Here is a 223,330-nt window from a genome sequence, read left to right as displayed (position 1 = left end):
GTCCTGGAGCACCAGGATCACCGTGGCCACGATCAGCGCGTCGCTGACCAGGGGAGCGGCGGCGGTCAGCACCCCGGCGCGCCACCCGGAGCGGAGGCTCTCGGTGACCACGAGCGCCAGCAGCGGCCCGGGGCTCACCCCGGCGGCGAGCCCGAGCGCGAGCCCCACCGCCAGCGCGTCCATGGAGCGCACCCTAGGGTCGAGCGGTGCCGCTCCTCGGACCGGGTGCCCCGCTGCCGCACCGACCCCGGCGTGTCCTCGTCGCCGGGGTGTCCGGCTCGGGCAAGACCACGCTCGCCGCGACGGTGGGCCGCGCGCTCGGGATCCCGCACGTCGAGATCGACGCGCTGTTCCACGGGCCCGGCTGGGTGCCCCGGCCGTCGTTCGTCGAGGAGGTGCACGCGTTCGCGGCGCGGCCGGAGTGGGTCACCGAGTGGCAGTACGACGCCGTCCGGCCGCACCTGCTCGCCCGGGCCGACACCCTCGTGTGGCTGGACCTGTCGAGGCCGCGGGTGATGCGTCAGGTGGTGCGCCGCACCGTCGTCCGGAGGCTCCGCCGCCAGCGGCTCTGGAACGGCAACGTCGAGCCGCCCCTGCGGACCGTCCTCACCGACCCCGAGCACATCGTGCGCTGGGCGTGGACGCACCACGCCCTCGTGGAACCGCGCGTCCTCGCGGCGCTGCGGGAGCGCCCCGACCTGGTCGTGGTGCGGCTGCGTGACCGGCGCGAGGTCCGGGACTGGGTGGAGGGCCCCCTCCGGCTCAGTCCTTGAGCTCGCAGATCACCGCGCCGTTGGTGACGGTGGCGCCCACCTCGGCCTGGAGCCCGCTGACCGTCCCGGCCTTGTGGGCCTTGAGCGGCTGCTCCATCTTCATCGCTTCGATGACCACGATCGTGTCGCCCTCGGAGACCGACTGGCCCTCCTCGACGGCGATCTTGACCACGGTGCCCTGCATCGGGGAGGTGACGGAGTCGCCGGAGGCGGCCGAGCCGGCCTTCTTGCCCGCCGAGCGCTTCGGCTTCTTGGCGCCCGCGCCCGGGGCGGCGCCGACGGCGAATGTCCCCGGGAGGACCACCTCGAGCCGCTTGCCGCCGACCTCGACGGTGACGGTCTGCCGCTCCTCCGGCTCCGGGGCCTCGCCGGCCTCGCCGTCGTAGGGCGGGATCTGGTTGTCGAAGTCGGTCTCGATCCAGGTCGTGTAGACGGCGAACTCGCCCTCGCCCGACGGGTTGCTCGCGCCGACGTACGCCGGGTCCTGGAGCACCGCGCGGTGGAACGGGATCACCGTCGGCATGCCGCCGACCTGGAACTCGGCCAGCGCACGACGCGACCGCTCGATCGCCTGGGTGCGGTCGCGGCCGGTGACGATCAGCTTGGCGACGAGCGAGTCGAAGGCGCCCGGGACGGTCTCGCCCTTCTCGTAGCCGCCGTCGACGCGCACGCCCGGACCCTGCGGCGGGGACCACTCGGTCAAAGTCCCGGGGGCCGGCATGAAGTTGCGGCCCGCGTCCTCGGCGTTGATGCGGAACTCGATCGAGTGGCCGCGGACCTCGGGGTCGTCGAAACCGAGCTCCTCCCCGGCGGCGATCCGGAACATCTCCCGGACCAGGTCGATCCCGGTGACCTCCTCGGAGACGCAGTGCTCGACCTGGAGCCGGGTGTTCACCTCGAGGAACGAGATCGTGCCGTCCTTGGCGACCAGGAACTCGCAGGTGCCCGCACCGACGTAGCCGGCCTCGCGGAGGATCGCCTTGGAGGACTCGTAGAGCCGCTCGACCTGCTCGTCGCTCAGGAACGGCGCGGGCGCCTCCTCGACGAGCTTCTGGTGGCGGCGCTGCAGCGAGCAGTCGCGGGTGGAGACCACGACCACGTTGCCGTGCTGGTCGGCGAGGCACTGGGTCTCGACGTGGCGCGGCTGGTCGAGGAACTTCTCGACGAGGCACTCGCCGCGGCCGAACGCGCCGACGGCCTCGCGGACCGCGGACTCGTAGGCGTCGGGGATCTCCTCCATGGTCCGGGCCACCTTGAGGCCGCGGCCGCCACCGCCGTACACCGCCTTGATCGCGACCGGCAGCCCATGGGCCTCGGCGAACGCGACCACCTCGTCGGCGTCCTTGACCGGGTCCTTGGTGCCCGGGGCGAGCGGGGCGTTCGCCTTCTGGGCGATGTGCTTGGCCTTCGCCTTGTCGCCGAGGGCGTCGATCGCCTCCGGGGAGGGGCCGATCCACACCAGGCCGGCGTCGAGGACGGCCTTGGCGAATTCGGCGTTCTCGGCGAGGAACCCGTAGCCGGGGTGCACCGAGTCGGCGCCGCTGCGCTGCGCGACGTCGATGATCTTCTCGATCGAGAGGTAGGAGTCGCCGGGCGTCGCGCCGTCGAGGCTGTACGCCTCGTCCGCGAGCCGGACGAACAGCGCGTCGCGGTCGGGCTCGGCGTAGACCGCGACGCTCCCGATGCCGGCGTCCTTGCAGGCCCGGATGACCCGCACCGCGATCTCGCCGCGGTTGGCGACCAGGACCTTCTGCAATGGCTTGGACTCAGGCAAAGCCGGCTCCTCACTCGTCGGACCGTGTCGGAGTCTATGACCAGAGATGGCCCCGCGGACCCAGGGCGGCGTGCGACGGACATCACCCTGCTGAGCGGTTGCGGCGGCTCGGGCACACTGCACCCATGGCCGACCTCTCCTCTTCGCCCTTCGAGCTGAGCCCCGAGCACGAGGCGCTGCGCCGCACCGTGCGCGACTTCGCCGAGAAGGAGGTGGCGCCGCACGTGGCCGCCTGGGACCGGGAGCACCACTTCCCGGTCGACCTGGTCCGGAAGGTCGGGGAGCTCGGGCTGTTCGGCCTCACCGCGCCCGAGGAGTACGGCGGCGCCGGCGGCGACTTCACCAGCCTCTGCGTGGCCATCGAGGAGCTCGGCCGGGTCGACCAGTCGATCGGCATCACGCTGGAGGCGGGCGTCGGGCTGGGGATCAACCCGATCCTCACCTTCGGCACGCCCGAGCAGCGGGAGCAGTGGCTGCCCGAGCTCGTCGCCGGGCGGGCGCTCGCCGGCTTCGGCCTCACCGAGCCCGGGGCCGGCTCCGACGCGGGCGCGACGCGCACCCGGGCGGAGCTCGTCGACGACGAGTGGGTCGTCAACGGCGCCAAGCAGTTCATCACCAACTCCGGCTCCGAGCTCACCTCGCTGGTGACCGTCACCGCCCGCACCGGCACCCGCGAGGACGGCTCCGCCGAGATCAGCGCGATCGTGGTGCCCGCCGGCACGCCCGGGTTCGTCGCGGAGCCGGCGTACGACAAGCTCGGGTGGCACATCTCCGACACGCACCCGCTGACCTTCACCGACGTCCGCGTCCCCGCCGACCACCTGCTCGGCGAGCGGGGGCGCGGCTACGCGCAGTTCCTCGCCACGCTGGACGACGGCCGCGTCGCGATCGCGGCGCTCGCCGTCGGCTGCATCCAGGCGTGCCTCGACCTCAGCGTGGAGTACGCCGGCCAGCGGACCACGTTCGGCGGCCCGATCGGCCGGAAGCAGGGGGTGGCCTTCCAGCTCGCCGACCTCGAGGTGATGCTGCAGGCGTCGCGGGCGCTGACCTACCGGGCCGCGGCCATGAAGGACGCAGGCCGCGACACCGGGCGCCACCGCGCCGAGTTCAAGCGGGCCGCGTCGGTCGCCAAGCTCTACGCCACCGAGTCCGCGGTGTCCGCGACCCGGATCGCCACCCAGGTGTTCGGGGGCTACGGGTTCATGGAGGAGTACCCGGTCGCGCGGTTCTACCGGGACGCCAAGATCCTCGAGATCGGGGAGGGCACCTCCGAGGTCCAGCGGATGCTGATCGCGCGAGGGCTCGGGCTCCCCGTCGAGTGACCTGCGCGACAGCGCAAAGTTTCGCGCTTTCGGCCGCTCAAGTTCCCCGGGTGTGCTGTCGATGCTGAAGGCATCACTGGGAGCGACCTGAACACGGGGGACAACATGAACGCGACGGAGACCTGGGACGAGAACTGGGCTCGCAAGGCGCAGTGCAAGGAAGTCGGGCTGGACACCATGTTCGTCCGCGGCGCCGAGCAGAACCGCGCCAAGAACGTCTGCGCCGGCTGCCCCGTGAAGATGGAGTGCCTCGCCGAGGCCCTCGACTCCAAGCTGGAGTGGGGCGTCTGGGGCGGGATGACCGAGCGCGAGCGTCGCGCGGTGCTGAAGAAGCGCCCCAACGTCACCTCGTGGCGCCGGCTCTTCGAGGCCGCCCGCGCCGAGCAGCTGGCCTCCCACGACGACGCCCAGGCCGCCGCCCGCCGGATGGCCGCCCGGCGCGCGGTCGTCGAGACCACCAGCGCCGTCGCGGTCGCCGTCCGCCGCCCCGCCTGAGCCGGCTCAGCCGCGCGCGCGCCACAGGGTGTGCCACGCGACGCCGAGCTCGCCGAGCATCGTCCGCAGCAGCGGCAGGCTGATCCCCACCACCGTGTGCGGGTCGCCCTCGATCCCCTCGACGTAGGCGCCACCCAGCCCGTCGATCGTGAACGCCCCCGCCACCGCCAAGGGCTCGCCGGTGGCGACGTAGGCGGCGATCTCGTCGTCGGCGACGTCGGCGAAGTGGACCACGGTCCGCGCCGCCCGGCTCACCGTCCGCCCTGTCGCGGTGACCACCACGCAGTGGCCGGTGTGCAGGGTCCCGGTGCGGCCGCGCATCGCTCGCCACCGTGCGGTCGCGGCCTCGGCGGTGCCCGGCTTGCCGTGCACCTCGCCGTCGAGCTCGAGCACGGAGTCGCAGCCGACCACCAGCGCCTCGCCCTCGACGCGGAGCGCGACGGCCTCGGCCTTCAGCCGGGCCAGGGCGACCGACAGCTCTTCCGGGTCTGTCACGGCGAGCTGGTCCTCGTCGACGCCGGAGACCACGACCTCCGGGTCGAGCCCGGCCGCGCGCAGCGTCGCGAGCCGGGCCGGTGACTGGGAGGCGAGGACGAGCCGCACGGTCAGCGGGGCAGCCCGCTGGCGCGCCAGCCGCCGGGACCGTGCGGGAACGTGGCTCGCACCCTCCGGTGGGGAGCGGACCACTCGGACACGACGGGTCGCTCGGTGTCCGCGGCGGCCTGTGCGGCGGCGGCCATCCCGGAGACGACCGCCACCAGGGCAGCGACCTCTTCTGCGGTGGCGTCGCCCTTCACGACGACGAGGGGCGCGGTCACAGCGGGATGTTCCCGTGCTTCTTCGGCGGCAGGGTCGCGCGCTTGGAGCGGAGCAGCCGCAGCGCCCGGACGACCTCGGAGCGGGTCTCGTGCGGGTGGATGACGGCGTCGACGTAGCCGCGCTCCGCCGCCAGGTAGGGGTTGGCGAGGGTGTCCTCGTACTCGGTGATCAGCTCGGCGCGTCGGGCCTCGGGGTCCTCGGCCTCGGCGAGCTCGTTGCGGTAGAGGATGTTGACCGCGCCCTGCGCCCCCATCACCGCGATCTGCGCGCTCGGCCAGGCGACGTTGATGTCCGCGCCGAGGTGCTTGGAGCCCATCACCACATACGCGCCGCCGTAGGCCTTGCGGGTGATCACCGTGACCAGCGGGACCGTCGCCTCGGCGTAGGCGTAGATCAGCTTCGCGCCGCGGCGGATGATGCCGTTGTACTCCTGGTCCGTGCCCGGGAGGAACCCCGGGACGTCGACGAAGGTCAGCACCGGGAGGTTGAACGCGTCGCAGGTGCGGACGAACCGCGCCGCCTTCTCGGAGGCGTCGATGTCGAGGGTGCCGGCGAACTGCATCGGCTGGTTCGCGACCACCCCGACCGGCCGCCCCTCGACGCGGCCGAAGCCGACGACGATGTTCGGCGCGAACAGCGGCTGCACCTCCAGGAAGTCCTCGTCATCGAGCACCGTGGTGATGACCGTGTGCATGTCGTAGGGCTGGTTCGGCGAGTCCGGGATGAGGGTGTCGAGCGCCTGGTCGAGCTCGTTGACCTCGAGGCCCGCCACCTCGGCGTACGACGGGGGCTCCTCGAGGTTGTTCTGCGGCAGGAAGCCGATGAGCGCCTTGACGTACTCGAGCGCGTCGTCCTCGTCGGAGGCCATGTAGTGCGCGTTGCCGGACTTGGTGTTGTGGGTCCGCGCGCCGCCGAGCTCCTCCATCGTCACGTCCTCGCCGGTGACGGTCTTGATGACGTCGGGGCCGGTGATGAACATGTTCGAGGTGCCGTCGACCATGATCGTGAAGTCGGTGACGGCGGGGGAGTAGACGTGGCCACCGGCGCAGGAGCCCATGATCATGCTGATCTGCGGGATGACGCCGGAGGCGTGCACGTTGCGGCGGAAGATCTCGCCGTAGAGCCCGAGGGAGACCACGCCCTCCTGGATCCGCGCGCCCGCTCCCTCGTTGATGCCGATGATCGGGCAGCCGGTCTTGATCGCGAGGTCCATGACCTTGACGATCTTCTCGCCGTACACCTCGCCCAGCGAGCCGCCGAACACGGTGAAGTCCTGGGAGAACACGCAGACCTGGCGACCGTCGATCGTGCCGTAGCCGGTGACCACGCCGTCGCCGTACGGCCGCCGGTTCTCGAGCCCGAAGGCGTGGGAGCGGTGCCGGGCCAGCTCGTCGAGCTCGACGAAGGAGCCCTCGTCGAAGAGCTTCTCGATGCGCTCGCGGGCGGTCATCTTGCCCTTCGCGTGCTGCTTCTCGACCGCGCGTGCGGAACCGGCGTGCACCGCCTCGTCGAGGCGCCGGTCGAGGTCCTGCAGCTTGCCTGCGGTGGTGTGCAGCTCGGGGTGGACCTCGAGCTCGGCTGCTTCGCTCACCTGTGGTCGTCCTCCTGCGGTGACGTCGACGGACGTCGGTCAGGCTAGTGCGTGTGAACCCCCAGCGTCCCCCACGACCACCCCTCGACCTCGTCACACTCCAGGGGCTTGCGCCCTGGCGGGTGGAGGTCGTCGAGGAGTCGCCGTCGACCAACGCGGAGCTCGTCGCGCGGGCCCGGGAGGGCGCTCCCGAGGGGCTGGTGCTGGTGACCGAGCACCAGACCGCAGGGCGTGGCCGGCTCGACCGGGTGTGGGTGACGCCGCCGCGTGCCGCGCTCACCTTCTCGGTGCTGCTGCGCCCCGCCGTGGCGGACCGCTGGTGGCCGTGGCTGCCGTTGCTGACCGGCGTCGCCGTCGTCGAGGGGGTACGCGCGGCCGGCGGCCCGGCCTGCGGGCTGAAGTGGCCCAACGACGTGCAGGTGGACGGCCGCAAGGTCGCCGGACTGCTCGCCGAGCGGGTCGAGACCCCGACCGGCCCCGCCGCCGTGCTGGGGATCGGGCTCAACGTCTCGCAGGAGCGCGAGGAGCTCCCGGTCCCGACCGCGACCTCGCTGGCGCTCGAGGGCGCGCCCGTCGACCGCACGCGGCTGCTGTGCGCGGTGCTGGACGCGCTCGTGGGCCAGGTCGAGGCGTGGGTGGCCGCGGGCGGAGACCCCTCGCACCAGCTCGCCGCGGCCTACGCCGAGCGGTGCGTGACGGTCGGTCAGCAGGTGCGCGTGCACCTGCCCTCGGAGGAGCTGCTGGAGGGGCGCGCGACCGGTGTCGACACCGGCGGCTCGCTGCTCGTGGAGGTCGACGGGCGCACGGTGGCGGTCAGTGCGGGCGACGTCGTCCACGTCCGTCCGGCCGGTTGAACGTGCGATGATGCCGGGCGTGGGTTTTCCCGAGAAGCTGCTCAACGAGGGTGAGCGCGTCGTCGTGTCGACGAGGACCCACGTCAAGGTCCTGATCGGCGCCCTCTTCGTCCTGCTGGTGACCGTCTTCCTCGCCGCCTTCGTCGCCGCGCTGGTGCGCCGCGAGGTGGACAACGAGGGGGTCGAGACCGCCGTCGGCGTCGTGGTCGGCGTGGTCACCGCCGTGGTGCTGGTGCAGTGGGTGCTCCGGCCCTTCGTGCGGTGGTACACCACGACGTACACCTTCACAAACCGGCGGTTCATCCAGCGCGAGGGGTTCATCGCCAAGAAGGGGCGCACCATCCCGCTCAACCGGATCAGCGGCGTCGACTTCGAGATCGGCGTGATCGACCGGCTGTTCGGCTGCGGCACGCTGGTGGTCTCCGACGCCAGCGAGGAGGGGCGGGTCCCGCTCAAGGACATCCCGAACGTCGAGCAGGTCCAGCGCAGCGTCGCGGCCGAGCTTCACCGCCTGTCCGGCGGCGGCCGCGACGACGACGGCACGTGAGGGACGCTACGTTGCCCACCTACACCGCTCTCGAGCTCGCGGACGTCGTCGGCGTGAGCGAGGGGAACGTCCGCCGCTTCTTCCGCGCCCTGGGGTTCCCCGACTCCGGCGACGAGGTCCGCTACACCCACGACGACCGCGTCGTGCTGGAGTCGATCGTGAAGGCCGTGCGGGGCAGCGACCTCGACCTGGCGACCGCAGTCCGGCTGGTGCGGGCCGTGGGCCAGAACGTCGCGCGGATGTCGGACTGGCAGGTGGCCGCGCTGGCCTCCCGTGCCGAGGAGGTCGGCACCGACCAGACCGCCGGCTTCCCGGTGAGCCGGCGCGAAGGGGCACAGCGGATCGCCGACGAGGTCTGCGAGGCGCTGCAGCAGGTGCTGGTGCACTCCTGGCAGCGTCACCTGGACGCGGCGCTCACCCGGCTCGACGTCGGCACCGACGTCGACGACGAGGAGCAGTCGACGTCGGTCACCGTAGGGTTCGCCGACCTGGTGAACTTCTCCGCGCTCTCCAACGAGCTCGACTCCGACCGGCTCGGCGAGCTGGTCGAGATCTTCGAGGCCCGCTGCGGTGACGCGGTGGCCGCGCACGAGGGGCGGATGATCAAGACGATCGGCGACTCGGTGCTGTTCGTCGCCGACGAGGCCCAGCGGGCGATGGACATCGCGGCCGGGCTGATCGAGGTGATCGGGGACGACCCGAAGCTGCCCGACGTGCGCATCGGGCTGGCGACCGGGCTCGTCGTCACCCGGCTCGGCGACATCTTCGGCCCGCCGGTCAACCTGGCCGCCCGGCTGACCGCGCTGGCCCGGCGCAACCGGGTGCTCGTCGACGACGCGACGGTGGCCGCGCTGCCGCCGCGGGAGTACGAGCACCGGCGGCTCACCGCCCGCCCGCTGCGGGGGTTCGGGCTGGTCGAGCCGGTCGCCGTCTGGCGTCGCTGACGGGGGACGGGGCATAGCCCGTTTGGGCTATATCGTCACCGTTCGCATGCGACTTGTCCGATATGCCGGGAAACTACTGGTCATGTTCACCGTCCAAGGCGTCGCTCTCGACCCCGAGGCCCGTCGTGTCTGGCGGGACGGGGTGGAGATCCGGCTGTCCCGCAAGGAGTTCGACCTCCTCCACGCCCTCATCCGACGCCCTGGCGAGATCGTGAGCCGCGAGACGCTCATGCTCGAGGTGTGGGAGACGACGTTCTGGACCTCGGCCAAGACCATCGACGTCCACCTCGGCTGGTTGCGCCGCAAGCTCGGTGACGACACCCGCCGGCCGACGCTGATCACCACCGTCCGCGGACGCGGGCTGCGCTTCGAGCCGCATCCCCCGGCCGGCGTGATGGCCGAGCGCGCCTCCTGACTACGCTCGGGGCGTGACCCCGCCCCGCACCCCCGTCCTCGCCGTCATCGGCGGCGGCCAGCTGGCGAGGATGACGGCCCAGGCGGCCATCGGCCTCGGCGTCCCGCTCCGCCTCCTCGCCGAGGGCGAGGACGTCTCCGCCGCCCAGGTGGTCCCGGACACGACCGTCGGCGACTACCGCGACCTCGAGGTGCTGCGCCGGGTCGTCGACGGCTGCTCGGTCGTCACGTTCGACCACGAGCACGTCCCGACCGGCCACCTCGAGACGCTGAGCGCCGAGGGGCACGCCTGTCGCCCCGGCCCGGCCGCGCTGGTGCACGCCCAGGACAAGGCGGTCATGCGGGCCAGGCTCGACGACCTCGGCATCCCCTCCCCGCGCCACGCGCTGGTGACCACCCTGGAGGAGGTCGACGCGTTCGCCGGCTCGGTCGGCGGCTTCCCGGTCGTCCTCAAGACCACCCGCGGGGGCTACGACGGCAAGGGGGTCTGGGTGGTCTCCTCGGCCTCCGAGTCGCAGGTGGCGTTCGAGACCGCGGCGGCGTCCGGTGCCCGGGTGCTCGCCGAGGAGAAGGTCGACTTCCGCCGCGAGCTGTCGGCCCTCGTCGCCCGGTCACCCAGCGGCCAGGTCGCGGCGTACCCGGTCGTCGAGTCGGTGCAGCGCGACGGCGTCTGCTGGGAGGTCACCGCCCCCGCCCCAGGGCTGCCCGAGGAGCGCGCCCTCGAGGCGCAGCGGATCGCGATGACCGTGGCCGCCGAGCTCGAGGTGACCGGCATCCTCGCCGTCGAGCTCTTCGAGACCACCGACGGTCGCGTCCTCGTCAACGAGCTCGCGATGCGGCCGCACAACACCGGCCACTGGAGCATGGACGGCGCCGTGACCGGCCAGTTCGAGAACCACCTCCGTGCGGTGCTCGACCTGCCGCTCGGGTCGCCGGCGGCGCGGGAGCGGTGGACGGTGATGGTGAACATCCTCGGCGGCTCCCACGGGCGGCTGTCGGACGAGCTGTACGCCGGCTACCCCCACGTCTTCGCGCGCGACCCGCGGCTCAAGGTCCACCTGTACGGGAAGGCCGTGAAGCCCGGTCGCAAGGTCGGCCACGTCACGGCGTACGGCGACGACCTCCACGAGGTCCGCGAACGAGCCCGGCACGCGGCCGCGTGGTTCCGGGGCGACCTCGGTGAGGAGAGCGAATGAGCGGTCCGCTGGAGGTGCCGGCAGTGGTCGGCGTGGTCATGGGGTCCGACTCCGACTGGCCCACGATGCGTGCGGCCGTCGAGGCCTGCGAGGAGTTCGGCGTCCCCGTCGAGGCCGACGTCGTCTCGGCGCACCGGATGCCCGAGGAGATGCTCGAGTACGGCCGCTCGGCGGCGTCGCGCGGGCTCAAGGTCGTCATCGCGGGCGCCGGAGGGGCCGCACACCTGCCCGGGATGCTCGCCGCGGTCACGCCGCTGCCGGTCATCGGCGTCCCGGTGCCGCTCAAGCACCTCGACGGGCTCGACTCCTTGCTGTCGATCGTGCAGATGCCGGCGGGCGTGCCCGTCGCCACCGTCGCCGTCGGCAACGCGCGCAACGCGGGCCTCCTCGCCGTGCGGATCCTCGCCGCCACCGACGAGGCGCTGCGCTCGCGGATGGAGGAGTTCCAGCAGGAGCTCCGCGCCGCGGCGCAGGAGAAGGGGCGCGTGGTCCGCGAGGGCCCCCGCAACGTCGGGTTCTGAGGTGGGGTTCTCGCTGGGACCGCTGCACCACGTGCAGCTCGCGATCCCGCGCGGCGGCGAGCCGTCGTGCCGGGAGTTCTGGTGCGGCCTGCTCGGGATGGAGGAGCTGGAGAAGCCGCCGGTCCTCGCCGCGCGCGGTGGCTGCTGGTTCCGGGGGGGTGGGCTCGAGGTGCACCTCGGCGTGGAGGAGCCGTTCGCGCCTGCCCGGAAGGCGCACCCGGGGATCCTCGTGAGCGGGCTGCGCGACCTCGCGGACCGGCTGGTCGCCGGCGGTGTCGACGTCGCCTGGGACGATGAGTTCCCCGGGCACGACCGGTTCTACGCGCACGACCCGTTCGGCAACCGGTTGGAGTTCCTCGAGCCCCGCTGACGGCTGGCTCCGGCTGGTCTAGCGACAACTCCACAGCCAGCTCTCGCCGCGGTCGACGACTAGCAGGTGCCGCGGCCGATGCAGGAAGCCGTCCCGGGCAGACGGGCTCCACAACCTCGGTCCTTTGGGCCGCCTGGCGGTGGACGCCGCACGAGCAGCCGTCACCACCGGTGGGTGTCAGCCAGGCATGACGTTGTGGTTGCTCGAGAAGACGTTCTCCGGGTCGTACTCCTCCTTGAGGCCGGCGAGCCGCTCGTACTTCGCGTCGCCGAACCCGGCACGCACGTCGGTCTCCGTGGTGCCCGGCTCGAAGTTGAGGTAGTAGCCACCGGTCGCAGCCGGGGCGAACGCCTCGGTGAACCGGTCGACCCAGCGGCGCTCCCGGTCGGTGTCGGCCGGGTCCGCCCAGCAGGCGATCGGGTGCGCCATGTAGGCGGCGCTGCGGTTGCCGGCAGCGGTGGCGTCCTCCGGCACCGCGGCGATGGCACCGCCGTGGCGGAACACGACGCCCTGGGTGAGCGGCGACCCGATCTCGCGGCCGATGGCCACGTAGTCGTCGATCACCGCATCGGGCAGCGCGCGCAGGTGACGGCCGCGGTGGTAGTTGAGGAACCCCTTCGGGTTGAACCCCTCGAGCAGCGCCTGGACAGCCGTGTACGGCATCGGCTGCACCAGGTCCATGCCGCGCTCGGCGATCCGCCGCAGCGGAGCGACGGCGGCCTCGGCCTCGGCCGGGTCGCCCAGCCAGACCACGACGATGCCGACCATCGGCTGGCCGACGACCTCGGGCGGCACGAAGTCGGCAGGGGGAGCGAGCACGGTGGCCAGGGCTGTGACGAGGTCGTCCGGGCCGCTCTCGACGTGGTCGCGGTAGGCACGCACGACGTCGGCGGCCTCGTCGTCGTTCGGGACGATCAGCATCCCGGCCATCAGCAGCGGCGGGAGCGCGTGGAGCTTCAGCTCGTAGCTGGTGACCACCCCGAAGTTCGCCCCCGCACCGCGGAGCCCCCACATCAGCTCGGGGTTGGTGTCCTCGGTGACGTGCAGGAGATGGCCGCTCGCGGTGACGATGTCGGCCGCGACGAGGTTGTCGCAGGTGAGCCCGTGCTTGGTGGAGAGCCAGCCGTAGCCCCCGCCGAGGCAGAAGCCGCCGACCCCGGTGGTGGTGACGCGGCCACCGGGGGTGGCCAGCCCGAAAATCTCGGTCTCCCGGTCGTACTCGCCCCACAGCGCGCCGGCGTTGGCGATCGCCGTGCCACGCTCGGGGTCGACGTGGACCCCCTTGAGGCTGGAGAGGTCGATCAGCAGCCCGCCCTCGACGGCGCTGGTGCCGGCCACGCTGTGGCCGCCGCACTTCACGGCGAGCGGGAGCCGCTGCTGGCGGGCGAAGGCGACGGCGTCGCGGATGTCGGCGGCACCTCGTGGGCGGACGACGAGCTGGGGCCGGCGGTCGATCATCGCGTTGTAGACCGACCGCGCCTCGTCGTAGTCCGGGTCCCCGGGCCGGATCGCCGCGCCGGTGAAGCCCTCCGGCAGACCGACGTCGCTGGGACTGGTGGTGGTGGTGTTCATGGCGCCTCCTCGAGGCAGTGGGAAGGAACCCCCTTCCCGCCATGCCAGACCTGCTCGCGGCCACCCGCAATGACGAGTGCGAGCCATGGTCTGGTCAACCCAGCGCGGGCCACTCCATCGCCGGGCAGGTGTCCATCACCATGCGCACGCCTGCTTCGGTCGTGCGCCGGAACGCCTCGTGGTCGACGACGCCGAGCTGGAACCAGACGCCCTTGGCGCCGATCTCCACCGCATGGTCGGCGAAGACCCCCGCCTGCTCGGAGCGGCGGAAGACGTCGACGACGTCCACCGGGAACGGGACGTCGGCGAGCGTGGCGTACCCCTGCTCACCGAGCACCACGGGAGCGTCGGGGTGGATCGGGACGATGCGCTTGCCGCGTCGCTGGAGCAGCCGGGCGATGGAGTACGCCGTCCGCGACGGGTTGCCCGAGAGCCCCACGACCGCCCAGGTCTCGCACTCCTCGAGCATGAACCGGATCGCCGCGGGATCCAGCCAGGGAAGCTGCTGTGTGGTGGTCACCTCTTCGACGGTAGCGCCGGGCCGGTGAGGGTGACCGCTCAGTAACATGGAGGTCATGGCCGACGACTTCCCCCTCTACGCACTGTCCGAGGAGCACCAGGCGATCCGGGAGGCGGTGCGGGCCGTCTGCGAGGCGAAGGTCGCGCCGTTCGCGGCGGAGGTGGACGAGGAGTCGCGGTACCCGCGGGAGGCGGCGGAGGCGTTGGTGGCGGCGGACTTCCACGCCGCGCACGTGCCGGAGGAGTACGGCGGTGCGGGGGCCGATGCGCTGGCGACGTGCTTGATCATCGAGGAGGTCGCGCGGGCCGATGTGTCGGCGTCGTTGATCCCGGCGGTCAACAAGCTGGGTTCGTTGCCGGTGCAGCTGGCGGGGTCGGAGGAGCTGAAGAAGAGGTACCTCGGTGCGTTGGCGCGTGGTGAGGGTGGGTTCTCCTACTGCCTGTCGGAGCCGGGGGCGGGTTCGGATGCGGCGGCGATGTCGACCCGTGCGGTGCGGGACGGGGACGGATGGGTGCTCAACGGTGTGAAGCGGTGGATCACCAACGCCGGGGAGTCGGAGTTCTACACGGTGATGGCGGTGACCGACCCGACCGATGATCCGCGGAAGCGGTCGCGGGGGATCAGCGCGTTCGTGGTGGAGAAGGGCGACCAGGGCGTCAGCTTCGGCGCCAAGGAGAAGAAGCTGGGGATCAAGGGGTCCCCGACCCGGGAGGTCTACCTCGACAACGTCCGGATCCCCGCGGACCGGATGATCGGCGCGGAGGGCACCGGCTTCGAGACCGCGATGCGGACCCTGGACCACACCCGGGTGACGATCGCGGCGCAGGCGGTCGGGGTGGCGCAGGGGGCGCTGGACTATGCGCTGTCCTACGCCCAGGAGAGGACCCAGTTCGGGAAGAAGATCGCCGACTTCCAGGGGTTGCAGTTCATGCTCGCCGACATGGGGATGAAGGTCGAGGCGGCGCGGCAGATGACCTACGCCGCGGCCGGACGTTCGGAGCGGGGCGACAAGGACCTGACGTTCTTCGGGGCGGCGGCGAAGTGTTTTGCCTCGGATGTGGCGATGGAGGTCACGGTCGACGCGGTGCAGGTGCTCGGTGGGTACGGCTACACCCGGGACTACCCGGTGGAGCGGATGATGCGCGACGCGAAGATCACCCAGATCTACGAGGGCACCAACCAGGTCCAGCGGATCGTGATGGCGCGCCAGCTCCTGGCAGGAGTGCAGTCCCAGCTCTGAGCCTGACGCGGCGGTTCGTCGTCGGCCGGATCCGCGGGGTGGCATGACCGCGCCCGGGGGAGAAGCGTTTCTCCCCCGAGAACCGGGTAAGTGCTTCTCGGTGACGGAGTCACGGTGTGCGAAGAGAGGTGGACTGATGCGGCGCGTCTCGGGGATCGGGCTGTTGGTGGCGGCGGGGCTGCTCACTGCGTGTGCGCAGGGAACAGGTGACGACGACACGAGCGCGGACGCGTCGTACGACTCGGAGGCGGAGCTGAGCGGCACCCTCGAGGTGATGGGGTTCGGAACGGAGGACGACGTCGCGCAGAACCGTCTCGCGGAGGCCGAGAAGGCGCTCGGCGACGTCGAGGTCGACCTTGTCGAGGGCGACCTCGACATCCAGCAGTTCCTCGCCTCGGTCGCGGACGGCTCGCCGCCGGACCTCGTCTACGCCGAGCGCAACCAGATCGGCACCTTCGCCTCGCGCGGCGCGGTGGTGCCGCTCGCGGACTGCCTCGAGGGGGAGGGGATCGACACCGGGATCTTCAACGAGGCCGCGCTCGGCCAGGTGACCTTCGACGACGAGGTCTACGGCGTCCCCGAGTTCAACGTGGTCCAGATCGTCCAGGCCAACCAGCAGCTGCTCGACCAGGCGGGTGTCTCCGTGGAGGACGTCAACGGCGCCGACTGGGACGCGGTGACGGCCGCAAACAAGAAGCTCATGAAGACCGACGGCGGCAAGCTGACCGTCATCGGCTTCGACAGCAAGATGCCGGAGTTCCTGCCGCTGTGGGCCAAGGCCAACGGCGCCGACCTGATCTCCGAGGACGGCCGCACCGCGCAGCTCGACGACCCCGCCGTGGTCGAGGCGCTCGAGTTCGCCGTCGGGATCTACGACGACCAGGGCGGCTTCAGCAAGGTCAAGGCGTTCCGCGACTCGGCCGACTTCTTCGGCGAGGGCAACCAGTTCGCCAGCGGCACGCTGGGGGCGATGCCGATGGAGCAGTGGTACGTCAACGTCCTCAACGACGTCTCTCCGGACGCCCCGATGGCCTTCGACACCGTCCGCACCCGTGAGGGCGACCCGATCGCCTGGGCGTCGGGCTCGGCATGGGCGATCCCGCGGGGGAGCGACAACCCCGAGGCCGCCTGCCGGATGGCCCGGGCGATGACGCAGACCGACACCTGGGTCGCCGCGGCGGAGAAGCGCATCGAGCTCCGCGAGAAGGAGGGCGGGCTCTTCACCGGGCTGCTCACCGGCAACGTCGAGGCCGACGAGGTGATCGAGGGCATGGTCGAGCCCAGCGGCGACGCGAAGTGGGACCAGGCCGTCGAGAAGACCTACGAGGCCAACGGCGCCACGTTCGCGATGCCGGCGAACCCGGCGGGCGAGGAGTTCGAGGCCGCCTGGCAGGACGCGGTCAACCGGGTCCTCAACGGGCAGCAGGAGCCGCAGGAGGCGATGGCGCAGGCGCAGGAGGAGGCACAGTCCGCGCTCGACGAGGCGTGGTCGGAGTGGGACGACAAGTGAGGTCCCGGGAGACACGAGCCGCGCTCCTCTTCATCAGCCCCTGGATCGTCGGCTTCCTGGTCTTCACCGCCTATCCGGTCATCTACACCGGCTACCTGTCGTTCACCGACTACGACGTCATCAACGACCCGGCTTTTGTCGGCTTCGACAATTTCAAGGAGCTGCTCGAGGACGACAAGGTCGCGCTGGCGCTGCGGAACACCTTCATCTTCGCGGCGATGTCGGTGCCCGCCCAGCTCCTGGTGTCGCTCGCGCTCGCGTTGCTGCTGAACTGGGCGGGGCGCGCGTCCGGCTTCTTCCGCACCGCGTTCTTCCTGCCGAAGATGACCCCGCCGGTCGCCATCGGCGTGCTCTTCCTGCTGATCTTCAACGGGCAGAGCGGGTTGATCAACGGGATGCTCGGTACGATCGGCATCGACGGCCCGGCGTGGACCACCGACCCGTCCTGGGTCAAGCCCGGCCTGGTGATGATGAGCCTCTGGACCGTCGGCGGCTCGGTGATCATCCTTCTCGCGGCGCTCCGCAACGTCCCCCAGGAGCTGTACGACGCCGCGCGCGTCGACGGGGCCGGGTTCTGGCGCCAGACCTGGAGCATCACGATCCCGATGATCAGCGGGGCGATGTTCTTCGTGTTCATCGTCGACACCATCGCGGCGTTCCAGTCGTTCTCGGAGGCCTACACGGCGTTCTTCGGCAGCGGCAACACGACGTACAGCAACGACGCCGCGCTGTTCTACGCGATCTACCTGTTCCAGCAGGCTTTCCAGTTCCTGCACATGGGTTACGCCTCGGCGATGGCGTGGGTGCTCTTCGTGATCATCATGATCGTCACGTTCATCCAGATCCGGGTCACCCAGCGGTTCGTCTACTACGAGGCCGAGACGCGATGAGCACCCCAACACGCCACTCGCTCCGCTCGCGCCGCGCCGGGGACCCCGCATGACCGCGCTCGACACCCCCGCACCCCGGCTCGACCCGGCCACTGCGGTCGCCGTCGAGACCGTGGAGGTCGCCAAGGAGCCCGCGCCGAAGGAGGTGGGCAACCGGCTCGGTCGGTGGCTGCTCTACGCGGCGCTGTCGCTGATCACGCTGGCGTTCGTCTACCCGTTCGTCTGGCTGCTGAGCGCGTCGTTCAAGCCCCGCGGCGAGGTCTTCGACAACCGGCTGATCCCGAAGACCTTCACGCTCGACAACTACGTGTCGGTCTGGCAGGAAGCGCCGATGGCGGCGTGGCTGTTCAACACCGTCCTCGTCACGCTGCTCGCCACCGCGGCCGTCACGGTCTCGAGCGCGATGGTGGCCTGGGGGTTCAGCTACTTCCGGTTCCGCGGCCGGAACCTGCTCTTCGGGGTCGTGCTGGCCACGATGATGCTGCCGGGTGCGGTGACGATGATCCCGACGTACCTCATCTGGGACGCGCTCGGCCAGGTCGGCACCCTGACCCCGCTGTGGGCGGGGAACCTGTTCGGCAGCGCGTTCTACATCTTCCTGCTGCGCCAGTTCTTCCTCGGCCTGCCGCGCGACGTCTTCGAGGCCGCGCGGATCGACGGAGCGAACAACTGGCAGATCTTCACGCGGGTGGCGATGCCGCTCACCAAGCCGGCGCTGATCGTGACCGCGCTCTTCGAGTTCCAGGCGGCATGGACCGACCTGATGCGGCCGCTGATCTACCTCCGCGACTCCGAGGACTTCACGGTGCCGCGCGGGCTGAAGTCGCTGGTCGACCAGTTCGGCTTCGGCGGGCAGTGGCACTGGGAGATCATCGTGACCGCCAGCGTGATCACGACCGTGCCGATGATCGTGCTGTTCTTCCTCGGCCAGCGCCACTTCGTCCAGGGGATCGCCACCACCGGCAGCAAGGGGTAGGAATGCCGGGAGGGCGGTCGGCGTTCCACCCCCGGAGGTTGAGATGAACGACCAGAAGCACCCCGTCGAGGTCTACCACCAGGCCTGGGCCCTGCTCGAGGGCTCGGCGCCGCGCAAGGCGATCGAGCTGCTCGACCCGGCGATCGACGCCGAACCGCAGTCGGAGAGCCTGCGCACCCTGCGCGCCTGGGCCTACTTCCAGAGCGCCCAGCTCCGCAACGCCGAGCACGAGCTCGACGGGCTCGTCGAGCGTAACCCCACCGACGTGTGGGCCCGCTTCACGCTCGGCCGGGTGCTCGAGCGCCAGTCGCGGTACGCCGAGGCGCTGCCGCACCTGCGGCTCGCCGCGGTCATGTCGGGGGACCCCGAGCACGAGACCGGGGTCCTGCGCTGCGAGCGGAAGCTCGCGGGGCTCTGAGCGGAGCCGGACCACGCCGGTCCTAGGGTGACCGGCGTGACCGACGCGCACCCCGCCCTGACCGCCCTCGAGGAGCTGCGCCGGCGGCGCGAGCTGACCGAGGACGCCGCCCGCCCCGACAAGGTCGCCAAGCGGCACGCCCGGGGCGGGCGGCGCGGGAGAACATCGCCGACCTCGTCGACGAGGGGTCGTTCGTCGAGTACGGGCGGTTCGTCACCGCGGCCCAGGAGCAGCGGCGCGGGCGCGAGGCGGTCATCACCGAGACGCCGGCGGACGGCCTGGTCGGCGGCCTGGCGAGGGTCAACGGTGCACTGTTCGGCGACCGCTCCCGGTGCGCTGTGCTCTCCTACGACTACCTCGTGATGGCCGGCACCCAGGGGATGCGCGGCCACCGCAAGTCCGACCGGCTGATCGGGCTGGTCGAGCGGCTCCGGCTGCCGGCGGTCTTCTTCACCGAGGGCGGCGGCGGGCGGCCGGGCGACACCGACATCCCGCTGGTCTCCGCGCTCGACGTGCCCTCGTTCGCGCTCTGGGCGCGGCTGGCCGGCGTGGTCCCGCGGATCGCGGTCGTCTCGGGCCGCTGCTTCGCCGGCAACGCCGTGCTCGCCGGCTCCTCCGACCTGGTGGTGGCCACCCGGAACAGCAACCTCGGGATGGCGGGCCCCGCGATGATCGCCGGGGGAGGGCTCGGCGACCACGCACCGGAGGAGATCGGTCCGGTCAGCGTGCAGACCCGCAACGGGGTCGTGGACGTCGAGGTCGCCGACGAGGCGGAGGCGGTCGCGGTCACCCGCACCCTGCTCGGCTACTTCCAGGGCGCCCTGCCGCCCGGCGAGGCCCCCGACCAGGCCGCGCTTCGCACCGTGGTGCCCGAGCGGGAGCGGCAGGCTTTCGACGTGCGCGTCGTGGTGGACACGCTCGCCGACGTGGGCACGGTCACCCACCTGCGGGCGGCGTTCGCCCCCGAGATGGTGACCGCGCTGGGCCGCATCGAGGGGCGGTCGGTCGGGTTCGTCGCCAACCAGTCGATGCGGATGGCCGGGGCGATCACCGCGGAGGCCGCCGACAAGGCCGCCGACTTCCTGGAGCTCTGCAGCACCCACGGGATCCCCGTGGTCTCCCTCGTGGACACCCCCGGGATGATGGTGGGCCCCGAGGCGGAGACCACGGGGCTGGTCCGGCGGGCCTCCCGCCTGGTGGTGGCGGGCGCACGGCTCCGGGTGCCGCTGGTCGGCGTCGTGCTGCGCCGCGGCTACGGGCTCGGCGCCCAGGCGATGCTGGGGGGCAGCACCCACGAGCCGCTGCTGACCGTGGCGTGGCCGGTCGCCCACCTCGGGGCGATGGGGCTCGAGGGTGCGGTGCGGCTCGCGATGCGCAGCGAGCTCGACGCGATCGCGGACGCCGCGCAGCGGGAGCGGCGGGTCCGCGAGCTCACCGCGGCGCTCCGTGAGGAGGCGTCGGCGCTGAACGCCGCCCGCCACTTCGAGATCGACGACGTGATCGACCCCGCGGACACGCGGAGCACGATCGCCGCGGCGCTCGGGTTCTGACCGGTCGGGTCAGGCCGGCTCGGCCAGCTCGCTCGCCATCGTGGCGACCGCGGCAGCGGCGGTGCTCTGCGCGGCGCGCATGGCGTGCCGCACGGAGAAGACGCACGACCCGCAGTCGCTGCCGGCCCCGGTCGACCGGCAGACGCCGGCGAGCGTCCGGGCGCCCTCGTCGACCGCAGCGTGGACCGCCTTGTCGGTGACGACGTGGCAGTGGCACAGGATCATCGGGGCGCGACCTTCTCGGAGAGCGGGGAGGACTCGCCCCATCCTGAAGGTGAGGCTTACCTAAGTCAACCCCCAGTCGAAGGGCAGCTCCGACGCCTTCCCGGTGAAGTCGGGGTCGCGCTTGTCCAGGAACGCCTGGACCCCCTCGCGCCCGTCCGCGCGCGAGGTGTGGAACATCGCCAGCGACTCGACCCGGTGCGCCTCGAGGGGGTGCGGCTGGGCGGCGTTGCGGTACATCATCCGGCGGGCCAGCGCGGTCGCGACCGGTGAGCGGCCGCGGGTGAACCGCAGGGCCAGCGCGCGGGCCGCGGGCAGCAGGTCGTCCGGCTCGTGGACCGAGCGGACCAGCCCGACCTCGTGGGCGGCGTCGGCGTCGAGGACGTCGGCGGTGTAGACGAGCTCCAGAGCCCGGTCGATCCCCACGATCCGCGGCAGGAACCAGGTCGAGCACGCCTCCGGCACGATGCCGAGCCGGCCGAAGACGAACCCCACCCGGGCCTTCGCCGAGGCCAGCCGCACGTCCATGGCGAGCGTCATCGTGGCCCCGATCCCGACGGCCGCCCCGTTGATCGCCGCGACGACCGGCTTCGTGCAGTCGTAGATCGCCAACGTCACCTGGCCGCCGGTGTCGCGGACCCCGGAGACGATCTCGGGGTCGTCGAGCCGGTCGTGGAGGTCGCCCAGCGTCGGCTCGAGGCTCTCGTCGAGCCCGAAGACGTTGCCGCCGACGGAGAGGTCCATCCCCGCGCAGAACGCGCGCCCCCGGCCGGTGACCACCACCGCGCGTACGTCGTCGTCGGCGCTGGCCCGGCCGAATGCGGCGACGAGCTCCTCGGCCATCGTGACCGTGAACGCGTTGAGCTGGTCGGGCCGGTCGAGCGTGAGGGTGAGGATCCCGTCCCCGTCGACGCTCCAGTCGAGGGTCTCGTACCCGGTCACATGGTCGGTCACTGGCGCATCCCCGTCGGCAGGCAGAGGTCCTTGCCGACCTCGGCGGTGCGGTCCTCGGCGATCAGCGAGAAGAGCTGGTCGGCGCGCTCCTGGTCCCAGTTCACGGCCAGGTCGGCGATCGGCACGGTGCAGGTCAGCCCGCTCTTCCCGTCGACGCGCGTCATCGCGTAGGCGAACCGGCCGGCCGAGATCGGCCCGGTGCCCTCGCTGACGGTGACCGTCTCCGCGCCCGCGTTGACCACCCGCCAGTAGCGCAGCGGGTTGACCACGGTCTGCCACGAGACGATCTCGGAGCCGATGGACGAGACCACCTCGCGCTGGTGGCGGGCCCGGTCGATGTCGCCGAGCTGCTGGCTCTTGCGCGAGCGGGCGTAGCCGAGCGCGGTCTTGCCGTCCACCTCCTGGCACCCCTTCGAGATCTTCAGCTCGGCCATCGGGTCGTCGATCGCGGACTCGGGGCAGATCTCGATGCCCCCGACGGCGTCGACGAGCTGGACCAGCCCCGTGAACCCCATCTCGACGTAGTGGTCGATCCGGATCCCCGTGGCCCCCTCGACCGTCTGCACCATCAGCTTGGGGCCGCCGAAGGCGAAGGCCGCGTTGATCTTGGTGGTGCCGTGGCCGGGGACCTCGACGATCGAGTCGCGGGGGATCGAGAGCAGCAGGTTGGGCCCGTCGCCGGTGTGCAGCAGCATGATCGTGTCGGTGCGCTCGCCGGCGAGCCCGGCCCGGCCGTCGGAGCCGACCACGAGGTACGTCGTCCCGGGCTGGTCGGCGGGCCGCTCGCCCCCGGGCTCGGCGTCGACCTGGCTCACCGAGTTCCACGCGTAGACCGGGACGCCGACCAGGAAGAGCAGCCAGGCCAGCGGCACGAGCAGCAGCCACCTTGCCCGGAACCGGCGTTTCCGGCGGGTCTTCGGTGGGGCGCCGGGGGTCGGCGCGATGCGCTGGGGCTCCTCCCGGCCCTCCTGGCGCCGTGCGTCGTCCCGCCGTCGGCGCGGTGGCTCGTCGCGGTCGAAGGTCGGGAGCACCCGGGTCGCGTCGGACTCCGGCGGCTCCTGCCCGCGCCCGCCCTTCCGGCCGCCTTGGTAGAGCCAGTCGAAGTCGTCACCGCCGCGGGGGTCCTTCCGGCCGTCTGCCATGACGACGACGCTACCGGCACCCACATCGAGCCACGGCACCACGGCGTGCCGTGACGGATGGGACCGATGGGACTGGCGATACTGGGCGGATGCGGCCCGCCACGTCCCCCGAGCTCCACCGGGTGAGGTTCCGTCGTGCCCTCACGCTGCTGGTGATGACGCTGCTGCTGCCGGGCTCGGCCCAGCTGGTGGCAGGCAACAAGAAGGTGGGGCGGATCGCCCTGCGCATCTGGCTCGGGTGCGTGGCGACCGGCGTGCTGACGCTCGCGCTGGGCTACCTGTGGCGAGGGTTCGCCTTCTGGCTCGCCTTCGACGGGTTCGCCTCCGGGCTGCTCCGCACCGTCCTCACGCTGCTCGCCGTCGGGTGGGCGCTGCTGCTGATCGACGCCTGGCGGCTCGGCCAGCCCTTGGGGCTCGCCCAGCGCCAGCGGCTGATGCTGGTGGGGCTCAACGGCGTCACGGTCTTCGGCGTCGCGGGCTCCCTGCTCTTCGCCTCCCACGTGCTGGCGGTCAAGGGTGACTTCATCAGCACGGTCTTCGGTGACGGCCCGGCCAGCGCCGCCGAGCACGGCCGCTACAACATCCTGCTCATCGGCGGCGACAAGGGCGCCGGCCGCTGGGGGCTGCGGACCGACAGCATGACGGTGGCGAGCATCGACGAGGAGACCGGCCGCACGGTCCTCTTCGGGCTGCCCCGCAACATGACGAACTTCCCGTTCCCCGAGGGGACGCCGCTCGCCGAGGACTACCCGGACGGCTACGACTGCGACACCTGCACGCTCAACTCGCTGGCCACCTACGCAGCGGACCACCAGGACGAGTTCGCCGACTCCGACACCCCGGGGGTCGACGCGACGATCATGGGCGTCGAGGGGATCACCGGGCTCAAGATCAACTACTACGCGCTGGTGGACATGAAGGGGTTCGAGGGGCTCGTGGACGCGATGGGCGGGCTGACCCTCAACGTCCGCGACCGCATCCCCATCGAGTTCCCGGCGGAGGACTGGATCGAGCCCGGCGTGCAGGAGCTCGACGGCTACGAGACCCTCTGGTTCGCCCGGGCCCGGGAGACCGCCGACGACTACTCGCGGATGGCCCGTCAGAAGTGCGTGATGAGCGCGATGCTCCAGCAGATCAGTCCGCAGGAGGTGCTGCTGAAGTTCGAGCAGTTCGCCGACGCCGGCCGGAAGCTCTTCGAGACCAACCTGCCTGCCTCCGAGCTCGACACCTTCGCCGAGCTGGCCCTCAAGGCGCGGTCCCAGAAGATCGCGACCGTCTCCTTCGTGCCGCCCGCGATCAACACCTCCGACCCGGACATCGACAAGATCCGCTCGATGATCGACAAGGCGCTCGAGCAATCGGAGGGCGGCGGCACGGTCAAGAAGGCGGGCAAGGGGTTCTCCAAGCGCGGCGGCACGACCACCGGCGGCTCGCTCGGCAGCATGTCCGAGGGGTACGTCGCCAACCAGACCGAGGACCTCGGCAAGGCCTGCTGACCGTCCCGCGAACCGCGCGGCTAGGGTCGCCCCCGTGGGTCACCGGGTCGTCGCCGTCGTCGTGACCTGGAACCGTGCCCCGCTGCTCGAGCGGATCCTGCGGGCGATCGACACGCAGTCGACCCGTCCGGGGGCGCTCGTGGTGGTCGACAACGCCTCCACCGACGAGACACCGGCCGTGCTAGAGCGGCTCGCCGTGGAGCTGACCACGCCGATGCGGGTGGTCCGCCACGAGCGGAACACCGGGGGCGCCGGCGGGTTCCACTCCGGGCTCGCCGCCGCGCTGGAGATGGGTGGAGCGCTGTTCTGGCTCATGGACGACGACGGGCTGCCGCCCCACGACTGCCTCGCCGCGCTGCTGCCGCACGTCGACCGCTACGACTTCCTGGGGCCGGCCGTGGTCGCCGAGGGGGACTCCGACCGGCTCTGCTTCCCGATCCGCCCGCCCGGCACCGCGGTCGTGCTCCGGGACACCGCGGCGCTCGAGGCCCGGGCGACCGACGGGCTGCTCGAGGACATCGTGATCCCCTTCAACGGGGTGCTGCTCTCCCACGACCTCGTCGAGCGCATCGGGCTGCCCCGCGAGGAGTTCTTCATCTGGGGCGACGACGTGGAGTACCTCTGGCGGGCCCGCGAGGCCGGGGCACGGGTCGCCACCGTGGTCGGGAGCCGGTTCGAGCACCCCGCCACCGACGACCTGGGCACCCCGATGGCGTTCGGCCGGACGACGTACAACCACTCGCCGTCGGACCTGAAGCACTACTGCATGGTCCGCAACAACGTGACCAACCTCCGCGACTACGGCGGCGTCCTCCGCGTGCTGCCGTTCCTGGTCAAGACGGTCTGGTTCTACTCGCTCACCCGGCCGAGCCTGCACCGGTTGCGGCTCAGCGCCGAGGCGTTCGGGGCCGCCGTACGGCGCGACTTCACCGGCCACGAGAGGTTCCTGCGGTGAGCGAGACCGTCGCCGTCGTCGTGGTCACCTACAACCGCGCCGAGCTGCTCCGCCGGTGCCTGGAGGGGCTCGCGGCGCTGGACCGCCGCCCCGACGCGGTCTACGTCGTCGACAACGCGAGCACCGACCACACCGTCGAGGTGCTGGCGGCGCTCGCGGACGACCCCGCGCTGCCGTTGCGGGTGCTGCGCAGCGAGACCAACGACGGCGGAGCGGGCGGCTTCTCCCGCGGCGTCGGTAGGGCGTACGACGACGGCCACGACCGGATCTGGCTCATGGACGACGACGTGGTCCCCGCCCCGCAGACGCTCGGGGTGCTCCTCGAGCACGGGGGCCCCGCGCTGATGGCGGTGCGTGAGGACCAGCAGGGGCGGCTCTGCGAGCTGGCGGCCACCCGGTTCGACCTCCGCAACCCGCTCAGCATCCGACCCAAGCGGGAGACCGTCGCCGAGCGCTACGGCACCCGGGAGGCGATGCCCGCCGAGGTGCCGGTGGAGAACGTCGCGTTCGAGGGGTTCATGGTGCACCGCTCCGTCGTGGCCGCGGTGGGGCTGCCGGACCCCGGGTTCTTCATCTTCTACGACGACGTGGACTTCGCGGTCCGGGCCCGGCGCGCCGGCTTCCCGGTGGTCGCGGTCCGCGACGCGGTGCTGGTCCGCCAGCTCGACTTCGACCAGCAGCACGACATGCGGTCCTGGAAGGGCTACTACATGTACCGCAACCTCTTCGTGGTGCACCTGCGCCACGGGGAGAACCCGCTGGTCCGGCTGAAGCCCTACCTCATCGCGCTCGCGGTGCTCGTGCTCGCCGTGGCCCGTGGCCGGCGTGACGAGGCGCGCAACGTGGTGAGGGCCATACGCGACGCGCGACCGCTGGCACGCACCGCGCCGCCTCGGGTCACCGGCCCGGCGGACCCCTCTCGTTAGACTCCCCGGGGTGCCGGGACCTCCCTGCGCCAGTCGACTTCCCCCGAGGAGCACAGCACCGTGAGTTTCGATCTCGTCGTCGTCGGGTCCGGCTTCTTCGGGCTGACGATCGCCGAACGGTGCGCCGAGGAGCTCGGGCTTCGCGTCCTCGTGCTCGAGCGGCGCCACCACCTCGGCGGCAACGCCTACAGCGAGGCCGAGCCGGAGACCGGCATCGAGGTGCACGTCTACGGCGCCCACCTGTTCCACACCTCGAACGAGAAGGTGTGGGAGTACGTCAACCGGTTCACCTCGTTCACGTCGTACCAGCACCGGGTCTTCGCGCGGGTGAAGGACCAGGTCTACTCGTTCCCGATGAACCTCGGGCTGATCAGCCAGTTCTTCGGCCGCTACTTCACCCCCGACGAGGCGCGGGCGCTGATCGCGGAGCAGGCGAGCGAGTTCGAGACCTCCGAGGCGACGAACCTCGAGGAGAAGGCGATCTCGCTCATCGGGCGCCCGCTCTACGAGGCGTTCGTCAAGGGCTACACCGCGAAGCAGTGGCAGACCGACCCCAGGGAGCTGAGCCCGGACATCATCACGAGGCTCCCGGTCCGCTACAACTTCGACAACCGCTACTTCAACGACAAGTACGAAGGGCTCCCGGTCGACGGCTACACCGCATGGCTGACCCGGATGGCCGACCACCCGAACATCGAGGTGCGGCTCGAGACCGACTTCCTCAAGGTCCGTGACGAGTACCTCGGCAAGGTGCCCGTCGTCTACACCGGCCCGGTGGACGAGTACTTCGGCCACTCGGAGGGGCGGCTGTCGTGGCGCACCGTCGACCTCGAGGCCGAGGTCGTCGACGTCGACGACTTCCAGGGCACCTCGGTGATGAACTACAACGACGAGGACGTCCCCTTCACCCGGATCCACGAGTTCAAGCACTTCCACCCCGAGCGGACCCACCTGCCCGGCAAGACCGTGATCGTGCACGAGTACTCCCGGTTCGCCGAAGAGGGCGACGAGCCCTACTACCCGATCAACACGCCCGCCGACCGCGAGAAGCTGCTGCGTTACCGCGAGCTGGCGAAGAAGGAGCCGATGGTGCTCTTCGGCGGCCGGCTGGGCACCTACAAGTACCTCGACATGCACATGGCCATCGGGTCGGCCCTGTCCATGTACGAGAACCGGCTCAAGCCGCACTTCGCGTCGGGCGAGCCTTTGACGAGCGGAGGCATCGACTCATGACCGCCAGCACCACCGAGACGCTGCCGGACGAGGTGACCACCACGCGGCTGCTGCAGCGCCAGATCATGCCGCTCGGTCGCGACCTCGACATCCTCAGCCTGTACGTCGACACCGCGCCGGCCGCCCTCGACGCGGACCGCACCGGCGGGGGGCTCGACCGCAGCGCGCAGCTCGCGCTCGAGATCTCGATGCAGACGCCGACTCCCGAGGGCCACGCGGTCCACCCCGACCAGGTGGAGAGCCGCCACCGGTTCCGGATCCCGACGGGGGAGCGGGTATCGTTCGGCACCTACTTCAACGCGTTCCCGGCGAGCTACTGGCGCCGCTGGACCGTCGTCCCCGAGGTCACCTTGACGCTGGAGGTCGAGGGCGAGGGCGCGACCGTCATCGTCTACCGGTCCACCGCCAACGGCCGCTCCCAGCGCGTCGACGCGGCCACCACCGACGGCCCGGTCGGCACCTTCAGCTTCGACCTGACGCTGAAGCCCTTCGTCGACGGCGGCTGGTACTGGTACGACGTCGTGGCCGGCGACGAGGACGTGGTCGTCGCGAGCGCGGAGTGGACGGCCGAGGTGCCGGTCGACCGGGCCGCCCACGGCACCACCACGGTCGGCATCACCACGATGAACCGCCCGGACTTCTGCGCCAAGCTGCTGCGCCAGCTCGGCGAGGACGACGACCTCGAGCGCTACCTCGACGAGGTGCTCGTCGTCGAGCAGGGCACCAAGAAGGTCGTCGACTCCCCGGTGTTCGCCGAGGCCGCCGAGCTCCTCGGCGACCGGCTCCGGGTCATCGACCAGGCGAACCTCGGTGGCTCCGGAGGGTACGCCCGCGGCCAGCTCGAGACGCTGCGCCGCGGCACCGCGACGTACTTCATGTGCATGGACGACGACGTCGTCTGCGAGCCCGAGGGGATCATCCGGGCGGTCACCTTCGCCGACCTCGCCCGCCGCCCGACGATCGTCGGCGGCCACATGTTCAGCCTCTACGCCAAGTCGCGGCTGCACAGCTTCGGCGAGGTCGTCCAGCCGTGGCGGTTCTGGTGGCAGTCGGCGCCCGGCGTCTTCAACGACTGGGACTTCGACGTCCGCAACCTGCGCTCCGCGCGCTGGATGCACCGCCGGGTCGACGTGGACTACAACGGCTGGTTCATGTGCCTGATCCCGGTGCAGCTGCTCGAGGAGATCGGGCTGAGCCTGCCGGTCTTCATCAAGTGGGACGACTCGGAGTACGGCCTGCGGGCCAAGGCGGCGGGGTACCCGACGGTGACCTTCCCGGGCGCCGCGGTCTGGCACGTGCCGTGGACCGACAAGAACGACGCGCTCGACTGGCAGTCCTACTTCCACCAGCGCAACCGGTTCATCGCCGCGCTGCTCCACTCGCCCTACGACCGGGGCGGGCGCATGGTCCGCGAGAGCCTGAACCACCAGATCAAGCACCTGGTCTCGATGCAGTACTCCACCGTGGTGCTGCGCCACCGAGCGCTCGAGGCGGTGCTCGAGGGGCCGCACAAGCTCCACGAGACGCTCGGCACCACGCTCCCGGAGATCCGGGCGGTGACCAAGCAGTTCTCCGACGCCCAGCTCCAGGCGGACCCGGACGCGTTCCCGCCCGTACGCCGGAAGAAGCCGCCGCGGAAGGGGCGCGACGACGCCGTGCTGCCGGGCCGCTTCGGGATGATGCTGACCGCCGGACTGGCGCCGCTGCGCCAGCTGCGGCCCGTGCGCGACCTCGCCAAGAAGTACCCGGAGTCCGAGGTGCAGGCGATGGACGCCAAGTGGTTCCGGCTCGCCCGCTACGACGCGGCCGTCGTGTCGATGCCCGACGGGACCTCGGCGGCGCTCTACCAGCGCGACCCGGAGCTCTACCGCGACCTGCTCAAGCGGACGGTCGAGATCCATCAGCGGCTGCTGCGCGAGTGGCCGCGGCTGGCCGCGCAGTACCGCGCGGCGCTCGCCGAGATCACCGCCCCCGACACCTGGGAGCAGACCTTCAAGGCGACCGGTGGTGACGCCGGGTGATCCGAGTCCCGGTTCCCCACACCGTCGACCCGGCCACCGTCCCCGACGCACCGTTGGCGCCTCCGGGCGCCAACGGCGGCCTGCTCGACGTCTTCCGCCGCCGCTACCTGCTGCGGCTGCTGGTCCGCAAGGAGATCCAGGGCCGCTACAGCGGGTCGTTCCTCGGGCTGTTCTGGTCCTACGTGCAGCCGGCCGTCCGGTTCGCGATGTACTTCTTCGTCATCGGCGGCATCCTCGGGCTCCACGACGAGGTCGAGGTCTTCGGCGTGCACATGTTCGCCGGCATCGTCTTCGTGCACTTCTTCACCGAGTCGTTCAACGCCGGCACCCGCTCGATCATCAAGAACAAGGCGCTCGTCCGGAAGATGGCGATGCCGCGGGAGATGTTCCCGGTCGCCTCGATGCTGGTCTCGGCGTTCCACGTGGTGCCGGGGCTGGTGATCCTCACGGTCGCCTGCGTCGCGGTGGGCTGGACCCCCGACCTCGTCGGGGTGATGGCCGGGCTGCTCGGCTTCGTGATCTGCGCGGTGCTGGGCACGGCCCTGGCGCTGCTCTTCAGCGCGGCCAACGTGTTCTTCCGCGACTTCGGCAACGTGGTGAACACGTTGACGATCTTCGTGACCTTCTCGGTCCCGATGATCTACCCCTACAGCATGGTCGAGCAGCGGTTCCGCGACTTCGCCGACTACTACCTGCTCAACCCCCTGGCCGAGGTGGTCCTGCTCGTGCAGCGCTGCTTCTGGGTGGGCACCACGGACGATCCCACCGAGACGATCGAGCACCACATCCCCGACCACCTGTTCCTGATCGGGTTCGGTCACCTCGCGGCAGCCCTGGTCGTCCTGGTCGTCGCCCAGCTGGTCTTCACCCGGCTGGAGAACAAGTTCGCGGAGCGGTTGTGAGCGGCCTATGAGCAGCACCGAGTCGATCGTCGTCCGCGGCGTCAGCAAGCGGTTCACGATGCGCTACCACCGCACCCTCAAGCAGATGACGGTGGCGCTGGTGAAGGGGCAGGACCTCAGCGACACCTTCCTGGCGCTCGACGACGTCTCCTTCACCGTCGAGCAGGGCGAGTCGATCGGGCTCATGGGGCTCAACGGCTCCGGGAAGTCCACCCTGCTCAAGCTGATCAACGGCGTGATGCGCCCCGACGAGGGCGAGGTGCTGACCCGGGGGCGCATCGCGGGGCTGATCGCCACCGGCGCCGGGTTCCACCCGCAGCTCACCGGCCGGGAGAACATCTACCTCAACGCCGCGATCCTCGGGATGAGCGAGGCGGAGACCAACCGCAAGTTCGACGACATCATCGAGTTCGCCGACATCGGCAAGTTCCTCGACACCCCGGTCGGCGCCTACTCGTCCGGGATGTTCTCCCGGCTCGGGTTCGCGGTCGCGGTGCACACCGACAGCGACATCTTCCTCGTCGACGAGGTGCTGGCGGTGGGGGACAAGCCCTTCAAGCGCAAGTGCCTGGCCCGCATGGAGGAGATCCGCAAGGACGGGCGGACGCTGTTCTACGTCAGCCACGCCGCCGGCTCGGTGAAGCGGATGTGCGACCGGGTCCTGGTCCTCGAGAACGGCCGGCTCGGCTTCGACGGCCCGGTCAAGGAGGGCATCCGCTACCTCAAGTACGACGACGACGGTGACGATGTCTCCTCCGAGAACGAGCAGGACGACGACGAGAACGACTCGGAGCTCGGCGCCGAGATCTGACGGGCGCTCCGCCGCGGAAACTACACCGGTGTAATTCTGGTAGCTCCGACAAAATACAGTCGTGTAGTTCGTGCGAACTCATTGCGGGCATGCGTGACGGGTGTGAAAGTTGTGGCGTCTGTGAATGACTGACGCGCTGGGAGCACCCTCTTGCCCAAGTCCAAAAACCTGTTCGTGACCCTGTGCCAGCAGGTCTCCGCGGTTGCCGTCGTGGGCGTCGTGGCCGTCTCGGCGGCGGGCGTCGTGGTGCTGGACATCCAGCCGCCGGTCGGTGTGCGGACCCAGCCGTCGACCCAGCCCGTGACCCAGCACTCCACTGGTTCCCAGGCTGCTCCCGAGGACCGGTCGGTCGTCCCGACCCGCCCCGTCGAGCCGACCGTGCGCGAGGTGGCCCTCACCCACGAGCGTTCCGCGGAACCGACCCGGCAGAGCCGGGTGCAGGAGAAGTCTTCCACCCAGGACGACTCCCCGCAGGAGATCGTGGTCTTCAGCAAGGCCGAGAAGGTCACCGGCTACGCCACCGTCGGCGTCACCTGGGACGGTCGCCAGAAGCTGTCGGAGGAGGACGTCGCGTTCTCCATCCGCACGCAGACCGACGGCGGGTGGTCGGCGTGGCAGGAGATGCACTACGACGCCGAGCACGGCGCCGACGCGGACGAGGTCGAGGACGGCCGCGAGGTCCGCTCCGGGACCGAGCCGGTCGTGGTCGGCGACGTCGACCGCGTCCAGGTCCGGGCGACCAGCCGAGGCGGCGTCACGCCGCGCGGCATGTCGGTCGACCTGGTCGACCCGGGCGAGGACAGCCAGAGCGCCGAGGAGCCCCCGGAGATCGACGCCACGGCGACGACCGCCGGTCACGAGAGCAGCGGTGAGGGCGACATCGAGCTCAGCGCGAAGAAGCTCTCGGCGCCGCGGCCGAAGATCTTCTCCCGCTCGCAGTGGGGCGCCGACGAGCGGCTCCGCGACAAGGGCTCGCTGCGGTACGGCGAGATCCACGCCGGCTTCGTGCACCACACCGTCAACGCCAACGACTACAGCCGCGACGACGTGCCGGCGATCCTGCGCGGCATCTACGCGTACCACACCAAGAGCCGCGGCTGGAGCGACGTCGGCTACAACTTCCTCGTCGACCGTTTCGGCCGGATCTGGGAGGGGCGCGCCGGCGGCGTCGGCAAGCCCGTCGTGGGCGCCCACACCCTGGGCTACAACGACGATTCTTTCGCGATGTCGGCGATCGGCAACTTCGAGACCGCCCGCCCCACGAAGGCGATGATCGAGGCGTACGCCGCGCTGATGGCCTGGAAGCTCGGCAAGCACGGGGTCGACGCCTCCGCCACCCGGGTCTTCGTCACCAGCCGCTACTTCCAGGCGATCAACGGCCACCGCGACGCCGGGTCGACCGCCTGCCCGGGCCGGTACCTCTACGCCGAGCTGCCGCAGATCCGCAAGCTGGCCGCCAAGATCCAGAAGACCGGCACGCCGCCCAAGCCGGCGCCCGAGCCGGAAGAGCCCCCGAAGCCGACCACCGGCACCCCGCTCTCCGGCGACCTCGCGGCCACCGGCTGGCCGGACCTCGTGGTCCGCGACGCCGCCACCAAGAACGTCGTGATCGTCCCTACCGGTGGCCAGCTCGGCTTCGCCGGCAGCGGCACCGTCGCGGTCTCCGACTGGAACCGGACCGACCTCGTGGCGGTCCCCGGTGACATCGACGGCGACGGCGCGATCGAGGTGATCGCCCGCTCCGGCGCGACGAAGAAGGCGCGGGACTTCCGGGTCACCAAGGGCGGCGCGCTGCGCCCCGCCGGCCACGTCTACACCCGGTTCAACAAGCTCGACCAGCTGACCGGCGTCGGCGACATGAACGGCGACGGCCACGTCGACCTCGTCGGGCGGCGCACCGCGAACAAGCGGCTCGTCCTGATCCCCGGCCGCGGCGGCGGCAGCTTCGGAGCGATCAAGGTGCTGTCGACCGACTGGCGCCGCTACGACCTCACCGTCGGCGTGGGCGACCTCACCGGCGACGGCCGGCCGGACCTCGTGGCCCGCTCGGGCGCCACGCTGTGGCTCGTCCCCGGCACCGCCAAGGGGATCGGCAAGCCGGTCGCGCTCCCGGGCAGCTTCTCCGGCTACGACCTGGTCGCCGGGCGCGGCGACGCCACCGGCGACGGCCGTCCCGACCTGATCGTCCGTGCTGCCGGCAACGGCCTGGTCTACGTGTTCCCCGGCGACGGTGCCGGCGGGCTCAAGGCCCGGCTCGGCGGCTGGAACGGCTTCGTGTCGGCCCGCTGGATCGGGCTCGCCGGCCAGCTGACCGGCTCCAAGCACCCGGACATGGTCGCCCTGGCCGGTGGCCGGCTCTCGGTCTTCGCCCACAACGGCCGCACCAACCTCCGCGGCGTCGTGGACACCGGTGCCGCGCTCCCGGGGACCGACCTCGTGCTCAACGCCGGCGACTGGAACGGCGACGGCCGTGGCGACGTGGTCACCCGCGACGCCTCGTCCGGCGAGCTCCACCTGCGCGCGGGTCAGGCGAACGGCAAGCTCGCGGCCCCGGTGCTCATCGGCGGTTCGGCGTGGAAGAGCGTCAAGCACGTCACCGCGGTCGGCGACGTCACGGGTGACGGCAAGCCCGACCTGGCCGGGAAGCAGGCCGGCACCTACCGGATCTTCCACGGCAACGGCACCGGACGGTTCCGGACCACCACCGACCTGTCGGTCGACTTCAAGCCGACCGGGCTGGTGAACCTCGGGCTCTGGGACGGCGACAAGTTCCCCGACCTCGGCTTCCGCCGGAAGAACGGCACCCTGTGGTTCGTTCCCCGGGACGGCGGCAAGGCGGTCCAGGTGGCGAAGAACCTGAAGCGCTACGACTGGCTGCGCGGCCTCGGCGACCTGGACGGCGACGGCCGGAGCGACCTCGTCGTGCGGGCCCGCTCCGGTGGGGACCTCTTCCTGCTCCGCGGCCAGGCGAACGGGTTCGGCCCGCGACGGATCATCGGGACCGGGTTCGACCGCTACGACCTCGGCTGATCGCGGAGCACCCGGGTCGCCTGCTCAGCGGCGGCCCGGCGATCCCAGCCGTCGGGGTCCGCGTGTCGGACCCACACCGTGCCGCCGCCGGCGAGGAGGGGGCCGAGCAGGGTCTCCAACCCCGCGGCGGTGGACGGGTTGGTGTCGGTGAGGAGCCGGGGCTCGTCGCCCTCGCCGGGCACGGCGGCCAGCAGGTCGCGTTGCGTCCGGGCTCCCGAGTCGTCGCGCCAGGCCACGTCGTCCGGCTCGGGCGGCTCGTCGGGGAAGAACGCGTCGGGCTGGCCCCACACCACGCGGCCGTAGTCCACGACGCCGGCGGGGAGCGGGTGGCGGAACGCCGTACCCATGGGGAGGAGGGAGAGCGCGACGACCGGCGCCTCGCCCGAAGCGTGGGCGGCGACGGTGTCCGGGCCGCAGACCACCAGATCGACCCCGTCCACCGTCCCGTCGTCGGTCACCGCGGCACCGACGCTCCACGCCGCGCCGAGCCAGACCGGTCCCAGCCAGTGGGTCGGCAGGTCGATGAGCACGGTCGAGCCGCGCTCGACGAACAGCTCGTCCTGCAGCAGCCCGGCGGTCTTCGCGACCCAGTTGGCGTACGTCGTCACCGACAGCTCGACCCGCTCGCCGGTCGCGTCGTCGTAGAAGGTGACCAGCGGCCGTCCGGGCGTGCGGGCGAGCGCCGCGGCGAGGGCGTCGGGGAAGGTCTCGTGTGCCACCGGGCCACCCTAGGTGCCGGGTGCGAGGATGGCGCGGTGGAGGCAGTCATCGTCGCCGGGGGATTCGGCACCCGCATGCTCCCGCTCACGGAGCGTCGTCCCAAGCACCTGCTCGAGGTCGGGGGAGTGCCCTTCCTCGAGCACCAGATCACCAAGCTGGCCGCCGCCGGCGTCGAGCACGTCGTGCTCGCCACCTCCTACCACGCGGAGCTCTTCGAGCCGGTGCTCGGCCGCGGGGAGAGGTTCGGTGTGCGGCTGACCTACGTCACCGAGGGCGAGCCGCTCGGCACCGCAGGGGCGATCCGCAACGTCGCCGGCGCGCTCGGCGACGACCCCGAGGGGGCAGTGGTCGTCCTCAACGGCGACGTGCTCTCCGGCCACGACCTCGCCGCACAGCTCGCCGACTTCGAGCGGCCGCGCGACGGCCGGGTGGTCGACGTCTCGCTGCACCTCGTGGAGGTCCCGGACGCACGCGCCTTCGGGTGCGTCCCCACCGACCCCGAAGGACGGGTGCTCGCCTTCGTCGAGAAGTCGGACGAGCCGGTGACCAACCAGGTCAACGCCGGCTGCTACGTCTTCCGCCGCCGGGTCGTCGACCGCATCCCGGCCGGCCGGGTGGTCTCGGTCGAGCGCGAGACGTTCCCCGAGCTGGTCGCCTCCGGCGCCCTCGTCGTGGGCCACGTCGAGTCGGCGTACTGGCGCGACGTGGGCAACCCGCAGGCGCTCGTCGAGGCGTCCCGCGACGTCGTCACCGGCGTGGCCCCGACGCCGGCGGTCACGCCGCCCGCCGACGGCGTGCTGGTCGCGCCGGACGCGGAGGTGCAGGGCGCGGTCGGGCTCGGCTCGTCCGTGCTGGCCGGTGCGTTCGTCGGGGAGGGCGCGGCGGTCCGCGGCTCGGTGCTGATGCCCGGCGCCCGGGTCGGTGCCGGCGCGGTCGTGGAGGACTCGGTGCTCGGCCCCGGCGCCGTCGTCGGCGACCGCGCGGTCCTGCGCGAGGTGGCGCTCGGGGACGAGGCGGTGGTCCCCGAGGAGGGCAAGCCGGAGGGCGGGACCCGCGTCGAGTGCGGCGTGGAGTGGCTCCCGGGCTGACCCGCCGGCCCCGTCAGAACCCCAGCCCCGGCAGGAGGTCGAACGCCTCCTTGCCGGCGTACAGGAAGACCGCGAAGCGCAGCGTGCGCGAGACCATCGTGCCGACGACGAACACCACGAGGTTCATCCTCAGCTGCCCGGCGAGCACCGCCACCACGGCGAAGGGCGGGAACCCCGAGAACCCCGAGACGACCAGGAGCCCCGCGCCCAGCAGCGGGCGCTCCTGCGTGCGGCGCTGCCAGAGCTCGAGCTTCGCCTGCGCCTTCGGGTTCTCCATCTTCTTGCGCACCCACCCCCAGCGCAGCGCGTTGGCGCCGAGGTAGTACCAGACGATCTTGCCGAGGAGCTGGCCCAGCCCGCCGACCGCGGCGAGGTACCACAGCCGGTCGTCGTCGGCGAGCGCCGACAGCCCGATGAGGTAGACCTCCAGGTTGATGACCGGGATCAGCGCCGAGGCCACCGAGACCCCCAGGAGGGCCAGGGCCTCACCCATGGATCACGGGGCGTTCGGCTCCGGGGCGTCGCTCCGCGGGTACTCCGCGACGAAGTCCTCCACGACCTCGCCGCTGACCTGCTCGCAGTACTGCCAGACGCCCTGCTGGTCGCCGGACGGGTCGCCGTCGCCGCCGACGGACCAGTGGGTGAGGGCCAGGTGGGTGCCCTCGGGGAACGCCTCGCCGTCGTCGCCGGTCCACGGGGCGGCCATGAACTTGCCCTCGGCGTCCTCGTTCTTCGCCGCGGCCTCGGCCACGTCCTCGACCTGCTCGAGCGCCTCGTAGTCCTCGGCGATCGTCTCGTCGTACCAGAGGATCGTGTGGCCGTGCTCGAGGCTGTGCACCAGCCGCTCGACCGGCGGCCGGTCGTCGGTGGTCCAGAACGGCCGGATCTGGTTGGTCAGCAGGAACTGCCCCCAGTGCGGTCCGGCCGCCGGCGGCGCCGCGTCGTAGAGGATCTTCTCGCCCTCGTCACGGTGGTCCGAGGCACCCTCGACGGCGTCCTCCACCTTGACGTCCTGGCACCCGGCCTCGCCCGCGGCGACCCCGAGGGAGGCGAGGTTCGAGCTGCCGCCGTCCTCGCCGGCCTTCCAGATCTGCCAGCCGGCGAACCCGAGGATCACCGCTCCCACCAGGACGGCGGACCCGACGATCAGGAACCCCTGCCGTCGCTCCTTGCGCTGCTGCTCCCGGCGCATCTGCTCGACGACGGCTCGGCGGTCGTCCTTCTTGGGCTTGGCCACGGGGCGGAGTCTACGAAAGGAGGTGGGCGAACCGGAGGACGCGGTCCTCCCCGGACGTGGCGGTGCCGTCCGCGGGACGCCACCGGTGGGCCCGTGCGACGACGTGCGACCGCTCCTCGAGCCGCCCCAGCGCCCGAGGGTCGGCCCCGGGGAGGGTGACGACGACCCCCTCGCCCTCACGTCGTACGACGGGGCCGTGACCGAGCGCCGCGGCGAGCGCGGCGACCAGCTCCTCGGGGGTGGCCGGCGCACCGAACCCCCTCGCCGCCGAGGGGTCGGCGTCCAGCGCGCGGAGGACCGCCTCGCGAGCCCCGTAGCCGAAGAGGTCGGCCTCCTCCTCGCGGACCAGGGCCGAGGCACCCGCGCCGTGGTCGTCGGCCGGCAGCACGAGGTGCGCCAGGCCGCGCACGACCGCGGCGGGCGAGCCGGAGGTCTTCCCGGTGGCCAGGTCGGCGGCGCCGGCCAGCTCGTCGGCGAGGGCGGGGGCGGTGACCACGAGCGGGTTGCCGTAGGGGTCGGTGCGGCCGGCGTGGTCGTCGAGGACCACGAGCCCCGCGGCGCCGACGGCGATGTCGGTCTGGCCGTGGCGCCAGGCCCGGCCGCTGGTGTCGCTGACCACCACCGCGACCCAGACCCCGCCGAGCTCGGCGAGCCGGTCGCGCAGGGCCCGGGCGGACCCGTCGGGGTCGCGGGGGAGGAGCACCACGGTGCCGGGGGCGGTGTTGGAGGCGTCGATGCCGGCGGCGGCCATGACGAGGCCGTGGTGGGTGCGCACGATGGTGGTCGGACCGCGCCGGGCCACCACCCGGTCGGTCTCGGAGGCGAGCAGCTCCTCGCGCTCGCCCCGGACGGTCTGTCCCTCGGCCTTGGCGACCACCTTGCTCGTCACCACGAGCACGTCGCCGTCGCGCAGCTCGGCATGGTCGAGGAGGATCCGGGCCAGGTCGGCGTCCGGGCCCACCTCGCCGACGCCGGTGACGGGCAGGACCTCGAAGCCGCTCACCGGGCCGCCAGCCCGAGCGCCGCCTCCGCCATCGCGGCAGTGGCCCGCACGTCGGTCATCAGCAGCGGGACCGCCTCACACCGGATGCCGGCGCCCCGCAGCCGGTCGACCGCGTCCGCGTCGGTGCTGTCGACCAGCCAGCCGTCGAGGACCCCGCCGGCGGTCCGCGCGCCGTAGTGCTCGGCGACGCCGGCCGCCGACACCTCCACGTCGAGCGCGGTGAGGAGCTGCTCGGCCATCCCGCGCAGGTGGTGGCCGCCGATGATCGGGGAGAGCCCCACCACGGGCGCGCCGGTCTCGCGCAGCGCGTCCCTCACGCCGGGCACCCCGAGGACGGTGCCGACCGAGACGACCGGGTTGGACGGGGGCACCAGGACGACGTCGGCGTCGAGCAGCGCGTCCACCACACCCGGGCCGGGCGTCGCCTTGTCGAGCCCGACCACCACCACCGCACGGGCGGGGACCTCGGCCCGCAGCCGCACCCAGTACTCCTGGAAGTGGACCGCACGCTGCCCCGAGGGCTGGTCGGGGTCGTCGACGACGATGTGGGTCTCGACCCGGTCGTCGGTCATCGGCAGCAGCCGCACGCCGGGCTGCCACCGCCGGCAGAGCGCCTCGGTGACCGCGGAGAGCGGGTAGCCCGCCTCGAGCATCTCGGTGCGGACCAGGTGGGTGGCCACGTCACGGTCTCCCAGCCCGAACCAGGTGGGCTCCACGCCGTACGCCTCGAGCTCCTGCTTGACGCTCCAGGTCTCCTCGCGCCGCCCCCAGCCGCGGTCGGTGTCGAGGCCGCCGCCGAGGGTGTACATCACCGTGTCGAGGTCCGGACAGACCTTCAACCCGTGCAGCCAGAGGTCGTCGGCGGTGTTCGCCACCACCGTCACCTCGACCGGCTCGGGGCGCTCGCGGACCAGGGCCAGCAGCCCCTGGACGAACTTCGCGCCGCCGTAGCCGCCGGAGAGCACCGTGATCCTGCGCACGCCGTCGGCGGCGGGGCCGTGGGGAGCCGGGATGGTCATAGCAGCCTCTCCAAGGGGACTCGGGCGGGGGATCGGGCGGGGATCGGGCGTGGATATAGCAGACCAGGGCTTGACTTCCCGGCTGCGACAGGCATGTAATTCCAGCAGTGTCATTCGTCTCGGACCGCACACAACTCGGGAAAGGTGCGAGAAGGACGAAGGGCGCAAGTCATCGCAGTACTCCCCGGTGTCAAGGTTTGCAGCGTCGGCCCTCTCGCTTCCCCGAGCTCCTTGCGACGGACCGTCAGCCCGCACCGCGGGTTCCACCGAGGATGCACCACCGCAGTTGATGGGGATCCGTCAGGGTCTCACGGGTCGAAAGGGCGAGGACCATGCGTGAACTGTTCGTGCTGGACGGAGAAGTCGAAGAGCTCGGGTGGCAGGAGCGTGCGCTCTGTGCGCAGACCGACCCCGAGGCGTTCTTCCCCGAGAAGGGTGGTTCCACCCGGGAGGCGAAGCGGGTCTGCCTGACGTGCGAGGTGCGCGACGAGTGCCTCGAGTACGCCTTGCAGAACGACGAGCGCTTCGGGATCTGGGGCGGCATGTCCGAGCGCGAGCGGCGCAAGCTGAAGAAGCGGGCCGTCTAGCCGGTCACTCGGGCTCGTAGCGGGGGTCGATCTCCTCCGGGGTGCGCCCCAGCAGCTCGGCCACCTGCTCGACGAGCACCGTGTAGACGAGCGCGCCGAGCTCGGCCGGTCCGTCGGCGCGCAGCTCGATCGGCCGCCGGTAGAGCACCAACCGCCGCGCGGCCCCTCGCGACCCCTCGACGAGCGAGGCGAGCGGGACCGTGGAGGCCGCCCAGTCGTCGGGCAGCACCGGCGTCTCCTCCACCGCGAACTCGACCGCCCCGAGCTCCTCGGACCACCGCTCCTCGAGGGCGGTGACCGCCTCCAGCACGAACCCGTCGAACCGCTCCCGCGGCGTCCGGCTGCGTGGCACCCCGCGCGGCGTCAGCGGCCCGGGGAGCACTGCTCCGCCGCGTGCGCCACGTCCTCGCCGGTCGCGGCGCCGGCCGGAGCGGGGCGGACTGTCGACCATGTGGCGAGCCTAGCCGCGACGCCCCCTGTCGAGCGGTACGGTCACCCCGTGAGTCCCGTCCGCCGCTGCTCCCGCACCGCCTGCCGGCGGCCCGCGGTCGCCACGTTGACCTACGTGTACGGCGACCAGACCGCCGTCCTCGGTCCGCTCGCGACCTACGCCGAGCCCCATGCCTACGACCTGTGCGACGAGCACTCGGAGCGGCTCTCGGCCCCCCGCGGCTGGGAGGTCCTCCGGCTCGCGCCGGACCCCGACTCGCTCGGACCGAGCAGCGACGACCTGCTCGCGCTCGCCGACGCCGTCCGGGAAGCGGCCCGGCAGGAGCCGGTGCAGCCCCGCGAGACCGGGCGTCGCGGCCACCTGAGGGTGCTTCGCGGCACGGAGTAGATTTCCGCCCATGCCGGCGACCACGGGGTCCGACAACCTCGACACGATCTTCAAGGCCTACGACGTCCGTGGGACCGTGCCCGACCAGCTCGACGACGAGCTCGCCCGTGCCGTCGGCAACGCGTTCGTCCAGGTGCTCGGCGCGGAGCGCGTGGTCGTCGGCCACGACATGCGCCCCTCCAGCCCGTCGATGGCGGCCGCCTTCGCCGAGGGCGCCGCGCAGGCGGGGGCCGACGTCACCATGATCGGGCTCGCCTCCACCGACCAGCTCTACTTCGCCTCCGGCCACCTCGGCGTCCCCGGCGCGATGTTCACCGCGAGCCACAACCCGGCTCAGTACAACGGCATCAAGCTCTGCCGCGCCCATGCCGCCCCGGTCGGCACCGACACCGGGCTGCAGGACGTCAAGGCGCTGGTCGCGAAGGGCGAGCTGCGGACCGCCGAGCGCCCCGGGACGGTCTCGTCCCAGGACGTGCTGGAGGACTACGCGGCCTACCTCCGCGACCTGGCGCCGGTCCGCGGCCGGCGCCTGAAGGTGGTCGTCGACGCCGGCAACGGGATGGCCGGGCACACCGCCCCCGCCGTGCTCGGCCCGCTCGACCTCGACGTGGTCGCGCTCTACTACGAGCTCGACGGCACCTTCCCGAACCACGAGGCCAACCCCATCGAGCCCGAGAACCTCCGCGACCTGCAGGCGGCGGTCCGCGAGCACGGCGCCGACGTGGGGCTCGCCTTCGACGGCGACGCCGACCGCTGCTTCCTGGTCGACGAGCGCGGCGAGCTGGTGAGCCCCAGCGTGCTGACCGCGCTCATCGCCTCCCGCGAGCTCGCGAAGGAGCCCGGGGCGACGGTGATCCACAACCTGATCACCAGCCGGGCGGTGCCCGAGATCGTCGTCGAGCGCGGGGGCCGGCCGGTCCGGACCCGGGTCGGACACTCCTACATCAAGGCGACGATGGCGGAGACCGACGCGGTGTTCGGCGGCGAGCACTCCGGCCACTTCTACTTCCGCGACTTCTGGCGCGCCGACTCCGGGATGCTCGCCGCGCTGCACACCCTGGCGGCGCTCGCCGAGCAGGAGCGGCCGCTCAGCGGGTTGCTGGAGGAGTACTCCCGCTTCTCGGCGAGCGGCGAGATCAACTCCACCGTCGCCGACCAGGCCGCGGTGCTGCGCCGGCTCGAGGAGCAGTTCGGCGGCCAGCCAGGAGTGACCGTGGACCACCTCGACGGGCTGAGCGTGGTCCACGACGACTGGTGGTTCAACGTCCGCGCGTCGAACACCGAGCCGCTGCTGCGGCTCAACGCGGAGGCGGCCGACGACCGGAGCATGGGCGCCCTGCGGGACAGGGTGCTGGAGATCATCAGGAGCGACGCATGACCATCGACGAGCGGCTCCTCGAGCTGCTGCGCTGCCCGGCCTGCAAGGGCACCTTCGCCGACCCGGGGGAGGGTACGACCGGCGAGCTGGTGTGCACCGCCTGCGAGCGGCGCTACCCGGTGCGCAACGGGGTGCCGGTGCTGCTCGTCGACGAGGCGGTCGGCGGTCCCAGCGGCAACCGGGGCTGACCTGATGGCCGACTGGTTCGACGAGTCGCTCCTGGACGACCAGGACGCGCTGCTCCGTGGTGACCTGGCCCTCCGCCCGCTCGCCGAGGCGGGCGCGCGGGTGCGTCGCGAGGCGGCCGAGGTCGCCGACGCCATCGACGTGGCCGTCCGGACCGCGCAGGACGACCGGCCGCGCGCCGTGGTCGCCGCCGGCCCCGACTCCCGGCTGCTGCGGGCGGTCCTCGAGCCGTCGTGCCCGGTGCCGTTCGTCGCCTGGCCGCACGCCGGGCTCCCCGGCTGGGCCGGCAGCCTCGACCTCGTCGTGGTGCTGTCGCCGGAGGGCTCCGACCGGGGCAGCGCGAGCGCGGTCGCCGAGGCGGTCCGCCGGGGGTGCCAGGTCGTCGCGGCCTGTCCGGCCGGCTCGCTGGTCGCCGAGCACGCCGTGGGGCGGCACGCGACCGTCCTGCCGACCAGCTCCCGCGACCAGCTCGCGGTCGCGGTGGTCGTGCTGCAGTACCTCTCCCGGGTCGACCTCGGTCCCGCCACCGACGCCGACGAGGTCGCCAAGGCGCTCGACGACGTCGCGGTCTCCTGCTCGCCGCACCGCGACCTCGCGGTGAACCCCGCGAAGATGCTCGCGATCGCGCTCGCCGACGCCACCCCGCTCTTCTGGGGCGGCTCGGTGCTGGCGGCGCGTGCGGCGCGTCGCATCGCCGAGTCCGTACGCCGGGCCAGCGGCCGCACCTCCTTGGCCGGCGACGCCGAGCACCTCCTCCCGGTGATCGCTTCCGCGACGCTGCGTGACGTCTTCGACGACCCCTTCGCCGACGCCGACGGCGAGCCGACCGAGCTCCGCCCCGCGCTGGTGGTCCTCGACGACGGCAGCGACGACCCCACGGTCCGCGAGCAGCGTGGCCGGCTCCGCGCCACCGCCGACGAGCGGCAGGTGAGGGTCGAGACGATCTCGTGCACCGCGCCGTCGGAGATCGCCTGCTACGCCGCGCTGCTCAACCACGGTCGCTACGCGGCGACGTACCTCGGGCTCGGCCTGCAGCGGGCGGTGGTCGCATGAGCGCCGGGCTGTTCGGGCTCCTCGACGACGTCGCCGCCCTCGCGAAGCTGGCGGCCGCCTCCGTCGACGACATCGGCGCGGCCGCGGGGCGCGCGAGCCTCAAGTCCGCCGGCGTCGTGGTCGACGACACCGCGGTCACCCCGCAGTACGTCCACGGCGTGACCGCCGAGCGCGAGCTGCCGATCATCAAGAGGATCGCCCTCGGCTCGCTGCGCAACAAGCTGTTCCTCATCCTCCCCGCGATCCTGCTCCTCAGCCAGTTCGCCGACTGGCTGATCACCCCGTTGCTGATGCTGGGCGCGACGTACCTCTGCTTCGAGGGCGCCGAGAAGCTGTGGGAGGCGCTGCACCGGCACAAGGGCGAGGAGAACCCGCACGCCCCGGCGACCGAGGCCGAGCCGCCGTCGGAGGACACCGTGGTGTCCGGTGCGGTCCGCACCGACTTCATCCTGTCGGCCGAGATCATGGTGATCGCGCTCAACGAGGTCAGCAGCGAGCCGTTCGTCTCGCGGGCCCTGATCCTCGTCGCGGTCGCGATCGGAATCACGATCCTCGTGTACGGCGCGGTCGGGCTGATCGTGAAGATGGACGACGTCGGGCTGCACCTCGCCGAGCGCTCCTCCGCCGCAGCGCAGAAGGTGGGCCGCGGGCTGGTCAAGGGGATGCCGATCCTGCTCAAGGTGCTCTCCGTGGTCGGCGTCGCCGCGATGCTCTGGGTCGGCGGCCACATCCTGCTCGTCGGCACCGACGACCTCGGCTGGCACGCCCCCTACGAGCTCGTGCACCACCTCGAGGAGGAGGTGCACCACGCAGTCTCCGGCGTCGGCGGCGTGCTGGGGTGGCTGACCAACACCGCCGCGTCCGCGGTCGTGGGGGTCCTCGTCGGCGCGGTGGTGGTCACCGTGCTCCACCTCGTGCCGCGACGTGGGGGTCACGGCGCGCACGGGTAGATTGGCCCCCGTCACGCGCGGGAGACCCCGGAGGAGCGCAGACGCGCCCGCTGACACATCCAGCTCACGTGAGGAAACGCATGGACTACAAGGTCGCCGACCTGTCGCTGGCCGACTTCGGCCGCACCGAGATCACCCTGGCCGAGAACGAGATGCCCGGCCTGATGGCGATGCGGGAGCGCTACGGCACCAGCAAGCCGCTCGCGGGCGCCCGGATCGCGGGCTCGCTGCACATGACGGTGCAGACCGCGGTGCTGATCGAGACCCTGGTGGCGCTCGGCGCCGAGGTGCGCTGGGCCTCCTGCAACATCTTCTCGACCCAGGACCACGCCGCGGCCGCGGTCGTCGTCGGCCCCGAGGGCACCGTCGACGCGCCGGCCGGCGTGCCGGTGTTCGCGTGGAAGGGCGAGACGCTCGAGGAGTACTGGTGGTGCGCCGAGCAGATCCTGCTCTGGCCGGACGGCAAGTTCGCCAACATGATCCTCGACGACGGTGGTGACGCCACGCTCCTCGTCCACCTCGGGGTGAAGAGCGAGAAGGAGGGCAAGGCGCCCGACCCGGCCACCGCGGAGAGCACCGAGCAGCGCGTCATCTTCGAGCTGCTCAACCGGTCGCTCGAGGAGGACGGCAACCGCTGGACCGCGGTCGCCAACGAGATCAAGGGCGTCACCGAGGAGACCACCACCGGTGTCCACCGGCTCTACGAGATGATGCGCGCCGGCACGCTGCTGTGCCCGGCGATCAACGTCAACGACTCGGTCACCAAGAGCAAGTTCGACAACAAGTACGGCTGCCGCCACTCGCTGATCGACGGCATCAACCGCGCCACCGACGTGCTCATCGGCGGCAAGGTCGCGGTCGTCTGCGGCTACGGCGACGTCGGCAAGGGGTGCGCGGAGTCGCTGCGCGGCCAGGGCGCCCGGGTCATCGTCACCGAGATCGACCCGATCTGCGCGCTGCAGGCGGCGATGGACGGCTACCAGGTCTCCACCCTCGAGGAGGTCCTGCCGATCGCGGACATCATCATCACCGCGACCGGCAACAAGGACGTCGTCACCGTCGACCAGATGAGCCGGATGAAGCACCAGGCGATCGTCGGCAACATCGGCCACTTCGACAACGAGATCGACATGGCCGGCCTCGAGTCGTACCCCGGCGTCGTGCGCAAGAACGTCAAGCCGCAGGTCGACCTGTGGACGTTCCCGAGCGGCAACTCGATCATCGTGCTCTCCGAGGGCCGGCTGATGAACCTCGGCAACGCGACCGGCCACCCGTCGTTCGTGATGTCGAACTCGTTCACCAACCAGGTGCTCGCGCAGATCGAGCTGTACACCCGCACCGAGGACTACCCGGTGGGCGTCTACACGCTGCCCAAGCACCTCGACGAGGAGGTCGCCCGGCTCCACCTCGCCGCGCTCGGCGTGAGGCTCACCGAGCTCTCCGAGGACCAGGCGGCGTACCTCGGCGTCGACCGCAACGGGCCGTACAAGCCGGAGCACTACCGCTACTGAGCGTCCCGACCTCCCCGTCGGGCTGTGGCTGCTGGACCATACTGGGCGCATGGTGGCCCATGGTGAGCAGGTGAGCCCGGCGGGGCGGGGGCGCGTCCTCGTCGTCGACGACGACGCCGCCCTGGCGGAGATGCTGACCATCGTGCTGCGGACCGAGGGGTTCGAGTCACGGGTCTGCGCCTCCGGCGACCTGGCGCTCCAGGCCTTCCACGAGTTCCGCCCCGACGTGGTGCTGCTCGACCTGATGCTGCCGGGCAAGGACGGCATCGACGTCTGCAAGGAGATCCGCGCCGAGTCCGGCGTGCCGATCGTGATGCTGACCGCGCGCAGCGACACCGTCGACGTCGTGCTCGGCCTCGAGTCGGGCGCCGACGACTACGTCGTGAAGCCGTTCAAGCCCAAGGAGCTCGTCGCCCGGATCCGGGCGCGGGTGCGCACCTACGAGCAGGTCGCCCCCGAGCTGCTGCACATCGGCGACCTCGACATCGACGTCGCCGGCCACCAGGTCACCCGCGGCGGCACGCCGATCGCGCTGACCCCCCTCGAGTTCGACCTGTTGGTCTGCCTGGCCCGCAAGCCGTGGCAGGTCTTCACCCGCGAGGTGCTGCTGGAGCAGGTCTGGGGCTACCGGCACGCCGCCGACACCCGGCTGGTCAACGTGCACGTGCAGCGGCTGCGGTCGAAGATCGAGCACGACCCGGAGAACCCCCAGATCGTGGTGACCGTCCGCGGCGTGGGCTACAAGGCCGGCTAGGCGGCACGCCGTGGCGGTCGACCCCTTCCGCGCCGCCACCGGGCTGTGGCGGCGCTCGCTCCAGGCCCGCGTGGTCATCGGCACGGTGGTGCTCTCCGCACTCGTGGTGACCCTCGTCGGCTGGACGCTGACCCGCCAGATCACCGACGGGCTGGTGGAGAGCCGGGTCGACGCGGCGGTCGCGGAGGCCGGCCGCAGCAGCGCCGACGTGCAGAGCAGCCTGAGCGCGGCGACCACGGACTTCGACGCCGGCGAGCAGCTGCCCTCGCTGGTGGCGAACGTGGTGTCCCGCGGCGCGGTCCGGGGGTACGACGTGGTGCTGGTCGGCCCGATCGACGGCGCGGGCGACACCTCGGGCGGGGAGTTCCTCACCCCCGGGCTCGACGTCCGGAGCGTCCCCGCAGGGCTGCAGGCGGTCGTCGAGGAGGAGCCGACCGGGCCGGCCGACGGCGCGGCCGCGGGCAGCTGGTGGACCTTCACCCGGATCCGCTACGACGAGGACACCGGCCGGGAGTCGGTGCCCGGCGTGGTCGTCGGGTCGCGGGTGGTGCTCCCCGCCGACGGCGGCACCTACGCGCTCTACCACCTGTTCCCGATGGACGACGAGGAGCGGACCCTCGGCCTGGTGCAGCGCGCCGTGCTGACCTCCGGGGTGCTGCTGCTCGTGCTGGTCGCGGCCCTGTCGTGGCTGGCGACCCGGCAGATCGTCAGCCCGGTGCGCCTGGCCCGGCGGGTGGCGGAGCGGCTGGCGTCCGGGCGGCTCGAGGAGCGGATGCAGGTGCGCGGCGAGGACGACATCGCGCGGCTCGCGGTCTCCTTCAACAAGATGGCCACCAACCTGCAGCGCCAGATCCGCCGGCTCGAGGACATGTCCGCCGCCCAGCGCCGCTTCGTCTCCGACGTCTCCCACGAGCTGCGCACCCCGCTGACCACCGTGCGGATGGCCGGGGACGTCCTGCACGACGCGCGGGAGCGGTTCGATCCCGTGACCGCACGCGCGGCGGAGCTGCTGCAGAACGAGCTCGACCGGTTCGAGCTGTTGCTCACCGACCTGCTGGAGATCAGCCGCTTCGACGCCGGCGCGGCGGTGCTCCACCTCGAGGACGTCGACCTCGAGGAGCTCGCCCAGCGGGTGGTGCGCTCGGTGGAGCCGCTCGCCGGCGCCCGGCGCACCCAGGTGGTGGTGCGGCGGCTCAGCGAGCCCGACGCGCCGCCGGCCGTCGTCGAGGCGGACGCCCGCCGGATCGAGCGGATCGTGCGCAACCTGGTGGTCAACGCGATCGACTACGCCGACTCCTCCGACGTGCTGGTGCTGATCGCCGCCAACCAGGAGGGCAGCGCCCTCGCGGTCCGCGACTACGGCGTCGGGCTCCGCCCGGGCGAGGAGGTCCGGGTCTTCAACCGGTTCTGGCGCGCCGACCCCTCCCGGGTCCGCACGTCCGGCGGCACCGGCCTCGGCCTCTCGATCGCGCTCGAGGACGCCCGGCTGCACGGCGGGTGGCTCCAGGCGTGGGGGACCCCCGGCGGCGGGTCGCAGTTCCGGCTCACGCTGCCGCGGCGGGCCGGCGACCGGATCACCCGCAGCGCCCTGCCGCTGGTGCCGCGGGACGCACGCACCGGACGGGCGGCGGTCCGGTGAGCCGGCCCGGTGCGTCGCGCGCCGCACTCGCGGCGCTGGTGGCCGTCGGGATGCTGGTGGCCGGCTGCTCGGGTGTTCCCGACCGGGGACCGGTGCGCGCCGGGGGAGCCGAGCAGGCGGGGTCGTCGTCGGCGCCGTACGACTTCAACCCGCCCGGGCCCGCGCCCGCCGCGACCCGCGAGGAGGTCGTCGCGGGATTCCTCCGGGCGCTCCAGGCCAACCCGGTCAGCACCCGCGTCGCGCGTGAGTACCTCACCGAGGAGACCGCCGACCAGTGGCAGCCCGACCGGCGGACGATCGTCTACGACGGCCAGCGGACCACCGCGCCCGCCTCGCCGACCAGCGGGCGGGTCGCGGTCCGGCTGGAGAACTCCTTCACGCTCGACGGCACCGGCCGGTGGACCGGCTCGCGGCAGGGCACGCGCACCCTGCAGCTGCGGCTGGTGCAGGAGGACGAGGAGTGGCGCATCGCCGGGCTCCCCGACGCGCTGGTGATCCCGCAGGCGCACTTCGAGGCGCGCTACCGGCGCTACTCGCTCTACTTCTTCGACGTCAGCGGCTCGGTGCTGGTGCCGTCGCCGGTCTACCTCCCGTGGGGGCCGCAGACCCCGACGGAGCTGGTCAACGGGCTGCTCGACGGGCCGTCGTCGGGGCGACGGGCGGTCGAGCGCAGCTACCTGCCGCGCGACGCGACGCTCTCGGTGAGCGTGCCGGTCGGCACGGACGGCACGGCCACGGTGCCGCTCGACGGCTCGGTCGCCGAGCTCGACGAGGGGCAGCTGGAGCGCGCGACCGCCCAGCTCGCCTGGACCCTGCGCCAGGTCGAGGAGGTCCGCAGCGTCGAGGTCACCGCCGACGACGCCGCGGTCGAGCTGCCCGGCAGCGGCAACCCGGTCGACGTCGGCGAGTGGACGGAGTTCTCGCCCACGGTCGCCTCGGCCTCCACCGACCTCTTCGGGCTGCGCCGGAGGGTGGTGCTCCAGCTCGCCGGCGACACCGTGGTGCGGGCGGCGCAGGTGCCGCCCGGAACCGAGCCGCGGTCGGTCGGCGTGGACATGACCGGCCGGCGGTTCGCGCTGGTCGGCGACGACGGCGTGGTGCGCGTCGTCCCGCGGGCGACCGAGGAGGAGCCCGTCACGACGGTGTACGACGGCACCGACGTGCTCCGACCGATGTGGGACCGCACCGAGCGGCTCTGGCTGGTCGACCGCACCGCCACCGGGGCGCGGGTCGTCGTGGTCGGCGAGAACGGGGTCCGGAGGCTCCCGGCGCCCGGGCTCGCCGGGCTGGACGTCGCGCAGGCGGCGCTGTCGAGGGACGGGACCCGGCTGGTCGCCCTCGTCCGCAGACCGGGGCTGCGCGGGCTCGAGCTCGTGGTGTCCGGGGTGGTCCGCATGGAGGGGCGACCGGTGCGGCTCACGCAGGCGGTGGCCCTGCCGGCGGCACGCCCGCTCGTCGGAGCCACCGGGCTCGCCTGGCGCGACCCGACCACGGTGGCGGTGCTGACCCGCCCCTCGGACACCAGCAGCGAGGTGGTCCTGGTCTCCGTCGACGGCTCGACCGGCCGGATCCCGGGGGAGGAGTCGGTCGACGTGCTCTTCGACGAGGGGCTGACGCTGGCGGGCTCGCCGGGCGGCCCGCTCGCCCTCGTCGTCGGTGCCCCGCGGGGCGTGCTGCACACCCTCGACGACGACGGCCGCTGGGACCTCGGCACCGGGCCCGTGCCGCTGCGCGCCCCCACCTTCGTCGGCTGAGCCCTCTCCACAGCAGGTCGCGCGAGGGGGCACGCGTGGCGAGGGGTGACCCACGATCGCCGGATGACGTGGTGGGACGGCTCGCTCGACCTGTTCCTCGGCTCGCGCTGCACCGGGTGCGGCGGTGCGGGGCGGGCGCTCTGCCGGCGGTGCCGCGCGCTGCTCCCCACCACCGCTGCTCCGGCCTGGCCCACGCCGTCCCCGCCCGGGCTCGCGCTGCCGGTCGCGACGGGCGAGTACGCGGGCCTCCTGCAGGCGCTGGTGCTCGCCCACAAGGAGCACGGCCGGTTCGCGCTCGCCGCGCCGCTCGGGCGGCTGCTGGCGACCTCGGTGCTCGCCCTCCCGCGCCGCGGCCCGCTCGTGCTGGTCCCGGTCCCGTCGCTGCCGTCGGTCGTCCGGTCCCGCGGCCACGACCCGCTGCTGCGGACGACCCGGGCCGCCGCTGCCGTGCTCCGCGGCCACGGCGTACGGGCGACCGTCGCACCGCTCCTGCGGGTGACCGGCCGTCCCGACGACCAGGCCGGGCTCGACGCGGCGGCCCGGGCGGCCAACCTGGCGGGGCGGTTCCGGCTCCGGCGGGAGGGGCCGGCGAGCCCCGTGGTGCTCTGCGACGACGTGATCACGACCGGCGCGACCGTCCGCGAGGCGCAGCGGGCGCTCGAGGCCGGCGGCGTGCCGGTGACCGGGATCGCCCTCGTCGCGGCCACCCGGCGCCGGGCGGTGCCGCCCTAGTCAGCCCTGCCCGACCCCGGCGTCACGGGCCCGGGCGACGGCCTCCGCCCGGGTACGGGCCCGCAGCTTCGCGAGGACGTCGCTGACCCGGTTGCGGACGGTCTTCTCCGACAGGAAGAGCCGGCGCGCGATCGAGGCGTTGTCGAGTCCCTGCGCCATCAGCTCCAGCACCTCGCGCTCGCGGGCGGTGAGCTCGGGGAAGGGCTGGGCCGTCGCGGGACCCACCGCCCCGCCGGCGAAGAATCCCACCACCTGCTCGGCCACCCGCGCGCCGAACACCGCCTCGCCGCGGCTGACCGCCTCCAGCGTCCGCCGGACGTCGTCGGCGTCGGACTCCTTGAGCAGGTAGCCCCGCGCCCCGGCGCGGAGCGCGGCGAAGACCGAGTCGGAGTCCTCGCTCATGGTGAGCACGACGACCCGCGTCTCCGGGTGCCGCTCGGTGATCCGGGCGGTCGCCGCCAGCCCGCCCATCCCCGGCATCCGCAGGTCCATCAGGACGACGTCGGGGCGGCTCAGGGCCACCTGCTCGAGGGCGGCCTCGCCGCTGTCGGCCTCGCCGACCACCTCGACCCCGGGGAGGTCGGCCAGCACCGCGAGCATGCCGGCGCGGAACAGCGCGTGGTCGTCGGCGACCAGGACACGGGTCATGCGGGGGAGACCTCCTTGGGGGCGGGCGGGACGTCCGGCTGGGCGGTGGTGAGGGAATCCAGTGGCACGGTCAGCGTGACCTCGGTGCCGCCACCCTCGACCGGGCGGTGCTCGACCCGGCCGCCCACCTCGGCGGCGCGCTGGCGCATGCTCGTCAGCCCGACGCCCGGGCGCGGGCGGGCCGGCATCCCGCGCCCGTTGTCGGCGACCCGGAGGACGAGCTCGTCGGCGGTGCGCTCGACCTCGAGCCGCACCCGCGACGCCGCGCTGTGCCGAACCACGTTGGCCAGCGACTCCGACGCCACCGCGTGGACCGCGACCTCGAGGGCGGCGGGGATGCCGGAGAGGTCGTCGAGGTCGGTGCGCCCCTCGATGCCGGCCAGCCCGGCGACCTGTTGCCGGAGGGCCTCTGCCAGCCCGATCTGGTCGAGCACCGGCGGACGGAGCCCGTGGGAGACCGCCCGGACCTCGGCCACCGTTCCCCGCACCCGGTCGCGGATCCCGCGCGCCTGGACCGATGCCTCGGGCTGGCCCGCCCGCTCCAGCCGGCCGGCGAGCGCGTCGAGCTGGAGGGCGATCCCGGCCAGCCCCGGCCCGACGCCGTCGTGCAGGTCGTTGCGGAGCCGGCGCCGCTCCTCCTCGCGTGCGAGCACGATCCGCGAGCGGGACTGCTCGACGTCGGTGACGAGGACCGCGGCGTAGGCGAGCATCGCGGCGTAGGCGGCGGCGTCCTCGAGCAGCCGCCGCTCCTCGCGGCCGAACCCCTCGCCCGGGCGGCGCGGCGCCACCTCCAGCACCCCCATGTCCCGCCCCATCGCGGTCGCGTCGAGCTGCTCGACCCGGTCGGGCGGCGACCCGTGCTCCACGGTGACCGGCCCGCGGAGCGCGGCGTACGGCAGGCGGAGCTCGGTGCGCAGCGCCGCGACCAGCTCGCCGAGCGCCTCGCGCGGCCCGGTGGCCGACGCGACCGCGCGTGCGACACGGGGCGCGAGGGTCCGCACCCCCTGCCGGTGGGGGAACCACCACCGGTCGACCAGCGCCTGGAGCCCCGAGCGGACCGCGAGCGCGAGGACGGCGAGGAGCCCGACCACGACCAGTCCGCTGCGGGTGCCGGCGAGCGCGGGGTCGAGCCGGAGGGTGAGCGCGGCCCAGCCGCCGCCGACCAGCGCCAGGAGGAGCGTCCACACGATCGAGCGGCTGAGCACGAGCTCGACGTCGAAGAGCCGGTGGCGGAGCACGGCCACCGCGATGCCGACGGGCGGCCCGAGCAGCCCGAGCGCGAAGAGCTGGTCGCCGCCGGTGCGCAGCGTGATCGTGGCGACGACCCCGAGGACCAGCACCACGCCGCCGAGCAGCAGCCACTGCAGCTGCGCACGGTCGCGGCCGACCGCGCGGCGGGTGCGGCGCAGCAGGCTCCACACCGCGACCGGCACGCCGATCCCGATGCACCAGTAGGCGCCCACGATCACCACGTAGTTGAGGAGCTCCAGCTGTTCGACCCCGAGCGGGTTCTGCACCTGGCGGCTCACATCGCTCGGCCCGGGCACCAACGCGCGCCCGACCGCGACCATCCCGGCGCCGACGACCAGCGACCAGGCGAAGGGGCGCCACCGCCGGCTCGGCAGCCGGCCGTCCGGGAAGAGCAGCGCGACCAACGGGATCACCAGCTCGTAGACCGCGAACCCGAACATCGAGACCCAGTCGGCGAACGCCGCGCCGGGAAGCGGGGCGACCAGCAGGTTCCAGAGGCTGTACTGCCCCAGAGCGGCGTAGACGGCGGAGAACCCGGCCGCGACCAGCAGCCACCCGCACCGGTTGCGCGGCCGGCCGAGCACCACGACCGCGCCGGCCACCGGCCAGACCGCGCCGAGCGCGAAGTCGGCCCAGGGGAACGACCCGGCCTCCTCGCCCGCGACCGAGCGGAGGTGGCGGTGCACCACGAGCGAGACGACGAAGAGCGCGACCGCGACGGCCGCCGCGGCGGTGGCCACCAGCCGCAGCTGCCGGTCACCGAGGCGGGGCACCGTGGCGGTGGCGCGGCTGGTCACGCGGTCATCGTGGCACGCAGCGGGGGCCCCGTCGCGGTCCCGGAGCGGGAATCCCCGGCAACCGGTCCCGGTGTCCCTGGTGCCCGGGACACCGCCCGCCGGAACGTCTGCCCCGTCGACGACGGATCGACCTTCCGGACCTCAACGAGGAGCAGCAACCATGACCACCACCATCCCCACCCCCACCGCCACGCAGGCCGACACCACCCGCCGCGGCCGAGGTCGCTGGCCCCTGGTCGGCGTCGCCGCCGGCGTCGGCGCGATCGTCGCCACGCTGGTCCTCGACATCCACCCCACCGACTGGTCCCTCGACGACCCCTACACCGGTGAGGTCGTCGACCAGCTCAGCTCGGGCAAGGCGCACGCCAGCGTCGTCGTGGGGTACGTCGTCGTGGGGCTGCTCCTGGTGCTGGCCGCGGCCTGGCGGCGCCACGTCGAGCCGCGGGCGGAGCAGAGCACGGCGGCGCGCGTCGTACCCCTCGGGCTGACGGCCGCGGCCGGCGCCCTCTCCCTCGGGTACGGGTGGCGTGGCGCGCTCGGGCTCTACTCCTCGGGCGGCCAGGAGGAGGGCGGCTTCGACCGGGCCGGCCTCTACGTCTACTACGTGCTCAACGACTTCGGCGCCTACATCGGCTACCTGGGGCTCACCGTCGCCGCCCTCGCGGTGGCCTGGATGGCGCTCAAGGAGCGGCTCGTCTCGCGGTGGATCGGCGCGTTCAGCCTCGTGACGACGCTGCCCGTGTTCCTGACGGTCGGGCTGTTCGGCCTCCCGGGGTTCCCCGGCGTGGTCAGCGGCCTGTGGCTGGTCGTGACCTGCGCCGGGCTCGCCTTCGGCCGCAGCGCGGTCAACCGCTGACACCCCCTCCGGAACGGCCCGCCGGCACCCCGGCGGGCCGTTCCTTTCGTGCGTTTCGCACCCTTCACTTCCTAACCGGGGCCGGGCCGACTAGCGTCTGTGCATGGAGTCCGTCCGGGTCCGTGGTTGCGCCGGAGGACGAGGCGCGGGCCCCTGGTCCGCTGTCGCGTCCCCCCGGTTAGCCGATGCCAGTCGCAGGCGAAACGGTCCACGTAAGACGCGTCCCGCGCTCCTGTGGGGCTGCGGGCCGTCGATCACGGTGCGGCTTAGAAGTAAGTCCTGCCGTCCCGGCACCGCCAGATGCGGTGTCACGGGCGAGAAGGTGGGTAGTGGCGGAGAAGCTGCGAGAGCCTCAGCAGGCGGTTGTGGGGTCGAAGACCAGGTCGGCCGGGCGGGCTCCGCCACCATGTCCGCACGTCGGAACGAGCCACGGAGGTACGGATGGACGTCGTCGTCAAGAGCCGCAACTGCGAGGTCACGGACCGGTTCCGGGAGCACGCGCAGGAGAAGCTGCTGCGGCTCGAGAAGCACGACCACCGGATCATCCGCGTCGAGGTGGAGGTCGAGCTCGAGAAGAACCCCAAGCTCGCCGACCACGCCGTCTCCGTCCAGCTGACCGCGATCTCCAGGGGCCCGGTGATCCGCGCCGAGGCCCGCGCGTCCGACAAGCTCACCGCGCTCGACCAGGCGCTCGACCGGATGGCCGCCCAGATGCGGCGCGCCGCCGACCGCAAGCGGATCCACCGTGGCCGCCACACCCCGGTCTCGGTCGCCCAGGCGCTCGCGGGGCTCGACGTGGCCACCGACGAGGAGCCGGAGGAGCCGGAGGCCGTCGAGCGCCAGGTCGGCCCGATCACCGTGATGGGCGAGGGGCCGCTCGTGGTCCGCGAGAAGACCCACAGCGCGGCCCCGATGACGCTCGACCAGGCGCTCTACGAGATGGAGCTGGTCGGGCACGACTTCTTCCTGTTCGTCGACAAGGACAGCCAGCGCCCGTCGGTCGTCTACCGGCGCAAGGGCTACGACTACGGGGTGATCTCGCTCGACGTGGCGTGACTCGGTCCGGTGGGCCCGAGTCGGGCGGACCAGGGTCCCCGATTCTGGACGCGTGACCGCGACGTCGTGCGAAGCCCTGAACGGACTAGCCCGAACGTGCCATGATTCCGGGGTGTCCAACCCGCAGATCCCGCCCCGTGCGGCGCAGTCCGGAATCAGGGTCCTGGTCGTGGACGACCAGGAGCTGTTCCGTCGCGGCCTGACCATGTTGCTCAACGTCGAGACCGACATCGAGGTGGTGGGGGAGGCGGCCGACGGCGCGTCGGCCGTGCGGTTGGCCACCGACATGGCGCCCGACGTCGTGCTGATGGACGTCCGGATGCCGCGGCAGACCGGGATCGAGGCGTGCACCGCGATCAAGGACGCCGCCCCCAACGCCCGGATCATCATGCTCACCGTCAGCGACGAGGAGGCCGACCTCTACGAGGCGGTGAAGAACGGCGCGTCCGGCTACCTCCTCAAGGACTCCTCGATCGAGGAGGTCGCGCAGGCGGTGCGGGTCGTCGCCGACGGCCAGTCGCTGATCAGCCCCTCGATGGCGATCAAGCTGCTCGACGAGTTCAAGCAGATGTCGCGGACCGACCGCTCGAGCGTCCCGACCCCGCGGCTCACCGACCGTGAGCTCGAGGTGCTCCGGCTGGTCGCGCAGGGGCTCAACAACCGCGAGATCGCCAAGCAGCTGTTCATCAGCGAGAACACCGTGAAGAACCACGTGCGCAACATCTTGGAGAAGCTGCAGCTGCACTCCCGGATGGAGGCGGTCATGTACGCCGTGCGGGAGAAGCTGCTCGACATCCCGTGAGCTCGCTCTCCGGGGCTCAGGCCCGTCGCATCGCGCTGGCGGCCCAGGGGTTCCGCGACCCGCGCCACGCGGTGCCGACGATGCGCACCCTGGTCCGTGCCCTGCGCCGCACCTCGGTGCTCCAGATCGACTCCGTCAACGTCCTCCAGCGGGCGCACTACATGCCGGTGTGGTCACGCACCGGCAGCTACGACGTCGACCTGCTGCGCCGGGCCGCGGAGGAGCGCCCGCGGCGGATGGTGGAGTACTGGGCGCACGTCGCCGCGTTCATGCCGGTCGACCTGTGGCCGGTGATGCGCCACCGGATGCGCCGCTACCGCGACGAGGGCCACGAGTGGGTCGGGCTCCCGACGAACCGCCGGCTCGCGGACTCGCTGCTGGCGGAGATCGCCGAGCGCGGCGCCTCCACGGCCCGGTCGCTCGACGACGGGCTGCCGCGGACGCGCACCGACTGGGGGTGGAACTGGTCGGCGACGAAGCAGACCTTGGAGTACCTCTTCCTCGCCGGCGAGGTCGCGGTCGCCGGCCGGACCCAGCAGTTCGAGCGGCTCTACGACCTGCCCGAGCGCGTGGTCCCGCGCGAGCACCTCGAGGCGCCCGAGCCGACCGTCGAGGAGGCCGCCCGGGAGCTGGTCCGCCGGGCCGCACGGTCGCACGGCGTCGCCACGGCCGCGTCGCTGCGTGACTACTTCCGGATGTCGCCCCAGCTCACGACCCCGGCGATCGACAGCCTCGTCGAGGACGGCGAGCTGGTGCCGGTGACGGTCGAGGGGTGGGGGCGTCCGGCGTACCTCCACCGAGACGCGGCGCTGCCGCGCCGGGTCGAGGCGTGCACGCTGCTCAGCCCGTTCGACCCGGTCGTGTGGGAGCGGGCGCGGACCGAGGCGATGTTCGGGTTCCGCTACCGCATCGAGATCTACGTCCCGGCCCCGAAGCGGGTGCACGGCTACTACGTGCTGCCGTTCCTCCTCGGCGACCGGCTCGTCGGCCGGGTCGACCTCAAGGCCGACCGCGCCTCGGCCACGCTGCTGGTCAAGGCGGCGTACGCGGAGGAGCACGCGCCGCCCGAGACCGCGGAGCGGCTCGCGGGGGTCCTCGACGAGCTGGCCTCCTGGCTCGGGCTCGACCGGGTGGTCGTCGAGCCCCGGGGCGACCTGGCTCACGCGCTCGCGAAAGGGTAGGGCGAGAGCACCCGGAGGTAGGGCTCACCGTCGCCGGTCCACCTCATCGCCGTGATCTCCTCGAGGGTCCGCCGGCCGGTGATCGCCCGGAACAGCGGCTGCGGATCGCCGTGCAGGGTCGCGCCGGGAGCCCCCTCACCGCCGAGGAGCCACTCCCGCCCGCCGGCGACGAGCCGCAGCGGCGCCAGGCCGTGCCCGGCCACCCGCGCTCCCAGCCAGGCGCGGTAGAGGGCGAAGCCGGCCCGGGTCACCGGCGCGTCCTCGGGTGGTGCGCCGAGGGCATCGCGGAGGTCGTCGAGGTGCACCGCCAGGTCGGCGACCGGCGCGCCGACCAGCCACTCCGGCACGTCGCACGCCTCAGGGTCGCCCCGGCGCAGCGCGCAGACCAGGGCGTCCCCGTGGCGCTGGAGCTCGGCGAGCAGCGCGTCGGTGGTCAGGGCCCGACGCGTGGCGACGTGGCCTGCGGTCCACTCCTCGCGCCGGGCCGCGGCGGCCGGGTCGTCCGGGGCGTCCAGCGCCTCGGCGAAGTACGCGCCGCGGCGGGCGTCCGCGGCCCCGCCGACGAGGTGGGCCACCAGGTCGTGGACGGTCCACTCCGGGCACGCCGGGACGCGGCTGCCCATCACCGCCGGGTCCGCGGAGTCGAGCAGGTCGAGCACACGGCGGACGCCGTCCTCGTAGGCCGCGGCGGCCCGCCACCGCGCGCTCCGGGCGGGGGTGAGCACGTCGCGGACGCGGGTGCGCCGGGTGAAGGTGTCGAGGAACTGCTGGGTCGCGACGGGGTCGGCCGCGAGCCCGGCGTACGTCGGGGCGAGGCGGCGACCGGGAAGCCGGGCCGACCGGAAGGAGAACTCGAAGGGTTCGAGCGACCGGCGGTCGCGCCACTCCTGGTAGCCGTCGAGGGAGCCGTGCGCGACCAGCGACGCGGCGACGTGCTCGGCCTGCGCGAGCGCGTCGCCGATGCCCTGCCCGGTGGTCGGGTGCTTGACGTGGCCGGCGTCTCCCACGAGCGCCCAGCCGGGGCCGGCGGCTCGGCGGAAGAAGCCGCGCATCATGGTCTCGGGCGCGCGGACGACTGGGGAGACCAGCTCGGCGGTGGCGAGCAGCCGGGGGTTGAGGACCGCGGGGAACCCCTGGAGCGCGGTGCGGTAGCGCTCCTCGACCTCGGCGGCGGTGCCCCGCACCAGCTCGGGCGGACCGGCGACCGTGAGCAGGTGCAGCCCGTCCTCGCAGGGTGCAGCCATCAGCCCGGCCCGTTCGTGCATGTCGAAGCGGGCGCAGTCGGACGGCGGCAGCCCGCGCCAGTAGCCGACGAGCATCGCCAGCTCGCCGCGACGCTCCTCGGTCCGGGGGAGCCCGATGAGCCGGGCGACGGTCGACCGGTACCCGTCGGCGCCGACGACCCAGCGCGCGGTCAGCTGCCGACCGTCGGCGAGGACGACGCCCCGAGCCGGCTCCTCGGGGGTGCCGGCGCCGAGCAGCCCGGTCACGCTGCGCCCCGCGAGCAGGGTGGCGCCGGCCTCGACGGCGAGCTCGACCAGCACCGCGTCGAGGGTCACCCGTCGCACGCACAGGCACCGGTCGTGGCCGCCCACGGGGGTGAAGCTGCCGGCGACCTCGTGGCCGAGCACGCGCCAGGAGTAGGTCGCGGGGACGAGGACGTGGCGCTCGGCCAGCCGGTCGAGCGCGCCGAGCTCGTCGAGGAGCGTCAGGCCGTCGGGGAAGACCACGTGGGTCGAGGTGGTGTCGCTCGGGAAGGTCGCGCGGTCCACGAGCGCCACCCGCCAGCCGGCACGGGCCAGCCGGGTCGCGAGGGTCGCTCCGCCGACGCGGGCGCCGACCACGACGGCGTCGAAGAGGGGGGAGGGGTTCGCGTCCATCGCTCAACCGTGGACGTCGCCCGTTGAGGTCCCGTTGAGCCCGGCCCGCAGCCGCAGCGCCTCCGCGCGGCGCCACGGCAGCCGGTACGCGGTGAACGTGGCCACTGCCTCCGTCGCCGCCCGTTCCGCTGCCGAGGAGTCACCCGAGCGGAGCGCGGCGGCGGCGCGGGCGAGCTGCACCTCGCCGGCCAGCCCGCGCCAGTCCGCCTGCCGCACCAGCTCCTCGCAGCGGGCCAGGTGGTCGGCGGCGCCGTCCGCCGAGAGGCACGCCAGCCGGGCGCGCAGCCAGAGCTCGCTCGGGAGCTGCGGGGCGGCCACCGCCACCTCGAGGGCGTCGCCGAGCACCTGCACCGCGCGGCGGTCGTCACCGAGGGCGTGCAGTGCCTCGCCGAGCCAGCGGGCGTTGAGCACGGCGTCGTGGCGGTCGCCGGTGGCGAGGTCGCGCTCGAGGGCCGCCTGCCAGTCGGCGGCGGCCTCCTCCCGCTCGCCCTGGAGGAACCGGACCAGCCGCCGTCCGACGGCGTCGGCGGGCAGCGCCTCCGCGGCCCGGGCAGCGGCGTCGAGCTCCCCGGTCTCGGCGAGGGCGAGGACGAGCTGGTCGACGAGGGCGTGGTGCGGGTGCTCGAGGGCCTCGAGACGTGGCTGGCCGAGGGCGCGGCGGCACCAGGAGCGTCCTTGCGACGGGTCGCCGAGGTAGACCGTGCAGACCAGGGCGGCCGCGTTGGCCACGGGCCAGCCGGGTGCGGGGTCGCCGAGGTCGCGGACGGCGGCCCAGGTCTCCTCGAGGCGGGCCAGCGCCTCCTCCGGGTGCCCGAGGTCGAGGGCGTGCCACCCCCGGCCCCACCCTGCGGCCGCCGCGAGGTCGGTGCGGCCGGAGCCGCGCGCGAGGGCGGCGCACCGCTCGGCGGAGGCGCCGAGGACACCGGTGTCGAGGGCGAGCATCGCGGCCCCCATGCGGCCGCGGTGCAGGTGCGGGGCGTCGTCGGGGTGGGCGAGGAGCCGCTCGGCCGCATCGAAGTGCTCCAGCGACCGGGTCACGTCCATCCCCTGGTGCGGCACGGACAGCGCGCCACCGAGCCAGCTCTGCACCCGGCCGGCGGCTTCGGTGTCGCCGAGGGAGAGGTACGTCGCCAACGCCTGCTCCAGCAGCTCGACCGTCCGGCCGTACCCTCGGCCCGACCGCATCCGCAGCCGCGCCACCTCGACCTCGGCGTCCGCCTGCTCGCGGGCCGGCCTCGTCCGCGCGAGCAGCGGCAGCCTCGCCTCCGCGAGCCGGACCGCCTCCTCGTAGCCGAAGCCCGCCGCCGCCAGCCGCGCCGCCCGGCCCAGCAGCTCCGCCGCCTCGTCGGGGTCGGCCGCCGGCCCCGCGGCCGTGACGTGACCTGCCGCCGCGATGACGTCCGCGTCCGTGGGTGCGCCCTCGAGCAGCGCCCCGGCGACCCGCAGGTGCAGCCGCCGGCGGCGCGGTGCGGGGACCTCGTCGTGCACCGCCTCGCGCACCAGCTCGTGGGGGAAGGCGTAGCCGCCGGCCCACGACGAGCCGCTCTCCACGACGAAGCCGGCGGCGAGCGCCGCCTCGAGCGCCTCCACCACCTCCTCCTCGGAGCGGTCGAGCAGCGCGCCGAGCCGGTCGAGCTCGACCTCGCGCCCGAGCACCGCGGCGACCGACAGTGACTCCCGGGTGGACTCCGGCAGCCCGCGGAGCCGGTGGCGCAGCACGTCCCGGACGCCGGCCGGGAGCCGGGGGCCGAGGTGGCCGGCGACGACGTCGGCGGGGTCGAGGTCGCGGAGCAGCTCGGAGGCGAAGAACGGGTTGCCGCCGGTCTGCTCCTGCAGCCCGGCGACGAGCCGCTCCGGCACCCGCGTGACGCCGGGGTGCACGGCGCGGACGAGCGCAGCGAGGTCGGTCGGGCCGAGAGGAGTGGGGGAGAGCCGCTGCGCGGTCGCCGCCCGAGGGTGCACGAGCACGTCGGCCAACGGGCCGTGCCGGCTCCCCGGGGGGTCGCGGTAGCAGAGGACGAGCAGCGCCCTGGCCGGCAACCTCGTCACCGCCGTCCGGAGCAGCGACGAGTCGCCGCCGTCGATCCGCTCGGCGTCCTCCACGACGACGAGCACCGGACGCTCGGCCGCCAGCGCGGCCAGCAACCACGGGAGCGCGGTGGGGCCCTGGCCCGCCTCGGGGGGAGCGGACGCCAACAGCTCCTGCGCACGCCGGCTGCTCGCCACGGCGGAGCCCGAGGCGGTGTACGGCGCGCCCTCCTCGCACCGCCCTACCAGCACGGTGGCGCCGTCACGCGACGCGGCGTGGGCAACCTCGGCGACCAGCCTGGACTTGCCCGCTCCCGGAGGGCCGCTGACGAGGAGCAGCTCCCGGCCGCCGGCGCACGCGTCCCGCCAGACCTGCAGGGCTCGGCCGAGCTCGGCCTCGCGACCGACGAGCGGCGTGCGTCGGAGCGCGTCGAGGACGGCGTCCCCGGGATCCTGGACCGGCGCGGCCGCCGGTGCGACGGCACGGGGGGCGCCGAGCGACGGGTCCTGCCGCAGCACGGCGCGCTCCAGCTCCTGCAGCTCCGGCCCGGGGTCGAGACCGAGCTCGTCGGCCAGCCGGCGGCGGGTGGTGGCGCAGACCTCGAGCGCCTCCGCCTGGCGCCCGGACCGGTACAGCGCCAGGACCAGCAGAGCCGAGAACCGCTCCCGGAACGGGTGCTCGGCCACCAGCCCCCGGAGCCTGCCGGTCACCTCCTGGTGCCGGCCGAGGGCGAGGGCCGCCGTCGCCGCGGTCTCCTCGGCGACCGCCCGGAGCTCCTCGAGCCGGGCGACGGCCGCGGTGGCGAACTCCGGAGGGCCCAGGTCGGCGAGCGGCTCCCCGCGCCAGAGGTCGAGGGCCCGACCGAGGAGGGTGGCCGCGCGCTCGGGGTCGCCCAGGGCGAGGGCCTCCTGGCCCGAGTGCACCAGCCGCTCGAACAGCTCGGCGTCGAGCGCCTCCTGGTCGAGCGCGAGCGCGTAGCCGCCGGCCGAGGTGGTCAGCGTCCCGTCCGCTCCTGCCGCCGCGAGCACCCGCCGCACGGTCGCGACGTGGGTACGGAGCGTGGTTGCCGCCCCGTCGCCGGCGTCCTCGCCCCACAGGGCGGTGACCAGCCGGGCCGCGGCGACCGGCCGTCCCGGGTGGAGCAGCAGCATCGCGAGGAGCTCGCGGGGGCGCGGCCCGCCGAGCGGCACCGGCACTCCGGCGGCGTCGACCACCGTCAACGCGCCGAGGATCCGGAAGCGGGGCCCCGCTTCGAGCGCGCCCACGCTCGGCAACCTAGCCCCGCGACCGCTCGGCGGGGTAGCGGCGCGGCGGGTGGCCCGGTCAGCTCCGTCGCGCGGTGAGCAGGAGGTAGTCCCACTCGAGGAGCCCGCCCCACGACATGTGGTCGCGTGCGAGGTCGGCGAGGAGCCGGTCGAGCGCGGTGACGCGGGACGGCTGGTCGGCGACGGTGCGGTACGCCGCGGCCGTGGGCTCGTGCTCGTGCCGGAGGTGTTCCCGCAGCTCGCGGGGGGTGGCGAACCGGTCGACCAGCAGCGCGGGCCGCGCGCGGACGACCCGGTCCACCCGGTCGCCGAGCAGCGCCAGCACGTGGTCGGCGTCGCCCCACAGCGCCGGCGACGCCCCGTCGGCGAGCCCGGCCGGGAGGAACGGCTGGACGCTGGTCAGCACCTGGCCCATGAACCCCTGCGGGGTCCAGCCCAGCAGGGCGAGCCGCCCGCCGCTCCGGGTCACCCGGACCATCTCGTCGACCGTACGCCGGTGGTCGGGGGCGAGGACGGCGCCCGGCCCCGCCACCGCGACGTCGAACGACCGGTCCGCGAAGGGGGCCGTCTCCTGGCGGTCCACCCGCCAGGACGCGACGCGTGCGCCGCGCACCGTGGCGGCGGCACCTGCGCTGCTCGTTCCGGCCGCGACGTCGAGGACCGTCTCGCCGGCGCCGACCCTCGCGGACCTGACCAGGACCTCGCCCAGCGGGGCGAGCAGGTCAGGTGAGGCGACGGGGGTGGGCCGGACGGCGGTCAGGGTGCTCATGGCTCGTTCCTTCCGTGGGGACGGCACGAGTCAAGAGCGGTCGCGTTGAGCCTCCGTTGAGCCTCCGTCAAGGCGGCGTGGACGGCCGGGACCAAGCCGTCCCAAGCCCTGTGGGGCTCGGGCTGCCTGGGTAGAGTGGCGGCCGTGCCAGCCATCATCGACAAGATCCTCCGCCTGGGCGAGGGAAAGATCCTCCGACAGCTGGAGGGGATCGCGAAGGCCGTCAACGCCATCGAGGACGACTTCGTCGCGATGAGCGACGAAGAGCTCCGCGGGATGACCGACGAGTTCAAGCAGCGGCTCGCCGACGGCGAGAGCCTCGACGACCTGATGCCCGAGGCGTTCGCGACGGTGCGGGAGGCGGCCCGCCGGGTCCTCGGCCAGCGCCACTTCGACGTGCAGCTGATGGGCGGCGCGGCGCTCCACCTCGGCAACATCGCGGAGATGAAGACCGGTGAGGGCAAGACCCTCGTCGCCACCCTCCCGTCGTACCTCAACGCGCTGACCGGCCGTGGGGTCCACGTGGTCACCGTCAACGACTACCTGGCCCGCTACCACGCCGAGTGGATGGGGCGCGTCCACCACTTCCTCGGGATGACCACCGGCGTCATCACCTCGAACATGCCGAAGGCCGAGCGCAAGGCGGCCTACGACTGCGACATCACCTACGGCACGAACAACGAGTTCGGCTTCGACTACCTGCGCGACAACATGGCCAACAGCCTGGACGAGTGCGTCCAGCGCGGCCACTACTTCTCGATCGTCGACGAGGTCGACTCGATCCTCATCGACGAGGCCCGCACGCCGCTGATCATCTCCGGCCCCACGCAGGAGGAGGTGAAGTGGTACCCGGAGTTCGCCAAGATCGCCGCCCGGATGGTCAAGGACGAGGACTACGAGGTCGACGAGAAGAAGCGCACGATCTCCGTCCTCGAGGGCGGGATCACCAAGGTCGAGGACTACCTCGGCATCGACAACCTCTACGACTCGGTCAACACGCCGCTGATCTCGTTCATGAACAACGCGATCAAGGCGAAGGAGCTGTTCCGCAAGGACAAGGAGTACGTCGTCCTCAACGGTGAGGTGCTCATCGTCGACGAGCACACCGGCCGCATGCTCCACGGCCGCCGCTACAACGAGGGGCTCCACCAGGCCATCGAGGCCAAGGAGGGCGTGCAGATCCGCGAGGAGTACCAGACCCTCGCCACGATCACGCTGCAGAACTACTTCCGCCTCTACGAGAAGCTCTCCGGCATGACCGGCACGGCGATGACCGAGGCCAGCGAGTTCGACAAGATCTACAAGCTCGGCGTCGTCCCGATCCCGACCAACCGGCCGATGGCCCGCGTCGACCAGCCCGACCTCGTCTACCGGACCGAGGAGGCGAAGTTCAACGCGGTCGCCGAGGACATCGCCGAGCGGCACGCCAAGGGGCAGCCGGTGCTCGTCGGCACCACCTCGGTCGAGAAGTCCGAGCGGCTTTCGAACCTCCTGCGCCAGAAGGGCGTCCCGCACTCGGTGCTGAACGCCAAGCAGCACGAGAACGAGGCGAAGATCGTCGCCCTCGCCGGCCACAAGGGCGCGGTCACGGTCGCCACGAACATGGCCGGTCGAGGCACCGACATCATGCTCGGCGGCTCGGTCGACTTCCTCGCCGACCTCGAGCTCCGCAACGCCGGCCTCGACCCGGTCGAGAACCCCGACGAGTACGACGCCGCCTGGCCCGACACCGTCGAGCGGATCAAGAAGCAGGTCGCCGCGGAGCACGACGAGGTCAAGGAGCTCGGCGGCCTCTACGTGCTCGGCACCGAGCGTCACGAGTCGCGGCGCATCGACAACCAGCTGCGCGGTCGCTCCGGCCGTCAGGGCGACCCGGGCGAGTCCCGGTTCTACCTGTCGCTCGAGGACGACCTGATGCGGCTGTTCAAGTCCGACTGGGTCGACTGGGTGCTCACCACCCTCAAGGTCCCCGACGACGTCCCGATCGAGAACAAGCGGGTCACGAACTCGATCGCGTCCGCGCAGGGCCAGGTCGAGTCGCAGAACTTCGAGTCCCGCAAGAACGTCCTCAAGTACGACGACGTGATGAGCCGGCAGCGCGAGGTGATCTACAAGGAGCGCCGCGCGGTCCTCGAGGGCGCCGACCTGCACGAGCAGGTGCGCTCGATGATCGACCAGGTCGTCGACTCCTACGTCAGCGGCGCGACCACCGGGTTCCCGGAGGAGTGGGACCTCGAGAAGCTGTGGACCGCCCTGCGGACCCTCTACCCGGTCTCGCTGCGCCTCGCCGACATCGAGGAGGAGGCGGGTGGCCGCGACGGGCTCGAGCGCGAGACGCTGATGGAGGCCGTCCGCGCCGACGCCCACCGCGCCTACGACGAGCGCGAGGCCCGCTTCGGCGACGAGGTCATGCGCGAGCTCGAGCGGCGGGTGCTGCTCTCGGTCCTCGACCGGAAGTGGCGCGAGCACCTCTACGAGATGGACTACCTGCGCGAGGGCATCGGGCTCCGGGCGTACTCCCAGCGCGACCCGCTCGTGGAGTACCAGCGCGAGGGCTTCGACATGTTCAACGCGATGATGGACGGCATCCGCGAGGAGTCGGTCGCGTTCCTGTTCAACCTCGACGTCCAGGTCGAGGAGGAGCCGGAGGAGGGCGAGGTCGAGGAGCTCCCGGAGGGCGTCGACGAGGAGGAGGTCGCCCAGCTCGCGCCGCTCTTCCGGAGCAAGGGGCTCGAGCCCCCGAAGCCGCCGGCCGACCTCACCTACACCGCCCCGTCCGAGACCGGCGAGACCGAGGTCCATCGCGAGGCGGCCGCTGCGGACGACCCGTTCGCGAACGTCGGCCGCAACGAGCTCTGCCCGTGCGGCTCGGGCAAGAAGTTCAAGCGGTGCCACGGCGCCCCCGGCGCGACCGGTCAGACCGCCCGCGTCGGCTGACCCTGCTGTGTGTTGAGCCGCCCCTCGTGGCGTGTGTCGTGTGTTGAGCCGCCCTTCGTGGCGCGGATGAGGGGCGTTCAGCCGATTGGTGTCACGTGGTGACACTGATCGGCTGACTGCTCCTTCTCGTGGGCCGCTGTGCCGTGGGTGAGCTCGTCGTACGGCGCGAGCCTCAACGTTCTTGCGAGACCACAAGGGGCGGCTCAACATCACGCTGGCGCGCCAGGAGGGGCGGTTCAACGATGACTCCTACGCGTTGAACCGCCACTCGTGGCGGAGGTCAGCCGAACTGGAGCACGGTGCAGAGCCACCGGTCGCCGTGGCGCTCCATGCGGAGGGCGACGGCGCGGGACCGGGCGCCGTGACGGACGTGCACGCTGACCTCCGCGGCGGTGGCCGAGGGGCGGCAGACGTGGACGCTGCGTACCTGGGGGCGCAGCCGGTCGGCCGGGCTGCGTAGGGCAGCGGAGCTTCCGCCGGTGGCCTCGCGGACCAGCCGGACCCTTCGCTCGAGGTCGCGGTACACCGCAGGGGCGGTCCACCGGACCAGCTGGCTCACCGGGCGCCGCCCCGCGAGGCACTCGACGACGGCCTGGGCGAGCCGGGCGGCCCATGCCCGGACCTCGGCGTCGCTGACCTGCTCGACGCGGGGCATCCCGGCGGTCCGCAGCTCGGGGGTCTCGGGGGGTGCGGGGGCCGGTGCCTCGAGCTCGAGCGCCAGCGTGCCCTGCACGGGGAACGGTGCCGGCTGTGCCGGTGCGAGCCGGGTGACCGTGGCCCGGGGGAGCGCGCTCACCGGTCCGCCCCCGTCAGCTCGGCGGGGATGCGGAGCACGGTGCCGGGACGGATCAGGTCCGGGTCCGGGCCGACCACGGCGCGGTTGGCGGCGTGCAGCAGCCGCGACCCCTCGGCGACGTCGGCGGTCGTGACCCGTGCATCGGCCTCGACGAGCAGCCGCTCGGCCAACCCCCAGAGCGTGTCGCCGGGACGGACCCGACGAACCGCGGACGGTGACGAGGGGGCCGACGGTGACGAGGGCGACGGCGACGACGACTGTCGCCGGGGATCCGGGCCGTCGTCCGTGACCCGGTCGGGGAGCAGCAGCCCGTCGAGCAGCCAGGCCGGGGGCCCGGCGGACTCGGCCCGGAGCTCCAGCGCCGGCTGCTGCGGCTCCACGGCGTACGCCGGACCGGCCAGCGTGCCCGCCGAGACGCACGCCGCCCCGAGCACCCCACGCAGCAGCACCGGCCGGAGGAGCCCGCCCGCCTGCACCGGCCCGCCGCGCACCTCGTCGAGGGCGACGACCACGAGGCAGAGCACGAGCCACGCCGACGCGAGCGCCGCCACCGCCGCACCGAGGACGACCAGCACCCCCGACAACCGGACGTCGAGCGCCGCGGACTCGGCACCCATCCGATCGAGCGCGGTCCGCACGGTCGGCCCGACCTCCCGGAACGCGGCGGCGGCACCGGCACCCACCAGCACCAAACCCGTGACACTGCGACGAAGTGGCGTGCTTTGGACCATCTCAACCCCTGACCCCGTTGTTTGACGACGTTTGCCGTTTCTACGTGTCGTTCGACGTCACGGTCAAGCGCAGGTCGGTGGCTGTTGACACGCTCCGGTGGCTGGGTGAGGGTTTCGGGGTGGGGTGGGAACGCGCGCTGCTCGAGCTCTTCGACGACCTGGAGCAGCAGGCGGAGGGGCTCGCCCTCGCCCAGCGGGACGCCGACGTCGCCGAGCTGGCCCGGGCGGAGTACTCCGAGGTCGACCTCGCCTCCAGGCTGCACGCCTCGGTCGGCCACGAGGTCGAGCTGACCGTTCTCGGCGCCGGGCCGGTCCGCGGCCGGCTCGGGCGGGTCGGCGCGGGGTGGTGCCTCGTCGTGAACGAGGGGCCCGGTCCGGACGCGGTGGTCTCCCTCTCTGCGCTGCTCGGTGCCCGCGGGCTGTCGCACGGCGCCCGCCCGGAGCCTCTCCGCGGCGTGGCGGCGCGGCTCGGCCTCGGCTCCGTGGTGCGCCGGCTGGCCGAGGAGGGCGGTCGCGTGACCGTCGTCCGCACCGACGGCGAGCGGCGGGGAGGGGTGCTGGCCCGCGTCGGCGCCGACTTCCTGGAGCTCGCCGAGGAGGGCCGGCTGGAGCTGGTGCCCTTCGCCGCGGTGGCCGTGCTGCGGGGGTGAGGGCTACTCGGAGACGCCCTCGGCGGCGGGCATCTTGCCCTGCTCGCGCAGCTGCTGCTGGGTCTCCTCGTACATCCGCTCGATGAACGCCTCGAGCTCTGAGGTCTCCACCCGCCACTGTCCGCGACCGCCCAGCTTGAGGGCCCGCAGCTCGCCCCGACGCACCAGCGCGGTGACCTGCGCGAGCGAGGTGTTCAGGATCTCCGCGACGTCGGGCAGCGTGAGGAACCGGGGAGTGGCGCTCATGGCGCCACTATGGCACTCCTGACGGCCGGAAGGAATCTTTACCTTCGTTTGGGGCGTTTCGAGCCCCTTTCGGTTTGGTGGACGGAGGGTGCGCACCTGATCATCGTGCGGTGAGCGCCCTGAGGACCCCCGCAGCCACCACGCCGACGTCGCCGCCGGCCACCCGGGGCCCGCGCCCGTCGTGGCGCGACCCGCGGCTGGCCGCCGGCCTCCTGCTGGTCTTCGGCTCGGTGCTCGTCGGCGCGAAGGTGCTCGCCGGCGCCGACGACACCGTCGCGGTGCTCACCGCCGCCCGCCCGCTCGCGAGCGGCCAGGAGCTGCGCGCCGACGACCTCGGGACGGTCCGGCTGCGCTTCGAGGACGAGGCGGAGGCGGACCGCTACCTCACCGGCGACGTCGACGCCGCGGTCGGCGCGGTGCTGGTCCGCCCGGTCGGCCAGGGCGAGCTCGTCCCACGCGCCGCGCTCGGAGGTACGACGGACGGGCTGGTCGAGCTCCCCCTGAGCGTGGACCCCGGCCGGGTCCCGAGCAGCGTGCGTGCCGGGTCGGTCGTCGACGTGTGGGCGACCGGCTCCGAGGAGACGGCCACCGATGAGCAAGCCGCCGAGAGGGTGCTGTCCGCGGTTCCGGTGCTGAGCGTCTCCCGCGGAGCCGGGACCCGCCAGGTCGTCGTGGGCGTGGCGGGCGACGACGAGGACCTGGTGGCCGGCGTGGTCGGCCGGCTCGGGGGCGAGGCCTCGGTGCTGGTCGTCGCGCGCTCCGGCGAGGACGGCTGAGCGTGGTGGCGACGGAGCGGGTCGGGGTGCTCCTGGCCGCCGGCCCGGCGGGCTGGGAGCCGGCGGCGGTCCGGGCGCTCTCTGCGGCGTCCCGGCGGGTGGTGCTCGTGCGGCGCTGCCTCGACGTGACCGACCTGCTCGCCGCGGCTGCTGCCGGCACGGCGCAGGTGGCGGTGGTCTCGGACCGGCTCACCGGGCTCGACGCCGACAGCGTGGCGCGCCTGGCGGGCTGCGGGGTGCGCACGGTCGCGGTCGTCGCGCCGCCGGCCGCCGACGCCCGGGGCGAGGAGCTCGTCGCGGCCCGTGCCCGGCTGCTGCGGATCGGGGTCGCCCGCGTGGTGGACGAGGGGAGCGTGGACTCGCTGCCCGACCACGTGGCGGCGGCCGTCCACCAGGAGCTCGGCGCCGGGCCGGCCCGGACGGTGGTCCCGCAGGTGGACGAGGTGCCCACGCGGAGTGGCGGGAGCGGCGGCGCCGACGGGCGCCTCGTCGCGGTCTGGGGCCCCCACGGTGCGCCGGGACGCACGACGGTCGCCGTCGGGCTGGCGGCCGAGGCAGCGGCCCGGGGCACCCGCACCCTGCTCCTCGACGCCGACCCCTACGGCGGGGCGGTCGCCCAGCACCTCGCCGTGCTCGACGAGGTGAGCGGGCTGCTGGCCGCCGTACGGCTGGCGAACGGCGGGGAGCTCGACGTCGCCACCCTCGCCGCGACGGCGCGGACCGTCGGCCCCGGGCTGCGGATCCTCAGCGGGCTGCCGCGGCCTCAGCGGTGGCGCGAGGTCCGGCCGCAGCCGTTCGAGGAGCTCCTCGGCGTGGCCACGGAGCTCGACCCGCTGGTGGTCGTCGACGCCGGCCCCGGGCTTCCCGACGACGTGGTCGACGCGTTCCCCGGCAGCCACCACCGCGACGACGTCAGCGTCGCGGCGCTGACCGCGGCCGAGGACGTCGTCGTCGTGGGCTCCGCCGACCCCTTGGGGCTGACCACCCTCGCCCGGGCCCTTCCGGAGCTGCTCGAGCTGCGCGGCGCCGAGGGGGTGCACGTGGTGGTGAACCGGATGCGTCCGTCGCTCGGCTGGTCGGAGGAGCAGGTGCGCACGCTGGTCCGCGGGGTGGCCGCGACGGCGCCGGTGACCTTCCTCCCGGAGGACCGGGTCGGTGCCGATCGCGCGCTCGTCTCGGGCCGCCCGCTGCCGGAGTCCGGTGACGGGCCGCTGCGCCGTGCGGTGGCTGCGCTCGCCGACGAGCTGCTCCCGGCAGCCTCGGTCGGAGCCGGGCGGTGGTGGCGCCGCCGGCGTCAGACGGTCAGCAGCAGGTAGAGCCCGCCGAGGGTGAACCCGACCATCACCACGAGCAGCGGGAGCTGGCCGGTGAGCTGGTGGCGCACCGGGAGCAGCTTCATCGCCCGGTCGTGCGCGGCGACGACGCCGAGGACGTGGCCGGCGACGATCGCCACCACCTTCGTGGTCGCGAGGAACCCGGGGTGAAGGGTGAGCCAGTAGTTCACCTGCAGGTCGGCGGTGCCGAGGTAGTCGGAGCCGTCGACCATCGGGTCGCTGAGGTAGACGAGCGTCTGCTGGCCCACCTCGACGAAGTAGTTCAGGTAGTGGGCCACCATGTAGCCGACCACGATCGGCACCAGCGAGTGCGCGAACAGCGCGGGCAGCCGGCCCCTTTCCTCGCCGGTCTCCGGAGGTGCCGCGACGGTGGCCGCGACGAACAGCGCTCCCACCATCGCGCAGAACACCACCAGCGCGACGGTGTTGAGCGGCACGTCGGGCAGGTCGGTCTCGGTGGTGAACCGCACCCACGCCAGCGAGTCCTGGAAGCTGTCGAAGGCGGTGCTGCCGAGCAGGACCGACACGGCCGCCACCAGCCCGGGCGCCGGCTCGATGGCGTCGAGGTTGCGCATCGGGCTGCGCCACACGAGGGTGCCGTCAGCGAGCCGCCCCCACGGAGAGAGGTGGCCGACGAGCGTCGAGTACGCCTCGAACGGGTCCGCCGCGGCGATCCACCGGTCCCCGAAGAGCGCGGCGCCGACGAGCACGATGACGAAGTACGCCGCGAACCACAGCCGGATCGTCCACAGGTAGTTCGACTCCGGGGCGACCAGCTCGAGCCACACGAACGCGAGCAGCCCCAGCGCCGCCGGCCACAGCCCGACCCAGCCCGGCAGCTCCACCATCCCCGTCGACGGGCGGCCGCCGGTCGCGCGGGAGAGCAGCCAGTGCACGCTGCGCACCGGGTTGACCGCCTTGTAGAACGGGCCGAACAGCAACGACGCCGGGACGACGCCCACCCACAGCAGCACGTAGACGACGCCGAACGTCGGGTTCGTCAGCCGGTCGGGGCCGGCCAGCGCCGCCCAGACCACGTATCCGGTGAACAGCAACCCGATCACCCGCGCGACCGCGGTGAGGGCACCGCTGTCGACCAGCCGGGCGAGCGGCCGGGGCACCGGGTGGCCCTGCGTGGCGGCGTCGAAGCGGGGGGTGCGCCAGGCGAGGACGAGGACCAGGAACGACACCGCGAGCGCGGCCGAACCGCCCGCGAGCGCGAACGGCATGGAGATCGGGAGGTCCGCGCTGCCGCCGATACCGTGCGCGAAGACCACGTCGAACCCCTTCTCGGACCGGGCAGCAGGAGACGTCTGTCAGAATCGCATGCGCACCACGACGACCGGGGAGAGGGGGCACGGGCACGATGGACCGGCTCCGCCCCGGCGACCTCGAGCTGCTGGCCGTCGACTCGGCCACCACGCCGATGCACCTCGCGACGCTGGAGGTCTTCGAGCCGCCCGAGGACGGGTTCGACCACCGTCGTCTCGTGTCGCTGGTGGCCGACCGGCTCGCCTTCGTGCCGCGCTACCGCCAGCGGCTGATGTCGGTGCCCGGGGGGTTCGTCCCGCCCGTCTGGGTCGACGACGACGACTTCGACCTGACCTACCACGTGCGGCAGTCCGCGCTCCCGCGGCCGGGGTCGATGGCCCAGCTCCAGGAGCTCGTGGGCCGCATCATCACCCGCCCGCTCGACCGCGCCCGGCCGCTGTGGGAGATGTACCTCATCGAAGGGCTCGACGACGGCCGCTTCGCGATCCTCGTCAAGTCCCACCAGACGCTCGTCGACGGCATCTCCACGATCGACCTCGGCCAGGTCATCCTCGACAACGACACCGTCGTGCGCGAGCGCGTCCCCGACGACTGGACCCCACGCCCCGAGCCGTCGGCCGCGGTGCTCGTCGCCGACGCGATCCGCGAGAAGGTCACCCATCCGCCGTCGGTGCTGCCGCTGGTCAAGCAGGGTGCGGAGGCCGTGGCCCGGCTGCTTCCGGTCGGAGGGTCCCGGCGGACCTCGCCGGAGTCCCCCTTGCAGGCCACGCTCTCGCAGCAACGCCGCTTCGTGACCGTCCGCACCGAGCTCGACGACTACCGCAAGGTGCGCCGGTTCCACGGCGGCACGGTCAACGACGTCGTGCTCGCCACGATCACCGGCGCGCTGCGGGCCTGGCTGATGACGCGGGCGGAGCCGGTGCACAGCAGCCGACAGCTCCGGGCGATGGTGCCGATGAGCATCCTCGACAAGGACCTCGAGCCGACGTCGCTGGGCAGCCAGGTGGTCGGCCACCTGCTGAACCTCCCGATCGGCGAGCCCAGCCCCGTCGTACGGCTCCACCAGGTGTCCTACGCGCTCAAGGCGCACAAGGAGACCGGCAAGGCGGTCTCGGCGCTCCGGCTGATCGGCGTCGGCGGCTTCGCGCCGACCACCTTCCACGCGCTCGGCGCACGCGTCGCGGCGAACGCCCCGCAACGGGGGTTCAACCTGGTCGTCACCAACGTGCCCGGACCGCAGTTCCCGTTGTACGCCGCGGGGGCGCGGATGCTCGAGAGCTACCCCGTCCAGCCGCTCCTCCCCGGCCAGGCCCTGGCGATCGGCGTGACGTCGTACGACGGCGGGGTGCACTACGGCATCACCGGTGACCGTGACGCGCTGCCCGACGTCGACGTGATCGCCCAGTGCATCGCCGAGGCGGTCGACGAGCTGGTCGACACCGTGTCCGAGACCCGACGCGCCCCCCGCGGCCGATGAGGGTCTACGTGCCGTGCAGCCCGAGGCTGCTGCGGGAGGCGGTCCTGCAGGGCGGGCTGGGCCCCGCACCGCTCGCCGGCCACGCGGTGACGCCGCGGCTGGCGGCCGAGCTGGGCTCCGAGGACGAGGAGGAGCTGGAGTTCGCGGCGATGACCGTGGCGTCGCTCGACGCCGTCCGGCTGCTCGCCCCTGACGAGCCCGCGGTCCGGGTCGTCGTGGCGGTCGACGTCGCCGACGGGCTCGTCCGGCCGCGGGAGGGCTCCGACGTCAGCGCGGTGACGCTCGAGCAGCCGGTGCCGCTGCGGCGGTTCGCCGCGGTGCACGTCGACTCCGACGCGGCGGCCGACGACGTGGCGGCTGCGCGGGCGGTCGCGCCGGACGACCCGGGGGAGGAGGAGGCGCTGGCGCGCTGCCTCGACCACGACCTGGAGTGGTACGCCGCCTCCGAGCTCGACGGCCTCGTGGAGCGCTGGGCTCCGACCTCCTGACCGGAGGTTGGGGTGGCCATCCGGACGTGCCACGATCGGGGCATGGATGCCGTGACCGCCCCGCCCCCACCGGTCAACGAGCCGACGCTCACCTACGCCCCCGGCTCGCCCGAGCGCGCCGCCCTCGAGGCTGAGCTGGCCCGCCAGGAGGCGACGACGGTGGAGCTCACCGCGACGATCGGGGGTCGCAAGGTCCCCGGCGGTGGCCGCGCGCTCCGGGTCGTGCAGCCCCACGACCACCAGCACGTGCTCGGCGTCGGCCACCACGCCTCGCGCGCGGACGCCGAGGCGGCGATCGCGGCGGCGGAGGAAGCCGCCCCGGGGTGGGCCGCGATGGACTTCGACGACCGGGCTGCGGTGCTGCTCAAGGCGGCCGACCTGCTCGCCGGCTCGTGGCGCCAGCGGCTCAACGCGGCCACGATGCTCGGCCAGTCGAAGACGGCGTTCCAGGCCGAGATCGACAGCGCCTGCGAGCTCATCGACTTCTGGCGCTACAACGTGCACTTCGCCTCGCGGATCCTCGCGGAGCAGCCGATGGCCCACGCCCGCGGCGTCTGGAACCGCAGCGACCACCGGCCGCTCGAGGGGTTCGTCTACGCGATCACCCCGTTCAACTTCACCGCGATCGCCGGCAACCTCCCGACGGCACCCGCGCTGATGGGCAACACCGTGCTGTGGAAGCCGTCGCCCACCCAGCAGCTCGCCGCCCACCTGACCATGGAGCTGCTCGAGGAGGCCGGGCTCCCGCCGGGCGTGATCAACCTGCTCCCCGGCGACGGCATCGACGTCTCCGAGGTCGCGCTGCGCCACCCGCACCTGGCCGGCATCCACTTCACCGGTTCCACGGCGACCTTCCAGCACCTGTGGCGCACGGTGGGGGAGAACATCACCGGCTACCGCGCCTACCCCCGCATCGTCGGGGAGACCGGCGGCAAGGACTTCGTCGTCGCCCACCCGTCGGCGGACCCCGACGTGCTGCGGGTCGCGCTGATCCGCGGCGCCTTCGAGTTCCAGGGCCAGAAGTGCTCCGCGGCCTCCCGCGCGTACGTCGCCCGCTCGGTGTGGGAGCGGATGCGCGACGACCTCCTCGGGGAGACCGAGGCGCTGCCCATGGGCGACGTCACCGACCTGTCGAACTTCATGGGCGCGGTGATCGACGAGCGTGCCTTCGCCAAGCACCGCAAGGTGGTCGAGCGGGCGCACTCCGACGAGCGGCTCGACGTGCTCGTCGGCGGCGAGCTCGACGACTCGGTGGGCTGGTTCGTCCGGCCGACGATCGTGCAGGGCGAGCCCGACGACGAGATGTTCACGACCGAGTACTTCGGGCCGATCCTCGCGGTGCACGTCTACGACGACGGTGACTTCGAGACGGTCGTCGACCAGATGGAGAGCGCGGCGCCGTACGCCCTCACCGGCGCCGTCGTCGCGCAGGACCGCCGCGCGATCGCCTGGGCCACCGAGCGGCTCCGGTTCGCGGCCGGCAACTTCTACGTCAACGACAAGCCGACCGGTGCCGTGGTCGGCCAGCAGCCGTTCGGCGGCGGCCGCGCGTCGGGCACCAACGACAAGGCGGGCGCGATGTCGAACCTGCTGCGCTGGACCTCGCCGCGCAGCATCAAGGAGACCTTCGACCCGCCGAAGGACCACCGCTACCCGCACATGGACCCAGGGGAGCAGGCGTGACCCCCCTCCACCTCGGGGAGCTGCACGCCTACGAGCAGGCCCTGGTGATGGTGATCGCGCTGGGCCCGTTCGCCGTCCTCGGGATCGCGGTGTACGTCGTGCGCAAGCGCGACCTGGCGGCCGAGCAGGCCGAGCAATCCGAGCAGGACAAGGAGACGTCCGCGGACTGACTCAGTCCTGCCCCAGCCAGCTCGCGCCGACCCGCCCCTCGCGCCGCAGCGCCCGGCGGAGCACCTCCTCGACCATTCCTTCGAGACGGCCGCCGACCAGCGGGACCCCGACCTTCACCTCGCCGCGGAACACCTCGTCGGTGCCGCCGTCGTGGTTCGGCACCAGCCGGACCGTGCCGCGCAGGTGGCCGGGCTTGCCGGGGATCTCCATCACCAGGTCCGCGGTCTCCGGACCGGTCCACCGCTCGCGCTGGACGATCCGCACGGTGTCGCCGACGACCTTGGTCGCGATCGACGGCGCGCCCTTCATCGACTGGGTGCGGGTGATCTCCACCTCGGTGACCGCGCCGTCGCGGTCGATGCGCACGGTGTGCTCCAGCGCGTCCTGGTAGGTGCACACGTGCTCGCGGAACTCCTGGCTGGTGAGCATCTCGAGGACCTCGGCCGGCGAGGCCGGGTAGCTGTTGACGTGCTCGAAGACCTTCACCGGCAGCTCACCTCGTCGGGGGCGGCCTGGTTGGTGGGGCAGTGGCTGGAGAGCATCGGGACATCATGGCAGCGCACCGTACGGAGGGGGGTGCTTGGAAGGGCGCGGCGGCAGTTCTAGGGTCAGCCTCAGCAGCACAATGAGGTGCTGCGGATGAAAACTCAGGAGCGAGCGGTGTCCCCTCTCGGTCACGACGAGACCGACCACGAGCACGATGACGTCGTCGCCAGGGCAGCAGCCCTCGCGACCTCACGGCGGGGGAGCTCCGGTCCACCCGGACCCACCGCCGAGCAGTTCGTCCGGCAGTACTACCGCCACGTCTCGACGGAGGACTTCGCCGACCGCAACGACGTGGACGTCTACGGCGCGGCGATGAGCCACTACCGGCTCGCCGCCGAGCGACCGCAGGGCACCGCGACCGTGCGCGCGTTCACGCCGACGGTCGCCGAGCACGGCTGGTCCGCCGACGGCCACACCGTCGTCGAGGTGGTCACCGACGACATGTCCTTCCTCGTCGACTCGGTGACGATGGAGCTCAACGAGCAGGGGCGTGGCGTCCACCTGGTGGTGCACCCGCAGCTCCTGGTCCGCCGCGACGTCACCGGGGCGCTGCAGGAGGTCATCGACGACGAGGGGTACGCCGCCCTCACCGAGGCCGACGTCTGCCGCGAGTCCTGGATGCACGTCGAGATCGACCGCGAGGCCGAGCCCGAGCAGCTCGAGGAGATCGAGAAGTCGCTGCGCCGGGTGCTCAGCGACGTGCGCGAGTCCGTCGAGGACTGGGCGAAGATGCAGCACCAGGTCGAGGTCGTCATCGAGGACCTGCAGGAGAACCCGCCCGTCTCCCTCGACCCCGAGGAGGTCGAGCAGGGCGCCGCGCTGCTGCGCTGGCTCGCCGAGGACCACTTCACCTTCCTCGGCTACCGGGAGTACCGCCTCGAGGAGGCCGAGGGCGACACCGTCCTCCGCGCGGTGGCCGGCACCGGGCTGGGCATCCTCCGCACCGACCAGGACCTGTCGTCGTCGTTCGGCAAGCTGCCGCCGCTGGTGCGCGAGAAGGCGCGCGAGAAGAAGCTGCTGGTGCTGGCGAAGGCGAACTCCAAGGCCACCGTCCACCGCCCGGTCTACCTCGACTACGTCGGGGTCAAGAGCTTCGACGAGAACGGTGAGGTCGTCGGCGAGCGGCGCTTCCTCGGGCTCTACTCCTCGACGGCCTACACCGAGTCGCTGACCCGGATCCCGGTGGTGCGCGAGAAGGCGCGCGGCGTGCTGGCACGGCTCGGCGCCGACGAGCAGAGCCACACGGGCAAGGCTCTGATGGACATCCTCGAGAACTACCCGCGCGACGAGCTGTTCCAGACCGGGCTCGACGAGCTGGTGCGCATCGCCAAGGCGGTGCTGCACACCCGCGACCGCCGCCGGCTGCGGCTCTTCGTCCGCCCGGACGCCTACCACCGCTACCTGTCCTGCCTGGTCTACCTCCCGCGCGACCGCTACAACACCGCGGTCCGTGAGCGGATCGCCGAGCTGCTCAAGGAAGAGCTTCGCGGCAGCACCGTGGACTACACCGCGCGCGTCGGCGAGTCGCTGCTGGCGCGGGTGCACTTCGTGGTGCGCCCCGAGCGCGGACGGACGATCGACGTCGACGTCGACGTCCCCGGGCTCGAGCGCCGCATCGCGGAGGCGGCCCGCTCCTGGCAGGACGACTTCGCCTCCGCGGTCCGCGAGGAGTACGGCGAGGCCACCGGCGCCCGCCTCGCCCGCAGGTACGGCGGCTCGTTCCCCGAGGCCTACAAGGAGGACTACCCGCCGCGCACCGGGGCCGTGGACCTCGGCCGGCTCGAGGGGCTCTGCGAGGGCGCGGACGACGGCGCACCGGTCGAGCGGATCGCGCTGTCGTTCTACCAGCCGGTCGACAGCGAGCCCACCGAGGCGCGGCTGAAGGTCTACCGCGTCGGTCCGCCGCTGTCGCTGAGCCACGTGCTGCCGATCCTGTCGACGATGGGGGTCGAGGTCGTCGACGAGCGGCCCTACCAGCTCGACGGGCTGGGCAGGCCGACGTACATCTACGACTTCGGGCTCCGCCACAGCCGGCCGATCCCCGACGACGTCCGCGAGCTGTTCCAGGACGCGGTCGCCGCGGTCTGGGAGGGGCGCAACGAGGCCGACGGCTTCAACGGGCTGGTGCTCGCTGCCGGGCTCACCTGGCGGCAGGCGACGGTGCTCCGCGCCTACGCGAAGTACATGCGCCAGGGCGGGACGCCGTTCGCGCAGGACTACATCGAGGACGCGCTCAAGTCGAACCTCGACATCACGCGGCTGCTGGTGCAGCTCTTCGAGACCCGGTTCGACCCCGCCGGTCCCGACGAGGCCGGCCGCGACGCGCGCGCGGAAGCCCTGACGCAGAAGGCGTTGCGTGCCCTCGACGAGGTGGTCAGCCTCGACCAGGACCGGATCCTGCGCTCCTACCTCACGGTGATCGGCGCGACGCTGCGCACCAACTACTTCCAGAAGGGCGCCGACGGGGCGCCGAAGCCCTACATCTCGTTCAAGTTCCGCCCCGACGAGATCCCGGAGCTGCCGCAGCCGCGGCCGCGCTTCGAGATCTTCGTGTACTCGCCGCGCGTGGAGGGCGTTCACCTCCGGTTCGGCGCCGTGGCCCGAGGCGGGCTGCGGTGGAGCGACCGGCGCGACGACTTCCGCACCGAGGTGCTCGGGCTGGTCAAGGCGCAGATGGTGAAGAACACCGTGATCGTGCCGGTGGGCGCGAAGGGCGGGTTCTTCTGCAAGCAGCTGCCCGACCCGTCCGACCGCGAGGCCTGGATGGAGGAGGGGAAGGCCTGCTACCGCACCTTCATCCGCGGGCTCCTCGACATCACCGACAACCTCGTCGACGGCGAGAACGTCCCGCCGCCGGACGTCGTGCGCCGCGACGGCGACGACTCCTACCTGGTGGTCGCCGCCGACAAGGGCACCGCGACCTTCTCCGACATCGCCAACGCGGTGGCCGCGGAGTACGGCTTCTGGCTCGGTGACGCCTTCGCGTCCGGCGGCTCGGCCGGCTACGACCACAAGGCGATGGGGATCACCGCCCGCGGCGCGTGGGAGTCGGTCAAGCGCCACTTCCGCGAGCGCGGGATCGACTGCCAGAGCGAGGACTTCACCTGCGTCGGCATCGGCGACATGTCCGGTGACGTCTTCGGCAACGGGATGCTGCTCTCGGAGCACATCCGGCTGGTCGCGGCCTTCGACCACCGCGACATCTTCCTCGACCCCGACCCGGACGCTGCCACGTCGTACGCCGAGCGCCGTCGGCTCTTCGAGCTGCCGCGGTCGAGCTGGCAGGACTACGACAAGGAGAAGATCTCCACCGGCGGTGGTGTCTGGTCCCGCCGGGCGAAGTCGGTGCCGATCGGCGACGAGGTGCGCCGGGCGCTCGACCTGCCCGACGGCACCACGAAGCTGACGCCCAACGAGCTGATCCGGGCGATCCTGCAAGCCCCGGTCGACCTGTTGTGGAACGGCGGCATCGGTACCTACGTGAAGTCGGAGGTCGAGACCCACGCCGACGTGGGCGACAAGGCCAACGACGCGATCCGGGTCAACGGCTCGCAGCTGCGCTGCGCGGCGGTCGGCGAGGGCGGCAACCTCGGGCTCACCCAGCTCGGCCGCATCGAGTACGCACGGCGTGGCTGCGGTGGCGAGGGCGGCCGGATCAACACCGACTTCATCGACAACTCCGCCGGCGTCGACACCTCCGACCACGAGGTGAACATCAAGATCCTGCTCGACCGGGTGGTGCGGGCCGGCGACCTGACCGGCAAGCAGCGCAACCAGCTGCTCGCCTCGATGACCGACGAGGTCGCCGGGCTGGTCCTGAAGGACAACTACGAGCAGAACATCGCGCTCGCCACCGCCGCGTGGCTGGCCGAGCCGCTGCTCCACGTCCACGAGGACTGGATGTGCCGGCTCGAACGGCAGGGGTACCTCGACCGCCGGCTGGAGTTCCTGCCGTCGAGCGAGGAGGTCTCCGAGCGGCTCGAGCGTGGCGAGGGGCTGACGGTCCCGGAGCTGTCGACGTTGCTGGCCTACACGAAGATCGTGCTCGCCGAGGACCTGCTCGAGTCCGGGCTACCGGACGACCCGTTCCTGGTCGAGGACCTGCACGACTACTTCCCGGAGCCGCTGCGCCAGCGGTACGCCGACCAGGTCGACCAGCACCCGCTGCGCCGCGAGATCGTGGTGACCCAGGCGGTGAACGCGCTGGTGAACGGCGCGGGCGTCACCTTCTACCACCGGCTCTCGGAGGAGACCGGGGCCTCGGCCGAGGAGCTGGTCCGGGCGAACTTCGTGGCCCGGGAGATCTTCGGCTCCCGCGCGTTCGTCGACGAGGTCTACGCGCTCGACAACCAGCTCGACGCGGCCGTCCAGATCCGGATGCGCATCGTGATGCGGACCCTGGTCGAGCGGGCGACCCGCTGGCTGGTCAACAACCGCCGGCCACCGGTCGACAGCCGCGCCACCGTGGAGTTCTACCGCGGCAGCGTGGAGCGGCTCATGAAGGCGCTCCCGGAGCTGCTCTCGGGCCGCGAGCTGGCGGCCTACGAGCGGCGGCGCGACGAGCAGGTCGCCCGGGGGGTCCCGGAGGAGCTCGCCGAGCGGGTGGCGGTGCTGCCCCCGGCGTACGCCCTGCTCACGGTGGTGGACACCGCCGAGCGGGACGGCTTCGACCCGCTGGAGGTGGCCCGTGTGCACTTCGCGCTCGGCGACACCCTGGGGCTGTCGATGCTCGTCGACCGGATCCTGGTGCTGCCGCGCGACGACCGGTGGCAGACGATGGCGCGGGCGGCGCTCCGCGACGACCTGCACGCGGTGCACAGCGCGCTGACCGCGCAGGTCCTCGCCGACACGCCGGACGACGCGCCGGTGGAGGAGCGGATCGCGACCTGGATGGAGCGCGACGAGATGGTGGTCCGGCGGGCTGCCGAGACGTTGCGTGACATCTGCGGCGAGGAGAAGGCCGACCTGGCCCGGCTCTCCGTGGGGCTCCGGGTGGTCCGCACCCTGCTCTCCGGGTTGGCGGGCGCCTGACACCGTCTAGAGTGCGGCCGGTGACATCGATGCTGCCCGCCGGGACGCCTGTCGACCTGGAGAACTGCGAGCGGGAGCCGATCCACATCCCCGGCAGCGTGCAACCCCACGGGGTGCTGCTGACGGTGGCCGACCCGTCGGGCCCGGTGCTCCAGGTCAGCGACAACTGCGCGATGGTGTTCGGCACCGGCCCGGACGAGCTCCTCGGCTCCACGCTCGACCAGCTCTTCGGGCAGGCGGACCTCGAGACGCTGACGTCGGTGATGCTCGCCGGCCGGGTGGCCACCACCGGCACCCCGCTCCGGGTGCGGTCGCTGGCCCGCGACGACGAGCTGGACGCGGTGGTGCACCGCAGCGGCAGCCGCTGGATCGTCGAGCTCGAGCCGCAGCTGACCGAGAGCCCGCTCGTCGCGACGCTCCACGAGGTCCGGACGCTGACCGCCGAGCTCGGGGCGACCCGGTCGATCGAGGAGCTCCTCGAGGCCGGGGTGCAGCACGTCCGGGCGCTGACGGGCTTCGACCGGGTGATGGTCTACCGCTTCGACCGCGACTGGAACGGCGAGGTGGTCGCCGAGGCGAAGCGCGACGACCTCGAGGCGTTCCGCGGGCTGCACTACCCGGCCGGCGACATCCCGCCGCAGGCACGGGCGCTCTACGCGGTGAACTGGCTGCGGTTCATCCGCGACGTCGACGCGGTCAACTCGCCGCTGGTGCCGATGGTCGACCCGGAGCTCGGCGAGCCGCTCGACCTCTCGCTCTCCGTGCTGCGCAGCGTCTCGCCGATCCACTGCCAGTACCTCCGCAACATGGGGGTCCGGGCGTCGATGTCGGTCTCGCTGATCATCGACGGCGAGCTGGCCGGGCTGATCGCCTGCCACCAGTACGCCGGCCCCTACGTCCCGAGCCCCCTGGTGCGGGCGACCTGCGAGTTCCTCGCGCAGACGCTCTCGATGATGCTCGCCGAGCGGGAGCGCGACGAGCGGATGGCCCGGTCGGCGCAGATCCAGCGGGCGCTCGCCACGGTGACCACCGGCACCCGGGACACCAGCGAGCAGCTCAGCGCCGCCCTGGAGCGCCACGCAGAGGCGCTGCTCGCGATGGTCGGGGCCGGCGGCATGTCCTGGGTCCTCGACGGCGCCACGCACGCCTACGGCGACGTGCCGGACGAGCCGGTGCTCGAGCGGCTCCGGGCCTGGGGCCGCAGCCGGTCGACCGACGACGGGCTGGTGGCGACCGACCACCTCGGTGAGGAGGAGCCGACGCTCGCGGCGTACTCCGACACCGCGGCCGGGTTGCTGATGATCCAGGTCGCCGACGGCCAGGACGTGATGTTCCTGCGCCCCGAGGTCGTGCACACCGTCGACTGGGGTGGCAACCCGCACCTCAAGGAGCTCCGCACCGACGCCGACGGCGTCGCCCGGCTCAGCCCGCGCGGCTCGTTCGCGCTGTGGCGCGAGACCGTCCAGCAGCGCTCGGCGCCCTGGGAAAAGGGCGAGCTGGAGGCGGCCGCGACGCTGCGCACCCACCTCGTGCACCTGCTCTACGAGCGGAACCGGGCGATGGCGACCGTCGCGGAGGCGCTGCAGCGCAGCCTGTTGCCCGAGCGGCTCCCCGCGGTCCCCGGCTGGGAGCTCGCGGCCGACTACCGCCCGGCGTCCGCCGGCGTCGGCGGCGACTGGTACGACGCGCTCCTGCTGCCCGACGGCGACGTGCTCCTGGTCCTCGGCGACATCGCCGGCCACGGGCTCGCTGCGGCCGGTGCGATGGCCCAGATGCGCAACGCGCTGCGTGCCTACGCCGTCGAGGACTCCGACCCGGCGGTCGTGCTCACCCGGCTCGACCGGCTGGTCGCTCTGCTCACGCCGGACGAGATGGTGACGGCGGCCGTCGCCCGGCTCGACCCGGCCAGCGGGAGCGTCACCGTCGCCTCGGCGGGCCACCCGGCCCCGGTCGTCACCCGGGCCGGTGCCGGCTACGAGCTGCTCCCGGTCGACCCCGGGCCGCCGCTGGGCACCGGGCTGCTGCTGCAGGACCCGCAGCGCACCTCGGTGATGGCGCAGCTCGCGCCCGGCGACGCGCTGCTGATGGCCTCCGACGGGATGTTCGAGCGGCGCGACCAGGCGCTCGACGCCAGCCTCCAGGCGTTCGCGGGCCACGTCGGTGTGGTGGTCCGCACGGAAGCGGATCCGGCCTCCGCGCTGCACGCCCTCCTCGACCACGCCCGCCCCTCGGGCAGCGACGACGACGCGACGCTGCTGCTGGTGGTGCGGGCCGACCAGCCGCGATGATGGCCGCCGGCGACGTCGCGATCCGCACCGTCGAGCTGCGGAAGAGCTACGGGCGCACGGTCGCGGTCGACGGTGTGTCGCTGGAGGTCCGGACGGGGGAGTTCTACGGGATCCTCGGCCCCAATGGCGCCGGCAAGACCACGACGCTGGAGATCGTCGAGGGGCTGCGCCGCCCCGACGGCGGCACGGTCGAGCTGCTCGGCTCCGCCCCGTGGGGCCGCGAGCCGGCGCTGATGCGGCGGATCGGCGTCCAGTTCCAGGCCGCGGCGTTCTTCGACCGGCTCACCGCCCGCGAGCAGCTGCGCACGTTCGCCGCCCTCTACGGCCTGGGCCACGGCCCCGCCGACCGCTGGCTGGAGCGCGTCGGGCTCGACGGCAAGGCGCGCACCCTCACCCAGGACCTGTCCGGCGGACAGGCGCAGCGGCTGGCGATCGCCTGCGCGCTGGTCCACGAGCCGGAGCTGGTCTTCCTCGACGAGCCCACCGCGGCGCTCGACCCGCAGGCCCGGCGCAACCTGTGGGACCTGCTCCGCTCGCTCAACGACGAGGGCCGCACGGTGGTGCTCACGACGCACCACATGGACGAGGCCGAGTCGCTCTGCGACCGGGTGGCGATCATGGACCACGGCCGGGTCCTCGTCGACGACCGGCCGGCGAACCTCGTGCGCGACCTCGACGCGCCCGTGCGGGTGCACCTGGCGCCGGGCCGCGTCGACGTCGTCGCCGCCCGGGCGCTGCCGGGGGTCGAGACCGCCGCGGACGACCCGGAGTCCGGCCTCACTCTGACCACGCGCACGCCCTCCGCGGTGCTCACCCGGCTCGCCGAGCTGGACGCGCTGGAGGGGCTGCAGGTGCGGGGCGCGAACCTCGAGGACGTCTTCCTCCAGCTGACCGGCCGGGAGTACCGCGCATGAGCACCTGGGGCTCGTCGTTCCGCGGCGTGGGCGTCGCGCTGGTCAAGGGGTTCTGGCGCGACCGCTCCGCGGTGTTCTTCTCGGTCGTCTTCCCGCTGATGTTCCTCGTGCTCTTCGGCACCCTGTTCGACTCCACGACGAGCTCGAGGATGACCCTGCTGCAGGTCGGCGACGTCGCGGTGCTCGACGACCTCGACGAGGGTGCCCGGGGCGCCTTCGAGCAGTCCTTCAACGTCACCCGTGAGGACGACCGCGCCGCCGCGCTGGACGAGGTGCGCGAGGGCGACGCCGACGTGGCCGTGGAGATGGACGGCTCCACGATGGTCGCCCACTACACCGAGACCGACCAGGTCCGCGCCGCGATGGTGCAGGGCACGCTGTCGGCGTTCGTGAACAGCGCCAACCTCGCCGCGACCGGCGAGCCGCCCCGGTTCTCCTTCCGGGCCGAGTCGGTCGAGGACGACTCGCTCGAGGTGATCCAGTACTTCACGCCCGGGCTGCTCGGGTGGGCCGTCGCGATGAGCGCCGCGATCGGCGCCGCCGCGACCCTGCAGGGGTGGCGGCAGACCCGGCTGCTGCACCGGATCCAGCTCGCCCCGGCTCCGGCCTCCGCGGTCGTCTCCGCGCGGGTGGTCGTGACCGTCCTGACGGCGCTGGTGCAGCTCACGATCTTCCTGGCCGTCGCGATGCTCGGCTTCGGGCTGCGCCTCGAGGGGAGCTGGTACCTCGCGGTGCCCCTGCTGGTCGCCGGCACGCTGTCGTTCATGGCCATCGGGCTCCTCGCGGGCGCGGTCTCCAAGACCGCCGAGGGGGCGGTCAACACCGCGAACTTCGTCGTGCTCCCGATGGCGTTCCTCAGCGGATCGTTCTTCGTCCTCGACGGCGCGCCGCAGTGGCTCCAGACGGTCTCGTGGGTGATGCCGCTGCGCCACCTCAACGAGGGGATGCTCGACGTCCTCGCCCGCCGCGGGCAGGGGCTTACTGCGATGCTGCCGCAGGCCGGATACGTCCTCGGGTTCGGCGCCGTCGTCGGCGCGCTGGCGGTCGTGCTGTTCCGCCGCGCGAACGGCTGAGCCGCTACGGTTCCCCGCGTGAGCGATCCCGAGCAGCTGCTGTCCGCCGTCGCCGAGGCCCAGGCCCGCGCCGTCGCCGCCGGAGAGGTGACCGCGGTCGACCTCGTCGAGGCGTCCCTCGCCCGGCTCGAGCGCCACGAGCCGCTGCTCAACGCGTTCACGCAGGTGCTCGCCGACGAGGCGCGCGTCGAGGCCGCGGCCCGGGACGCCTGGCAGTCGCGCGGCAAGGAGCTGGGGCCGCTGCACGGTGTCCCGATCGCCATCAAAGACGAGTACGACGTCGCCGGCACCGTCACCTCGTACGGCGGGGACGCGAACCGGACCCCCGCCCTCCGCGACTCCGAGGTGACGCGGCGGCTGCGCGAGGCCGGCGCGGTGATCGTGGGCAAGACCACGATGCCGGAGTTCGGGGCGTGGCCGTTCACCGAGTCGGCGCGGTTCGGCACCACCCGGAACCCGTGGGCCCCGGGCCACACCCCGGGCGGCTCGTCGGGCGGCACGGCGGCCGCGGTCGCGGCAGGGATCGTCCCCGTGGGGCTCGGCGGCGACGGCGGCGGGTCGATCCGGATCCCGTCCGCCTGCTGCGGGTTGTTCGGGCTCAAGCCGACCCGGGGCCGGGTCTCGGCGTACCCCTCGACGAACCTGTGGGGCGCGCTCGGCACCACCGGGCCGCTGACCCGCTCGGTGGTCGACTCCGCGCTGGTCTACGACGTGCTCCGCGGCAACGTCGACGGCGACCCGTTCCCGCTGGCCGACCCGCCGGTGCCGTTCCTGGAGTCGGCGCGGTTGACGACCGCGGAGTCGCAGCGCAAGCTCCGCGTCGGGTGGGCGGTGCGCTCGACCGTCCCCGGGATCAAGCCGGCGCCGGAGCACGTGCGCGCGGTCGAGGAGACCGCCGCGCTGCTCGAGGGGCTCGGCCACGAGGTGCGCGAGATCGACCCGCGCTACCCCGACGCGACCACGGCCTTCGTCCCGCAGTTCTTCCACGGCATCCGCAGCTCGGCGGCCTCCGTCGAGGTCCCGGCCGACCTCGAGCGGACCACGAAGCAGACGGTCGCCCTGGGTGCCTGGGTGCGCCCCCGGGTGGTCGCGGCGGCGATGCGGCGCGGCGAGAAGCTGGCGGCCCTGGTCGACGAGCGGGTCTTCACCGGCTGCGACGTGCTGCTGACGCCTACCATCGCACACCGGCCGCCGCGGGTCGGCCGGCTCGAGGGCGCCAACGTGGTCACCGCGTCGTGGCGCGCGCAGCCGATGATCGCCTACACCGGGCTCTGGAACACCACCGGCCACCCGGCCGCCTCGGTCCCCGCAGGCACCGGTGACGACGGGCTGCCGCTGGCGGTGCAGCTCGTGGCGGGGCGCGGCGACGAGGCGACGCTCTTCGCGCTGTCGGCGCAGGTCGAGTCGGTCCGCCCGTGGGCCGACGCGTGGCCGCCGCTGGGGTGAGCGGCTAGGCCGACTTCTTGGCGGCCGTCTTCTTGGTGCTGCTCTTCTTCGCCGCGGTCTTCTTCGTCGACTTCTTGTCGTCGCTCTTCTTGCTCGACGACTTCTTCGACGCGCTCTTCTTGGCGGTGGACTTCTTGGTGGACCTCTTCGGAGCCTCGTCCTCTTCCTCGTCCTCGTCCTCGCCGCGGGCGCTCTTCGCGGCGGCCACCGACTTCTGCAGCGCGGCGAGCAGGTCGACGACCTCGCCGGCCGAGGGCGCCTCCTCCTTGGTCCGCTTGACCTCGCCGCCCTCGAGCTTGGCCTGGACGAGCGCCTGGACCGCGTCGGCGTAGTCGTCCTCGAGCTCGTCGGGGTCGTAGTCGCCGGCGAGGGTGTCGAGGAGCAGCCGGGCCATCTCGAGCTCCTGCGGCTTCGGCTTCTCGACGTCCTTGAGCGAGCCGAAGTCGGGGGTGCGGATCTCGTCGGGCCACATCATCGTCTGCATGACGAGCACGTCGTCCTTGACCCGCAGCATCGCCGGGGCGGTGCGGTTGCGGATCGCGACGGTGACCACCGCCACCCGGTCGCTCTCCCGGAGCGCGTCGCGGAGCAGCGCGTAGGGCTTCAGCCCGCTCTTCTCCGGCTCGAGGTAGTAGGACTTCTCGAGCAGCATCGGGTCGATCTGCTCGCGGGGGACGAACTTCTCCACCGAGATCTCGCGGCTGCTGTTCGAGGGCAGCTCGGCGAGGTCGTCGTCGTCGAGGACCACCATCTCGCCGTCGTCGGTCTCGTAGCCCTTCGCGATCTCGGCGTAGGGGACCTCCTCGCCGTCGATCGAGCAGACCCGCTGGTACTTGATCCGCCCGCCGTCCTTCGCGTGCACCTGGCGGAAGGAGATGTCGTGGCTCTCGGTCGCGGAGTACAGCTTCACGGGCACGCTGACCAGCCCGAACGACACCGCACCTTTCCAGATCGCGCGCACCGGTCCTCCTCGTTCTCGGCAGCCGGTACCTACCCCACCGGGCGGCACCTGAGACCCACGGTAGCGATCGGGGAGGATGGTGCGCATGCGTCCGATGCTCGCCACGCGCGGCACCTCGATCCCGACGGGGCCCGAGTGGCTCCACGAGGTCAAGTGGGACGGCATGCGCGTGCTCGCCGTCCTGGAGGGCGGGCGGCTGCGGCTGCTGTCGCGCAACGAGAACGACGTCACCGTCTCGTTTCCCGAGCTCGCCGGGCTCACCGAGTGCTGCGGCGGGCGTGACTTCGTGCTCGACGGCGAGATCGTCGCCTTCCTCGACGGCCGTCCGGTCTTCGGCGCGCTCGCCGACCGGATGCACGTCCGCAACAAGCGCCGTGCGGAGCAGGTGGCGGCGCGCAACCCGGTGACGCTGCTCGTCTTCGACCTGCTCTCCCTCGACGGGCTCGACATCACGACGCTGCCGCTGGAGCAGCGGCGGGAGGCGCTGGAGTCCCTAGGGCTGCAGAACCGCCACCTGCAGGTGCCGCCGGTGTACGACGACGGCCGGGTGCTCGCCGAGGCGACCAAGGCACAGGGGCTCGAGGGCGTGGTGAGCAAGAAGCGCGGATCGGTCTACCGGCCCGGCCAGCGCACCGAGGAGTGGCTGAAGTTCCCGCACCGGCCGTCGGGCTCCTACGTGGTCGGCGGCTGGCGGTGGGAGACCGGTTCGGCGACGCGGGTCGGGGCGCTGCTGGTGGGGGAGCCGACCCCCGAGGGGCTCGTCTACCGCGGCCGGGTCGGCAGCGGGGTGATGGGCAAGGCGTCGAGCCGGCTCAAGGAGCTCCTGGAGCCGTCGCACCGGGGCTCGTCGCCGTTCGCCACCGAGGTGCCCCGCGAGGACGCCCTCGGGACGGTGTGGGTCGAGCCGGAGGTGGTCGTCGAGATCGCGTCGCTCGGCTACACCCCGCAAGGACGGCTGCGGCAACCGTCGTACCTCGGGACGCGGAGCGACCTGGCGCCCGACGACCTGATCGACCTGGGAGGCGGCGAGGATGGCTGAGGCGTCTGCGGAGGTGCGTGTCGAGGTCGACGGGCGCAAGCTCACGGTGAGCAACCTCGACAAGGTGCTCTACCCGGAGACCGGCACCACGAAGGGGGAGGTGCTGCACTACTACGCCCAGGTGGCGCCGGTGCTGCTGCCGCACCTCGCGGACCGCGCGGTGACCCGGATCCGCTGGCCGCACGGCACCCACGACAAGTCGTTCTTCGAGAAGAACGCCCCGCAGGGCGCGCCGTCGTGGCTGCGCACCGCGCGGGTGCCGACGACGGGGTCGCGCGGCGAGTCCCGGTACGGCGACCACCTGCTGTTCCCGGTCGTCGAGTCGCTCGCCGACCTGACCTACCTGGCGAACCTCGCCTCGATCGAGCTCCACGTGCACCAGTGGAAGGTCGACGACGAGGGGCAGCCGCTCAACCCGGACCGGATGGTCATCGACCTCGACCCCGGCCACCCCGCGGGGCTGCAGGAGTGCGCGCAGGTGGCGCTGCTGGTCCGTGACCGGCTCTCCGCACTGGGGCTGTCGGCGGCACCCGTGCTCAGCGGCAGCAAGGGGCTGCACCTCTACGCGCCGATGCCGGGCACCCTCACCGCCGACCAGGTCCGCGACGCCGCGAAGCAGATCGCCGAGGCGCTGGAGAAGGAGGAGAAGCTCGTCATCTCCCAGATGACCAAGGCGAAGCGGTCCGGCAAGGTCTTCCTCGACTGGTCGCAGAACACCGGCTCCAAGACGACGATCTGCCCCTACTCCCTGCGCGGCAAGGAGCGGCCGTACGTCGCCGCGCCGCTCACCTGGGAGGAGGTCGAGGAGGGCGCCGAGGAGCCCGGCGAGCTGCAGCAGCTGACGTACGACGAGGTGCTGGAGCGGGTCGACGAGCTGGGGGACGTCTTCGCCGAGCTGATGGGCGGCGGCTGACCTCCGCAGGTGTCATGCGGACACCCGGCTGAGGTCCAAAGACCATACGGGGCTGGGGTCCTGACGAGGATCGTCAGTAGTGCAAGAACGTGCCCCGGCGGAGGACACAGGGCCCTCCACGACGCCGGGAAGCACACCACCTCGGAGGACCGTCATGGCCACCACCACCAACCAGCAGAGGGAAACGCACCGGGCCTTCTCCGACATCGTCCGGAACGAGTTCACCATCGACGAGGCCAGCACCCGCCGTCACCCGATGGCGGTCGCGGTCGCCGCAGGGCTGACCCGGCTCGCCCTCGGGTGGGTCTTCCTCTGGGCCTTCCTCGACAAGACCTTCGGGCTCGGCCACGAGACGCCGGGCGAAGCCGCGTGGGTCAACGGCGGAAGCCCCACGGAGGGGTTCCTGGCGAACGCGCCGAGCGGCCCGTTCGCGGACCTCTACAACGACCTCGCCGGCCAGGGTTGGGCCGACTGGTTGTTCATGATCGGGCTCGCCGGCATCGGCATCGCCCTGATCCTCGGCGTCGCGATGAACATCGCGGCCTTCTCCGGCGCACTGATGCTGGTCCTGATGTGGACCGCCGTCCTGCCTCCGGAGAACAACCCGTTCATGGATGACCACCTCATCTACGGTGCGGTCCTGGTGCTCCTGGCCCTGTTGGGCGCGGGTCGCTACCTCGGGCTCGGCGCCTACTGGGAGCGCCTGCCTCTCGTGAGGAAGGCCCGCATCCTCCGGTGAGGCATCCGGACGGGGACAAGACCGGAGCCGGCTCGTCAGAGCCGGCTCCGGCCGCGTTTTCCGCCCGTCGGCGGCTGCGGCATGTGACGTCGCCCACGACACGCGCGTCTGTGTTTGCAGCGCCCCTACGGATGGGTAGTGTTTCGTTTCGCGCCTCGCCTCGAGCCAACCCCCGACGCTCGAGGCGGGGCGCCTTCCAATTCCCCGGACCGCCCCTGTCGGGCACCCGCAGCCGCCCCTAGGACGTGCGGCTTCGGGTGCCCGGGGACCGGCCGGGAGGGGTGGGTGGGGTGGTGGTAGCCGGTCCCACGGAAACGCAGGTGCCTCCGTTGACATCAACCGTGGTCTGTTGAGGCTTCACCCGGCAACAGGTGGGCCCCTCGTGGCCTAGACCGGGGCGCTTCTCCCCAGCGCTCCCTCGCCGAGGTGCAATCGAAGGTAAAACCGCTCACACTTGCCGGCGGCCACCGGTGCTTCTCGTCGGTGGTCGTGAACGGGGGGCACGGGGGACATGAGCTTGACGCACAGCACGCCGGACGGTGACGTCCTGGACGTGCTCGACGCGGCGCTGCGCGCACAGGTGCGCCGCGACGGCATCGACCCGCAGCAGGACCGTGAGCTGCTGCGGTCGATTGCCGAGCAGGTGGTGCGCGACCACGACCGGCGCAGCCTGACCGGTGCGGTGCTCCCGCTGACCGATGTGACGTCGGTCGTCGACTCGCTGGTCGCGAACCTCTCCGGCTTCGGTGCGCTGCAGCCGTACCTCGACGACCCGACGGTCGAGGAGGTGTGGATCAACGACCCGTCCCGGGTCTTCGTCGCCCGTGACGGTCGCCACGAGCTGACGCCGGTGATCCTCACCCGGCACGAGGTCGCCGAGCTCGTCGAGCGGATGCTGAAGTCCAGCGGCCGCCGGATCGACCTGAGCCAGCCCTTCGTCGACGCCATGCTCCCGGGCGGGCACCGGCTCCACGTCGTGCTGGAAGGGATCTCGCGCGGGTTCAGTGCGGTGAACATCCGCAAGTTCGTGGTCAAGGCGACCGGGCTCGAGGACCTGGTCGCCCTGGGCAGCCTGACGCCGACGGCAGCGCGCTTCCTCAAGGCCTCCGTGGTGGCCGGGCTCAACATCCTCGTCGCCGGCGGGACCCAGGCCGGCAAGACGACCGCCCTGAATGCGCTCGCTGCGTCGATCCCCGGCGGCCAGCGGGTCGTGAGTGCCGAGGAGGTCTTCGAGCTGGACTTCCCGCACCCCGACTGGGTGCCGCTCCAGACCCGCCAGCAGGGGCTCGAGGGCACCGGTGAGGTGCGGCTGCGCGACCTCGTCAAGGAGAGCCTGCGGATGCGCCCGTCGCGGCTCATCGTCGGAGAGGTACGCGCGGAGGAGGCTCTCGACCTCCTCCTGGCCCTCAACGCCGGGCTGCCGGCGATGGCGACCCTCCACGCGAACAGCGCCCGCGAGGCGCTGGTGAAGCTCTGCACCCTGCCGCTGCTGGCCGGCGAGAACATCTCCGCCCGCTTCGTCGTCCCCACGGTCGCCTCGTCGGTGGACCTCGTGGTGCAGCTGGGGATCGACCACCAGGGCGTCCGCCGCGTGCAGGAGGTCGTCGCCGTCCCGGGGCGGACCGAGGGCGACACCATCGAGACCGAGCCGGTGTTCGTGCGCCAGGACGGTGCGCTCGTCCGCGGCGGTGGCCTCCCGCCGCGCCGCGAGCGGTTCGACCGCGTCGGGATCGACGTCGCCCGGCTGCTGAACGAGTCGGAGTGACGCGGTGGGGGTGATCGTCGGGCTCGGCGTCGGACTCGGGCTGCTGCTGGTGTGGAACGCCGTCACCACGCCGCCGAAGGAGCGCGCGCCGCGGCCATCCCGGCTGCGGCTGCTGCTCGACGGCGCGGGGTTGCCGTCGACGACGGTCGCCCAGCTGGTCGCGGTCTGCGCGGCCTGCGGCGTGCTCGCCTTCGTGGCGGTGCTCCTGGTGTCCCGCGCGGCTCCCGTCGCCCTGGTCTTCGGAGCTCTGGCGGGCTACGGACCCTTGTCACTGGTGTCGGGGCGCGCCCGGCGCCGCCACGGCGAGCTCGCCGAGGTGTGGCCCGACGCGGTGGACAACCTCGCCAGCGCCGTGCGTGCGGGGATGTCGCTCCCCGAGGCGGTCGGCGGGCTCGCCGAGCGCGGTCCCGAGCCGCTGCGGGAGCCCTTCCGGACCTTCGCGGTCGAGTACCAGCGGTCCGGCCGGTTCGACCAGTGCCTCGACCGGCTCAAGGAGCGGCTCGCCGACCCGGTGGGTGACCGCGTGGTCGAGGGGCTGAGGGTGGCGCGCGAGGTCGGCGGTGGCGACCTGGGACGCCTGCTGCGCAACCTCTCCGGCCACCTGCGCGACGACGCCCGCACCCGGTCCGAGCTGGAGGCCCGCCAGAGCTGGGCGGTCAACGGAGCGCGACTCGCGGTCGCCGCGCCCTGGCTGGTGCTGCTCCTGATGTCCTTCCAGCGCGAGGTGATCGCGAGGTACTCCTCCGGTGCCGGGATGGTCGTCCTGGCGATCGGTGCCGTGCTGTGTGCCGTGGCGTACCGGCTGATGCTCCGCATCGGCCGCCTTCCCGTCGAACGGCGGGTGATGGCGTGACGACCGGTGGCTGGGGAGCGCTGCTCGGCGCGCTCGCCGGCGCCGGGGCGTGGTTGGTGGCGATGCGGGTCGTGGCGGTCCGGCGCGGGCACTTCGAGGCCCGGGTGCTCCGGCACCTGACCGACGTGCCCGACGTCGCACCGGTCCGCCCGACGGTCGGGGTGCAGAGCGCTGCGGTGCTGCTCGACCGGGTGCTCGGCGGCACCGCGTCGGTACGACGCCGCCTCGAGCGGGCCGGATCGCCGATGACCGTCGCGGAGTTTCGCGCGGAGCAGGTCACCTGGGCGGTGGTCGCGTTCTGCGTGGCCTCGGCGGGTGCGGTCCTGGTGGCGCTGAACAGCACGGGCCGGCTGCTCCCCCTCCTGGTGCTCGTCGTGGTGGCCGCGGTCCTCGGCGCGCTGCTCCGGGAGAACCGGCTGACCGCGCAGGTACGTGCCCACGAACGGCAGGTGCTCGCCGGGCTCCCGGCTGTCGCGGAGCTGCTGGCCCTCTCCGTCGCCGCGGGTGAGGGGCCGGTCGGTGCTCTGGAGCGGGTCGTCGCCCGCAGTGCCGGCGCACTGTCGCGCGAGCTGGAAGAGGTGCTCGCCGCGGTCCGCACGGGCACCCCGGTGGCCACGGCGTTCGACGGGTATGCCCGCCGCACAGGCGTGCCGGCCGTGGCCAGGTTCGCGAGCGGCATCGCCGTCGCGATCGAGCGCGGAACCCCGCTCGCCGACGTCCTGCACGCGCAGGCGGGTGACGTGCGCGAGGCGCACCGACGCGCCCTCATCGAGACAGGGGCCCGACGTGAGGTCGCGATGATGGTGCCGGTCGTCTTTTTTGTCTTGCCTACAACAGTGATGTTCGCGTTCTGGCCAGGGGTGGTCGGACTGAGGTTGGTGACTCCGTGACGGAGGACAGAGGGGAAACGATGAACGCAGTGCTGCTGGCTCTCCTGAGCCGATTCGGGGAGCGGGTCCGCGACGAGCGCGGCGACGTCCCGGGGTGGGTGATGATCACCGTCATGACCGCGGGGCTCGTGGCCGCGCTCTGGGCGGTTGCCGGGCCGGAGCTCGAGCGGATGCTGCGCGAGGCTCTCAGCTCCGTCGCCTGACGTGCGTGGGCGCAGCGAGCACGGCGTCGCGGTGGTCGACTTCGTGCTCGTCCTGGTGGTGCTGGTCCCGCTGCTGCTGGGGCTGCTCCAGGTCGGCCTCGTTCTGCACGTCCGCAACACGCTGACCGCAGCGGCGTCCGAGGGCGCCCGCTACGCCGCGACGGTGGACCGCGGGCCGGCCGAGGGTGCGGCCCGGACCCGGCAGCAGGTCCGGGAGGCGCTCGCCGGCCGGTTCGCGCGGCAGGTCTCGGCACGCGAGGTCACCGTCGACGGCGTCCCGGGCGTGCGGGTCGACGTCCGCGCGGAGGTGCCGCCGCTGGGGCTGTGGGGTCCGGCGGTGCGGCTCGAGCTCTCCGGCCACGCGGTGGAGGAGGTCCTGCCGTGAGTGGCTCCGAGAGGGACGAGCGCGGGTCGGCGCTGGTCGAGGTGACCTGGCTGTCGCTGCTGCTGCTCGTGCCGCTGCTCTACGTGCTTCTCGGCGTCTTCGAGGTGCAGCGGGCGTCGTACGGCGTGAGCGGAGCGGCCCGGGCAGCGGCGCGTGCCTACTCGCTGGCGCCGGACGAGGGTTCCGCACCGGCTCGTGCCCGTGCCGCGGCCGCAGTGGCGCTCCGGGACCAGGACGTCGACGTCGCGGACGTCGCGATGACGGTCCGATGCGAACCGCAGCCCGGCAACTGCCTGGCACCCGGCAGCGCGATCACCGTGCTGCTCCGCCACCAGGTGCGGCTGCCGCTGGCCCCGGACGCGCTCGGTGCCCAGGCGCCGTCGTTCCGGGTCGAGGCCGACCACACCGTGGTGTACGGCGAGTTCCGGGAGGACCGGTGACCGGGCGCGACGAGCGCGGGCAGACCTCGCTGCTCGTCGTCGGCTTCTTCGTGGTGGCGCTGCTGCTGGTGGTCGTGGTGGTCGACGCGTCCGCGGCGTACCTGCAGCGGCAGCGGCTCGACGCGCTGGCCGACGGCGCGGCGCTGGCGGCCACCCAGGCCGTCGAGGGGGAGCAGGTCTACACCGACGGGCTGGGGGAGCGGGCCCGGCTCGACCCCGCCGACGCCCGCCGCCACGTGGCGGCGTACCTGCGAGCGGCGAGCGGCGAGCGGCTCGGGTTCCGGGTGCGCACGACCGTCGACTCCGTGGAGGTGGAGGTGTCGACGGCACTTGACCTTCCGCTGGTGCCTCCCGGGTGGGACGGCCGCGCCACGGTGACCGGCCGTGCCGCGTCGTACGTCGACGTCGTCGACTGAGGGCGCGGAACTGTACGCCCGTTCGGGGCACCCCGGCATGGCCCGTCCGGGCGTTGTGGCATGACCCGGGCGATCCCTACCGTCGAGGGAGGAGCTCACCTCGGGAGCAGCCATGAGCAGTGTCGGCACCGTCGAACCCCGCGTGGATGGCGCCCCAGCCTGTCGTCGCACCCACCTGACGAGAGGACCGAGACGATGAAGCGGCTCGTCATCGCCTGCGACGGCACCTGGAACAAGGCCGACCAGCAGAAGGACGGCAAACCCTGCCCGACCAACGTCTGCAAGGTGGCGCAGCGGATCGCCGAGGTCGCGCCCGACGGCGTGCGGCAGGAGGTCTACTACGCCGCCGGTGTCGGCACCGAGTGGGGCGAACGGCTCCGCGGCGGCGCCTTCGGCTTCGGCCTCTCCCGCGAGGTGCAGAAGGCCTACCGCTTCCTCGTCGACCACTTCGAGGAGGGCGACGAGATCTTCTTCTTCGGCTTCAGCCGGGGCGCGTTCACCGTCCGCAGCACCGCCGGGCTGGTCCGCAACGCCGGGATCCTCCGCCGCGAGCACCGCGACCTCGTCGGCGAGGCCTACGAGCTCTACCGGGACCGCGAGCGGCACCCGGACAGCGAGGAGGCCCGCCGGTTCCGCGCGGAGCACTCGATCGAGACCCGGATCCGGTTCATCGGCGTGTGGGACACCGTGGGTGCCCTCGGCGTGCCGCTCGACGGGCTGCGGTTCCTCAACCTGATCAACCGGCGCTGGGAGTTCCACGACCTCGACCTGAGCAGCCGGGTCGACTCCGCCTTCCACGCCGTCGCGATCGACGAGCAGCGCGGCCCGTTCAAGGCGGCTCTGTGGAACCAGAGCCCCGAGGGCCGAGCGAAGGGCCAGGAGCTCGAGCAGGTCTGGTTCGCAGGGGTGCACTCCGACGTCGGCGGCGGCTACCCGCGCTCCGGCCTCGCCGACCTGGCGCTGGAGTGGATGGTCGACCGGGCCCGCCGCTGCGGGCTCGGTTTCGACCTCGCACCCGCGCTCGACCTCGACGAGGCGCTCGCCGACACCCTCCACGACTCCCGGACCTGGTTCTACAAGCTGCTCAAGCCCGCGCCGCGGGTCATCGGGCGGGTGCCCACCGGGCGGGAGTCGGTCGCCTCGACGGCGGTGCAGCGCCACGAGCGGGGGGTCGACGGCTACGCGCCGGCGACGCTCCTCGACAACCTGGCGGGGCGTCCGGTCGTGACCGACATCCGGGGCAGCGGCAGCCCGTCGAGGGTGCAGCCAGCCTGACGGTAACGTTGCCCGACGTGGCAGGCCCCGACTTCGAAACCCGCATCAAGGCGCTCCAGGCGACCATGCACACCATCGAGCAGGTGCTGGAGCCCGACCGCATGCGGGCCGAGATCGCCGACCTCGGCGAGCAGGTCGCCGCGCCGGACCTCTGGGACGACCAGGCCAACGCGCAGCGCGTCACCGGCCGGCTCTCGACCCTCCAGGGCGAGCTCGACCGCTACGCCAACCTCAAGCAGCGGCTCGACGACGTCGAGATGCTCATCGAGATGGCCCGGGAGGAGGGCGACGACGAGTCGCTCGCGGACTCCGAGAAGGAGCTCGACCGGATCGCCAAGGCCGTCGAGGCGCTCGAGGTCCGCACCCTCCTCAGCGGTGAGTACGACGCCCGCGAGGCACTCGTGACCATCCGCTCGGGAGCCGGGGGAGTGGATGCCGCCGACTTCGCCGAGATGCTGATGCGGATGTACACCCGCTGGGCCGAGCGGAACAAGTACCCCGTCGAGGTCTTCGACACCTCCTTCGCCGAGGAGGCCGGCATCAAGTCGGCCACGTTCGCCGTTCACGCGCCGTACGCCTACGGGACCCTGTCGGTCGAGGCCGGCACCCACCGGCTGGTCCGGATCAGCCCCTTCGACAACCAGGGCCGTCGGCAGACCTCGTTCGCCGCGGTCGAGGTCGTCCCGGTGCTCGAGCAGACCGACGAGATCGACGTGCCGGAGGAGGAGGTCCGGGTCGACGTCTACCGCTCCAGCGGCCCCGGCGGCCAGTCGGTCAACACCACCGACTCGGCGGTCCGGCTGACCCACCTCCCGACCGGCCTGGTGGTCTCCTGCCAGAACGAGAAGTCCCAGCTGCAGAACAAGGCCTCGGCGATGGTGATCCTCAAGGCCAAGCTGCTGGCGCTGAAGAAGGCCGAGGAGGCCGCGCACCTCAAGGAGCTCAAGGGCGACGTCGCCGCGAGCTGGGGCGACCAGATGCGTTCCTACGTGCTGAACCCCTACCAGATGGTCAAGGACCTGCGGACCAACTACGAGTCCGGCAACCCGCAGGCGGTGCTCGACGGCGAGATCGACGACTTCATCGAGGCCGGGATCCGCTGGCGGCGGGGCGCCGACAAGGCCGACCAGAACTGACACGACCTCGGCCAAAACCGACAAATTGGCACGATCCGCGCGTAACCTGGGCGAGAACGACCCTGGGGGGAACCGGGGTCTCCCGGTTGTCGAGGAGCTTGGTCGTGCGGCGGTTGCTCACCCTGGCGGCAGTGCTGCCCACCCTGCTGGCCCCTGCCGTGGCCACCGTCTCCGCCACCGCCGACCCGGGCCCGCGCACGCCGGCCGCCGGGCCGGCCACCAGCGTCCTCTCCGGCGTCGTCACCAGCTTCGTGACCGAGGGGCGCGCGGGCGTCCGCACCGCGCTCGTCGACGGTGACGCCGTCGTGCCGGTCAAGGGCGGCGGGCTCGAGCCCGGCACCCGGGTGACCGTGCGGGTCGCCGACGTCCCCGGCCGGGCCCACCGCGTGGTCGAGGTGCTCGACGTCCGGCGCGCCGCCTCCGGCTCCCGCACCGCCCGCGCCTCGACCGTGCGCCACAAGGTGTACGTCGCCTTCGCCGCCCCGGTCGGCACCTCCGTCCGCGACTCGATGCCGTCCGCCAAGGCGGTCACCACGATGGTCAACGGCAAGGTGAGCAGCTACTGGTCGTCCCAGACCGGCGGCCGGATCACCTTCCGGGTCGCCGCGACCACGAAGCGGTACGCCTCGAAGTACCGCTGCGGCAACGCCTGGGCGCTCTGGGAGGAAGCCGCCCGCAAGTTCAGGGGCGCGGCCACCGGGGCCAACAAGCACGTGCTCGTCGTCGTCCCGCGGACCGCCGAGCGGCGGGGTTGCGCCGTCGGCATGGGTTCGGTCGGCTCCTCGGTGAGCGCCGGCGGCGTCTCGTACGTCGCGCTGCACTCCTCGGCCATCTACGCCCACGAGCTCGGCCACAACATGGGGCTGGGCCACGCCAACAGCCTGCTCTGCGGCTCGCGCCAGGACACCACGGTGTCGGCGGGCGGGTCGCTCGGCAACAGCGGCTGCCGGGTCTACGACTACGACGACTACCTCGAGGTGATGAGCTCCAGCGGCGGCACCCGGGGAACCGGGGCGCTCAACGGCCCTCACGTCGAGGACATGGGGCTGCTCCCGAGCGCCATCCGGACCGTGCCGGCCGGGACCACGGTGAAGCTCCGGCTCGCCCCGCTCTCCGGCGCGGCCCGGTCCCTGCGGGTCGCCAAGGTGGTCGAGCCGTCCGGCGTCGCCTACTTCGTGCAGTACCGCGCGTCCCGCGGCATCGACGCCCGCAAGGCGCCGTACCGCCTCGGGGTGGAGCTGCACCGCGAGGACCCGACGAGCTACCGCTCCACCGGCAGCCTCTTCCTCGACGCGACGCCGAGCGGCCGCTACGACCTCGAGCGGGCCCTGCTCCCCGGCCGCACCTTCACCTCCGCCTCCGGCCGGGTGACGGTCCAGGTGCTCTCGCAGGACTCGACCGGCGCGACGGTGCTGATCCGCAACGGCGTGTGACCGGCGTCCCCCTCGCGGACCCTGGGGCTGACAGGACCGTCACCTAGACTCGGCCGTTGGCCGGCGCTCGACGTACGTCACCCCCTGAACCCGATCCCGGCCTGGACAGCCTGTGATCACCTTCAAGAACGTGTCGATGACCTACCCGGGTCAGCAGCGCGCCGCCCTCGACGACGTCACCGTGGACGTCGAGGACGGCGAGTTCGTCTTCCTCGTCGGCGCCTCCGGCTCCGGCAAGTCGACCTTCCTCAAGCTCGTGCTCCGGGAGGCGCGGGCCACCTCCGGCACCGTGCAGGTCGCCGGCAAGGACCTCGGCAAGATGCACGGCTGGCAGGTGCCGCAGCTGCGCCGCCAAATCGGCACCGTCTTCCAGGACTTCCGCCTGCTGCCGAACAAGACCGTCTCCGAGAACGTCGCGTTCGCGCTGCAGGTCATCGGCAAGCCGCGCAGCCACGTCAAGGAGCGGGTCCCCGAGGTGCTCGAGCTCGTCGGGCTCGAGGGCAAGGGCGACCGGATGCCCGACGAGCTGTCCGGCGGCGAGCAGCAGCGGGTCGCGATGGCCCGCGCGTTCGTCAACCAGCCGACGCTGCTCATCGCCGACGAGCCGACCGGCAACCTCGACCCCACCACGTCCGTCGGCATCATGAAGCTGCTCGACCGGATCAACCGGACCGGGACCACCGTCGTGATGGCCACCCACGACTCGAGCATCGTCGACCAGATGCGCAAGCGCGTCATCGAGCTGTCCGGGGGCCGCGTCGTCCGGGACCAGGCGCGCGGCGTCTACGGATACCAGCACTGACCCGGGGCGCCCCCTCACCGGCCTGCCCACCCCCCAGCAGCGAGGACCTCCACCACCCATGCAGCTGACCTACGTCGTCTCCGAGCTCACCACCGGGCTCCGGCGCAACCTCTCGATGACGGTCGCGGTCGTCGTCACGATGTTCGTCTCCCTGACCCTCGTCGGGCTCGGGATCCTGCTCAACGCGCAGGCCGACAAGGCCGAGGAGTTCTGGGGCGACCGGCTCCAGATCACCGTCTTCATGTGCACCGACAACTCCCCGGGAGCCGGCTGCATCGACGGGCAGGCGACCGACGCGCAGAAGCAGCAGGTCGAGAAGGTGCTCTCCGAGCACCCGGAGGTCGAGAAGTTCCACTTCGAGACCAGCCAGGAGGCCTACGACAAGTGGCGCGAGGTCTACTCCGCCGACGACGAGAGCCAGCAGCAGGTGGTCGAGGCGATCAAGCCCAGCGACCTCGCCGAGTCGTACTGGATCACGCTGAAGGACCCGCGCGAGTTCCAGGGGGTCAAGGGGGCGGTCGGCGAGCTGCCCGGCGTCGGCTCGGTGCGTGACCTCCGCCAGGTGCTGGAGCCGATCTACTTCTGGATCAACGCCTTCAAGTGGGGCGCGATCGTGATCGCCGGCTTCCTGCTCTTCGCCGCCATCCTCCAGGTCGGCAACACGATCCGGCTCGCCGCCTTCGCCCGCCGCAAGGAGATCGGGATCATGCGGCTGGTCGGCGCCTCCAGCCTCTACATCCAGCTGCCGTTCCTGCTCGAGGCGCTCTTCGCTGCGCTGCTCGGCGTGCTGCTCGCCGCGGGTGCGATCGGCGTCTTCCTGTACGTCGTCGTCTACCGGCTGCTGAGACCGAACTCGAACCTCGTGGCCTGGGTCGACTGGACCGACGGAGCCTGGGCGATGGGGATCGTCGCGGTGGTCGGGCTGGCGCTGACGTTGATCCCGACCCTCCTACTTACCCGGAAATACCTCAAGGTATGACTCCTCTCGGTTACCGTCGAAGGGCTCGTCCGATCTGTCCCCTCGACTAGCTCGAAGGTTTCTTCCCCGTGGATCGTCCTTCCCCCCGCGCGCCTCGGCGCGCCCTCCTCCGGCGCGCGCTCGTCGCCGCGGCCGCCGGTGGGCTGCTGCTCGGCGTCCTGCCGGCCGCCGCGGACGACCTCGAGGACAAGAAGGACAAGGTCGAGAAGAAGATCGACGAGGCCGACCAGCACGTCCACGAGTCGAGCAAGGCGGTCGAGGAGACGACGCAGAAGCTGCTCGCCGCCCAGCAGGACCTGTTCGCCGCCCGCGACCACCTGGCCAAGACCCGCGGCGAGCTCGCCGCCGCGGTGGCCCTCGACAAGCAGATGCAGGCGCGGCTCGACGCGGCCGTGGAGCGGCTGCGCATCGCCCGCAAGGAGCTCGCCGCCGGCCAGCGTGACGTGGGCGCGCAGGAGGACCGGATCCGGGCGATGGTGGTCTCCACCTACGAGTCCGGCGACCCTGCCCTCATGGGGCTCTCGATGGTCTTCAACACCCAGGACCCGACCCAGCTCGCCGGCCAGCTCAACTCCAACACCGACGTGGTGAACATGGAGGCCGCGCTCCTCGACCAGCTCGAGGCGGCGAAGGTGCTGCTCGCGGTCAAGGAGGACGAGACCGAGGACGCCAAGCAGGAGGTCGCGGAGAAGCGGCAGCAGGCGGCCGAGAACCTCGAGAAGAAGAAGGCGCTCGAGGCGCAGGCCGAGGAGGCCGAGACGGCCGTCGCGGAGCTCGTGTCGCTGCGCCAGCAGGCCCGCCGCAACGCCGTCGAGGCGAAGAACGCCGACCTCGCCGAGCTCGCCAAGCTCGAGGCCGAGCGCGACCGCATCGAGCGGCTGATCGCGGAGAAGGCGTCGAAGACCTCGTTCACCGGCTACGTCGACGGCAACGGCTACCTCAGCATGCCGGTCGACGGGTCGATCACCTCGCCGTACGGCTACCGCACCCACCCGATCTGGGGCTACCGCTCGCTCCACGACGGCATCGACTTCGGCGCCGCCTGCGGCACCCCGATCCGCGCTGCCGCGCCCGGCAAGGTGATCTCGCGGTACTACCAGTCCGCCTGGGGCAACCGGATCATCATCGACCACGGCGTGAAGCACGGCGTCGGGCTCTCCACGATCTCCAACCACCTCAGCTCCTACGCCGTCGGCGTCGGCGACCGCGTCGACCGCGGCGACGTCATCGGCTACGTCGGCACCACCGGCTGGTCGACCGGCTGCCACCTGCACTGGACCGTCAACCAGAACGGCACCCCGGTCGACCCGATGAACTGGCTCTGACCGGCCTGACACAATCGGCGCATGGCCAAGGAGACCGGGCGCAAGGTGGTCGCGCAGAACAAGAAGGCCCGTCACGACTACCACATCGACGACACCTACGAGGCGGGCATCGTCCTGCAGGGCACCGAGGTGAAGTCGCTGCGCGCCGGTCGCGCCTCGCTGGTCGACGGCTTCGCCGAGGTGGAGAACGGTGAGGTCTTCCTCCACGCGGTGCACATCCCGACGTACACCCAGGGGACGTGGACCAACCACGAGCCTCGCCGCCGCCGCAAGCTCCTGCTGAACCGCCGCGAGATCGACAAGATCGAGAGCAAGGTGCGTGAGAAGGGGTTCACGCTGATCCCGCTCGCGCTCTACTTCAAGGACGGTCGGGCGAAGGTCGAGATCGGCGTCGCTCGAGGCAAGAAGTTCTACGACAAGCGGCAGGCGATCGCCGAGCGCACGGCCCGTCGCGAGGCCGAGGTGGCGGTCGGGCGGCGCGCCAAGGGCATGGGGTGAGGGACGCCGACGTTCCTGCGTTCTGGCAGGAGCTGGGGACCCCCGGGCTGTTCGACGTCCACGTCCACTTCCTGCCGCCGCGGATGGAGCGGAAGGTCTGGGCGCAGTTCGACAACGCCGGACCGCTGATCGGGCGGGAGTGGCCGATCCTCTACAAGTGGCCCGAGGAGCAGCGGCTCGAGCACCTGCGCTCCCTCGGCGTACGCCGCTTCTCCGCGCTGTCCTACGCGCACATCCCCGGGATGGCGGAGCCGCTCAACGACTGGGCTGCGGAGTTCGCCGACCGGGTGCCGGAGTGCCTCCGGTCGGCGACGTTCTTCCCCGAGCCCGGCGTCGAGGAGTACGTCGAGCGCCGGATCTCGTCCGGGGTCGAGGTGTTCAAGGTGCACGTCCAGGTCGGCGGGTTCGACCTGCGGGCCGCTGAGCTCGACCCGGTGTGGGGACTGCTCGCCGAGGCGGGCACGCCGGTCGTGGTGCACGCCGGGTCGGGGCCGGTGCCGACCGAGCACACCGGTCCCGCGCCGATGCGTGCGGTGCTCGAGCGCCACCCGTCGCTGACCGCCGTCGTCGCGCACATGGGGGCGCCGGAGTACGCCGAGTTCCTCGCGCTCGCCGAGGAGTTCCCGCGGGTGCACCTCGACACCACGATGGCGTTCACCTCGTTCTTCGAGGCCGAGGCGCCGTACCCGCGCGAGCTGCTGCCGCGGCTGCGCGACCTGGGGGAGCGGGTGCTGCTGGGCAGCGACTTCCCGAACATCCCCTACGCCTACGCGCACCAGCTCGAGGGGCTCGCCGGACTCGACCTCGGGGACGACTGGCTGCGCGCGGTGTGCTGGGAGAGCGGCGCGCGGCTGTTCGGTTGATTCCGCGCCGGGTCTTGTCCAGACCGCGGGAACAGGCACAGACTGCTGGGCGGCGGACGCACCGACTCGGGAACGGACAACGGCCATGGCACGTCGCACCTCCTGCACGGCAGCACTCCTCACCTCCCTCGCCACCGCGGTGGCCCTCGCGGCACCGCTGGCGCCGGGGGCAGCCGCTCCGCCCAGCCGGGCCGAGCGCGCCCCGTGCGACCCGTTCCGGTCGCCGATCATCGACCCCGACGTGCCCACCTCCCAGGAGGTCATCGGACTCGAGCTCGGCGACCGCGACGTGACCACGCGGGAGTCCGACACCTACCTGCGCGCCGTGGCGGACGCGAGCCCGCGCGTCGTCGACGGGGTCCTCGGCCGTTCCTGGGAAGGGCGCCCGCTCCGCTACGCAGTGGTGGGCAAGGCGAAGTGGGTGCGTCCCTCGGCGCTCCGTACGATCGGTCGCGACCTCAACAAGCTCCGCGACGCCGACACCTCGCCGGCGGCGGCCCGGCGCATCGTGAAGCGGACACCGGCCGTCCTCTGGGTCGCCGGCAACGTGCACGGCGGCGAGGAGAGCGGCACCGACGCGACGCTGCGGGTCCTCTACGAGCTGGCCGCGCGGCGCGACTGCACGACGAGGACGGTCCTCGACCGCGCCATCGTCGTCGTCCTCCCGACGCAGAACCCGGACGGCCGCGAGGCCGACACCCGCCGCAACGCCTACGGCTTCGACCTCAACCGGGACTGGTTCGCGCGCACCCAGCGTGAGACCGACAGCAAGGTCGAGAAGCTGCGCGAGCTGCCGCCGCAGCTCTTCATCGACTCCCACGAGATGGGCCGCGAGACCTACTTCTTCCCGCCGAACGCCGACCCCGTCTACCACGACATCGGCGAGACCCCGCTGCACTGGATCTACGAGGTCTACGGCCCCGCGATGCAGGACGTCTTCGACCGGTTCTCGATCCCGTACTTCAACGGCGACGTCTACGACCTCTTCTACATGGGGTACGGCGACACCGTGCCCGCCACCGGCTTCAACGCCGCCGGGATGACCTACGAGAAGGCGAACGGCGACCCGGCCGAGCGGCGCGTGCAGGAGCAGTACACCGCGATCTGGACGACGCTGATGGCCGCCGGGGAACGGCACTCGATGCTCCGGGAGTGGCGAGCCGAGCACGTCAAGGCTGCTCAGCAGGGTCGGCGCGGCCAGCTCGAGCCCAACCAGCTCTACTGGGAGGGCGAGGACATCGACAACCCGGTGCCGCGCCGCAAGGTCCGGCACTACTTCCTGACCCCGCCCGGTGCGGGCAAGCAGGACGAGCAGGCGCGGCTCGTGGAGCGGCTGCGATCGATGGACGTCGACGTCTACCGGCTCGCCAAGCCGCTCCGGGTGCCCGGCTACCGGCCGTACGGACGCGCCGCGCGCACGCAGACGCTGCCGAAGGGCACCTACTGGATCCCGATGGCGCAGGGCCAGAAGCACTGGGTGCAGGCGATGCTGAACGAGGACACCTACGTCCCGTTCCCGTACTTCTACGACGTGACCGCGTTCAGCGGCCCGCTGCTGAACAACGTGCCGGGCGGCTACACCGGCGCCACGCTGGAGCCACGCGCCCGCCTGGTGCGCTCGCAGCCGCCGGTCGACCGGCAGCAGCAGCGGCGTGCGGCGGCGCCGCGGCTCGGGGTGTGGCAGGTGTCCGAGGAGGACACCAGCGCGATCGAGTCGGCCGGCTGGCTGCGCTGGTGGCTCGACCGCCGCCAGCAGCTGCTCTACAGCGACCTCACCGCCGCCGACATCGGTTCCGGGGCACTGGACGGACTCGACGTCCTGGTGGTGCCGAACGGCGATGCCGAGGAGGCCTACGAGGCGCTCGGCGACGCCGGCCGGCAGGCGTTGACCGACTGGGTCGACGCCGGGGGGACGCTCGTGACGCTGCGCGGGGCGTCGCTGCTCGCGAGCCGGCTCGGGCTCACGACGGCGACCGCCGCCGAGCCGACGTCGGACGTCCCCGGCTCGCTCATCCGGGTGGAGCTCGACGCCCGCAGCCCATTGAGCCGCGGGGTCGGCCGCACGGCGTACGCGATGTACGAGTACGACCTGGTCTGGAACGCGCCCGCCGACGCGGTGCCGGTCCGCTACCCGATGGCCGGCGATCCGGACTGGTTCGTCTCCGGCTTCGCCCAGGGCGAGGAGGAGCTGCACGGCACCGCGGCCGTCGTGGACCAGCAGTACGGCGACGGGCGCGTGGTGCTCTTCGGCTCCGACCCGAACTTCCGTGCGTTCACCGACGGCACCGCCGCGATCCTCGAGAACGCGCTGCTCGGACCGGAGCCGTCCTCGACGGCCGTGGTCGCGCAGCGCCGTGCCGAGCGGCTCGCGGAGCGCAGCGAGGCCGTCCAGCAGGCCGACGACCGGATGGTCCTCACGGTGCGCCCGGAGGCGGCCGACGAGGTGCGGGCGCTGCTGGCCGAGCACGACGCCGACGTGGACGTCGTCCGCGACGGGCGGAGGAGCGTCGGGTTCCGGGTCGACCTCCGCGGGATGACCGCCGACGACCACCCGTGGGCCGTGACGGTTGCCCAGGACGTCGCCGAGCTGGGGGAGGACGTGGTGGCGCTCAGACTGCCGTGACCCCCCGGCGCCGTGGGTACCGGGTTCTGTCGGAGCCCTCCGATATCATCGAACACATGTTCGACTGGACCGGGATCGACGAGCTCGACGCCGATGCGACGGCGGACGCGCTCGCGCGGTCCCGGGTCAGGGTCCTCGAAGCGCAGGCCGAGCAGCTCCTCCTGGCTGCCCAATGGGCCGACCTGCGGGCGCCCGAGTTCGTCGACGAGTGCCTCGCGACGCTCCCGGGGGAGGAGCGGGTGGTGCCGTCCGGCGCCGACGGGTGCCCGCAGATCGACGAGTTCGCCGGGGCGGAGCTCGCCGCGCTGCTGGGGCGCACCACGCAGTCGGGCGAGCAGCTCCTCGCCGACGCGGTCAACCTCCGCCACCGGCACCCGCAGCTGTGGGCCGACATCAGGTGCGGCCGCGTCCCGGTCTGGCTCGCCGCCAAGGTGGCCCGGCGCTGCGCCGCCGTCGGGCTGACGCTCGAGCAGGCCCGCTGGGTCGACACCCAGACCACGCAGTACCTCCCCACGCTGCCGGTCAACCGCTTCCTCAAGCTCGTCAACGCGAAGATCGCCGAGGCCGACCCCGAGGCCGCCGCTGCCCGAGCCGAGGCCGAGCGGCTCAAGACGTTCGTCCAGAGCGGGGTGACCGACGAGCACGGGATGCGCACGCTGGTCGCGCGGGCGGACGCGGGTGAGGTGATGTACGTCGTCGCGGTGATCGACCGGATCGCCGTCGTCCTGGCCGAGCAGGGGGACACCGACCCCGTCGACGTACGACGGGCGAAGGGGTTGCGGATCCTCGCGAACCCCGAGCGGGCCCTTGCCCTGCTGCTCGGCGCCTCGTTGGAGCACGCGGACGACGAGCCGGAGCCGCAGCCGGACGACCTCGCCGGGGTGCACGACGTCGAGGGGCGGCGTCCCTGGGACTACCGGCTGCGGGTGGACGACCTCACCGAGCAGCCGCTGGACGAGGCGATCGACGGGCTGGACGAGGAGCTCGGTGGGCAGCTGCGCGAGCTGACCGCCGGTGCCGTGGGCGGTGACGCGGCGGCGGACGCCGGCCGGCCTGGCGGTCTCTCCGAGGAGGACCGGGCGTTGCTCCGCTCGGTCCTCGACGCGCTGGGATCGTCCGACGCTTCCCGCTTCGACCCGGTGCTCACCCTCCACGTCCACCTCTCCGAGGCGGCGCTGCACCGGGCGGCGGGGCTCACCGACGCGGGTCCGCGCATCGCCCGCGTCGAGGAGATCGGCCCGGTGGTGCTGGAGTCGTTGCGCCGCTGGCTGGGCGACGCCACTGCCCACCGGATCGTCGTGAAGCCGGTGCTCGACCACGTCACCGTGGTGCCGGTCGACCGCTACGAGATCCCGCGGCCGATGCGGGAGCTCGTCGAGGTCCGCGACCCGTTCGAGGTCTTCCCCTACGGCACGCTGCCCTCGCGACGCTGCGACAAGGACCACCCGCAGCCGTACGACCGCGGGCCGCGCGACGGTCGACCGCCGCCGGGCCAGACGTCGATGGAGAACCTCGGGCCCCTGAGCCGCAAGCACCACCGCCTCAAGACGCATGGCGGGTGGCGGCTGCACCACCCCGAGCCCGGGGTCTACTGGTGGCGGCTTCCTCACGGCCACTGGATCCGGGTCGACGACAGCGGGACGCACCAGCACGGCCGCGACCCCGTCATGGACCTCCGGCTGGGGATCGCGGTGATCCCGCCCAGCCTCGTCGGCTGAGCGCGCCGTGGGTCACGGGAACAAAGTCGCTGGTCGCTGCCGTTGAGGTCTGTAGACTGGCGACGCTGCCCGCGGGCGACCGTCGAGCAGCGTTTGACAACTCAAGAGGGGCTGATCGGTTTCGACTTGGGACGTCTTGTTCCAGGGGAAGCGGGTCGAGGATCCAGGCTTATCTCGTTAACGACGCCTGGGAACCAATAACTGCCGACGCTAAGCGCAGTTCGTTCACCCTCGCTGCCTGACAGCGAGCGTGACGGGTCAGACTGAGGACGCCTCCGACTCAGATTCTGGCCTCAGCTAGGAGGCTTGCTGTGTCACCCTCGCCGGAGGGGTGGCACGGGACTTTCATCCGGCTGAGCCTGTCGACGACGTGTCCGTACGAGCGTCGGGGCTGAGAAAACGTCTTACGGACTGCACCCGGAGAAGACCTGGAACTACGCCGAAGGACGCGGGTTCGATTCCCGCCAGCTCCACTGACTTGACAGGATCGGCGCCCGTTTGAGCAACGCTCAAACGGGCGCTTGTTCATGCGCGGCTGGTTTGGGCGCGCTTCGGGACGCACGTGAGCTGTCGACGCTGGGCTTCCACCGAGCATCGACACATGTCAATATAGAGGGGTGTCGAACTCTCTGCGAGCAGCTCCTTCCGTGCGGCGGTCCGAACCGGATCGAGGAAGTCTCGCCAACGGAGACGGCCTGATCCGCTGCACGCCGTTGGCGCAGGAGCCGATGTCCCCTGCGGCGGCTGCCCGGACCGCGCCGATGCTGAAGGCGCTCGCTGACCCGACTCGGCTGAGGTTGCTCTCGTTGGTGCTGTCCCATGAGGGTGCTGAGGCATGTGTCTGTGACCTGCTGCCCCACTTCGACCTCTCCCAGCCGACGATCAGCCACCACCTCAAGGTGCTGCACGAAGCCGGGCTGGTGGACCGGGAGAAGCGCGGCACCTGGGTGTTCTACAAGGCGCGCGCGGCCGCGGTGGCCGCGTTGGCGAGCTTGTTCGCCTCGCCCGAGCTTCCCGCATGAGCGACATGGTGAGCACGAACCACGCTCCGCACGCGCAGCAAGGGGATGTCCTCCACCGGCTCTCCACCCTGGACCGGTTCTTGCCAGTGTGGATCGGCGTGGCCATGGTCGCCGGACTCCTGCTGGGTCGGCTCGTTCCAGGACTGGACGACGCTCTGGCGGCGGTCGAGCTCGGTTCAGTGTCGCTGCCGATCGCGGTCGGGCTGCTGGTGATGATGTACCCGGTGCTGGCGAAGGTCCGCTACGACGAGCTCGGACACGTCACGAGTGACACGCGCTTGCTCGGCGCCTCCGTTGTCTTGAACTGGGTCCTCGGCCCAGCGTTGATGTTCGCCCTGGCCTGGCTGATGCTGCCGGACCTGCCGGAGTACCGCACCGGGCTGATCATCGTCGGCCTGGCCCGCTGCATCGCGATGGTGCTGATCTGGAACGACCTCGCCTGCGGCGACCCGGAGGCCGCCGCCATCCTGGTCGCGGTCAACGCGGTGTTCCAGATCCTCGCCTTCGCCGCCCTCGGCTACTTCTACCTCCAGGTGCTCCCCGGCTGGCTGGGGCTGGAGCAGGCCGCGCTCGAGGTGTCGATGTGGGAGATCGCGACCTCGGTGCTGGTGTTCCTCGGCATCCCGCTGCTCGCCGGGTTCCTGACCCGCACTCTGGTCGAGCGCGCCAGGGGGCGGGCCTGGTACGAGGCGCGGTTCCTGCCGAAGATCGGTCCCACCGCCCTCTACGGCCTTCTGTTCACGATCGTCATCCTGTTCGCTCTCCAGGGGGACACCATCATCAACCAGCCCCTTGACGTCGCCCGGATCGCGGTGCCCCTGCTGGCGTACTTCATGCTGATGTGGGGCGGCTCGATGCTGCTCACCAAGGCGCTCGGGTTCGACTACCAGCGCGCGACCGCGGTCTCCTTCACCGCCGCCGGCAACAACTTCGAGCTTGCGATCGCGGTGGCCATCGCTGTGTTCGGGGTGACCTCGGGTCAGGCGCTCGCTGGCGTCGTCGGTCCGCTGATCGAGGTCCCTGCGCTGGTGGCGCTGGTCTACGTCAGCCTCTGGGCCCGCAAGTACTACCGCGACCGACCAACCCCGACCACCTCAGCGGGAGGCGCGCTATGACCACCGCAGACCAAGACACCCCCCAGGTGGTGTTCGCGTGTGTCCGCAACGGCGGCCGGTCGGTGATCAGCCGCGTCCTCACCGAGCACTACGCCGGCGGGCGCGTCGTCGCGCTCTCGGCGGGCACTCAACCTGGTGAGCAGATCCATCCCGAGGTCGGCGCTGTCCTGGAGAAGCTCGGCCTCGACACCTCCCGGGAGCACCCCAAGCTGCTCACGCGTGAGGCGATCGCGGCCAGCACGATGGCGATCACGTTGGGCTGCGGCGAGGAGTGCCCCTACGTCCCGGGCGTGAGGTACGTCGACTGGCCCGTCGCCGACCCAGGTGGCCAGGACGAGGCGACGGTGCGGGAGATCGTCGCCGACCTCGACCGTCGCGTGCGATCCCTGTTGACGGAGCTCGTCCCCGGTCTCGAGCTGCCTCCGTCGGTCATCGACGAGCCGCCGGCGGAGTAGCACCCGCCATCAACGCGGCCGCGACCGCGGCCAAGCCGGCGAGCACGAGGAACGCGTCGGTGTAGGAGCCGAGCAGGTGGGCAAGTGCCCCGCCGGCGAACGGCGCGACGGCGGAGGCCACCAGGGCCGGGGCGGTGAGGATGCCGTTCAAGGTCCCGTACGCCGCGAGAGGTCACCGAGGTGGCGCCGGCGAACCGCGCGTACCCGAGCCGACCGACCGCCGGATGCGCGGTTCGCGGCACCTTCAGCCACGGGTGGTTGAGCCCCCACAAGCGCAACGGGATAGTGATGACCACCAGCCCGGCCAGCAGGACCACGTAGGCGAGGCGCCAGCCCACCCAACCGTCCAGCGCAGCGGCCAGCGGCGCGAACACGGCGCTGGCCAGCCCTGCGACGAGGGTCAGCGTGGTCAGCGCGCGGACCCGGCGCTCGCCTCCCCAGTGCGTCACTGCACCTCGTCCACCGTGCCGCGCGCCCCGGCCACCTGCTCTCCGGTTCAGCTGCGCGACCGGCCGAGCTCCACCAGCTGCGGCGCGGCTGCAGCGGCCGTTCCGCAGCAGCCTCCGCCCGAGCTGCCGAGCGCGGCGGCGACCTCAGCCTCCGCAGACGCGACCTGGCACGACTCGGCGTCGTCGAACCCGCCGGAGCCACCGCACACACCGGTCTCGGGCAGCACCAGCTCGACCCTGCCGGCGGCCTCGTGGTCGCCGGCGATCGCAGCGACGATGCTGCGGGTCTGCTCGAACCCGGTCAGGGTGAGGAACGACGGTGCGCGGCCGTAGGACTTCATCCCGGCGACGAAGAACCGGGCCTCGGGCTGCTCGAGCTCTGCGGCGCCGTGCGGGTAGACGGTGCCGCAGGAGTGCACGTTGGGGTCGATCAGCGGGGCGAGCTGCCGCGGCGCGGACAGCACCGGGTCGAGGTCGAGCCGCACCTCGCTCAGGAAGCTGAGGTCGGGGCGGAAGCCGGTGACGACGACGACCTCGTCCGCCGCCTCCACGACCTGCCCGTCGGCCGACTCCAGGCGCAGCCGGCCGCCTTCGTCGGCGGCCACGGCCACCGTGCGGAACCCGGTCCGGGTGGTCACGAAACCGGACTCGGCCACCCGCCGGGCGTGCTTGCCCAACGCACCACGGGCAGCGAGCTGGTCGTCGTCGCCACCGCCGAACGCCTCACCCACCGCCGGGCGGCGCACCAGCCAGGACACCCTCGTCGAGGGGTCCTCGACGGACAGGCGGGCCAGCCCGACCAACGTGTTCTGCGCGGAGGCACCAGTGCCGGCGACCGCTACGTGCTTGCCGGCGTACCGCTGCGCGGTGGCCGGGTCGGTGAAGTCGGGGATCGCGTAGGCGATGCGGTCGGCGTGCTCGGCCTCACCTACGGCGGGGTAGCCGTCGGTGCCGAGCGGGTTGGGGGTGCCCCAGGTGCCGGAGGCGTCGATGACCGCTGAGGCAAGCAGCCGCTGGTGCCCCTGAGGTCCGGCGACGTGGACGACGAACGGCTCCTCGTCGCGGCCGGCGTCGACCATGACGTCCCGACCTGCCTTCGCGACCCCGACGACCTCGGCGCCGTAGCGAACCTCGACCTCGGTCGATGCGGCGAGTGCTGCCGCGAGCGGCTGCAGGTACTGGGCCACCCAGTCGGCGCCGGTCGGGTACGACGTCGGGTCCGGCCCGACCCAGCCAGCTTCCGTGAGCAGCTTCTCGGCCACCGGGTCGACCAGCTCGGCCCAGGGGGAGAACAGCCGTACGTGCCCCCACTCCGAGACTGCCGCCCCGGCGGCGCCGCCCCGCTCGAGGACGACAGCGTCCAGGCCGCCGGCTCTGCACGTGCGCGGCGGCGGCCAGCCGGTGGGGCCGGCGCCGATGATCGCCACGGGGTGCTGCATCATGTCCGCCTTGGAGCCGACTTCATCGACGCTCGTCGATGGATCGGACTCTATCGATCGCGATCGATGAAAGCAAGGTACTGTTCGCCCCATGACGACGACACCCGTCAGCGCGCCCGCCCCGACCCTGAGCAATGCTGATGCGGCCAGCTACGCAGAGTGGTTCGCGGTGCTCGCCGACCCGACCCGGGTCCGGCTGCTGCACGCCCTCTCCACCTCACCGACGGGCGCGATGCGCGTGCGCGACCTGTCGGAAGCGCTCAGGATCAGCCAGTCCACCTGCAGCCACCACGTCGAGCTGCTGCGCAAGGTCGGCTTCGTCGTGGTCGACAAGGTCGGCACCTCGAGCATGGTCTCGGTGAACGCCGCCTGCTGCACCGGCCTGCCGCACGCCGCCGACGTCGTGATGGGCACCTTGTCCGCACCGCCGTGCTGCCCCGAAGACCTCCCCGCCGACGTCACCACCCGACCGGTCACCGAGGACGACATGCCGACCGCGCTGTCGATCTACGCCGAAGGCCTGGCGACCCGCAACGCCACCTTCGAGACCAAGGTGCCGACCGCCAAGCAGCTGCGGGCCAGGTGGTTGCCGGGGATGGCGTGGGTCGCCGAGCTCGACGGCGAGGTGGTCGGCTGGACCGCGGTGATGCCGGTCTCGGGCCGCCAGTGCTACGCCGGGGTCGGCGAGACCTCGGTCTACGTCACCGAGCCCGCTCGCGGCCGTGGAGTCGGCAAGGCCCTGCTGTTCACCCAGGTCACCGAGGCCGACAAGGCCGGGATGTGGACCCTGCAGACCTCGATCTTCCCCGAGAACCGCGCCAGCCTCGCGCTGCACCACTCTGCCGGTTACCGCACCCTCGCCGTGCGGACCCGCATCGCCCAGCTCGACGGTGTCTGGCGCGACACCGTCCTGCTCGAGCGCCGCAGCGAAGTCAACTGAACCGCGCACTCACCGTCGTCGTCCGGGTCACCGGCTGAGTCGGGGAGTACCGTGACACGCATGGCAGGGCAGGTCTGCTCCGGAGCCCCGACGAAGCCGTGTCGGGTGCCGGCCTACGACTGCTGCGACGCAGAGGACCCGGCGAACTGACGCCGCCGGCGCCGCCACCGTGCGGCGCCCGCGCTCAGTCCTGCCCATCGCGTCCTCCAACGGAGCCTTGCCATGCCCCAACCGATCCCGAACCGCGAGTCCGTTCCCCAGCAAGGGCTCGCCGACCGCAGCAGAATCCGACGGGTCTCAGTCATTGCGCTGACGGCCGCGGCCGCCTGCTGGGGCGTCGGTACCGTCGTCACCAAGCAGGTCGTCGATGCCGTCGCACCGCTCACCCTGTTGCCGCTGCAGCTGGCCGCCAGCTGTGTCTTCCTCGTCGCCGCTGCCGGTGTGCGCCGTGAGCGCCCGGCCTGGGACCCGCCGATGCGTCGGCTGGCGGCGCTGGGGCTGCTGAACCCCGGCGCCGCCTACGCGCTCGGTCTCATCGGCCTGACGACCATCACCGCGAGCATGTCCGTGCTGCTGTGGGCCTTGGAACCGGTCCTCATCCTCCTGCTCGCCGCACTGCTTCTTCGCGAACACGTCTCCGCCAGGCTCGGTGCCTCGGTCGCGGTCGCGATGGTCGGGGTGCTGCTGGTGGTGTACCAGCCCGGCGCCGCCGGAGCCCCGGTGGGCATCGTCCTCACACTGGTCGCCGTCGCCTGCTGCGCGCTGTACACCGTGATCACCCGCAAGCTGGTGCTCGACGACTCCTCGCTGATGATCGTCCTCGCGCAGCAGGCGACCGCGCTCGCGTTCGCCGTCGTCATCGCGACGGTCGTCGGGGCGGCCGGCGGCACCGGCTGGAGCTTCGCGGGGATGGACGCCGCCGCCTGGCTGGCCGCCGCCGCCTCCGGTGTTCTCTACTACGGGCTCGCCTTCTGGCTCTTCGTCACCGGACTACGTCACGTCCCGGCTTCGTACGCCGGGGCGTTCCTTCCGCTGATCCCGGTCGCTGGGCTGAGTGCGGGCTACCTCGTCGGAGAGAGGCTCGAGCCGCGCCAGTGGCTCGGAGCGGCCGTGATCGTCGTCGCTACCGCCGTGCTGGCGCTGAGCCAACGCCACGAGAGGCGGTGCCGGAGGGCTGATCGCCCTAGGCTCGCAGTGTGCCTCTCACGCCCGCGCACCCGGCGGTCGTCCTGCCGGTCCAGCGGCTCGGCCTGCCGCTGAGCGCCCTCGTGGCCGGAGCGGTCGCGCCGGACACGCCGGTGTACCTGCCCGTCGGGGTCGGCTACGCGACGACCCACAGCGGTGCGGGGCTGCTCGTGGACACGGTCATCGGGCTGGTCCTGCTGGGGCTCTGGTTCGCCCTGCTCCGCGACGCCGTCGTCGACCTGGTCCCGTTCGTCCGCGACCGGGCGCCCGCCCACGGCCGGCTCCGCCTGCGCGGCTGGCTCCTCGCGCCGCTCGCGGTGGCGCTCGGCGCCGCGACCCACGTGCTCTGGGACTCCGCCACCCACGACTGGGGGTTCCTCGTCGAGCAGCACGCGTTCCTGCGGGACGACTACGGGCCGCTCCCGCTCCACCGGTGGCTCCAGCACACCTCGACGGTCGTCGGCGGCGCCGTCGTGGCGGTGTACTGCATCGTGCGGTCGAGGCGGCAGCCGGTCCTGCCGCGCCCCGCGGTCGTGCGGAGGCCCGGGGTGTGGCTCGGTGCCGTCCTCGCAGTCGCGCTGCTCGTGGGCGTCGTCTCCCAGGACCCCGAGCTCGCAGCCGGTGCGGGGCTCGGCGCCCTCGTGGTGGTCTCGGCCGGCTGGCACATTGCCTTGACACGGCATCAAGCCAATATGACTCTGGGGTGAGTGATCCCAGGCCCTGCGACGGCGCCGGCCCGACGTCCGTACCGGATGGTCGCCCGCGCCGAGAAGCGCGAGCAGACGCGGCGGCGCATCGTCGCGGCGATGAAGGAGGCGGTGGCGACGACCGCGTACACCTCGATCCGTGTCGCCGACGTCGCGGCCGCCGCCGGCGTCTCGTCCCAGACGGTGCACCAGCACTTCGAGTCGAAGGAGCGGCTGTTCATGGCCGCGGTCGAGGAGCTCGGCGGCGAGATCCTCGAGGCGCGGCGGCGCGCGGCGGTGAGCGACGTCCCCGCCGTGGTGCGCGCCCTCGTCGAGGAGTACGAGCGGTACGGCGACGTCAACTGGTCGATGCTGGTGCTCGAGCCGGAGAGCGACGCCGTGGCCGCCGCTCTGCGGGTCGGACGCGCCGGCCACCGGCGCTGGTTGGAGGAGCGGTTCGGGCCGTGGCTGCCCGACGACGCGCGTGACCGACGCCGGGTCGTCGACGGGCTCTACGCCGCCACCGACGTCGGCACCTGGAAGCTGCTCCGCCGCGACCTCGCGCTGTCCAAGGCGCGCACGCGGACCGCCATGGAGTCGCTGGTCCGCGGGGTGCTCGACCACGCAGGAGGGTGACATGCACGTGCTGATGGCGTTGTGGGACGGCGGCGGGACCGTGCCGGTGGAGCTCGGCATCGGGCGGCGGCTGGTCGAAGCCGGCCACCGGGTCACAGCGCTCGCAGAGCCGAGCATCGAGGCGGGGGTAACGGCGGCCGGGGCCCGGTTCGAGCCGTGGCGCACCGCGCCGCAGTTCGCCCAGGCGGAGATCGCGGACTGGGAGTGCCGGACGCCGGTGAGCCTCTTCGGCCGGCTGCTCGGCCGGCTCGTCACGGGGCCGTCGGCCCGCTACGCCGCAGACGTGCGCGCGGTCGCGGCCGGGGAGAGCTTCGACGCCGCGGTCGTCGACTTCGTCCTCATGGGCGCCCTCGCAGCCACCGAGAGCCTCCGGATCCCGACCGCCGCCACGATGCCCAACGTCTACGTGCGCCCCACGCCGGGGGAGCCGCCGTTCGGCCTCGGCCTGGTTCCCGGGACCGGGCCGCTGACGCGGCTCCGCGACCAGCTCCTGCCCCGCGTCATGCACCGGGCCTGGGACCTCGGCCGCAAGCAGCTCAACGCGACGAGGCGCGACCTCGGGCTGCCACCGCTGGTCCACGTCTGGGACCAGCTCGACCGCGCCGAGCGGGTGCTCGTCCTCACCGCCGAGGCCTTCGACTTCCCGCCCGCCCGCCGGCCCGACAACGTCGCCTACGTGGGGCCGGTGCTCGACGACCCCGAGTGGGCCGGTGCCGTCGAGCCGCCGGAGGGCGAGGAGCCCCTCGTGCTCGTCGCGACCTCCACCGGCCGCACCCGCGGCTCCGACCGTTTGGTGCGCAACGTGGTCGAGGCGCTGGCCGGACTGCCCGTGCGGGCCGTGGTCACCACCGGGCCGGCGGTCGAACCCGTCCCCGCGCCCCGCCCCGGCATCCACGTCGTGCCGGCGGCGCCGCACGCACAGCTCCTCCCGCACGCCGACGTCGTCGTCACCCACGGCGGCCACGGCACGGTCGTCAAGGCGCTCGCCGCCGGTCGGCCGTGCCTCGTCATGCCCCTGGGGCGCGACCAGCCGGACAACGCCGCCCGGGTGGTCCGCCACCACGCAGGGCTGTCGCTCCGCAGCTCGGCGGAGCCCGACAGGATCGCCGCCGCGCTGACCCGGCTGCTGGAGGACCGCAGCTTCGCGACGTCCGCCGCCGAGCTCGGTCGGCGGATCCGCGCGGAGGTCGACGACCGGCGCATCGTCGGCGCCGTCGAGTCGCTCAGTGCACCCCGCTCATCAAGGACCTGATCGGCCGGGACAGCGCGAGCACCAGGCCGCCGACCGCGACCGCCACCAGCCCGACGACGAGGAAGAACCCGGTCTCGGCGTCGGGGTCGTAGTACGACGCCAGCGTCCCGGACATCGCGGTGCCCAGCGCCACGGAGAGGAAGAAGAGCGCCACCATCTGGGTCCGGTACTTCGCGGGCGCGAGCTTCGTCGACAGCGACAGCCCCACCGGCGACAGCAGCAGCTCGGCGACGGTGAAGACCAGGAGGATGCCCGCCAACCCGGCGACCGGGACCGAGCTGCGTCCCTCCGGCATGAGCAGGAACAGCAGGAAGGCCGTCCCCATCAGCAGCGTCCCGAGCCCGAACTTCACCGGGGTCGACGGCTGCCGGGGACCCAGACGGGTCCACAGGGCCGCGAAGGCGCCGGCGAGGGTGATGATGAAGACAGGAAGTACGCCGCGGCCGCGAGCCCGCTGCACCACGCGACGATCGTGGACAACCGGTCCGTGGTGACGACCCCGACGACGCACAGGAGCACGACGGCCGCCAAGGCCCCGGCGCCCGCCATCGCGTAGCGGCTCCGCAGCCGCTGGGGAAGCGGGTTCGCGACCTCACCCGTGCTCGCAGGCAGCCGGCCCCGCCCCAGCGTGTACTGGACGAGCCCTGCCGCCATGCCGATCGCTGCGAGGCCGAAGCCGAAGTGGAACCCCCACTCCTCCTGGAGCACCCCGGTCAGCAGCGGCCCGACGAGGGCGCCGATGTTGATGCCCATGTAGAAGAGCGAGAACCCGGCGTCGCGCCGCTCGTCGCCCGCCGCGTACAGCGCGCCGACCAGCGCGGTCGCATTGGCCTTCACGCCGCCGCTGCCGAGGGCCACGAGCACCAGGCCGATCCCCACGCCGACCAGCTCGGGCACGACCGCGAGGGCGACGTGCCCGGCCATCACCAGCGCGGCGGAGTAGAACAGGGTGCGCTCTGTAGTACAGGTAGATCAGCAGGATCCCCTGCATGCCGTAGAAGCTGAACCGCTCCCACAGCTCGACGCCGAAGAGGTTCGCGAGGACCCGAGGTTGGCCGAAGAACCCGGTGTCCTCCGGCACCTCGGTTGCCGGTGTGGTCGCGGTGCTGTGCTGGGAGCTCGCCCGTGCACCGTGCCCGTGCCGGGTCGGGCGGACACGTCCGATCGCGGGTCAGGACGTAGCGCAACTCACACCGCCGACGGCGCCGTCGGCGGAAGGGAGCCAGGTGAACGAGTGTTCAGACAGGTGAGCCAACTGAACGGAGCCGTCGCCATGGAACTCGTGATCCTCGCCGCCGCCGCTGTCGCCCTCGGCATCCACGCCTACCGCAACCCGGTGCGCGCCAACGGGCCCGTCGACGCCTACACCGCCTGGCTGCTCCGGCAGCAGAAGCCCGCGCTGCACCGCTGACCCCCTGACGTCCCGCGGCGCGGGAGCAGGACGACCGGGTGGTGCGCATCGGTGAGATCGACCTGGTCCCATGACCGACGGGACGTTCCGCGAGCCCCGGTGCCCGGCTCCACCTGGTCGATCGGCGACGTCGACCCGGTGCTCGCCGGCGAGCTCAGGCGCTGGGCAACGGCCTGATCCGTCCGCTCGCCTCCTCGGGCGGCTCCACGCACGCGGCGCGTGCCCGGGCGGCGACGTCGTCGGGGAACGGCGCCGCCCGGCTGCCGACCACGTGCACCCCGAGGACCTCCTCGGTCGCGCGCAGCCGCCCGTCGACCCACATCTCGTGCCAGATCCACAGCAGCTTGCCGGTCGCCCCGATGACCGAGGAGCGCACCTCGAGCTCGCTGCCCGCGGACACCTCGGCGAGGTACCGCACGTGCGCCTCGACCGTGTAGAGCGACGCGTCGTGCGCCGCCCGGTAGTCGGGCCCGAGCCCGACGGCCTCCATCACCGCGTCGGTGGCGTGGCCGAACACCAGCACGTAGTAGGGCTCGGAGAGGTGGCCGTTGTAGTCGATCCACGCGTGCTGGACGGGCTCCCGCCAGAGGACCGGTGCCGCAGTCACGCGCGCCCCAACGCCCGCAGGACCGCGATCACGCCGCGGTCGCGCTCGGCGACCAGGTCGTCGATGCTCCGGCCGTCCGCCTCGCGCTCGCAGCCCTCGACGACCGCGTCGCGCAGCTCCGGGGTGAGCTCCGCCGCGACCAGCCGGGTCCACGGCGACAGCAGCGAGGGCCCGAAGTGGTCGAGCATGTGCGCCATCCCGCCCTGCCCGCCGGCGAGGTGGAAGGTCATCATCGGCCCGTGGATCGGCCACCGCAGCCCCGGACCGTCCGTGATCGAGAGGTCGATCTGCTCGACGGTCGCCTCGCCGGCGGCGACCATGTGCAGCGCCTCGCGCCACAGCGCCTCCTGGAGCCGGTTCGCGATGAACCCGGGCACCTCGCGCTCCATGGTGATCACGGACTTCCCCGCGTGCCGGAAGAACTCGGACGTCCACGCCACGGTCTCCGCCGACGTCGCGGTCCCGCCGACCACCTCGACCAGCGGGATGAGGTACGGCGGGTTGAACGGGTGTCCGACGACCGTGCGCTCGGGGTGCGCGCACTTGGTCTGCATCTCGCTCATCCCGTAGCCGGAGGTCGACGACGAGATGACCACGTCGACCGGGGTCACCGCGTCGATGTCGGCGAGCAGCGTCCGCTTCAGCTCGAGGTCCTCCGGGGCGCTCTCCTGCACGAAGTGCGTGTCCGCGCAGGCGGTCGCGAGGTCGCGCTCCACCGTCAGGTTGTCGGCGCTGGCGCCATCGGAGAGCCCCAGCTCGGTCAGCGCCGGCCAGGCCCTGTCGACGAGGTGGCGGAGCCGGGCCTCGGCCGTGTCGGCCGGGTCCCACGCCACCACCCGGTAGCCGCGCGCCAGGAAGTACGCCACCCAGCCGCCGCCGATGACGCCGGCGCCCACGCAGGTGATGGTCCGGACATCCTGCGGCGCCGGCCGGCCCCCGGCCCCGTCCACGGCGTCCACGGCGTCCACGGCGTCCACGGCGTCCACCGGGCTCAACGCGGCTTCAGCGCGAGGATCTCGCGGCCCTCGTCGGGGGTGGCGACCTTGGCGCCCATGCTCTCCACGATCGTCCTCGCCCGCTCGACGAGCTGCGCGTTGGTCGCCTTGACCCCGCGGCTCAGGTAGAGGTTGTCCTCCAGCCCGACCCGGACGTGGCCACCGAGGAGCACGGACTGCGCCACCCAGGGCATCTGCATCGGGCCGAGCGCGAACGACGCCCAGACGGCGTCCGTGGGCAGCTGGGCCACCATCGAGTGCAGCGTCAGCGGGTCCGCCGGGGCGCCGTACGGGATCCCCATGCAGAGCTGGAACATAGCGGGCTGGTCGATCAGCCCCTCCTCGACCAGCTTGTTGGCGAACCACAGGTGGCCGGTGTCGAAGATCTCCATCTCCACCCGTACGCCGAGCTCCTGGATCTTCTTCGCGCCCTCGCGGAGCATGTCCGGGGTGCTCACGTAGACCAGGCTGCCCTCCCCGAAGTTGAGGCTCCCGCAGTCGAGCGTGCAGATGTCCGGAAGGAGCTCCTCGACGTGCGGGAGCCGGTCGACGCCGCTGACCAGGTCGGTGCCCTCCACGAACGTCGTGGGGTCGTGCGGATCGAGCATCAGGTCGCCGCCCATGCCGGCGGTCGTGTTGATGATGACGTCGACGTCCGAGGCGCGGATCCGCTCGACCACCTCGCGGTAGAGCGCGACGTCACGGGAGCCCTTGCCCGTCTCGGGATCGCGCACGTGGATGTGGACGATGGTGGCGCCGGCTCGCGCCGCCGCGATGCCGGACTCGGCGATCTGCTCCGGCGTCACCGGGACGTGCTCCGAGCGCCCCACGGTGTCGCCGGCACCGGTCAGCGCGCAGGTGATCATGACGTTGCGGTTCACTGGGCGTCCTCCTCGTTGGTCGTGTGGTCCCTCATGCCGTCCCCCAATTCGTCCACCGTCCCGTGCTCGTGCTCATCGCCCCTTCCACACCGGCTTCCTCTTCTCGGCGAAGGCCTTGAACCCCTCCAGGCCGTCCTCGGAGGTGTAGAGCTTCTCGACCGTCGGGAGCGAGCTGGAGGTGACGAGGTCCATAGCCTCCTGGAACCGCAGCGACTCCGCCACCCTTGCGGTCTCCTTGATCGCCGCGAAGACCAGCGGCGGCCCGGAGGCGAGGAGCCGGGCGGTCTCCCAGGCCCGGGCGCGGACCGCCTCGTCGTCGGGGAGCACGGCGTTGACCACCCCCCAGCGTGCGGCCTCCTCGGCGGCCATCCACCGTCCGGTCAGCAGCAGCTCCATCGCGACGTGGTACGGCATCCGCTTCGGCAGCTTGATCGTGGCGGCGTCGGCAAGGGTGCCCGCGTTGATCTCCGGCAACCCGAACTGGGTCGACTCCGAGGCGTAGATCAGGTCGCACGCGAGCGCGAGCTCGAAGCCGCCGCCCATCGCGAGGCCGTGGACGGCGGCGATGACCGGCTTGTTCAGGTCGGGCAGCTCCTGGAGCCCGCCGAACCCGCCGACGCCGTAGTCGCCGGTCACGTCGTCCCCGGCCGCCGCGGCCTTGAGGTCCCAGCCGGCGCTGAAGAACTTGTCCCCGGCGGTGCGGAGGATCGCGACCCGGAGCTCGGGGTCGTCGCGGAAGCCGGCGAACACCTCGCCCATCTCCCGGCTGGTGGCGAGGTCGATGGCGTTGGCCTTGGGACGGTCGAGGGTCACCTCGAGGACGCGGTCCTCGACGCGGGTGTGCAGCACGTCGCTCATCCGCTCAGCCTCCCAGGGGCCGCAGCAGCGAGCGGCTGATGATGTGGCGCTGGATCTCGGAGGTCCCGTCCCAGATCCGCTCGATCCGGGCGTCCCGCCAGATCCGTTCGAGCGGCAGCTCGTCCATGAGTCCCATCCCTCCGTGGACCTGGATCGCCTCGTCGGCGACCATCGCGAGCATCTCGCTCGCCCGCAGCTTCGCCATCGCGAAGTCGGCGTCGGTGGCGGTGCCCTGGTCGTGCTTCCAGGCGGCGTGCAGCGTCACCAGCTCGGCGGCCCGGAGCTCGCTCGCCATGTCGGCCAGCTTGAACCCGACGCCCTGGAACTTGCCGATCGGCCGGCCGAACTGCTCACGGGTCGCGGCGTGGCGCACCGACAGGTCGAGCGCCCGCTCGGCCCGGCCGAGGCACGAGGCGGCGACCTGGAGCCGCGTCGACCCGAGCCAGGTGCCGGCCAGCGCGAACCCCTCGTCCACCTCGCCCAGCAGCGCCTCGTCGCCGACGCGCACGTCGTCGAAGTGGAGGATCGAGTTGGTGTAGCCGCGGTGCGAGACGTTGCGGTACCCCTCCTGCACGGTCAGCCCGGGGGTGTCGAGGTCGACCAGGAACGTCGACATCGCTGGCCGCCCGGCACCGTCGGTGCCGGTCACCGCCACGAGGATCACGAAGTCGGCCTCGGCCGCGTGGCTGATGAAGTGCTTGGTGCCGTTGATCCGCCAGCCGTCGCCGTCACGGGCGGCCCGGGTCCGCATGCCGCGCATGTCGGACCCCGCGCCGGGTTCGGTCATCGCGAGGCAGTCGACCTTCTCGCCACGCACGCACGGGTAGAGGTACCGCTCCCGCTGCGCCTCGGTGCAGGCGAGCAGGATGTTCGAGGGCCGGGCGACCGCGGTGTAGTGCAGGGCGTAGCTCGCCTTCCCGAGCTCCTTCTCGTAGAGCACCCACGTCACCGTGTCGAGGCCGGCGCCCCCGACCTCCTCGGGCATGTTCGCGGCGTACAGCCCAGCCGCCAGCGCCTTCGCGCGGATCTCCTCGACGAGCTCGGGACGCACCACCCCGGTGCGCTCGACCTCCTCCTCGTGGGGGTACAGCTCGCGCTCGACGAACGCCCGCGTCACCTCGACGATGCTGCGCTGCTCGTCGGTCAGGCCGAAGTCCATGGGTTCCTCTCTGCCGTTGGGTCGCGTGCTCAGCCGTGCGCCAGCGCCGCCGCGGCGGCCGCGCGGCCGGTGCGGACGGCGCCCTCCATGTAGCCGGCGACCCACTGGTCGGAGCCGCAGACGTAGAAGGGCGGTTCGTGGGTGCCGTGGAGCGGGCCGACGGCGACCACGTCGCCCGGCTGCCACCCGGTGACGTAGCCCTGGGTCCACGGGTCGGTGCCCCACAGCCGGGTCCAGGTCTGCAGCGGCGCCTCGCCCTGCGGTCCGTAGAGCGCCGCCACCTGGGCGAGCGCCTCGCGGGTCCGGGTGCGCGGGTCGGTCGCCGCGAAGGCCGCGTAGCGCTCCGGCGGCACGAGCGCGGACAGCACGCCGTGCTGCTGCGGCCACGTGGAGCCCAGCACCCCCTCGCACTCGGACAGCCCGTTCTGACCACGTGCCCGCCAGAACGGCTCGTCGTAGGCGGCCACGAACTTCGCCGCCCACGCGTGCCGCTGCCGGCGCAGAGAGGCGAGCCGCTCGTCGCTGACGCCGTCGACCTCGAGGTCCCGCGCGGGCCCCGCCGGTACCGCGAGCACGACCGCGCCGCCCCGCACCTCCTCGCCGTCGTGTGTGGTGACCACGCAGCCGTGGCGCCGGACGGTGACGCCGCGGACCGGTGAGGACAGCCGGACGTCGCGCAGGCCGGCCGCCACCGTCAGGGCGACGGTCGCGGAGCCCTCGGCGACCCGGAGGTTCTCCCACCGCGCGACGTCGTAGCTGCCGGTCGTGCCGCCGGCCGCGATCTTGCGGGCGTAGGCGAACAGGCTGGTCCGTTCGATCGAGCCGTCGGCGAGGCTGAGGTGGGCGAGCTCCTTGAGCCGGAGCACGGCGGGTGTCGCGCCCGCCTCGCGAAGCCAGTCGCCGACGCTGAGCCGGTCGAGCTGCTCGAGGTCGGGGGAGGACCACGGGTCGGCGGGGTCGATCGAGGCGAGCACCTTGCCGAGGGCGGCCTCCACCTCGTCGTACGAGGCTCGGTCGGCGGGGGTGAACCAGGACGGCCAGTCGCCGACGTCCACCGCCCCGGGGACCTGGCGGGTGATCTCGCCGGGCTCGGCGACGTAGGACGGGACCAGCGTCAGCCCGAGCTCCTCGACGAGCCCGAGGTAGCTGGTGTGCGCGTCGCCGACCACCTCGCCGCCGAGCTGCACCCGGCGGCCGTCGTCGATCTCCACCTGCTCGACGCGGCCGCCTACCCGGGGGCGGGCCTCGAGGACGGTGACCGTGGCGCCGCCGGCCTCGAGGTCGCGGGCGGCGGCGAGCCCGGCCAGCCCGGCGCCGACGACGACCACGTCCGGGCGGCTCACGTCAGGACGACCGTGTGCTCGGGGAGCCAGCCGACCTCGACCCGGTCGCCGGGGTCCCACCGGTCCTCGGCGCGCATCCGGGGCAGGTTCTGCTCCAGCACGGTGAGCGCCAGGCCGGGGGCGATCGCGACCCTGTAGCGAGTGGTGGCGCCGTGGTAGGTCGTCGCCTCGATGGTGCCGGGCAGCCGGAACATCTCGTCCGTGTGGTCGCCGAGCCAGATCTTCTCCGGGCGTACGGCGACGCTAACCGTGTCCCCCTCCGCCGACCCGTGGTGCGCCGGCGCCGGGATGGCGACCGAGGGTGCGACGACGACGCTGCCGTGGGACCAGACGCCGCTCATGAGGTTGCTGGTGCCGATGAAGCCGGCCGCGAAGACCGACGTGGGCCGCTCGTAGACGTCCTCCGGGGTGCCGCACTGCTCGAGCACGCCGTTGTTCATGATCGCGACGCGGTCGCTCATGCTCAGCGCCTCGTCCTGGTCGTGGGTGACGAACAGGAAGGTGATGCCGACCTCCCGCTGGAGCGCCTTGAGCTCGGCCTGCATCGCGTGGCGCAGCTGGAGGTCGAGCGCGGCCAGCGGCTCGTCGAGCAGCAGCACCTTCGGCTCGTTGATCAGCGCGCGGGCCAGCGCGACGCGCTGCCGCTGCCCGCCGGACAGCCGGCTCGGCTTCTCCCGGCCCTTGTCGGCGAGCTCGACCAGCTCGAGCATCTCCGAGACCCGGCGGTCGAGCGTCCGCCGGTCGAGCCCCTTGCGGCGCAGCCCGAAGCCGACGTTGCCGCGGACGTCGAGGTGCTCGAACAGCGCGTAGCTCTGGAAGACCGTGTTGACGTCGCGCTTGTGCGGAGGCGTGCTGGTGACGTCCTCGCCGCCGACGAGGACCGAGCCGTCGGTCGGGTCGCTGAAGCCGGCGATCATCCGCAGCGTCGTGGTCTTGCCGCACCCCGACGGACCGAGCAGCGAGAAGAACTCCCCGCCCGCGACGTCGAGGTCGAGGTGGTCGACGACGGTCGTGCCGCCGAAGACCTTCGTCAGCCCGCGCAGCGAGACCGACGGCGTCCCGGCTCTGCTGAGGGGCTTGCTGGCGGTCGTGGTCGCGGTCATCGCCGCTCACCTCCGGTGATCAGCTCCAGGCTGGACGTGCCCCTCCCGAAGAGGCGGAGGAGCACCAGGGCGGCCACGATCAGCAGCGCCGAGACGAGGAGCATCAGCGTGCCGATCGCGTTGATCGCGGGCGAGACCCCGAAGCGGATCGAGGAGTAGACGCGCACCGGGAGCGGTTGCGGGTCCACGCCCGTGGTGAAGAAGGCGAGCACGAAGTCGTCGAAGACCAGGGCGAACACCAGCAGCCCGGCGCCGAGCAGGGCGGGCACGAGCGCGGGCAGCGTGACCAGCCGGAGGGCCTGCCACGGCGTGCAGCCGAGGTCGCGCGCCGCCTCCTCGACCTCGGTCGAGAGCCCGGCCAGGCGGCCCCGGACGATGACGGTGACGTAGGCGATGGAGAACGTGATCTCCGCAAGCACCACCGTGGTCAGCGACAGCTTGAGCCCGATGCCGGTGAAGAGCAGCAGCGCCGCCACGCCGGTCACGATCTCCGGGGTGACCAGCGGCAGCAGCGTCACCGCCCCGATCACCCGGCCTCGGCGGGAGCGCACCCGTTCCAGCCCCAGGGCGAGCATCGTGCCGAGCACCAGGGAACCGAGGGTGGCGAGGGTGGCGATCTGGAGGCTGGCCACCAGGGACTCGAGCAGCGCCTGGTCGTGCGCGAGGTCGTGGTACCAGCGGAGGCTGAAGCCGGAGAACGCCGACAGCGACTTCTTGTCGTTGAAGCTGAAAAGAGTGACGGCGAGGATCGGCAGGTAGAGCCAGGCGAACAGCAGCACCGTGACGGCCACGGCGGTCCGCGGCCTCCGCTCCAGGCTCCGGCGTGGCATCAGGTCTCCCGTGCCTGGGTCGAGGTGGCCCGGAGGTAGGCGACCATGAGCGCTGTGAGGGCGGCCATCATCCCGACGGTCATCGCGGAGCCCAGCGGCCAGTTCTGCCCCTCGTTGAACTGCTGCTGGACAAGGTTGCCCATCATGTAGGTGCCGGCGCCGCCGAGCAGCTGCGCGCTCACGAAGTCGCCGAGCGCGGGGAGGAAGACCAGCAGCGCGCCGCCGTACAGCCCGTAGCGGGTGGCGGGGAGCGTCACGCTGAAGAAGGTGCGGACCGGCCCGTGGTAGAGATCCTTGCCGGCCTCGACCAGCGACACGTCGAGCCGCTCGAGGGAGGCGTAGATCGGCAGGATCATGAAGACCACGAAGCCGTAGACGAGCCCGCCGATCACCGCCCACGGCGTGTTGAGGAACGCGATCCCGTCGCCGAGCCCGGAGCCCCGCAGCCCGCTGTTGACGAGCCCGTCGTCGGAGAGCAGCGCCTTCCAGGCGTACATCCGGATCAGGTAGCTGGCGAAGAACGGCACGACGACCGCCGCGATGAGCGCGTTCTTGTACCGGCCGCCGTGCAGGGCGATGGCGTAGGCGGTCGGGTAGGCGATCAGCGCCGAGAGGACGACGGTGGCCAGCGCGTAGAGCACCGAGCGCACGAACAGCTCGAGGTAGACGTCGTTCCAGAGCGCCCGGTAGTTGTCGAGGCTGGTCGAGAACACCGGGAAGCCGTCGTTGGTGGTGCGGCCGAACGGGAGCAGCACGACGATCACCATGCTGATGACGAAGAACGCCACCATCCAGGCGGTCGGCACCGCCAGCAGCGCGCCCCACAGCCAGGTCCGCTGCGCGGACCGGCGCGGGGCCGGGGCCGGCCCGAGCGCGACCATCAGCTTGCCTTGACCTCGGTCCACACCGCCGCGCGGCGCTGGACCTCGTCGGACCCGAGGAGCCGGAAGACGTTCTCGTTCTCGAGGTCGGAGACCTCGACGTTGCACGCGGGCACGGCGTCAGCGAGCTCGGCGAAGGCGGGCAGCGCGTCCCGGACCGGGAACGGGTAGTAGAGGTAGTTCATGTTCTTGATGGCGTTCTCGGGGCGCAGCAGGTAGTCGATGAAGACCATGGCGGTGCCAGGGTGCTCGGCGTCCGTCGGGATCGCGTAGGCGTCGGAGTTGATCGGGACGCCCTCGCGGGGAGCCTCGAAGTCGAAGGCGTCCGGGTCCTCGGCGAGCCCCTGCCGGAGGTAGAGGAAGTCGCCGCTCCACATGTGGTGCACCCATGCGTCGCCGGCGACCATGTTGTTGATGTCGTCGGAGGAGTACGCGCGGAGGTACTGCTTCTGGCTGATCAGCAGCTTCTTGATCTCCTCGAGCTCCGACGGCTTGGAGGTGTTGACGTCGTAGCCGAGGAGGAGCGCCGCCATCGCCAGCGCCTCGTCCTGGTCGTCGAGGGTGAAGACCCGGCCCCGGGCCTCCTCGTTCCAGAGGTCCTCCCAGCTCCCGGTCATCGAGGAGACCTTGTCGGTGCGCCACCCGATGCCGGTCTTGTAGACCGTGAACGGGACCGACACCTGCGAACCCTCGTCGTACCAGGGGTCGTTGAAGTAGGAGCCGGAGTAGAAGACCTGGTCGGCGTTCTGGAGCTCGTCGGGTTCGATCGCGCGCAGCTTGCCCTCCTTGCGGAGCCGCTGCACCCACTTGGCGATCGGGAAGACGATGTCGTAGCGGTTCCCCGCGGCGAGCTTCGCGTACATCCCCTCCATCGAGTCGTAGTTGGACTCGATCACCCGCACGCCGTACTCCTTCTGGAACCCCTTGAGCACGCTCGGCGCGAGGTAGTCGGCCCAGTTGAAGTAGACGAGGTCGCCGTCGATCTCGGCCTTCGCCGAGGGCGGCGGGGGAGTGTCGGTCGGGGCGTCGTCGCGGATGTAGGCGCACCCGGGCAGGGACAGGGAGGCTCCCACGGCCAGGCCACCGGTCAGGAGCCCTCGCCTCGTGCAGCGAGGGTGGTCATGACCGGGGGCCGGGGTCATGCGGCGTCGCCGCCGTCGAGCTGGGTCGGTGGAGGCAGGGGGCCGTTGTGGCCGACCAGGATGCCGACCGCGGTGACCATCGCGGTGCGCGCCTCCTCGATGCCGAAGTTGGGGTCGCCGGCCAGGACCCGGCCGCCGAGCCCGTCGGTGAGGGACACCGCGGTCTCCGCGACGAACCGCGGGTCGAGGGCAGTGGCGAAGACCCCTCTCGCGATCCCCTCGGCGACGATGTCGGCGACGGTGGCGTAAAGGTCCTCGTAGAGGTCGGCGCCCACCTTGGCGAGCCGCGGGTCGCGCACGCAGAGGAGCGTGAGCTCCTGCCAGAGCAGCCACTCGTCGGCGCGCTGCTGGTCGCTGGGAAGGCACCGGTCGAGGAACGAGGAGAGCCGTTCAGGTGGGCCGTCGCCGGCGCTCGCCAGGGCGCGCTCGTTCAGCTGGGCGGAGAGCTCGTGGGAGTACTTGAGCACCTCGCCGAAGAGGAGCTCCTTGGTGTCGAAGTGGTAGTGGAGCAGACCGGCGGAGACGCCGGCGGTGCGGGCGATGGACGCCATCCGGACCTGTGCCAGCCCGTCGTGGACGATGCGGTCGGCCGCCGCGGCAAGGATCCGCGTCCGGGCCTCGGCGGCCGCCTGCTCGCGCTGGTTGGGCCTTGCCGCCCCGGTCGAGGCGCGTGATCCTGGGGCAGCCATGGCCTCCACCGTGATGATTTGACTGTTCAGTCAGTCAGTGATGCTAGGATTCCCGGGGTGAGGCGTCAAGGCTCGCTCGAGGCCCTGTTCTCGCCCCGGACCGTCGCGATCGTCGGCGCCAGCGACGACCCCACGAAGTGGGGCCACATCCTCGCCCGGCGCGCCCTCTCCACGCCCGACGGCCGCGCCGTGCTGCTCGTCAACCGTCGCGGCGGCGAGGTCCTCGGTCGCCGCGCGCACCGGACCGCGACCGAGGCTGCGACCGCGACCGGCGCGCCGGTCGACCTGGCCGTGGTCTGCGTGCCGGCCGACGGCTTCGTGGCGGCGGTGACCGACGCGGTCGTAGCCGGCGCCCGGGCGGTCGTGGGGATCACCGCGGGGCTGTCCGAGGCCGGCGCCGACGGGGCGCGGCTCGAGGGCGAGGCGCTGGCGGTCGTCCGCGGTGCCGGTGGCGTGCTCGTCGGACCGAACTGCCTGGGGGTGGTCGACACCACCACCGGGCTCCAGCTGGCCCACGCCGTGCTGCCGCCCGGGGACGTCGCGGTCCTCAGCCAGAGCGGCAACCTCGTCCTCGACCTCGCCACGCTGATGGCGGACCGTGGGCTCGGGGTCTCCCGGTTCGTCTCGTTGGGCAACCAGGCGGACCTCGACGTCGTCGACCTGCTGCACGCGTGCGTCGCGCACGACGGGACGAGAGCCGTCGCCGTCTACACCGAGGACGTCGTCGACGGCCGCGGCTTCCTCGACGCCGCCCGGGAGCTGCGGGCGGCGGGCAAGCCCCTGCTGCTGCTCGCTCCCGGCCGCAGCGAGGCGGCGGTGCGCAGCGCGGCCTCGCACACCGGCTCGCTGACCAGCGCGTCCGCGGTGGTCGACGCGGCCTGCGCTGCGGTAGGGGCCCGCCGGGTGGACCACCCCACCGCGCTCGCCGACCTGCTGGTCGCCCTGCGGGAGCCCCGCCGGTGCGCGGGCCCGCGGGTCGCGGTGCTCACCGACGGCGGTGGCCACGGCGCGGTGGCTGCCGACGCGCTCGCGCAGGCGGGGCTCAGCACCCCGGCGCTCGCCGGGCCCGTCACCGAGCAGCTCGAGGCGGCGCTGTGGCGCCAGGCGACGGTCACCAATCCGGTCGACCTCGCGGGTGCGGGGGAGCAGGACGTGGCGGCCTACGCGCGCGGTGTCGAGGCGCTGCTCGGCTCCGACCAGGTCGACGCGGTGCTGATGACGGGGTTCTTCGGCGGCTACGCGACCGAGGTCGAGGGGCTCCACGGGGCCGAGCTCGCCACCGCGCAGCGGATCGTCGACGCCGTGTCGTCGCAGGGCAAACCGGTGGTGGTGCAGACGATCTACCCGGACGGCCCCGCGGGTCAGGTGCTGCGGGCCGGCGGCGTCCCGGTGCATCGTGACGTCGACCGCGCCTGTGCGGTGCTGGCGGGGCTCGTCGAGCCGGTCACCGAGGGGCTGGCGGAGGTGCTCCCCGCCCCCGCGGCGCCGGTCACCGACACGTCGTACGAGGCGGCGCGTGAGCTGTTCGCTGGCGCCGGCATCGCCTTCCCGCGCGCCGTGAAGGTGACCGGGACGGCCGGGCTCGAGGAGGCGCTGGACAGCGCGGGGCTCGGGTTCCCGCTCGTCCTCAAGGCGACCGGCCGGCTCCACAAGTCCGAGGGCGGCGGGGTCGTCCTCGGCCTCGCGGAGCGGGCGGCGGTGCGGACGGCGTACGAGGACCTGGTGGGCCGGCTCGCGCCGCCCGCGGTGTCCCTCGAGGCGATGGCGGACACCGCCGACGGCGTGGAGCTCGTCGTCGGGGCGGTGCGCGACCCGAAGTTCGGACCGGTCGTGATGGTGGGGCTCGGCGGTGTCCTGACCGAGGTGCTCGGGGACACCGCGTGCGCGGTCGGCCCGGTCTCGCCGGCTGCCGCCCGGCGGCTGCTGCTCTCGCTGCGGGGCGCGCCGGTGCTCCTCGGCGTGCGGGGCCGGCCACCGGTCGACCTCGACGCGGTGGCGGGCGTCGTGGCCCGGGTCTCCCGGCTGGCGGCCGAGCACCCGGAGCTCGCGGAGCTGGAGCTGAACCCGGTGCTCGCCGGCCCGTCGGGGGCCGTCGCGCTCGACGCGCGGATCGTGCTGGGGTGACGGCGGGTCAGACGCCCTCGACGTCGCGCAGGTAACGCTGGTCGAACGTGTGGACCCACCCGTCCTTGGCCGGGAAGACGCCGTGGTCGAACGCCCGCGACCGGATGCCGCGCTGCACCCGCTCGCACGCCTCGTTGTCCTGCCGGGTCACCAGCTCGTTGAAGTCGATCACCGGCTGCGGGTCGAACGCGGGGTCGTCGAACGCCTCGGGGCTGAAGAGGTACTCCGTCACCAGCCGGCAGCTGCGCGGGCCGGTCGGGAAGACCGCGGTCGCGATCGCGGAGGAGCCGTCGACGTCGAGGAACATCGTGGGGTAGATCGCCGCGCCGTAGTACGACACCGGGCCGGTGTGCCCCTTGAGGCCAGGGAGCAGCGGCAGCCGGAGGCGGGGGTCCAGCACGATGCTGGTGCGCCCGTCGGCGAGCGTGACGCCGCCGTCCTGCCGGCCGTCCTCGAACACGTTGCCCTTGCGGTAGGCGGGGATCACCGACACCAGCTCGGGGTGCACCGTCGGACAGTGCAGGCACTCGTTGTAGTTCTCGAGGACGATCTTCCAGTTCGCCGCCACCTCGTTGACGGTGACGGCGGCGATCCGCAGCTGGGACAGGCCGACCCGTGCCAGCGACAGCGGGTCGTCCTGCTGCTCGGCCAGCGACTCGAGCAGCGGCTGCGGCTCCTCACGGGAGAGGTTGACGAAGACGAACCCCTCCCACACGTCGACGTGGACCGGCCACAGCGACGTCGACGGACGGTCGATCTCGTCCTTCTCGATCAACGGGGTGGTCACCAGCGTCCCGTCGAGGGCGTAGCCCCAGGCGTGGTAGGGGCAGCGCAGGTGCGAGCGGACCTTGCCCTGCTCGTCGTCGCAGAGCCGGGAGCCGCGGTGCCGGCAGACGTTGTAGAAGCCGCGGAGCGCGCCGTCCTTTCCGCGCACGAGCAGGATGCTCTCGTCGGCGATCTCGACCCGGAGCCACGCCCCGGGCTCGGCGACCCGCTCCGCCCGGGCGGCGTAGACCCAGCTGCGGTAGAAGACCCGCTCCTTGTCCACCTCGTAGGTCTCGTCGGAGTGGTAGGCCGCCCCGGGGAGCGTCTTCCGGATCTCGGGCATTCGCTAACTGTACAGTCAGTCAGTGTAACGTGTCACGGGTCGGTCCGATCAGGCCGTCACCCCTCGAGCGCGTTCCGTCGCCGGGTCTGCCAGGCCTTCTTCGCCGCGCGGCTCCGCCGGCGGCGGGCCCGCTCCGCCTCGAGCCGCAGCTTCTCCAGCGCCCGCTCCTGGCGGCGCGCGGCGTTCTCCGCACGCCGCCGCTCCGCGTCGACGACCGCCTGCGAGCGCACCGGCCACACGTAGGGCAGGTCGTCGGGCACGTCCGGGAACAGCGGGCGGTAGCGCTCCGGGTCCTTGCGCACCAGCGCCGACCGGTGGCTCAGGTGGACCGTCTCGTCACCGAGCCACGGCGGCAGCGCGCGGGCCTCGGCGAGCTCCTCCTGGCTGCGGACCGTGAGGATCCCGGCGGTGCGGAGGTCCGCCCCGATGGTCGCGGCGCAGGTGTCGCCGAACCCCAGCTCGGTCCACACCTCGCAGCAGGTGAAGCCGTAGCGCCCGAGCGCCTCCTCGAACCCCTTCCACATCAGTACGGCGGGGTGGTTGGCCCACCCGTAGCCAGGCACGGTCAGCGCCCGCACCACCTGGATCGTCTCCACCCGCTGCTTGCCGAGCCGCTTGGCGTCGAGCACCCGGGCGGACCGTTCGAAGTCGGCGTAGGGCAGGAACGTCTGCACGGTCGCAACGTGCCCGCCGCCCGGCTGCTCAACCGGGCTGCTCGACCCGGCTGCTCGACGGTCGTCACCAGGGCGTCGTGCGGGCGACCTGCAGGGTCCGCTCCAGCTGGAACGGCGACGCCTGGCGGTAGAGCCACGGCCGGCCGAACCACAGGTAGGCGTCGGCGTGACGGCGGGCTGCGGTGCGCTGCGCGGGGGCGAGCCCCCAGCGCTTGGCGGCCACCCGGGCCGTGGGTGGGACGCCGAGGGTGTTGCACTTCCGCTCCGCCTTGGCCCGGCAGGGCTCGGCGTTGTCGAAGTCGCCGCGCGGGTGCTTCGACCAGTACTCCAGCCAGGTGAACGGTCGGCCGTTGTCGGCGGTGTCGACGACGAACCGGCGTCCCGGGACGCCGGCCGCGGCGAGGGCGGCCACCAGCTGCCGCCCGTACAGCAGCTCGGAGCCGAGGGAGGAGTAGTGGGTGGCGCCGAGCGCGAAGCCGCGGACGTGCAGGATCCCGGACTCGAGCAGCAGGTCGCGGGCGACCGGGACGGTGAGCCAGTCCGCCGAGCTCGCGTCGAGGTAGACGTGGGTGTTCGGGAGCGAGCCGAACTTCTTCGCGGCGTACGCCGTCAGCTTCATCCGCACCGAAGGCCGCCACCCCTGGAGGGCGACGCCGAGGTCGGGCTCGAGCACCATCGCGACCCGCGCCGTGCCGATGCCGGCGGCCGCCTGGTCGACCCAGCGCCGGTAGGCGGCCTGGTCGGCGGCGGTCAGCGGCTCGTCCTTCGCGCCCTCCCCCTGCGGCCACAACCGGAACACCGCGAGCTGGACCAGCACGTCCGGCGTGCCAGCCTCGGCCTGCGTGGTGGTGACGTAGTCCTTGATCTTCGCCCGGACCTGGGTGGCCGGGATCCACGACCCGAACCAGCGCACCCGCGGCCGCAGCGCCGCCTTGGCCAGCAGCTGCTTCCGGGCGCCCTTCGCCCGCTGCCACGCCGGGTAGACGCCGTCGGCGCCGCCGGTGTAGACGCCCCAGGGGCGCGCGGCGAGCGGGTTCGCCGGCGTCTCGACCGCGCGGCCGACGAGCGCAGCGGCCGCCGCCCGGCCGGTGCCGGCGGGGACCTCGACCACCGCGGCCAGCACGGCGAGCACGAGGGTGACGAGCAGGGCGACGAGCAGGGGGGCGCGGCGCGCGGGGGAGCGGTGCATGCGGGACGGTCCTGGGCAAGGGGCGGGGACCCTCTCAGTGTCTGGTCTGTCCGTTTCGTTCGTAGGCGAAATCGCCAACCTCCGGGCGGAATAGCCACCGGAGCCCTACCGTTGTGACCATCAGCCGGTCCGAATCATGCCCCCGGGCCTCACCATCTGCCGCTACGAGCGGCCACTCGCCGAGAGGCGGCTGACGGGCCGGTGAGCAGGAGCGCACGGCCGCCGGCGGGGTAAGCCCCCGTCCGGCGGCCGTTTGCGTGCCCGGACGCGCTGGTCTCGACCGGATGCCCCTGGCCTCTCGACATTTTGGAAAGAGCGTTCCAGAATGAGCCATGGCCCGACCCCGCGCGTTCGACGAGGAGATCGTCCTCACCGCCGCGATGCACGCCTTCCGCACCCACGGGTATGCCCGGGCGTCGGTGAGCGTGCTCGAGGAGGCGACGGGGCTCCGCGCGAGCAGCCTCTACAACGCGTACGGCGACAAGGCCGGCCTGTTCCGCCGGGCCCTCGACCACTACCTGGCCTCGTTCGTCGGCCCGCGGCTCAAGGTGCACGCCGGCCCGGAGTCGACGCTGGAGGACCTCGAGGGGCTGTTCCTCACCCTGCTCGTCCCGCCGTACGACGACGGCCAAGGGTGCCTGGTGACCAACTCTGCCGCGGAGTTCGGCAGCGCGCCCTCGATCGCCACCGACGGCGTGCGCGCCGGCGTGACCGCATTGCGCCGGCACGCCGAGGAGGTCCTGGCCCGCGAGCTCGGCCCGTCGGCCGCGCCGACGGCGGCCGCCCGGCTGGTCCTGCTCTACCAGGGGTTCCTGGTGCTGGGCCGCGCCGGGCTCCTCGACGACGGCCACGTCGCCGCGATCCGTGCCGAGTTCGTCGAGCTGCGCGAGCGCCGGTCCCCGAACCGTCCCTCCACCGTGGAGGACGAGAACCGAAGGAGCCCACGATGATCCAGGCGGTGAACCCCAGCACCGTGCCCGCGTCGCCGTTCTACAGCCAGGGGACGGAGGTCCGCGGCGCCGAGCGGATGCTGTTCGTCTCCGGCCAGGTCGGGGTCGACGCCGAGGGGGCGGTCAAGGAGGGGGTCGAGGAGCAATCCCGGCAGGCCGTGGCGAACCTCGGGGCGGTCCTCGCTGAGGCTGGCATGGGGGTCGAGGACCTCGTGAAGGTCACGATCTACCTCACCGACCCGGCCGACGTCGGGCCCTTCATGGCCGCCACCGGCGGGACGCTGCCCAGCCCGCCGCCCGCCACCACGCTGCTCCTGGTCCACCAGCTCGCGAGCCCCGAGCTCCGCGTCGAGATCGAGGGCGTCGCCGCCCGCTGACCGCCCGCCGGGGCTGGTGGACCGGCCGGTGGCGGTGGACGATGGGGCGATGAGCGACGAGAAGCTGACAGGGGCGCAGATCGCCGAGGAGGCGCCGGCCGGGTGGGCGTTCCTGCTCGGCGGGCTCCAGACCCGGCTCCACACCGGCAGCTTCGCCACCGGGCTGGCGGTCGCCAGCGCGATCGGCGCGATCGCCGAGGAGCTCGACCACCATCCCGACCTCGACCTCCGCTACACCCACCTCGACGTGCGCATGACCAGCCACGACGTCGGCGGCGTCACCGCGCGGGACATCCGGCTCGCCCGTGCGGTCACCGGCATCGCCGGTGACGCGGGGGTCGAGCTGGAGTGCGCCACGGTCTCCCGGCTCGAGCTCGCGCTGGACACCCCAGACCACACCGCGGTGCTGCCGTTCTGGAAGGCCGTCCTGGCCTTCAAGGAGTCGGCCGGCGACGAGGTCACCGACCCCTTCGACGTGCTCCCCGCCGTCTGGTTCCAGGGCTCGGGGAGCGAGGAGCCGCGACAGCGGTGGCACCCCGACGTCTGGGTGGACCCGGCCCAGGTGCAGCCGCGGATCGACGCCGCGCTCGCCGCCGGCGGCACGCTGGTCACCGACGAGTTCGCCCCGGACTTCTGGGTGCTCGCCGATCCGGACGGCAACCGGATGTGCCTGTGCACCTGGCAGGGGCGCGGCTGAGCGCTGCTCGGCTCGTCGGCCGGCGCGTCAGGGCAGCCGGTCCAGGAGCCACGACGGCCCCTGGACGCCCGCGCCGCTCGCGGCCACGCGCTCGCGCAGCCCCCGGTCGGCGGTGACGACGACGGGCCGGTCGCCTTCGGCGGACAGGGTCCGCACGACGTCGACGATGGCGTCGTCGCCCGAGCCGGCGGCGTGGACCGTGGTCACCCGTCCTTCGCTGCCCTCGCCGGGGCCGCGGCGCGCCGCGCCCTCGACGACGAGCACGACGTCGGCGTCGAGCGCTGCCGCGACCAGCCGGGCGTGCAGCCGGGACGCGGCGCCCGCCCGGTCGCGCCACCAGCCGTCGGGACGGCTCCCCACGACGTTCGCCGCGTCGACGACCAGGACCTCCACCGGGCCAGGCTACGAGGTGCTACGTCGCACGGAACGGGTCTGCCGGCCGGAGGCTGTCCGCCTGCCGCGCCGGTGACGGCGACGCACCTCCTCGGGGGTGCGGGAGAGCTGTTCGACGGCGATGGCGAGCGGTAGGGAGCTCACGTGGGGGTCCTTCCCGGTGCCCGCCGCAGCGCGACACGGGCCGGTCCTCGTCCCCGGACGGGGAGCGGCTCAAGATCTGCGCGGCCGACGACTGCGCGTGGGCCTACTACGACCACTCCCGGAACCGTTCGAGGAACCGTTCGAGAAACTGGTGCGAGCTCGGCTGCGGCAACAAGGCGAAGACGCGCGCCTACCGGGAGCGGCTCCGCGCCGGACGGCGCTGACCGGGGTCAGCCCGACGCGGCTGGGGACCGGTCGAGCGACTCGCTCCCGAAGGGGTGCAGCCGCAGCTCCCGGACCGCGATCACCAGGGCCACGACGGCGAAGACCGCCGAGGTCGTGAAGGTGACCGCGGTGGCGGTCTCGGCCCCGGACCGCTCGAGCGTGACCCGGTAGGCGGCAGCGAGGAGCGCCGCCCCGACCGCGGTGCCGATCCGCTGCCCGGTCTGCACCGCGCCGCCGGCCGCCCCGCCCATGCGCGGAGGCACCTCGGCGAGGGTCAACGTGAAGTTGGGCGAGATCGTGGCGCCGCTCCCGATGCCGGCGACCAGCAGCGGCAGGGCGGCCCAGAGCGCCACCCGGTCGGGCGAGACGAGCGGCAGGACCACCGCGAGCGAGACGAACCCGACGACCACGAGGCTCAGGCCGGTCACGGTCACCCGCCGGCCGTGCCGCGCCACGAGCCGCCCGGCGACCACCGACGTGGCGGCCGACCCGATGGCGAACGGCATCACCGAGAGCCCTGACTGGAGCGCGGAGTAGCCGAGCTCGCCCTGGAAGAAGAGCGCCAGCACCAGCCAGATGCCGGCGAAGCCGCAGAAGTAGACCGAGCCGAGGGCGATGCCGCTCGCGAAGCCGGGCACCTCGGTGAAGAGCCGGACGTCGAGCAGCGGCGCGCCGTCCTGGGCCAGCAGCCGGCGCTCGCGCCGGAGGAAGAGCCAGGTGGCGACCGGGGTCAGGAGCAGCAGCAGCCACCAGCGCGGGTCGGGGGAGGCCTGCGTCTCGACGACGGGGAGGAGCAGCGAGAGGGTCACGGCTCCCAGCAGGAGGGCGCCGGGCACGTCGACCTGGCGGGCGACGTTGCGCGCCCCCGTCGGCCGCTGTCGAGGGAGCAGCCGGGTCGCCATCACCATGCCCACCACCCCGATCGGCACGTTGACGAGGAACACCCAGCGCCACCCGTCGTCGGGGCCGAACGCCTCGATCAGCAGCCCGCCGATCAGGGGGCCGGACGCGGCCGAGACGCCGACCGTCGTACCGAAGTAGCCGAAGGCGCGACCGCGGTCCGCCCCGGTGAAGAGCTGCTGGATCAGCCCGGTGTTCTGCGGGGTCAGCAGCCCGGCGCAGGCGCCCTGCAGCAGCCGGGCGACCACGATCGACGGACCGTCCCAGGCCGCGCCGGCCAGCGCACTGGTGAGGGTGAAGCCGGCCAGCCCGATGAGGAACATCCGACGGCGTCCGACGACGTCCCCGAGCCTGCCGCCCGCGACCAGAGTGAGCCCGAAGGTCAGCGCGTAGCCCGAGACCACCCACTGCACCGTCTCCGGGGACGCGCCCAGCCCCTTCTCGATCGACGGCACCGCGACGTTGACGATCGTGACGTCGAGCAGGCTCATGAAGCCGACCAGGAGGGTGACGGTCAGCGCCCGCCACGGGTGCTCGACGGCAGGGGAGGAGGAGGCGGGGGCGGTGTCGACCACCACGCCGGTCTACCCGCCGAGCCCGGAGGCCACACCCCTGTCCCGGGCGGCCGGCCACTCCTCGCGGAGCATCGCGTAGTTGAGCCCGTCGAGCCATCGGCCGTCCCGGTGCAGCGCGTCCTTGACGGTGTAGCCCTCGCGACGCATCCCGACCCGCTCCATCAGCCGCCACGACGCGGTGTTGTCGGCGAAGCAGATCGCCACGACCCGGCGAAGTCCGAGCTCCTCGAAACAGAGCCCGATCGCCGCGCGTACCGCCTCGGTGGCGAAGCCCTTGCCGCCGTGGGCGGGGTCCAGGGTCCAGCCCAGCTCTGCCTGCACGCCCCGCGCCAGGTCGGTGACCTCCGACTGCGACCACGCGTCCTCGATGCGGACCATGAGGTCGCCGACGACCTCGCCCCCGTGCTCGACGACGAGCAGGGAGTCGAGCCGTGCCGGCTCCTCGAACCGGGACCGGTACTCGCCCAACGTCCGCGGGAAGCCGGTCACCCAGTGGCCGACCTCTTCGAGCCGTCGGAACCGCCACGTGGGCTCGAGGTCCTCCTTGGTGCCTCTCCTGATCGCCAGCCGCTCGGTGCGGAGCGGCCAGGCGACGTCGTCGAGTGTCCTCGGCATCCGCACATCATGACGCCGGTCAGACGCCGATCCGCCCCCAGGGGCCCCAGATGGCGAAGGTCATCCCGGCAGCGGCCTGGATGTTGACGAACAGCGTCCGGCCGTCGGTGCTGAACGTCGAGCCCGCGAACTCGTCGGCGAAGCGGTCCTCGTCGGTGGTGCCGCTCGTCAACCGGTTGAGCGCGATGTCCCAGAGGCGCCCCTTGGGGGACAGTCCCCTGAGGTAGTTGTCGCCGCTGCTGTCCTCGCAGACCACCAGCGTCCCCCGCCGCGAGGTGGTCACGTTGTCGGGGAAGTCCAGCACGCTCTGGTCGGGGGACTGGAAGACGCAGGTGAGCGTCTGCCGCCGGGTGTCGTAGCCCCACACCTGGCCGAAGCCGTTGCCGTACCCCTCCGGGTTCGCGGTCCCGGGCTCCGGCGCGCCGCCGCCCTCGGTGGAGGTGAAGTAGACGACGCCGCGGTCGTAGACCTGCCCCTCGAGCCGGGAGAACGACGCCGCCCCCTTGGCCCGCCCCTGGTCGCCCACGAAGACGAGCGCCTCGTCGTTGGTGGTGGGTGCCGGCTGACCGGGGACGTGGTCGAAGAGGAAGTCGGGCTCGTCGATGCGCACCCACCGCACGTCGTACGTCGCCCCGCGCCGCTGGTGGCCCTCGAGGTGGAGGTTCGGGCGGCCCTTGACCGCGAGCATCTCGAGCACGCCCTCGTCGTCGAGGTAGCCGCACTTCATCGGGTTGCGCCTCGGGGTGTAGCGGTAGAACCCGGAAGCGAAGCCGAAGTTGTCCTCGGTGAGGTAGAGCGAGCCGCGCTTCGGGTCGAAGGACACCGCCTCGTGGGCGAACCGGCCGGCGCCACGGACCGGGCGTGCCTTCGACCGGCCGCCGGCGGGCACCTCGAAGACGTAACCGTGCGGCTTCTGCAGCCCGGTGTTCGGGGTGCCGGTGAAGTCCGGCCCCACGTCGGGGCCGTTGACGGTCTCCTCGCAGGTGACCCAGCTGCCCCACGGCATGATCCCGCCGGAGCAGTTCATGATCGTGCCGCTGAGACTGGTGAACGAGGAGAGCACGCGGCCGTCGCCGGTCACCCGGACCGTGGTCGTCCCGCCGCCCGCGGTCCCCTCGTCGTACGAACGCGCCGGGCCGAACGGCTCCGTCGCGTCCGCCACGGGGATCTCGTGGTTGCGGACGAGCACCGTGGTGCCCTTGCGGCCGGGGAACGCCCCCATGCCGTCGTGGCGACCGGGGAGCACGGTGCCGTCGTCGAGGACGACCGGCTCCTCGGTGTCGTGGAAGGACCGGTAGGAGAACCCCGGCGGCAGGTGGAGCCGCACCTTGCCGTCGCGCCGGTCCCGGGTCGGCACGAGCTCGGGCGCCCAGGTCCCTCCGGGTCGGGCGGCGGCGGCCGGCATCGCGGCGAACCCGGCGAACGGGCCTCCGACAAGAGCGCCGGCCCCGCTGGTCCTGAGCATCGTGCGTCGGTCGAGCCTCACGGCGTCCTCCTGGTGCATCGGGGACCTCGAAGGTAAGACGTCGGCGCGCCGTGCGCCACATACTTGGTATGTAGCTACTCCGTATGCATACTCAGTACATGTCCATCCGCCACGGGCTCCTCGCCCTCCTCGAGCGCGAGCCGATGTACGGCTACCAGCTGCGCACCGAGTTCGACACCGCCACCGGCTCGACCTGGCCCCTCAACGTCGGGCAGGTCTACACGACGCTCGCGCGGTTGGAGCGCGACGGCCTCGTCGCCGCCGGCGAGCAGGACGACGACGGCAAGGTGCGCTACGCGATCACCGACGCCGGCCGCGCCGAGCTGCGGGAGTGGTTCGGGACGCCCGTCGAGGCCACCGACCGGCCCCGCGACGAGCTGGCGATCAAGCTCGCGCTGGCCGTCACGGTGCCGGGGGTGGACGTCGCATCGGTCGTCCAGCGGCAGCGGGCCTCGACGATGACCTCGATGCAAGACCTCACCAGGCTCAAGCGGAGCGGCGACCCGTCGCTGTCCTGGTCGCTGGTCCTCGACGCGATGCGGTTCCAGCTCGAGGCCGAGCTCCGCTGGCTCGACCACTGCGAGACCGTCCTCACCCGAACAGGAGCCCCCCGATGAGCACCGAGACCACCCCGGCCCTCGAGATGGTCGACGTCAGCCGGATCCACGGCCGCGGCGACGCCGCGGTGCACGCCCTGCGCGGGCTCCACCTCACCGTCCTGCCCGGCGAGCTCGTGGCCGTGATGGGCCCCTCCGGCTCGGGGAAGTCGACCCTGCTCAACCTCGCCGGCGGGCTCGACCAGGCCACGGCAGGCAAGGTGCGGGTGGCCGGCGAGGAGCTCGGGTCGCTGTCCAAGGGGGCGCTCGCCGCGCTCCGGCGCCGCAAGGTGGGCTACGTCTTCCAGGACTACAACCTGATCCCCAGCCTCACCGCGGTCGAGAACATCGCACTGCCCTTGGAGCTCGACCGGGTGCGCACCCGTGAGGCGCTGGCCCAGGCACGGGCAGCCCTGGCGGAGGTCGGGCTCGAGGGGCTCGACGACCGGTTCCCCGACGATCTCTCCGGCGGGCAGCAGCAGCGCGTCGCGATCGCCCGTGCCGTCGTGGGGGACCGGGGGCTGATCCTCGCCGACGAGCCCACCGGGGCCCTCGACTCGCAGACCGGCGAGCAGGTGCTCGCGCTGCTGCGCGCCCGGTGCGACCTCGGGGCCTCGGCCCTGCTGGTGACCCATGAAGCGCGCCACGCCGGCTGGGCCGACCGGGTCGTCTTCCTCCGCGACGGCGCCGTGGTCGACGAGGCCGGCTCCGCCGTCACCCCCGCCGCGTTCCTGGCGGGCCGGCCGTGAGCCGCTGGCTGCCGGCGCTCCGGATGGCGCGGCGCGACCTGCGCCGCCACAAGGTGCGTGCGGTGCTCACCTGCCTCCTCGTCGCGCTCCCCGTGCTGGTCGCGACGGTGAGCGCGCTCGCGTCGTACAACTCCCGGTGGGACCTCGAGCAGCAGGCCCGCTCGGAGATGGGGCTGGCCGACGCCACCCTCGAGGTGACCCCCTTTTCGGCCATCCGCCCCAAGGGCGCCGTCGACCAGTGGATCCGCCCCGCGGCGTACGAGGAACGTGACGGCGAGCGCGTGCCGGTGCGGCGCGACGTGCGCGACGTCGACGTCCGTGCGGTGCTGCCGGTGGGGTCCGTCGTGGTCCCGCAGCCCGAGTGGCGGCCGGTCGCGCTCGCCACCGGCGGCACCGGCCAGGCGGTGGTGGTCCCCGACTCGCCGATGGTGGAGGGAGAGCTCGAGCTGCAGGCCGGACGGCTGCCCGTCGAGCCGGAGGAGGTTGCGGTCACCCGGCCGGTGGGTGAGGAGCTCGGGCTCGTCCGCGACGGACGCCCGGTCGACGACGCGCGGCTCGAGCTCGGCGACGGCTCGACCGTCTCCGTCGTCGGCGTGGTCGACCTCGGCGAGCGCTACACCGCCCAGGCGACGACGCTCGTGGTCGCCGAGGGGAGCGTGCTGCTCGAGGGCGGCCCCCCGACGGTGAGCCACCTGGTCGACCTGCCGGAGGAGGTGACCCGTGCCGAGCTCCGGCAGCTGGTGCGGGACGCCGCGGCCGCCGGCATCGCCCTCCGTCCCCGCGACGCCGTCGTCCACCCGGAGCGGTGGGGGCTGTGGTCCTCCGGTCAGGACGTCGACGTCGAGCCGCTCGTCACCGGGGCGCTCGTGGTCCTCGTCGGCACCCTCGAGGTGGTCCTCCTGGTCGGTGCCGCCTTCGCCGTCGCCGCCCGTCGCCAGGTGCGCGACCTCGGGTTGCTGTCCGCGAACGGAGGCGCCGCGTCCGACGTACGGCGGGTGCTGCTGGCGCAGGGGCTCGTGCTCGGCGTCGGCTCGTCGGTGGTCGGGGTGCTCGGCGGCGTGGCCGCGTTCCGGGCGCTCGCCCCCTGGTGGGAGCCGGTCTTCGGCGTGGCCCTGTGGCGCCACGAGATCGACTGGCTGGCGCTCCCGGTGATCCTGGTCCTCGGGTCGCTGACGTCGGTGGTCGCGGCCCTGCTGCCGGCGCTGAACATCTCGCGGCTGACGCCGGTCGCCGCGCTGTCCGGGCGGTTCCCGGTGCGGGCCGGCGAGGCCCGGGCGCACCGCGGGGCGTTCGCCCTCGCCGGTGCCGGGCTGGTCACCCTTGCCGTCGGCGGCTGGGCGACCGCGCGCACCTTCGGCCCCGGTGGGCGGGAGATCAGCGCGGCGCCGTTCGTGGCGGCGGTGGGGCTGGTGCTGCTCGTCGCCGGCACGGCCTGGGCGACGCCGTACCTCGTGCGCCGGGCCGCGGCGCTCGGCCGTGCCCTGCCGCTGAGCGGGCGCTACGCCTTCCGCGACGCGGCCCGCCACCGGTTCCGCTCCGCGGCGGCGGTGGTGGCGCTGACGGTCACGGTGGCCGGCGCGGTCCTGGCGGGCTTCGCGTTCGCCGCCACGGCGCGGTCGGCGGACGGCTACCTGCCGCCGCGTGCGCTCGAGCTCGCCTTCGACTGGGGCGCCGAGCGGATGGGCGACCCCACGGAACGCCTCGAGCGCACCGTGCACGAGGTGGTCGGGCCGGCGGAGGTGCTCACGTCGCGTGCGCTGGTCGGCCACCGCGGACGGTCGGTCGGGCTCGCCGGACCCGGTCTGGGGGTGCACACGGCCGACGAGGCGACGATCCGGAGCCTCGCCGGTGGCGGTGCCGACGAGGACGCGCTCGTGGCGGCCTTCCGCGACGGTTCCGTGGTCCGGTTCGGGGGCCGCGCCGAGTCCCGGGCCACGCTCGTCGTCCGGACGCCCGAGGGGCGTCGGCGGGTCGAGCTGCCGTCGGAGACCGGCCCGGTCGCGCCGGAGGCGCGCGGGCTGCTCGACGCCGTCGGTCGGGTCTTCGTCTCCGGTGAGGTGGTCGCCGGGCTGGGGGCGAAGGTCGGGTACGTCACGACCGTCGCCCGGACGGAGCGGCCCGTCACCCAGGACGACCTCGACCGGTTGGCGGTGCACGGCATCGAGGCCTGGTCCGACGACCCGGCACGGGCGCAGGCCGCGCAGCTCCAGTACGCCGGGTTGGGCGTGGCCGCCCTGCTCTGCCTGCTGGTCGTCGGGGTGGCGGTGGGGCTGGCCGCGGCGGAGAGCCGGGACGAGGTGGCGACCCTCTCGGCCGTCGGCGCCGGCCCTTGGCGCCGCCGCGGGTTCGGGGCGGTGCACGGGCTCTTCCTCGGTGGGGTGGGGGTGGCGCTCGGCGTCGTGGTCGGGCTGCCGGCCGGGGTTGCCTTCAGCCAGCTCGACGGGGTGCCGGGGATCGATGTGCCGTGGCTCGCCTCGGCCGGCACCGTCGCCGCGGTGCTCGTCTCGGCCCCGCTCGTCGGCTGGTTGGTGACCCCCACACGGCTGAGGCTGACCCGTCGCACGGCCTGACCGGGACCTTCGGCGGGAAGTCACGCCACTTGTGCACGAACGGGACCAACGGTATATGTCGTGAGGAAGTCGTGCAGACCTAGACTCGACCCATCGACATCGGGGGATGCCGAGACCACGGGGGGACCACGGGGGGTCGTGGTCGGGGAAACCAGAGGGGTGGGGGATGAACGCGTACAGCGTCCTCGGGGTGACCCGGACGGCGTCGCGGGCGGAGATCCGGGCTGCCTACCGTGCTCGCGCACGGGAGCTGCACCCGGACCTCCACCGCGAGCCGGACGGCACCGTCCCGGCGCAGGCCCAGGCGGCCTGGCTGGAGCTCACCGAGGCGCTGCACGCGGCCCTGGCCGCGGCGGCGGCCGTCCCTGCGTTGCCGGGCGGACTCGTCCCGAGGCAACGGGGGGCGGCCGTCCCGCCGCGTCCTGCGCCGGCCCGGCAGCGGGTCGAGGCACCGCCCGCACGGCCGGTCCCGCGCGACCCGATGCTGCTGCTGCTCACCATCCCGCGCGAGTGCCGTGAGGAGTGGAGCGCCGAAGAGCTCGAGGTCTGGGCCCTCACCCTCGTGCCCGCCGCGCGCCGACACCTCGGCCGCGCCCGTGAGCTCGTCGTCCGGCTCCGGCTCACGCAGGAGCGCCACCGGGCGGCGGCCACCGCCCACCTGCTGCTCACCCTGACGCTGACCCTGAACCCGAGCCGCCGGCTCCGGGTGCTCGAGCAGCGGCTGCCGTCGGCGTACGCCGCCCTCGAGCGGCAGCTGCCGGCCGCCGCCGTCGACCGGCTCCCGCCGCGTGCGGGGGCGCCGCGCCCCGCGGGGCTCTCGCTACCCTGGCGCCGGTGAGCCGCGACCCGTCCTGCCTCTTCTGCGCCATCGTCGCCGGCGAGCAGCCGTCGGCCACCGTCCTCGACGAGGAGCTCCTGGTCGCGTTCCTCGACGTCCGCCCGGTCTTCAAGGGCCACGTGCTCCTGGTCCCGCGGCTCCACGTCGAGACCCTCGCCGACCTCCCTGCCGCGCTCCGGGACCCCTTCCTCGAGGCCGCCCAGCGGCTGAGCCGTGCCGTCAAGGACGCCCTCGGGGCCCAGGGATCGTTCGTGGCGATGAACAACACCGTGAGCCAGAGCGTCCCGCACCTGCACCTGCACGTCGTGCCGCGCACCAAGGGCGACGGGCTGCGCGGCTTCTTCTGGCCGCGCACGAAGTACGCCGACGCCGAGGAGATGGCCGACTACGCGACCCGGCTGGGCTCCTCGCTGATCGCCAACGGCTGAGCCCCCACCGGCCGGCGCCGCATCTGGTTTCCGGTGCCCTTCGCCGCGATCCAGACGCCCGCGACCCCGAGGACCACGCCACCGATGGCGTCGAGCGCGTAGTGCCACCCGAGGTAGACGGTGGCGACCACGGTGAGCGCGAGGAAGACCCAGAGGAAGACCCGCACGCCGCGGTGGAGCCGCAGCAGCTCGGCCATCACGCACATCGTCACGCTGATGCCGACGTGGAGGGAGGCGAAGGCGGCGATCGTCTGCACCGCGTCGGTCGTGAACGGGTTGACCAGGACCTGGTGGCGGTCGTCCATCATCCCCTCGGCGAGCACCGTGACCGGCGTGCGGTCGAGGTCGGCGAACCACTCGGGGCGGGAGTAGATCGGGCCGAGGCTCGGCACCGCGAAGTACGTCGCGACCCCGAGCACCCAGTCGACGGCGATCGCGGTGACGTACCAGGAACCCGCCCGGGCGTCGCGCGACCAGACGAGCGCGACGACCAGGGACGCCGGGACCATCACGATCCAGGCGATGTAGATGAACGAGAGGAAGTGCGCGGCCGCTCCGGTGCCGAGCCAGTCGTGGAGCAGCGGCGCAGGGTCGTGGCCGAAGAACATCACCCGGTCGACGTCCTCGAGCACGCCGTCCCAGAGGTGACGGTTGACGAAGGGGACGAACGACTTCAGGTTGCGGAAGGAGGCGTAGATGACGTACCACGCCGCGAGCCCGATGAGGGCGAACTTGACGTGGGTGATCGTCCACCGCTCGCGCACCACCTCGCGGGCGGCGCCGAACGCGCGCAACGGGTTGCGGGCGCGCCACAGGGCGCGCGGCACCACGTCGGTGAGGAACGCCGCGACGAGCACCACCGGCACCCAGATGTACGCCGGCCCGACCGCGCTGTCGGGGTCGCGCACCGGGAGGTCGTAGACCCACGCCATGACGAACGTGGTGACGGCGATGGCGACGGCGAGCCACACCGCGAGCCGCCATCCGTTTCTGTGCACCCGTCAACTTTAGCCGGATCGCCGGCGGAACTCCGGTCCGGAAGACCCGGGTGCCGCGAGCCAAAAGGCCGTGCCAGACTCCTACCGCTCCGCGGCTGCGGGGGCCAAACGGACCAAAGGCGCGAAAGCTGCCGAGAGACGGAAGGTGCTGGATGAGCCGCTACGACGGACGAGTCGTGATCGTCACAGGAGCAGCGCGCGGGATCGGCGCCGCGACCGCCAAGCGGTTCGCCTCCGAGGGCGCCGACGTCGCCGTGCTCGACCTCGACGAGGGTGCCGCCACCGAGACCGCCACCGGGCTCGGCGCCGGCCGGGCGATCGGCCTCGGGTGCGACGTCTCCGACGCCGCCGCCGTCGAGCGCGCGGTGACCCGCGTGGTCGAGGAGCTCGGCAAGGTCGACGTGCTGGTCAACAACGCCGGGATCACCCGCGACAACCTGCTGTTCAAGATGACCGAGGAGGACTGGGACCTCGTCATGGGGGTGCACCTCAAGGGCGCCTTCCTGATGAGCCGTGAGGTGCAGAAGCACATGGTGCAGGCGCGCTACGGCAAGATCCTCAACCTCTCGTCGGTCTCCGCCCTCGGCAACCGCGGCCAGGCGAACTACGCCGCCGCGAAGATGGGGATCCAGGGGTTCACCCGCACCCTCGCCATCGAGCTCGGGCCGATGGGGATCAACGTCAACGCGATCGCCCCCGGGTTCATCGTGACCGAGATGACCGACGCGACGGCCCGCCGGCTCAAGGTCGAGCCGGAGCAGCTGCGCCAGATGAACGCCGACGCCAACCCGGTCCGTCGCGTGGGCCACCCGGAGGACATCGCGGCCGCCGCGGCGTTCCTCTGCAGCGACGAAGCCTCCTACGTCACCGGTCAGACGTTGTACGTCGACGGCGGGGCCAAGATCTGAGCTCCTGCTGACAAGACGGCTCGGCCTCGGTAGCGTCGGACGCCGAGCTCGCACCACCAGATCGACACCGAAGATCGACACCGAAGATCGACACCGCACCACCAGCTCGTACAACTCCACAACGGTCGCCGGGTCCGCCGAGTCCTACCCGCCCGTCGGCCGCCACCGAACTCACCGGGGTAGGAGTGGGGGACCCACGTTTCCCGCGCCCGCACGGGCGCTCGGGGTGAAGCCGACCGGCCGCGAACCTGCGACCGCGAGGCGGAGCACCTTCTGGCTCCAACCCGACAGCTCACCTCACAGGCGTGAGAAGGGACAGCTCATGCCTGCCGTGCTCCACCGGGTCCTCGCGCGTTCTGCCGCCGGGACCGTCCTCCTCGCCCTCGTCCTCGTCGGGCTCGCCACCGCTCCGGCCCACGCCGCCCCGCAGCCCGCCGGCTCGGGCGTGGTCGCCGGCCAGTCGGTGCAACAGGTGGCCGTCCAGGCCGCCGGCGACGAGAAGGCGGACAACAAGAAGAACAAGAAGAAGGCCCGCAAGAAGGCCAAGCGACAGGCGCGGTTGAAGAAGGTCAACAGGATGCTGCGGATCGTCCGCGCGCAGCGGGGCGACCCCTACCAGTACGGCGCCGCCGGGCCGAACCGGTTCGACTGCTCCGGGCTGGTCTACTTCAGCACCCACAAGGCCGGCTTCCGCAACGTGCCCCGCACCTCGTCGCAGCAGGGCCGCTTCATGCGGAGGATCCCGCGCAAGGCGATGCGCCCCGGCGACTTCGTCTTCTTCACCGGCGGCTCGGGCGTCTACCACGTCGGTGTCTTCAACGGCCGCAGCAAGGGCGGGATGACCGTCATCCACGCGCCCGGCTCGGGGCAGCGGGTGACGACCGCGCGGATCTGGACCAGCTCCTGGTACGCCGGCACCCTGCGCTGACCCTGCGCTGATCTTGCGCTGACCACAGGGTCCCCGCCGCCGGGGTGACGTTCGCGACGTCGGCGCGTTGTCCCCGGCCGGTGGTGCCGCGTTGTCATGCTGGTCGCCATGACTGACCGCCGCTTCCCCCTCCTCGGCGTCCTCGCACTCACCCTCTCCGCCGCGCTGGCCGGCTGCGGCGGCGACGACGAGGCGGGTGGCGGTGACGAGGGCGGCGACGAGCCGGCCGTCGAGGCGCCGGCGCTCTCCCCGCTGACCGGGCTTCCGGTGAAGGGCGAGCCGCGCCACCCCGTGCTGGCGGTGAAGATCGACAACTCCTCGAGCAGCGCCCCGCAGGTCGGGGCCGGCGACGCCGGGATGGTCGTCGAGGAGCTCGTCGAGGGAGGGATGACCCGGCTCGCGGTCTTCTACTACAACGACGTGCCCAAGGACGTCGGCCCGGTCCGCTCGATGCGGGCCACCGACATCGGCATCGTCAGCCCGCTGGGAGCCGCCCTGGTGGCCAGCGGGGGAGCGCCGCAGACCCGGGAGCGCGTGAAGGACGCCGACATCAAGACCTTCACCGAGGGGGCGGCGGGGTACTACCGCGAGAGCAGCCGCTCCGCGCCGTACAACCTGTTCATGAAGCTCGACCAGCTCGCGAAGAAGGTGAAGGCGACCGAGACGCCGACGCCCTACCTGCCGTTCGAGGAGGGCGCCGAGCTGCCGAAGGGCAAGCCGGCGAGCGGGCTCACCGCGACCTTCTCGGGTGGGAGCTCGACCACCTTCGAGCGGCGCGGCGGGGGCTACGTCAACACCGACACCTTCGCCGGCGAGGGCGACACCTTCGACCCGGCCACCGTGCTGGTGCTGAGGGTGCCCGTCGGCGACGCCGGTTACCTCGACCCCGCCGGCAACCCGGTGCCGGAGACGAAGTTCACCGGCCGCGGCAAGGCGTTCATCTTCCACGGCGGCCAGGTCGTCCAGGGCGACTGGATCAAGGGCGGGCTGGGCGCGCCGGTCGAGCTCGAGGTCGGCGGCGGGGAGATCAGCCTGCCGCCGGGCAAGGTCTGGATCGAGCTGGTGCCGAAGGACGGCGGCGACGTCAGCTGGACGAAGTAGCCGGCAGCGTCGGCCCCTCGCCGCTCTCGACGAGGGCACGGATCCCGGCGAGCACCAGGACGATCGCGCCCTCGGCGTCGTCGCTGGCCTGCTCGGGGTCCTCCGCGGTCGAGACGGCCGCTCCGGTCGCCGACATCGCGCCGAAGAAGAGCCGGGTGAACGCCTCGAGCGTGGTCGACGGCAGCTTGTAGCCGCCGAGGAGCGAGGCGACGATCTCGTGGACCAGCGAGAAGGTGCTGCGCTCCTCGTGCTCCCGGTAGCGCTCGTAGCCGAGCACCGCGGGACCCTCCTGGATCACGATCCGGCGGTAGGGATCCGTGCGGGTCACCGCGAGGAACTCCCGCAGCCCGGTGAGGGCCTTCTCCCACGGGTCGTCGATGCTCCGGATCGCCCGCCGGATCCGGTCGGCGGCCGCCTCCTGCACGGAGACGAAGGCTGCCTCGAACAGCTCCTGCTTGCCGCGGAAGTGGTGGTAGAGCGCTCCCTTGGTGACCCGGGCGCCGGCCACGATCTCGTCCAGGCTGGTGCCGGCGTACCCCTGCACGGCGAACCGGTCGAGGGCCACCTCCACGAGCGCGCGCTTCGTGGTCGCGGAGTACTCCTGCCGCCTGGTCGCCTTGGTCGCCTTGGTCGCCTTGCGCAGCAGCTCGTGCGCGGACGGCACCTTCGCGGTCATGGCCGGAGCATAGGCGCCGGTCGTGGTGCGGATCACCCCGTCGGTCGGTTTCCTACCGAGGGTGCTGCTCCATACTGAGAGTACGTACTCACGGTATGTGCTCGATCGACGACGGAAGCGAGACGACATGAGGCAGCACCACACCCGCTTCGCCCAGCGGCTGCGCTCCGCGCTCCCGCACGGGCGTCGCTCCACCACCCCCCGCGACGCCGGCGCGGCCCGGCCGGAAGGCGCCACCGACCCGGGTGCCCGGTTCGCCTCCCGGCTCCGTGCGGCCCTCCCGGACCGGAGGGCATGACACGATTCGCGGGTGAGAGTGTTCGTTGCCCGCGTCCGCACCGGGACGACCGGCCGTGGATGAGCCGGTCGAGCGGTTCACCATCACGCCGGAGGAGCCGGCGGCCGGCCGCCTCCTGGTCGCCACCCCGGCGCTCGCCGACCCCAACTTCTCCCACACCGTGGTCCTCCTCCTCGACCACGACGACGACGGCACCCTCGGTGTCGTGGTGAACCGACCGACGTCGGTCGCCGTGGCCTCGGTGCTGCCGGACTGGGCGGTGGCGGTGGAGCCCCCTGAGGTGCTCTTCGAGGGCGGCCCCGTCAACACCGACGCGGCGCTGGCGGTCGCCGCGGTCCCGTCAGGCGACGGCCCGGAGCCGCTCGGGTTCCGCCGGCTCTTCGGCGCCACCGGGATCATCGACCTCGACACGCCGCCGGAGGTCCTCGCGCCCGCGGTCGCGAGGCTGCGGATCTTCGCCGGGTACGCCGGGTGGGGGAGCGGGCAGCTCGAGGCCGAGATCGCCGAGGGGTCCTGGTACGTCGTGGACTCCGCCGTCCACGACGTGTTCGGGCACGACCCGGCCCGGCTCTGGAGCGCCGTGCTCCGCCGGCAGCCCGGCGAGCTCGCGTGGGTCTCCACCAGACCGGTCGACCCGACCCTCAACTAGCTCCACAGGAGCTCCGGAAGCGGCGGCGGCTGCCCGGGGCGGCACCGGTCGCGGCGTAGACTCCCGCACCGTGACCACTGGATTCAGCCCCGGCGCCCAGACCATCGAGGACCGTCGCACCCAGCCGACGGACGAGGGTGACCACGAGCGGTTCTCGCACTACGTGGACAAGGACAAGCTCACCGAGGCGATGGTCATGGGCACCCCGGTCGTGGCGCTCTGCGGCAAGGTCTGGGTCCCCAGCCGGGCCCCCGAGAAGTTCCCGGTGTGCCCGGAGTGCAAGGAGGTCTGGGAGAGCATGAAGGACGACCAGGAGGGCTGACCCCGCGTCCCGCGCTCTCCTCGCACCGCCCCGCCCGCCCTCCGAGCACCCCAGGACGACGTGACCCTGCCCTTCTCCTCCGACTCCGCGCCCACCCCCTCACCCGCACTTCCGCCCGCCTACCCCGACCGCGCCGCCTGGGGCACGGCGCCGAGCCTGCGTGCCTGGCAGGCGGAGGCCTTCGAGCGCTACTTCGCGTCCCAGCCGCGTGACTTCCTGGCCGTGGCGACCCCCGGGGCGGGCAAGACGACGTTCGCGCTGACGATCGCCGCCGAGCTGCTGGCCCGGCGGCTGGTCGAGCGGATCACGGTGGTCGCGCCGACCGAGCACCTGAAGACCCAGTGGGCGGAGGCGGCCGCACGGGCCGGCATCCCGCTCGACCCGGCGTACTCCGGCGGCAAGGGGCGCACGAGCAAGGACTTCGTCGGCATCGCGGTCACCTACGCCGGCGTCGCGGTGAACCCGCTCGCGCTGCGGATCCGCACCGAGCGGTTCAAGACGCTGGTGATCCTCGACGAGATCCACCACGCCGGCGACGCGATGTCGTGGGGCGAGGCGGTCCGCGAGGCGTTCGACCCGGCCCACCGCCGGCTCGCCCTGACCGGCACGCCGTTCCGCTCCGACGTCAACCCCATCCCGTTCGTCTCCTACGCGCCCGGTGCCGACGGGGTGCCGCGCAGCGTCGCCGACTACACCTACGGCTACGCCGAGGCCCTCGCCGACCACGTCGTGCGGCCGGTGCTCTTCCTCGCCTACTCCGGCCAGATGCAGTGGCGCACCCGCGCGGGCGACGAGGTCGCCGCCCGGCTGGGGGAGCCGCTCACCAAGGACATGACCGCCCAGGCGCTGCGGACAGCGCTCGACCCCAAGGGCGCCTGGATCCCGTCGGTGCTCGCCGCGGCCGACACCCGGCTGACCGAGGTGCGCCGCCACGTCCCGGACGCCGGTGGGCTGGTGATCGCCTCCGACCAGGACAGTGCCCGCGCGTACGCCGCCTCGCTGAAGGAGCTCACCGGGCACAAGCCGGTCGTGGTGCTCTCCGACGAGAAGGCGGCCTCGAAGCGGATCGCGGCGTTCTCCGAGAGCGACGACCGCTGGATGGTCGCGGTCCGGATGGTCTCCGAGGGGGTCGACGTGCCGCGGCTCGCCGTCGGCGTCTACGCCACGACCACGACGACGCCGCTCTTCTTCGCCCAGGCGGTGGGTCGGTTCGTCCGGGCTCGCAAGCGCGGCGAGACGGCCTCGGTGTTCCTGCCGTCGACCGGCCACCTGCTCGGCCTCGCCGCGGAGATGGAGCTCCAGCGCGACCACGTGCTCGGCCGGCCGGTGACCGACGAGGACGACATCTTCGCCGCCGAGGAGCAGCTGCTGGCCCGCGAGCAGGCCGCCGAGGCGGCGTCCGCGGAGGAGCAGCTGCTCCCCTTCGAGGCGCTCGGCTCGGAGGCGCGCTTCGACCGGGTGCTGTACGACGGCGGCGAGTTCGGCCACGCCGGCGAGGTGCACGTCGGGTCGGAGGAGGAGATGGACTTCCTCGGGATCCCCGGGCTCCTCGAGCCCGACCAGGTCCGCGACCTGCTCCGGCACCGCCAGGCGGAGCGGGCCCGCAAGCAGGGGGACGGGCACGGGCCGGCACCCGCGCCGGCGCCCGAGCCCGAGGTGGCCACCCATGAGCGGCTGGCGCTGCTGCGCCGCGAGCTCAACGGGCTGGTGGCGGCGTGGAACCACCGCACCGGTCAGCCGCACGGCGTGACGCACGCGTCGCTGCGCCAGAAGTGCGGCGGCCCCGCGGCCGCCGTGGCGACCGCGGAGCAGCTCCAGGCGCGGATCGACATGATCCGCGCCTGGGCCACCCGGGCGACCGGCTGAGCCGGCCGCCGCGGGCGGCCTTGGGTGTTCCCTAGTTGGTGGTGAGCACCGCGCGGAGGTCGAACGCGACGTCGCGGGTGTTGCGGTAGTTCACGTGGGTCTCGGCGGTGACCACGTTGGTGCCGTCGACCAGCAGGTTCACCGGCACGTCCACGACCACCGGGGACGCGTTGGCGGTGGCCGCGTTGCGCGCCGAGGAGGCGTAGGAGTTCTGGGTGATCGTGCCGGTCGGCATGTTGCTGCGGGTCACCTCGGTGCCGTTGACGTAGATCACGACGCCGTCGTTGGCGACCGAGGTCAGCCGCAGCCGCACCACGCGGGAGGCGTCGGTGACCTGGAAGGAGCGCCGGAAGTACGCCGCCCGGGGCCGGTCGGCGGTGTCGGGGAAGATGTCGAGGCTGGTCGACACCGGCGTGCCCCAACCGAAGATCGCGTTGCCGCTGCTCCAGGTGGTGTCGACGAAGGTGCGGCCGGTCCACCCGGTGGGCGGGGCGCCCGCCGCGTAGCGCCAGCGCCACGCCGACCCGTTCTCGATCACGACCGTCTCGGTCTCGCCACCCGGCTCCTCGGCCACCGTGAACGAGCGCGTGGTGGTGCTCGTCAGCCCGCCACCGTCGGTGACGGTGAGCGTCGCGGTGTAGCTGCCCGGGGCGTAGGTGTGGCTGGTCGTCCGGCCGGTCCCGGTCGTGCCGTCACCGAAGTTCCAGGCGTAGCTGGCGATCCCGGTGTCGTCAGTGGAGGCCGAGGCGTCGAACGAGACCGAGGTGCCCTGCACCGAGGCGGTGAACGACGCCGTGGGTGCCGCGTTGGTCGAGCCGGCGGCGTCGGACATGCCGGCCGAGAACAGCTCCCGCACCTGGGTGGCGGAGAGGGCGCTCGGGAAGACCGCCACCTCGTCGACCCCGCCGGAGAAGTACTCCGAACCGGGCCACGTCAGGTTGTAGAAGTTGCGCCCGAAGACGGCCTGCTCCTCGGCGAGGTCGGTGTAGCCCACCCGGTAGTACCCCGAGGTGAGCCCGCCGGCGGTGCCGACGTACGTCCCGTTGAGCACGCCGTCGATGTAGAGCGACGCGGTGCCCGTGGCGTTGTCCCAGCTCGCGACCACGTGGTGCCAGCCGCCGTCGTTGTAGATCGGGCCCTGGAGCCGGACGTTGTTCAACCCGGGGCCGAGCGGGTCCGGGCTGCCCGGCCGTGGCGGTCGGTGCACGGAGAACACGATGTTGCCGTTGTTGTCCATGGTCAGCGCCCGGTCGGACATCGAGCCGTCACCGGTCTTGACGTCGGTGACCGCCATCAGCGAGCCGCCGGCGATCGTCGTGCCCCGCACCCACACCGACTGGGTGAAGGACGCGGAGAGCGACTGCTGCGAGGCCGAGGTGACGTACTGGCTCGAGCCGTTGAGCTGCAGCCCCTGGCTGCTCGAGGTGACGCCGGTCCCGCGGGTCGGGCTGCCGATGAGCTCGCCGGCGTTCGCGCCACCGGTCGAGCCGTCCGCGACCGTCGAACCGCTGCCGCCCATGTCCCAGTAGAGGCTGGCGCCGTAGCTGCGGACCAGGTCGCCGTAGGACTGCGGGTCGGCGCCTCGCACGACGACGGAGGTGGACGCTGAGGCCGCCGCCTGGGTGGTGCCGTCGGTGACCCGGAGGAAGTAGCTCTGGGTCGAGCCCACCGGCCGGTTCCGGTCCACGAACCTCATCACGGGCCGGCTCCACGGGTAGGACTCGACCTGCTGCGAGCTGAGGAGCGTGTTGCCGCGGTAGAGGTTGTAGGTCAGGTGGCCGTCGTCGGGGTCGTAGACCGCAGGCCAGGAGACGGTGACCTCACCGGCCCCGGTCGAGATGGCCGACGGCGCCGCCGGCCGGTTCGGCGCGATGTTCGTCGTGCGACCGAACCTCGCGATGCCCTGCTGGTTGGTGTTGTTCACCCGGGTGAAGTCACCGCCGACGAACATCTGGGTGCCGTCGGTGGCCAGCACGTGCGGGCCCACGGGGTTCGAGCCGGTGACCGCGTTGGTGTTCGGCGCCCAGTGCACGAAGCTGCCGTCCGCGATGTTCTGGGCGACCAGGCGGTACCAGATGAAGCTGTCACGGTCGGTGCCGCCGACGTAGCCGCCGCGGGCGTCCCCGGGGCTGAACGCGCAGTCGTGCTGGTGCGAGGCCTTGTAGAGGACGTCGTCCATGATCGCCAGGCCCAGCGAGGCGCCGAGGCACGGGCTGTTCCACCGCATCTGACCGTCGGAGATCCGGGCGGCGTAGGTGCCCTCGTAGCACCCCGGCGGGTCGCCCTCGCCGGTCACGTAGGCGGTGTCGCCCGAGGCGATGATGTCGGTGACCCGGCCCGAGCAGTTGGTGTTGGTCGGCTGCACGGTGTTGGCCTGCCACGGCTCGGTCGCGCCCGTCACCGGGTTCAGCGAGGCCATGCCGCCGATGTCCTGGCCGTTCACGGTCCGGAAGCCGCCGCCGATGAGGACCCGGCTGCCGTCCGGCGCCACCTCGACCGCCAGCGCTCCCGGGCTCGGGGCGGGGGTCCACAGGGACGGCGGCGGCGCGGCGAGCGTCGTGTTGAAGGCGGTGTCGATCGCGCCGTTGGTGGCGTTCAGGGAGACCATGTAGGGCTTGCTGGTGCCGTTGACCGTGGTGAAGTTGCCCGACGCGTAGACGCGGGTGGCGGTGGCGTCGACCGCGGTGACCTGGCCGCCGGAGAGGTTGGGCGCGAAGCCGGAGACCAGCGAGAAGCTGCCGGTCGGGGTCGTCGGGATGGTGATCGCCGCGACCCGGTTGCGCACCGTGCCGCTGATCCGCGTGAAGGCGCCGACCACGTAGAGCCGCGAGCCGTCGGGGGAGACCGAGAGGTCGCGCACCCGGGCGTTGGGCTGCAGGTTGAAGTTGGTCAGCAGCGCGCCGGTGTTGGCGTTGAACGCCGCGAGGTAGGTCCTCGTCGTCTCGTTCTGCCCGGCGGCCGCGCCTGGTGGGCGCACCCGGGTGAAGGTGCCACCGGCGAAGACGATGCCGCGGCTGACGGCGAGCGCCTCGACGTTGTTGTTGGTCTGCCACATCGAGCTCGGGGCGCCGCTGAGCACCGGCTCGTTGACCTGGTTGTCCCCGACCTGGGCGGCGGCCGGGGTGGGGCCGGTCCCGAGGACGACCGCCGGCACTGCGGCGACCCCTCCGGCGAGGGCACAGGCGAGCAGCCTGCGCATGCGTGACGACAGCATCGTTCGAGAACCCCCAACAAGATGAAACACACGAGTTGCACCGCGAACCGCGGCGGCCAGTGGCCCCCCACTGATCGATTCAGGGTAAGAGCAGCCGGACCGTCCGAACAGGGACGAATGTCCGTTGTTGCGGGCCTTCAGCACGAGCCCGCGGGACCCAGCCCGGACAATTGGCATGGACGTGGGGCACATGGTCCATGTCACGCCCGGTCGGACCGCCGTACCGTCGTCGACAGCCAGGCTGGGGGGCCAGCGGGCTCAGCGACCATCTCTCCGTGGGGGGAACTCACATGTCCCGTGCCCGTCGTGCGCGGTCGACGACGTCTGTCGCCGCCGCACTGTCCGTCCTGCTGTCGATGCTGGGCGCAGCGGCGCTGGTCGCCGTCACCAGCACACCCGCTTCCGCCGTGATCAGCGGCAACGTGCTCAGCGGCACCGCGTCGCGGATGTGGCAGACCAACAGCGAGGTCGACGCCCTCGCCGTGGCCAACGGCGTGATCTACGCCGGGGGCAAGTTCACCCAGGCGCTCCCGCCGGCGGGCACCACCGGCTCGGCGGCGAACCGCACCGGGCTCGCCGCGTTCAACGCAAGCACCGGCAACCTCATCACCACCTTCAACGTCAACCTGCGCACCTCGACCGGCGCCGCGGCCCGCGTCACGGCGCTGGCGGTCTCCCCGGACGGCACCCGGCTCTACATCGGCGGCAACTTCACGACGGTCAACGGCACGACGCGCAACCGGCTCGCCGCGGTCAACCCGACCACCGGCGCGCTGGTGACCGCGTTCAACCCGAACCCCAGCGCTGCGGTGCACGCGATCGCGCCGACCAACACCACCGTCTACATCGGCGGCGACTTCACCCGGGTCGGCGGCACGGCCGGCGCGGCCCGCACGAACCTGGCCTCCGTCACGGCCGCCACCGGTGCGGTCAACGCGGCCTTCAACCCGACCTTGGTCGCCGGGCCGCCGACGCCCGACACGACCCCGTCGCCGCGGGTGAACGCGCTCGCCCTCGCCTCCGACGGCAGCCGCGTGCTGGCCGGCGGCAGCTTCCAGACCGTCAACGGCGTCCTCACCGGCGGCATGGTCTCCCTCGACCCGACGGACGCCTCCCTCGAGACCTGGAACGCGAACGTCCTCGGCCAGCAGCCGATCAACACCAACTGCGGCGGGCGCACCACGGACATCGTCGTCAGCGGCACCACCGCCTATGTGACCGCCGAGGGCGACCCGCCGGGGTGCTACGAGGGCACCTACGCGGCGAACGTCAGCGACGGCGCCATGGCTTGGAACGCGTCCTGCCTGGGTGCGTCCCAGGGACTCGCGGTGGCCGGCGGCGTGCTCTACAAGGGGTCGCACCAGCACGACTGCGCCTTCATGGAGGGCGGTGCCTTCGGCGGTTACGTCGGCGGCGTGGCCCGCGAGGCGTTCATCCACCGCTACCTCGTCGGCCAGGACGTCCGCGACGGCAGCTTCGTGCACTGGAGCCCGAACACCAACGCCACCGCGACCGGCGGCACCACCTCCGTCGGTCCCCAGGTGATGGCCTCGGACGGCCGGCAGGTCGTCGTCGGTGGCGACTTCACCCGGGTCAACGGCGCCACCCAGGCGGGGCTCGCCCGCTTCGAGCCGCTCGGCGACACCGCCGCGCCGGAGGTCGTGGGGCGCAGCTTCAACGGCGACCCGTGGCCCGACGTCACGCCGTACACCGTCATGCGCATGCCCGTGACGGTGCAGCCGACCGCGGCCGGGACCCTCACCGTCCAGTGGCCGGCCACCCATGACCCGGACACCGGGACGCTCACCTACCGTCTCTACCGCGACGGCAGCAACACGCCGATCGCCGCGGCGACCCAGACCGTCGAGTCCTGGCACTGGACCCGTCCCGTGCTGCGCTTCGACGACACCGGGCTCGCTCCCGGCTCGACCCACTCCTACCGGGTCGACGCCACCGACGGCGCGGGTCACACCAGCACCCGCTCCACCGCAGTGTCGGGAACCGTCCGCACCTCGGCCCCGCCGCCGTTCGCCTCGGCGTACTCCGCGACGAACCCGGCGGTCTGGTGGCGGCTCGGCGAGTCCGGCACCAGCGTGGCGGACAGCAGCACCACGGCCGGGACGCCCGGCCAGCTTCAGGGCGGGGTGACGACGGGGGTCCCCGGAGTCGCGTCCGACAACACCGCGATCACCTTGAACGGGTCGTCGGGCTACGTCACGTCGAACACCACGATCACGCCCTCGACCGCCTTCACGCAGGCCGTGTGGTTCCGGACCACCACCCGTCGGGGCGGTGTGCTGCTCGCCCTGTCCAGCAACCAGACCGGCGCCGGCGGCACCACCGACCGGAGCATCGTCATGGACAACAACGGCGCGCTGGTCCTCGGGCTCGGCCGCACCGGCGTGCGCAACCAGGGCCCGGTCTGGAACGACGGCCGGTGGCACCAGGCCGTCGCCACCTACGACGGCAACGGCAACAGCACCCTGTACGTCGACGGCTGGCGACAGGTCTGCACCACGAACGTCGTCTCCTCGCCCGACTGCGCGACGATGACACGGCTGCCGGCCACTCCGGGCCCGAGCTACCTGCGGGTCGGGTACGCCGACACGACGAGCACCCAGCTGGTCTTCGGCCGCAACTTCTATGCCCGCAAGTGGCCGCTGAGCGACTACTTCAGTGGCAGCGTGGACGAGCCGATGGTGATCCCCCGGGCGCTCACCGCCGCCGAGGTCGCCGACCTGTTCGCGGCCGGGGTCGCCGGACTGGGCGGCAGCGGGCCGCAGCCCACCCCGCCCACCGCCGGGTTCACGTCGCAGGCCACCGGCCTCTCCGCGACCTTCACCTCGACGTCCACCGACGACGAGCCGCTCCCGGCCGCCGCCTACTCGTGGGACTTCGGCGACTCGACACCCGCCGGCACCGGCGCGACGACGAGCCACACCTACGCCGCGGCCGGCACCTACACCGTGACGCTCACCGTGACCGACGCCGACGGGCTGGTCGACACCGAGACCCGCACCGTGGTGGTCAGCGAGCCGACCGGCACCCCGACGGACTCGACCGTCGTCGCGGGCGGCTCCGCGTGGAGCTGGAGGTACGCCACGGGTGCGCCGCCCACCGGGTGGAACACGCTCGCCGCCTTCCCGTCCGCGTGGGCGGTCGGCAACGGCGTGTTCGGCTTCGGGAACACCGGCGCCGCGAACCCCGTGACGACGAACATCGACTGCGCCGGCTGCTCCACCAACACGGCGAACCGGCCGCTGGCGGCGTACTTCACCAAGAGGTTCACCGTCGCGGACGCCTCGCAGGCGCTGAACCTGCGGCTGACCACGCGGGCCGACGACGGGATCGTGGTCTACGTCAACGGGGTCGAGGTGGGCCGGAGCAACATGCCGGCCGGGACGGTCACGGTGGGCACCTTCGCCGGGCCCGCCCGGAGCACGGCGACCGCGGTGGCGAACCCGGTGGTGATCGACGTGCCGCCGAGCCTGCTGGTGACGGGGCAGAACGTCGTCTCGGTGGAGACCCACCTGAACTACCGGAACACGCCGAACGTCTCGTTCGACCTCGAGGCGGTGCTGACCTCGCAGTAGCGGGGTCGGCGCCGGCCGGGGCCGGGCGCGTCAGAGGACCTTCGAGAGGAACCCCTGGGTGCGGGAGTGCTGCGGGTTGGCCAGCACCTCGCGCGGGTCGCCCTCCTCGACGATGACGCCGCCGTCCATGAAGACCAGCTTGTCACCGACCTCCCGGGCGAACCCCATCTCGTGGGTGACGACCATCATCGTCATCCCGTCGGCGGCCAGGTCACGCATCACGCCGAGCACGTCGCCGACGAGCTCGGGGTCGAGCGCGCTGGTCGGCTCGTCGAACAGCATCATGTCGGGGTCCATCGAGAGCGCCCGGGCGATCGCGACGCGCTGCTGCTGGCCGCCGGAGAGGTGCGCGGGGTAGGCGTCCTCCTTGCCGGCGAGCCCGACCTTCGCGAGGTTGTTGCGGGCGATCTCGACGGCCTCGTCCTTGGAGCGCCGGCGCACCCGCTGCTGGGCGATCGTGAGGTTCCGCATCACGCTGAGGTGCGGGAAGAGGTTGAACGACTGGAAGACCATCCCGATCCGGGAGCGGATCTCGTCGAGGTCGACCTCCGGGTCGCAGATGTCGACCCCCTCGACGAGGATCGTCCCGGAGGTCGGCTCCTCGAGCCGGTTCACGCAGCGCAGCAGCGTCGACTTCCCGGAGCCGGACGGGCCGATGACACAGACCACCTGACCCTGGTCGACGTGGAAGTCGATGCCCTTGAGCACCTCGTTGTCGCCGAAGTACTTGTGCAGGTCGCGCACCTCGATGGCGCGCGTCCCGGCGGGGAGCGTGGACGTCACTCGAGTCACCTCGCCTTCTGCTGCCGGCGCTCGAGCCGGGCGACGAGCCGGGTCAGCGGGAGCGTGATGATCAGGTACGCCGCGGCGGCGACGATGAGCGGTGTGGAGTTGGCGTACTGCGTCAGCGCGTCGCGGGAGAACGTGGTCAGCTCCCGCTCGTCGATCGCCGCGCCGATGACGAAGAGCAGCGAGGTGTCCTTGATCAGCAGGACGAACTCGTTGGTCAGCGGCGGGATCACGATGCGGAACGCCTGGGGGAGCACGATCGAGAACGTCGTGCGCCCCGAGGTCATGCCGAGCGACCGCGCCGCCTCGAACTGTCCCTTGGGCACTGCCTGGATGCCGGCACGCAGCGTCTCGGCGATGTAGGCCGACGAGACGATGACGAGCGCCAGGACGCCGGCGCCGACGCTGCCGCCGGGCGGCCGCCAGGAGAACGCGATCGGCACCGCGAACCCGAAGGCCAGGATGACCACGAGGGCCGGCAGCCCGCGGAAGAACTCGATCCACGCGGTCGCGATCCAGCGGTACGGCGCGATCGGCGAGAGCTTCATCAGCGCGAGGACGATCGCGAGGGCGAGCCCACCGGCGAACGCGATCACCGTGTAGATCACGGTGTTCTTCACGCCGACGGTGAGGACCTCGGGCCACAGCTCGCCCATCACCTCGCCGCTGAGGAAGTTCTGCCGGATGGCCTCCCAGTCGGCGATCAGGGCCAGGAGCACCACGGCGCCGACGAGGACCGCGTAGAGGAGCCCGCGGACCAGTCGGCGCCGTGTCGACTTCTTCATGGGGTGAGGCTAGTGCCCCCGCCGGTGGCGGGCCTCACTCCGTGGCGAAGTACTTGTTGTAGATCTCGTCGTAGGTGCCGCTGTCCCGCAGCTCCTGGAGCTGCTCGTTGACCGCGTCGAGGAGCTGGGTGTTGTCCTGCTTCACCGCGAACCCGTAGGACTCGTCGGTGGAGTACTCCTCGACGATCTCGAACTCGCCGTCCTTGGTGTGCTCGATGTTGACGGGGAGGTCCTGGAGCAGCGCGTCGACCTGGCCGGCCTGGATCGCGGGGTACATCTCGCCGTCGCTCGGGAAGCTGACGATCTCGGTGTCCTCCGGCGCGTTCTCCTCGGTGTAGGACTTGCCGGTGGTGCCCTGCTGGACACCGACCTTCTTGCCGGCGAGGTCCTCGATCGAGGCGATGTCGGAACCGACCGGGACGAGCAGCGACTGCTTGGAGTCGTAGTAGGGCTCGGTGAAGTCGAGGTTCGCCTCGCGCTCTTCGGTGATCGTCATCGCGCTGGCGACGATGTCGCACTGGTCGGAGTTGAGCGACAGGCCGCTCTGGAGCCCCTCGAACCCGGAGTCCTTCACCTCCAGCTCGAGGTCGAGCCCGGCGGCGATCTCCTTCATCAGGTCCATGTCGAACCCGGTGTACTCGCCGCCCTCCTGCACCTCGAACGGCGGGTAGGGGATGTCCGAGCAGACGGTCAGGGTGCCCTCGGAGATGGTCTCCACGCCGGAGTCGGCCGAGCCGGAGCCCGAGCCGCTCGGCTCCTCGTCGTCGCCGCACGCCGACAGCGTGAGGCCGAGGAGGAGCGCCGCGCCGAGCGACAGGGTGCGCATTCGTCGAGTCGTCATGGGCGCATTGTGGTCGATGCCCACGTCCGTGCGGCGCACGGGTCGGCAACGATTGGGTTGCGATCGTCGTCGACGCGGGCGCCGCCCGCCGGGGGCCGGTGGCCCGGCCCGGTCGGCGGCTCAGCCGGTGACGGGGAGGTTGCCGCGGACCGGCTCCGGCGCCGGTGCGAGCGGCGGCAGGTCCGGCTCCGGCTCCTCCACAGCCGGCTCGGTCGGGAGCGGCTCGCCGCAGGTCGCCGAGCCCAGGACCACCTCGGCCTCGCCGGCCAGGTCGACGACCAGCGCGTCGATGGTGAACGAGCCGTCCTCGTGGGCGGTCTGCCGGTTCGCCGTGATGGTGAGCCCGGGGTTCTCCGGAAGGATCGCCGTGTCCGGCTCGAGCGCCGGGACGTCCACCGGCAGGCCGAGCAGCGTCACCCCGCCGATGTCCACGGTGCCGCTGTCGCCCTCGCAGGCCACCTCGACCAGGTCGACGGCGAGCAGGTCGGTGAGCTCGCCGGAGGCCAGCGACTCGCAGGCCGTCCGCACGTCCAGGACCTCGTCGAGGGGGATCGGCAGCTCGGGGATCTCCGGGATCTCCGCCGGGGTCTCCGGGACCTGCTCGCAGAGCGGCTGGAGCTGCGCGAGCCCCTCGGCGAACTCCGGCGGCAGCTGATCGACGATGCCGCCGCCGACGGAGATGTCCGCCAACGTCATCGAGGCGCTGTCGTTGCCCGCGCGGAACAGGCCGACCTCGCCGGTGAGCAGGGGGTTCTCCGGCAGCGCGCTGCCCACCCCGGTCTGCTCCGAGCCGTCGGTCGACTCGACGTAGGGCTGTCGCACCTGGGACTGCCCCTGGGCCACGATGTCGAGCCCGTAGACGTAGGACTTCGTCCCCGCCGCCTGGCTCGCCCCCGCGGACACCAGCACGACGGCAGCCGTCGTCGCCACCAACCCGGTGAGTGCGGCTGTCGCCGTCCTTCTCATCTCTTCCTCCGGTTCACTGCTCGTCGACCAGGACGAGCGTTCCTAGGGGCACCTGCGAGAGCGCGTCGAGCGCGTCGGCGGGGACGCGCACGCAGCCGTGGCTGACGGCCTGGCCGAAGACCGAGCCGTCCGGCCAGCCGTGCAGGGCGACGGTGCCCGGGCCGCCGCCGTAGGTGTCGAGGGTGTCGCTGTGCGAGCCCAGCGGGAGGATCACCGGCGAGAACGACTGCGAGTCGTCCACCAGCTGGCCGAGCAGGAAGGTGCGGCCCGTCGGCGTCGGCGTGCCGGGCGCGCCGACCGCCACCGTCCAGCTCCCGACGGTGGTGCCGCGGTCGACCAGCTCGAGCGTCCGCGAGCCGAGGTGCACCCGGATCAGGTACGGCGAGGTGCGCCGCTCGACCTGCTTGGTGCGCAGCCACCCCGTGGAGCCGTTGGGCCGGGAGGGCAGGAGCACCCTCGACCAACCACCACGCCGCTCGACCACCGGGAGCCAGGTGTCGCCGAACTGCTTCGGGCCGACCTTGGCGAAGGGGCGCCGGCCGGGTGCGGCGTACAGCGGGAGGACGGAGTGGGGGTGGACCACCTCGCCGTCGGTGACCCCCTGGGGATCGGGGTCGCGCGGCGCCCGGGGGAGCGTGGTGCGGGTGGTGGCGGCTTTCAAGGAGGCGAGCGTGACCCGGTTCTTCGCGGGCCTTTCGTCGGTGGCCGCGGCGTCGTCGCCGGGGGACACCACCAGGCTGACCGCGGTCGCCCCGAAGGCGAGGACGACGAGGTAGACGAGGCCGCTCGCGAGCGCGCGCACGCCGGAGCCGAAGCCGCTCCCAGTCCGTGACTCGCCCACGACCATCTCTCCCATGTGACGGACGACCGGCGCCGTCCGCGTTCCCTCGCTCCACCCGTCCCAACGAGCGGCGCTCCCACAGGTCACGCGCGGCAGTCATACCCAGTCACGCGCGGTTCTGTGCACCACGTCACACTCGTCCCGTGAGCGAGTACGTCGCGTTCCTGCGGGCGATCAACCTGGGCCGGCACCGGAAGTTCCCGATGGCGAGCGTGCGCGAGTGCCTCGGCGCCGCCGGCTTCGAGGAGGTCGCCACCCACATCCAGACCGGCAACGTCCGGCTCGTCGTGCCGGAGGGGGCGCGGGAGCGGCTCGGCGACCGGCGTGCGGTCGAGTCGGAGCTCGAGCGGGTCTTCGCCGCGACGACCGGGTTCGAGGTCCCGACCATGGCGTTCACCCCCGCCGAGCTCCGGGAGCTGCTCGACCGGGTGCTCGAGGACAAGGCCGGCGCCGAGCGCCACTACGTCGCGCTGCTCAAGGAGGAGCCCGACGCGGAGACCCGGCGGGAGGTCGAGGCCTGGTCGGCGCCGGGGGAGGGCGCGCGGGTGCTCGGGCGGGCGATCTACTGGTGGATCGACCACCCCACCGCCGCCGCGAAGCTCTCGAACACGCGGCTCGAGAAGCTGCTCGGCCCGGCGACGACCCGCGACCTCAAGGTGGTCACCGCCCTCGTCGGGAAGTGGTGCTGAGAGCGGTCCGCACGCCGGCGGCTAGGGTCCCGCCCATGGCGGACGACCTCGAGGTGCACACGGAAGGCGGCGTGTGCCGGGTGACCTTCTCGCGGCCGGAGGCGTTCAACGCCGTCGACGAGGCGATGGCCACCGGGCTCGTGAAGGCCCTGGCCGAGGCTGCCGCCGACGAGGGCGTGCGGGTGGTCGTGCTGACCGGCTCAGGGGCGGCGTTCAGCGCCGGCGCGGTCCTGCAGGGCGAGAACCCGGTCGAGAGCTTCGACGCTCGCGCGATGGACGCGGCGAACATGATGGTCCGCGCGATCGTCGGCGCCGGGAAGCCGGTGGTCGCGGCGGTCAACGGCGTCGCCGCCGGCGTGGGTGCCTCGATCTGCTTCGCCTCCGACCTCGCGGTGGCCAAGGAGTCGGCGTCGTTCCTGCTCGCGTTCACCCGGGTCGGGCTGATGCCCGACGGCGGGGCCTCGCTGACCGTCGCCGCCGCCGCCGGTCGGGCGCGGGCGATGCGGATGGCGCTGCTCGCCGAGCCGATGAGCGCGCGCGAGGCGCACCAGGTCGGGCTGATCAGCCACGTCGTCCCGGACGATGAGTTCGAGGAGACCGTCGAGAAGGTGGTGGGGCGGCTGGCGGCCGGGCCGCCGATCGCCTACGCGGCCACCAAGAAGGCGATCAACGCCGCCACCCTCGGCGGGCTCGCGCAGGCCCTCGACCGTGAGCGCACCGGTCAGGTGGTGCTCTTCGGCACCGAGGACGCCGCCGAGGGGATGCGGGCGTTCGTGGAGAAGCGCCGCCCCCGGTTCACCGGCAGCTGAGCCGCCGGTGCGCTCCGCCGGTCAGCCGATCTCGACCCCCGCGGCCACCATCTCCTCCAGGGCCTTCGCCGTCGTCTCCGGGGTGACCCCCGCGCACAGGTGCGAGAGGAGCCGCACCTCGAACCCCTCCCGGACCGCGTCGAGGGCGGTCGCCCGCACGCAGTGGTCGGTCGCGATGCCGCAGACGTCCACGCGGGCGACGTGGCGGGAGCGGAGCCAGTCGGCGAGCGACGTGCCGTCGTGGTCGCGCCCCTCGAACCCGGAGTAGGCCGCGGCGTACTCACCCTTGTGGAAGATCGCGTCGAACGGCTGAGGGTCGAGGTTCGGGTGGAAGGCGACGCCGTCGGAGCCGACCAGGCAGTGGCGAGGCCAGGTGGTGACGAAGTCCGGGTCGTTGCTGAAGTGGTCGCCCGGGTCGATGTGGTGGTCCTTGGTGGCGACCGCAGCGGCGTACGTCGGGGCGCCCGGGCCGCGCTCGCTCCACCGGTGGAGCAGCTCGCCGATGCGGTAGGCGACCTCGGCGCCACCGGCGACCGGGAGGCTGCCGCCCTCGCAGAAGTCGTTCTGGACGTCGACGACGATCAGCGCGCGCCTCTCCGTGGAGCTCATGGCCCGAGCCTGCCCGGGTCACTCGACGATGTCGAGGAACACCTCGTCGATCAGCCCGTTGAACTGGTCGGAGTCCTTCGCCATCAGCTCGCCGCGCCAGTCGAGCTTGCCGCCCACCGAGAAGGGGACGTCGCGCGACTCGGCGGCCACGTCGCCGGTCTTGCCGTTGACCGACTCCGTCCAGCTCTCGCCGTCGGAGAGCCGCACCAGCTCGAGCTCGACCCGCGAGTCGTAGCGGGTGCAGGTCGCGCGGTACCACTCGCCGGGGGTGACGTCCTGGTCGATCGCCACCTCGACCTCACCCTCGGCACCCTTGACCCGGCAGCTGGTCACGTCGCCGTCGAGCTGCAGCTTGTACTGGCCGACCGCGTCGTAGAGGCCGCGCTGCACCAGGTTGTCGCCGTTGTCGACCGGGGAGCCCGACGACTTCTCGTCGACCGCGAACTCGGCGCCGAAGCGGAAGGTCCGGGTCCCCGGCGCGAGGTCGTCCTCGCCGTCTCGATCCACCACTGCGACCGTGGCGAGCCCGGCGCCCGTCGTGGCGAACTCCGGGAACCGCAGTGCGGTGCCGTCGTCACGGGGCTCCTCGGTGACCTCGCCGCCGTTCGCGGTCACGGTCGTCACCTCGAGGGCGACGGCCCCGGCGCTCTGCACCCCGTCGTCGAAGGAGAGCACCAGCTCGCGGCTCTCGGTGTCCGGGTCCGGCTCGTCCTCGTTGCACGCGCCCAGGGCGAGTCCGGCGACCAGGACGAGGGCAGCGGCTGCGGCGCTGCGCACGGGTACGGCGCTCACGGTCCCCCCTCGTCATGTCGTCCTCGCGCGTGCGGGGGCAACTCTAGAAGACGTTGACGAAGGCGTTGTCCACTTTGCCGTTGAACTGGTCCGCGGAACCGGTCATCAGCCGGCCCGAGGCGTCGAGCTTGCCTCCCACCGAGAGCGGGACCGACGCCGAGGAGGGGCGCAGGCTTCCGGTCGCACCGGTCGCCGAGCTGGTCCAGGAGGCGCCGTTCCCGAGCCGGGTGACGCTCAGCGTGACCTTGGAGCCGTTGCGCTCGCAGACCGCGCGGTACCAGGTGTCGGGGGTGACGGTCACCGAGCTGCGCACCTGCACGGCGCCGGACGCGCCCTTGACCCGGCAGACCGGCCGCTTGCCGTCGACCTCGAGCTTGTACTGCATTGGGTGGCCCCACAGCCCCCGCTGCACGAGGTTGTTGCCGTTGTCGACCTTGCTGCCCTGCGAGGTCGCGTCGAGGGTGAAGTCGGCGCCGAACCGGAAGCGGGCGGTGCCGGGCGCCAGGTCGTCGGCGCCGTCGCGGTCGGTCACCGCCAGTGCTGCCAGCGGTGGGTTGCTCGACCGGAACGCGGGGAACCGGACCGCGTTGCCCGACCGGCCGCTGCTGCTGGCGACGGAGCCGCCGTTGTGGGTCACCGTGCGGACCGTCAGGGCGACGGCGCCGGCGCTCACCCGTTGGCTCCCGGCCTCGAAGCGCAGGTCCAGCTCGCGTTCGGCGGTGGCGGCACCGGCGGGTGGGGCGGCGATGACGAGGGCGGTGGCGAGGGTGGCCGAGAGCGCGGCGGCGGCCGCGAGCGCAGGGGTACGACGGGTTCGGTGCATCGGGGGACCTCCGGGGTGGCGGATGCCCGACGACTACCCCCGAGGTGGTCCAGACAAACAGCGCTCCCGGTCAGCCACCGACGTGCAGCGTGGGGATCACCGGCTCGCCGCGGGACATCTGGTGCGCCTGCAGCGGGAGCTCGTCGCGGGCCTCGAAGTGGCGCTGCCGGCCCCGCTCCAACGGCTCCCGGCCGACGACCTCGCCCGCCCGGACCAGCGGGACGAGCAGCGTGCGGTCGTCGCCGTCGTCCACCGGCGGCTCGCCGACCCCGACCACCTCGGCCTCGGCGACGCCTGCGGCGTCCCGACGGCGCAGGGCGTACTTGCGGCCGCCGAACGACCCCTTGTCCTGGCTCTTCTTCGCCACGCTGACCATCGCGCCGTCCGGCCCCTCGCGCGAGACCAGCTTGTAGACGAAGCCGCAGGTCGGGTGGCCGCTGCCGGTCACCAGCGAGGTGCCCACGCCGTAGCCGTCGACCGGCGCCGCGGCCAGCGCGCCGATGGCGTGCTCGTCGAGGTCGGAGGTGACGATGATCCGGGTGTCGCGGGCGCCGAGCTCGTCGAGCTGGGCGCGCACCTGCTGGGCGAGCGGCCCCAGGTCGCCGGAGTCCAGCCGCACCGCCCCGAGCCGGGTCCCGGCGACCTCGACGGCCGTCCGGATCGCCTCGGTCACGTCGTAGGTGTCGACGAGCAGCGTGGTGCCGGTGCCCAGCGACTGGACCTGAGCGGTGAAGGCGTCGCGCTCGGAGTCGTGGAGCAGCGTGAAGCTGTGCGCGCTCGTCCCGGTCGTGGGGATGCCGTAGCGGCGGCCGGCCTCCAGGTTGGAGGTCGCCTCGAACCCCGCGACGTAGGCGGCGCGGGCGCACGCGACCGCCGCCTCCTCGTGGGTGCGCCGGCTCCCCATCTCGATGCACGGGCGGCCGCTGGAGGCGCACGTCATCCGGGTGGCGGCGGAGGCGATCGCCGAGTCGTGGTTGAGCACCGAGAGCAGCAGCGTCTCCAGCACGACGCCCTCGGCGAAGGTGCCCTCCACGACCACCACGGGGGAGTAGGGGAAGTAGAGCTCCCCCTCGGGGTAGCCCCAGACGTCGCCCGAGAACCGGTACGACGCCAGCCACTCCAGCGTCGCGTCGTCGACCACCCGGGCGTCGGCGAGGTGGCCGAGCACCCCGTCGTCGAACCGGTACCGCTCGAGCGCGTCGAGCACCCGACCGACGCCGGCCACCACGCCGTACCGGCGCCCCTCGGGGAGCCGGCGGCCGAAGAGCTCGAAGACCGAGCGTCGGTGCGCCGTCCCTCCGGCCAGGGCGGCCTGGAGCATCGTCAGCTCGTAGTGGTCGGTCAGGAGGGCGGTCGACTGGCTGGTCACGTCCACGCGGGTCACCCTAGTTCCGTACCCAGCGGCGGACTCTAGAGTGGAACCGTGTCAGCACCCATGCCCGTGGAGTACGAGGAGTCGCAGCTCGACGACCTCACCGCCGCGGACCGGCCGTGGCAGACCGTCGTCTGGAACGACCCCGTCAACCTGATGTCCTACGTGACCTTCGTGTTCCAGCAGTACTTCGGGTTCAGCCGGCGCAAGGCCGAGAAGCTGATGCTCGAGGTGCACCACGACGGCCGGTCGATCGTCTCCTCCGGGAGCCGCGAGGAGATGGAGCGCGACGTGCAGGCGATGCACGAGTACGGCCTGTGGGCCACGTTGGAGCGTGCCGATGACTGAGGGCTTCCAGCCGCGGCGCCGCGGCGGGGCCGTCGCGACCTTCTCCGGCTTCGAGGCCGACCTGCTCCGGTCGCTCGCCTCCCAGCTGATCGAGCTGCTCCGCGACGAGGCGGCGGTCCCGACCACCGAGGTCGACCCGTTCGAGGCGCTGCTCGACTTCTCCGGTCCGACGAACGAGCCCGACGACCCGGTGCTCGCCCGGCTCTTCCCCTCGGCGTACCGCGACGACGAGGAGGCGGCGGGGGAGTTCCGCCGCTACACCGAGACCCAGCTCCGCAGCGGCAAGGCGGCCACCGCCGGCGCGCTGATCGACACGCTGGAGGAGGCGGGGCTCCCGCCGCAGCTCGACGAGGACGGGCTCACCATCGACGTCGAGCTCGACCCCGGGCAGGCGATCGCGTGGATGAAGACGATCACCGACATGCGGCTGGCGCTCGCCACGCGGCTCGGGATCGAGGAGGGCGACGAGGAGCTGTGGGAGCAGCTGCCCGACGAGGACCCGCGCACGCAGGTGCACGACATCTACGACTGGCTGGCCTACCTGCAGGAGACGCTCGTCCGGTCCATGGGCGGCTGAGGGAGCGCCTCGCCGCCCGAACTACCCTGGCCGGGTGCTTGTCATCGACCGTGCGACCTACGACGCCATCGTCGCGCACGCCAAGCGGGACCACCCCGACGAGGCGTGCGGCATCGTGGCGGGCCCCGAGGGCAGCGACCGGCCGGAGCGGTTCGTGCCGATGGTCAACGCCGCCGGCTCCCCGACCTTCTACGAGTTCGACTCCACCGAGCTCCTCGCGCTCTACAAGGAGATGTGGGACAACGACGAGGAGCCGGTCGTGATCTACCACTCGCACACCGCCACCGAGGCCTACCCGAGCCGCACCGACATCGGGCTGGCGAGCGAGCCGGGCGCCCACTACGTGCTGGTCTCCACAGCGCAGACCTTCTCGGACGAGCACGGGAATAACGAGGGCCCGGTGGAGTTCAGGTCCTACAGGATCGTCGACGGCGAGGTGACCGAGGAAGAGGTCTCCGTCGTCGACTCGCTGCCGGCCCCGACCGGCTGAGCCCGACCCCCGAAACCGACCACCACCACACGACCAGGGAGCACCGTCCGCCATGGCCATCGAGGTCCGAATCCCCACGATCCTGCGCACCTACACCGACGGGGCGAAGTCCGTCTCCGGCGAGGGCGCCTCGCTCAGCGAGCTGATCGACAACCTGGAGTCGGCGCACCCCGGCCTCAAGGACCGGCTCGTCGAGGACGGTGACCTGCGGCGGTTCGTCAACGTCTACGTCAACGACGAGGACGTCCGGTTCACCGGCGGCCTCGAGACCTCGCTCTCCGACGGCGACCAGGTCGTCGTCCTCCCGGCCGTAGCCGGCGGCGCCTGATCCCGCCGGAAGCCCACCCGACGATGCGCTTCGACAGCCTGCTCGACTCCGTCGGCGGCACCCCGCTCGTCGGGCTGCCGCGGCTGTCGCCGTCCCCCGACGTCCGGGTCTGGGCCAAGCTCGAGGACCGCAACCCCACCGGCTCCATCAAGGACCGGGCCGCCCTCAAGATGGTCGAGGTGGCGGAGAAGGAGGGCCACCTCCGCCCCGGGTGCACGATCCTCGAGCCGACCAGCGGCAACACCGGCATCTCGCTGGCGATGGCCGCGAAGCTCAAGGGCTACCGCATCGTCTGCGTGATGCCGGAGAACACCTCCGTCGAGCGCAAGCAGCTGCTCGGGATGTGGGGCGCCGAGATCGTCTCCTCGCCCGCCGCGGGCGGCTCCAACGAGGCGGTCCGGGTGGCCAAGCGGCTCGCCGAGGAGCACCCCGACTGGGTGATGCTCTACCAGTACGGCAACCCCGCCAACGCGCTCGCGCACTACGAGGGCACCGCGCCGGAGATCCACGCCGACCTGCCCTCGATCACCCACTTCGTCGCCGGGCTCGGCACCACCGGGACCCTGATGGGGGTCAGCCGCTACTTCCGCGAGCACAAGCCCTCGGTGCGCGTCGTCGCCGCCGAGCCGAGGTACGGCGAGCTCGTCTACGGGCTCCGCAACCTCGACGAGGGGTTCGTCCCCGAGCTCTACGACGCGTCCCTGATCGACTCGCGGTTCTCGGTGGGCCCGCGCGACGCCGTACGCCGGGTGCGGGAGCTGCTCGAGCTCGAGGGGATCTTCGCCGGGATCTCGACCGGCGCGATCCTCCACGCCGCCCTCGGCCAGGCGGCGAAGGCGCTCAAGGCGGGGGAGACCGCCGACATCGCGTTCGTCGTCGCCGACGGCGGCTGGAAGTACCTCTCCACCGGTGCCTACGAGGGCACCGTCGACGACGCCGAGGAACGCCTCGACGGCCAGCTCTGGGCCTGATCGGGGCGTGGCCGTGCTCTACACCGTCCTCCACTCGGTCGTCCCGCCGCTGGCCCGGGCGATCTGGCGGCCGGTGGTGGAGGGGCGCGAGAACGTGCCGCCCACGGGTGGGGTGCTGTTGGCCAGCAACCACCTGTCGTTCGTCGACAGCGTGGTGATCCCCGTCGTGGCGCCGCGGAAGGTCGTCTTCCTCGCCAAGGAGGAGTACTTCACCGGCACCGGCCTCCGAGGCCGGGTCTCCAAGGCCTGGTTCGAGGGGCTCGGCATGGTGCCGGTCAACCGCGCCGACACCCGGTCCGCGCTCGACTCGCTCGACATCGCCCTCGAGGTGCTCGGCCGGGGCGAGGCGTTCGGGATCTATCCCGAGGGCACTCGCTCCCGCGACGGCCGGCTCTACCGCGGCCGCACCGGCGTGGCCCAGCTCGCCCTGGTGTCCGGCGCCCCGATCGTCCCGGTGGGGCTCGTCGGCACCGAGCGGCTCCAGCCGGTGGGCGCCCGGCTGCCCCGGCTCGCCAAGGTCACCGTGCGGTTCGGCGAGCCGATCCACGTCGCCGGGAGGTACGACGGGGTGGCGCCCGGACGGGCCCGGCGGGAGATCACGGACCAGCTGATGGCGGCGATCCAGGCGCTGACCGGCCAGGAGCAGGCCGGCGTCTACAACGAACGGCCGGCGGCGGAGTGACGACGGTCGCAGGACCGGTGTGGCTCGGGTAACGCGGATCCACCGCATCGCCCACTAGCCTTGCCGGGTCATGGCGGACGCTCCCCTCGGCATCTTCGACTCGGGCTTCGGTGGTCTCACCGTGGCCCGTTCCGTCATCGACCAGCTCCCTCACGAGTCGGTGCTCTACCTCGGTGACACCGCGCGCCAGCCCTATGGCCCGAAGGGGATCGGCGAGGTCCGCGAGTACGCCCTCGAGTGCCTCGACCACCTGGTCGACCAGGGGGTGAAGCTGCTGGTCATCGCCTGCAACTCGGCGAGCGCGGCGGTGCTCCGCGACGCCCGGGAGCGCTACCCGGTGCCGGTGGTCGAGGTGATCTACCCCGCGACCCGGCGTGCGGTCGCGGCGAGCCGCACCGGCCAGATCGGCGTGATCTGCACGCGGGCGACCGCCGACTCGATGGCCTACGACGACGCGTTCGCGGCAGCCCCTCACGTCACCCTGCACACCCGGGCCTGCCCGCGGTTCGTGGAGTTCGTGGAGGCCGGCGTGACCAGCGGGCCCGAGCTGCTCGAGGTGGCCCACGAGTACCTCGACCCGCTGACCTCCTCCGGCATCGACACCCTGATCCTCGGCTGCACCCACTACCCGCTGCTGACCGCGGTGATCTCCTACGTGATGGGCGACCAGGTGACGCTGGTGAGCAGCGCCGAGGAGACCGCGAAGGACGTCTACCGCACGCTGGTCCGGCGCGGCCTCGAGCGCGACCCGTCGCTGCCGGAGCCGACCCACCGGTTCCTCACCACCGGGGACCCTGAGGAGTTCCATCGCATCGGCCGGCGGTTCCTCGGCCCCGAGCTGCAGTCGGCGAAGCAGTTCGCCTGGGTGGGGTCGCCGTGAAGGTCACCGTGATCGGCTGCTCCGGCTCGTTCGCCGGGCCGGACTCCACCGCGAGCTGCTACCTCGTCGAGGCCCCGGACACCGAGGACCCGACGAGGACCTGGCGCATCCTCCTGGACCTTGGGTCGGGGGCGCTCGGTGCGCTCCAGCGTCACTGCGACCCGCTGCTGGTCGACGCGGTGTTCATCAGCCACCTGCACCCCGACCACTTCTTCGACATCAGCGGGTACTACGTGCTGCGCAAGTACCACCCCGAAGGACCGCAGCCGCAGATCCCGGTGTGGGGTCCCCGGGGGACGAAGTCGCGGATGGCCCGTGCGTACGGGCTGCCGCTCGACCCCGGGATGAACGACGAGTTCGCGTTCAAGCGGCTCCGCCGCGGCGAGGTCGAGCTCGGCCCCTTCACGGTGACCGCCCGGCGCGTGGACCACCCGATCGAGGCCTACGCGCTGCGGGTCGAGTGCGGCGGGCGGGCCCTCGTCTACAGCGGCGACACCGCCGCCTGCGACTCGCTGACGCGGCTGGCCCGCGGAGCCGACCTGCTCCTCGCCGAGGCGGCGTTCCGCGACGGTCGCGACAACCCGCCGCACGTGCACATGACCGGCTCCGAGGCCGCGCGCACCGCCGAGGACGCTGCGGTCGGGACGCTGGTGCTGACCCACATCCCGCCGTGGCACGAGAAGGCCGAGGCGCTGCACGAGGCCGAAGGCGTCTACTCCGGGCCGGTCCTGCTCGCCGCCGAGGGCGCCACCTACGAGGTCTGACCCTCCGGACGCGCTGGCTAGGGTGGAGGCCATGCTCAGGCCCCTGCTCGCCCTGGTGACCCTGGTGCTCGTCGCGACGTCGGCCGCGGTGCTCCCGGCTGCCGCGGGGGAGCGGCCGCAGCCGGGACCCAGCGTCCACGCGCACGGCGACGACCGGCTCGAGCTGCGTCGCGCACCCCGCGTCGTGGGCGTCGCCCGGATCGGTAAGACGCTGCGGGTGCGTCCGGCCACCTGGAAGGGCGAGCCCGACACCGTGCGCTACCGCTGGCTCCGGGACGGCGAGCCGATCCGCGGGGCCACCGGCAAGCGCCGGAAGCTCACCGTCGCCGACTTCGGCCACGGGGTCGCGGTGCGCGTCACCGCCCGCAAGGCGGGGCACGCGCCGGTCCGGGTCATCGCCTCCGCCACCCGCCGGGTCGACCACCGGGTGCGGGCGAAGCGGACCGTGACCTACCACGTCGAGACCCGCGGGCGGGTCGTCGCCGACCTGCGCCGGTTCCGCACCCAGGCCCAGCAGACCCTCGACGACCCGCGCGGGTGGCGCGGCGCCGGCGTGAAGTTCCGCCGCGTGGCCCGGGGCGGCGACCTCACCCTGGTGCTCAGCGAGGCCTCGCGGCTGCCGTCGTTCTCCCCGGTCTGCAGCGTCGAGTGGAGCTGCCGGGTCGGCCGCTACGTCGTGATCAACCAGACCCGGTGGCTGCACGCCTCGCCGATGTGGAACCGCAGGAGCAGGTCGCTGCGCGACTACCGGCACATGGTCGTCAACCACGAGATGGGCCACTGGCTCGGCCACGGCCACCGCGGCTGCCCCCGGCGCGGCGCCGCCGCCCCGGTCATGCAGACGCAGTCCAAGGGGCTCGACGGCTGCCGTCCCAACCCGTGGCCCACCCCGTCGGAGCGGCGGCTGCCGCGTTTCGGGTGAGCATCGCGCCCGCTTCTACGGCAGGGTGGAGCCCATGATCGAGGTCCACCACGTCACCAAGAGGTACGGCGGCTTCACCGCGGTCGACGACGTCTCCTTCACCGCCCGCCAGGGGCGGGTCACCGGCTTCCTGGGCCCCAACGGCGCCGGCAAGTCGACCACGATGCGGATCATGGTGGGGCTCACGCCCGCCACGTCGGGGAACGTCACGATCGGCGGCCACCGCTACTCCGACATCCCGAACCCCGCGCGCCACGTCGGCGTCCTGCTCGACGCCTCCGCCCAGCACGCCGGCCGCACCGGCCGGGAGATCCTCGCGCTCGGTGCCGCGACCATGGGGCTGCCCGAGAAGCGGGTCGACGAGATGCTCGAGCTCGTCAGCCTGACCCCGAAGGAGGCGAAGCGGCGGGTCCGCCACTACTCGCTCGGCATGCGCCAGCGGCTCGGCATCGCCCACGCGCTCCTCGGCGAGCCGCGGGTGCTGATCCTCGACGAGCCGGCCAACGGGCTCGACCCGGCGGGCATCCACTGGATGCGGGGGATGCTGCGCACCTTCGCCCAGCAGGGCGGCACGGTGCTGCTCTCCTCGCACCTGCTCCACGAGGTGGAGATGATCGCCGACGACATGCTGCTGATCGGCAACGGCCGGATCGTCGCGCAGGGCACCAAGGAGGAGCTGCTCCGCACCACCGGCACCCTGGTGAGGGCGGTCGAGGCCGAGGCGCTGCGCGACGCGCTCGCGGACGCGGGGTTCCCGGTGAAGGCCGACGCCGCGCACCTCCACGTCGAGGCCGAGCCGGTCCAGGTCGGCGAGGTCGCCGCCCGCCACCAGCTCACTCTCGTCGAGCTCCGCCCGGCCGACGGCGCCGGGCTCGAGGCGCTGTTCCTGGAGCTGACCGCCGAGACCCAGCGCGAAGGAGTCGTCGCATGACCGCACCACCCACCGGCGCACCCCAGGGGCTGCTGGACGTCTCCGGCACCTCGCGGGTGCCTTTCACCCGTCACGTCGTCGTCGAGATGCGGAAGATGTTCGACACCCGGGCCGGCAAGTGGCTGATGGTCACGATCGTCGCCATCACCGCCCTCGTCGTCGCGCTGCTGCTGATCTTCGCCCCGGACGAGGGCAACAACTTCGAGGCGTTCCTGGGCGCCACGGCGACGCCGCAGGGGTTCCTGCTCCCGGTGCTCGGCGTCCTGCTGGTCACCAGCGAGTGGGGGCAGCGGGCCGCGCTCACCACGTTCACCCTGGAGCCGCACCGCGAGCGGGTGATCGCGGCGAAGGTCGTGGCGGCGGTGCTCTTCGGGCTCGCCGCGATCGTGGTCGCGATCCTCGTGGCTGCGCTCGCCACGGTGATCGCGAGCGTCGACGACATGTGGGGCGCGTACGGCTTCGGCGACCTCGGCAACTTCGCGCTGCTCCAGACGATGGGGATCGTGCAGGGGCTCGCCTTCGGCATGCTCTTCCTCAACTCCGCGGCCGCGATCGTGACCTACTTCGTGCTGCCGATCGCGTTCAACATCGTGACCAGCATCATCGAGCAGGTCCGCGACGTGCAGCCGTGGATCGACCTCGGCACCGCGCAGACCCCGCTCTTCGACGGGCAGGGGCTGACCGGCGAGGAGTGGGCGCAGGTCGCGACGACGACGCTGATCTGGATCGTCCTGCCCTTCGCCATCGGGGCGTGGCGGATGCTCCGCGCCGAGGTGAAGTGAGCGCGACCGCGTGACGCCTGCGGGGGCGGGCCGCGTCGTCGGCGTCGACGCCGCGCGCTGCCTCGCCCTCGTCGGGATGATGGCGACGCACATCCTGCCGGGGACCACCGGCGGAGAGGTGCCGCTCGCGCACCAGGTCGCCGGCGGGCGGGCCTCTGCGCTCTTCGCCGTCCTGGCCGGGGTCAGCCTCGTGCTGCTGTCCGGGACGCGCGCGCCGCTGCGTGGAGCCGACCTCGCCGGGATGCTCGCCGGCACGGCGGTGCGGGCGGCGTGGGTCGCCCTGGTCGGGCTCGTGATCGGCGGGCTCGACACGGGGATCGCGGTGATCCTGGTGAACTATGCGCTGCTCTTCCTCGTCGCCGCGCCCTTCCTCGCCCTGCGCACCTGGGTCGTCGGCACGGTCGCCGTGGTGTGGGCCGCCGCCGGGCCGGTGGTGAGCCTGCTGTGGCGGCGGGACCTGCCGTGGGCGTCGTACGACGTGCCCTCGTTCGACTCGCTCTCCGCACCCGGCACCGTCCTGCGCGAGCTGGTGGTGACCGGTTACTACCCGGTGCTGACCTGGGTGCCGTACCTGCTCGTCGGCATCGTGGTCGGACGGCTCGACCTGCGGAGCGTGCGCACCGCGCTCGTCCTGGTGGGGGTGGGCGCGTGGGCGGCGGTCACCGCGTGGGCGGTCTCGGACACGCTGGTCGCCCGCCCGGACGCGCGGGCGGCGATGATCCGCACCTTCGAGGGGTCGGGGTGGCGCGGCGACCTCTCGACGACCCTGACCGACGGCCTGTACGGCGTCGTGCCCACCGGCTCCTGGTGGTGGCTCGCCGTCCGGTCGCCGCACACGGGCACGTCGCTCGACCTGATGATGACGATCGGCAGCGCGCTGCTCGTCCTGGGCGCGTGCCTGCTCCTCGCCCGGCCCGCGCCGCGCGTCACCGCGGTCCTCCTCGGGGCCGGGGCGATGACGCTGACCCTCTACACGCTCCACGTGGTGCTCCGCACGGACGGCTGGTGGGACGAGGACACCACGGGGGTCTTCCTCGGCCAGGTGGCGCTGGTGGTCGCGATCGGTGCGGTCTACCGGCTGGCGCGACGCCAGGGGCCGCTGGAGCGGGTGGTCGCGGTGACCGGCGGAGCGGTCCGCAGGGCGGTCACCCGGGGGTTCGCGGGGCGTCGGTAGTGTCCGGGCCATGAGCCGAGCCGATGGACGCGCCGACGACGAGCTCCGACCGATCCGCCTGACCCGGCACTGGCTGGACCACGCCGCCGGCTCGGTGCTGGTGGAGTTCGGGGGGACCCGGGTGCTGTGCGCGGCGTCCGCGAGCATCGGGGTGCCGCGGTGGCGCAAGGACTCCGGGCTCGGCTGGGTCACCGCGGAGTACGCCATGCTCCCGTCCTCCACGCACACCCGCTCCGACCGCGAGTCGGTCAAGGGGCGGATCGGTGGCCGGACCCACGAGATCTCCCGGCTGATCGGCCGGTCGCTGCGGGCGGTGATCGACTACAAGGCGCTCGGCGAGAACACCATCGTGCTCGACTGCGACGTCCTCCAGGCCGACGGAGGCACCCGCACCGCTGCGATCACCGGCGCCTACGTCGCGCTCGTCGACGCCTGTGCGCACCTGCGGTCGGAGAAGGCGCTCAAGGGCAACCCGCTCAAGGGGTCCGTGGCCGCGGTGTCGGTGGGGATCGTCGACGGCGTGCCGCGGCTCGACCTGCCCTACGAGGAGGACGTACGCGCCGAGACCGACATGAACGTCGTGATGACCGGCGACGGGCGGTTCGTCGAGGTGCAGGGCACCGCCGAGGCGGAGCCGTTCGAGCGGGCGCTCCTCGACGACCTGCTCACGCTCGCCGCCAAGGGGTGCGCCGACCTGACTGCGATCCAGCAGGCGGCGCTCGAGGGATGACCCGTGTCTTCCTTGCCTCCCGCAACACCGGCAAGCTCGCCGAGATGCGGCGCATCCTCGCCGAGCACCTCCCGGACGTCGAGGTCCTCGGGCTCGACGACGTGGCGCCGTACGACGAGCCGGCCGAGACCGAGCCGACCTTCGAGGGCAACGCCCGGATCAAGGCGCTCGCCGCGGTCGCCGCCACCGGACTACCCTCGGTGGCCGACGACAGCGGGATCTGCGTCGACGCGCTCAACGGGATGCCCGGAGTGCTCTCCGCCCGGTGGGCCGGCGTCTCGGGTGACCGCGAGACCAAGGACCGGGCCAACAACGAGCTGCTCCTGGCCCAGCTCGCCGACGTGCCCGACGAGCGGCGGACCGCGCAGTTCCGGTGCGCGGTCGTGCTCGCGCTCCCGGGCGCCGACGGCGTGGTCGAGCATGTCGCGGAGGGCGTCATGCCCGGCCGGGTGATCCGGGAGGTGCGGGGGAGCGGCGGCTTCGGCTACGACGTGCTGTTCTGCGCCGACGGCCACGACCGGACCACCGCCGAGCTCCCGGCCGACGAGAAGGACGCGATCTCCCACCGCGGGCAGGCGCTGCGGCGCATCGCGCCGGTCGTCGCCCAGGCGCTCGCCGGTCGCGGCTGACCCGGCCCGATTCCTCAAGACCCACCCCTCGCCTGCCGATAGCAACGCTGGGACGTCCCGGCGGCGACCCCTGCACCCCTTCAGGAGCGCGAGACGTGGTGAGAGAGCGCCAGGTGACCACGCGCGACGGCCTCGTGCTGCGCGCGTGCCTCGCCGTGCTCGTGGTCGCGGTGCTCGGTGCCCTCCTGCTGTACGTCGAGCCGGTGGACGACCCGACCGGCCACGCCCACGCGTGGCACTCCGGGTGGGTGGTCCTCGCGACCCTGGGGCTCTCCCTGGCGCTGGCCGTCTCCGTGTTCACCAAGTCCCGTCGGCTCGACGCCGCGGCCCGCAGCGCGGAGGAGTCGAAGCGTGCCCTGGAGCTGAGCCTCCAGCACTCGCGGTCGCTCTTCGACAACAACATGGACGCCGTCCTCACGCTGGCGCTGGATGGCCGGCTCCTGAGCGTCAACGACGCGGCCAGCGACCTCGCGGGCTACACCGCCGACGAGATCGTCGGGATGGGGTGGCAGGCGCTGGTCGCGCCGGGCGACCTCGACGCGTCGATGGAGGTCCTCGCCGCCGCGGTGCGGGGGGAGGGCCGCCAGTACAGCGCCCGCGTCCGCCACGCCCGCGGCGGGTGGCGGACCGTCACCACCTCCGCGGCGCCGATCATCGTCGACGGCGACGTCGTCGGGATCTACGCGATCGTCCGCGACATCACCGAGCAGGAGCGGCTCCGCGCCCGCCTCTCCGTCGTCAGCGAGGCCGTCGACGGCGCCACCGAGGCCATCGTGGTCACCGACGACCAGGGCGCGGTCGTCTACGCCAACCGCCGTGCCGCCGAGACCCTCGGTGCCCCGGACGAGCTGGCGCTCGAGGGACACCTGCTCGAGCCGCTGCTGCGCGACGTCGACGTGGTCGAGGTGGTCGAGCAGCCCACCGGCCCCTGCGTCCGTCCGCAGAACCGCCGCCACGAGGTCTCGGTCACGACGCTCGCTGACGGCAACTCGCTGTGCATCGTGCGCGACGTCACCGAGCGCGAGGTGGCGCAGGAGGAGGTACGCCGCAGCGAGGCGCGCTACCGCACCATCCTCGAGCAGATCGCCGAGGGGTACTTCGAGGTCGACCTCGAGGGGTGCTTCACCCTCGTCAACGACTCGCTCTGCCGACAGCTCGGGACCACCCGTGAGCAGCTCCTCGGCCGTCCCTTCTTCGAGTTCACCGACGTGGTGAACGAGCGGCTCATCAAGGACGCGTTCAACGAGGTGCGGGTGTCGGGGCACCCGAGGAACGGCGTCGTCTTCTGGTTCCGCCGTGCGGACGGTTGTCTCCGGGCGGCCTCGACCTCGGCCTCGGTCGTGCTCGACGAGGACGGCGGGCCGGTCGGCTACCGCGGCGTCTCGCGCGACGTCACCGACGCGCTCCGCGCCGAGCGGGACCTGCTGCGCAGCGAGGAGCGGCACCGGCTGGTGGCCAGCGCCACCAAGGACGTCCTGTGGGACGCCGACTTCACCACCGGCACCACGGTGTGGACCGGCGCGCTCCGCGAGGTGGTCGGGATCGACGCCGACTCGTTCGAGCTGCCGCGCGGTTGGTGGCAGGACCGGGTGCACCCCGACGACATCGAGCGGGTGACGCGCGCGACGGAGGAGGCCATCTGGGGCCACGCCGAGCTCTACCAGGACGAGTACCGGCTGCTCCGCGAGGACGGCGTCTACGCCACGATCTTCGCCCGCGGCCACGTGGTCCGCGAGGACAACGGGCAGGCGGTGCGGCTGGTCGGGTCGATGATGGACGTGACCGACCGCGTGCGGCGCGAGGAGGAGCTCCGCCACGCGCGCCAGGAGGCCGACGAGGCGAACGCCGCCAAGTCGCTGTTCCTCGCGAACATGAGCCACGAGATCCGCACGCCGATGAACGGCGTGATCGGGATGGTCGACCTGCTCCTCCAGACCCCGCTCGACCGCCACCAGCGCAGCTACGCCGAGACCGTCCGGCAGTCCGGTGAGCGGCTCCTCGTGATCATCAACGACATCCTCGACCTGTCGAAGATCGAGGCCGGCAAGCTCCGGCTCGAGAACCGCGACTTCGAGCTGGCGACGCTGGTCCGGTCGACCGTCGCCGCCTTCGAGGCCGAGGCCGACCGGAAGGGGCTCCGGCTCACCACCGTGGTCGACCCGGCCGTCTGCTCGGCGTACCACGGCGACCCCGAGCGCATCGGGCAGGTGCTCACCAACCTGATCAGCAACGCGGTGAAGTTCACCGACGCCGGCGAGGTCCGGCTCACCGTGGGCCCGGCTGACGACGGCGACGCGCTGCGGTTCGCGGTCAGCGACAGCGGCATCGGGCTCACCCCCGAGCAGGTCTCCCGGCTGTTCCGCCCGTTCACCCAGGCCGACGCCTCGACCACCAAGAGGTTCGGCGGCACCGGCCTCGGCCTGGCGATCTCCCACGAGCTGGTCACGCTGATGGGCGGGACGATCGGGGTCGAGAGCGTGTACGGCGAGGGCAGCACGTTCACCGCCGACCTGCCGCTGCCCACCGCTGTCGGGGCCGGGCCGGCTCCGGCCGGTGTGCGCAAGAGCCGCCCGGCCGTCGCCGCGGTGCGGCCGTCGTCCGCGGTCGCCCGGCCCGGGCCCGAGGGCGCGGGGGAGTCCGGCCCGCTGGTCCTGCTCGTCGAGGACAACGACGTCAACCAGATGGTCGCGCAGGTGATGCTCGACCAGCTCGGCTACCAGGTGCACGTCGCCGCCGACGGGGTCGAGGCGCTCGACGCGCTGGGCCGGCAGCGGTTCGCAGCGGTGCTGATGGACGTGCAGATGCCGAACCTGGACGGCTACGAGGCCACCTCCCGGTTCCGCGCGACGGAGCCGGAGGGCGAGCGGACGCCGATCATCGCGATGACCGCCAACGCCCTGCGCGGCGATCGGGAACGGGCGCTCGAGGCCGGCATGGACGACTACCTCGCGAAGCCGGTGCGGCTCGAGGACCTCGCGGACACCCTCGAGCGGTGGACCGCGACCGCGACGGAGGGCGACCCCGAGCCGGAGACGGTCGACCCGGCTCCGGAGGAGCTGCAGGGGGAGGTGCTCGACGCCGAGGCGGTGGCGACCCTCCGCACGATCAGCGCCGGTATGGCCCCCGGGTTCCTCGAGGGGCTGGTGCGGACCTACCTCCGTGACACCGAGGTCAAGCTCGGCGAGCTCGCCTCCGCGTTCCGGTCGCGGGACGCCGAGACCACCGCCGCCTGTGCGCACTTCCTGAAGAGCAGCAGCGCCAGCATGGGCGCGGTCCGGCTGGCCGCCACGCTGACGGTCGTCGAGCAGCAGGCCCGCGCCGGCGACCTCGACGAGGTCGGGCCGCTCGTGCGGTCGCTGATGACCGAGTTCCGCGGGGTCCGCGAGGCCCTGGACGCCGAGATGAGTGCACAGCTGGCGTCCTAGCCGGCTCCTCCACAGGCGGCGCACGCGCGGTCCCTCTCGTCCTCGACCGAGGCTTGGCTGAGTGCATGCCCGTCAAGTACACCGAGGAGATGCTGCGCGAGGCCGTGGCGGCCTCGGTCTCGTTCGCTGCAGTGGTGCGCTACCTGGGGTTGGTCGAGACGGGCGGGAACCACACCCACATAGCGCGCCGCATCCGCGCTCTCGGCCTCGACACGTCGCACTTCACGGGGCGCTCCTGGGCCCGCGGCACCTCGCGCCCGCGACGGAAGCCGGAGGAGGTGCTGATCGAGTACCCGGTCGGCGCACCGCGGATCAACGGGGGTCGCCTCCGCTCGGCTCTCCTGCGCACCGGACGGCGTTACGTCTGCACGGGGTGCGGCAACAGCGGTGTGTGGCTGATACGGCCGATCACGCTGCATGTCGACCACGTCGACGGCAACTACCGGGACTGCCGGCCCGAGAACCTGCGGTTCCTCTGTCCCAACTGCCATTCGCAGACGTCCACGCACGCCGGACGCAACAAGAGACGCGCGCTGCCCGCCGCGCACGCCGAGCTGGTGGTCGAGGAACGACCCCCGACGAGTGCCAGAGGGGGGACTCGAACCCCCACGCCCGAAGGCACCGAGACCTAAACCCGGCGTGTCTGCCTATTCCACCACTCTGGCTCGGGCGGAAGTCTAGGAGGCGAGCCCGAGGTCCTTCCTCAGCTTGGCGACGTGGCCGGTGGCCTTGACGTTGTACTGCGCCACCTCGACCCGCCCCTCCTCGTCGACGACGAACGTGGACCGGATGACCCCCTGCACCACCTTGCCGTACATCTTCTTCTCGCCGAAGGCGCCGTAGGACTCCATCACCGAGCGGTCGACGTCCGAGAGCAGCGTGATCGTCAGCGAGTCGCGCTCCCGGAACTTCGCGAGCTTCTCGGGCTTGTCGGGGGAGATGCCGAGAACCTCGTAGCCGAGCCCCCGCAGCGAGTCGAGGGAGTCGGTGAAGTCGCATGCCTGCTTGGTGCACCCCGGCGTCATCGCGGCCGGGTAGAAGTACACGATCACCTTCCGCCCGCGCAGCCCGGACAACGAGAGCTGCTCGCCGGTGTCGGACGGGAGCGTGAAGTCGGGAGCGGGGTCGCCGGGCTGGAGGCGGGTGGCCATCAGGAACTCCTCGAGACGCAGGGACGCAGGGCGCGACGGCTTGTCGCGGCGACGCGGTTATTGCGAACGATGTGCAACAGCGTAGGCTGACCACGCCAGGACCCCTCAACCTAACGGAGGCCCCCGTGCACGTCCCTGACGGCTTCCTCGACGTCCCGACGTCGGTCACGACGGGGGTCGTCGCGGCCGCGGCCGTCGGCGTCGCCCTGCGCGGCGCGCGGCGCGAGCTCGACGACCGGACCGCTCCGCTCGCCGGGCTCGTCGCGACGTTCGTCTTCGCCGCCCAGATGATCAACTTCCCGGTCGGCGCCGGCACCAGCGGCCACCTCATGGGAGGCGCGCTCGCGGCGGTGCTGGTCGGACCCTGGACCGGGATCCTCTGCCTCAGCGTGGTGCTGCTGGTCCAGGCGCTCCTGTTCGCCGACGGCGGCATCACCGCGCTGGGCACCAACGTCGTGCTGATCGGCGTGGTCGGCGTCGTGGTCGCGACCCTGGTGGTCCGCGGCCTCCAGGCCGTGCTGCCGAAGCGGGTCGGCCTCGTCGCGCCGCTCGCGGCGCTCGGCGCCCTGATCTCCGTGCCGGTCGCCTCTCTGGTCTTCGTCGGGCTGTACGCCGTGGGCGGTGCCGCGCCCGTGCCGCTGGACGACCTCACCACCGCCATGCTGGGGTGGCACACGCTGATCGGCCTCGGCGAGGCGGTCGTGACCGGGATGGTCGTCGGCAGCATCGTCGGGGTCCGCCCCGACCTCGTGCACGCCGCCCGGCGGGTGCTCGGCACCCGGACCGTCGAGCTGCGCACCCCGGCGACGGAGGTGCCGGCATGAGGGGCGTCCCCACCCGCATCGTCCTCGTCGGGCTCCTGCTCGTCGCGCTGCTGCTCGCCGGCGTCGTCAGCTTCTACGCCTCCGGCAGCCCCGACGGGCTCGAGCGGGTCGCCGAGGACCACGGCTTCATCGACACCGCCGACGAGCACGCCACGGCGGGCAGCCCGCTGGCCGACTACCAGGCCTCGGGGATCGAGGACTCACGGCTCTCCGGCGGCGCGGCCGGCGTCGCGGGCGCGCTCGTCGTGCTCGTCCTGGCCGGCGGCCTGACCTTCGTGCTGCGGCGGCGCAAGCCGAGCCGGGGCTGAGGTGGGCGCCGGCCACGGCCACCGGCTGCACTTCCACGGCCACTCGCCGGTGCACCGGGCCCGGCCGCACCTGAAGCTGCTCGCGCTGGTGGGGTTCGTCCTCGTCGTGGTCGCGACGCCCGCCGACGGCTACCCGTTCTTCGCGGGGTACCTCGGGATCCTGGCCGTCGTCGTCGCGGTCTCGCGCGTCCCCCCGCCGTACCTCCTGCGCCGGATGGTCGTCGAGGTGCCCTTCCTGGTCTTCGCCGCGGTGCTGCCGTTCGTGGCGCACGGGCCGCGCACCGAGGTGCTCGGGCTGAGCGTCAGCGAGACCGGCCTCGTCGCCGCCGGCGGGCTGGCGATCAAGGGCACCCTCGGCGTGCTCGCCAGCCTCACCCTTGCCGCCACCACCGAGCCGCACGACGTGCTGCGCGGGCTCGAGCGGCTGCGGCTGCCCCGGATGCTGGTGCAGATCCTCGGCTTCATGATCCGCTACCTGGACGTCGTCGGCGCCGAGCTCGGTCGGATGCGGGTGGCCCTGGCGTCCCGCGGCTTCGACGGCCGGAACCCGCGTCACTGGCCGGTGCTCGCGCGCTCCGTCGGCGCGCTCTTCATCCGCTCCTACGAGCGCGGCGAGCGCGTCCACCTCGCGATGCTGTCCCGCGGCTACGACGGCAGCGCGCGATGATGGTCCGGTGATCCGACGATGACCCCGGTGCTGGACGTGCGCGGGCTGGCGCACGTCTATCCCGACGGCCACCAGGCGCTGTACGGCGTCGACCTGCACGTCCACCGGGGCGAACGGGTGGCGCTCCTCGGGCCCAACGGCGCCGGCAAGACCACGCTCGTCCTCCACCTCAACGGCATCCTCACCGCGTCCGCGGGGAGCGTGGCCGTCTCGGGGCTGCCGGTGACGAAGGCCAACCTCCAGGAGGTACGCCGCCGGGTGGGCGTGGTCTTCCAGGACCCCGACGACCAGCTGTTCATGCCCACGGTCCGCGACGACGTCGCGTTCGGCCCCCGCAACCTCGGCGTCAAGGGGGAGGCCCTCGATCGCCGGGTGCACGAGGCGCTGGAGAAGGTCGGGATGGCCGAGCACGTCGACCGTCCGCCCCACCACCTGTCCTTCGGCCAGCGGCGCCGCGTCGCGGTCGCCACGGTGCTGGCGATGGAGCCCGAGGTGCTCGTGCTCGACGAGCCGTCCTCGAACCTCGACCCGGCCTCTCGCCGTGAGCTCGCCGAGATCCTCCGCTCCCTCGACGTGACGGTGCTGATGGTCACCCACGACCTGCCCTACGCCCTCGAGCTCTGCCCGCGGTCGGTGGTGCTCTCCGACGGCGTGGTCGTCGCCGACGGCGCCACCCGGGACGTGCTCTCCGACGACGCGCTGATGCGGAGCCACCGGCTGGAGCTGCCCTACGGATTCGATCCCCGCACCGTCCCGGCCCCGCCCGGACGGTAACGTTCCCTCCTGCGCCCACCGGCGCACCCGGGGCCGTCCCCGGGGTGCCCACCGGACTTCGACGAGGAGCTGACCGTGGCCGATGCCGAGCGTCCCGACACCATCGAGCGCGAGATGGAGGAGACCCGCGAACGGCTCGCCGAGACCGTCGACCAGCTGGTCTATCGCGCCAACCCGAAGACGATCGTCCGCCGCGAGGTCAACGCGGTGAAGGCGCACTTCGTGGACGCCGAGGGGAACCCGCGCACCGAGAACATCCTCAAGGTGGTCGGCGGCGTCGCCGGGTTCGTGGCGCTCCTCGTGGTGATCCGCAAGGTCACGAGCTGAACGCAGCGATGAGCGACAAGACCCCCGTCAGGATGCTGCACGACCGCGTCCTCGTGCAGCTCGACAAGGAGGCCGGCGAGCGCCGGTCCACCGGCGGCATCGTGATCCCGGCGACCGCCGCCCTCGGCAACCGCCGGCTCAGCTGGGCCAGGGTCGCCGCGATCGGCCCCCACGTGCGGGCCGTCGAGCTCGGCGACCGGGTCCTGTTCGACCCCGAGGACAAGGCCGAGGTCGAGGTCAACGGCGAGAGCTACGTGCTGATGCGCGAGCGCGACGTGCACGCCGTGGCCGCCGAGCGCGTCGACGTCAGCGAGACCGGCCTCTACCTCTGAGGGACCTCCTCCGAGGGAGCTCCGAGACCCCGCTCAGGAGCGGGTGTAGGAGCGGTGGGTCATCCCCGGCAGGGGGACCTGGTTGACCTCCTGCAGCGTCTCGAGGTCGTCCGCGGTCGGCACCCAGGCGGCCGCCTCCACGTTCGAGCGGACCTGGGAGGCGCGGCTGACCCCGGCGATGACGCTGCCCACGGCCGGCTGCGCGGCCAACCCGCCGATCGCGACCTGGAGCAGGGACAGCCCCCGCGCGTCGGCGTACTCCTGGAGCGCCGCGACCCGCGCGAAGTCGGCGCCGCTGAGCCGGTGCTGCTGCGATGGGTGGCTGAGCCGGCTGCCCTCCGGCGCCGCCCCGGGGGCGTACTTCCCGGTCAGCAGCCCGTAGGCGAGCGGGAAGTACGGCAGCAGCCCCACGCCGGCGTCGAGGCAGGCCGGCACCAGTTCCTCCTCGGCGACCCGGTTGTAGAGGGAGTACTCGTTCTGCGCGGTGACGAACCCCGGGACGCCGAGGGCGCGGGCGACGTGTGCCGCGCGGGTCACCTCCCACGCGGCGAAGTTCGAGCAGCCGACGTAGCGGACCTTGCCCTCGGCGACGAGCTCGGCGAGTGATTGGAGCGTCTCCTCGATCGGCGTGACGAGGTCGGGCTGGTGCAGCTGGTAGAGGTCGATGTGGTCGGTGCGGAGCCGGCGCAGCGACGCCTCGACGGCCCGGCGCACGTAGCGGCGTGAGGCCCGGGCCCCGTGGTCCGGACCGTTGTGCCCCTGCATGTCCATGCCGAACTTCGTGGCCACCACGACCTCGTCGCGGCGCCCCTGCAGGGCGTGGCCGAGGAGCTCCTCGCTCGCGCCGAGCCCGTAGGTGTCGGCGGTGTCGAAGAAGTTGACCCCGACCTCGAGCGCCGTGTCCACGATCTCGCGGACGGCGGCGGCGTCGATGCGGGTGCCGAAGGCGTTGCAGCCGACGCCGACGGTGGAGACGACGAGGCCGCTGGCACCGAGCGGGGCGTACCGCACTACTTCACCAGCAGCCGGAGGATCAGCGAGTGGCTCTCGTGCTCCTCGACGTCGACCTGGCCGGGCTTGTCGAAGCTGAGCGTGATGCTCGACGTGCCCTGCTTGAACGCCGGCTCCTGCTCCGGGTTGGAGTGCACGTGCAGCTCGCCGGCGCGGTCCGAGGTCACCTCGAGCACCAGCTCCTCGCCGACACCCAGCTCGACCTGCTGCGCCACCGGCGTGACGTCGTCGCCCTGGATGGTGATCGCGACGCTCTGCCCGGGCTCCTCGGACGGGGAGGCGGACTCGCCCGGCGTCGCCTCCGCGGTCTCGCTGGGCTCCTCGCTCGCCGTCTCGGTCGGCGTCGGGCTGCTGGTCCCGGCCTCCGGCTCCTCGTCGTCCCCGCACCCGGCGGCCAGCCACAAGGTGGCGGCGAGGGTCAGGACGAGCGGGGTGCGGAGCAGTCGGGACCGTCGGTTCATGGCGCCATTGTGGCCGAGCGGGGCAGCGGCGCAGGCAGCACCCCCTCCTCCGGGACGGCCGCCTCGACCTTGTCCCCAGGGCCCGCGACGAAGACGTACTCGACGTTGCGGAGCCTCGACACGGTCCCGACCTTCTCGCCGGTGGGGCCGTGGATGCCGATCTGCGCGCCGACGTACCTCTTGCTGTCGAAGGCGAGCCGGCGCACCGCCGGGTGACCGGCGTCGCGGAGCATGGTGACCATCTCGTCGGGGGTGATCCACCCCTCGTCGTTGTAGGAGACCACCACGACCTCGGCGCGGACCCGCTGCAGCAGCGCGGCGAGCGCCGCCGGCATCGTCGCCCGCCGGTTGAAGACGCTGCGCGTCGCCTCGTCGTCCCGGGCGTCCACGCGCTTGCAGGCGATGCCGTAGTGGTCCGGGGCGTCCCACCGGACGAGGGTCTCCCACACGTGGTAGTTCGTGAAGTAGCGGTGCTGGTTGTACGGCGGGTCGAGGTACGCGAGGTCCACGGGCTCGAGGGTCTCGACGACCTCCAGCGCGTCGCCGACCACCATCGCGCCCGGGCCCTCGAGCAGCGCCGGGGGCTGGAGGGTCAGCTCGCGCAGGGCGCGCGGGGCCCACTGCTTGAGGAAGGCCATCTGGACGCCGGTCGTGGAGTCGACGCGGTCGGTGGCGACGAGCAGCGCCGCGAGCAGGAGCGCGTGCAGCGGTGTCCCGGCGTACGACTCCTCGATGGCGCGCCGGACCGCGTCGACGCGCATGCCGTTGCGCGGGTGCACGAACCGTGCGTTCTCGCAGAAGGTCTCCGTGAAGTAGCCACGCTCCCCGGGCAGCGACGCGAGGTGCGCGAGCGCCCGGAGCAGCTCCGCCTGGTCCACCTGCAGGGCGTCCGTGGCGAGGAAGCAGTCGCCGAGCACCCCGCTGTAGCTGGCGGTGTCGACGCCGGTGACGTGGAGCCCGCGCCGCTTGAGCTCCTGCGCGACCCGGGTCGTGCCGGTGAAGAGGTCCACCGCGGTCCTCGCGCCCACCGCCGTCGCGATGGAGCCGAGCACCGGCACCAGGGCCCGCTTGGAGCCGAGGTACTTGATCACGCTCGGACCCTAGACCGCTGGTCGGGCCGAAGGGCCCGAGCCACACCGAGGTGCGTGAGGGCTCCCGCCTGGGACGCCTGTTTTCGCGGCGTGGCTGCGCGGGTACGTGGCCCGCATGAGCGAGACCCCGCAGGGAGACGACGCCCGCCGCATCGTCGACGAGCTCGAGGAGAAGCACGTCGACGTCCAGGGCGCCCTCGACGCCTCGCCGGACGAGGAGCAGGAGAACCTCGAGCAGAAGGACGACGCGGCGCCCGCCGAGGACCAGGCCGACGAGGTCCCCGGGTCGCCGGAGCCCACCGACTAGCCGCCGCCCCGGCAGCCCGGGGTCATGCCGGGGCCACCTCCGGTTCACCCCGGAAGGGCACCGTCGGACGTGCTGAGGAAGCCGTCCGAAGGAGCGCTCGTGCCCGTCCGGTCCCGCACCCAGGACCGTCCCGTCCTCTCGATCGCCCACCGCGGCGCCAGCTGGCACGCCCCCGAGAACACGCTCGCGGCCGTCCGTGCGGCCGTGGCGCTCGGCGTCGACCTCGTCGAGGTCGACCTGCAGCGCACCCGTGACGGGGCACTGGTCCTCATGCACGACGTGACCCTCGCCCGGACCACCGACGTCCGGGCCCGCCACTCGCGCCGGGCGCCGTGGCGGGTCGCCGACCTCACGCTCGAGGAGCTCCGCCGGCTGGACGCGGGGAGCTGGTTCTCCCGGAGGTACGCCGGGGAGCGGGTCCCGACCCTCGCCGAGCTGCTCGACACGCTCCGCGGGACGGGGGTGGGGCTCCAGCTCGAGCTGAAGCGGCCCGACCTCCACCCCGGCGTGGTCGCCGACCTGGCCGCGCAGCTGGCTGTCGAGCTGGGCGACGCCCCCACGGTGGCTGGCGTCCCCGTCGTCGTGCAGTCCTTCGACGTCGCCGCGATGAAGGAGCTGAAGACCCGGCTGCCGCCGCTCCGGGTCGGGATCCTCGGGCGGCCGGCGGTCGCGAACCTGGCCGCGCTCGCCACGTGGGCGGACCAGGTGAACCCGGCCCACCTCGCCGCCGACGCCGCCTACGTGCGGGCGGTGCACGCCCTCGGCATGGAGTGCCTGGTGTGGACCGTCGACCGGACGGGCGCCCAGCGGCGCGCGCTGCGGCACGGCGTGGACGGCATCATCACCAACCGGCCCGACCGGCTGGCCGAGGTGCTCAGGTCCACGGTGGCCGCGCACGCCTGACGCCGTGGGACCGATCCCGTACCCTCCCACCCATGGACCCGGTCGTGCGCAACAACGTCCGGATCCGGGGGCGGCTCGACGGTCAGCCGATCATGTTCGCCCACGGGTTCGGCTGTGACCAGAACATGTGGCGCCACGTCGCGCCCGCCTTCGAGGACGACTTCTCGGTGGTGCTCTTCGACCACGTCGGCTCCGGCGGGTCGGTGGTCTCGGCGTACGACCCGGAGCGCTACGGCTCGCTGGCCGGCTACGCGCAGGACGTGAACGAGATCTGCGAGTCGCTCGGTCTCGAGGACGTCGTCCTCGTCGGCCACTCGGTGTCGTCGATGATCGGGGCGCTCGCGATCGCCGACGCCCCCGCCGGCCGCTTCGCCAAGCTGGTGATGGTCGGCCCGTCCCCGCGCTACGTCGACGACGACGGCTACCGCGGAGGGTTCAGCCGCGAGGACATCGACGAGCTGCTCGAGTCGCTGGACAGCAACTACCTCGGCTGGTCCTCCTCGATGGCGCCGGTGATCATGGGCAACCCCGAGCGGCCGGAGCTCGGCCAGGAGCTCACCGAGAGCTTCTGCCGCACCGACCCCGAGATCGCCCGGCGCTGGGCGCACGTCACCTTCAACTCCGACAACCGTGCCGACCTCGCCCGGATCGACGTCCCGACGCTGGTGCTGCAGTGCAAGGAGGACGTGATCGCGCCGATAGAGGTGGGGGAGTACGTCCACCGCGCGATCGAGGGCAGCGAGCTGGTCATCCTGGACGCCGTCGGCCACTGCCCCAACCTCAGCGCCCCCGAGGAGACCACCGCCGCCATCGCCGCCTTCGTGCGGGGCGAGGCGCTGGTGTGACGTCCGGTCCGGAGGACGGACGCCTGGTCGCGGAGCTGGCCGACCGGGAGGACCCCCAGACCGTCGTCGACCGCGTCCCCTGCGGCCTGCTGTCCACCACCCCGGACGGCATGGTGGCGAAGGTCAACCAGACGTTCCTCGACTGGACCGGTTACACCCGTGAGGAGCTCGTCGGCGTACGGCGCCTGACGAGCCTGCTGACCGGCGGCGGCCGGATCTTCCACGACACGCACTACGCGCCGATGCTCCGGCTGCAGGGGCAGGTGCGCGAGCTGGCCCTCGACATCGTCACCTCCGACGGCGGCCGGCTGCCCGTGCTGCTCAACGCCGCGCTCGAGCGGGACGAGACCGGGGAGCCCGCGGTCGTCCGGGTCGTGGTGGTCGACGCGACCGAGCGCCGCGAGTACGAACGCGAGCTGCTGCGCGCCAAGCGGCGCGCCGAGGAGTCCGAGCTCCGCGCCACCGCGCTGGCCCACACCCTGCAGCGGACGCTGATGCCGCCGGTCCCGCCGGCGATCCCGGGGCTCGAGCTGCACGCGGTGTACCGCCCTGCGGGCACCGGCGCGGAGGTCGGCGGCGACTTCTACGACGTCTTCGAGATCGGGGAGGACGACTGGGTCGTCACGCTGGGCGACGTCTGCGGCAAGGGGGTCGACGCGGCGGTGGTCACCGCGCTCGTGCGCCACACCCTCCGGGCGCTGTCGGTGCGCACCGCGAGCCCGGCCCAGGTCCTCTACACACTGGACGAGGTGCTCCAGCACCACCCGACGGACAAGTTCTGCACGGTCGCCCTGCTCCGGCTGCGCCGCTCCGCGGAAGGGTGGCGGACCTCGGTGAGCCTCGGTGGCCACCCGCACCCGATGCTGGTCTCGGCCGACGGCCTGGTCGAGGACGTCGGCACCCCGGGCTCGCTCGTCGGCGCGTTCGCCAACCCGTCGTTCGCCGACAGCGGGTTCCCGCTGCCGCCCGGCTGCGCGCTGGTGCTGTTCACCGACGGGGTCACCGAGGCCAGGCGCGGCGACGAGATGTACGGCGAGCAGCGGCTCCGTGACGTCGTGGCGAAGCACCCGGTGGGGGAGCTCGCGCAGGCCGTCCTCGAGGACGTGCTCGCCTTCCAGGGCGGGTCACCCCGTGACGACATCGCGGTCGTCACGGTCGCTGCGCCGCCGGCGGCCTCCTAGTGGCCGGGGCGGCGCCCCTGTCCCTTGCGGGCCTTGTAGGACTCGATCGCCTTCTGGATCTTCGCCTGGTTCGCCGGCTTCCGGGCCTCGTCGTACAGCTTCTTGGCGATCCCGGCGGCGGCGGCGGTGCGGAGCAGCTTCATGGAGAGACCGTACCCGCCGGGTGCGCAGCGGACACCGGCCGACATGAGGCGTCCTCAGGTTCGAACCGGTTCTCGCGGGGGTACCAGTCGGCCATGAAGTTCATCCTCGTCCTCATCGTCCTGGCCGTCGTCGTGTGGCTCGCGCTCACCCTCATCCGGGGCCGCCGTCGCATCTGACCCCGACAGTCAACGGCGTCGAGCCGCCGAGGTCGCCAGCAGCAGCCCGAGCCCGTCCTCCAGCAGGGCCGCGGCGAGCGGGGCCCGGCGCGCGGTGGCCGTCTCGCGCCACGCGTTGCCGACGAACGACCCGGCCACTGCGGCCACGCCTCCGACGAGGCCGGGAAGCACCGTGCCGTCCTCGTCTCGCCGGGCCAGCGCCGCGGCCGCCCCGGCACCGACCGCGCCCCGGACCGCCAGCGACGGCGGCTCGAGGCGGCTCGGCGCTGCCGGCAACTTGTCGGCGGTGAGCTCGCCGGCGACCGGCGCCGCCGCCACGACCTTGCGGACAGCTCCAGGGCGCGACCCCGTGCCGAGCACGACTGCCGCGATCCCGAACGAGCTGCGGATCCCGGAGGCGAAGCCGATCATCGCGGAGCGCGAGAGCACCCCGCGCGGCCGCTTCTCCTTGGGCGGTTGCGACACGTGCACCGGCCTCGACCGGTCGAGCTCGCGGGGTTCGCTCTCACGCAGCACCGCGGAGGCGGCGAGCCCGAACGCGAGGTGCGGCACCACGTCCGCGGTCCAGTCGCTCGCGCTCCAGCCGCGGGGGTCGGTGGTGCCGAGGCGGACCGACGAGGCGTTGCCGAGCACCAGGGCTGCGCCGCCGGTCGCGAGGGTGTCGAGCGCCGGAGGCAGCCGGAGCCCGGCCGTGCGTGCCGCGCTGGCGGCCACGCCCACGGCCAGCCCCGTCGCGACCCCTCCGAGCGCGCCGAGCGCGGTCGTCCGCGCCTCACGTGCGCTCCGGCCGCCCGGCACGGCGATGCCGGTCCGGTCTGCGGCTGCCTCGACCGTGCGCTCCGGCACGGTGCTGGCCGGTCGGCCGCGCAGGGCCATGTCGAGGTAGGTGGCGGCGTTGAGCGCGGCGGTGCCGGCAGCCCCGGCGAGCAGTCCGCGGCGGATGGTCCTGGACATCGGGCTCCTGTGGGTCGACGGTGCTGCCGTGGTCGTACCCGGCGGGTGCGGGGCTACCCGTCAGACCCGCCAGACCGTCAGACGCGGCACTCCGCGTGCCAGGACTCGGTCTCGTAGCTGGTCGTCCACCCCATCGACCGGTAGAGCGCGTCCGCTCCGGTGGGGGAGTCCGCGTCCACCTCGAGCCCGACCCGGTTGCGACCGAGGTCGTGGGCGTCGCGGATCACCGTGTGCAGCAGCGCCTTGGCGATCCCGCGCCCGCGGGCGTCACGGTGCACGCCGATGTAGTCGACGTAGCTGCCCTCGCTCCCCGTCGCGTCCTCCTGCGACACGGTGGCGACGAGCGCGCCGCCGGTGATCGTCTCGCCGTCCACGTCGACCTCGGCGATCCACCAGTGGTCCCACCGGTGTCCCGGGTCCTCGCGCAGCCGCTGCAGGAACTCCGGAAAGCTCTCGCGGTAGGAGTTGAAGTGGTCCGCGAACGACTCCTCGAGCACCCGGTGCACCCGCTGCAGGTCGGCGGCGACCGGCACCCCGTTGTCGTGCGTCGCGACCCGGCGCACGACGACCCCCTCGCGCGGGGGCGGGAGCGCCGCGGCGTCGTCGACAGGGCGGGTCATCTGCAGCCAGGTCCGGGTCTTGCGGTAGCCGGCCGCGGTCAGCCACTGCTTGAGCCGCTGCTCGGCGACGTACGGCGAGGCGTCGAGCTGGGTCGTGGTCAGCCCCCGCTCCGCCACCACCGCGCGGGCCGTCGCCGCCGCCCACCCGAGGAGCGCGCCGGCGACCTCGTCGGCGCCCGGGACGTCGGGCCGGACGACCAGGTCGACTCCGGTCCGCCCGGCCGCGCGGTCGTGGACGACGACCCAGCCGGAGAGCTCGCCGTCGTGCTCGGCCACCAGCTGCCGCCGCGTCCACGAGGCCGGTCCGACCACCATCGACTCCACGCGCTCGGTGTCGACCCCGCCCGGCACCCGGGCGGCCTGCCGCCGCTCGTTGGAGAGGGCGACCAGGGCCGGGACGTCGGCGCCGCCCGGGACCCGGACGGACCATCCCTGAGGGAGCTCGGGAGTCTCGACGGTCACCGGTCCAGTCTCGCAGGTGGGGCGGCCCGGTGACCGACGGGGAAACGACGAACGGCCCCTGCCGGAGGAGGGGCCGTTCGTTTGCTTCGCGTACGCCATCAGGGACTCGAACCCCGAACCCGCTGATTAAGAGTCAGCTGCTCTGCCAATTGAGCTAATGGCGCCTGGAGCGGGCTCAACCTTACCAGCGGGGATCGTGCAGCCGAAATCGAGGCGGGGCAATCCGGGAAGGCTCCACCGACGAACTACGTCGAGAGGCGGTTCCACCCCGTGCCGCCCGGTCCCCAGGGAGGCACACGGATGGGTTCCGAACCCGGGCTGCGGCTCGTGCACGCGCGCGAACCCGCCGACGTCGACGTGCTCGTCGGCCAGGTCGCACTCGGTGACAGCGCCGCCTTCGAGCAGCTGTACGACGAGGTCGGCTCGATGGTCTACGGCGTCGCGCGACGGGTGGTCCGCGACCCGGCCCGCGCCGAGGACGTCACGCAGGAGGTCTTCCTCGACGTGTGGCGCAAGGCCCCGGGGTTCGACCTGGAGCGGGGGTCGGCGAAGACCTGGATCATGACGATCGCGCACCGCCGCGCGGTGGACGCGGTCCGGCGCAACGAGGCACAGAAGAAGTACGACGAGCACGCCGGCGTCCCCGACGAGGTGCACCACGACGCGGCCGACGACCGGCTGATCGCGGCCGAGGAGCACGGTGCCGTCCGCGACTGCCTGGAGACGTTGACCGCGCTCCAGCTGGAGTCGGTGCGGCTGGCCTACTTCAACGGCTACACCTACCCGGAGGTGGCGACGCTGCTCGACAAGCCGCTGCCCACGATCAAGACTCGGATGCGGGACGGGCTGATCCGTCTGCGCGACTGCCTGGAGACCCCCCGATGACCGCCGACGTCCACACCCTGTCGGGCGCCTACGCCCTCGACGCGCTGAGCCCCGAGGAGGCCGCGGAGTTCCGCAGCCACCTCGAGGGGTGTGCCGCCTGCCGTGACGAGGTCCGCGAGCTGCGACGGGCCGCCGCCCTCATGGGCGCGGCGGAGGCCGAGCCGCCGCCGCCGGAGCTCAAGGCGCGGGTGCTCGCCGCCGCCGACCGGACGCCCCAGCAGCCGCCGCGGCTCGACCTGCGCCCTCGAGAGCGGGGCGCGCAGCCCCGCCGTTGGCGCACCTGGGTCGCCGCCGCGGCGGCCGCCGTCGTGGTGGCCGGCGGCGCCGCGGTCACGGTGGACGCGCTCCGCGACGACGAGCCGGTCCCGACGGCGGTGGAGCAGGTCTTCGAGGCCGAGGACGCGCGGACCGCCACGGTGGAGACCGCGAACGGCGGCCGGCTCACCGTCGGCGTCTCGCCGAGCCGCAACGAGATGGCGGTCGACACCAGCGGGCTGCCGGACCCGGGCGAGGGGCGGGTCTACCAGATCTGGGCGGTGCACGGCACCGAGATGGTCAGCGCGGCCGTGCTCGACGACGTCGAGGCGGGCGCCGCGATGGGGATGCCCGAGGAGGACACCGAGGTGGCGCTCACGGTCGAGCCGGCCGGCGGCTCCGAGCAGCCGACCAGCGCCCCGATCGTCCAGGTCGACCCCCGGGACGTGTAGCGGTCAGGTGGCGGCCGGCACGCTGCGGCCCGTCGCCTCCAGCACCGCCATCGCCGCATTGTGGCCGCCGACCCCGGACACCCCGCCGCCGCGCACCGCGCCTGCGCCGCAGAGCAGCACGTTGGGGATGTCGGTCGCCACGCCCCACCTCTCGGCCGGGGTCGCGGGCGGCTCGTCGCCCTCGTGCCACGGCCAGGACAGCGGTCCGTGGAACATGTGGCCGCCGGGCATCGCCAACGTCGACTCGACGTCCTGCGGTGCCCGGGCGAGGAGGCACGGGTTCCCGTTCGCGTCGAGGGACACCAGGCTCTCGATCGGCTCCTCGAGGTGGGTGTTGATCGAGTCGAGGATGCGCAGCACGATCTCGTCGCGCTGCACGTCGACGTGGCCGGAGAACAGCCGCGCGGGCGCGTGGAACCCCAGGAACGAGAAGGCGTGCTTGCCCTCCATCGCCAGGGTCCCGAGCACCGAGGGATCGGTGAGGCTGTGGCAGAACAGCACCCCCGGCGGCACCTCCGGGATGAACCCCTCCTGCGCCTCGAGGAACGCCTGCTGCAGCTGCTCGTAGTGGGTGCCGAAGTGCACGGTGCCGGCGAACGCCATCGGCGGTGACACCCCGGCCCGCAACCGCGGCAGCCGGTCGAGCAGCATGTCGATCTTGAGCACGGAGCCCTCGGGCCGTGGCCCCGGGTTCTCGCCCAGCATGAGCCGCAGCACCCAGGGGGCGACGTTGGACAGGACCCAGTCGCACTCGACGGCCTGCTCGGTGCCGCCGGTGCGGAAGGCGACCCGGGCCGCCGTCCCGGTGCTCTGCATCCGGGTCACGAACGCGCGCGTCACCACCTCGCCGCCGTGCGCGTGCACCGTGCGCTCCAGCGCGGCGGTCACCGCGCCCATGCCGCCGATCGGCACCTGCCACCCGTTGCCGGCGTCGCCCAGCACCATCGTCAGGAAGGTGCGGTTCTGGTCGAGGTCGGGGGAGTGCAGGTCGGTGAAGGTGCCGTAGACGGCGTTCGAGGCGGCCAGCCCGCGCACGATGTCGTCCTCGAGCTGCTGCTCGACCAGCCGGCCGATCGGCTCCTCGACGACGTTGCGCCAGGTCGTCGGGTTGGTGCGTCGCTCCATCTCGGCCCGGTCGACGAGCGGCTCGAGGAGGGACGGCGCGACCACGTCGGCGAGGTCGGCGAGGTGGCCCTGGAACGCGCGGTAGGCGTCGTACTCCCGACCGGAGCCGGTCATCGCCCGGAACGAGTCCTCGGTGATCTGGGTCGGGTTGCGCTCGACGAGGAGCCCGGAGTGGCGTCCGCCGCGGATCGCCGGTGCGTACGACGCCGTCCGCCGGGTCCGCAGCTGCACGTCGAGCGCGAGCTCCTTGCTGATGCGTTCGGGGAAGAGCCCGAGCAGGTGCGCGTAGGGGGAGAACCGCGCGGGCAGCCCCTCGAACAGCTCCTGGGAGATCGCCGCGCCGCCGGTCGCCCCGAGCCGCTCGAGGACGAGGACGGAGAGCCCTGCCTGGGAGAGGTACGCCGCAGCCGTGAGCCCGTTGTGGCCGCCGCCGATCACCACGACGTCGTACCTGCTCTGGAGGGTGGGCTCGGTCATCGCGGTCAACGTACTAGAGCGGCGCCGTCCCGCCCCGGAGGCGCCGTCGTCGACCGGCATAACCCCGGCTTTTCGGCTTCGTTGAGCCGGTGTCAGCCACAGGGGGAACGATGCGCGTCACCAACGAGGCCCGCGCAGGCCAGCTGCTGCAGGGCTGTGTCACGACCGTGGCCGTCGCCGCCGTGCTGTCCGCGGCGGGCGCCACCGGGCTGCCGACGACGGCCGGCGGAGCGGCCGACCCCGAGCCGGACGGCGCGGTGGAGGAGCCGGGGACCGCGCTCTGGCAGGAGTCGTGGTCCGAGCGGTACCCGGGCTGTGTCGCGCTGGTGCTCTGGCCGGACGGTGAGCGGCCGGTCGCGCTCGTCACCAGGTCTCCGGACGGCGGGCTGCACCGAGTGCCCGTGGGCACCGGCCGGCGGGTGCCGAGTGGTGACCTGGCGGTGGGGGCCTGCCGCTAGGCGGGAGAGCCTCCTGCCTCCGGGTCAGCCTTGGGGGCGACCCGGCGGCAGCGTCTCGGGACGTTCCGGATCCGCGTCCGGTGTGTTCGTCCCGATGGCGTCCTCCTCGTTGGGCTGGTCGTCGGGGTAGCGCTCGTCGACGTCCTGGTCGGCGGGCTCGTTCTCCACGGGGTCGAGTGGTCCGGTGCTCATGGAGCAGAAGTACCCCGCGAGCACCGGAACACCACCCACTCTCCCCACCCCCGTCACTCCAGGGCGAGCCCCGCGGCCGGGGCGGTCCGCGCCGCCCGCCGTGCCGGGAGGACGCAGGCGAGGAGCCCCGCCACCGCGGCGACCAGCACGACGACCACCAGCTGGGGCACGGGGAGCTGCAGGGTGGCCGCCTCGACGGCCGGCTCGACCATCGTGCGGACGCCGACCCACGCGTAGGCGATGCCCAGGGCCGTGCCGAGCAGGGTGGCGGTCACCGACAGCAGGACCGCCTCCGCGCCGAGCAGCGAGCGCAGCTGGCGCCGGGTGAGCCCCAGGGCCCGCAGCAGCGCGTGCTCCCGGCCGCGCTCCAGCACCGACAGCCCGAGGGTGTTGCCGATGCCGATCAGCGCGATGACCACCGCGATGCCGAGCAGGGCGACGACCGACGCGGTGAGGACGTCGAGCTGGAGGTAGACCCAGGCCCGCTCGCCGAGCCCGTTGGCCAGCTCGGCCCCGGCCGGGGCACCCAGGGCGTCCAGGTCGCCGCCGAGGTCCTCGGGGTCCGCGCCGTCCTCGGCCTGCACCCACACCGACCGGGTGCCGGTGGCGGCGCCTCCGGTCAGCGCGGTCAGCGTCTCCGGCGCGACCACGGCGGCGCTGCCCCACCCGTCGCCGCCTCGCAGGGTGAGCGTGCGGGCGGTGCCGTCGACCGTGACCCGGACCTGGTCGCCGCCGGCCTGCCCTGCGCCGAGCGAGTCCCACGGCACGAGCACCTGGTCGGGCCCGGGCACGACGATCGCCGGCTCGCCGTGCACGACGTCGTCGACCGCGGCCCGGTCGGCAGCGAGGAGCTGCACCTCGCCGATCCCGGAGACCCGTGCCGTGGTGCCCGGGAGTGCGGCCGCGGCCCGGACGCCATCGGTCGCGAGCACGTCGTCGAGCAGGGTCGCGGGCAGCTCGGCCCCGGTCGAGGTCAGCGTCAGGTCCACCGGGTGCGACTGGTCCATCTCGTCGTCGACCGCGGTGCGCGAGGTCGCCATCCCGGTGAGGACGGCGGTGGTGAGGGTGACGCCGACCAGGAGCGACGCGGTGGTCGCCGCCGTCCGCCTCGGGTTGCGTACGGCGTTCGCCGCGGCCAGCCGTCCGGGTGAGCCGAGCAGCCGTCCCGACACGAGACCGGCGAGGCGCACGAGCGGCGGGACGAGCACCGGCCCGAGCAGCAGCACCCCGGTGAACGTGGCCGCACCCCCGGCCAGCATCGGTGGCACCTCGTGGTCGGCCATCGCGAGGACGAGGGCCGCGACGCCGGCCACGAGGACCAGCACCCCGGCGGCGAGCCGGACCACGCCGGCAGGGGTCCGCGGGTCGACCGCGCCGGCCGGCTGCAGCGCCTCGAGGGGGCCGACGGCGACCACCCTCCGGGTCGGGAACCAGGAAGCGGCCACGGTGGCGACGACGCCGAGGAGGAGGCCGCCGAGGTACCAGCCGGCGGAGGGGCTCGGCTCGCCGATCGTGCCCTCGTCGAACCGGTCGCGGGCGACGGCGACCAGCAGGTGGCCGGTGCCGGTGCCGGCCAGGACGCCCGTGGCGGCGGCGACCAGGCCGAGCACCAGCCCCTCGATCCGCACCGACCGGAGCACCTGCCGGCGGGTGGCGCCCACGCACCGGAGGAGCGCGAAGTCCCGTGCCCGTTGGGCGAACAGGATCGAGAAGGTGTTCGCGATGACGAGTACGGCGACGAACAACGCGATGGTCGCGAACACCAGCAGCACGATCGCGACGATGTCGACGTCCTTGGTGATCTCGGCCTGCCGGTCGACCACGAACTGGTCGGCCGCCTGGACGGTCGCGCCGGAGAACCGCTCGAGGGGGCGGACCTGCGGGTCGGCGGGACCGGCGACGTCGTACGCGATGCTGTCGACGTACAACGTCCGCGCGATCGGCGCGACGGCGTCCCAGGGGAGGTAGAGGTCGGCGGCGACGCTGGCCGACGGTGTGTCGACGAGCCCGACGAGGGTGACGTCCGCGGCGCGGGCACCGGTGCCGACCTGCAGCCGGTCGCCGACCTCGAGCCCGAGGCTCTTCGCGGCGTTGACGTCGGCCACCGCCTCCCCGGCCTGCCCGGGGAACGTGCCGTCACGCAGCTCCTGCCACCGCAGCGCCTCGCCGTCGGCGAGCGCGCCGACCTCGACGCGGTCGGAGACCCGGCGGCCGTCCTCGGCGAGCGGCAGCAGCGACCAGCCGAGCACCGACGCGTGGTCGCCGCGTTCCCGGGCCCGCTCCACGACGGCAGCGGCCTGGTCGCCGTCGAGCCCCGAGACGACCAGGTCGGCGTTCTCGTAGGGGACGCCGACGCTGCTCACCATGCCGTCCTTGGTGGCCGAGCTCAGGATCCCGGTGGTCACCACGAAGGCGACCCCGATGGCGACCGCGAGCGCGGCCGCGACGTAGCGCCGCGTGTGCGTTCGCAGCGACGCCAGCAGCACGGTCCTCACGCCCCGATCTCCTGGCCGCGCAGCGCCGCGAGGACGGCGTCGGGGGTCGGACCCACGAGGTGGGCGCGGACCCGGCCGTCGGAGATCACGACGACGTCGTCGGCGTACGACGCCGCCTCGAGCTCGTGGGTCACCATCACCACGGTCTGCCCGAGCTCGCGGACCGAGCGGCGGAGGAAACCGAGGACCTCGGCCGACGACCGGCTGTCGAGGTTGCCGGTCGGCTCGTCGGCGAAGACCAGCGCCGGGCGGGTGACCAGGGCGCGGGCGATCGCGACGCGCTGCTGCTGGCCGCCGGAGAGCTCGCCGGGGCGGTGGTCGAGCCGGTCGGCGAGCCCGAGCACCGCCACCACCCGGTCGAACCGCTCACGCGTCTCGCCGTCGAGCCGGCGCCCGGCCAGCTCCAGCGGGAGCAGGACGTTCTGCCGCGCGGTGAGCATCGGCAGCAGGTTGAAGGACTGGAAGACGAACCCGAGGTGCTCGCGGCGGAACACCGTCAGCCGGGTGTCGTCGAGCGACTGCAGCTCGGTCCCGGCAACGGTGACGGTCCCGTAGGTCGGCTGGTCGAGCCCGGCGAGGCAGTGCATCAGCGTGGACTTGCCGGAGCCGGAGGCACCCATGACCGCGGTGAAGCGGCCGGCCGGCAGGTCGAGGTCGACGCCGCGGAGCGCGTGGACGGCGTTGTCGCCGCGGCCGTAGGTGCGGGTGAGGCCGCGCGCGGTGGCGGCGAGGCGTGGCCCCCCGGTGGGGGAGGAGGACGGGTCGTGGAGTGTCTCGAGCATGGCCACGACGCTAGGAATCCCGGGCTCCCGGATCGTCAGGCCGGAGACGGAACCTGCGTACGACGGCAGGGGGACCGTGGTCGGCGGTGTCCGACCACGGGTGGACCTCAGCCGGGCCGGACCAGCCCCGTCTCGTAGGCGAGCACCACCAGGTGGACCCGGTCCCGGGAGCCGGTCTTCGCGAGCAGCCGGCCGACGTGGGTCTTGACGGTCGCCTCGCCGACGACGAGGTGCTCGGCGATCTCCTTGTTGGACAGGCCGCGGCCCACCAGCACCAACACCTCGCGCTCGCGCTCGGTCAGCCCGTCGAGCCGCCCGTCGTGGCGCGCACCCGGCGCGGACGGGCCGGGGAGCGCCTCCACCACGTGGTCGAGGAGCCGCCGCGTGGTGCTCGGCGCGACGACGGCGTCGCCGTCGTGCACGCGACGGACGGCCCCGAGGAGCTCGGGCGGCGCGGCGTCCTTGAGCAGGAACGCCGAGGCGCCGGCCTTCAGCGCGGCGAAGGCGTACTCGTCGAGGTCGAAGGTCGTGAGCACGATGACCCGTGGCGACCCGGGGCGGCCCGCGAGCACGCGGGTCGCCTCGACGCCGTCGAGCCGCGGCATCCGCACGTCCATGAGGACCACGTCGGCGCGGGTCGCGGCGAGCCGGTCGACCGCCTCCTGCCCGTCGCCCGCCTCGCCGACGACCGTGAGGTCGGGCTGGCTCTCCACGAGCATCCGGAATCCGGCGCGCACCATCTGCTGGTCGTCGACGAGGAAGACCCGGATCGGCTCGTCGGTGGCAGGTGCGGTCACAGCGGGATCCTCGCAGCGACCCTGAACCCGCGGCCCGGCCGGGGCCCGGCGTCGAGGGTGCCGCCGTGGCTGGCGACCCGCTCCCGCATCCCGAGCAGCCCGAGGCCGCGCCCGTCGTCGGCCGCGGCGGGCCCGGCGCCGTCGTCCTCGACCAGCACGTCGAGCGCCTCAGGGGCCACGTGCACGCGCAGCGCGACCGAGGCGCCGCGGCCGGCGTGCTTGCGCACGTTGGTGAGCGCCTCCTGGACGACCCGGTAGGCGGTCAGGGCCGCACCGTCCGGGACGTCGGCGGCCGGTTCCGGCAGCTCGGCGAGCACCGGCAGGCCGGCCGCGCGCGCCTCCTCGACCAGCCCGGCCAGGTCGCCCAACCGGGGCTGCGGCCGGGTGCCGGTGGCCGCCTGCGGGCCGGCCCGGAGGACCCCGAGCATGCGGCGCATCTCGTCGAGTGCCTCGCGGCCGGTCGCCGAGATCGTGGCGAGGGCCGTGGTGGCGGCGGACGGGTCCTGGGCCGCGGCGTACCTCGCGCCGTCGGCCTGCACCACGATCACCGACAGCCCGTGCGCGACCACGTCGTGCATCTCCCGGGCGATCCGAGCCCGTTCGTCGGCGGCGGCGAGCTCGGCCTGCTGGGCGGCCTCGTGGGCGAGCCGGTGGCCACGCTCGACCAGCGCGTCGACGTAGGCCTGCCGGGTGCGCCCGGCCATCGCGAGCGCCCACGACGCGACCACGATCGTGGCGACGGTGAGCATGGTGGGGAGCGCCGCGGTGCGGGAGCCGGCGTACGACGCCGTCCAGTCCAGGCCGGCGACGACGGCACCGGCCAGCCCCACGCCCAGCGCGACCCAGCCCCAGACCGGCTTCGCGTAGCGGACGACGGAGTAGGTCGCCACGGGGAACGCGACCTGGCTCCACAGCGGCACGTCGATCGCGACCGCCTGCAGGGCGCTCGCAGCGGCGATCACCGCGAAGGAGCCGACCGGCCGCTCGCGCCGCCACAGCAGCGGCAGCACCTGCGCGAGCGCCAGCACCACCGTGACGGCGGTGAGCCCGACGAGCGGGAACGACGCGATCGGCGTCGCCAGGGCCACCACCAGGAGCGCGTCGAACCAGACGCGGCCGCGTGGTCCGAGCCGCCACCGCGGCAGCGGTGGCTCGGGTGGCGTCAGGTCAGGTGGCACGCCGGGACCCTAGACGCCCCTCTGTCGCTGCGCATCCGCCCGTGGGCGGACCTGCGACTCGGCCTCGGCTCGGGCGACAGCGCCTGCCGCTCCCGGAGCGGTTGTGGGACATGGAGGGGCCGACTGCTACTTCTGCTCCGACGCCGGCCAAGGGAGCAACCTGGCACCGACGATGGCTGCCTGCAGGGTCAACCGCTGGGTCGGCACTGACGGGTCGTATTCCGTCAGCTGGGTGATGCGAGCGAGCCGGTAGGTGACGGTCCGGACCGAGACGTGCAGTCGGCGAGCGGTCTCGGTGGCGACCTCGCGGGTCGCGAAGTACGTCTCGAGCGTGTCGATCAACGGTTCCGGACCGCCTCGTGCTCGGGTGAGCGGTGTCAGCACCGTCTCCACGAGGTCGGCCAGCGCGGCGCGGTCGCGGCCGAGCACGCGGTAGATGAGCAGGTCCCTGGTCGGCACCATGTCGTCCTCGGGGTGCAACCGTTCGGCCAGGACGATCGCCTCGCGAGCCTGTTGGTAGGAGCGCGCGACGCCGTAGGGGCCGGCGTACGGCCTTCCCACGGCGAACCGCCAGGATCGCCGCGGTTCGGTGCGTCGAAGGTTCTCCTGGAGCTCCCGTGCCGGCTCGTCCACGTCGCGACCGGCCCGCACCGGGAGCACGGCGACCAGGTGGTTGGCCTTCGTGGTGACGAGGACGCCGCGGTCGCCGTACCGCTCGAGGACCGTCCTGTTGAAGCTGTTCTGGTCGCGGTCCTCCACCAGCCGCGCGGCCGTGGGCGTCGCGAGCACCACCTGGTGCGACGCGCTGAGATCGAGGCCGAAGGGCTCGGCCCGTTGCACCAGGCTGGCGATGTCGGCGTCGCCGCGCAGGAGGTCGTCGATGAACTCGACGCGTGCCACGGCCTGCTGGCGCACCATCGTCTGGCCGGCGCTCTGGTGCGCCTGCACGAGGACTGGGATGGCGTCGCGCAGGGCCGCCAGGAGTGCCTCCCCGCTCCACGCGTCGGCGTCACCTCGGGCGTCGAGCACCACCGACAGGTAGAGCTCCACAGCCTCGCCTGCGCTGAGCCCGACCTCCGCTGCTCTGACCCCGGCGGCATGGACCATGGCCACGTGCTCGGACGTGTTGACTCCCGTCCCCCTCGTCGCCCGGTCGACGAGGTCCGAGATCAGGGCGGCGACGTCGTCGGCCTGCCGGCGGACTTCGCCGGGGAGGGCCCTGCGCTCCTGCGACGACATCAGCTCAGCCTCCTCGTGTGACGACCGGTGGGACCACTCCTGGCTGCCGGGCTCCGGCAACGTTCCTGCGCCACAGTTGGCCGAGCCCGCCTCTGTGATGCGGCAGGGACGTCCCACACCATGGAAGGCACGACCGGCCCGAGGAGTGATCGCGATGACGGCGACCGAGCCCACCACCGCCACGAACGACGCAGTGCCTGGCTACGCCGCCGACCACGCCGACCGGTGGAGACGTCTCCGGGAGGAGCGGCGGTTCCGCCTGGCGCAGCTCGCCGACCTGGACTCCGACCCGGCGGCCGACCCCCGACACGAGAGCGTGCGGAAGGTGCTGCGCACCTCCGCGCTCGCGGCGCTGTCGGAGGTGGAGGCGGCCCTTGCTCGCCTGGAGGACGGAACCTACGGCACGTGCGTCACCTGTGCGCGATCCCTCGATGCCGAACGTCTCGACATCCTGCCGATGGCGTCGCTCTGCATGGCCTGTCACTACAACGAGCAGAACTGCCACGTGACCGGGGCGATGGCTCCCCGGTCCTGACCGCTCCGTGACGGTGTGAGAACACCGAGCGACGATCACGAGTCGCGGTCCGCTCCAGGTTCCTCTGTCCCATCCCGTCGTGGCCGTTGGTACACGTCGGGCACCCCGTCGGCGTCGAGGTCGACGCTCTCGGCCAGAGCCATGCGCTCGTAGACCCGGTCCCGCGACTTCACCAACACTGCAGCGAGCGCCCCGGCGGTCAGGGACCCGACCAGGATGCCGACCTTGACGTGGTCGTCGGCCGTGCTGCCGGCGCCGAACGCAAGGTCGCCGATGAGCAGGGAGACGGTGAACCCGATCCCGCCGAGCAGTGCCACGCCGAGCACGTCGAGCCAGCTGAGCTCGTCGTCGAGGCTGGCGTGCGTGAAGCGAGCGGTGAGCCAGGCAGTGCCGAGGATTCCGATCGGCTTGCCGAGCACCAGTCCGGCGATGATGCCGAGTGCGATCGGATCGCTCAGTGACTCGGTCAGCCCGCTCAGGCCGCCGATCTCCACGCCGGCGGCGAAGAACGCGAAGATCGGCACGGCGACGCCGGCCGAGATGGGGCGGAGACGATGCTCGAAGTGCTCGGCGAGCCCCGGACCGGCCTGAGGTCCGCCGGCGGCAGCCGAACGGATGACGGGGACCGTGAAGCCGAGGAGCACTCCGGCAACGGTGGCGTGGACACCCGACTCGTGGATGAGCACCCATGTCGCGGCCGCCAACGGGAGCAACAACCACCAGGAACGGACACGACGCTGCACAGCGAGCGCGAACAGCCCCAGCGGCACCACGGCGGCCGCGAGCGGAAGAAGGTCCAGCTCGGCGGTGTAGAAGACCGCGATGATGGTGACTGCGACCAGGTCGTCGACGACGGCGAGGGTCAGGAGGAACGTGCGTAGCCCGGTCGGCAGGTGCGTGCTGATGATGGCCAGGACGGCCAGCGCGAAGGCGATGTCGGTGGCCGTCGGGATGGCCCAGCCGTCGAGCGCGCCGCCCCCGGTGTTCAGATTGACCAGGACGTAGATGAGGGCCGGGACCACGACGCCTCCGAGCGCCGCGAGGATGGGCAGCGCGGCACGGCCCGGGTCGCGGAGGTCGCCGGCGACGAACTCCCGCTTGAGCTCGAGTCCGACGACGAAGAAGAAGATGGCCAGGAGCCCGTCGGCGGCCCACGTGCCGAGCGACAGGTCGAGGTGGAGTGACTCAGGGCCGACGGTGTGGTCCCTCAGCGCGGAATAAGAGTCACCGGCTGGAGAGTTGATCCACACCAGGGCGAGGACGGTGCCGAGGAGCAGGAGCGCGCCGCCGACGGTCTCCTTGCGCAGGATCTCGCTGATCCTGGTGGACTCGCTGAACGAGCCGCGGGTGAGCACGCGGGTCGGGCGGCTGCGTGGTGCGGTCACGGTTGCCTCTTTCGGGGTCGGGGTCGTCGCTGCCGACCAGACTTCCCGGCGCACCACGAGCAACGGTACGCGGCGCCGACCATGTGGTCCTCGCCGGCGTCCGCGCTGACTGCAGAAGAGGCGTGGGAGCGCACACAGGAAGCGGCGGGTCCTGCTGCGCTGTCCGGCTGACGCGATGCGCGCTACTTGGGGTGAATGACGGGACTCGAACCCGCGACATCCGCGACCACAACGCGGCGCTCTACCAGCTGAGCTACATCCACCATGACGAAGCCCGGCGGACCGGGCAACGAGGAGACAGCATACCTGCTGTCAGGGCGTCCCCTCACCGGGACCCGGGTCGGTGGACGGGGTGCTCAGCGAGCCACCGTGCTGCTGGGCGAGCTCCTTGGCCTCGGCCGACGCGGGGCCCGGGGGCGGGACGAAGACGGCGGCGCGGTAGTAACGCAGCTCCTCGATGCTCTCCCGGATGTCCGCCAGCGCCCGGTGGTTGCCGTGCTTGGCAGGAGCGTTGAAGTACGCGCGCGGGTACCAGCGCCGGGCGAGCTCCTTGATGGAGGAGACGTCGACGACGCGGTAGTGCAGGAACGTCTCGAGCTGGCCCATGTCGCGGGCGATGAACATCCGGTCGGTGCCGATCGTGTTGCCCGCCAGGGGCGGCCGGCTCCCCTCGGGGCAGTGCTGCCGGATGTAGGCGAGGACCTGCTCCTCGGCCTCGGCCACGGTCATCCCGTGGTCGAGCTCCTCGAGCAGCCCCGAGGTGGTGTGCATCTCGCGGACGAAGTCGTCCATCTGCTCCAGCGCCTCGGCCGGTGGCTTGATGACCACGTCGACGCCGTCCCCGAGCACGTTGAGCTCGAAGTCGGTGACCAGGGCCGCGACCTCGATGAGCGCGTCACGCTCGAGGTCCAGCCCGGTCATCTCGCAGTCGATCCACACCAGCCGGTCGTTCACCCGGACGACCTTACTGTCCGGGTGGACAGGCTCAGGCGCGGCGGCCGGGTAGCGTCGCGTCGAGCTCCTGGAAGATCGCGCCGTTGAGCGCGAACGCCGCCCGCACCTCGGCCAGCATCCGGTCGCGGCCGGCCGCGTCCACGGGGAGCGCATCCAGCCGGGCGCGGTAGCGGTCCTTGTAGGGCTTGGTCTTCGGCACCGCGTCGAAGGAGAAGAACCGCACGCCCTCGCCGTGCTCCAGGTCGAACGTGCGGCTGAGGACCCGCCCCATCGCCTGCCCGCCGGACAGGTCGCCGAGGTAGCGCGTGTAGTGGTGGGCGACGTAGAGCCCGCCCCAGGACGCGGAGGCGTGCACCCGGTCGACGTACGCACGGGTGGCGGGGCTCTGCGCGACGGCGTCGGCGACCGCGAGGTCCAGGTCGAGCGCGTGGGGCGCCCGTCCCGCCGCGACCCACCAGTGCGCGACGTCCTCGGCGAGCGCCGGGCCACGGTGGAGCGCCGGGTCGACGACCGGACCGGCCACCGGGTCGGCGGCGAGCGTGGCGCCGACCGACTCCAGCGCGCGGTAGACCGCGACCAGCCGGAGGAGGAAGGCGAGGTACGCCGCCGGCTCGACACGACCGGCGAGCAGCTCGCTCACGAAGGTCTCGCTCTCGGCGGCCTCGTGCTCGGTCCGCGACCCCTCGCGGAGGAGCGCGGAGAGCGGCTGCTGGGCGGTGGTCTCGTCGACTGTGGCGGCGGTCATGTGGCATCGACTCCGGTTCGTGATGTTAGGGTCCCCTCAGTTAGGGAAGGCTAACCTATCTTGAGGCGGCAGAGTTGAAGCAGGGTCCGGTCCGGCTCGCGGCGGCGGTCGCGGTCGTGGCGCTCGCCGGCTGCGGCGGCACCGCCACGGGGACCACCGACGGGTCCACCGGGACGTCCACCGGGGCGGCGACCGCTCCGCCGATCGCCGAGGTCGACCCGGTCGACGACCCGAAGGCGTGGACCGGAGGGAGCAGCGTCGCGCTGCCGGAGGAGCCGGTCGAGCCCGTGACCGACTCGCCCGAGCAGCGGCTGCCCGCCACCGTCACCGACCACCAGGGCACCGAGGTCACCGTCGAGGACACGAACCGCATCCTGGCACTCGACCTCAACGGCACTCTCTCGCGGACCGTCTTCGAGCTCGACCTGGGCGAGCAGGTCGTCGGCCGTGACGTCTCCTCGACCTTCCCCGACATCGCCGACCGCCCCGTCGTCACCCACAACGGCCACGAGCTGAACGCCGAGGCGATCCTCGAGCTCGACCCCACCGTGCTGCTCACCGACACCTCGCTGGGGCCGTGGGACGTCGTGCTGCAGGTGCGGGAGGCCGGCATCCCGGTGGTCGTGGTCGACCCCGAGCGCAGCCTCGAGGGCGTCGTGCCGCTGATCGAGCAGGTCGCCGCCGCCCTCGGCGTGCCCGAGGCCGGCAGGCAGCTCGCTCGCCGCGTCGGCGCCGAGGTCGACGACGTCCGCGCGGCCATCGACGCCGTCGCGCCGGACACCGTGCAGGAGAAGCTGCGCACGGTCTTCCTCTACGCACGCGGTCAGAGCGGCGTCTACTACATGCTCGGCGGCGGCTCCGGCGCCGACAGCCTCATCGAGGCCATCGGCGGCTACGACGTGAGCGCCGAGATCGGCTGGGACGGCATGAAGCCGCTCAACGACGAGGGGCTCGTCGCCGCGCAGCCGGAGCTGGTCCTGATGATGAGCAAGGGGCTCGAGTCGGTCGGCGGCGTCGACGGGCTGCTCGAGCGGTTCCCCGCCCTGGCCCAGACGCCGGCCGGGAAGAACCGCCGTGTCGTCGACATGCCCGACGGCCAGATCCTCGGGTTCGGCCCGCGCACCGCGGCGGTCCTCAACGCCCTCGCGGTCGCGATCTACGCCCCGGACGCGTTGTGACCGCGCACGTGGCCTCCCGGCCCCCGGCCCCGGCGGCTGCGCCCGCGGACGTGCCGGCCGGACGCGGCCCGCGTCGGGGCCGGACCGGCGTGCTGTTCCTGGTGCTCGCCGTGGCGCTCGGCGCCGGGGTGCTCGTCGCGGCGGGGTCCGGCCAGCTGCCGGTGCCTCCGGACGAGGTCCTCGGCTCGCTGCTCCACCGCGCCGGGATCGATCTCGGCCCGATGCCGACGCACCCGCAGGGCGACGCGACGCTGTGGACCGTCCGGTTCCCGCGGGTGACGATGGCGCTCCTCGTCGGCGCTGCCCTCGCCTGCGCCGGCGCCCTGATGCAGGGGGTCTTCGGCAACCCGCTCGCCGAGCCCGGCGTGGTCGGGGTGTCGGCGGGCGCCGCTGCGGCGGCGGCCACCGCGATGGCCTTCGAGGTCACGCTCCTCGGCACCTGGACGACGCCGCTGTTCGCGTTCCTCGGCGGGCTGTTCACCACCACGCTGGTCTACGTCCTCTCGCTGGCCGACGGCCGCACCGAGGTCGTGACGCTGGTCCTGACCGGCATCGCGGTCAACGCCGTCGCCGGCGCCGCGCTCGCGTTCCTGCTCTTCCTGGCCGACACCCAGGCCCGCGAGGAGATCGTCTTCTGGCAGCTCGGCAGCCTCAACGGCACCCGCTGGCCGTACGTCGGCGTGGTGGCCCCGCTCCTCGCGGTCGGCCTCCTGGCGTCCTTCGCGCTGGCACGCCGCCTCGACCTGCTGGCGCTGGGGGAGCGCCCCGCCCGCCACCTCGGGGTGCACGTGGAGCGCACCCGCTTCGGGGCGATCGTCACCGTCGCCGTGCTCACCGCGGCAGCCGTCTCCTTCGCCGGGATCATCGCCTTCGTCGGGCTCGTCGTGCCGCACCTGGTGCGGATGGTGACGGGTCCCGCCCACCGGGTGCTCGTGCCGGCCAGCGCCCTCGGCGGCGCGGCACTGCTCCTCTGGGCCGACCTCGGAGCCCGCACGCTGGTCGACTACGCCGACCTCCCGATCGGCATGCTGACCTCGCTCGTCGGCGGGCCGTTCTTCTTCTGGCTGCTGCGCCGCGCGCGCCGCTCCGCGGGAGGGTGGGCATGAGCGCCGGGACGAGCACCGTGCTGGAGGCGCGCAGGGTCCGCGTGGACCGTGGTGGCAACCCCGTGGTCCGCGACGTCGACCTCGACGTCCGCGCCGGTGAGGTGCTCGCGCTGGTCGGCCCCAATGGCGCCGGCAAGTCGACGCTGCTGTCGGTGCTGGCCGGCGACATCACCCCGACGGCCGGCACGGTCCACCTCGACGGCCGGCCGCTCGGCCGGACACCCGTGGCCGCGCTGGCCCGACGCCGCGCCGTCCTCCTCCAGGAGCACCACCTCTCGTTCCCGTTCCGGGCCCGCGAGGTCGTCGCCATGGGACGCCACCCGTGGCGCGGCCACGACGAGGAGCAGCTCGACGACCACGTCGTCGACGAGGCGATGCGCACCGCCCGCGTGCTCCCGCTGGCCGACCGGGCGTTCCCGACGCTCTCCGGCGGCGAGAAGGCCCGCACCTCCTTCGCCCGCACCCTCGCGCAGCAGGCGTCGCTGCTGCTCCTCGACGAGCCGACCGCAGCCCTCGACCTCCAGCACCAGGAGGTCGTCCTCGGCCACAGCGCCGACCTCGCCGCCGCCGCCCACGCCGTGGTGGTCGTCCTCCACGACCTCTCGCTCGCCGCTGCGTACGCCCACCGGATCTGCCTGCTCCACCGCGGATCAGTCGCCGCGCTCGGCACCCCGGAGCAGGTCCTCGACGCCGCGCTGCTGGCCGAGGTCTACGAGCACCCGGTCGAGGTCCTCCGCCACCCCACCACCGGCGCGCTCCTCGTGCTCCCCGAGCGGGGCGGGCCGGCCCGACCCCGCACCCTGACCGCCGTACCGTCCGAGGAGGCACGACCGTGAGGCGCCTTCCCCTGCTGCTCCTGCTCGCCGTCCTGGCAGCGGTGCTCACCGCACCGCCGGCGACCGCCGCAGGGCGCATCGACGTGGGCAACGCGAACGGCGACCCGGTCGCCGATCCGACGTACGCCACCACGCTGACGCTGCGGGCCAGCGGCTTCCAGTCGGTCGAGGGCGGGTTCGGCGGCGTCTACGTGATGTTCGGCTGGGTCCGGGGCGGCGGGGCGTGGAAGCCGTCGCAGGGCGGCGCCTCCGGGACCGACTACAAGTACGTGCCGGACAGCCAGTCGAAGAAGAACGCCGGATTCCAGCGGTACGTCGCGTTCCCCGGCAGCGACACCGCGGGGTCCGCGAACGGCGGCACCATGACCGCGGACGGGCGGTTCACCGTCGAGCTCGTCGTGCCAGGCGCGGTGTTCGACACGGCCGGCGGCACGGTCGACTGCCGCAAGGTCACCTGCGGGATCATCACGATCGGTGCCCACGGCGTCGTCAACGCGCGCAACGAGACCTTCACGCCGGTGCGGTTCGCGTCGCTGCAGGGCCAGACCCCGGGTGACGACGCCGGCGGCTCGGGTGACACCACCGAGGAGGACACCGGCACCACGGAGCAGGGCACGCCGGGGACGGACGGCATCACCGACGACCCGGAGGCCGCCGGCGGCGAGGCCGGCGGGAGGGGAGGCGGGAAGGGCACGGGCGCCCTCCGGGTCACCGTCGACCGGGCCACCGCCGTCGAGGGGCGGGTGCTCACCTTCACCGCGCGCGGGTTGCAGCCCGGTGAGCAGGTCGTCGCGTCCCTCGACGACGGCGTCGCAGCCGTCGGGCCGCTGACCGCGAGCGCCGCCGGCGACCTGGCCGGCGTGCTGCCGCTCCCTGCCGACGTGGGCGTCGGCACCCACACGCTCCAGGTCACCGGAGCGACGTCGGGGCGCACCGCCGAGCTCGGCTTCCCGGTCGCCGCCGGCGACGCGGAGGTCGCGACCGCGGCCGACACCCGCAGCACGCCGACGACCACCACCACCGAGGAGTGGAGCGTCGGCGCCGTGGTGTTCCTCGCGGTCTCCGCAGGCGTGCTCGGGCTCGCCGTCGGCCTGACCGTCGCCAGGGGCGTGTTCCCCGTGATCCGGCGGCGCCGGGCGGTGGCGTCGTGACCAGGAGCCGCGCCGCCGCGCTCGTCGCCACTGTTCTTGTCGCACTGACTTCGATGACGTCGGCCGCGGCCGAGGAGGTCCCCGACGGGGTCCTGACGGTCACGGACGCCCAGCTGCGGTGGGGGCTCAACAACGAGTCCAACAACACCGCGCACGCTCCCGGCACCACCAACTTCTTCTCCGCGGGCAAGGTCCCCGACCCGGGCGGCGGCGGCAGGACGCTGCGCCAGCAGGACTGGTCGGCGACGGCCGGTGCGGTGCGGATCGAGAAGCAGCGGCCCGACGGCAGCTACGCCACCGCGACCTGGGCGGGGCTGACCACCACCCCCGACGGCGCCCCTCTGGGCTCGGCGGGCGAGGCGAGGTTCAGCCAGCACCAGGTCGTGATCGACGGGGGCACGGGCGAGGTCGACCCCGTCGCGGGCACCGCGACGATCTCGTGGTCGGGCTCGTTCACCGTCCTCTACTACTCCGGCATGACGATGTTCTACGTCGCCGACCCGGTCCTCGAGGTGACGCCCTCGGGCCGGCGGCTCACCGCGGTGGTGAGCGAGTTCGCCGGCGACCGCACCGACACCGGGACCTGGGAGGAGGTGGCGGGCCAGCGGGTCACCCTGGCCGAGCTGCCGGAGGCCGACCTCGCGGGGGAGAAGGGGTTCTCCGCCACCCCGGCGTACCTCCGGGTCCGGCACACGCCCTCGGGCGACGAGGTCGCGCAGACCCGGACCGGCGCCTGGGGCGCCTTCCCCGCCTCGTTCCTCCGGCACGCCGAGCGGCTCGGCGTCGCCCCGTTCTTCTACTCCACCGGCTCCTCGACCGACCGCTTCAAGGTCCCGCTCCCCGTCACCGTGAGCTGGGACGCGGCCGACCCCCAACCGCTGCCCGGTGAGGAGCAGCCGGAGGAGACGCCGCCGGTCGAGGAGCCCGAGCTGGTGCCACCGCCCGGTCCCGGTCCCGACCCGACGAGCCCGAGCCCGCCGACCACGCCGACCGCGCCCGCGACGGACGAACCGACCCCGGCGGCCCCGCCGACCTCCACCGCGACGGGCTCCAGCCCCAGCCCGAACGCCCGTACGCGCGAGGAAGCGGTGCCCGTCGCCGCGCCGTACACCGCGGTCCGCCAGGCCGCGCCCGAGCTGGCGCCCGCGAGCGCGCCGGAACGGCGCGCTCCGTTGTGGCCGTGGAGCGTCGGGCTGCTGCTGACGGCGGCCGCGCTCGCCCTCCCGCTACGGCGCCCCGGCTGAGCCGGCCGCGCCCGAGCCACCCCTTCGCACCCGCACCAACCGCGCGAGCCCACGTCCGGTGGGTCCGCCTGCCCTGCCGACCCCGCTCCGGGGCGGCTCCGACGAAAGGACGACCATGCCCACCACTGGGTTCGATTCTCGATCCACCAGCCACCGCGCCCGGAGGGGCGCGGCGCTGCTCGCGGCCTCCGCGCTGGGTGCCGGCGTGCTCGCCGCCGCCCCCACCACCGCCCAGGCCGCCACCACCAGGGTCGACGGCGCGACGTTCACCTGGGGGATCAGCGGCTACGCGCAGAAGGGCACACTCGCCCCCTGGACGATCAATGGCGCGACCGGTGACGCCCACGTGCTTCCTGGTGCCACGCAGACCGAGTACAAGGTCGCCCCGACCCCGGCGACGTCGCTGCCGGCCGACGTCACCGACGTCACCGCGGTCAAGTTCACCGGTGGCGAGGGCACGGTCGACCCGGCCACCGGCGCCACCACGCTGACCTGGGAGGGCAGCTACACGGTCGCGGCGTACCCGGCGATGTTCGGCGTGCCCAGCGAGACCTACACCGACCCGGTGCTCACCGTCCGCAAGAACGGCTCCGGCAACGTCACGATGCGGGTGCAGACCTCCGCCGGCGAGGACCGCGACGGAGGCACCGTCCCGGCGAAGGACCTCGGCCGCGTCGTGCTGATGACCTTCGGAGCCGGTGACCTGAGCGGCTTCACCGCGCGGGGCTTCCGGGTGACCCCCGACTACCAGGGCGTGACGGCCGGGATCGACGGCCAGACGACCAGCTGCTCGGCGGCGGGCGGCGCGACCGGCTGGTGGGGCTCGTGGCCCGCGGCGTTCGTCAAGGAGATGCCGGCCTCGCTGCAGGCGCACTTCTACAGCACCGGCTGCGCCGGCATGCAGGACGCCAAGCCGCCACTGCCGTTCGACGTCTCCTTCGGCAAGGCGGTCAAGCGGGGCGCCACCGTCGCGGTGAACAAGCTGGTGAAGCCGAAGCCCGGGAAGAAGGGCTCGGTCGCCGTCCGGGTCTCCTCGCCGTTCACCGGCGAGCCGAAGGGCGCCGTCAAGGTCGTGCTGAAGAAGGGCAAGAAGTCTGTCGCGACCAAGCGCGGCCACCTCGCCAAGGGGCGCGTCTCCGTGGTGCTGCCGAAGCTGAAGAAGGGCACCTACGTGCTGACCGCGAAGTACCTCGGCGACGCCGGCCACCTCAAGGGCTCCACGAAGAAGCGCTTCAATGTGAAGTGAACCGACAGCACGCTGAGCCGGTAGGGGCTGGTCTGGACCGCCGCGGGGTCGTGCTCAAGTGCACCCCCGCGGCGGCCGATCCCAGGAGCGACCGAACTCGAAGGAAGGCGCTGACCTCGATGCTCACCCTCACCCGTCGTGCCGCGACGGCCGTGCTCTCCGCCGCCCTCACGGTCGGCGTCGTCTCGATGCCCGCCGCCCAGGCCGCCCCGGTCGCTCCGGCGTCCGCGGTCGCGCAGCAGGCGACCGCCGCCAAGGTGGACATCCCGTACTTCGTCGCGCCGACGCGCAAGGCCGGTGGTGAGCTCGTCGCCCGCGTGGAGCGGAAGGCCGGGCTGCCGCAGGGCCAGTTCAAGGTCGTGGTGAAGAAGGGCAAGAAGGTCGTCGTCCGCAAGTCCGCCAAGCTCGTCGGCGGCCGCGCCACGGTGACGCTGCCGAAGCTCACCAAGGGCAAGCACAAGCTCGTCGTCCGCTACTCCGGAGACGCCCACTACAGCAAGGGCGTGGCCCGCCGCGCCTTCAAGGTCGCCTGACCCGGTTCCGCGACACTGGGCGGCATGACGTCGCCGTACACCAACTTCATCGCAGGGCTGCCGAAGGCCGAGCTCCACGTGCACCACGTGGGCTCGGCCTCGCCGCGCATCGTGGCGGCCCTCGCGGAGCGGCACCCGGGCACGGTGCCGTCGGACCTCGACGCGTTGCGGGCGTTCTTCACCTTCCGCGACTTCGCGCACTTCATCGAGGTCTACCTCGCGGTCGTCGACCTGGTGCGGACCCCCGAGGACGTCCGGATGCTCACCTACGAGGTGGCCGCGGACATGGCGGCGCAGAACATCCGGTACGCCGAGCTGACCTGCACGCCGTACACGAACGTGATGGCCGGGGTGCCGATCGAGGCGTTCGTCGAGGCGATCGAGGACGCCCGGGTGGCTGCCGAGCGTGACCACGGCGTGCGGCTGCACTGGATCTACGACGTGCCCGGCGAGTTCGGTGTCGAGGCGGCCACCGCCACCGTCGAGTACCTCCCCGTCTCGCCGCCCACCCTCGTCGGCTTCGGGCTCGGCGGCCCCGAGATCGGGGTGGAGCGCCCGCAGTTCAAGCCCGCGTTCGACGCGGCGCGGGCAGCCGGCCTCCACTCGGTCCCGCACGCCGGCGAGACGACCGGTCCGGAGACCGTCTGGGACGCCATCCGCGAGCTCGGTGCCGAGCGCATCGGTCACGGCACCTCCTCGACCCAGGACCCGGCCCTGCTCGCCCACCTGGTCGAGAACCGGATCCCGCTCGAGGTGTGCCCGACGTCGAACATCGCCACCCGGGCGGTGGCGACCTTGGACGAGCACCCGATCAAGGAGATGTACGCGGCTGGGGCGCTCGTGACGGTCAACAGCGACGACCCGCCGATGTTCGGCACCGACCTGAACCGCGAGTACGACATCGCCGCGACCCTGCTCGACCTGGACGAACAAGGGATCGCGGGGCTCGCCCGGGCCGCGGTGGAGGCGTCGTTCCTCGACCGGCCCGGCAAGGACGCGTTGATCGGCGAGATCGACGCCTATGTCCACGAGGTCCTGCTCTGACCGGCACCGCGCTGACCGGCACCGCGCTGACCGGCACCGCGCTGACCGGCACCGTTGATTTGGCCGGGTCCGGGGACGCCTCGCACAATGGGACCGATGCACGGCATGACGCAGGGGGACCGCGGCGGCCTCAGCGACCGCGAGCGCAGGGTGCTGGAGCTCGAGCGGGGCTGGTGGAAGCACGCCCCGACCAAGGACGAGGCGGTCCGCGAGCAGGTCGGGATGACGATGGGGGAGTACCACCCGTTCCTCAACGCGCTGCTCGACCGGCCCGAGGCCCTCGAGCACGACCCGCTGCTGGTCAAGCGGCTTCGCAGGCTGCGCAACGCGCGTCGGGGTGCCGGCGTCGGACGTCGCGCGGCGAGGTGAGCTCCCGGCTGCGCGCCGTCCTTCTGCTGGTGGTCGCCGTCGCCCTCGTAGGGTGCACCCCGGTCACCGACGAGCCGCGCGCCGGGCGGTCCTCCGAGCGGGAGGTCACCGCCGAGACCGAGCCGACGCGGCAACCGCGGCAGCGGCCGCGCCGTGAGCGACCGGAGCGACCGGAGCGACCGGAGCGACCGGAGCGACCGGAGGAGCGGCCCCGGAAGCCCGAACGGCCCCAGAAGCCGCAGCGCACCGTCCTCGTCGTGCACGTCGTCGACGGCGACACCCTCGACCTCGCCGACGGCCGACGGGTCCGGCTCGCGGGCATCGACACCCCGGAGGCAGGGGACTGCGGCCACGACCGGGCGTCGCGGGTGCTCTCCCGGCTCGTGGTGGGGAAGCGGGTGACGCTCGGCCGGACCGACGAGGACCGCGACCGGTACGGCCGGCTGCTGCGGTACGTCGACGTGGACGGTGTGGACGCCGGGCTGGTGCTCCTCCGGCGCGGGCTGGCGGTGGCGCGTTACGACTCGCGCGACGGCTACGGGTTCCACCCGCGGGAGCCGAGGTACGTCCGGGTGGACCGACGCTCGCCCGACCTCGGCTGCCGCCAGCCGCGCGGGCTGCTGGACGCGCCACCTCGGTCCGGCGGGGGCCGGTGCGCGCCCGGGTACGACCCCTGCGTGCCGCCGTACCCTCCAGACGTGGACTGCGGCGACGTCGGCGGACCGGTCAGGGTGACCGGTGACGACCTCCACGGGCTCGACGCCGACGGCGACGGATGGGCGTGCGAGTAGGACTCAGTCGACCGGACCGCCCTGCCACGCCACCGAGGTGAACCGGCCGAGGCTGACTGCTCCCGTGCGGTCGGCTGCCGCCAGGACCCCGCTGGCCACGGCTTCGCGGGCGCAGTCGGCGCACCCGGCGACCAGGAAGCGGCGTACGCGTTCGCTGCCGCGGATGCGGGCACCACAGAGAGCGGTCCCGCCTGGCGTCGCTCCCCCCGGGGCGGCAAGATGGATCCGGTTGAACGGCGAGGCCGACACGGCCACGCATATTTCCGTCACGCTGTCCTGCTGGGTCATCCGGATCCTCCAATCCGTCCAACCCCACCGCTGCCTGGTCTACCCCACTTGTGGTTGGTTCAACCATTTTTTCGGCGCGCCTCGTTGACTTTTCGTGACCTACGTCCCGCGGAGGTGCGGGTCAGCGGCCGGCGACGAGGTTCGAGCGGGCCGACTGGGGGCTGGAGCCGGCCAGGCTGGTGGCCTGGACGGTGAACCGGTAGTTGCCGGTCCTCGGGAGGGTCATGACGTGGGACGTCGCACCGGGGCCGACCGTCGCCGTGGTGGTGCCGACGACGATCCCGCCGCTGATCCGTAGCGCGCGGACGACGTACCCGGTGACCGACGAGCCGCCCGAGGTGGGGCTCCACCGGACCGTGGCGGTGATCGGCCTGCCGGCCGTGCCCGCCGACGCGGTGCCGATCCGCGGCGCGCTCGGCGGGGCGACCGGGAAGGCGGAGACCGAGCTCGGCGACCCGGTGCCGGTGCGGTTCGTGGCAGCGACCGAGAACGTGTAGTACTCGCCGGGCGAGAGGTTGCGGAAGGTCAGGGAACGGGTGCTCGCCGACACCGTGGTCGCCCACGGGAGAACGCTGTCGAACCAGCCGCCGTCGCGGCTGACGCGGTAGCCGGTGATCGCCGAACCGCCCGTCGTGGTCGGCGGCGCCCAGCTCAGCGTCGCCGTCCCGCCCGCGGTCGAGCGGACGGTGACGGAGGTCGGGGTGCCCGGCGTGCCCGCCTCGACCGTGATCGTCGTCGTCGGGCCGGTGCCGTTGGCGTTCACCGCTGCCACCGAGAGGGCGTAGGTGCTGCCGGCCCTCAGGTTGTTGAAGGTGTGCGACCGGGCGGATCCCGGGACGGTGGTGGACCACCCGCTGCCGCCCGCCGTACCTCCGTCGCGGGCGACGCGGTAACCGGAGATCGTCGGCCCGCCGTCGACGACCGGCGGGCTCCAGCTGATCCGGGCGCTGGTGCCGGAGGTCATCGCTCCCGTGACCTTCGTCGGCACCGTGGGGGCGGAGGCCGGGATCGTCACCGTCCGGGTCACCCGGGCGACCGGCTCGTCGGGGTCGTCGCCCCACAGCTCGATCGTCGCGGTCGCCGGTCCGGGGTGGAGCGGGTGCGCCGGGTCCATCGCGAACTGCATCGAGATGTCCGGGCCCCATGAGCAGTCCCAGTCCCAGGCGCCCTTGGCGCCGCCGACCGTCCACCAGGCGCTGTGGCCGTCCTGCGTCAAGTACATCTCCCGACGGGTCACGCCACTGTCCGCGGGGCAGCTCTCGATCGTCCCGCTCATCGTCGTGGCGATGAACGAGGTGCCGGGGGGCGGCCATGACTCGTCGACGTCGAAGTAGACCGACAACGGTGTGGTCGTCGGGTTGATCGTGATCACCACGTCCGGGTCGACAGCCGCGGCGGGTGACGCGGTCCCGATCCCGGCGAGCGCTGCGGCCATCGCGGCGACGAGCGCGAGCACCCGCGCCCCGGTCGTGGCCTGCCTCCGCGTGTCTCCGTGCAGTGAGCGCATGGACCCCCCGACCTCCGTGCCGATGAGGTCACGCTAGGAACGGAGGTCGGCCCCGGACAGGGGAGACGGTCCTGTGGCGCGGGACCAATGCTGTCGGTCTGCGCTGCTATCTTGCGGCTGAGCCCGGCCGGGGAAGCCGGGCCTGGGGTACAGCAGGACGTCGGTGCCTCGCTCTTGCGGAATGGGGGGGTCATCCATGAGCACGCCTTCGCAGAACGGTCCAGGGAACCGGCCCCAGGGAGCCGCGCCGCAGTGGTCGTCGGATGGTCGGTGGTGGTGGGACGGACACCGCTGGATCCCTGCGCCGCAGGCGTGGGCGGCCGCCGGCGGCGCGCACCACGGGCAGCAGAGCTATCCGGTCAGCCCGCCCGGTGCACGTCCGAAGACGCCCTGGTACACGAGCTGGTGGTTCATCACCTCGTGCACCCTCGCCGTCGGCCTGTGCGGACTGGGCATCGTGGGTGCGGCGTTGTCGACCGACGACTCCACCTCGGACACGGCAGCGGGGAGCACCTCCGAAGCCCGTTCGTCCGAGCCGGCGGGCGACTCCTCACCGACGACGGAACCGTCGGAGACGGCGGAGGAACCGGAGCGAGCACCGGAACCCGAGAAGGAGGAGAAGAAGCAGGAGAGGAAGCCGCCGAGCAAGCCCATCAAGGTGCGCGCGGACCAGATCGTGCAGGAGTTCCAGGACAACGAGCTCGCCGGCGACATGAGGTACAAGGGGAAGACGCTCGAGGTGACCGGCGTCGTGGACGAGGTCGACACCGAGCTCTTCGACGACGAGAAGTACATCCTGCGCATCGGCGGCGGTGACACCTTCGAGCTCTGGACGGTCGACTGCTACGGCATGTCGACGAAGGAGCTGTCCTCCGTCGACAAGGGCGACACGGTGACGGTGATCGGCGAGTTCGACGACGGTGGCGACCTCGGCGTCGAGCTGAGCGGCTGCAGGCTCGCCTGACACTCCCGGCGGCACGAGGGCGACGCGGTCGCAGGGCAGCGGGGGCTCTCGCAGGTGGCCGCGGCAACGCGTTGTCCGTCGGGAAGTGCGCGAGATGGACGAAGACGTCTGACGAGCAGGTTTCCGGAGAGAATGGGTGTCGTGAGGAGCAACCTGACGGGGCCGCGGGCAACGACGGGCCCGGCCCGCAAGACCTCGATGGCGCGGAAGGGCCGTGCCCGGAACTCGACAGCGACCAGGCCGACATCGGACGATGAGCGAGCCCCGCGCCGACGGGGGACGCGCCGCGGGGCTCACAGCAAGTCTCGGATGCTGCGCAAGGGGACTTGAGGCTCGCCAGAGCCTCGGCGTCCGACTGCTTGATCCGCAGAGGATGGCGACCGGATGTCACCCCCGCGGGCGTCCGGCGTCGAGGTGGTATCCGCTGGGGTCGAGTGCATGCGGGCTCCGCTCCAGCTGTGTCGACTTCTCGTGTCAGGCCGGACAGCGGCCGTTGTGATCTGGACCACACGAGACCCCTCTACTGTCAGGTAGCCGCAACCCTGACTTCGGGCGATGCATCCCGCCCGGCGGCTCCTGCGCCACCCGCCACCCACCCGGCGCGGGAGCCGCGCTCATCCGTCCCGGAGTGCAGAGAAGCCCCAACCTCGTCGTCTATGACCGGCAGGGCTCCTGGTCGTCCGCTCGACTTGGCGACGGCCCGTCGCCGGTGCGGTGAGCGGTGTGACTCCCGCTCACCTGATTGGTCGGCGCCGCCGGACGGACGCGCTGAAGGCATCTCGGCGACGTTGATGCCGCCGTGCTGCTGTTGTCGTACGCATGAGTAGCCGCCAGTCTCGGTTGGGCGGCTCGCGGCGTGCCTTTCCTGCTCGTGGTGCGTGGAGCCCGTCCACGGCGAGGCTCCGTCCCTGACGTTGGGAGGAGTGAGGCGCGGAGCCTCGCCCGTGGCCGCGCCCGGCTGGGAGGTCGGGCGACGGCCCCGCCGTCCTGGGAATCGCGCCGGACGACGGGGCCGTGCTGGGGAGCGCGCACACCTCGCCTGGGAGACGCGCTTCGGCGACTCACCCCAACGTCCACCGTCACGCGAGCGAAGCAGATCCCACCCCTGGTATCCAACGATGCCTGACAAGCGCAAGTGCGGGGGGCCGACAGTTGAGTCCCCGATAGTGGTGTAGCGCGGTCGTCGAGATCGTCGCCGGCGTGTACGTCGGAACGAAGCGCGGCCACCGCGTGATCCTTCGAGTCAACCTTCCACAGAATCCTCGAGGACCATCACG

221 protein-coding genes, 3 tRNA genes, 1 other RNA gene, 1 pseudogene and 1 riboswitch (1 of these 227 cut by a window edge) are annotated in these 223,330 nt (G+C 72.8%); of the genes and pseudogenes, 143 read left to right on the top strand and 83 right to left on the bottom strand.

The genetic code is table 11. The features are described 5' to 3' along the window. Window positions 1–183 carry the 5' portion of a LysE family translocator gene (locus FIP57_RS01090; protein WP_148571068.1) on the bottom strand. It extends 435 nt beyond the left edge of the window, so only the first 183 of its 618 coding nucleotides appear in the window; the start codon lies at window positions 181–183; its stop codon lies beyond the left edge, outside the window. Window positions 184–206: 23 nt separating this feature from the next. Here FIP57_RS01090 and FIP57_RS01085 point away from each other — a divergent pair, with 23 nt between their 5' ends. Then, entirely contained in the window at window positions 207–773 is a 567-nt protein-coding gene (locus FIP57_RS01085; RefSeq protein ID WP_148571066.1) for a P-loop NTPase family protein, read from the top strand. On the opposite strand, the gene FIP57_RS01080 is transcribed toward FIP57_RS01085, so the two are convergent. Continuing rightward, a complete protein-coding gene (locus FIP57_RS01080) occupies window positions 763–2,547 on the bottom strand; it encodes an acetyl/propionyl/methylcrotonyl-CoA carboxylase subunit alpha (RefSeq protein ID WP_148571064.1) in 1,785 nt (594 codons plus the stop codon). The two genes, FIP57_RS01085 and FIP57_RS01080, sit on opposite strands and share 11 nt — an antisense overlap. A gap of 125 nt (window positions 2,548–2,672) precedes the next feature. On the opposite strand from FIP57_RS01080, the gene FIP57_RS01075 reads away from it, so the two are divergent. Beyond that, complete coding sequence (locus FIP57_RS01075; RefSeq protein WP_148571062.1) at window positions 2,673–3,869, top strand: acyl-CoA dehydrogenase family protein; 1,197 nt, start codon at window positions 2,673–2,675, stop codon at window positions 3,867–3,869. A 105-nt stretch (window positions 3,870–3,974) separates the two neighbouring features. After that, window positions 3,975–4,247 (top strand): annotated as a pseudogene (locus FIP57_RS24245) (WhiB family transcriptional regulator); the annotation flags it as partial. Window positions 4,248–4,370: 123 nt separating this feature from the next. On the opposite strand, the gene FIP57_RS01065 reads toward FIP57_RS24245, so the two are convergent. Genes FIP57_RS01065 through FIP57_RS01055 form a run of 3 tightly spaced genes read right to left on the bottom strand, consistent with a single transcriptional unit; the run spans window position 4,371 to window position 6,774 of the window. Then, on the bottom strand, window positions 4,371–4,967 hold the full coding sequence (locus FIP57_RS01065; RefSeq protein WP_148571058.1) for a Maf family protein: 597 nt from the start codon (window positions 4,965–4,967) through the stop codon (window positions 4,371–4,373). Window positions 4,968–4,969: 2 nt separating this feature from the next. Further along, the gene (locus tag FIP57_RS01060) at window positions 4,970–5,182 is read right to left on the bottom strand and encodes an acyl-CoA carboxylase subunit epsilon (RefSeq protein ID WP_148571056.1); all 213 of its coding nucleotides are present in this window, start codon (window positions 5,180–5,182) and stop codon (window positions 4,970–4,972) included. Then, window positions 5,179–6,774 carry an acyl-CoA carboxylase subunit beta gene (locus tag FIP57_RS01055; RefSeq protein WP_148571054.1) on the bottom strand — a complete coding sequence of 532 codons (1,596 nt, stop codon included), beginning with the start codon at window positions 6,772–6,774 and terminating at the stop codon, window positions 5,179–5,181. The genes FIP57_RS01060 and FIP57_RS01055 overlap by 4 nt, the downstream gene beginning before the upstream one ends. A gap of 53 nt (window positions 6,775–6,827) precedes the next feature. On the opposite strand from FIP57_RS01055, the gene FIP57_RS01050 reads away from it, so the two are divergent. The 7 genes from FIP57_RS01050 to FIP57_RS01020 all read left to right on the top strand — a co-directional run bounded on the left by FIP57_RS01050 (window position 6,828) and on the right by FIP57_RS01020 (window position 11,620). Then, the gene (locus FIP57_RS01050; RefSeq protein WP_203230979.1) at window positions 6,828–7,628 is read left to right on the top strand and encodes a biotin--[acetyl-CoA-carboxylase] ligase; all 801 of its coding nucleotides are present in this window, start codon (window positions 6,828–6,830) and stop codon (window positions 7,626–7,628) included. Window positions 7,629–7,647: 19 nt separating this feature from the next. Continuing rightward, a complete protein-coding gene (locus FIP57_RS01045; RefSeq protein ID WP_238993198.1) occupies window positions 7,648–8,175 on the top strand; it encodes a PH domain-containing protein in 528 nt (175 codons plus the stop codon). A gap of 11 nt (window positions 8,176–8,186) precedes the next feature. Continuing rightward, window positions 8,187–9,119 carry an adenylate/guanylate cyclase domain-containing protein gene (locus FIP57_RS01040; protein ID WP_238993197.1) on the top strand — a complete coding sequence of 311 codons (933 nt, stop codon included), beginning with the start codon at window positions 8,187–8,189 and terminating at the stop codon, window positions 9,117–9,119. A gap of 82 nt (window positions 9,120–9,201) precedes the next feature. Continuing rightward, the gene (locus FIP57_RS01035; protein ID WP_148571046.1) at window positions 9,202–9,534 is read left to right on the top strand and encodes a winged helix-turn-helix domain-containing protein; all 333 of its coding nucleotides are present in this window, start codon (window positions 9,202–9,204) and stop codon (window positions 9,532–9,534) included. A gap of 13 nt (window positions 9,535–9,547) precedes the next feature. Next, a complete protein-coding gene (locus FIP57_RS01030; protein ID WP_148571044.1) occupies window positions 9,548–10,729 on the top strand; it encodes a 5-(carboxyamino)imidazole ribonucleotide synthase in 1,182 nt (393 codons plus the stop codon). Beyond that, window positions 10,726–11,250: a 5-(carboxyamino)imidazole ribonucleotide mutase gene (gene purE / locus FIP57_RS01025; protein ID WP_148571042.1), complete on the top strand. Its 525-nt coding sequence runs from the start codon at window positions 10,726–10,728 to the stop codon at window positions 11,248–11,250. Before FIP57_RS01030 ends, purE begins: the two co-directional genes overlap by 4 nt. A gap of 1 nt (window position 11,251) precedes the next feature. Beyond that, window positions 11,252–11,620 (top strand): VOC family protein, encoded by a 369-nt coding sequence (locus FIP57_RS01020; RefSeq protein ID WP_148571040.1) that lies wholly within the window; start codon window positions 11,252–11,254, stop codon window positions 11,618–11,620. A gap of 177 nt (window positions 11,621–11,797) precedes the next feature. Here the strand turns inward: FIP57_RS01020 and FIP57_RS01015 are convergent, their stop codons facing one another. Both FIP57_RS01015 and FIP57_RS01010 read right to left on the bottom strand, forming a co-directional pair. Continuing rightward, a complete protein-coding gene (locus FIP57_RS01015; protein WP_162529640.1) occupies window positions 11,798–13,192 on the bottom strand; it encodes an FAD-binding oxidoreductase in 1,395 nt (464 codons plus the stop codon). 94 nt (window positions 13,193–13,286) lie between these two features. Further along, window positions 13,287–13,712, bottom strand: a complete 426-nt coding sequence (locus FIP57_RS01010; protein WP_238993196.1) for a CoA-binding protein — start codon at window positions 13,710–13,712, stop codon at window positions 13,287–13,289. Window positions 13,713–13,767: 55 nt separating this feature from the next. Here FIP57_RS01010 and FIP57_RS01005 point away from each other — a divergent pair, with 55 nt between their 5' ends. The 6 genes from FIP57_RS01005 to FIP57_RS00980 all read left to right on the top strand — a co-directional run bounded on the left by FIP57_RS01005 (window position 13,768) and on the right by FIP57_RS00980 (window position 20,296). Continuing rightward, window positions 13,768–14,952, top strand: a complete 1,185-nt coding sequence (locus FIP57_RS01005) for an acyl-CoA dehydrogenase family protein (protein ID WP_148571036.1) — start codon at window positions 13,768–13,770, stop codon at window positions 14,950–14,952. A gap of 136 nt (window positions 14,953–15,088) precedes the next feature. After that, window positions 15,089–16,462 carry an ABC transporter substrate-binding protein gene (locus FIP57_RS01000; RefSeq protein WP_203230978.1) on the top strand — a complete coding sequence of 458 codons (1,374 nt, stop codon included), beginning with the start codon at window positions 15,089–15,091 and terminating at the stop codon, window positions 16,460–16,462. Next, entirely contained in the window at window positions 16,459–17,352 is an 894-nt protein-coding gene (locus tag FIP57_RS00995; RefSeq protein WP_203230977.1) for a carbohydrate ABC transporter permease, read from the top strand. Before FIP57_RS01000 ends, FIP57_RS00995 begins: the two co-directional genes overlap by 4 nt. 49 nt (window positions 17,353–17,401) lie before the next feature. Then, entirely contained in the window at window positions 17,402–18,328 is a 927-nt protein-coding gene (locus FIP57_RS00990; protein WP_148571028.1) for a carbohydrate ABC transporter permease, read from the top strand. A 43-nt stretch (window positions 18,329–18,371) separates the two neighbouring features. Further along, the gene (locus FIP57_RS00985; RefSeq protein WP_148571026.1) at window positions 18,372–18,746 is read left to right on the top strand and encodes a tetratricopeptide repeat protein; all 375 of its coding nucleotides are present in this window, start codon (window positions 18,372–18,374) and stop codon (window positions 18,744–18,746) included. Window positions 18,747–18,910: 164 nt separating this feature from the next. Beyond that, window positions 18,911–20,296: an acyl-CoA carboxylase subunit beta gene (locus FIP57_RS00980; RefSeq protein ID WP_203231012.1), complete on the top strand. Its 1,386-nt coding sequence runs from the start codon at window positions 18,911–18,913 to the stop codon at window positions 20,294–20,296. A 9-nt stretch (window positions 20,297–20,305) separates the two neighbouring features. Here FIP57_RS00980 and FIP57_RS00975 read toward each other — a convergent pair whose 3' ends face one another. The 3 genes from FIP57_RS00975 to FIP57_RS00965 are packed head-to-tail and all read right to left on the bottom strand — an operon-like array spanning window position 20,306 to window position 22,614. Then, window positions 20,306–20,521 (bottom strand): (2Fe-2S)-binding protein, encoded by a 216-nt coding sequence (locus FIP57_RS00975; protein ID WP_148571025.1) that lies wholly within the window; start codon window positions 20,519–20,521, stop codon window positions 20,306–20,308. 60 nt (window positions 20,522–20,581) lie between these two features. Further along, entirely contained in the window at window positions 20,582–21,472 is an 891-nt protein-coding gene (locus FIP57_RS00970) for a crotonase/enoyl-CoA hydratase family protein (RefSeq protein ID WP_148571023.1), read from the bottom strand. Then, window positions 21,469–22,614, bottom strand: coding sequence for an LCP family protein (locus FIP57_RS00965; protein WP_148571021.1), 1,146 nt, complete (start codon window positions 22,612–22,614; stop codon window positions 21,469–21,471). The genes FIP57_RS00970 and FIP57_RS00965 overlap by 4 nt, the downstream gene beginning before the upstream one ends. 89 nt (window positions 22,615–22,703) lie before the next feature. Between FIP57_RS00965 and FIP57_RS00960 the strand changes: the two genes are divergently transcribed. The 8 genes from FIP57_RS00960 to FIP57_RS00925 all read left to right on the top strand — a co-directional run bounded on the left by FIP57_RS00960 (window position 22,704) and on the right by FIP57_RS00925 (window position 33,988). After that, entirely contained in the window at window positions 22,704–24,110 is a 1,407-nt protein-coding gene (locus tag FIP57_RS00960; protein ID WP_148571019.1) for an LCP family protein, read from the top strand. Between the two features lie 34 nt (window positions 24,111–24,144). Continuing rightward, window positions 24,145–25,065, top strand: coding sequence for a glycosyltransferase (locus FIP57_RS00955; protein WP_148571017.1), 921 nt, complete (start codon window positions 24,145–24,147; stop codon window positions 25,063–25,065). Continuing rightward, window positions 25,062–25,991: a glycosyltransferase family 2 protein gene (locus tag FIP57_RS00950; protein WP_148571014.1), complete on the top strand. Its 930-nt coding sequence runs from the start codon at window positions 25,062–25,064 to the stop codon at window positions 25,989–25,991. Before FIP57_RS00955 ends, FIP57_RS00950 begins: the two co-directional genes overlap by 4 nt. A 60-nt stretch (window positions 25,992–26,051) precedes the next feature. Continuing rightward, window positions 26,052–27,224: a UDP-galactopyranose mutase gene (gene glf, locus FIP57_RS00945; RefSeq protein ID WP_203230976.1), complete on the top strand. Its 1,173-nt coding sequence runs from the start codon at window positions 26,052–26,054 to the stop codon at window positions 27,222–27,224. Next, window positions 27,221–29,245: a glycosyltransferase gene (locus FIP57_RS00940; protein WP_238993195.1), complete on the top strand. Its 2,025-nt coding sequence runs from the start codon at window positions 27,221–27,223 to the stop codon at window positions 29,243–29,245. Before glf ends, FIP57_RS00940 begins: the two co-directional genes overlap by 4 nt. Continuing rightward, a complete protein-coding gene (locus FIP57_RS00935) occupies window positions 29,242–30,147 on the top strand; it encodes an ABC transporter permease (protein WP_238993194.1) in 906 nt (301 codons plus the stop codon). The genes FIP57_RS00940 and FIP57_RS00935 overlap by 4 nt, the downstream gene beginning before the upstream one ends. A 7-nt stretch (window positions 30,148–30,154) precedes the next feature. Continuing rightward, complete coding sequence (locus tag FIP57_RS00930; RefSeq protein ID WP_148571010.1) at window positions 30,155–30,958, top strand: ABC transporter ATP-binding protein; 804 nt, start codon at window positions 30,155–30,157, stop codon at window positions 30,956–30,958. Between the two features lie 150 nt (window positions 30,959–31,108). Next, the gene (locus FIP57_RS00925; protein ID WP_148571008.1) at window positions 31,109–33,988 is read left to right on the top strand and encodes an FG-GAP-like repeat-containing protein; all 2,880 of its coding nucleotides are present in this window, start codon (window positions 31,109–31,111) and stop codon (window positions 33,986–33,988) included. On the opposite strand, the gene FIP57_RS00920 is transcribed toward FIP57_RS00925, so the two are convergent. Then, window positions 33,973–34,707, bottom strand: a complete 735-nt coding sequence (locus tag FIP57_RS00920) for a TIGR03089 family protein (protein ID WP_148571006.1) — start codon at window positions 34,705–34,707, stop codon at window positions 33,973–33,975. The genes FIP57_RS00925 and FIP57_RS00920 overlap by 16 nt on opposite strands. 36 nt (window positions 34,708–34,743) lie before the next feature. On the opposite strand from FIP57_RS00920, the gene FIP57_RS00915 reads away from it, so the two are divergent. Further along, the gene (locus FIP57_RS00915) at window positions 34,744–35,796 is read left to right on the top strand and encodes a nucleotidyltransferase family protein (protein ID WP_148571004.1); all 1,053 of its coding nucleotides are present in this window, start codon (window positions 34,744–34,746) and stop codon (window positions 35,794–35,796) included. A 13-nt stretch (window positions 35,797–35,809) separates the two neighbouring features. On the opposite strand, the gene FIP57_RS00910 is transcribed toward FIP57_RS00915, so the two are convergent. Genes FIP57_RS00910 through cofD form a run of 4 tightly spaced genes read right to left on the bottom strand, consistent with a single transcriptional unit; the run spans window position 35,810 to window position 39,055 of the window. After that, on the bottom strand, window positions 35,810–36,289 hold the full coding sequence (locus FIP57_RS00910; RefSeq protein WP_148571001.1) for a YqaA family protein: 480 nt from the start codon (window positions 36,287–36,289) through the stop codon (window positions 35,810–35,812). 3 nt (window positions 36,290–36,292) lie between these two features. Next, on the bottom strand, window positions 36,293–37,033 hold the full coding sequence (locus tag FIP57_RS00905; RefSeq protein WP_148570999.1) for a DUF3105 domain-containing protein: 741 nt from the start codon (window positions 37,031–37,033) through the stop codon (window positions 36,293–36,295). 10 nt (window positions 37,034–37,043) lie between these two features. Beyond that, window positions 37,044–38,036 (bottom strand): coenzyme F420-0:L-glutamate ligase, encoded by a 993-nt coding sequence (cofE, locus tag FIP57_RS00900; RefSeq protein WP_148570997.1) that lies wholly within the window; start codon window positions 38,034–38,036, stop codon window positions 37,044–37,046. After that, complete coding sequence (gene cofD, locus FIP57_RS00895) at window positions 38,033–39,055, bottom strand: 2-phospho-L-lactate transferase (protein ID WP_148570994.1); 1,023 nt, start codon at window positions 39,053–39,055, stop codon at window positions 38,033–38,035. The genes cofE and cofD overlap by 4 nt, the downstream gene beginning before the upstream one ends. Window positions 39,056–39,387: 332 nt before the next feature. On the opposite strand from cofD, the gene FIP57_RS00890 reads away from it, so the two are divergent. Further along, window positions 39,388–39,642: a WhiB family transcriptional regulator gene (locus FIP57_RS00890; RefSeq protein WP_148570992.1), complete on the top strand. Its 255-nt coding sequence runs from the start codon at window positions 39,388–39,390 to the stop codon at window positions 39,640–39,642. Window positions 39,643–39,646: 4 nt separating this feature from the next. On the opposite strand, the gene FIP57_RS00885 is transcribed toward FIP57_RS00890, so the two are convergent. Further along, window positions 39,647–40,093, bottom strand: coding sequence for a metallopeptidase family protein (locus tag FIP57_RS00885; RefSeq protein ID WP_148570991.1), 447 nt, complete (start codon window positions 40,091–40,093; stop codon window positions 39,647–39,649). Between the two features lie 48 nt (window positions 40,094–40,141). Here FIP57_RS00885 and FIP57_RS00880 point away from each other — a divergent pair, with 48 nt between their 5' ends. From FIP57_RS00880 to FIP57_RS00835, 10 genes are all read left to right on the top strand, one after another. Then, on the top strand, window positions 40,142–40,480 hold the full coding sequence (locus FIP57_RS00880; protein ID WP_148570989.1) for a DUF3499 domain-containing protein: 339 nt from the start codon (window positions 40,142–40,144) through the stop codon (window positions 40,478–40,480). Window positions 40,481–40,490: 10 nt separating this feature from the next. Beyond that, on the top strand, window positions 40,491–41,858 hold the full coding sequence (locus FIP57_RS00875; protein WP_148570987.1) for a phosphomannomutase/phosphoglucomutase: 1,368 nt from the start codon (window positions 40,491–40,493) through the stop codon (window positions 41,856–41,858). Further along, window positions 41,855–42,046, top strand: coding sequence for a Trm112 family protein (locus tag FIP57_RS00870; protein WP_148570985.1), 192 nt, complete (start codon window positions 41,855–41,857; stop codon window positions 42,044–42,046). The genes FIP57_RS00875 and FIP57_RS00870 overlap by 4 nt, the downstream gene beginning before the upstream one ends. Before the next feature lie 4 nt (window positions 42,047–42,050). Beyond that, window positions 42,051–43,097 (top strand): SIS domain-containing protein, encoded by a 1,047-nt coding sequence (locus FIP57_RS00865; RefSeq protein ID WP_148570984.1) that lies wholly within the window; start codon window positions 42,051–42,053, stop codon window positions 43,095–43,097. After that, on the top strand, window positions 43,094–44,047 hold the full coding sequence (locus FIP57_RS00860; protein WP_148570983.1) for a DUF808 domain-containing protein: 954 nt from the start codon (window positions 43,094–43,096) through the stop codon (window positions 44,045–44,047). The genes FIP57_RS00865 and FIP57_RS00860 overlap by 4 nt, the downstream gene beginning before the upstream one ends. Window positions 44,048–44,127: 80 nt before the next feature. Next, a complete protein-coding gene (ahcY, locus tag FIP57_RS00855) occupies window positions 44,128–45,558 on the top strand; it encodes an adenosylhomocysteinase (protein WP_148570981.1) in 1,431 nt (476 codons plus the stop codon). Window positions 45,559–45,607: 49 nt separating this feature from the next. Further along, entirely contained in the window at window positions 45,608–46,312 is a 705-nt protein-coding gene (gene mtrA / locus FIP57_RS00850) for an MtrAB system response regulator MtrA (RefSeq protein WP_148570979.1), read from the top strand. Window positions 46,313–46,322: 10 nt separating this feature from the next. Next, on the top strand, window positions 46,323–47,951 hold the full coding sequence (mtrB, locus tag FIP57_RS00845) for an MtrAB system histidine kinase MtrB (protein WP_148570976.1): 1,629 nt from the start codon (window positions 46,323–46,325) through the stop codon (window positions 47,949–47,951). After that, window positions 47,948–49,705: an LpqB family beta-propeller domain-containing protein gene (locus tag FIP57_RS00840; protein WP_148570974.1), complete on the top strand. Its 1,758-nt coding sequence runs from the start codon at window positions 47,948–47,950 to the stop codon at window positions 49,703–49,705. Before mtrB ends, FIP57_RS00840 begins: the two co-directional genes overlap by 4 nt. Before the next feature lie 63 nt (window positions 49,706–49,768). Further along, window positions 49,769–50,437: a ComF family protein gene (locus FIP57_RS00835; protein WP_148570972.1), complete on the top strand. Its 669-nt coding sequence runs from the start codon at window positions 49,769–49,771 to the stop codon at window positions 50,435–50,437. On the opposite strand, the gene FIP57_RS00830 is transcribed toward FIP57_RS00835, so the two are convergent. After that, window positions 50,438–51,085 carry a response regulator gene (locus FIP57_RS00830; protein ID WP_148570970.1) on the bottom strand — a complete coding sequence of 216 codons (648 nt, stop codon included), beginning with the start codon at window positions 51,083–51,085 and terminating at the stop codon, window positions 50,438–50,440. Further along, window positions 51,082–53,133, bottom strand: a complete 2,052-nt coding sequence (locus FIP57_RS00825) for a sensor histidine kinase (protein ID WP_148570968.1) — start codon at window positions 53,131–53,133, stop codon at window positions 51,082–51,084. The genes FIP57_RS00830 and FIP57_RS00825 overlap by 4 nt, the downstream gene beginning before the upstream one ends. Window positions 53,134–53,293: 160 nt before the next feature. Here FIP57_RS00825 and FIP57_RS00820 point away from each other — a divergent pair, with 160 nt between their 5' ends. From FIP57_RS00820 to FIP57_RS00805, 4 genes are all read left to right on the top strand, one after another. Further along, a complete protein-coding gene (locus FIP57_RS00820) occupies window positions 53,294–53,989 on the top strand; it encodes a hypothetical protein (protein WP_148570966.1) in 696 nt (231 codons plus the stop codon). 441 nt (window positions 53,990–54,430) lie between these two features. Then, window positions 54,431–55,045, top strand: coding sequence for a ribosome hibernation-promoting factor, HPF/YfiA family (gene hpf, locus FIP57_RS00815; protein ID WP_148570964.1), 615 nt, complete (start codon window positions 54,431–54,433; stop codon window positions 55,043–55,045). A gap of 112 nt (window positions 55,046–55,157) precedes the next feature. Beyond that, the gene (locus FIP57_RS00810; protein ID WP_275266122.1) at window positions 55,158–55,847 is read left to right on the top strand and encodes a response regulator; all 690 of its coding nucleotides are present in this window, start codon (window positions 55,158–55,160) and stop codon (window positions 55,845–55,847) included. Then, window positions 55,844–57,028, top strand: coding sequence for a winged helix-turn-helix domain-containing protein (locus FIP57_RS00805; RefSeq protein ID WP_203230975.1), 1,185 nt, complete (start codon window positions 55,844–55,846; stop codon window positions 57,026–57,028). The genes FIP57_RS00810 and FIP57_RS00805 overlap by 4 nt, the downstream gene beginning before the upstream one ends. Here FIP57_RS00805 and FIP57_RS00800 read toward each other — a convergent pair. From FIP57_RS00800 to FIP57_RS00790, 3 genes are read right to left on the bottom strand one after another with little or no spacing between them, the layout of a single operon-like run. After that, window positions 57,007–58,908: an FAD-dependent monooxygenase gene (locus FIP57_RS00800; RefSeq protein WP_148570960.1), complete on the bottom strand. Its 1,902-nt coding sequence runs from the start codon at window positions 58,906–58,908 to the stop codon at window positions 57,007–57,009. The genes FIP57_RS00805 and FIP57_RS00800 overlap by 22 nt on opposite strands. Window positions 58,909–58,911: 3 nt before the next feature. Further along, window positions 58,912–62,202, bottom strand: coding sequence for an ATP-binding protein (locus FIP57_RS00795; protein WP_148570958.1), 3,291 nt, complete (start codon window positions 62,200–62,202; stop codon window positions 58,912–58,914). Window positions 62,203–62,260: 58 nt separating this feature from the next. Beyond that, a complete protein-coding gene (locus FIP57_RS00790) occupies window positions 62,261–62,971 on the bottom strand; it encodes a class I SAM-dependent methyltransferase (protein ID WP_148570956.1) in 711 nt (236 codons plus the stop codon). Between the two features lie 144 nt (window positions 62,972–63,115). On the opposite strand from FIP57_RS00790, the gene secA reads away from it, so the two are divergent. Next, on the top strand, window positions 63,116–65,908 hold the full coding sequence (gene secA, locus FIP57_RS00785) for a preprotein translocase subunit SecA (protein ID WP_148570954.1): 2,793 nt from the start codon (window positions 63,116–63,118) through the stop codon (window positions 65,906–65,908). Window positions 65,909–66,188: 280 nt separating this feature from the next. On the opposite strand, the gene FIP57_RS00780 is transcribed toward secA, so the two are convergent. Both FIP57_RS00780 and FIP57_RS23500 read right to left on the bottom strand, forming a co-directional pair. Then, complete coding sequence (locus FIP57_RS00780) at window positions 66,189–66,704, bottom strand: Rv3235 family protein (protein WP_148570952.1); 516 nt, start codon at window positions 66,702–66,704, stop codon at window positions 66,189–66,191. Continuing rightward, the gene (locus tag FIP57_RS23500; protein ID WP_203230974.1) at window positions 66,701–67,387 is read right to left on the bottom strand and encodes a LysM peptidoglycan-binding domain-containing protein; all 687 of its coding nucleotides are present in this window, start codon (window positions 67,385–67,387) and stop codon (window positions 66,701–66,703) included. The genes FIP57_RS00780 and FIP57_RS23500 overlap by 4 nt, the downstream gene beginning before the upstream one ends. 92 nt (window positions 67,388–67,479) lie before the next feature. Between FIP57_RS23500 and FIP57_RS00770 the strand changes: the two genes are divergently transcribed. Next, a complete protein-coding gene (locus FIP57_RS00770) occupies window positions 67,480–68,085 on the top strand; it encodes a hypothetical protein (RefSeq protein ID WP_238993193.1) in 606 nt (201 codons plus the stop codon). A gap of 3 nt (window positions 68,086–68,088) precedes the next feature. Here the strand turns inward: FIP57_RS00770 and FIP57_RS00765 are convergent, their stop codons facing one another. Further along, window positions 68,089–68,331: a helix-turn-helix domain-containing protein gene (locus FIP57_RS00765; protein ID WP_148570950.1), complete on the bottom strand. Its 243-nt coding sequence runs from the start codon at window positions 68,329–68,331 to the stop codon at window positions 68,089–68,091. 110 nt (window positions 68,332–68,441) lie between these two features. On the opposite strand from FIP57_RS00765, the gene FIP57_RS00760 reads away from it, so the two are divergent. Together FIP57_RS00760 and FIP57_RS00755 are read left to right on the top strand one after the other, a co-directional pair. Continuing rightward, on the top strand, window positions 68,442–69,107 hold the full coding sequence (locus tag FIP57_RS00760) for an SAF domain-containing protein (protein ID WP_162529638.1): 666 nt from the start codon (window positions 68,442–68,444) through the stop codon (window positions 69,105–69,107). A 2-nt stretch (window positions 69,108–69,109) separates the two neighbouring features. Further along, window positions 69,110–70,423 carry a CpaE/TadZ family protein gene (locus FIP57_RS00755; protein WP_148570946.1) on the top strand — a complete coding sequence of 438 codons (1,314 nt, stop codon included), beginning with the start codon at window positions 69,110–69,112 and terminating at the stop codon, window positions 70,421–70,423. Here the strand turns inward: FIP57_RS00755 and FIP57_RS00750 are convergent. Then, the gene (locus FIP57_RS00750) at window positions 70,402–71,718 is read right to left on the bottom strand and encodes a hypothetical protein (RefSeq protein WP_238993192.1); all 1,317 of its coding nucleotides are present in this window, start codon (window positions 71,716–71,718) and stop codon (window positions 70,402–70,404) included. The genes FIP57_RS00755 and FIP57_RS00750 overlap by 22 nt on opposite strands. 89 nt (window positions 71,719–71,807) lie before the next feature. On the opposite strand from FIP57_RS00750, the gene FIP57_RS00745 reads away from it, so the two are divergent. Genes FIP57_RS00745 through FIP57_RS23005 form a run of 4 tightly spaced genes read left to right on the top strand, consistent with a single transcriptional unit; the run spans window position 71,808 to window position 75,531 of the window. Beyond that, window positions 71,808–73,190, top strand: coding sequence for a WS/DGAT/MGAT family O-acyltransferase (locus FIP57_RS00745; protein WP_148570944.1), 1,383 nt, complete (start codon window positions 71,808–71,810; stop codon window positions 73,188–73,190). 8 nt (window positions 73,191–73,198) lie between these two features. Further along, the gene (locus FIP57_RS00740) at window positions 73,199–73,678 is read left to right on the top strand and encodes a DUF6912 family protein (protein ID WP_203230973.1); all 480 of its coding nucleotides are present in this window, start codon (window positions 73,199–73,201) and stop codon (window positions 73,676–73,678) included. A gap of 42 nt (window positions 73,679–73,720) precedes the next feature. After that, entirely contained in the window at window positions 73,721–75,361 is a 1,641-nt protein-coding gene (gene pruA, locus FIP57_RS00735) for an L-glutamate gamma-semialdehyde dehydrogenase (protein ID WP_148570940.1), read from the top strand. Continuing rightward, the gene (locus FIP57_RS23005) at window positions 75,358–75,531 is read left to right on the top strand and encodes a hypothetical protein (protein ID WP_162529637.1); all 174 of its coding nucleotides are present in this window, start codon (window positions 75,358–75,360) and stop codon (window positions 75,529–75,531) included. The genes pruA and FIP57_RS23005 overlap by 4 nt, the downstream gene beginning before the upstream one ends. A gap of 1 nt (window position 75,532) precedes the next feature. Here the strand turns inward: FIP57_RS23005 and FIP57_RS00730 are convergent, their stop codons facing one another. After that, on the bottom strand, window positions 75,533–76,018 hold the full coding sequence (locus tag FIP57_RS00730; RefSeq protein ID WP_148570938.1) for a DUF2505 domain-containing protein: 486 nt from the start codon (window positions 76,016–76,018) through the stop codon (window positions 75,533–75,535). A gap of 174 nt (window positions 76,019–76,192) precedes the next feature. Here FIP57_RS00730 and FIP57_RS00725 point away from each other — a divergent pair, with 174 nt between their 5' ends. Genes FIP57_RS00725 through FIP57_RS00705 form a run of 5 tightly spaced genes read left to right on the top strand, consistent with a single transcriptional unit; the run spans window position 76,193 to window position 86,830 of the window. After that, window positions 76,193–81,109, top strand: a complete 4,917-nt coding sequence (locus FIP57_RS00725; protein WP_238993191.1) for an NAD-glutamate dehydrogenase — start codon at window positions 76,193–76,195, stop codon at window positions 81,107–81,109. Between the two features lie 29 nt (window positions 81,110–81,138). After that, the gene (locus FIP57_RS00720) at window positions 81,139–83,397 is read left to right on the top strand and encodes a SpoIIE family protein phosphatase (protein ID WP_238993232.1); all 2,259 of its coding nucleotides are present in this window, start codon (window positions 81,139–81,141) and stop codon (window positions 83,395–83,397) included. Then, window positions 83,397–84,311, top strand: a complete 915-nt coding sequence (locus FIP57_RS00715) for an ABC transporter ATP-binding protein (RefSeq protein WP_203230972.1) — start codon at window positions 83,397–83,399, stop codon at window positions 84,309–84,311. The genes FIP57_RS00720 and FIP57_RS00715 overlap by 1 nt, the downstream gene beginning before the upstream one ends. Then, window positions 84,308–85,384, top strand: a complete 1,077-nt coding sequence (locus tag FIP57_RS00710; RefSeq protein WP_148570930.1) for an ABC transporter permease — start codon at window positions 84,308–84,310, stop codon at window positions 85,382–85,384. Before FIP57_RS00715 ends, FIP57_RS00710 begins: the two co-directional genes overlap by 4 nt. A gap of 18 nt (window positions 85,385–85,402) precedes the next feature. Further along, the gene (locus FIP57_RS00705; protein WP_148570928.1) at window positions 85,403–86,830 is read left to right on the top strand and encodes an amidase; all 1,428 of its coding nucleotides are present in this window, start codon (window positions 85,403–85,405) and stop codon (window positions 86,828–86,830) included. 4 nt (window positions 86,831–86,834) lie between these two features. Here FIP57_RS00705 and ku read toward each other — a convergent pair whose 3' ends face one another. Beyond that, entirely contained in the window at window positions 86,835–87,791 is a 957-nt protein-coding gene (gene ku, locus FIP57_RS00700; RefSeq protein ID WP_148570926.1) for a non-homologous end joining protein Ku, read from the bottom strand. A gap of 85 nt (window positions 87,792–87,876) precedes the next feature. On the opposite strand from ku, the gene ligD (FIP57_RS00695) reads away from it, so the two are divergent. The 24 genes from ligD (FIP57_RS00695) to FIP57_RS00585 all read left to right on the top strand — a co-directional run bounded on the left by ligD (FIP57_RS00695) (window position 87,877) and on the right by FIP57_RS00585 (window position 110,678). After that, window positions 87,877–88,830: a non-homologous end-joining DNA ligase gene (ligD, locus tag FIP57_RS00695; protein WP_148570924.1), complete on the top strand. Its 954-nt coding sequence runs from the start codon at window positions 87,877–87,879 to the stop codon at window positions 88,828–88,830. Continuing rightward, window positions 88,823–89,743: a non-homologous end-joining DNA ligase gene (gene ligD / locus FIP57_RS00690; protein WP_148570922.1), complete on the top strand. Its 921-nt coding sequence runs from the start codon at window positions 88,823–88,825 to the stop codon at window positions 89,741–89,743. Before ligD (FIP57_RS00695) ends, ligD (FIP57_RS00690) begins: the two co-directional genes overlap by 8 nt. A 154-nt stretch (window positions 89,744–89,897) precedes the next feature. After that, entirely contained in the window at window positions 89,898–90,482 is a 585-nt protein-coding gene (locus FIP57_RS00685) for a DoxX family membrane protein (RefSeq protein WP_148570920.1), read from the top strand. A gap of 511 nt (window positions 90,483–90,993) precedes the next feature. Next, the gene (locus FIP57_RS00680) at window positions 90,994–92,247 is read left to right on the top strand and encodes a TadA family conjugal transfer-associated ATPase (protein WP_148570918.1); all 1,254 of its coding nucleotides are present in this window, start codon (window positions 90,994–90,996) and stop codon (window positions 92,245–92,247) included. A gap of 4 nt (window positions 92,248–92,251) precedes the next feature. Next, the gene (locus FIP57_RS00675; protein ID WP_148570916.1) at window positions 92,252–93,100 is read left to right on the top strand and encodes a type II secretion system F family protein; all 849 of its coding nucleotides are present in this window, start codon (window positions 92,252–92,254) and stop codon (window positions 93,098–93,100) included. After that, window positions 93,097–93,990, top strand: a complete 894-nt coding sequence (locus FIP57_RS00670; RefSeq protein ID WP_238993189.1) for a type II secretion system F family protein — start codon at window positions 93,097–93,099, stop codon at window positions 93,988–93,990. The genes FIP57_RS00675 and FIP57_RS00670 overlap by 4 nt, the downstream gene beginning before the upstream one ends. Window positions 93,991–94,010: 20 nt before the next feature. Further along, window positions 94,011–94,193 (top strand): hypothetical protein, encoded by a 183-nt coding sequence (locus FIP57_RS00665; RefSeq protein ID WP_148570913.1) that lies wholly within the window; start codon window positions 94,011–94,013, stop codon window positions 94,191–94,193. A 1-nt stretch (window position 94,194) separates the two neighbouring features. Then, window positions 94,195–94,578, top strand: a complete 384-nt coding sequence (locus FIP57_RS00660; RefSeq protein WP_148570910.1) for a TadE/TadG family type IV pilus assembly protein — start codon at window positions 94,195–94,197, stop codon at window positions 94,576–94,578. Next, the gene (locus tag FIP57_RS23495) at window positions 94,575–95,018 is read left to right on the top strand and encodes a hypothetical protein (RefSeq protein ID WP_203230971.1); all 444 of its coding nucleotides are present in this window, start codon (window positions 94,575–94,577) and stop codon (window positions 95,016–95,018) included. Before FIP57_RS00660 ends, FIP57_RS23495 begins: the two co-directional genes overlap by 4 nt. Further along, complete coding sequence (locus FIP57_RS00655) at window positions 95,015–95,434, top strand: pilus assembly protein TadG-related protein (RefSeq protein ID WP_203230970.1); 420 nt, start codon at window positions 95,015–95,017, stop codon at window positions 95,432–95,434. Before FIP57_RS23495 ends, FIP57_RS00655 begins: the two co-directional genes overlap by 4 nt. Before the next feature lie 195 nt (window positions 95,435–95,629). Continuing rightward, on the top strand, window positions 95,630–96,709 hold the full coding sequence (locus FIP57_RS00650) for a DUF2235 domain-containing protein (RefSeq protein WP_148570907.1): 1,080 nt from the start codon (window positions 95,630–95,632) through the stop codon (window positions 96,707–96,709). Between the two features lie 17 nt (window positions 96,710–96,726). Next, window positions 96,727–97,845 carry a peptide chain release factor 2 gene (prfB, locus tag FIP57_RS00645; RefSeq protein WP_148570904.1) on the top strand — a complete coding sequence of 373 codons (1,119 nt, stop codon included), beginning with the start codon at window positions 96,727–96,729 and terminating at the stop codon, window positions 97,843–97,845. 104 nt (window positions 97,846–97,949) lie between these two features. Continuing rightward, window positions 97,950–99,278: a zinc-dependent metalloprotease family protein gene (locus FIP57_RS00640; RefSeq protein WP_148570901.1), complete on the top strand. Its 1,329-nt coding sequence runs from the start codon at window positions 97,950–97,952 to the stop codon at window positions 99,276–99,278. Window positions 99,279–99,390: 112 nt separating this feature from the next. Further along, on the top strand, window positions 99,391–100,080 hold the full coding sequence (gene ftsE, locus FIP57_RS00635) for a cell division ATP-binding protein FtsE (protein WP_148570898.1): 690 nt from the start codon (window positions 99,391–99,393) through the stop codon (window positions 100,078–100,080). Between the two features lie 58 nt (window positions 100,081–100,138). Continuing rightward, window positions 100,139–101,059: a permease-like cell division protein FtsX gene (gene ftsX / locus FIP57_RS00630; protein ID WP_148570896.1), complete on the top strand. Its 921-nt coding sequence runs from the start codon at window positions 100,139–100,141 to the stop codon at window positions 101,057–101,059. Between the two features lie 68 nt (window positions 101,060–101,127). Further along, complete coding sequence (locus FIP57_RS00625) at window positions 101,128–102,384, top strand: M23 family metallopeptidase (protein WP_148570894.1); 1,257 nt, start codon at window positions 101,128–101,130, stop codon at window positions 102,382–102,384. A gap of 21 nt (window positions 102,385–102,405) precedes the next feature. Next, a complete protein-coding gene (gene smpB, locus FIP57_RS00620; protein WP_148570892.1) occupies window positions 102,406–102,882 on the top strand; it encodes an SsrA-binding protein SmpB in 477 nt (158 codons plus the stop codon). Continuing rightward, window positions 102,879–103,745, top strand: coding sequence for an amidohydrolase family protein (locus FIP57_RS00615; protein WP_148570890.1), 867 nt, complete (start codon window positions 102,879–102,881; stop codon window positions 103,743–103,745). The genes smpB and FIP57_RS00615 overlap by 4 nt, the downstream gene beginning before the upstream one ends. Before the next feature lie 85 nt (window positions 103,746–103,830). Continuing rightward, entirely contained in the window at window positions 103,831–106,368 is a 2,538-nt protein-coding gene (locus FIP57_RS00610) for a M14 family zinc carboxypeptidase (protein WP_148570888.1), read from the top strand. A 56-nt stretch (window positions 106,369–106,424) separates the two neighbouring features. Beyond that, complete coding sequence (locus FIP57_RS00605; protein WP_148570886.1) at window positions 106,425–108,086, top strand: HNH endonuclease signature motif containing protein; 1,662 nt, start codon at window positions 106,425–106,427, stop codon at window positions 108,084–108,086. A gap of 107 nt (window positions 108,087–108,193) precedes the next feature. Continuing rightward, window positions 108,194–108,562: a transfer-messenger RNA gene (gene ssrA / locus FIP57_RS00600) on the top strand. A 252-nt stretch (window positions 108,563–108,814) separates the two neighbouring features. Further along, window positions 108,815–109,108, top strand: a complete 294-nt coding sequence (locus tag FIP57_RS00595) for an ArsR/SmtB family transcription factor (protein WP_148570884.1) — start codon at window positions 108,815–108,817, stop codon at window positions 109,106–109,108. Then, the gene (gene arsB, locus FIP57_RS00590) at window positions 109,105–110,223 is read left to right on the top strand and encodes an ACR3 family arsenite efflux transporter (protein WP_148570882.1); all 1,119 of its coding nucleotides are present in this window, start codon (window positions 109,105–109,107) and stop codon (window positions 110,221–110,223) included. The genes FIP57_RS00595 and arsB overlap by 4 nt, the downstream gene beginning before the upstream one ends. Continuing rightward, the gene (locus FIP57_RS00585; protein ID WP_148570880.1) at window positions 110,220–110,678 is read left to right on the top strand and encodes an arsenate-mycothiol transferase ArsC; all 459 of its coding nucleotides are present in this window, start codon (window positions 110,220–110,222) and stop codon (window positions 110,676–110,678) included. The genes arsB and FIP57_RS00585 overlap by 4 nt, the downstream gene beginning before the upstream one ends. On the opposite strand, the gene FIP57_RS23000 is transcribed toward FIP57_RS00585, so the two are convergent. Together FIP57_RS23000 and FIP57_RS00580 are read right to left on the bottom strand one after the other, a co-directional pair. Then, window positions 110,653–110,829 (bottom strand): hypothetical protein, encoded by a 177-nt coding sequence (locus tag FIP57_RS23000; protein ID WP_162529636.1) that lies wholly within the window; start codon window positions 110,827–110,829, stop codon window positions 110,653–110,655. The genes FIP57_RS00585 and FIP57_RS23000 overlap by 26 nt on opposite strands. Window positions 110,830–111,174: 345 nt before the next feature. Further along, the gene (locus FIP57_RS00580) at window positions 111,175–112,566 is read right to left on the bottom strand and encodes an NAD(P)-binding domain-containing protein (protein ID WP_238993188.1); all 1,392 of its coding nucleotides are present in this window, start codon (window positions 112,564–112,566) and stop codon (window positions 111,175–111,177) included. A 91-nt stretch (window positions 112,567–112,657) separates the two neighbouring features. On the opposite strand from FIP57_RS00580, the gene FIP57_RS00575 reads away from it, so the two are divergent. The 5 genes from FIP57_RS00575 to FIP57_RS00555 all read left to right on the top strand — a co-directional run bounded on the left by FIP57_RS00575 (window position 112,658) and on the right by FIP57_RS00555 (window position 117,265). Beyond that, on the top strand, window positions 112,658–113,506 hold the full coding sequence (locus FIP57_RS00575; protein ID WP_148570875.1) for a helix-turn-helix domain-containing GNAT family N-acetyltransferase: 849 nt from the start codon (window positions 112,658–112,660) through the stop codon (window positions 113,504–113,506). A gap of 222 nt (window positions 113,507–113,728) precedes the next feature. Then, window positions 113,729–114,766, top strand: coding sequence for a DMT family transporter (locus tag FIP57_RS00570; protein WP_148570873.1), 1,038 nt, complete (start codon window positions 113,729–113,731; stop codon window positions 114,764–114,766). After that, window positions 114,703–115,398, top strand: a complete 696-nt coding sequence (locus tag FIP57_RS00565; protein ID WP_148570871.1) for a DUF4184 family protein — start codon at window positions 114,703–114,705, stop codon at window positions 115,396–115,398. The genes FIP57_RS00570 and FIP57_RS00565 overlap by 64 nt, the downstream gene beginning before the upstream one ends. Next, window positions 115,399–116,013 carry a TetR/AcrR family transcriptional regulator gene (locus tag FIP57_RS00560; protein ID WP_148570869.1) on the top strand — a complete coding sequence of 205 codons (615 nt, stop codon included), beginning with the start codon at window positions 115,399–115,401 and terminating at the stop codon, window positions 116,011–116,013. A gap of 1 nt (window position 116,014) precedes the next feature. Continuing rightward, complete coding sequence (locus FIP57_RS00555) at window positions 116,015–117,265, top strand: nucleotide disphospho-sugar-binding domain-containing protein (protein WP_148570866.1); 1,251 nt, start codon at window positions 116,015–116,017, stop codon at window positions 117,263–117,265. Here FIP57_RS00555 and FIP57_RS23865 read toward each other — a convergent pair. Further along, complete coding sequence (locus FIP57_RS23865) at window positions 117,237–117,725, bottom strand: POT-type proton-dependent oligopeptide transporter (RefSeq protein WP_238993231.1); 489 nt, start codon at window positions 117,723–117,725, stop codon at window positions 117,237–117,239. The genes FIP57_RS00555 and FIP57_RS23865 overlap by 29 nt on opposite strands. Beyond that, window positions 117,614–118,189 (bottom strand): oligopeptide:H+ symporter, encoded by a 576-nt coding sequence (locus tag FIP57_RS23860; protein WP_238993187.1) that lies wholly within the window; start codon window positions 118,187–118,189, stop codon window positions 117,614–117,616. Before FIP57_RS23860 ends, FIP57_RS23865 begins: the two co-directional genes overlap by 112 nt. A gap of 349 nt (window positions 118,190–118,538) precedes the next feature. On the opposite strand from FIP57_RS23860, the gene FIP57_RS22995 reads away from it, so the two are divergent. Further along, a complete protein-coding gene (locus tag FIP57_RS22995) occupies window positions 118,539–118,676 on the top strand; it encodes a hypothetical protein (protein ID WP_162529635.1) in 138 nt (45 codons plus the stop codon). A 154-nt stretch (window positions 118,677–118,830) separates the two neighbouring features. Here the strand turns inward: FIP57_RS22995 and FIP57_RS00545 are convergent, their stop codons facing one another. The 11 genes from FIP57_RS00545 to FIP57_RS00495 all read right to left on the bottom strand — a co-directional run bounded on the left by FIP57_RS00545 (window position 118,831) and on the right by FIP57_RS00495 (window position 129,164). Next, complete coding sequence (locus FIP57_RS00545; protein WP_148570864.1) at window positions 118,831–119,283, bottom strand: thioesterase family protein; 453 nt, start codon at window positions 119,281–119,283, stop codon at window positions 118,831–118,833. Beyond that, a complete protein-coding gene (locus tag FIP57_RS00540) occupies window positions 119,280–120,260 on the bottom strand; it encodes a 3-hydroxyacyl-CoA dehydrogenase NAD-binding domain-containing protein (RefSeq protein WP_238993186.1) in 981 nt (326 codons plus the stop codon). The genes FIP57_RS00545 and FIP57_RS00540 overlap by 4 nt, the downstream gene beginning before the upstream one ends. Window positions 120,261–120,274: 14 nt before the next feature. Next, a complete protein-coding gene (locus FIP57_RS00535; protein WP_148570862.1) occupies window positions 120,275–121,159 on the bottom strand; it encodes a beta-keto acid cleavage family enzyme in 885 nt (294 codons plus the stop codon). Between the two features lie 72 nt (window positions 121,160–121,231). Beyond that, entirely contained in the window at window positions 121,232–122,017 is a 786-nt protein-coding gene (locus FIP57_RS00530; protein WP_148570860.1) for an enoyl-CoA hydratase-related protein, read from the bottom strand. 4 nt (window positions 122,018–122,021) lie between these two features. Then, window positions 122,022–123,176, bottom strand: a complete 1,155-nt coding sequence (locus FIP57_RS00525) for an acyl-CoA dehydrogenase family protein (RefSeq protein ID WP_148570858.1) — start codon at window positions 123,174–123,176, stop codon at window positions 122,022–122,024. A gap of 29 nt (window positions 123,177–123,205) precedes the next feature. Then, window positions 123,206–124,519: a flavin monoamine oxidase family protein gene (locus tag FIP57_RS00520; RefSeq protein ID WP_148570856.1), complete on the bottom strand. Its 1,314-nt coding sequence runs from the start codon at window positions 124,517–124,519 to the stop codon at window positions 123,206–123,208. Beyond that, complete coding sequence (locus tag FIP57_RS00515) at window positions 124,516–125,622, bottom strand: ABC transporter ATP-binding protein (RefSeq protein WP_148570854.1); 1,107 nt, start codon at window positions 125,620–125,622, stop codon at window positions 124,516–124,518. Before FIP57_RS00515 ends, FIP57_RS00520 begins: the two co-directional genes overlap by 4 nt. Continuing rightward, on the bottom strand, window positions 125,619–126,452 hold the full coding sequence (locus FIP57_RS00510; protein ID WP_148570852.1) for an ABC transporter permease: 834 nt from the start codon (window positions 126,450–126,452) through the stop codon (window positions 125,619–125,621). Before FIP57_RS00510 ends, FIP57_RS00515 begins: the two co-directional genes overlap by 4 nt. Then, window positions 126,452–127,333: an ABC transporter permease gene (locus tag FIP57_RS00505; RefSeq protein WP_148570849.1), complete on the bottom strand. Its 882-nt coding sequence runs from the start codon at window positions 127,331–127,333 to the stop codon at window positions 126,452–126,454. The genes FIP57_RS00510 and FIP57_RS00505 overlap by 1 nt, the downstream gene beginning before the upstream one ends. Then, window positions 127,333–128,406, bottom strand: coding sequence for a polyamine ABC transporter substrate-binding protein (locus FIP57_RS00500; protein WP_203230969.1), 1,074 nt, complete (start codon window positions 128,404–128,406; stop codon window positions 127,333–127,335). Before FIP57_RS00500 ends, FIP57_RS00505 begins: the two co-directional genes overlap by 1 nt. A gap of 65 nt (window positions 128,407–128,471) precedes the next feature. Further along, window positions 128,472–129,164: a TetR/AcrR family transcriptional regulator gene (locus tag FIP57_RS00495; protein ID WP_148570844.1), complete on the bottom strand. Its 693-nt coding sequence runs from the start codon at window positions 129,162–129,164 to the stop codon at window positions 128,472–128,474. A gap of 57 nt (window positions 129,165–129,221) precedes the next feature. On the opposite strand from FIP57_RS00495, the gene FIP57_RS00490 reads away from it, so the two are divergent. Beyond that, window positions 129,222–131,288 carry an acetate--CoA ligase family protein gene (locus tag FIP57_RS00490; RefSeq protein WP_148570842.1) on the top strand — a complete coding sequence of 689 codons (2,067 nt, stop codon included), beginning with the start codon at window positions 129,222–129,224 and terminating at the stop codon, window positions 131,286–131,288. A 7-nt stretch (window positions 131,289–131,295) separates the two neighbouring features. On the opposite strand, the gene FIP57_RS00485 is transcribed toward FIP57_RS00490, so the two are convergent. The 3 genes from FIP57_RS00485 to FIP57_RS00475 form a co-directional block, all read right to left on the bottom strand. Then, a complete protein-coding gene (locus FIP57_RS00485; RefSeq protein WP_148570840.1) occupies window positions 131,296–132,396 on the bottom strand; it encodes an aromatic ring-hydroxylating oxygenase subunit alpha in 1,101 nt (366 codons plus the stop codon). Window positions 132,397–132,452: 56 nt separating this feature from the next. Beyond that, window positions 132,453–133,070 carry an MSMEG_6728 family protein gene (locus FIP57_RS00480; RefSeq protein WP_203230968.1) on the bottom strand — a complete coding sequence of 206 codons (618 nt, stop codon included), beginning with the start codon at window positions 133,068–133,070 and terminating at the stop codon, window positions 132,453–132,455. A gap of 64 nt (window positions 133,071–133,134) precedes the next feature. Beyond that, window positions 133,135–134,259, bottom strand: coding sequence for a glycoside hydrolase family 6 protein (locus FIP57_RS00475; RefSeq protein ID WP_148570839.1), 1,125 nt, complete (start codon window positions 134,257–134,259; stop codon window positions 133,135–133,137). Window positions 134,260–134,591: 332 nt separating this feature from the next. Here FIP57_RS00475 and FIP57_RS00470 point away from each other — a divergent pair, with 332 nt between their 5' ends. The 3 genes from FIP57_RS00470 to FIP57_RS00460 are packed head-to-tail and all read left to right on the top strand — an operon-like array spanning window position 134,592 to window position 136,283. Continuing rightward, on the top strand, window positions 134,592–135,209 hold the full coding sequence (locus FIP57_RS00470; protein WP_148570837.1) for a TetR/AcrR family transcriptional regulator: 618 nt from the start codon (window positions 134,592–134,594) through the stop codon (window positions 135,207–135,209). Further along, complete coding sequence (locus tag FIP57_RS00465) at window positions 135,206–135,586, top strand: RidA family protein (protein WP_148570834.1); 381 nt, start codon at window positions 135,206–135,208, stop codon at window positions 135,584–135,586. Before FIP57_RS00470 ends, FIP57_RS00465 begins: the two co-directional genes overlap by 4 nt. A gap of 49 nt (window positions 135,587–135,635) precedes the next feature. Next, a complete protein-coding gene (locus FIP57_RS00460) occupies window positions 135,636–136,283 on the top strand; it encodes a 4a-hydroxytetrahydrobiopterin dehydratase (protein WP_148570832.1) in 648 nt (215 codons plus the stop codon). A 27-nt stretch (window positions 136,284–136,310) separates the two neighbouring features. Here FIP57_RS00460 and FIP57_RS00455 read toward each other — a convergent pair whose 3' ends face one another. Then, window positions 136,311–136,676, bottom strand: a complete 366-nt coding sequence (locus FIP57_RS00455) for a hypothetical protein (RefSeq protein ID WP_148570830.1) — start codon at window positions 136,674–136,676, stop codon at window positions 136,311–136,313. Between FIP57_RS00455 and FIP57_RS24380 the strand changes: the two genes are divergently transcribed. After that, window positions 136,565–137,044, top strand: coding sequence for a CGNR zinc finger domain-containing protein (locus FIP57_RS24380; RefSeq protein ID WP_203231008.1), 480 nt, complete (start codon window positions 136,565–136,567; stop codon window positions 137,042–137,044). The two genes, FIP57_RS00455 and FIP57_RS24380, sit on opposite strands and share 112 nt — an antisense overlap. A 6-nt stretch (window positions 137,045–137,050) precedes the next feature. Here the strand turns inward: FIP57_RS24380 and FIP57_RS00445 are convergent, their stop codons facing one another. The 3 genes from FIP57_RS00445 to FIP57_RS00435 are packed head-to-tail and all read right to left on the bottom strand — an operon-like array spanning window position 137,051 to window position 140,621. After that, window positions 137,051–138,520: an MFS transporter gene (locus FIP57_RS00445; RefSeq protein ID WP_203230967.1), complete on the bottom strand. Its 1,470-nt coding sequence runs from the start codon at window positions 138,518–138,520 to the stop codon at window positions 137,051–137,053. A gap of 9 nt (window positions 138,521–138,529) precedes the next feature. Beyond that, window positions 138,530–139,135 (bottom strand): GNAT family N-acetyltransferase, encoded by a 606-nt coding sequence (locus tag FIP57_RS00440; protein WP_148570828.1) that lies wholly within the window; start codon window positions 139,133–139,135, stop codon window positions 138,530–138,532. 19 nt (window positions 139,136–139,154) lie between these two features. Further along, the gene (locus FIP57_RS00435) at window positions 139,155–140,621 is read right to left on the bottom strand and encodes a PhoX family protein (protein ID WP_148570826.1); all 1,467 of its coding nucleotides are present in this window, start codon (window positions 140,619–140,621) and stop codon (window positions 139,155–139,157) included. A 98-nt stretch (window positions 140,622–140,719) separates the two neighbouring features. On the opposite strand from FIP57_RS00435, the gene FIP57_RS00430 reads away from it, so the two are divergent. The 5 genes from FIP57_RS00430 to FIP57_RS00410 all read left to right on the top strand — a co-directional run bounded on the left by FIP57_RS00430 (window position 140,720) and on the right by FIP57_RS00410 (window position 145,802). After that, complete coding sequence (locus FIP57_RS00430) at window positions 140,720–141,238, top strand: PadR family transcriptional regulator (RefSeq protein ID WP_148570825.1); 519 nt, start codon at window positions 140,720–140,722, stop codon at window positions 141,236–141,238. After that, window positions 141,235–141,966, top strand: a complete 732-nt coding sequence (locus tag FIP57_RS00425; protein WP_148570823.1) for an ABC transporter ATP-binding protein — start codon at window positions 141,235–141,237, stop codon at window positions 141,964–141,966. The genes FIP57_RS00430 and FIP57_RS00425 overlap by 4 nt, the downstream gene beginning before the upstream one ends. Further along, window positions 141,963–144,536 (top strand): FtsX-like permease family protein, encoded by a 2,574-nt coding sequence (locus FIP57_RS00420; RefSeq protein ID WP_148570821.1) that lies wholly within the window; start codon window positions 141,963–141,965, stop codon window positions 144,534–144,536. Before FIP57_RS00425 ends, FIP57_RS00420 begins: the two co-directional genes overlap by 4 nt. Before the next feature lie 166 nt (window positions 144,537–144,702). Continuing rightward, the gene (locus FIP57_RS00415) at window positions 144,703–145,374 is read left to right on the top strand and encodes a DnaJ domain-containing protein (RefSeq protein WP_148570819.1); all 672 of its coding nucleotides are present in this window, start codon (window positions 144,703–144,705) and stop codon (window positions 145,372–145,374) included. After that, a complete protein-coding gene (locus tag FIP57_RS00410; RefSeq protein ID WP_148570817.1) occupies window positions 145,371–145,802 on the top strand; it encodes an HIT family protein in 432 nt (143 codons plus the stop codon). Before FIP57_RS00415 ends, FIP57_RS00410 begins: the two co-directional genes overlap by 4 nt. On the opposite strand, the gene FIP57_RS00405 is transcribed toward FIP57_RS00410, so the two are convergent. Then, a complete protein-coding gene (locus tag FIP57_RS00405) occupies window positions 145,760–146,800 on the bottom strand; it encodes a phosphatase PAP2 family protein (protein WP_148570816.1) in 1,041 nt (346 codons plus the stop codon). The genes FIP57_RS00410 and FIP57_RS00405 overlap by 43 nt on opposite strands. Window positions 146,801–146,952: 152 nt before the next feature. On the opposite strand from FIP57_RS00405, the gene fabG reads away from it, so the two are divergent. The 3 genes from fabG to FIP57_RS00390 all read left to right on the top strand — a co-directional run bounded on the left by fabG (window position 146,953) and on the right by FIP57_RS00390 (window position 149,737). Further along, window positions 146,953–147,708: a 3-oxoacyl-ACP reductase FabG gene (fabG, locus tag FIP57_RS00400; protein ID WP_148570814.1), complete on the top strand. Its 756-nt coding sequence runs from the start codon at window positions 146,953–146,955 to the stop codon at window positions 147,706–147,708. A 153-nt stretch (window positions 147,709–147,861) separates the two neighbouring features. Continuing rightward, window positions 147,862–148,029: riboswitch (cyclic di-AMP (ydaO/yuaA leader) on the top strand. A 1-nt stretch (window position 148,030) separates the two neighbouring features. Further along, window positions 148,031–148,636, top strand: coding sequence for a C40 family peptidase (locus tag FIP57_RS00395; protein ID WP_148570812.1), 606 nt, complete (start codon window positions 148,031–148,033; stop codon window positions 148,634–148,636). Between the two features lie 108 nt (window positions 148,637–148,744). Continuing rightward, a complete protein-coding gene (locus FIP57_RS00390) occupies window positions 148,745–149,737 on the top strand; it encodes a DUF3048 domain-containing protein (RefSeq protein ID WP_162529634.1) in 993 nt (330 codons plus the stop codon). Here FIP57_RS00390 and FIP57_RS24240 read toward each other — a convergent pair. Beyond that, on the bottom strand, window positions 149,721–150,413 hold the full coding sequence (locus FIP57_RS24240) for a TetR/AcrR family transcriptional regulator (RefSeq protein ID WP_148570809.1): 693 nt from the start codon (window positions 150,411–150,413) through the stop codon (window positions 149,721–149,723). The genes FIP57_RS00390 and FIP57_RS24240 overlap by 17 nt on opposite strands. Window positions 150,414–150,540: 127 nt before the next feature. Between FIP57_RS24240 and FIP57_RS22990 the strand changes: the two genes are divergently transcribed. The 4 genes from FIP57_RS22990 (at window position 150,541) to FIP57_RS00370 (ending at window position 153,548) form a co-directional block, all read left to right on the top strand. After that, window positions 150,541–150,711, top strand: a complete 171-nt coding sequence (locus FIP57_RS22990; RefSeq protein ID WP_162529633.1) for a hypothetical protein — start codon at window positions 150,541–150,543, stop codon at window positions 150,709–150,711. A 55-nt stretch (window positions 150,712–150,766) separates the two neighbouring features. Then, window positions 150,767–151,360: a YqgE/AlgH family protein gene (locus tag FIP57_RS00380; RefSeq protein ID WP_238993185.1), complete on the top strand. Its 594-nt coding sequence runs from the start codon at window positions 150,767–150,769 to the stop codon at window positions 151,358–151,360. Between the two features lie 70 nt (window positions 151,361–151,430). Beyond that, window positions 151,431–151,682, top strand: a complete 252-nt coding sequence (locus FIP57_RS00375) for a DUF3039 domain-containing protein (protein WP_148570806.1) — start codon at window positions 151,431–151,433, stop codon at window positions 151,680–151,682. Between the two features lie 60 nt (window positions 151,683–151,742). Then, window positions 151,743–153,548 (top strand): DEAD/DEAH box helicase, encoded by a 1,806-nt coding sequence (locus tag FIP57_RS00370; protein ID WP_238993184.1) that lies wholly within the window; start codon window positions 151,743–151,745, stop codon window positions 153,546–153,548. Between the two features lie 31 nt (window positions 153,549–153,579). Here the strand turns inward: FIP57_RS00370 and FIP57_RS00365 are convergent, their stop codons facing one another. Then, entirely contained in the window at window positions 153,580–156,747 is a 3,168-nt protein-coding gene (locus tag FIP57_RS00365) for a PKD domain-containing protein (RefSeq protein ID WP_203230966.1), read from the bottom strand. A gap of 305 nt (window positions 156,748–157,052) precedes the next feature. Between FIP57_RS00365 and FIP57_RS00360 the strand changes: the two genes are divergently transcribed. Next, entirely contained in the window at window positions 157,053–160,355 is a 3,303-nt protein-coding gene (locus FIP57_RS00360) for a PKD domain-containing protein (protein WP_162529631.1), read from the top strand. A gap of 30 nt (window positions 160,356–160,385) precedes the next feature. On the opposite strand, the gene FIP57_RS00355 is transcribed toward FIP57_RS00360, so the two are convergent. From FIP57_RS00355 to FIP57_RS00335, 5 genes are all read right to left on the bottom strand, one after another. Then, window positions 160,386–161,138: an amino acid ABC transporter ATP-binding protein gene (locus FIP57_RS00355; RefSeq protein WP_148570800.1), complete on the bottom strand. Its 753-nt coding sequence runs from the start codon at window positions 161,136–161,138 to the stop codon at window positions 160,386–160,388. Between the two features lie 5 nt (window positions 161,139–161,143). Next, the gene (locus tag FIP57_RS00350; RefSeq protein ID WP_148570798.1) at window positions 161,144–161,929 is read right to left on the bottom strand and encodes an amino acid ABC transporter permease; all 786 of its coding nucleotides are present in this window, start codon (window positions 161,927–161,929) and stop codon (window positions 161,144–161,146) included. A 34-nt stretch (window positions 161,930–161,963) separates the two neighbouring features. Beyond that, on the bottom strand, window positions 161,964–162,770 hold the full coding sequence (locus FIP57_RS00345) for a basic amino acid ABC transporter substrate-binding protein (protein WP_148570796.1): 807 nt from the start codon (window positions 162,768–162,770) through the stop codon (window positions 161,964–161,966). Between the two features lie 120 nt (window positions 162,771–162,890). Next, entirely contained in the window at window positions 162,891–163,736 is an 846-nt protein-coding gene (locus tag FIP57_RS00340) for a hypothetical protein (RefSeq protein WP_148570794.1), read from the bottom strand. 13 nt (window positions 163,737–163,749) lie between these two features. Next, a complete protein-coding gene (locus FIP57_RS00335; protein WP_148571740.1) occupies window positions 163,750–164,583 on the bottom strand; it encodes a L,D-transpeptidase in 834 nt (277 codons plus the stop codon). Between the two features lie 137 nt (window positions 164,584–164,720). Between FIP57_RS00335 and FIP57_RS00330 the strand changes: the two genes are divergently transcribed. Beyond that, entirely contained in the window at window positions 164,721–165,266 is a 546-nt protein-coding gene (locus FIP57_RS00330) for a DUF1697 domain-containing protein (RefSeq protein ID WP_162529630.1), read from the top strand. Window positions 165,267–165,301: 35 nt separating this feature from the next. Beyond that, a complete protein-coding gene (locus tag FIP57_RS00325) occupies window positions 165,302–166,075 on the top strand; it encodes an enoyl-CoA hydratase-related protein (protein ID WP_148570790.1) in 774 nt (257 codons plus the stop codon). A 21-nt stretch (window positions 166,076–166,096) separates the two neighbouring features. Here the strand turns inward: FIP57_RS00325 and FIP57_RS00320 are convergent, their stop codons facing one another. The 4 genes from FIP57_RS00320 to FIP57_RS00305 all read right to left on the bottom strand — a co-directional run bounded on the left by FIP57_RS00320 (window position 166,097) and on the right by FIP57_RS00305 (window position 169,674). After that, entirely contained in the window at window positions 166,097–166,684 is a 588-nt protein-coding gene (locus FIP57_RS00320) for a nicotinamidase (protein WP_148570788.1), read from the bottom strand. An 18-nt stretch (window positions 166,685–166,702) separates the two neighbouring features. Then, window positions 166,703–167,476 (bottom strand): hypothetical protein, encoded by a 774-nt coding sequence (locus FIP57_RS00315; RefSeq protein WP_148570786.1) that lies wholly within the window; start codon window positions 167,474–167,476, stop codon window positions 166,703–166,705. Window positions 167,477–167,519: 43 nt separating this feature from the next. Further along, window positions 167,520–168,299 (bottom strand): LamG domain-containing protein, encoded by a 780-nt coding sequence (locus FIP57_RS00310; RefSeq protein ID WP_148570785.1) that lies wholly within the window; start codon window positions 168,297–168,299, stop codon window positions 167,520–167,522. A 70-nt stretch (window positions 168,300–168,369) separates the two neighbouring features. Continuing rightward, window positions 168,370–169,674 carry a nicotinate phosphoribosyltransferase gene (locus FIP57_RS00305; RefSeq protein WP_203230965.1) on the bottom strand — a complete coding sequence of 435 codons (1,305 nt, stop codon included), beginning with the start codon at window positions 169,672–169,674 and terminating at the stop codon, window positions 168,370–168,372. A gap of 60 nt (window positions 169,675–169,734) precedes the next feature. Between FIP57_RS00305 and clpS the strand changes: the two genes are divergently transcribed. The 15 genes from clpS to FIP57_RS00230 all read left to right on the top strand — a co-directional run bounded on the left by clpS (window position 169,735) and on the right by FIP57_RS00230 (window position 183,304). Then, entirely contained in the window at window positions 169,735–170,019 is a 285-nt protein-coding gene (gene clpS, locus FIP57_RS00300) for an ATP-dependent Clp protease adapter ClpS (protein WP_148571738.1), read from the top strand. After that, the gene (locus FIP57_RS00295) at window positions 170,012–170,596 is read left to right on the top strand and encodes a DUF2017 domain-containing protein (RefSeq protein ID WP_148570780.1); all 585 of its coding nucleotides are present in this window, start codon (window positions 170,012–170,014) and stop codon (window positions 170,594–170,596) included. The genes clpS and FIP57_RS00295 overlap by 8 nt, the downstream gene beginning before the upstream one ends. Window positions 170,597–170,630: 34 nt before the next feature. After that, window positions 170,631–171,086: a M67 family metallopeptidase gene (locus FIP57_RS00290; protein ID WP_148570778.1), complete on the top strand. Its 456-nt coding sequence runs from the start codon at window positions 170,631–170,633 to the stop codon at window positions 171,084–171,086. A 52-nt stretch (window positions 171,087–171,138) separates the two neighbouring features. Next, complete coding sequence (locus FIP57_RS00285; RefSeq protein WP_148570777.1) at window positions 171,139–171,414, top strand: MoaD/ThiS family protein; 276 nt, start codon at window positions 171,139–171,141, stop codon at window positions 171,412–171,414. Between the two features lie 23 nt (window positions 171,415–171,437). Beyond that, window positions 171,438–172,385 (top strand): PLP-dependent cysteine synthase family protein, encoded by a 948-nt coding sequence (locus tag FIP57_RS00280; RefSeq protein ID WP_148570775.1) that lies wholly within the window; start codon window positions 171,438–171,440, stop codon window positions 172,383–172,385. A 7-nt stretch (window positions 172,386–172,392) separates the two neighbouring features. Beyond that, entirely contained in the window at window positions 172,393–173,067 is a 675-nt protein-coding gene (locus FIP57_RS00275) for a lysophospholipid acyltransferase family protein (protein WP_238993182.1), read from the top strand. 70 nt (window positions 173,068–173,137) lie between these two features. Continuing rightward, on the top strand, window positions 173,138–173,947 hold the full coding sequence (gene murI, locus FIP57_RS00270) for a glutamate racemase (protein WP_148570773.1): 810 nt from the start codon (window positions 173,138–173,140) through the stop codon (window positions 173,945–173,947). Further along, window positions 173,944–174,711, top strand: coding sequence for an MBL fold metallo-hydrolase (locus tag FIP57_RS00265; protein WP_148570771.1), 768 nt, complete (start codon window positions 173,944–173,946; stop codon window positions 174,709–174,711). The genes murI and FIP57_RS00265 overlap by 4 nt, the downstream gene beginning before the upstream one ends. A 31-nt stretch (window positions 174,712–174,742) precedes the next feature. Then, complete coding sequence (locus FIP57_RS00260; protein ID WP_148570769.1) at window positions 174,743–175,633, top strand: DUF3152 domain-containing protein; 891 nt, start codon at window positions 174,743–174,745, stop codon at window positions 175,631–175,633. 34 nt (window positions 175,634–175,667) lie between these two features. Continuing rightward, the gene (locus FIP57_RS00255; protein WP_203230964.1) at window positions 175,668–176,564 is read left to right on the top strand and encodes an ABC transporter ATP-binding protein; all 897 of its coding nucleotides are present in this window, start codon (window positions 175,668–175,670) and stop codon (window positions 176,562–176,564) included. Beyond that, entirely contained in the window at window positions 176,561–177,346 is a 786-nt protein-coding gene (locus FIP57_RS00250) for an ABC transporter permease (protein WP_148570766.1), read from the top strand. Before FIP57_RS00255 ends, FIP57_RS00250 begins: the two co-directional genes overlap by 4 nt. Before the next feature lie 10 nt (window positions 177,347–177,356). Then, complete coding sequence (locus FIP57_RS00245; protein WP_148570764.1) at window positions 177,357–178,520, top strand: heparan-alpha-glucosaminide N-acetyltransferase domain-containing protein; 1,164 nt, start codon at window positions 177,357–177,359, stop codon at window positions 178,518–178,520. A gap of 10 nt (window positions 178,521–178,530) precedes the next feature. Beyond that, window positions 178,531–179,250, top strand: coding sequence for a ribonuclease PH (gene rph / locus FIP57_RS00240; protein WP_148570762.1), 720 nt, complete (start codon window positions 178,531–178,533; stop codon window positions 179,248–179,250). Further along, window positions 179,247–179,879 (top strand): RdgB/HAM1 family non-canonical purine NTP pyrophosphatase, encoded by a 633-nt coding sequence (gene rdgB / locus FIP57_RS00235; protein ID WP_148570760.1) that lies wholly within the window; start codon window positions 179,247–179,249, stop codon window positions 179,877–179,879. Before rph ends, rdgB begins: the two co-directional genes overlap by 4 nt. 98 nt (window positions 179,880–179,977) lie before the next feature. Beyond that, window positions 179,978–183,304, top strand: coding sequence for a PAS domain S-box protein (locus tag FIP57_RS00230; RefSeq protein WP_148570758.1), 3,327 nt, complete (start codon window positions 179,978–179,980; stop codon window positions 183,302–183,304). A gap of 583 nt (window positions 183,305–183,887) precedes the next feature. Here the strand turns inward: FIP57_RS00230 and FIP57_RS00220 are convergent. Next, window positions 183,888–183,969, bottom strand: a tRNA-Leu gene (locus tag FIP57_RS00220). A gap of 12 nt (window positions 183,970–183,981) precedes the next feature. Beyond that, on the bottom strand, window positions 183,982–184,455 hold the full coding sequence (gene bcp / locus FIP57_RS00215) for a thioredoxin-dependent thiol peroxidase (protein WP_148570756.1): 474 nt from the start codon (window positions 184,453–184,455) through the stop codon (window positions 183,982–183,984). 125 nt (window positions 184,456–184,580) lie between these two features. Between bcp and FIP57_RS00210 the strand changes: the two genes are divergently transcribed. The 6 genes from FIP57_RS00210 (at window position 184,581) to FIP57_RS00190 (ending at window position 187,687) form a co-directional block, all read left to right on the top strand. Continuing rightward, window positions 184,581–185,279, top strand: a complete 699-nt coding sequence (locus FIP57_RS00210) for an energy-coupling factor ABC transporter permease (protein WP_203230963.1) — start codon at window positions 184,581–184,583, stop codon at window positions 185,277–185,279. After that, window positions 185,276–185,587 (top strand): PDGLE domain-containing protein, encoded by a 312-nt coding sequence (locus FIP57_RS23490; protein ID WP_203230962.1) that lies wholly within the window; start codon window positions 185,276–185,278, stop codon window positions 185,585–185,587. The genes FIP57_RS00210 and FIP57_RS23490 overlap by 4 nt, the downstream gene beginning before the upstream one ends. A gap of 1 nt (window position 185,588) precedes the next feature. Further along, the gene (gene cbiQ, locus FIP57_RS00205) at window positions 185,589–186,254 is read left to right on the top strand and encodes a cobalt ECF transporter T component CbiQ (RefSeq protein WP_148570754.1); all 666 of its coding nucleotides are present in this window, start codon (window positions 185,589–185,591) and stop codon (window positions 186,252–186,254) included. An 18-nt stretch (window positions 186,255–186,272) separates the two neighbouring features. Next, window positions 186,273–187,028, top strand: a complete 756-nt coding sequence (locus tag FIP57_RS00200) for an energy-coupling factor ABC transporter ATP-binding protein (RefSeq protein ID WP_148570752.1) — start codon at window positions 186,273–186,275, stop codon at window positions 187,026–187,028. Window positions 187,029–187,103: 75 nt separating this feature from the next. Continuing rightward, a complete protein-coding gene (locus FIP57_RS00195) occupies window positions 187,104–187,355 on the top strand; it encodes a DUF3618 domain-containing protein (protein ID WP_148570750.1) in 252 nt (83 codons plus the stop codon). An 8-nt stretch (window positions 187,356–187,363) separates the two neighbouring features. After that, entirely contained in the window at window positions 187,364–187,687 is a 324-nt protein-coding gene (locus tag FIP57_RS00190; RefSeq protein WP_148570748.1) for a GroES family chaperonin, read from the top strand. Window positions 187,688–187,720: 33 nt separating this feature from the next. Here the strand turns inward: FIP57_RS00190 and FIP57_RS00185 are convergent, their stop codons facing one another. The 3 genes from FIP57_RS00185 to FIP57_RS00175 are packed head-to-tail and all read right to left on the bottom strand — an operon-like array spanning window position 187,721 to window position 190,250. Then, entirely contained in the window at window positions 187,721–188,698 is a 978-nt protein-coding gene (locus tag FIP57_RS00185; RefSeq protein ID WP_148570746.1) for an aldo/keto reductase, read from the bottom strand. Beyond that, complete coding sequence (locus FIP57_RS00180; protein ID WP_148570744.1) at window positions 188,698–189,159, bottom strand: hypothetical protein; 462 nt, start codon at window positions 189,157–189,159, stop codon at window positions 188,698–188,700. The genes FIP57_RS00185 and FIP57_RS00180 overlap by 1 nt, the downstream gene beginning before the upstream one ends. Further along, window positions 189,156–190,250, bottom strand: a complete 1,095-nt coding sequence (locus FIP57_RS00175) for a DNA adenine methylase (RefSeq protein ID WP_148570742.1) — start codon at window positions 190,248–190,250, stop codon at window positions 189,156–189,158. The genes FIP57_RS00180 and FIP57_RS00175 overlap by 4 nt, the downstream gene beginning before the upstream one ends. A 115-nt stretch (window positions 190,251–190,365) precedes the next feature. Here FIP57_RS00175 and FIP57_RS00170 point away from each other — a divergent pair, with 115 nt between their 5' ends. The 4 genes from FIP57_RS00170 (at window position 190,366) to FIP57_RS00155 (ending at window position 193,486) form a co-directional block, all read left to right on the top strand. Further along, on the top strand, window positions 190,366–190,557 hold the full coding sequence (locus FIP57_RS00170; protein WP_148570740.1) for a hypothetical protein: 192 nt from the start codon (window positions 190,366–190,368) through the stop codon (window positions 190,555–190,557). A 99-nt stretch (window positions 190,558–190,656) separates the two neighbouring features. Further along, on the top strand, window positions 190,657–191,460 hold the full coding sequence (locus FIP57_RS00165) for a glycerophosphodiester phosphodiesterase (protein WP_203230961.1): 804 nt from the start codon (window positions 190,657–190,659) through the stop codon (window positions 191,458–191,460). 32 nt (window positions 191,461–191,492) lie between these two features. Then, on the top strand, window positions 191,493–192,305 hold the full coding sequence (locus FIP57_RS00160; protein WP_148570737.1) for an alpha/beta fold hydrolase: 813 nt from the start codon (window positions 191,493–191,495) through the stop codon (window positions 192,303–192,305). Continuing rightward, complete coding sequence (locus FIP57_RS00155; RefSeq protein ID WP_162529629.1) at window positions 192,302–193,486, top strand: SpoIIE family protein phosphatase; 1,185 nt, start codon at window positions 192,302–192,304, stop codon at window positions 193,484–193,486. Before FIP57_RS00160 ends, FIP57_RS00155 begins: the two co-directional genes overlap by 4 nt. Here the strand turns inward: FIP57_RS00155 and FIP57_RS22985 are convergent. The 4 genes from FIP57_RS22985 to FIP57_RS00140 all read right to left on the bottom strand — a co-directional run bounded on the left by FIP57_RS22985 (window position 193,483) and on the right by FIP57_RS00140 (window position 196,006). Beyond that, a complete protein-coding gene (locus FIP57_RS22985) occupies window positions 193,483–193,629 on the bottom strand; it encodes a hypothetical protein (protein WP_162529628.1) in 147 nt (48 codons plus the stop codon). The genes FIP57_RS00155 and FIP57_RS22985 overlap by 4 nt on opposite strands. A 186-nt stretch (window positions 193,630–193,815) precedes the next feature. Next, window positions 193,816–194,760, bottom strand: a complete 945-nt coding sequence (locus FIP57_RS23485; RefSeq protein ID WP_203230960.1) for a hypothetical protein — start codon at window positions 194,758–194,760, stop codon at window positions 193,816–193,818. A 77-nt stretch (window positions 194,761–194,837) separates the two neighbouring features. Next, entirely contained in the window at window positions 194,838–195,842 is a 1,005-nt protein-coding gene (locus FIP57_RS00145) for a GNAT family N-acetyltransferase (protein ID WP_238993181.1), read from the bottom strand. Window positions 195,843–195,933: 91 nt separating this feature from the next. Further along, window positions 195,934–196,006 (bottom strand) — tRNA-Lys (locus tag FIP57_RS00140). A 136-nt stretch (window positions 196,007–196,142) separates the two neighbouring features. Between FIP57_RS00140 and sigK the strand changes: the two genes are divergently transcribed. Continuing rightward, entirely contained in the window at window positions 196,143–196,727 is a 585-nt protein-coding gene (gene sigK / locus FIP57_RS00135; RefSeq protein ID WP_148570731.1) for an ECF RNA polymerase sigma factor SigK, read from the top strand. Beyond that, window positions 196,724–197,434 carry an anti-sigma factor gene (locus FIP57_RS00130; RefSeq protein ID WP_148570729.1) on the top strand — a complete coding sequence of 237 codons (711 nt, stop codon included), beginning with the start codon at window positions 196,724–196,726 and terminating at the stop codon, window positions 197,432–197,434. The genes sigK and FIP57_RS00130 overlap by 4 nt, the downstream gene beginning before the upstream one ends. Window positions 197,435–197,437: 3 nt before the next feature. On the opposite strand, the gene FIP57_RS00125 is transcribed toward FIP57_RS00130, so the two are convergent. After that, window positions 197,438–199,036, bottom strand: a complete 1,599-nt coding sequence (locus FIP57_RS00125; protein ID WP_148570727.1) for a phytoene desaturase family protein — start codon at window positions 199,034–199,036, stop codon at window positions 197,438–197,440. A gap of 110 nt (window positions 199,037–199,146) precedes the next feature. On the opposite strand from FIP57_RS00125, the gene FIP57_RS00120 reads away from it, so the two are divergent. Further along, window positions 199,147–199,494, top strand: a complete 348-nt coding sequence (locus FIP57_RS00120; protein ID WP_148570725.1) for a hypothetical protein — start codon at window positions 199,147–199,149, stop codon at window positions 199,492–199,494. A gap of 24 nt (window positions 199,495–199,518) precedes the next feature. Here FIP57_RS00120 and FIP57_RS22980 read toward each other — a convergent pair whose 3' ends face one another. From FIP57_RS22980 to FIP57_RS00095, 6 genes are all read right to left on the bottom strand, one after another. Next, window positions 199,519–199,686: a hypothetical protein gene (locus FIP57_RS22980; protein ID WP_162529627.1), complete on the bottom strand. Its 168-nt coding sequence runs from the start codon at window positions 199,684–199,686 to the stop codon at window positions 199,519–199,521. 53 nt (window positions 199,687–199,739) lie between these two features. Continuing rightward, window positions 199,740–202,181: an ABC transporter permease gene (locus tag FIP57_RS00115; protein ID WP_148570723.1), complete on the bottom strand. Its 2,442-nt coding sequence runs from the start codon at window positions 202,179–202,181 to the stop codon at window positions 199,740–199,742. Continuing rightward, window positions 202,178–202,963, bottom strand: a complete 786-nt coding sequence (locus tag FIP57_RS00110; RefSeq protein ID WP_148570721.1) for an ABC transporter ATP-binding protein — start codon at window positions 202,961–202,963, stop codon at window positions 202,178–202,180. Before FIP57_RS00110 ends, FIP57_RS00115 begins: the two co-directional genes overlap by 4 nt. Window positions 202,964–203,070: 107 nt before the next feature. Continuing rightward, window positions 203,071–203,760, bottom strand: a complete 690-nt coding sequence (locus FIP57_RS00105) for a response regulator (protein WP_275266121.1) — start codon at window positions 203,758–203,760, stop codon at window positions 203,071–203,073. Then, on the bottom strand, window positions 203,757–204,938 hold the full coding sequence (locus FIP57_RS00100) for a sensor histidine kinase (protein ID WP_148570719.1): 1,182 nt from the start codon (window positions 204,936–204,938) through the stop codon (window positions 203,757–203,759). Before FIP57_RS00100 ends, FIP57_RS00105 begins: the two co-directional genes overlap by 4 nt. Before the next feature lie 126 nt (window positions 204,939–205,064). Further along, window positions 205,065–206,177: a PucR family transcriptional regulator gene (locus tag FIP57_RS00095; protein ID WP_148570717.1), complete on the bottom strand. Its 1,113-nt coding sequence runs from the start codon at window positions 206,175–206,177 to the stop codon at window positions 205,065–205,067. 154 nt (window positions 206,178–206,331) lie between these two features. On the opposite strand from FIP57_RS00095, the gene FIP57_RS00090 reads away from it, so the two are divergent. Then, window positions 206,332–206,712: a TraR/DksA family transcriptional regulator gene (locus tag FIP57_RS00090; RefSeq protein ID WP_148570714.1), complete on the top strand. Its 381-nt coding sequence runs from the start codon at window positions 206,332–206,334 to the stop codon at window positions 206,710–206,712. 35 nt (window positions 206,713–206,747) lie between these two features. On the opposite strand, the gene nhaA is transcribed toward FIP57_RS00090, so the two are convergent. The 4 genes from nhaA to FIP57_RS00070 all read right to left on the bottom strand — a co-directional run bounded on the left by nhaA (window position 206,748) and on the right by FIP57_RS00070 (window position 209,796). After that, window positions 206,748–208,097, bottom strand: coding sequence for a Na+/H+ antiporter NhaA (nhaA, locus tag FIP57_RS00085; RefSeq protein ID WP_162529626.1), 1,350 nt, complete (start codon window positions 208,095–208,097; stop codon window positions 206,748–206,750). Between the two features lie 187 nt (window positions 208,098–208,284). Further along, a tRNA-His gene (locus tag FIP57_RS00080) sits at window positions 208,285–208,360 on the bottom strand. 49 nt (window positions 208,361–208,409) lie between these two features. Continuing rightward, window positions 208,410–209,051, bottom strand: coding sequence for an oligoribonuclease (orn, locus tag FIP57_RS00075; RefSeq protein ID WP_148570710.1), 642 nt, complete (start codon window positions 209,049–209,051; stop codon window positions 208,410–208,412). A 31-nt stretch (window positions 209,052–209,082) separates the two neighbouring features. Next, the gene (locus tag FIP57_RS00070) at window positions 209,083–209,796 is read right to left on the bottom strand and encodes a biliverdin-producing heme oxygenase (protein ID WP_148570709.1); all 714 of its coding nucleotides are present in this window, start codon (window positions 209,794–209,796) and stop codon (window positions 209,083–209,085) included. Between the two features lie 74 nt (window positions 209,797–209,870). Here FIP57_RS00070 and FIP57_RS00065 point away from each other — a divergent pair, with 74 nt between their 5' ends. From FIP57_RS00065 to FIP57_RS00020, 10 genes are all read left to right on the top strand, one after another. Next, window positions 209,871–210,974 (top strand): heme/hemin ABC transporter substrate-binding protein, encoded by a 1,104-nt coding sequence (locus FIP57_RS00065; protein WP_238993180.1) that lies wholly within the window; start codon window positions 209,871–209,873, stop codon window positions 210,972–210,974. After that, a complete protein-coding gene (locus FIP57_RS00060) occupies window positions 210,971–212,080 on the top strand; it encodes a FecCD family ABC transporter permease (RefSeq protein ID WP_148570707.1) in 1,110 nt (369 codons plus the stop codon). Before FIP57_RS00065 ends, FIP57_RS00060 begins: the two co-directional genes overlap by 4 nt. Then, window positions 212,077–212,916, top strand: a complete 840-nt coding sequence (locus FIP57_RS00055) for a heme ABC transporter ATP-binding protein (protein WP_148570705.1) — start codon at window positions 212,077–212,079, stop codon at window positions 212,914–212,916. The genes FIP57_RS00060 and FIP57_RS00055 overlap by 4 nt, the downstream gene beginning before the upstream one ends. Next, window positions 212,913–214,067: a hypothetical protein gene (locus tag FIP57_RS00050; RefSeq protein WP_148570703.1), complete on the top strand. Its 1,155-nt coding sequence runs from the start codon at window positions 212,913–212,915 to the stop codon at window positions 214,065–214,067. The genes FIP57_RS00055 and FIP57_RS00050 overlap by 4 nt, the downstream gene beginning before the upstream one ends. After that, the gene (locus tag FIP57_RS22975; protein ID WP_162529625.1) at window positions 214,064–215,311 is read left to right on the top strand and encodes a hypothetical protein; all 1,248 of its coding nucleotides are present in this window, start codon (window positions 214,064–214,066) and stop codon (window positions 215,309–215,311) included. The genes FIP57_RS00050 and FIP57_RS22975 overlap by 4 nt, the downstream gene beginning before the upstream one ends. Window positions 215,312–215,426: 115 nt before the next feature. Continuing rightward, the gene (locus tag FIP57_RS00040; RefSeq protein WP_148570701.1) at window positions 215,427–216,557 is read left to right on the top strand and encodes a hypothetical protein; all 1,131 of its coding nucleotides are present in this window, start codon (window positions 215,427–215,429) and stop codon (window positions 216,555–216,557) included. Between the two features lie 119 nt (window positions 216,558–216,676). After that, window positions 216,677–217,090, top strand: coding sequence for an Ig-like domain repeat protein (locus tag FIP57_RS00035; RefSeq protein WP_148570699.1), 414 nt, complete (start codon window positions 216,677–216,679; stop codon window positions 217,088–217,090). Between the two features lie 24 nt (window positions 217,091–217,114). Further along, complete coding sequence (locus FIP57_RS00030; RefSeq protein WP_148570697.1) at window positions 217,115–218,134, top strand: adenosine deaminase; 1,020 nt, start codon at window positions 217,115–217,117, stop codon at window positions 218,132–218,134. Between the two features lie 96 nt (window positions 218,135–218,230). After that, window positions 218,231–218,503 (top strand): DUF3263 domain-containing protein, encoded by a 273-nt coding sequence (locus FIP57_RS00025; RefSeq protein WP_238993179.1) that lies wholly within the window; start codon window positions 218,231–218,233, stop codon window positions 218,501–218,503. Further along, window positions 218,500–219,294 carry a thermonuclease family protein gene (locus FIP57_RS00020; protein WP_148570693.1) on the top strand — a complete coding sequence of 265 codons (795 nt, stop codon included), beginning with the start codon at window positions 218,500–218,502 and terminating at the stop codon, window positions 219,292–219,294. Before FIP57_RS00025 ends, FIP57_RS00020 begins: the two co-directional genes overlap by 4 nt. A 3-nt stretch (window positions 219,295–219,297) precedes the next feature. Here the strand turns inward: FIP57_RS00020 and FIP57_RS00015 are convergent, their stop codons facing one another. Both FIP57_RS00015 and FIP57_RS00010 read right to left on the bottom strand, forming a co-directional pair. Then, window positions 219,298–219,582: a hypothetical protein gene (locus FIP57_RS00015; protein WP_148570691.1), complete on the bottom strand. Its 285-nt coding sequence runs from the start codon at window positions 219,580–219,582 to the stop codon at window positions 219,298–219,300. A 121-nt stretch (window positions 219,583–219,703) separates the two neighbouring features. Then, window positions 219,704–221,089, bottom strand: a complete 1,386-nt coding sequence (locus FIP57_RS00010; protein ID WP_148570689.1) for a fibronectin type III domain-containing protein — start codon at window positions 221,087–221,089, stop codon at window positions 219,704–219,706. Between the two features lie 196 nt (window positions 221,090–221,285). On the opposite strand from FIP57_RS00010, the gene FIP57_RS00005 reads away from it, so the two are divergent. Then, on the top strand, window positions 221,286–222,053 hold the full coding sequence (locus FIP57_RS00005) for an OB-fold protein (RefSeq protein WP_162529624.1): 768 nt from the start codon (window positions 221,286–221,288) through the stop codon (window positions 222,051–222,053). Window positions 222,054–223,330 lie beyond the last annotated feature (1,277 nt).

This window comes from Nocardioides caldifontis, from assembly GCF_008087345.1.
In the GTDB taxonomy this organism is placed as follows: domain Bacteria; phylum Actinomycetota; class Actinomycetes; order Propionibacteriales; family Nocardioidaceae; genus Marmoricola_A; species Marmoricola_A caldifontis.
This window is presented reverse-complemented; position numbering and strand designations above follow the sequence as displayed.

What these genes read in the sequence shown, in the direction of transcription:
- FIP57_RS22990 (WP_162529633.1), top strand. Translation starts at nt 150,541, where the DNA reads ATGAGGCAGCACCACACCCGCTTCGCCCAGCGGCTGCGCTCCGCGCTC.
- hpf (WP_148570964.1), top strand. Translation starts at nt 54,431, where the DNA reads ATGGACGTCGTCGTCAAGAGCCGCAACTGCGAGGTCACGGACCGGTTC.
- FIP57_RS00515 (WP_148570854.1), bottom strand. Translation starts at nt 125,622, where the DNA reads ATGACCGCGACCACGACCGCCAGCAAGCCCCTCAGCAGAGCCGGGACG.
- FIP57_RS00070 (WP_148570709.1), bottom strand. Translation starts at nt 209,796, where the DNA reads ATGACCGCCGCCACAGTCGACGAGACCACCGCCCAGCAGCCGCTCTCC.
- ahcY (WP_148570981.1), top strand. Translation starts at nt 44,128, where the DNA reads ATGGACTACAAGGTCGCCGACCTGTCGCTGGCCGACTTCGGCCGCACC.
- FIP57_RS00250 (WP_148570766.1), top strand. Translation starts at nt 176,561, where the DNA reads ATGACCGCACCACCCACCGGCGCACCCCAGGGGCTGCTGGACGTCTCC.
- clpS (WP_148571738.1), top strand. Translation starts at nt 169,735, where the DNA reads ATGCCCGTGGAGTACGAGGAGTCGCAGCTCGACGACCTCACCGCCGCG.
- FIP57_RS00765 (WP_148570950.1), bottom strand. Translation starts at nt 68,331, where the DNA reads ATGAGCGCCACTCCCCGGTTCCTCACGCTGCCCGACGTCGCGGAGATC.
- FIP57_RS00010 (WP_148570689.1), bottom strand. Translation starts at nt 221,089, where the DNA reads ATGCGCTCACTGCACGGAGACACGCGGAGGCAGGCCACGACCGGGGCG.
- FIP57_RS01000 (WP_203230978.1), top strand. Translation starts at nt 15,089, where the DNA reads ATGCGGCGCGTCTCGGGGATCGGGCTGTTGGTGGCGGCGGGGCTGCTC.
- FIP57_RS00465 (WP_148570834.1), top strand. Translation starts at nt 135,206, where the DNA reads ATGATCCAGGCGGTGAACCCCAGCACCGTGCCCGCGTCGCCGTTCTAC.
- FIP57_RS00160 (WP_148570737.1), top strand. Translation starts at nt 191,493, where the DNA reads ATGGACCCGGTCGTGCGCAACAACGTCCGGATCCGGGGGCGGCTCGAC.
- sigK (WP_148570731.1), top strand. Translation starts at nt 196,143, where the DNA reads ATGGGTTCCGAACCCGGGCTGCGGCTCGTGCACGCGCGCGAACCCGCC.
- FIP57_RS00005 (WP_162529624.1), top strand. Translation starts at nt 221,286, where the DNA reads ATGAGCACGCCTTCGCAGAACGGTCCAGGGAACCGGCCCCAGGGAGCC.
- FIP57_RS00260 (WP_148570769.1), top strand. Translation starts at nt 174,743, where the DNA reads ATGCTCAGGCCCCTGCTCGCCCTGGTGACCCTGGTGCTCGTCGCGACG.
- purE (WP_148571042.1), top strand. Translation starts at nt 10,726, where the DNA reads ATGAGCGGTCCGCTGGAGGTGCCGGCAGTGGTCGGCGTGGTCATGGGG.
- FIP57_RS00930 (WP_148571010.1), top strand. Translation starts at nt 30,155, where the DNA reads ATGAGCAGCACCGAGTCGATCGTCGTCCGCGGCGTCAGCAAGCGGTTC.
- FIP57_RS00295 (WP_148570780.1), top strand. Translation starts at nt 170,012, where the DNA reads ATGACTGAGGGCTTCCAGCCGCGGCGCCGCGGCGGGGCCGTCGCGACC.
- FIP57_RS00790 (WP_148570956.1), bottom strand. Translation starts at nt 62,971, where the DNA reads ATGAGCACCCTGACCGCCGTCCGGCCCACCCCCGTCGCCTCACCTGAC.
- FIP57_RS00200 (WP_148570752.1), top strand. Translation starts at nt 186,273, where the DNA reads ATGACCCCGGTGCTGGACGTGCGCGGGCTGGCGCACGTCTATCCCGAC.
- FIP57_RS00440 (WP_148570828.1), bottom strand. Translation starts at nt 139,135, where the DNA reads ATGCCGAGGACACTCGACGACGTCGCCTGGCCGCTCCGCACCGAGCGG.
- FIP57_RS00555 (WP_148570866.1), top strand. Translation starts at nt 116,015, where the DNA reads ATGCACGTGCTGATGGCGTTGTGGGACGGCGGCGGGACCGTGCCGGTG.
- FIP57_RS00325 (WP_148570790.1), top strand. Translation starts at nt 165,302, where the DNA reads ATGGCGGACGACCTCGAGGTGCACACGGAAGGCGGCGTGTGCCGGGTG.
- arsB (WP_148570882.1), top strand. Translation starts at nt 109,105, where the DNA reads ATGAGCGACATGGTGAGCACGAACCACGCTCCGCACGCGCAGCAAGGG.
- FIP57_RS00685 (WP_148570920.1), top strand. Translation starts at nt 89,898, where the DNA reads ATGGCCACCACCACCAACCAGCAGAGGGAAACGCACCGGGCCTTCTCC.
- FIP57_RS00745 (WP_148570944.1), top strand. Translation starts at nt 71,808, where the DNA reads ATGGACCGGCTCCGCCCCGGCGACCTCGAGCTGCTGGCCGTCGACTCG.
- FIP57_RS00800 (WP_148570960.1), bottom strand. Translation starts at nt 58,908, where the DNA reads ATGGACGCGAACCCCTCCCCCCTCTTCGACGCCGTCGTGGTCGGCGCC.
- FIP57_RS00960 (WP_148571019.1), top strand. Translation starts at nt 22,704, where the DNA reads ATGCGGCCCGCCACGTCCCCCGAGCTCCACCGGGTGAGGTTCCGTCGT.
- smpB (WP_148570892.1), top strand. Translation starts at nt 102,406, where the DNA reads ATGGCCAAGGAGACCGGGCGCAAGGTGGTCGCGCAGAACAAGAAGGCC.
- FIP57_RS00525 (WP_148570858.1), bottom strand. Translation starts at nt 123,176, where the DNA reads ATGGACTTCGGCCTGACCGACGAGCAGCGCAGCATCGTCGAGGTGACG.
- FIP57_RS00320 (WP_148570788.1), bottom strand. Translation starts at nt 166,684, where the DNA reads ATGAGCTCCACGGAGAGGCGCGCGCTGATCGTCGTCGACGTCCAGAAC.
- FIP57_RS00885 (WP_148570991.1), bottom strand. Translation starts at nt 40,093, where the DNA reads ATGGTCGACAGTCCGCCCCGCTCCGGCCGGCGCCGCGACCGGCGAGGA.
- murI (WP_148570773.1), top strand. Translation starts at nt 173,138, where the DNA reads ATGGCGGACGCTCCCCTCGGCATCTTCGACTCGGGCTTCGGTGGTCTC.
- FIP57_RS00350 (WP_148570798.1), bottom strand. Translation starts at nt 161,929, where the DNA reads ATGAAGAAGTCGACACGGCGCCGACTGGTCCGCGGGCTCCTCTACGCG.
- FIP57_RS00570 (WP_148570873.1), top strand. Translation starts at nt 113,729, where the DNA reads ATGCCCCAACCGATCCCGAACCGCGAGTCCGTTCCCCAGCAAGGGCTC.
- ligD (WP_148570924.1), top strand. Translation starts at nt 87,877, where the DNA reads ATGCGTCCGATGCTCGCCACGCGCGGCACCTCGATCCCGACGGGGCCC.
- FIP57_RS23485 (WP_203230960.1), bottom strand. Translation starts at nt 194,760, where the DNA reads ATGTCCAGGACCATCCGCCGCGGACTGCTCGCCGGGGCTGCCGGCACC.
- FIP57_RS00395 (WP_148570812.1), top strand. Translation starts at nt 148,031, where the DNA reads ATGCCTGCCGTGCTCCACCGGGTCCTCGCGCGTTCTGCCGCCGGGACC.
- FIP57_RS23490 (WP_203230962.1), top strand. Translation starts at nt 185,276, where the DNA reads ATGAGGGGCGTCCCCACCCGCATCGTCCTCGTCGGGCTCCTGCTCGTC.
- FIP57_RS00425 (WP_148570823.1), top strand. Translation starts at nt 141,235, where the DNA reads ATGAGCACCGAGACCACCCCGGCCCTCGAGATGGTCGACGTCAGCCGG.
- FIP57_RS00830 (WP_148570970.1), bottom strand. Translation starts at nt 51,085, where the DNA reads ATGACCCGTGTCCTGGTCGCCGACGACCACGCGCTGTTCCGCGCCGGC.
- FIP57_RS00475 (WP_148570839.1), bottom strand. Translation starts at nt 134,259, where the DNA reads ATGCACCGCTCCCCCGCGCGCCGCGCCCCCCTGCTCGTCGCCCTGCTC.
- FIP57_RS23860 (WP_238993187.1), bottom strand. Translation starts at nt 118,189, where the DNA reads ATGGCCGGGCACGTCGCCCTCGCGGTCGTGCCCGAGCTGGTCGGCGTG.
- FIP57_RS00360 (WP_162529631.1), top strand. Translation starts at nt 157,053, where the DNA reads ATGTCCCGTGCCCGTCGTGCGCGGTCGACGACGTCTGTCGCCGCCGCA.
- FIP57_RS00820 (WP_148570966.1), top strand. Translation starts at nt 53,294, where the DNA reads ATGACCACCACCATCCCCACCCCCACCGCCACGCAGGCCGACACCACC.
- FIP57_RS00585 (WP_148570880.1), top strand. Translation starts at nt 110,220, where the DNA reads ATGACCACCGCAGACCAAGACACCCCCCAGGTGGTGTTCGCGTGTGTC.
- FIP57_RS00310 (WP_148570785.1), bottom strand. Translation starts at nt 168,299, where the DNA reads ATGCACCGAACCCGTCGTACCCCTGCGCTCGCGGCCGCCGCCGCGCTC.
- FIP57_RS00680 (WP_148570918.1), top strand. Translation starts at nt 90,994, where the DNA reads ATGAGCTTGACGCACAGCACGCCGGACGGTGACGTCCTGGACGTGCTC.
- FIP57_RS00090 (WP_148570714.1), top strand. Translation starts at nt 206,332, where the DNA reads ATGACGGCGACCGAGCCCACCACCGCCACGAACGACGCAGTGCCTGGC.
- FIP57_RS00120 (WP_148570725.1), top strand. Translation starts at nt 199,147, where the DNA reads ATGCGCGTCACCAACGAGGCCCGCGCAGGCCAGCTGCTGCAGGGCTGT.
- FIP57_RS22995 (WP_162529635.1), top strand. Translation starts at nt 118,539, where the DNA reads ATGGAACTCGTGATCCTCGCCGCCGCCGCTGTCGCCCTCGGCATCCAC.
- ligD (WP_148570922.1), top strand. Translation starts at nt 88,823, where the DNA reads ATGGCTGAGGCGTCTGCGGAGGTGCGTGTCGAGGTCGACGGGCGCAAG.
- FIP57_RS00715 (WP_203230972.1), top strand. Translation starts at nt 83,397, where the DNA reads ATGGCCGCCGGCGACGTCGCGATCCGCACCGTCGAGCTGCGGAAGAGC.
- rph (WP_148570762.1), top strand. Translation starts at nt 178,531, where the DNA reads ATGAGCCGAGCCGATGGACGCGCCGACGACGAGCTCCGACCGATCCGC.
- FIP57_RS00130 (WP_148570729.1), top strand. Translation starts at nt 196,724, where the DNA reads ATGACCGCCGACGTCCACACCCTGTCGGGCGCCTACGCCCTCGACGCG.
- FIP57_RS00180 (WP_148570744.1), bottom strand. Translation starts at nt 189,159, where the DNA reads ATGAACCGACGGTCCCGACTGCTCCGCACCCCGCTCGTCCTGACCCTC.
- bcp (WP_148570756.1), bottom strand. Translation starts at nt 184,455, where the DNA reads ATGGCCACCCGCCTCCAGCCCGGCGACCCCGCTCCCGACTTCACGCTC.
- FIP57_RS00170 (WP_148570740.1), top strand. Translation starts at nt 190,366, where the DNA reads ATGAGCGAGACCCCGCAGGGAGACGACGCCCGCCGCATCGTCGACGAG.
- FIP57_RS00285 (WP_148570777.1), top strand. Translation starts at nt 171,139, where the DNA reads ATGGCCATCGAGGTCCGAATCCCCACGATCCTGCGCACCTACACCGAC.
- FIP57_RS00990 (WP_148571028.1), top strand. Translation starts at nt 17,402, where the DNA reads ATGACCGCGCTCGACACCCCCGCACCCCGGCTCGACCCGGCCACTGCG.
- FIP57_RS00110 (WP_148570721.1), bottom strand. Translation starts at nt 202,963, where the DNA reads ATGCTCGAGACACTCCACGACCCGTCCTCCTCCCCCACCGGGGGGCCA.
- FIP57_RS00390 (WP_162529634.1), top strand. Translation starts at nt 148,745, where the DNA reads ATGACTGACCGCCGCTTCCCCCTCCTCGGCGTCCTCGCACTCACCCTC.
- FIP57_RS00875 (WP_148570987.1), top strand. Translation starts at nt 40,491, where the DNA reads ATGCCGGCGACCACGGGGTCCGACAACCTCGACACGATCTTCAAGGCC.
- FIP57_RS00985 (WP_148571026.1), top strand. Translation starts at nt 18,372, where the DNA reads ATGAACGACCAGAAGCACCCCGTCGAGGTCTACCACCAGGCCTGGGCC.
- FIP57_RS00940 (WP_238993195.1), top strand. Translation starts at nt 27,221, where the DNA reads ATGACCGCCAGCACCACCGAGACGCTGCCGGACGAGGTGACCACCACG.
- FIP57_RS01015 (WP_162529640.1), bottom strand. Translation starts at nt 13,192, where the DNA reads ATGAACACCACCACCACCAGTCCCAGCGACGTCGGTCTGCCGGAGGGC.
- FIP57_RS01075 (WP_148571062.1), top strand. Translation starts at nt 2,673, where the DNA reads ATGGCCGACCTCTCCTCTTCGCCCTTCGAGCTGAGCCCCGAGCACGAG.
- FIP57_RS00575 (WP_148570875.1), top strand. Translation starts at nt 112,658, where the DNA reads ATGACGACGACACCCGTCAGCGCGCCCGCCCCGACCCTGAGCAATGCT.
- FIP57_RS00580 (WP_238993188.1), bottom strand. Translation starts at nt 112,566, where the DNA reads ATGCAGCACCCCGTGGCGATCATCGGCGCCGGCCCCACCGGCTGGCCG.
- FIP57_RS00470 (WP_148570837.1), top strand. Translation starts at nt 134,592, where the DNA reads ATGGCCCGACCCCGCGCGTTCGACGAGGAGATCGTCCTCACCGCCGCG.
- FIP57_RS00870 (WP_148570985.1), top strand. Translation starts at nt 41,855, where the DNA reads ATGACCATCGACGAGCGGCTCCTCGAGCTGCTGCGCTGCCCGGCCTGC.
- FIP57_RS22980 (WP_162529627.1), bottom strand. Translation starts at nt 199,686, where the DNA reads ATGAGCACCGGACCACTCGACCCCGTGGAGAACGAGCCCGCCGACCAG.
- FIP57_RS00710 (WP_148570930.1), top strand. Translation starts at nt 84,308, where the DNA reads ATGAGCACCTGGGGCTCGTCGTTCCGCGGCGTGGGCGTCGCGCTGGTC.
- FIP57_RS01005 (WP_148571036.1), top strand. Translation starts at nt 13,768, where the DNA reads ATGGCCGACGACTTCCCCCTCTACGCACTGTCCGAGGAGCACCAGGCG.
- FIP57_RS00035 (WP_148570699.1), top strand. Translation starts at nt 216,677, where the DNA reads ATGCTCACCCTCACCCGTCGTGCCGCGACGGCCGTGCTCTCCGCCGCC.
- FIP57_RS00860 (WP_148570983.1), top strand. Translation starts at nt 43,094, where the DNA reads ATGAGCGCCGGGCTGTTCGGGCTCCTCGACGACGTCGCCGCCCTCGCG.
- pruA (WP_148570940.1), top strand. Translation starts at nt 73,721, where the DNA reads ATGGATGCCGTGACCGCCCCGCCCCCACCGGTCAACGAGCCGACGCTC.
- FIP57_RS00365 (WP_203230966.1), bottom strand. Translation starts at nt 156,747, where the DNA reads ATGCGCAGGCTGCTCGCCTGTGCCCTCGCCGGAGGGGTCGCCGCAGTG.
- FIP57_RS00910 (WP_148571001.1), bottom strand. Translation starts at nt 36,289, where the DNA reads ATGGGTGAGGCCCTGGCCCTCCTGGGGGTCTCGGTGGCCTCGGCGCTG.
- FIP57_RS00890 (WP_148570992.1), top strand. Translation starts at nt 39,388, where the DNA reads ATGCGTGAACTGTTCGTGCTGGACGGAGAAGTCGAAGAGCTCGGGTGG.
- rdgB (WP_148570760.1), top strand. Translation starts at nt 179,247, where the DNA reads ATGACCCGTGTCTTCCTTGCCTCCCGCAACACCGGCAAGCTCGCCGAG.
- FIP57_RS00665 (WP_148570913.1), top strand. Translation starts at nt 94,011, where the DNA reads ATGAACGCAGTGCTGCTGGCTCTCCTGAGCCGATTCGGGGAGCGGGTC.
- FIP57_RS00460 (WP_148570832.1), top strand. Translation starts at nt 135,636, where the DNA reads ATGAGCGACGAGAAGCTGACAGGGGCGCAGATCGCCGAGGAGGCGCCG.
- FIP57_RS00965 (WP_148571021.1), bottom strand. Translation starts at nt 22,614, where the DNA reads ATGGCAGACGGCCGGAAGGACCCCCGCGGCGGTGACGACTTCGACTGG.
- FIP57_RS00015 (WP_148570691.1), bottom strand. Translation starts at nt 219,582, where the DNA reads ATGACCCAGCAGGACAGCGTGACGGAAATATGCGTGGCCGTGTCGGCC.
- FIP57_RS00835 (WP_148570972.1), top strand. Translation starts at nt 49,769, where the DNA reads ATGACGTGGTGGGACGGCTCGCTCGACCTGTTCCTCGGCTCGCGCTGC.
- FIP57_RS00030 (WP_148570697.1), top strand. Translation starts at nt 217,115, where the DNA reads ATGACGTCGCCGTACACCAACTTCATCGCAGGGCTGCCGAAGGCCGAG.
- FIP57_RS00595 (WP_148570884.1), top strand. Translation starts at nt 108,815, where the DNA reads ATGTCCCCTGCGGCGGCTGCCCGGACCGCGCCGATGCTGAAGGCGCTC.
- FIP57_RS01035 (WP_148571046.1), top strand. Translation starts at nt 9,202, where the DNA reads ATGTTCACCGTCCAAGGCGTCGCTCTCGACCCCGAGGCCCGTCGTGTC.
- FIP57_RS22985 (WP_162529628.1), bottom strand. Translation starts at nt 193,629, where the DNA reads ATGAAGCTGCTCCGCACCGCCGCCGCCGCCGGGATCGCCAAGAAGCTG.
- fabG (WP_148570814.1), top strand. Translation starts at nt 146,953, where the DNA reads ATGAGCCGCTACGACGGACGAGTCGTGATCGTCACAGGAGCAGCGCGC.
- FIP57_RS00530 (WP_148570860.1), bottom strand. Translation starts at nt 122,017, where the DNA reads ATGAGCGACGTGCTGCACACCCGCGTCGAGGACCGCGTCCTCGAGGTG.
- FIP57_RS00340 (WP_148570794.1), bottom strand. Translation starts at nt 163,736, where the DNA reads ATGAGAAGGACGGCGACAGCCGCACTCACCGGGTTGGTGGCGACGACG.
- FIP57_RS00495 (WP_148570844.1), bottom strand. Translation starts at nt 129,164, where the DNA reads ATGGCTGCCCCAGGATCACGCGCCTCGACCGGGGCGGCAAGGCCCAAC.
- FIP57_RS00720 (WP_238993232.1), top strand. Translation starts at nt 81,139, where the DNA reads ATGCTGCCCGCCGGGACGCCTGTCGACCTGGAGAACTGCGAGCGGGAG.
- mtrA (WP_148570979.1), top strand. Translation starts at nt 45,608, where the DNA reads ATGGTGGCCCATGGTGAGCAGGTGAGCCCGGCGGGGCGGGGGCGCGTC.
- FIP57_RS00605 (WP_148570886.1), top strand. Translation starts at nt 106,425, where the DNA reads ATGTTCGACTGGACCGGGATCGACGAGCTCGACGCCGATGCGACGGCG.
- FIP57_RS00975 (WP_148571025.1), bottom strand. Translation starts at nt 20,521, where the DNA reads ATGATCCTGTGCCACTGCCACGTCGTCACCGACAAGGCGGTCCACGCT.
- FIP57_RS00650 (WP_148570907.1), top strand. Translation starts at nt 95,630, where the DNA reads ATGAAGCGGCTCGTCATCGCCTGCGACGGCACCTGGAACAAGGCCGAC.
- FIP57_RS00255 (WP_203230964.1), top strand. Translation starts at nt 175,668, where the DNA reads ATGATCGAGGTCCACCACGTCACCAAGAGGTACGGCGGCTTCACCGCG.
- FIP57_RS00505 (WP_148570849.1), bottom strand. Translation starts at nt 127,333, where the DNA reads ATGGTCGCGCTCGGGCCGGCCCCGGCCCCGCGCCGGTCCGCGCAGCGG.
- FIP57_RS00025 (WP_238993179.1), top strand. Translation starts at nt 218,231, where the DNA reads ATGCACGGCATGACGCAGGGGGACCGCGGCGGCCTCAGCGACCGCGAG.
- FIP57_RS00865 (WP_148570984.1), top strand. Translation starts at nt 42,051, where the DNA reads ATGGCCGACTGGTTCGACGAGTCGCTCCTGGACGACCAGGACGCGCTG.
- ftsX (WP_148570896.1), top strand. Translation starts at nt 100,139, where the DNA reads ATGCAGCTGACCTACGTCGTCTCCGAGCTCACCACCGGGCTCCGGCGC.
- FIP57_RS00610 (WP_148570888.1), top strand. Translation starts at nt 103,831, where the DNA reads ATGGCACGTCGCACCTCCTGCACGGCAGCACTCCTCACCTCCCTCGCC.
- FIP57_RS00055 (WP_148570705.1), top strand. Translation starts at nt 212,077, where the DNA reads ATGAGCGCCGGGACGAGCACCGTGCTGGAGGCGCGCAGGGTCCGCGTG.
- FIP57_RS00190 (WP_148570748.1), top strand. Translation starts at nt 187,364, where the DNA reads ATGAGCGACAAGACCCCCGTCAGGATGCTGCACGACCGCGTCCTCGTG.
- cofD (WP_148570994.1), bottom strand. Translation starts at nt 39,055, where the DNA reads ATGACCATCCCGGCTCCCCACGGCCCCGCCGCCGACGGCGTGCGCAGG.
- FIP57_RS00345 (WP_148570796.1), bottom strand. Translation starts at nt 162,770, where the DNA reads ATGACGACTCGACGAATGCGCACCCTGTCGCTCGGCGCGGCGCTCCTC.
- FIP57_RS00415 (WP_148570819.1), top strand. Translation starts at nt 144,703, where the DNA reads ATGAACGCGTACAGCGTCCTCGGGGTGACCCGGACGGCGTCGCGGGCG.
- FIP57_RS00040 (WP_148570701.1), top strand. Translation starts at nt 215,427, where the DNA reads ATGCCCACCACTGGGTTCGATTCTCGATCCACCAGCCACCGCGCCCGG.
- FIP57_RS00335 (WP_148571740.1), bottom strand. Translation starts at nt 164,583, where the DNA reads ATGGTCGTGGGCGAGTCACGGACTGGGAGCGGCTTCGGCTCCGGCGTG.
- FIP57_RS00485 (WP_148570840.1), bottom strand. Translation starts at nt 132,396, where the DNA reads ATGCCCGAGATCCGGAAGACGCTCCCCGGGGCGGCCTACCACTCCGAC.
- FIP57_RS00095 (WP_148570717.1), bottom strand. Translation starts at nt 206,177, where the DNA reads ATGTCGTCGCAGGAGCGCAGGGCCCTCCCCGGCGAAGTCCGCCGGCAG.
- FIP57_RS00510 (WP_148570852.1), bottom strand. Translation starts at nt 126,452, where the DNA reads ATGCCACGCCGGAGCCTGGAGCGGAGGCCGCGGACCGCCGTGGCCGTC.
- FIP57_RS00125 (WP_148570727.1), bottom strand. Translation starts at nt 199,036, where the DNA reads ATGACCGAGCCCACCCTCCAGAGCAGGTACGACGTCGTGGTGATCGGC.
- FIP57_RS00430 (WP_148570825.1), top strand. Translation starts at nt 140,720, where the DNA reads ATGTCCATCCGCCACGGGCTCCTCGCCCTCCTCGAGCGCGAGCCGATG.
- FIP57_RS00280 (WP_148570775.1), top strand. Translation starts at nt 171,438, where the DNA reads ATGCGCTTCGACAGCCTGCTCGACTCCGTCGGCGGCACCCCGCTCGTC.
- FIP57_RS24240 (WP_148570809.1), bottom strand. Translation starts at nt 150,413, where the DNA reads ATGACCGCGAAGGTGCCGTCCGCGCACGAGCTGCTGCGCAAGGCGACC.